Annotated in this window: 210 protein-coding genes and 1 pseudogene (2 of these 211 running past the window's edge); 99 read left to right on the top strand and 112 right to left on the bottom strand. The window is 71.8% G+C overall.

What is annotated here, in order from left to right:
- The 6 genes from ABR737_RS08435 to ABR737_RS08460 form a co-directional block, all read right to left on the bottom strand.
- Positions 1-189, bottom strand: partial view of a hypothetical protein gene (locus ABR737_RS08435; protein ID WP_350249554.1) — the 5' portion only. 831 nt of this gene lie to the left of the window's left edge; only the first 189 of its 1,020 coding nucleotides appear in the window; its start codon is at positions 187-189; its stop codon lies beyond the left edge, outside the window.
- A 142-nt stretch (positions 190-331) separates the two neighbouring features.
- Positions 332-1,855 carry a hypothetical protein gene (locus tag ABR737_RS08440; protein WP_350249555.1) on the bottom strand — a complete coding sequence of 508 codons (1,524 nt, stop codon included), beginning with the start codon at positions 1,853-1,855 and terminating at the stop codon, positions 332-334.
- Positions 1,856-2,036: 181 nt separating this feature from the next.
- The gene (pcp, locus tag ABR737_RS08445) at positions 2,037-2,681 is read right to left on the bottom strand and encodes a pyroglutamyl-peptidase I (protein WP_350249556.1); all 645 of its coding nucleotides are present in this window, start codon (positions 2,679-2,681) and stop codon (positions 2,037-2,039) included.
- A 97-nt stretch (positions 2,682-2,778) separates the two neighbouring features.
- Complete coding sequence (locus ABR737_RS08450) at positions 2,779-3,747, bottom strand: DUF979 domain-containing protein (protein ID WP_350249557.1); 969 nt, start codon at positions 3,745-3,747, stop codon at positions 2,779-2,781.
- Complete coding sequence (locus ABR737_RS08455) at positions 3,744-4,454, bottom strand: DUF969 domain-containing protein (RefSeq protein ID WP_350249558.1); 711 nt, start codon at positions 4,452-4,454, stop codon at positions 3,744-3,746. Before ABR737_RS08455 ends, ABR737_RS08450 begins: the two co-directional genes overlap by 4 nt.
- A gap of 234 nt (positions 4,455-4,688) precedes the next feature.
- Positions 4,689-5,432, bottom strand: a complete 744-nt coding sequence (locus ABR737_RS08460) for a GntR family transcriptional regulator (protein ID WP_350249559.1) — start codon at positions 5,430-5,432, stop codon at positions 4,689-4,691.
- 321 nt (positions 5,433-5,753) lie between these two features.
- On the opposite strand from ABR737_RS08460, the gene ABR737_RS08465 reads away from it, so the two are divergent.
- The 3 genes from ABR737_RS08465 to ABR737_RS08475 are packed head-to-tail and all read left to right on the top strand — an operon-like array spanning position 5,754 to position 8,028.
- Entirely contained in the window at positions 5,754-6,548 is a 795-nt protein-coding gene (locus ABR737_RS08465) for a LamB/YcsF family protein (RefSeq protein ID WP_350249560.1), read from the top strand.
- Positions 6,545-7,168 (top strand): 5-oxoprolinase subunit PxpB, encoded by a 624-nt coding sequence (pxpB, locus tag ABR737_RS08470; RefSeq protein ID WP_350249561.1) that lies wholly within the window; start codon positions 6,545-6,547, stop codon positions 7,166-7,168. Before ABR737_RS08465 ends, pxpB begins: the two co-directional genes overlap by 4 nt.
- Positions 7,165-8,028, top strand: a complete 864-nt coding sequence (locus tag ABR737_RS08475; RefSeq protein ID WP_350249562.1) for a 5-oxoprolinase subunit C family protein — start codon at positions 7,165-7,167, stop codon at positions 8,026-8,028. Before pxpB ends, ABR737_RS08475 begins: the two co-directional genes overlap by 4 nt.
- Here the strand turns inward: ABR737_RS08475 and ABR737_RS08480 are convergent.
- The 6 genes from ABR737_RS08480 to ABR737_RS08505 all read right to left on the bottom strand — a co-directional run bounded on the left by ABR737_RS08480 (position 8,025) and on the right by ABR737_RS08505 (position 18,782).
- Positions 8,025-9,269: a TrmH family RNA methyltransferase gene (locus ABR737_RS08480; protein WP_350249563.1), complete on the bottom strand. Its 1,245-nt coding sequence runs from the start codon at positions 9,267-9,269 to the stop codon at positions 8,025-8,027. The genes ABR737_RS08475 and ABR737_RS08480 overlap by 4 nt on opposite strands.
- Positions 9,270-9,330: 61 nt before the next feature.
- A complete protein-coding gene (locus tag ABR737_RS08485; protein WP_350249564.1) occupies positions 9,331-12,945 on the bottom strand; it encodes a hydantoinase B/oxoprolinase family protein in 3,615 nt (1,204 codons plus the stop codon).
- Positions 12,942-14,069, bottom strand: coding sequence for an SGNH/GDSL hydrolase family protein (locus ABR737_RS08490; protein ID WP_350249565.1), 1,128 nt, complete (start codon positions 14,067-14,069; stop codon positions 12,942-12,944). Before ABR737_RS08490 ends, ABR737_RS08485 begins: the two co-directional genes overlap by 4 nt.
- 104 nt (positions 14,070-14,173) lie before the next feature.
- Positions 14,174-15,403 (bottom strand): glycosyltransferase, encoded by a 1,230-nt coding sequence (locus ABR737_RS08495; protein ID WP_350249566.1) that lies wholly within the window; start codon positions 15,401-15,403, stop codon positions 14,174-14,176.
- A complete protein-coding gene (locus ABR737_RS08500; protein ID WP_350249567.1) occupies positions 15,400-16,527 on the bottom strand; it encodes a glycosyltransferase family 4 protein in 1,128 nt (375 codons plus the stop codon). Before ABR737_RS08500 ends, ABR737_RS08495 begins: the two co-directional genes overlap by 4 nt.
- A gap of 839 nt (positions 16,528-17,366) precedes the next feature.
- The gene (locus tag ABR737_RS08505; RefSeq protein ID WP_350249568.1) at positions 17,367-18,782 is read right to left on the bottom strand and encodes a HEAT repeat domain-containing protein; all 1,416 of its coding nucleotides are present in this window, start codon (positions 18,780-18,782) and stop codon (positions 17,367-17,369) included.
- A gap of 311 nt (positions 18,783-19,093) precedes the next feature.
- On the opposite strand from ABR737_RS08505, the gene ABR737_RS08510 reads away from it, so the two are divergent.
- Positions 19,094-20,566, top strand: coding sequence for a PP2C family protein-serine/threonine phosphatase (locus ABR737_RS08510; RefSeq protein ID WP_350249569.1), 1,473 nt, complete (start codon positions 19,094-19,096; stop codon positions 20,564-20,566).
- Between the two features lie 173 nt (positions 20,567-20,739).
- On the opposite strand, the gene ABR737_RS08515 is transcribed toward ABR737_RS08510, so the two are convergent.
- Positions 20,740-22,269: a DNA-binding protein NsdB gene (locus ABR737_RS08515; protein WP_350249570.1), complete on the bottom strand. Its 1,530-nt coding sequence runs from the start codon at positions 22,267-22,269 to the stop codon at positions 20,740-20,742.
- Positions 22,270-22,553: 284 nt separating this feature from the next.
- Between ABR737_RS08515 and ABR737_RS08520 the strand changes: the two genes are divergently transcribed.
- Both ABR737_RS08520 and ABR737_RS08525 read left to right on the top strand, forming a co-directional pair.
- Positions 22,554-23,687, top strand: coding sequence for an aminoglycoside phosphotransferase family protein (locus ABR737_RS08520; protein WP_350249571.1), 1,134 nt, complete (start codon positions 22,554-22,556; stop codon positions 23,685-23,687).
- Between the two features lie 395 nt (positions 23,688-24,082).
- Entirely contained in the window at positions 24,083-26,089 is a 2,007-nt protein-coding gene (locus tag ABR737_RS08525; protein ID WP_350249572.1) for an N-acetylmuramoyl-L-alanine amidase, read from the top strand.
- A 99-nt stretch (positions 26,090-26,188) separates the two neighbouring features.
- Here the strand turns inward: ABR737_RS08525 and ABR737_RS08530 are convergent, their stop codons facing one another.
- The 3 genes from ABR737_RS08530 to ABR737_RS08540 form a co-directional block, all read right to left on the bottom strand.
- The gene (locus ABR737_RS08530) at positions 26,189-26,689 is read right to left on the bottom strand and encodes a hypothetical protein (protein ID WP_018090673.1); all 501 of its coding nucleotides are present in this window, start codon (positions 26,687-26,689) and stop codon (positions 26,189-26,191) included.
- 97 nt (positions 26,690-26,786) lie between these two features.
- A complete protein-coding gene (locus ABR737_RS08535; protein ID WP_350249573.1) occupies positions 26,787-27,182 on the bottom strand; it encodes an ACT domain-containing protein in 396 nt (131 codons plus the stop codon).
- 9 nt (positions 27,183-27,191) lie between these two features.
- Positions 27,192-27,800 carry a CGNR zinc finger domain-containing protein gene (locus ABR737_RS08540; RefSeq protein WP_350249574.1) on the bottom strand — a complete coding sequence of 203 codons (609 nt, stop codon included), beginning with the start codon at positions 27,798-27,800 and terminating at the stop codon, positions 27,192-27,194.
- Between the two features lie 49 nt (positions 27,801-27,849).
- Between ABR737_RS08540 and ABR737_RS08545 the strand changes: the two genes are divergently transcribed.
- From ABR737_RS08545 to ABR737_RS08555, 3 genes are read left to right on the top strand one after another with little or no spacing between them, the layout of a single operon-like run.
- Positions 27,850-28,503 carry a pyridoxine/pyridoxamine 5'-phosphate oxidase gene (locus ABR737_RS08545; protein ID WP_350249575.1) on the top strand — a complete coding sequence of 218 codons (654 nt, stop codon included), beginning with the start codon at positions 27,850-27,852 and terminating at the stop codon, positions 28,501-28,503.
- Complete coding sequence (locus ABR737_RS08550) at positions 28,500-29,228, top strand: maleylpyruvate isomerase family mycothiol-dependent enzyme (RefSeq protein ID WP_350249576.1); 729 nt, start codon at positions 28,500-28,502, stop codon at positions 29,226-29,228. The genes ABR737_RS08545 and ABR737_RS08550 overlap by 4 nt, the downstream gene beginning before the upstream one ends.
- Positions 29,229-29,269: 41 nt before the next feature.
- Positions 29,270-30,010, top strand: coding sequence for a leucine-rich repeat domain-containing protein (locus ABR737_RS08555; RefSeq protein ID WP_350249577.1), 741 nt, complete (start codon positions 29,270-29,272; stop codon positions 30,008-30,010).
- Between the two features lie 3 nt (positions 30,011-30,013).
- Here ABR737_RS08555 and ABR737_RS08560 read toward each other — a convergent pair whose 3' ends face one another.
- The 6 genes from ABR737_RS08560 to ABR737_RS08585 form a co-directional block, all read right to left on the bottom strand.
- The gene (locus ABR737_RS08560) at positions 30,014-31,318 is read right to left on the bottom strand and encodes an MFS transporter (RefSeq protein ID WP_502964297.1); all 1,305 of its coding nucleotides are present in this window, start codon (positions 31,316-31,318) and stop codon (positions 30,014-30,016) included.
- Between the two features lie 305 nt (positions 31,319-31,623).
- Positions 31,624-31,863 (bottom strand): DUF397 domain-containing protein, encoded by a 240-nt coding sequence (locus ABR737_RS08565; protein WP_350249579.1) that lies wholly within the window; start codon positions 31,861-31,863, stop codon positions 31,624-31,626.
- Positions 31,864-32,012: 149 nt separating this feature from the next.
- Positions 32,013-33,179, bottom strand: a complete 1,167-nt coding sequence (locus tag ABR737_RS08570) for a thiolase family protein (protein WP_350249580.1) — start codon at positions 33,177-33,179, stop codon at positions 32,013-32,015.
- On the bottom strand, positions 33,176-34,228 hold the full coding sequence (locus ABR737_RS08575; protein ID WP_350249581.1) for a thiolase family protein: 1,053 nt from the start codon (positions 34,226-34,228) through the stop codon (positions 33,176-33,178). The genes ABR737_RS08570 and ABR737_RS08575 overlap by 4 nt, the downstream gene beginning before the upstream one ends.
- Positions 34,228-35,211, bottom strand: coding sequence for a Zn-ribbon domain-containing OB-fold protein (locus ABR737_RS08580; RefSeq protein ID WP_350249582.1), 984 nt, complete (start codon positions 35,209-35,211; stop codon positions 34,228-34,230). Before ABR737_RS08580 ends, ABR737_RS08575 begins: the two co-directional genes overlap by 1 nt.
- A 15-nt stretch (positions 35,212-35,226) precedes the next feature.
- Positions 35,227-36,027, bottom strand: coding sequence for a crotonase/enoyl-CoA hydratase family protein (locus tag ABR737_RS08585; protein ID WP_350249583.1), 801 nt, complete (start codon positions 36,025-36,027; stop codon positions 35,227-35,229).
- Between the two features lie 165 nt (positions 36,028-36,192).
- On the opposite strand from ABR737_RS08585, the gene ABR737_RS08590 reads away from it, so the two are divergent.
- Positions 36,193-37,821, top strand: a complete 1,629-nt coding sequence (locus tag ABR737_RS08590; protein ID WP_350249584.1) for an acyl-CoA synthetase — start codon at positions 36,193-36,195, stop codon at positions 37,819-37,821.
- Positions 37,822-37,904: 83 nt separating this feature from the next.
- Here ABR737_RS08590 and ABR737_RS08595 read toward each other — a convergent pair whose 3' ends face one another.
- The gene (locus ABR737_RS08595; protein ID WP_350249585.1) at positions 37,905-38,552 is read right to left on the bottom strand and encodes a chorismate mutase; all 648 of its coding nucleotides are present in this window, start codon (positions 38,550-38,552) and stop codon (positions 37,905-37,907) included.
- 192 nt (positions 38,553-38,744) lie between these two features.
- Positions 38,745-39,437, bottom strand: coding sequence for an alpha/beta fold hydrolase (locus tag ABR737_RS08600; protein WP_350249586.1), 693 nt, complete (start codon positions 39,435-39,437; stop codon positions 38,745-38,747).
- A 121-nt stretch (positions 39,438-39,558) separates the two neighbouring features.
- Between ABR737_RS08600 and paaK the strand changes: the two genes are divergently transcribed.
- The 3 genes from paaK to ABR737_RS08615 all read left to right on the top strand — a co-directional run bounded on the left by paaK (position 39,559) and on the right by ABR737_RS08615 (position 42,188).
- Positions 39,559-40,887 carry a phenylacetate--CoA ligase PaaK gene (paaK, locus tag ABR737_RS08605; protein WP_350249587.1) on the top strand — a complete coding sequence of 443 codons (1,329 nt, stop codon included), beginning with the start codon at positions 39,559-39,561 and terminating at the stop codon, positions 40,885-40,887.
- Between the two features lie 278 nt (positions 40,888-41,165).
- A complete protein-coding gene (locus tag ABR737_RS08610) occupies positions 41,166-41,651 on the top strand; it encodes a GNAT family N-acetyltransferase (protein ID WP_350256720.1) in 486 nt (161 codons plus the stop codon).
- 309 nt (positions 41,652-41,960) lie between these two features.
- A complete protein-coding gene (locus tag ABR737_RS08615) occupies positions 41,961-42,188 on the top strand; it encodes a hypothetical protein (RefSeq protein WP_350249588.1) in 228 nt (75 codons plus the stop codon).
- A gap of 162 nt (positions 42,189-42,350) precedes the next feature.
- Here the strand turns inward: ABR737_RS08615 and ABR737_RS08620 are convergent, their stop codons facing one another.
- From ABR737_RS08620 to ABR737_RS08645, 6 genes are all read right to left on the bottom strand, one after another.
- Complete coding sequence (locus ABR737_RS08620; protein ID WP_350249589.1) at positions 42,351-43,223, bottom strand: alpha/beta fold hydrolase; 873 nt, start codon at positions 43,221-43,223, stop codon at positions 42,351-42,353.
- Between the two features lie 295 nt (positions 43,224-43,518).
- Positions 43,519-44,319 carry a VOC family protein gene (locus ABR737_RS08625; protein WP_350249590.1) on the bottom strand — a complete coding sequence of 267 codons (801 nt, stop codon included), beginning with the start codon at positions 44,317-44,319 and terminating at the stop codon, positions 43,519-43,521.
- 174 nt (positions 44,320-44,493) lie between these two features.
- The gene (locus ABR737_RS08630; protein ID WP_350249591.1) at positions 44,494-46,140 is read right to left on the bottom strand and encodes a fatty acyl-CoA synthetase; all 1,647 of its coding nucleotides are present in this window, start codon (positions 46,138-46,140) and stop codon (positions 44,494-44,496) included.
- A gap of 79 nt (positions 46,141-46,219) precedes the next feature.
- Positions 46,220-47,779 (bottom strand): acyl-CoA synthetase, encoded by a 1,560-nt coding sequence (locus tag ABR737_RS08635; RefSeq protein ID WP_350249592.1) that lies wholly within the window; start codon positions 47,777-47,779, stop codon positions 46,220-46,222.
- Positions 47,780-47,875: 96 nt separating this feature from the next.
- Positions 47,876-48,979: an NAD(P)H-dependent flavin oxidoreductase gene (locus ABR737_RS08640; RefSeq protein ID WP_350249593.1), complete on the bottom strand. Its 1,104-nt coding sequence runs from the start codon at positions 48,977-48,979 to the stop codon at positions 47,876-47,878.
- A 131-nt stretch (positions 48,980-49,110) separates the two neighbouring features.
- Complete coding sequence (locus ABR737_RS08645) at positions 49,111-50,682, bottom strand: phytoene desaturase family protein (protein ID WP_350249594.1); 1,572 nt, start codon at positions 50,680-50,682, stop codon at positions 49,111-49,113.
- Positions 50,683-50,862: 180 nt separating this feature from the next.
- Here ABR737_RS08645 and ABR737_RS08650 point away from each other — a divergent pair, with 180 nt between their 5' ends.
- A complete protein-coding gene (locus tag ABR737_RS08650) occupies positions 50,863-52,170 on the top strand; it encodes a glycoside hydrolase family 27 protein (RefSeq protein WP_350249595.1) in 1,308 nt (435 codons plus the stop codon).
- Between the two features lie 103 nt (positions 52,171-52,273).
- On the opposite strand, the gene ABR737_RS08655 is transcribed toward ABR737_RS08650, so the two are convergent.
- From ABR737_RS08655 to ABR737_RS08685, 7 genes are all read right to left on the bottom strand, one after another.
- Complete coding sequence (locus ABR737_RS08655) at positions 52,274-54,391, bottom strand: serine/threonine-protein kinase (protein WP_350249596.1); 2,118 nt, start codon at positions 54,389-54,391, stop codon at positions 52,274-52,276.
- A gap of 25 nt (positions 54,392-54,416) precedes the next feature.
- Positions 54,417-55,313, bottom strand: coding sequence for an oxygenase MpaB family protein (locus ABR737_RS08660; protein ID WP_350249597.1), 897 nt, complete (start codon positions 55,311-55,313; stop codon positions 54,417-54,419).
- A gap of 216 nt (positions 55,314-55,529) precedes the next feature.
- Complete coding sequence (locus ABR737_RS08665) at positions 55,530-56,753, bottom strand: acyl-CoA dehydrogenase family protein (protein ID WP_350249598.1); 1,224 nt, start codon at positions 56,751-56,753, stop codon at positions 55,530-55,532.
- Between the two features lie 295 nt (positions 56,754-57,048).
- The gene (locus ABR737_RS08670; protein WP_350249599.1) at positions 57,049-57,843 is read right to left on the bottom strand and encodes an SDR family NAD(P)-dependent oxidoreductase; all 795 of its coding nucleotides are present in this window, start codon (positions 57,841-57,843) and stop codon (positions 57,049-57,051) included.
- 184 nt (positions 57,844-58,027) lie between these two features.
- A complete protein-coding gene (locus tag ABR737_RS08675; protein WP_350249600.1) occupies positions 58,028-58,450 on the bottom strand; it encodes an SH3 domain-containing protein in 423 nt (140 codons plus the stop codon).
- Positions 58,451-58,627: 177 nt separating this feature from the next.
- Positions 58,628-59,392 carry a VOC family protein gene (locus ABR737_RS08680; RefSeq protein WP_350249601.1) on the bottom strand — a complete coding sequence of 255 codons (765 nt, stop codon included), beginning with the start codon at positions 59,390-59,392 and terminating at the stop codon, positions 58,628-58,630.
- Between the two features lie 134 nt (positions 59,393-59,526).
- A complete protein-coding gene (locus ABR737_RS08685) occupies positions 59,527-60,669 on the bottom strand; it encodes an FAD-dependent oxidoreductase (RefSeq protein ID WP_350249602.1) in 1,143 nt (380 codons plus the stop codon).
- Between the two features lie 325 nt (positions 60,670-60,994).
- Here ABR737_RS08685 and ABR737_RS08690 point away from each other — a divergent pair, with 325 nt between their 5' ends.
- The 15 genes from ABR737_RS08690 to ABR737_RS08760 all read left to right on the top strand — a co-directional run bounded on the left by ABR737_RS08690 (position 60,995) and on the right by ABR737_RS08760 (position 83,088).
- Entirely contained in the window at positions 60,995-62,005 is a 1,011-nt protein-coding gene (locus ABR737_RS08690) for a FecCD family ABC transporter permease (RefSeq protein WP_350249603.1), read from the top strand.
- Complete coding sequence (locus tag ABR737_RS08695) at positions 62,002-63,078, top strand: FecCD family ABC transporter permease (RefSeq protein WP_350249604.1); 1,077 nt, start codon at positions 62,002-62,004, stop codon at positions 63,076-63,078. Before ABR737_RS08690 ends, ABR737_RS08695 begins: the two co-directional genes overlap by 4 nt.
- The gene (locus tag ABR737_RS08700) at positions 63,075-63,887 is read left to right on the top strand and encodes an ABC transporter ATP-binding protein (protein WP_350249605.1); all 813 of its coding nucleotides are present in this window, start codon (positions 63,075-63,077) and stop codon (positions 63,885-63,887) included. The genes ABR737_RS08695 and ABR737_RS08700 overlap by 4 nt, the downstream gene beginning before the upstream one ends.
- 73 nt (positions 63,888-63,960) lie before the next feature.
- Positions 63,961-64,974, top strand: coding sequence for an ABC transporter substrate-binding protein (locus ABR737_RS08705; RefSeq protein WP_350249606.1), 1,014 nt, complete (start codon positions 63,961-63,963; stop codon positions 64,972-64,974).
- A 94-nt stretch (positions 64,975-65,068) separates the two neighbouring features.
- Positions 65,069-66,259: an ATP-grasp domain-containing protein gene (locus ABR737_RS08710; protein ID WP_350249607.1), complete on the top strand. Its 1,191-nt coding sequence runs from the start codon at positions 65,069-65,071 to the stop codon at positions 66,257-66,259.
- Entirely contained in the window at positions 66,256-68,109 is a 1,854-nt protein-coding gene (locus tag ABR737_RS08715) for an IucA/IucC family protein (RefSeq protein ID WP_350249608.1), read from the top strand. Before ABR737_RS08710 ends, ABR737_RS08715 begins: the two co-directional genes overlap by 4 nt.
- A 5-nt stretch (positions 68,110-68,114) precedes the next feature.
- Positions 68,115-69,401, top strand: coding sequence for an MFS transporter (locus ABR737_RS08720; protein WP_350249609.1), 1,287 nt, complete (start codon positions 68,115-68,117; stop codon positions 69,399-69,401).
- Entirely contained in the window at positions 69,401-71,182 is a 1,782-nt protein-coding gene (locus ABR737_RS08725; RefSeq protein ID WP_350249610.1) for an IucA/IucC family protein, read from the top strand. The genes ABR737_RS08720 and ABR737_RS08725 overlap by 1 nt, the downstream gene beginning before the upstream one ends.
- Positions 71,179-72,426 (top strand): type III PLP-dependent enzyme, encoded by a 1,248-nt coding sequence (locus ABR737_RS08730; protein WP_350249611.1) that lies wholly within the window; start codon positions 71,179-71,181, stop codon positions 72,424-72,426. Before ABR737_RS08725 ends, ABR737_RS08730 begins: the two co-directional genes overlap by 4 nt.
- The gene (locus tag ABR737_RS08735) at positions 72,427-73,197 is read left to right on the top strand and encodes an HpcH/HpaI aldolase family protein (RefSeq protein WP_350249612.1); all 771 of its coding nucleotides are present in this window, start codon (positions 72,427-72,429) and stop codon (positions 73,195-73,197) included. It begins immediately after the preceding gene.
- 87 nt (positions 73,198-73,284) lie between these two features.
- Positions 73,285-74,517: an NAD(P)/FAD-dependent oxidoreductase gene (locus ABR737_RS08740; RefSeq protein ID WP_350249613.1), complete on the top strand. Its 1,233-nt coding sequence runs from the start codon at positions 73,285-73,287 to the stop codon at positions 74,515-74,517.
- Positions 74,518-74,658: 141 nt separating this feature from the next.
- A complete protein-coding gene (locus tag ABR737_RS08745) occupies positions 74,659-78,945 on the top strand; it encodes a bifunctional nitrate reductase/sulfite reductase flavoprotein subunit alpha (protein WP_350249614.1) in 4,287 nt (1,428 codons plus the stop codon).
- Positions 78,946-79,126: 181 nt separating this feature from the next.
- Positions 79,127-79,321: a hypothetical protein gene (locus ABR737_RS08750; protein ID WP_350249615.1), complete on the top strand. Its 195-nt coding sequence runs from the start codon at positions 79,127-79,129 to the stop codon at positions 79,319-79,321.
- A gap of 46 nt (positions 79,322-79,367) precedes the next feature.
- Positions 79,368-81,821 (top strand): phosphoketolase family protein, encoded by a 2,454-nt coding sequence (locus ABR737_RS08755; protein WP_350249616.1) that lies wholly within the window; start codon positions 79,368-79,370, stop codon positions 81,819-81,821.
- A gap of 145 nt (positions 81,822-81,966) precedes the next feature.
- Positions 81,967-83,088 (top strand): cation diffusion facilitator family transporter, encoded by a 1,122-nt coding sequence (locus ABR737_RS08760; protein WP_350249617.1) that lies wholly within the window; start codon positions 81,967-81,969, stop codon positions 83,086-83,088.
- 73 nt (positions 83,089-83,161) lie between these two features.
- On the opposite strand, the gene ligD is transcribed toward ABR737_RS08760, so the two are convergent.
- Positions 83,162-84,118 carry a non-homologous end-joining DNA ligase gene (gene ligD / locus ABR737_RS08765; RefSeq protein WP_350249618.1) on the bottom strand — a complete coding sequence of 319 codons (957 nt, stop codon included), beginning with the start codon at positions 84,116-84,118 and terminating at the stop codon, positions 83,162-83,164.
- 790 nt (positions 84,119-84,908) lie between these two features.
- Between ligD and ABR737_RS08770 the strand changes: the two genes are divergently transcribed.
- The 5 genes from ABR737_RS08770 to ABR737_RS08790 all read left to right on the top strand — a co-directional run bounded on the left by ABR737_RS08770 (position 84,909) and on the right by ABR737_RS08790 (position 89,180).
- Positions 84,909-85,748: a hypothetical protein gene (locus ABR737_RS08770; RefSeq protein WP_350249619.1), complete on the top strand. Its 840-nt coding sequence runs from the start codon at positions 84,909-84,911 to the stop codon at positions 85,746-85,748.
- Between the two features lie 98 nt (positions 85,749-85,846).
- Entirely contained in the window at positions 85,847-86,248 is a 402-nt protein-coding gene (locus tag ABR737_RS08775) for a DUF7144 family membrane protein (RefSeq protein WP_350249620.1), read from the top strand.
- A gap of 44 nt (positions 86,249-86,292) precedes the next feature.
- A complete protein-coding gene (locus ABR737_RS08780) occupies positions 86,293-87,684 on the top strand; it encodes a DUF2252 domain-containing protein (RefSeq protein WP_350249621.1) in 1,392 nt (463 codons plus the stop codon).
- 105 nt (positions 87,685-87,789) lie between these two features.
- On the top strand, positions 87,790-88,815 hold the full coding sequence (gene ku, locus ABR737_RS08785; protein ID WP_350256721.1) for a non-homologous end joining protein Ku: 1,026 nt from the start codon (positions 87,790-87,792) through the stop codon (positions 88,813-88,815).
- 143 nt (positions 88,816-88,958) lie between these two features.
- Positions 88,959-89,180, top strand: coding sequence for a DUF6458 family protein (locus ABR737_RS08790; protein ID WP_350249622.1), 222 nt, complete (start codon positions 88,959-88,961; stop codon positions 89,178-89,180).
- Between the two features lie 40 nt (positions 89,181-89,220).
- Here the strand turns inward: ABR737_RS08790 and ABR737_RS08795 are convergent, their stop codons facing one another.
- On the bottom strand, positions 89,221-90,813 hold the full coding sequence (locus ABR737_RS08795; RefSeq protein ID WP_350249623.1) for an alpha/beta hydrolase: 1,593 nt from the start codon (positions 90,811-90,813) through the stop codon (positions 89,221-89,223).
- A 293-nt stretch (positions 90,814-91,106) separates the two neighbouring features.
- Between ABR737_RS08795 and ABR737_RS08800 the strand changes: the two genes are divergently transcribed.
- From ABR737_RS08800 to ABR737_RS08820, 5 genes are all read left to right on the top strand, one after another.
- Positions 91,107-92,099, top strand: coding sequence for a histone protein (locus ABR737_RS08800; protein ID WP_350249624.1), 993 nt, complete (start codon positions 91,107-91,109; stop codon positions 92,097-92,099).
- A gap of 6 nt (positions 92,100-92,105) precedes the next feature.
- A complete protein-coding gene (locus ABR737_RS08805; protein ID WP_350249625.1) occupies positions 92,106-93,098 on the top strand; it encodes an SRPBCC family protein in 993 nt (330 codons plus the stop codon).
- Positions 93,095-94,036, top strand: coding sequence for a Rieske (2Fe-2S) protein (locus tag ABR737_RS08810; protein WP_350249626.1), 942 nt, complete (start codon positions 93,095-93,097; stop codon positions 94,034-94,036). The genes ABR737_RS08805 and ABR737_RS08810 overlap by 4 nt, the downstream gene beginning before the upstream one ends.
- Positions 94,037-94,050: 14 nt before the next feature.
- A complete protein-coding gene (locus tag ABR737_RS08815; RefSeq protein WP_350249627.1) occupies positions 94,051-95,019 on the top strand; it encodes an SDR family NAD(P)-dependent oxidoreductase in 969 nt (322 codons plus the stop codon).
- 188 nt (positions 95,020-95,207) lie between these two features.
- The gene (locus ABR737_RS08820) at positions 95,208-95,744 is read left to right on the top strand and encodes a Dps family protein (RefSeq protein WP_350256722.1); all 537 of its coding nucleotides are present in this window, start codon (positions 95,208-95,210) and stop codon (positions 95,742-95,744) included.
- A gap of 100 nt (positions 95,745-95,844) precedes the next feature.
- Here ABR737_RS08820 and ABR737_RS08825 read toward each other — a convergent pair whose 3' ends face one another.
- From ABR737_RS08825 to ABR737_RS08865, 9 genes are all read right to left on the bottom strand, one after another.
- Positions 95,845-96,018, bottom strand: a complete 174-nt coding sequence (locus ABR737_RS08825) for a CsbD family protein (protein WP_350249628.1) — start codon at positions 96,016-96,018, stop codon at positions 95,845-95,847.
- Positions 96,019-96,035: 17 nt separating this feature from the next.
- Positions 96,036-96,443 carry a gas vesicle protein K gene (locus tag ABR737_RS08830; RefSeq protein ID WP_350249629.1) on the bottom strand — a complete coding sequence of 136 codons (408 nt, stop codon included), beginning with the start codon at positions 96,441-96,443 and terminating at the stop codon, positions 96,036-96,038.
- Positions 96,430-96,681, bottom strand: a complete 252-nt coding sequence (locus ABR737_RS08835; RefSeq protein ID WP_350249630.1) for a gas vesicle protein — start codon at positions 96,679-96,681, stop codon at positions 96,430-96,432. The genes ABR737_RS08830 and ABR737_RS08835 overlap by 14 nt, the downstream gene beginning before the upstream one ends.
- Positions 96,678-97,502 carry a GvpL/GvpF family gas vesicle protein gene (locus ABR737_RS08840; protein ID WP_350249631.1) on the bottom strand — a complete coding sequence of 275 codons (825 nt, stop codon included), beginning with the start codon at positions 97,500-97,502 and terminating at the stop codon, positions 96,678-96,680. The genes ABR737_RS08835 and ABR737_RS08840 overlap by 4 nt, the downstream gene beginning before the upstream one ends.
- Positions 97,499-98,056, bottom strand: coding sequence for a gas vesicle protein (locus ABR737_RS08845; protein ID WP_350249632.1), 558 nt, complete (start codon positions 98,054-98,056; stop codon positions 97,499-97,501). The genes ABR737_RS08840 and ABR737_RS08845 overlap by 4 nt, the downstream gene beginning before the upstream one ends.
- A gap of 84 nt (positions 98,057-98,140) precedes the next feature.
- Entirely contained in the window at positions 98,141-98,395 is a 255-nt protein-coding gene (locus ABR737_RS08850) for a gas vesicle protein GvpG (protein WP_328388949.1), read from the bottom strand.
- 11 nt (positions 98,396-98,406) lie between these two features.
- Complete coding sequence (locus tag ABR737_RS08855; RefSeq protein ID WP_350249633.1) at positions 98,407-99,120, bottom strand: GvpL/GvpF family gas vesicle protein; 714 nt, start codon at positions 99,118-99,120, stop codon at positions 98,407-98,409.
- Between the two features lie 3 nt (positions 99,121-99,123).
- Positions 99,124-99,573: a gas vesicle structural protein GvpA gene (locus ABR737_RS08860; protein ID WP_328388945.1), complete on the bottom strand. Its 450-nt coding sequence runs from the start codon at positions 99,571-99,573 to the stop codon at positions 99,124-99,126.
- 87 nt (positions 99,574-99,660) lie between these two features.
- Positions 99,661-100,059 carry a gas vesicle protein GvpO gene (locus tag ABR737_RS08865; RefSeq protein ID WP_350249634.1) on the bottom strand — a complete coding sequence of 133 codons (399 nt, stop codon included), beginning with the start codon at positions 100,057-100,059 and terminating at the stop codon, positions 99,661-99,663.
- 293 nt (positions 100,060-100,352) lie between these two features.
- Here ABR737_RS08865 and ABR737_RS08870 point away from each other — a divergent pair, with 293 nt between their 5' ends.
- Positions 100,353-102,521: a SpoIIE family protein phosphatase gene (locus ABR737_RS08870; protein ID WP_350249635.1), complete on the top strand. Its 2,169-nt coding sequence runs from the start codon at positions 100,353-100,355 to the stop codon at positions 102,519-102,521.
- A gap of 55 nt (positions 102,522-102,576) precedes the next feature.
- Here ABR737_RS08870 and ABR737_RS08875 read toward each other — a convergent pair whose 3' ends face one another.
- Positions 102,577-103,602: a PP2C family protein-serine/threonine phosphatase gene (locus tag ABR737_RS08875; protein WP_350256723.1), complete on the bottom strand. Its 1,026-nt coding sequence runs from the start codon at positions 103,600-103,602 to the stop codon at positions 102,577-102,579.
- 384 nt (positions 103,603-103,986) lie between these two features.
- Here ABR737_RS08875 and ABR737_RS08880 point away from each other — a divergent pair, with 384 nt between their 5' ends.
- The 4 genes from ABR737_RS08880 to ABR737_RS08895 all read left to right on the top strand — a co-directional run bounded on the left by ABR737_RS08880 (position 103,987) and on the right by ABR737_RS08895 (position 108,115).
- Positions 103,987-105,522: a glutamate synthase subunit beta gene (locus ABR737_RS08880; RefSeq protein WP_350249636.1), complete on the top strand. Its 1,536-nt coding sequence runs from the start codon at positions 103,987-103,989 to the stop codon at positions 105,520-105,522.
- A 402-nt stretch (positions 105,523-105,924) separates the two neighbouring features.
- Positions 105,925-106,917 (top strand): dihydroxyacetone kinase subunit DhaK, encoded by a 993-nt coding sequence (gene dhaK / locus ABR737_RS08885; protein ID WP_350249637.1) that lies wholly within the window; start codon positions 105,925-105,927, stop codon positions 106,915-106,917.
- A gap of 164 nt (positions 106,918-107,081) precedes the next feature.
- Complete coding sequence (dhaL, locus tag ABR737_RS08890) at positions 107,082-107,678, top strand: dihydroxyacetone kinase subunit DhaL (RefSeq protein WP_350256725.1); 597 nt, start codon at positions 107,082-107,084, stop codon at positions 107,676-107,678.
- Positions 107,675-108,115: a PTS-dependent dihydroxyacetone kinase phosphotransferase subunit DhaM gene (locus ABR737_RS08895; protein WP_350249638.1), complete on the top strand. Its 441-nt coding sequence runs from the start codon at positions 107,675-107,677 to the stop codon at positions 108,113-108,115. The genes dhaL and ABR737_RS08895 overlap by 4 nt, the downstream gene beginning before the upstream one ends.
- 36 nt (positions 108,116-108,151) lie before the next feature.
- Here the strand turns inward: ABR737_RS08895 and ABR737_RS08900 are convergent, their stop codons facing one another.
- Positions 108,152-108,970: an SAM-dependent methyltransferase gene (locus tag ABR737_RS08900; protein ID WP_350249639.1), complete on the bottom strand. Its 819-nt coding sequence runs from the start codon at positions 108,968-108,970 to the stop codon at positions 108,152-108,154.
- A gap of 384 nt (positions 108,971-109,354) precedes the next feature.
- Here ABR737_RS08900 and ABR737_RS08905 point away from each other — a divergent pair, with 384 nt between their 5' ends.
- Together ABR737_RS08905 and ABR737_RS08910 are read left to right on the top strand one after the other, a co-directional pair.
- Positions 109,355-109,999, top strand: coding sequence for an RNA polymerase sigma factor (locus ABR737_RS08905; RefSeq protein ID WP_350249640.1), 645 nt, complete (start codon positions 109,355-109,357; stop codon positions 109,997-109,999).
- 2 nt (positions 110,000-110,001) lie between these two features.
- Positions 110,002-110,754: a hypothetical protein gene (locus ABR737_RS08910; RefSeq protein WP_350249641.1), complete on the top strand. Its 753-nt coding sequence runs from the start codon at positions 110,002-110,004 to the stop codon at positions 110,752-110,754.
- A 58-nt stretch (positions 110,755-110,812) separates the two neighbouring features.
- Here the strand turns inward: ABR737_RS08910 and ABR737_RS08915 are convergent, their stop codons facing one another.
- Positions 110,813-111,235, bottom strand: a complete 423-nt coding sequence (locus ABR737_RS08915) for an STAS domain-containing protein (RefSeq protein WP_350249642.1) — start codon at positions 111,233-111,235, stop codon at positions 110,813-110,815.
- A gap of 321 nt (positions 111,236-111,556) precedes the next feature.
- Between ABR737_RS08915 and ABR737_RS08920 the strand changes: the two genes are divergently transcribed.
- From ABR737_RS08920 to ABR737_RS08940, 5 genes are all read left to right on the top strand, one after another.
- A complete protein-coding gene (locus ABR737_RS08920) occupies positions 111,557-112,318 on the top strand; it encodes a DeoR/GlpR family DNA-binding transcription regulator (protein ID WP_350249643.1) in 762 nt (253 codons plus the stop codon).
- Between the two features lie 269 nt (positions 112,319-112,587).
- Entirely contained in the window at positions 112,588-113,967 is a 1,380-nt protein-coding gene (locus tag ABR737_RS08925) for an ABC transporter substrate-binding protein (RefSeq protein WP_350249644.1), read from the top strand.
- Positions 113,948-114,937 (top strand): carbohydrate ABC transporter permease, encoded by a 990-nt coding sequence (locus ABR737_RS08930; RefSeq protein WP_350249645.1) that lies wholly within the window; start codon positions 113,948-113,950, stop codon positions 114,935-114,937. The genes ABR737_RS08925 and ABR737_RS08930 overlap by 20 nt, the downstream gene beginning before the upstream one ends.
- Entirely contained in the window at positions 114,934-115,821 is an 888-nt protein-coding gene (locus ABR737_RS08935) for a carbohydrate ABC transporter permease (RefSeq protein ID WP_350249646.1), read from the top strand. The genes ABR737_RS08930 and ABR737_RS08935 overlap by 4 nt, the downstream gene beginning before the upstream one ends.
- Positions 115,818-116,810, top strand: a complete 993-nt coding sequence (locus ABR737_RS08940) for a zinc-dependent alcohol dehydrogenase family protein (protein ID WP_350249647.1) — start codon at positions 115,818-115,820, stop codon at positions 116,808-116,810. The genes ABR737_RS08935 and ABR737_RS08940 overlap by 4 nt, the downstream gene beginning before the upstream one ends.
- Positions 116,811-116,837: 27 nt before the next feature.
- Here the strand turns inward: ABR737_RS08940 and ABR737_RS08945 are convergent, their stop codons facing one another.
- From ABR737_RS08945 to ABR737_RS08965, 5 genes are all read right to left on the bottom strand, one after another.
- Positions 116,838-117,851 (bottom strand): winged helix-turn-helix domain-containing protein, encoded by a 1,014-nt coding sequence (locus ABR737_RS08945; protein ID WP_350249648.1) that lies wholly within the window; start codon positions 117,849-117,851, stop codon positions 116,838-116,840.
- A 166-nt stretch (positions 117,852-118,017) separates the two neighbouring features.
- Complete coding sequence (locus ABR737_RS08950) at positions 118,018-118,506, bottom strand: NUDIX hydrolase (protein WP_350249649.1); 489 nt, start codon at positions 118,504-118,506, stop codon at positions 118,018-118,020.
- 5 nt (positions 118,507-118,511) lie between these two features.
- Entirely contained in the window at positions 118,512-120,059 is a 1,548-nt protein-coding gene (locus ABR737_RS08955; RefSeq protein WP_350249650.1) for an ATP-dependent DNA ligase, read from the bottom strand.
- Between the two features lie 106 nt (positions 120,060-120,165).
- Entirely contained in the window at positions 120,166-121,566 is a 1,401-nt protein-coding gene (locus tag ABR737_RS08960; RefSeq protein ID WP_350249651.1) for an FAD-binding oxidoreductase, read from the bottom strand.
- 10 nt (positions 121,567-121,576) lie between these two features.
- Complete coding sequence (locus ABR737_RS08965; RefSeq protein WP_350249652.1) at positions 121,577-122,557, bottom strand: antibiotic biosynthesis monooxygenase; 981 nt, start codon at positions 122,555-122,557, stop codon at positions 121,577-121,579.
- Between the two features lie 94 nt (positions 122,558-122,651).
- On the opposite strand from ABR737_RS08965, the gene ABR737_RS08970 reads away from it, so the two are divergent.
- Positions 122,652-123,218, top strand: coding sequence for a nucleoside deaminase (locus ABR737_RS08970; RefSeq protein ID WP_350249653.1), 567 nt, complete (start codon positions 122,652-122,654; stop codon positions 123,216-123,218).
- Positions 123,219-123,442: 224 nt separating this feature from the next.
- On the opposite strand, the gene ABR737_RS08975 is transcribed toward ABR737_RS08970, so the two are convergent.
- Positions 123,443-124,210, bottom strand: coding sequence for a hypothetical protein (locus tag ABR737_RS08975; protein ID WP_350249654.1), 768 nt, complete (start codon positions 124,208-124,210; stop codon positions 123,443-123,445).
- 741 nt (positions 124,211-124,951) lie between these two features.
- Between ABR737_RS08975 and ABR737_RS08980 the strand changes: the two genes are divergently transcribed.
- Both ABR737_RS08980 and ABR737_RS08985 read left to right on the top strand, forming a co-directional pair.
- A complete protein-coding gene (locus tag ABR737_RS08980) occupies positions 124,952-125,773 on the top strand; it encodes a histone deacetylase (protein ID WP_350249655.1) in 822 nt (273 codons plus the stop codon).
- A gap of 170 nt (positions 125,774-125,943) precedes the next feature.
- Positions 125,944-126,522: a dihydrofolate reductase family protein gene (locus ABR737_RS08985; protein WP_350249656.1), complete on the top strand. Its 579-nt coding sequence runs from the start codon at positions 125,944-125,946 to the stop codon at positions 126,520-126,522.
- A gap of 112 nt (positions 126,523-126,634) precedes the next feature.
- Here ABR737_RS08985 and ABR737_RS08990 read toward each other — a convergent pair whose 3' ends face one another.
- Positions 126,635-127,435 (bottom strand): HAD-IIA family hydrolase, encoded by an 801-nt coding sequence (locus ABR737_RS08990; RefSeq protein WP_350249657.1) that lies wholly within the window; start codon positions 127,433-127,435, stop codon positions 126,635-126,637.
- A 239-nt stretch (positions 127,436-127,674) separates the two neighbouring features.
- On the opposite strand from ABR737_RS08990, the gene ABR737_RS08995 reads away from it, so the two are divergent.
- Entirely contained in the window at positions 127,675-129,060 is a 1,386-nt protein-coding gene (locus ABR737_RS08995) for a phosphoribosyltransferase family protein (RefSeq protein WP_350249658.1), read from the top strand.
- Between the two features lie 187 nt (positions 129,061-129,247).
- On the opposite strand, the gene ABR737_RS09000 is transcribed toward ABR737_RS08995, so the two are convergent.
- Positions 129,248-129,571, bottom strand: a complete 324-nt coding sequence (locus ABR737_RS09000) for a putative quinol monooxygenase (protein WP_350249659.1) — start codon at positions 129,569-129,571, stop codon at positions 129,248-129,250.
- Positions 129,572-129,772: 201 nt separating this feature from the next.
- Here ABR737_RS09000 and ABR737_RS09005 point away from each other — a divergent pair, with 201 nt between their 5' ends.
- Complete coding sequence (locus ABR737_RS09005) at positions 129,773-130,639, top strand: DUF899 family protein (protein ID WP_350249660.1); 867 nt, start codon at positions 129,773-129,775, stop codon at positions 130,637-130,639.
- A gap of 1,071 nt (positions 130,640-131,710) precedes the next feature.
- A complete protein-coding gene (locus tag ABR737_RS09010) occupies positions 131,711-132,769 on the top strand; it encodes a serine hydrolase domain-containing protein (RefSeq protein ID WP_350249661.1) in 1,059 nt (352 codons plus the stop codon).
- Between the two features lie 125 nt (positions 132,770-132,894).
- Here the strand turns inward: ABR737_RS09010 and ABR737_RS43900 are convergent, their stop codons facing one another.
- The 6 genes from ABR737_RS43900 to ABR737_RS09035 all read right to left on the bottom strand — a co-directional run bounded on the left by ABR737_RS43900 (position 132,895) and on the right by ABR737_RS09035 (position 137,610).
- The gene (locus tag ABR737_RS43900) at positions 132,895-132,972 is read right to left on the bottom strand and encodes a 50S ribosomal protein bL37 (RefSeq protein ID WP_370454205.1); all 78 of its coding nucleotides are present in this window, start codon (positions 132,970-132,972) and stop codon (positions 132,895-132,897) included.
- 210 nt (positions 132,973-133,182) lie between these two features.
- Positions 133,183-134,391 (bottom strand): 4-hydroxybenzoate 3-monooxygenase, encoded by a 1,209-nt coding sequence (locus ABR737_RS09015; protein WP_350249662.1) that lies wholly within the window; start codon positions 134,389-134,391, stop codon positions 133,183-133,185.
- 129 nt (positions 134,392-134,520) lie between these two features.
- On the bottom strand, positions 134,521-135,222 hold the full coding sequence (locus tag ABR737_RS09020) for a class F sortase (RefSeq protein WP_350249663.1): 702 nt from the start codon (positions 135,220-135,222) through the stop codon (positions 134,521-134,523).
- On the bottom strand, positions 135,219-136,043 hold the full coding sequence (locus tag ABR737_RS09025; RefSeq protein ID WP_350249664.1) for a GVDTG sorting domain-containing protein: 825 nt from the start codon (positions 136,041-136,043) through the stop codon (positions 135,219-135,221). Before ABR737_RS09025 ends, ABR737_RS09020 begins: the two co-directional genes overlap by 4 nt.
- A gap of 433 nt (positions 136,044-136,476) precedes the next feature.
- Positions 136,477-137,148: a hypothetical protein gene (locus ABR737_RS09030; protein WP_350249665.1), complete on the bottom strand. Its 672-nt coding sequence runs from the start codon at positions 137,146-137,148 to the stop codon at positions 136,477-136,479.
- A gap of 207 nt (positions 137,149-137,355) precedes the next feature.
- Positions 137,356-137,610: a hypothetical protein gene (locus ABR737_RS09035; RefSeq protein WP_350249666.1), complete on the bottom strand. Its 255-nt coding sequence runs from the start codon at positions 137,608-137,610 to the stop codon at positions 137,356-137,358.
- Between the two features lie 100 nt (positions 137,611-137,710).
- Between ABR737_RS09035 and ABR737_RS09040 the strand changes: the two genes are divergently transcribed.
- Positions 137,711-138,157, top strand: a complete 447-nt coding sequence (locus tag ABR737_RS09040) for a hypothetical protein (RefSeq protein WP_350249667.1) — start codon at positions 137,711-137,713, stop codon at positions 138,155-138,157.
- Between the two features lie 347 nt (positions 138,158-138,504).
- Here the strand turns inward: ABR737_RS09040 and ABR737_RS09045 are convergent, their stop codons facing one another.
- The 5 genes from ABR737_RS09045 to ABR737_RS09070 form a co-directional block, all read right to left on the bottom strand.
- Positions 138,505-139,281 (bottom strand): SDR family oxidoreductase, encoded by a 777-nt coding sequence (locus ABR737_RS09045; protein ID WP_350249668.1) that lies wholly within the window; start codon positions 139,279-139,281, stop codon positions 138,505-138,507.
- A gap of 291 nt (positions 139,282-139,572) precedes the next feature.
- On the bottom strand, positions 139,573-140,586 hold the full coding sequence (locus ABR737_RS09050) for a DUF4331 family protein (RefSeq protein ID WP_350249669.1): 1,014 nt from the start codon (positions 140,584-140,586) through the stop codon (positions 139,573-139,575).
- 349 nt (positions 140,587-140,935) lie between these two features.
- Positions 140,936-141,436 carry a hypothetical protein gene (locus tag ABR737_RS09055; RefSeq protein WP_350249670.1) on the bottom strand — a complete coding sequence of 167 codons (501 nt, stop codon included), beginning with the start codon at positions 141,434-141,436 and terminating at the stop codon, positions 140,936-140,938.
- A gap of 286 nt (positions 141,437-141,722) precedes the next feature.
- On the bottom strand, positions 141,723-141,917 hold the full coding sequence (locus tag ABR737_RS09060) for a CsbD family protein (RefSeq protein ID WP_350249671.1): 195 nt from the start codon (positions 141,915-141,917) through the stop codon (positions 141,723-141,725).
- A 362-nt stretch (positions 141,918-142,279) separates the two neighbouring features.
- Entirely contained in the window at positions 142,280-143,074 is a 795-nt protein-coding gene (locus tag ABR737_RS09070) for a 3-hydroxybutyrate dehydrogenase (RefSeq protein ID WP_350249672.1), read from the bottom strand.
- A gap of 359 nt (positions 143,075-143,433) precedes the next feature.
- Between ABR737_RS09070 and ABR737_RS09075 the strand changes: the two genes are divergently transcribed.
- Positions 143,434-144,012: a hypothetical protein gene (locus ABR737_RS09075; protein ID WP_350249673.1), complete on the top strand. Its 579-nt coding sequence runs from the start codon at positions 143,434-143,436 to the stop codon at positions 144,010-144,012.
- Between the two features lie 187 nt (positions 144,013-144,199).
- On the opposite strand, the gene ABR737_RS09080 is transcribed toward ABR737_RS09075, so the two are convergent.
- The 3 genes from ABR737_RS09080 to ABR737_RS09090 form a co-directional block, all read right to left on the bottom strand.
- Complete coding sequence (locus tag ABR737_RS09080; protein WP_350249674.1) at positions 144,200-144,721, bottom strand: NUDIX hydrolase; 522 nt, start codon at positions 144,719-144,721, stop codon at positions 144,200-144,202.
- Positions 144,722-144,916: 195 nt separating this feature from the next.
- On the bottom strand, positions 144,917-145,534 hold the full coding sequence (locus ABR737_RS09085; protein WP_350249675.1) for a hypothetical protein: 618 nt from the start codon (positions 145,532-145,534) through the stop codon (positions 144,917-144,919).
- 116 nt (positions 145,535-145,650) lie between these two features.
- Positions 145,651-146,535, bottom strand: coding sequence for a glutamate racemase (locus ABR737_RS09090; RefSeq protein ID WP_350249676.1), 885 nt, complete (start codon positions 146,533-146,535; stop codon positions 145,651-145,653).
- A 184-nt stretch (positions 146,536-146,719) separates the two neighbouring features.
- On the opposite strand from ABR737_RS09090, the gene ABR737_RS09095 reads away from it, so the two are divergent.
- Positions 146,720-147,922, top strand: a complete 1,203-nt coding sequence (locus ABR737_RS09095) for a glycosyltransferase (RefSeq protein WP_350256726.1) — start codon at positions 146,720-146,722, stop codon at positions 147,920-147,922.
- A 42-nt stretch (positions 147,923-147,964) separates the two neighbouring features.
- On the opposite strand, the gene ABR737_RS09100 is transcribed toward ABR737_RS09095, so the two are convergent.
- Positions 147,965-149,281 carry a TerD family protein gene (locus ABR737_RS09100; RefSeq protein WP_350249677.1) on the bottom strand — a complete coding sequence of 439 codons (1,317 nt, stop codon included), beginning with the start codon at positions 149,279-149,281 and terminating at the stop codon, positions 147,965-147,967.
- Positions 149,282-149,527: 246 nt separating this feature from the next.
- Here ABR737_RS09100 and ABR737_RS09105 point away from each other — a divergent pair, with 246 nt between their 5' ends.
- The 4 genes from ABR737_RS09105 (at position 149,528) to ABR737_RS09120 (ending at position 154,294) form a co-directional block, all read left to right on the top strand.
- Positions 149,528-150,043 (top strand): DUF6643 family protein, encoded by a 516-nt coding sequence (locus ABR737_RS09105; protein ID WP_350249678.1) that lies wholly within the window; start codon positions 149,528-149,530, stop codon positions 150,041-150,043.
- Positions 150,044-150,090: 47 nt separating this feature from the next.
- Positions 150,091-150,915: an MOSC domain-containing protein gene (locus ABR737_RS09110; RefSeq protein WP_350249679.1), complete on the top strand. Its 825-nt coding sequence runs from the start codon at positions 150,091-150,093 to the stop codon at positions 150,913-150,915.
- A gap of 182 nt (positions 150,916-151,097) precedes the next feature.
- A complete protein-coding gene (locus ABR737_RS09115) occupies positions 151,098-151,691 on the top strand; it encodes an Rv1733c family protein (RefSeq protein ID WP_350249680.1) in 594 nt (197 codons plus the stop codon).
- A gap of 167 nt (positions 151,692-151,858) precedes the next feature.
- Positions 151,859-154,294 carry a right-handed parallel beta-helix repeat-containing protein gene (locus ABR737_RS09120; protein WP_350249681.1) on the top strand — a complete coding sequence of 812 codons (2,436 nt, stop codon included), beginning with the start codon at positions 151,859-151,861 and terminating at the stop codon, positions 154,292-154,294.
- Here the strand turns inward: ABR737_RS09120 and ABR737_RS09125 are convergent.
- Positions 154,264-156,786 carry a hypothetical protein gene (locus ABR737_RS09125; RefSeq protein ID WP_502964298.1) on the bottom strand — a complete coding sequence of 841 codons (2,523 nt, stop codon included), beginning with the start codon at positions 156,784-156,786 and terminating at the stop codon, positions 154,264-154,266. The two genes, ABR737_RS09120 and ABR737_RS09125, sit on opposite strands and share 31 nt — an antisense overlap.
- A gap of 399 nt (positions 156,787-157,185) precedes the next feature.
- On the opposite strand from ABR737_RS09125, the gene ABR737_RS09130 reads away from it, so the two are divergent.
- Together ABR737_RS09130 and ABR737_RS09135 are read left to right on the top strand one after the other, a co-directional pair.
- Entirely contained in the window at positions 157,186-158,031 is an 846-nt protein-coding gene (locus ABR737_RS09130) for a DeoR/GlpR family DNA-binding transcription regulator (protein ID WP_350249682.1), read from the top strand.
- A gap of 63 nt (positions 158,032-158,094) precedes the next feature.
- Complete coding sequence (locus ABR737_RS09135) at positions 158,095-158,568, top strand: SRPBCC family protein (RefSeq protein ID WP_350249683.1); 474 nt, start codon at positions 158,095-158,097, stop codon at positions 158,566-158,568.
- A gap of 61 nt (positions 158,569-158,629) precedes the next feature.
- Here the strand turns inward: ABR737_RS09135 and ABR737_RS09140 are convergent, their stop codons facing one another.
- Positions 158,630-159,727 carry a PLP-dependent cysteine synthase family protein gene (locus tag ABR737_RS09140; protein WP_350256728.1) on the bottom strand — a complete coding sequence of 366 codons (1,098 nt, stop codon included), beginning with the start codon at positions 159,725-159,727 and terminating at the stop codon, positions 158,630-158,632.
- Positions 159,728-160,101: 374 nt separating this feature from the next.
- Between ABR737_RS09140 and ABR737_RS09145 the strand changes: the two genes are divergently transcribed.
- Complete coding sequence (locus ABR737_RS09145; RefSeq protein ID WP_350249684.1) at positions 160,102-160,389, top strand: hypothetical protein; 288 nt, start codon at positions 160,102-160,104, stop codon at positions 160,387-160,389.
- A 196-nt stretch (positions 160,390-160,585) separates the two neighbouring features.
- Positions 160,586-161,116, top strand: coding sequence for an ATP-binding protein (locus ABR737_RS09150; RefSeq protein WP_350249685.1), 531 nt, complete (start codon positions 160,586-160,588; stop codon positions 161,114-161,116).
- Between the two features lie 80 nt (positions 161,117-161,196).
- Here the strand turns inward: ABR737_RS09150 and ABR737_RS09155 are convergent, their stop codons facing one another.
- On the bottom strand, positions 161,197-161,514 hold the full coding sequence (locus tag ABR737_RS09155; protein ID WP_350249686.1) for an SHOCT domain-containing protein: 318 nt from the start codon (positions 161,512-161,514) through the stop codon (positions 161,197-161,199).
- Between the two features lie 189 nt (positions 161,515-161,703).
- Between ABR737_RS09155 and ABR737_RS09160 the strand changes: the two genes are divergently transcribed.
- The gene (locus ABR737_RS09160; protein ID WP_350256729.1) at positions 161,704-162,312 is read left to right on the top strand and encodes a TetR/AcrR family transcriptional regulator; all 609 of its coding nucleotides are present in this window, start codon (positions 161,704-161,706) and stop codon (positions 162,310-162,312) included.
- A 166-nt stretch (positions 162,313-162,478) separates the two neighbouring features.
- On the opposite strand, the gene ABR737_RS09165 is transcribed toward ABR737_RS09160, so the two are convergent.
- Together ABR737_RS09165 and ABR737_RS09170 are read right to left on the bottom strand one after the other, a co-directional pair.
- On the bottom strand, positions 162,479-162,613 hold the full coding sequence (locus ABR737_RS09165) for a hypothetical protein (protein WP_350249687.1): 135 nt from the start codon (positions 162,611-162,613) through the stop codon (positions 162,479-162,481).
- Between the two features lie 39 nt (positions 162,614-162,652).
- Positions 162,653-163,132 carry a glycine-rich domain-containing protein gene (locus ABR737_RS09170; RefSeq protein ID WP_502964299.1) on the bottom strand — a complete coding sequence of 160 codons (480 nt, stop codon included), beginning with the start codon at positions 163,130-163,132 and terminating at the stop codon, positions 162,653-162,655.
- 752 nt (positions 163,133-163,884) lie between these two features.
- Between ABR737_RS09170 and ABR737_RS09175 the strand changes: the two genes are divergently transcribed.
- Positions 163,885-164,988 carry a helix-turn-helix transcriptional regulator gene (locus ABR737_RS09175; protein ID WP_350249689.1) on the top strand — a complete coding sequence of 368 codons (1,104 nt, stop codon included), beginning with the start codon at positions 163,885-163,887 and terminating at the stop codon, positions 164,986-164,988.
- A 44-nt stretch (positions 164,989-165,032) separates the two neighbouring features.
- On the opposite strand, the gene ABR737_RS09180 is transcribed toward ABR737_RS09175, so the two are convergent.
- Complete coding sequence (locus ABR737_RS09180) at positions 165,033-165,491, bottom strand: aggregation-promoting factor C-terminal-like domain-containing protein (protein ID WP_350257155.1); 459 nt, start codon at positions 165,489-165,491, stop codon at positions 165,033-165,035.
- A gap of 38 nt (positions 165,492-165,529) precedes the next feature.
- Here ABR737_RS09180 and ABR737_RS09185 point away from each other — a divergent pair.
- Positions 165,530-165,967, top strand: a pseudogene (locus tag ABR737_RS09185) (phosphotriesterase family protein); the annotation flags it as partial.
- An 8-nt stretch (positions 165,968-165,975) separates the two neighbouring features.
- Here the strand turns inward: ABR737_RS09185 and ABR737_RS09190 are convergent.
- Together ABR737_RS09190 and ABR737_RS09195 are read right to left on the bottom strand one after the other, a co-directional pair.
- Positions 165,976-166,359, bottom strand: coding sequence for a PPOX class F420-dependent oxidoreductase (locus ABR737_RS09190; protein WP_350249690.1), 384 nt, complete (start codon positions 166,357-166,359; stop codon positions 165,976-165,978).
- A 148-nt stretch (positions 166,360-166,507) separates the two neighbouring features.
- The gene (locus ABR737_RS09195) at positions 166,508-167,728 is read right to left on the bottom strand and encodes an ROK family protein (protein ID WP_350249691.1); all 1,221 of its coding nucleotides are present in this window, start codon (positions 167,726-167,728) and stop codon (positions 166,508-166,510) included.
- Positions 167,729-167,745: 17 nt separating this feature from the next.
- Between ABR737_RS09195 and ABR737_RS09200 the strand changes: the two genes are divergently transcribed.
- The 3 genes from ABR737_RS09200 (at position 167,746) to ABR737_RS09210 (ending at position 170,402) form a co-directional block, all read left to right on the top strand.
- Complete coding sequence (locus ABR737_RS09200; protein ID WP_350249692.1) at positions 167,746-168,981, top strand: MFS transporter; 1,236 nt, start codon at positions 167,746-167,748, stop codon at positions 168,979-168,981.
- A 150-nt stretch (positions 168,982-169,131) separates the two neighbouring features.
- Positions 169,132-169,899, top strand: a complete 768-nt coding sequence (locus ABR737_RS09205) for a maleylpyruvate isomerase family mycothiol-dependent enzyme (protein ID WP_350249693.1) — start codon at positions 169,132-169,134, stop codon at positions 169,897-169,899.
- Between the two features lie 191 nt (positions 169,900-170,090).
- Entirely contained in the window at positions 170,091-170,402 is a 312-nt protein-coding gene (locus ABR737_RS09210) for a DUF6332 family protein (RefSeq protein ID WP_350249694.1), read from the top strand.
- Here the strand turns inward: ABR737_RS09210 and ABR737_RS09215 are convergent.
- The 3 genes from ABR737_RS09215 to ABR737_RS09225 all read right to left on the bottom strand — a co-directional run bounded on the left by ABR737_RS09215 (position 170,363) and on the right by ABR737_RS09225 (position 173,752).
- Positions 170,363-171,028 carry a response regulator transcription factor gene (locus ABR737_RS09215; protein ID WP_350249695.1) on the bottom strand — a complete coding sequence of 222 codons (666 nt, stop codon included), beginning with the start codon at positions 171,026-171,028 and terminating at the stop codon, positions 170,363-170,365. The genes ABR737_RS09210 and ABR737_RS09215 overlap by 40 nt on opposite strands.
- Positions 171,025-172,341 carry a sensor histidine kinase gene (locus tag ABR737_RS09220; RefSeq protein ID WP_350249696.1) on the bottom strand — a complete coding sequence of 439 codons (1,317 nt, stop codon included), beginning with the start codon at positions 172,339-172,341 and terminating at the stop codon, positions 171,025-171,027. The genes ABR737_RS09215 and ABR737_RS09220 overlap by 4 nt, the downstream gene beginning before the upstream one ends.
- A 205-nt stretch (positions 172,342-172,546) precedes the next feature.
- On the bottom strand, positions 172,547-173,752 hold the full coding sequence (locus ABR737_RS09225) for a geranylgeranyl reductase family protein (protein ID WP_350249697.1): 1,206 nt from the start codon (positions 173,750-173,752) through the stop codon (positions 172,547-172,549).
- Between the two features lie 177 nt (positions 173,753-173,929).
- Here ABR737_RS09225 and ABR737_RS09230 point away from each other — a divergent pair, with 177 nt between their 5' ends.
- Positions 173,930-175,282, top strand: a complete 1,353-nt coding sequence (locus ABR737_RS09230; protein ID WP_350249698.1) for a dipeptidase — start codon at positions 173,930-173,932, stop codon at positions 175,280-175,282.
- A gap of 676 nt (positions 175,283-175,958) precedes the next feature.
- Here ABR737_RS09230 and ABR737_RS09235 read toward each other — a convergent pair.
- From ABR737_RS09235 to ABR737_RS09250, 4 genes are all read right to left on the bottom strand, one after another.
- Positions 175,959-176,993 carry an NUDIX hydrolase gene (locus tag ABR737_RS09235; protein WP_350249699.1) on the bottom strand — a complete coding sequence of 345 codons (1,035 nt, stop codon included), beginning with the start codon at positions 176,991-176,993 and terminating at the stop codon, positions 175,959-175,961.
- Positions 176,994-177,318: 325 nt separating this feature from the next.
- On the bottom strand, positions 177,319-178,236 hold the full coding sequence (locus ABR737_RS09240; protein WP_350249700.1) for a carbohydrate ABC transporter permease: 918 nt from the start codon (positions 178,234-178,236) through the stop codon (positions 177,319-177,321).
- A complete protein-coding gene (locus ABR737_RS09245; protein WP_350249701.1) occupies positions 178,233-179,144 on the bottom strand; it encodes a carbohydrate ABC transporter permease in 912 nt (303 codons plus the stop codon). Before ABR737_RS09245 ends, ABR737_RS09240 begins: the two co-directional genes overlap by 4 nt.
- A 44-nt stretch (positions 179,145-179,188) precedes the next feature.
- Entirely contained in the window at positions 179,189-180,502 is a 1,314-nt protein-coding gene (locus ABR737_RS09250; protein ID WP_350249702.1) for an ABC transporter substrate-binding protein, read from the bottom strand.
- Positions 180,503-180,714: 212 nt separating this feature from the next.
- Between ABR737_RS09250 and ABR737_RS09255 the strand changes: the two genes are divergently transcribed.
- Positions 180,715-182,772, top strand: a complete 2,058-nt coding sequence (locus tag ABR737_RS09255) for an NPCBM/NEW2 domain-containing protein (RefSeq protein WP_350249703.1) — start codon at positions 180,715-180,717, stop codon at positions 182,770-182,772.
- A gap of 273 nt (positions 182,773-183,045) precedes the next feature.
- Here ABR737_RS09255 and ABR737_RS09260 read toward each other — a convergent pair whose 3' ends face one another.
- Positions 183,046-184,002: an ROK family protein gene (locus ABR737_RS09260; protein WP_350249704.1), complete on the bottom strand. Its 957-nt coding sequence runs from the start codon at positions 184,000-184,002 to the stop codon at positions 183,046-183,048.
- Between the two features lie 141 nt (positions 184,003-184,143).
- On the opposite strand from ABR737_RS09260, the gene ABR737_RS09265 reads away from it, so the two are divergent.
- The gene (locus ABR737_RS09265; protein WP_350249705.1) at positions 184,144-185,184 is read left to right on the top strand and encodes a LacI family DNA-binding transcriptional regulator; all 1,041 of its coding nucleotides are present in this window, start codon (positions 184,144-184,146) and stop codon (positions 185,182-185,184) included.
- A gap of 74 nt (positions 185,185-185,258) precedes the next feature.
- On the opposite strand, the gene ABR737_RS09270 is transcribed toward ABR737_RS09265, so the two are convergent.
- Entirely contained in the window at positions 185,259-185,480 is a 222-nt protein-coding gene (locus ABR737_RS09270; RefSeq protein ID WP_350249706.1) for a hypothetical protein, read from the bottom strand.
- Positions 185,481-185,485: 5 nt separating this feature from the next.
- Complete coding sequence (locus ABR737_RS09275; RefSeq protein ID WP_350249707.1) at positions 185,486-185,815, bottom strand: hypothetical protein; 330 nt, start codon at positions 185,813-185,815, stop codon at positions 185,486-185,488.
- 72 nt (positions 185,816-185,887) lie between these two features.
- On the opposite strand from ABR737_RS09275, the gene ABR737_RS09280 reads away from it, so the two are divergent.
- Positions 185,888-186,514, top strand: a complete 627-nt coding sequence (locus ABR737_RS09280) for a TetR/AcrR family transcriptional regulator (protein WP_350249708.1) — start codon at positions 185,888-185,890, stop codon at positions 186,512-186,514.
- 213 nt (positions 186,515-186,727) lie between these two features.
- On the opposite strand, the gene ABR737_RS09285 is transcribed toward ABR737_RS09280, so the two are convergent.
- On the bottom strand, positions 186,728-188,011 hold the full coding sequence (locus ABR737_RS09285; protein WP_350249709.1) for a DUF6986 family protein: 1,284 nt from the start codon (positions 188,009-188,011) through the stop codon (positions 186,728-186,730).
- A 233-nt stretch (positions 188,012-188,244) separates the two neighbouring features.
- Here ABR737_RS09285 and ABR737_RS09290 point away from each other — a divergent pair, with 233 nt between their 5' ends.
- Positions 188,245-188,763, top strand: coding sequence for a DinB family protein (locus tag ABR737_RS09290; RefSeq protein ID WP_350249710.1), 519 nt, complete (start codon positions 188,245-188,247; stop codon positions 188,761-188,763).
- A 155-nt stretch (positions 188,764-188,918) separates the two neighbouring features.
- Here ABR737_RS09290 and ABR737_RS09295 read toward each other — a convergent pair whose 3' ends face one another.
- The 4 genes from ABR737_RS09295 to ABR737_RS09310 all read right to left on the bottom strand — a co-directional run bounded on the left by ABR737_RS09295 (position 188,919) and on the right by ABR737_RS09310 (position 191,993).
- On the bottom strand, positions 188,919-189,881 hold the full coding sequence (locus ABR737_RS09295; RefSeq protein ID WP_350249711.1) for an electron transfer flavoprotein subunit alpha/FixB family protein: 963 nt from the start codon (positions 189,879-189,881) through the stop codon (positions 188,919-188,921).
- Positions 189,882-189,930: 49 nt separating this feature from the next.
- Entirely contained in the window at positions 189,931-190,716 is a 786-nt protein-coding gene (locus tag ABR737_RS09300) for an electron transfer flavoprotein subunit beta/FixA family protein (RefSeq protein WP_336051523.1), read from the bottom strand.
- Between the two features lie 212 nt (positions 190,717-190,928).
- Positions 190,929-191,435, bottom strand: coding sequence for a flavin reductase family protein (locus tag ABR737_RS09305; protein WP_350249712.1), 507 nt, complete (start codon positions 191,433-191,435; stop codon positions 190,929-190,931).
- Between the two features lie 225 nt (positions 191,436-191,660).
- Positions 191,661-191,993, bottom strand: a complete 333-nt coding sequence (locus tag ABR737_RS09310; protein ID WP_350249713.1) for a TlpA family protein disulfide reductase — start codon at positions 191,991-191,993, stop codon at positions 191,661-191,663.
- Between the two features lie 422 nt (positions 191,994-192,415).
- Here ABR737_RS09310 and ABR737_RS09315 point away from each other — a divergent pair, with 422 nt between their 5' ends.
- Positions 192,416-193,132 carry a lysophospholipid acyltransferase family protein gene (locus tag ABR737_RS09315; RefSeq protein WP_350249714.1) on the top strand — a complete coding sequence of 239 codons (717 nt, stop codon included), beginning with the start codon at positions 192,416-192,418 and terminating at the stop codon, positions 193,130-193,132.
- A gap of 75 nt (positions 193,133-193,207) precedes the next feature.
- On the opposite strand, the gene ABR737_RS09320 is transcribed toward ABR737_RS09315, so the two are convergent.
- The 5 genes from ABR737_RS09320 to ABR737_RS09340 all read right to left on the bottom strand — a co-directional run bounded on the left by ABR737_RS09320 (position 193,208) and on the right by ABR737_RS09340 (position 197,895).
- Complete coding sequence (locus ABR737_RS09320; protein ID WP_350249715.1) at positions 193,208-193,933, bottom strand: B3/B4 domain-containing protein; 726 nt, start codon at positions 193,931-193,933, stop codon at positions 193,208-193,210.
- Between the two features lie 12 nt (positions 193,934-193,945).
- Entirely contained in the window at positions 193,946-194,524 is a 579-nt protein-coding gene (locus ABR737_RS09325; RefSeq protein ID WP_350249716.1) for a transglutaminase-like domain-containing protein, read from the bottom strand.
- Between the two features lie 85 nt (positions 194,525-194,609).
- Positions 194,610-195,698, bottom strand: coding sequence for a threonine aldolase family protein (locus tag ABR737_RS09330; RefSeq protein ID WP_350249717.1), 1,089 nt, complete (start codon positions 195,696-195,698; stop codon positions 194,610-194,612).
- The gene (locus ABR737_RS09335) at positions 195,677-196,438 is read right to left on the bottom strand and encodes an SDR family NAD(P)-dependent oxidoreductase (RefSeq protein WP_350256730.1); all 762 of its coding nucleotides are present in this window, start codon (positions 196,436-196,438) and stop codon (positions 195,677-195,679) included. The genes ABR737_RS09330 and ABR737_RS09335 overlap by 22 nt, the downstream gene beginning before the upstream one ends.
- A gap of 59 nt (positions 196,439-196,497) precedes the next feature.
- Positions 196,498-197,895, bottom strand: coding sequence for a DUF6421 family protein (locus tag ABR737_RS09340; protein ID WP_350249718.1), 1,398 nt, complete (start codon positions 197,893-197,895; stop codon positions 196,498-196,500).
- Positions 197,896-198,387: 492 nt separating this feature from the next.
- Between ABR737_RS09340 and ABR737_RS09345 the strand changes: the two genes are divergently transcribed.
- From ABR737_RS09345 to ABR737_RS09360, 4 genes are all read left to right on the top strand, one after another.
- Positions 198,388-199,071 (top strand): glycerophosphodiester phosphodiesterase, encoded by a 684-nt coding sequence (locus ABR737_RS09345; protein WP_350249719.1) that lies wholly within the window; start codon positions 198,388-198,390, stop codon positions 199,069-199,071.
- A gap of 245 nt (positions 199,072-199,316) precedes the next feature.
- Positions 199,317-200,198: an ABC transporter substrate-binding protein gene (locus ABR737_RS09350; RefSeq protein ID WP_350249720.1), complete on the top strand. Its 882-nt coding sequence runs from the start codon at positions 199,317-199,319 to the stop codon at positions 200,196-200,198.
- Entirely contained in the window at positions 200,195-201,121 is a 927-nt protein-coding gene (locus tag ABR737_RS09355; RefSeq protein WP_350249721.1) for an amino acid ABC transporter permease, read from the top strand. The genes ABR737_RS09350 and ABR737_RS09355 overlap by 4 nt, the downstream gene beginning before the upstream one ends.
- Complete coding sequence (locus ABR737_RS09360; protein ID WP_350249722.1) at positions 201,118-201,930, top strand: amino acid ABC transporter ATP-binding protein; 813 nt, start codon at positions 201,118-201,120, stop codon at positions 201,928-201,930. The genes ABR737_RS09355 and ABR737_RS09360 overlap by 4 nt, the downstream gene beginning before the upstream one ends.
- A gap of 4 nt (positions 201,931-201,934) precedes the next feature.
- Here ABR737_RS09360 and ABR737_RS09365 read toward each other — a convergent pair whose 3' ends face one another.
- Positions 201,935-202,483, bottom strand: a complete 549-nt coding sequence (locus tag ABR737_RS09365; protein ID WP_350249723.1) for a GNAT family N-acetyltransferase — start codon at positions 202,481-202,483, stop codon at positions 201,935-201,937.
- Between the two features lie 141 nt (positions 202,484-202,624).
- Here ABR737_RS09365 and ABR737_RS09370 point away from each other — a divergent pair, with 141 nt between their 5' ends.
- From ABR737_RS09370 to ABR737_RS09390, 5 genes are all read left to right on the top strand, one after another.
- Complete coding sequence (locus ABR737_RS09370) at positions 202,625-203,011, top strand: VOC family protein (protein ID WP_350249724.1); 387 nt, start codon at positions 202,625-202,627, stop codon at positions 203,009-203,011.
- A gap of 114 nt (positions 203,012-203,125) precedes the next feature.
- A complete protein-coding gene (locus ABR737_RS09375; protein ID WP_350249725.1) occupies positions 203,126-203,746 on the top strand; it encodes a DUF5134 domain-containing protein in 621 nt (206 codons plus the stop codon).
- A gap of 212 nt (positions 203,747-203,958) precedes the next feature.
- Entirely contained in the window at positions 203,959-204,894 is a 936-nt protein-coding gene (locus ABR737_RS09380) for a M56 family metallopeptidase (protein ID WP_350249726.1), read from the top strand.
- Between the two features lie 123 nt (positions 204,895-205,017).
- The gene (locus ABR737_RS09385; RefSeq protein WP_350249727.1) at positions 205,018-205,755 is read left to right on the top strand and encodes a phosphatase PAP2 family protein; all 738 of its coding nucleotides are present in this window, start codon (positions 205,018-205,020) and stop codon (positions 205,753-205,755) included.
- Positions 205,752-206,459 (top strand): HAD family hydrolase, encoded by a 708-nt coding sequence (locus tag ABR737_RS09390; RefSeq protein WP_502964300.1) that lies wholly within the window; start codon positions 205,752-205,754, stop codon positions 206,457-206,459. The genes ABR737_RS09385 and ABR737_RS09390 overlap by 4 nt, the downstream gene beginning before the upstream one ends.
- Positions 206,460-206,523: 64 nt before the next feature.
- Here ABR737_RS09390 and ABR737_RS09395 read toward each other — a convergent pair whose 3' ends face one another.
- The 5 genes from ABR737_RS09395 to ABR737_RS09415 form a co-directional block, all read right to left on the bottom strand.
- The gene (locus ABR737_RS09395; protein WP_350249729.1) at positions 206,524-206,922 is read right to left on the bottom strand and encodes a VOC family protein; all 399 of its coding nucleotides are present in this window, start codon (positions 206,920-206,922) and stop codon (positions 206,524-206,526) included.
- A gap of 148 nt (positions 206,923-207,070) precedes the next feature.
- A complete protein-coding gene (locus tag ABR737_RS09400; protein ID WP_350249730.1) occupies positions 207,071-209,290 on the bottom strand; it encodes an NADP-dependent isocitrate dehydrogenase in 2,220 nt (739 codons plus the stop codon).
- A 246-nt stretch (positions 209,291-209,536) separates the two neighbouring features.
- The gene (locus tag ABR737_RS09405; protein ID WP_350249731.1) at positions 209,537-210,148 is read right to left on the bottom strand and encodes an Rv1352/Rv1906c domain-containing protein; all 612 of its coding nucleotides are present in this window, start codon (positions 210,146-210,148) and stop codon (positions 209,537-209,539) included.
- Between the two features lie 201 nt (positions 210,149-210,349).
- On the bottom strand, positions 210,350-211,189 hold the full coding sequence (locus tag ABR737_RS09410; protein WP_350249732.1) for a DUF3761 domain-containing protein: 840 nt from the start codon (positions 211,187-211,189) through the stop codon (positions 210,350-210,352).
- 207 nt (positions 211,190-211,396) lie between these two features.
- Positions 211,397-212,035 carry a hypothetical protein gene (locus ABR737_RS09415; protein ID WP_350249733.1) on the bottom strand — a complete coding sequence of 213 codons (639 nt, stop codon included), beginning with the start codon at positions 212,033-212,035 and terminating at the stop codon, positions 211,397-211,399.
- 695 nt (positions 212,036-212,730) lie between these two features.
- On the opposite strand from ABR737_RS09415, the gene ABR737_RS09420 reads away from it, so the two are divergent.
- From ABR737_RS09420 to ABR737_RS09430, 3 genes are all read left to right on the top strand, one after another.
- Positions 212,731-213,672: a hypothetical protein gene (locus ABR737_RS09420; protein ID WP_350249734.1), complete on the top strand. Its 942-nt coding sequence runs from the start codon at positions 212,731-212,733 to the stop codon at positions 213,670-213,672.
- Between the two features lie 67 nt (positions 213,673-213,739).
- Positions 213,740-215,272, top strand: coding sequence for an amino acid permease (locus ABR737_RS09425; RefSeq protein ID WP_350249735.1), 1,533 nt, complete (start codon positions 213,740-213,742; stop codon positions 215,270-215,272).
- Between the two features lie 236 nt (positions 215,273-215,508).
- Positions 215,509-216,270: a metallophosphoesterase family protein gene (locus tag ABR737_RS09430; protein WP_350249736.1), complete on the top strand. Its 762-nt coding sequence runs from the start codon at positions 215,509-215,511 to the stop codon at positions 216,268-216,270.
- An 11-nt stretch (positions 216,271-216,281) separates the two neighbouring features.
- On the opposite strand, the gene ABR737_RS09435 is transcribed toward ABR737_RS09430, so the two are convergent.
- Positions 216,282-216,818, bottom strand: coding sequence for a putative immunity protein (locus tag ABR737_RS09435; protein WP_350249737.1), 537 nt, complete (start codon positions 216,816-216,818; stop codon positions 216,282-216,284).
- Positions 216,819-216,995: 177 nt separating this feature from the next.
- Positions 216,996-218,129, bottom strand: coding sequence for a substrate-binding domain-containing protein (locus tag ABR737_RS09440; RefSeq protein ID WP_350249738.1), 1,134 nt, complete (start codon positions 218,127-218,129; stop codon positions 216,996-216,998).
- Positions 218,130-218,705: 576 nt separating this feature from the next.
- Between ABR737_RS09440 and ABR737_RS09445 the strand changes: the two genes are divergently transcribed.
- From ABR737_RS09445 to ABR737_RS09465, 5 genes are all read left to right on the top strand, one after another.
- Complete coding sequence (locus ABR737_RS09445; protein WP_502964476.1) at positions 218,706-221,207, top strand: sensor histidine kinase; 2,502 nt, start codon at positions 218,706-218,708, stop codon at positions 221,205-221,207.
- Positions 221,188-221,664, top strand: coding sequence for a roadblock/LC7 domain-containing protein (locus ABR737_RS09450; protein WP_350249739.1), 477 nt, complete (start codon positions 221,188-221,190; stop codon positions 221,662-221,664). Before ABR737_RS09445 ends, ABR737_RS09450 begins: the two co-directional genes overlap by 20 nt.
- A 243-nt stretch (positions 221,665-221,907) precedes the next feature.
- A complete protein-coding gene (locus tag ABR737_RS09455; protein WP_350256732.1) occupies positions 221,908-222,270 on the top strand; it encodes a DUF742 domain-containing protein in 363 nt (120 codons plus the stop codon).
- On the top strand, positions 222,218-222,844 hold the full coding sequence (locus tag ABR737_RS09460; RefSeq protein ID WP_350249740.1) for a GTP-binding protein: 627 nt from the start codon (positions 222,218-222,220) through the stop codon (positions 222,842-222,844). The genes ABR737_RS09455 and ABR737_RS09460 overlap by 53 nt, the downstream gene beginning before the upstream one ends.
- Positions 222,845-222,984: 140 nt before the next feature.
- Positions 222,985-223,686, top strand: a complete 702-nt coding sequence (locus ABR737_RS09465; RefSeq protein ID WP_350249741.1) for a response regulator transcription factor — start codon at positions 222,985-222,987, stop codon at positions 223,684-223,686.
- A gap of 185 nt (positions 223,687-223,871) precedes the next feature.
- On the opposite strand, the gene ABR737_RS09470 is transcribed toward ABR737_RS09465, so the two are convergent.
- Together ABR737_RS09470 and ABR737_RS09475 are read right to left on the bottom strand one after the other, a co-directional pair.
- On the bottom strand, positions 223,872-224,519 hold the full coding sequence (locus tag ABR737_RS09470; protein ID WP_350249742.1) for a response regulator: 648 nt from the start codon (positions 224,517-224,519) through the stop codon (positions 223,872-223,874).
- Positions 224,516-225,739, bottom strand: coding sequence for a sensor histidine kinase (locus ABR737_RS09475; RefSeq protein WP_350249743.1), 1,224 nt, complete (start codon positions 225,737-225,739; stop codon positions 224,516-224,518). Before ABR737_RS09475 ends, ABR737_RS09470 begins: the two co-directional genes overlap by 4 nt.
- 152 nt (positions 225,740-225,891) lie before the next feature.
- On the opposite strand from ABR737_RS09475, the gene ABR737_RS09480 reads away from it, so the two are divergent.
- Positions 225,892-226,635 (top strand): ABC transporter ATP-binding protein, encoded by a 744-nt coding sequence (locus tag ABR737_RS09480; RefSeq protein ID WP_350249744.1) that lies wholly within the window; start codon positions 225,892-225,894, stop codon positions 226,633-226,635.
- On the top strand, positions 226,635-227,961 hold the 5' portion of the coding sequence (locus ABR737_RS09485; protein WP_350249745.1) for an ABC transporter permease. It continues 1,187 nt past the right edge of the window; the window shows 1,327 of its 2,514 coding nt (coding positions 1-1,327); it begins with the start codon at positions 226,635-226,637; its stop codon lies beyond the right edge, outside the window. The genes ABR737_RS09480 and ABR737_RS09485 overlap by 1 nt, the downstream gene beginning before the upstream one ends.

The following is a 227,961-nucleotide window of genomic DNA, read 5'->3' on the forward strand; positions in this document are numbered from 1 at the left end:
CCGCCCCTGCTCTGCGGAGTCCCCCCGGTCGGGCGAAACCGAGAACGGAGGCGGGAACGGAGGAGAAGCCGAGGGCTCGGGGGCGGATCCCGCCGCGGCCGGCTCGGTGTCGGCGGTGGGCGCGCCCCAGCCCGGTTCACCGGCCGCGGACGCCGGATCCGGCTGCGGCGTCTCGTCGTACTGGGTCACGGGACAAGCTCCTTGCTGGGGACGGTCTGGGAACTCTCTGGCCGGCGCGCCCCCGGCCGGCCGGCCGGGGGCGCGCCGGTGCCCGGCCCGACCGGACGCGCCATACCGCTCGCCGGCCGCCCGACCTGGACACGGTCCGTCATCACGCCACCTCCGAACGGTCCGCGGCCATTCCGGCGGAGTCCAGCAGGGCCGTGCCGACGATGAGGTCGGCGCCGCCGAATTCGGCGTCGGTCAGCTCCGTGCCGTCGTCGACGGCGAACAGCAGCTGCTGCTCTCCCTGCCGGTACGCCGTACCGACCGGCGGGCTGGCGGCGTGCACCGCCAACAGGGCGACGAGATAAGGGAGTTCGGGATCGCTGCGGCGTGCTTCGGCGAGCAGGCCGGAGAGCCGTCGGGGTGCGTCGGCGGGCAGGTCGAGCAGCGTCATCGCGGCGTCGAGCTGCGCCTCGCTGAAGCGGCTGTCGTCGGGCGTCGCCACCAGATCGGGCTCGGGCATCTCGGCGCCCAGGTGCTCACGTTCCACGGGCGGGGTGAGCAGCACCTCGACGAGGTCGCCGATCCGGACGGCCGAGGGCGTGCGCAGGCCCGTGCCCTGGGCGAAGAAGGCGTCGGTGACGCGGATGGCCTGCTCGGCGGGGAGCGGCAGCAGGGGGGCGACGAGCTGGCCGTAGAGGTCGAGTCCGGAGCGGGCGGCGGGGGTGGCGAAGGCCTGCCGGTCCTGCTCGGCGCGGAAGAGCGGTCCGGCCTCCAGCAGCCGGGACTGCAGCTGGGTGTGGCGGCGGATGCAGTCCTTGACGATGTCGACGAGCTCGGCGGCGCGGCGCTTGTGCTCGGGCTCCTCGGTCTCGTCCCTGGCCTTGCGGATGTTCGTCAGGATGGCGTTCTCGTGGCGGTAGCGGTCCGCGACGTGGTCCAGCGCCTCGTTGATCATGTCCGGGACGGTCTCCAGCCAGTCCACGGCGCGGACGTTGCGGCGGGTGGCGTCCAGGGTCCTGCGCAGCGTCTCGGCGTACTGCACGGTGCGGTAGCGGGCCTGCTCGGCGGCGAGCTGGGCGTCGGCCAGCCGGCCGCGGTTGATCAGCACCTCCAGCTTGACCTCGGCGGCGATCTGGGCGCTGGTGACGTCCGTGTCGAGCGCGCCGACCAGGACGTTGACCGCTTCGTCGGTGGCCCGCAGGAAGACGGTACCGCCGGCGCCGGGGACCTCCTCGATCAGCTTGAAGTCGTAGTCGCGGCGGACGTACTGCCCCTCGGTGTCGAAGGTGCCGTAGACGGCCCGGAAGCCGCGGTCCACGCTGCCGACGTTGATCAGGTTCTCCAGCACCCAGCGGGCCACCCGCTCGTGCTCACCCGTGAAACGGCGGGGAGCCTGGGCGGCGACTCGCGGCAGGACCTTCGCCACTATCTCCTCGTGGTCGGCGCCGGTGTCGAAGTCCATGTTGAGGGTGACGAGATCGATGACGGCGAGCGCCACCTCCGCCATGGCGTAGATCCCGTACTCGCCCGCGAGGTTGGCCTTGCGCACGTCGAGGTCGTGCAGCGGCGCGGTGCACGCGAGGGCGCGCAGCCGGCGGGCCAGGCCTTCGTCGGCTGCCGGGCCCGGCGCGGGCCGGTTCGGCCCGTTGAGCTGGGGCGCAGCGGGCCCCGGGGCGGAAAAAGTCACGTCGCACAGAGTAGGCGCTCGCACTGACAACGGACGAAACGGCGCGGATCCGTTCATGGGTGGAACCGCTGGTGGATCCGTTGACGGACCACCCCCCGGGCCGGCGCGTCAGTCTACGGCGTGGCCCGCGGCGGCCGGCCGCCAGGTCCCGTGGCGCGCGCACCGGAGCCCCTGCCGGTGATCAGTGGGTTGCTCCTCCCGCCATGCGGAGATCGGTGCGGGTGTGCGCGGCGGTGACCGCGATCTCCCGCAGGGCCCGGGCCACCGCGTCGGCCGGCAGCGACGGCTGGGCGCGGTCGACGACCTGGTCCGGCGTATAGGGGACATGGACGAATCCGCCGCGCAGGTCCGGCAGTTCGGTGGCGATGAGGTGGGCGAGGCCGTAGAAGACGTGGTTGCAGACGAAGGTGCCCGCGGTGTTGGAGACGGAGGCGGGCAGGCCGGCGGCTCGGACGGCGGCCACACACGCCTTGACCGGCAGGGTGGAGAAGTACGCGGCGGGGCCGCCGGGCACGATCGGCTCGTCGACCGGTTCGGCACCCGAGGCGTCGGGTATCCGGGCGTCGTCGACGTTGACGGCGAGGCGTTCGACGGTGATGTCGGGGCGGCCGCCCGCCTGGCCGACGCACACCACTATCTCGGGGCGGGTCTCCTCGATCGCGGCGCGCAGCACCGCGACCGACGCCCCGTAGACGCAGGGGAGCTCGACGGCGAAGGCCTCGATGCCGGTGGGCGGTTCGTCCGCGGCGGCGCGTACGGCCTGCCAGGACGGGTTGGTGGATTCGCCGTCGAAAGGCGCAAATCCGGTCAGCAGTACCCGGGTCATACGGTCATCCTTGGTGCGGTGCGATGGGGTGCGGTGCGATGGGGTGGGGCGCCGTCCGGTGCGGTGCGGTGCAGCTGCAGGCGCGCCCGGAGCGGGTTCAGAAGGCGAACAGCGCCATGATCAGGATGTTGCAGCCGAGCAGGATCCCCGCGGTGGGCATCTGCGCCTTGATCGGCCCGTACTGGTCCTTCAACTCCAGCAGCGCCGCCGGAACGATGTTGAAGTTGGCGGCCATGGGCGTCACCAGGGTGCCGCAGAATCCGGCGAGCATGCCGATGGCGAGGACGGCGGCGGGGTTGCCGTCGAAGTGGCCTATCAGGACCGGCCAGCCGACCGCGGCGGTCATCACGGGGAAGGCGGCGAAGCCATTGCCCATGATCACGGTGAACGCGAACATGCCCACGCAGTAGACGACGATCGCGATGTAGAGCGAGCCCTCGGGCAGGACGGAGGTGGTGAGCTTGCCGACCTGGTCGCCGACGCCGGACACCTGGAAGATGGCGCCCAGCGTGGCCAGCATCTGGGGCAGCAGCATCGCCCAGCCCATCGCCTCGAGCATCGAGCGGCCGGACTGCACCGGCACGGAGATCCGCTTCTCCCGGAGCATGACCATCGCGACGACGAGGGCGACGACGGCACCGATCCCCAGGCCCAGGATGGTCTCGCTGCCCTCCTGGAGAACCGGCTCGCCCCCGAAGGACAAGTGCTTGACGCCGATGGCGCAGGCCATGGCCACGGCGGGGATGGTGAGCGCGGGGACGAACAGCCGGTTGCCGAGCTTGGCGGCACTGGCGGTGCGCTGTTCGGAGGTCGTGGTGCGCGGGGTGCCGCGCCCGGTGAAGCCGAAGCCGGCCAGGCAGGCCATGACGAGGACCGCGGCGCCCAGCGGCTCGGCCGGCGCCTGCTTGGTGACGACCCAGCTGCTGTAGAAGAAGCCGGCACCGATCAGTCCCCAGAAGGCGCCGGTGCCCAGGCGCTTGGGATTGCTGCGGTCGGTGACCATCTGGGCGGCCATCACGAGGAAGCTGAGGCCCACCAGCCAGTAGAACCACTCTGCCTTGATCACTTGGTGGCCTCCACTGCGGCGGTGTCGCGGACATGGGCGGTGAGCAGTTCGCGTTCCAGATGACGGTCCAGGCGCAGCAGTCGCCAGCCGTGGACGACGAAGGCGCACACGGCAGTGGGGATCGCCCACAGCGCGAGCTGCAGCGGTTCGAGGTGGGTCCCGTAGGTGGTGTTGACGAAACCGGTGATCAGCAGGATCGAGCCGACGGCGAGAAAGACGTCCTCCCCGAAGAAGAGGCCGACGTTGTCCGCGCTGGCGGCGAACGACCTGACCTTCTCCCGTGTCCGGACCGGGAGTTCGCCGTATTTCCGCTCGGCCGCGCCCTCGGCCATCGGGACGGCGAGCGGGCGGACGGTCTGGGCGGGGCCGAAGACATTGGTCAGCCCGACCGCGGCGCCGATCTGCCGCAGACCGAGGTAGAGCGCCAGGAAACGCCCGGTGGTGAGCCCGGCGAACCGGGCGATGAGGTTGCGGGCCTGCTCCTGGAGGCCGTAGCGCTCCAGGAGGCCGATGACCGGGAGGGTGATCGCGAAGATCGTCACCGCCCGGCTGCCGGCGAAGCCGTCGCCGAACGCGGCGAGCACCTTGCCCGGCGACAGCCCTCCGAGGAGGCCGGTCGTGATGCCGGCCACCCCCACGACCAGCAGGGGATTGCGTTTCGTGGCGAAGCCGATCACGACCACGAGCACGCCGAGGAGCACGATCATGGATCCGCCTTCCGCGTAAGGGGACCCACCGGGTCCACAGGGAGATGAAGAGATTGCAGCGGAGGCTAGGTGATTGTTCAACGATCCGACAAGGGGTCTGCGGGGGCGAATCTCAACCCGCCTTCACGACACCGCTCATGACGGCCCTCGCGGCACCCGCCGCACCTCTCGCGCCCCACCCGCCACGCACCTCACGTCACCCCGCCGCGCCCCTCCCCGCTCCTCCCCCTCCGCTCATCCCTCCGCGATGCGCTGCGCGTACGCCCCCGACAGCTGAGTGCGCGAGTCCTCCAGGTACGACAGCAACAGCCGCTCGGCCTCGGCGGTATCGCCCGCCTGCAGGGCCTCGACGATTTGCCTGTTACGGGTCAAATAGGGCGCATGGAAGCGCCGGGGGTCGGCCATGACATGGAAGACGAGCCGGAGCTCGGCGAGCACTCCCCGCATCAGCTCATCCGTGCGCGGACTGCCCGCCAGGGCCACGACCGCCTGGTGAAAGCGGATGTTGGCGGTCGAGAGCGCCTGCCACTCCCGGCCTTCGGACGCGGCCTCGCCGGCCTGCACCGCGGCCGCGATCGCCGCGATGGAGTCGGTCGCAGCGGCGTCGTAGGGCCCCGGCCCCAGGCCCCGTACGGCCGCACACTCCACGAGCATGCGCACCCGGTAGATGTCCTCCAGATCCTCGACCGTCACCACCCGGACGAACACCCCGCGGTTGAGCTCGTGTACCAGCAGCCGCTCGTGCGTCAGCAGCCGGAACGCCTCGCGCAGCGTGTTACGCGAGACGCCCAGGGCGCCGCCGATGCTCTCCTCCGAGAGCCGGGCGCCGGGCGGGAAGTAGCCCTCGGTGATCCGGTCGCGCAGGATGTCGGCGACCCGTTCGGCCGTGCTGGAGCGCCCCAGCAGGGCACGGTCGCCTTCCAGGCCCGCGACCTCGGTGAGCCGTCGCTGATCGTTCTTCGCCGCTCCGCCCGCCATACCGCTCCCCGTTCTCGCGCCGTACCGGGCGGCGATCGAGGCCGCACCGATGTCGTATGAGCGAAAGTCAATCCCAGATGGAAGGACGAAACAACGCATCCGTGATCGCACCCCGAACACCTCTTGTCGGATCGTTGAACAATCCTCTACGTTGTCCTCGACGCCGGTCGGCTCGGGTGCCCTCGCGGGCCCTCGGGGGAGAGTCACTTCGGACACGTGCCGGCCGGAACGTCCCGCCGCCCCTGCCCGCTGCCCGCGCCCGGCCGTCGCACCGGTGCCCCCGCGCGCCCGGCCGGCCCGAGCCCCATGGAACGGACCCACATGAGCGACCCGGCGCCCCCTCCCGTCATCGACCTCAACGCCGACCTCGGGGAAGGCTTCGGCCGCTGGCAGCTCACCGATGACGAGGCCCTGCTCTCCGTCGTCACCAGCGCCAATGTCGCCTGCGGCTTCCATGCCGGCGACCCGGCCACCATGCGCCGGGTGTGCGAACTGGCCGCCGAGCGCGGTGTGGTCATCGGCGCCCAGGTCTCCTACCGCGACCTGGCCGGCTTCGGCCGCCGCGCGATGGAGGTGCCGCCGGACGAACTGTCCGCCGAGATCACCTACCAGATCGGGGCGCTGGACGTCTTCGCGCGCGCCGCCGGGACCCGGGTCCGCTACGTCAAACCGCACGGCGCGCTCTACAACCGCTGTGTCCACGACAAGGAGCAGGCCGCTGCCGTCATCGACGGCATCCGCGCCGCGGGCGGTGGCCCGGCCGCGGGCGATGGCCTGCCGGTCCTCGGCCTGCCCGGCTCGCGGCTGCACGAGGCCGCCCGCCGCGCCGGGCTGCCCGTCGTCGGCGAGGCCTTCGCCGACCGTGCCTACACCGACGAGGGCACCCTCGTCCCCCGCCGCGAACCGGGCGCGGTGGTCCACGACGCCGACGAGGTCGTCAAGCGGGCCCTGGGCATGGCCCGCGACCACTCCGTCACCTCCCGCAACGGCCGGCGCGTCGGCATCACGGCCCGCTCGCTGTGCCTGCACGGCGACACCCCCGGCGCCGCGGACCTCGCCCGGCGCGTACGGTCCGAACTGGCCGCGGCCGGCGTCCGCATCCGGAGCTTTGCATGAGGCCGCTGCCGGTCGGTGAACACGGCCTGCTGATCGAGCTGGACAGCGCCGAGGAGGTCGAGGCGCTGCACGCCGAGCTGCTGCGCCGGGCCGCCGACGGCGCCCTGCCGCCGCTGCGCGAGATCGTGCCGGCCGCCCGTACGGTGCTCCTCGACGGCCTCGCCGACCCCCGCGGACTCCTCGCCGAGCTCGCCGCCTGGGACATCCCGCCGGTCGGCGCCGGCGACCGGCCCACCGTGGAGATCCCGGTCCGCTACGACGGACCCGACCTCGCCGACGTCGCCGCCCTGTGGGACTGCACCCCCGGCGAGGTGGTGCGGCGGCACTCCGCGACGGAGTTCCATGTGGCCTTCTGCGGCTTCGCGCCCGGCTTCGGCTATCTGACCGGGCTGCCCGAGCCGCTGCACGTACCGCGCCGGGACACTCCCCGGACGAAGGTCCCGGTCGGCTCGGTCGCCCTGGCCGGCCCGTACACCGGGGTCTACCCGCGCTCCTCCCCCGGCGGCTGGCAGTTGATCGGCACCACCGACACCGTCCTGTGGGACCCGCGCCGCGAACCCGCCGCGCTGCTCGCCCCCGGTACCCGTGTCCGCTTCGTCCCTCAGGAGACCGCCCGATGACCGACCGTGCCTTCTCGGTCGTCCGGGCCGGTGCGCTCACCACCGTCCAGGACCTCGGCAGGCCCGGCCACGCCCACCTCGGCGTGCCGCGGGCCGGCGCCCTCGACGAGCCCGCGCACCGGCTCGCCAACCGCCTGGTCGGCAACCCCGAGTCCGCCGCCGCCCTGGAGACCACCCTCACCGGCTGCGCCCTGCGGGTCCGTACGGCCACCACCGTCGCCGTCACGGGCGCGCCCTGCCCGGTGACCGTCGACGGCCGCCCAGCCCCCTGGGGCGCACCGGTCCGCGTCCCTGCGGGCGCCGTCCTGGACGCAGGTCCTGCCACCCACGGCCTGCGCTCCTACCTCGCCTTCGCCGGGGGCATCGACACCGAACCGGTCCTCGGCAGCCGCGCCGCCGATCTGCTCTCCGGCCTGGGCCCCGACCCGCTCACCGAGGGAGCGGTCCTCCCGCTGGGCACCCCGTACGGCCCGGCCGCCACCGCCGACGCCATCCCGCACCCCGGCCCGCTGACGGAACTCGTCCTGCCGTTCCTGCCCGGCCCCCGCGACACCTGGTTCACCGCCGCCGGCCTGCACACCCTCGCCACCGGCCGCTTCCGCGTCTCCCCGGCCGGCAACCGCATCGGCCTGCGCACCGAGGGCCCGCCCCTGGAGCGCGCCCGCAGCGGCGAACTCCCCAGTGAGGGCATGCCCCTGGGCGCCCTCCAGGTCCCCCCCGACGGCCTGCCGGTCCTCTTCCTCCACGACCACCCCACGACCGGCGGCTACCCGGTCATCGGCGTCGTCCCCGAGCGCTACCTGGCCCCCGCGGCGCAGGCGGCGCCGGGGACAGCGGTCCGCTTTCTCCGGATGCGCTAGGGGGTGTCAGCAGCGCCGCGCCGGTCAGCGGGAGAACTCGCAAGGCGCGCGGCGTTGTTCTGGACGCGGTGCAGCAACTCCTGCAGCTGGTCGCGCTCGGCGGGGGTGAAGCCGGCGTACAAGCCGTCCTCGACGCGCTCCTGTACCGCCCACAGCGCAGCGATGGCCCGCTCTCCCTCGCGGGTGATCGCGACGTGGTCCTGGCCCTGCGTCACATGGCCGCGGTCGCACAGCGGTGCCAGCAATTCCTGCAGCTCCGCGGAGCCGACACCGACGTCGCGGCGCAGTTGCTCCAGTGGGGTGCTGCGCTCGCAGGCGAGCACCATCAGCAGCACCGCCTGGGAGCTGTCCAGGTCGCCGACCTGACGCAGGTGGGCATCGAATGCCTGCCGCACCAGGTGAGCGGCCGCGGTGAGGTTGCGGCCGAGGGTGTCGCGGATGCGGTCGGTCAGCATGGCCAGGATCGCCTTCATTCGCAGCTCGTAGATGCTGATCCCGGCGGCCACCCCGACGTTGAGTGATTCCACTGCACCGGCCATCGGGATCTGTACCACCAGGTCGGCCGCGGCCAGCGTGGCCTCACTGACGCCCTCCGTCTCGTTCCCGACGACCAGGGCCACCTTGCGGCCGCGCAGTGGGGCCGTCGACTGCAAATGTGTTCCCCGGGGACTGGTCACCACAATCTGGAATCCGGACTCCCTCAAGGACGCCACCGCGCCGCCCGGATCGGCGAAACGGCGGACGCGGCAACCGAGTACGGCGCCCCGTGCCGCGTCCAGGACCCGCCGGGAGGACAGATCCGTCGTCTCATCGGTGAGCACGATGTCCCGCACACCGAGAGCGCGTGCCGTCCGCACGATCGTGCCCAGATTTCCGGGGTCGGCGACCTGCTCGCACACCACGGCGAAGTCACCGTAAGCGTCACCCACCGGGCTTTCGGCCGGCAACGCCGCCACCGCCAGCCAGTCGACCGGCTTCGCGCCGCCGGTGACCTTCCGCAGCAGTCCGTCCCGTACGGCGTGCACGCCCACCCCGGCCGCGGTCAGCTCCGCGCACAGGGCGGGGTCGTCGGCACCCGCCGAGCGGAGCACGTACTCCAGACCGGCCCCGGCGTCCACGAGCTGCCGGATCAGGCCGGGGCCTTCGATCAGGCAGCGTCCGGCGGCGGTCCGTCCGGAGCGGGTGGCCAACGTCCGTGCGGTGGCAATCCGCACGTCCTTGATCGAATCGATGAGCTCCATGGCCGACCAGACTATCGATGCGCCGCGCAGGGAGCATGCCCACACCCGGGCTGCCGGCCCGTCAGCCCTCGTCCGCCGCCCCGTACCCCCCGCCGCCCGGTGTGCGCAGCACCAGTACATCGTCCGTGCCGACGTCCACGGCGTCGCAGCCCGCCAGCTCCGTTTGTGAACCGTCCGCCCGTTCCACGGAGTTGGCGCCCAGTGCGCCCGGGGCGCCGCCCGCCATGCCGTACGGTGCGACCCTGCGGTGGTTGGTGAGCAGGGCGACGGTCATCGGCTCCAGGAAGCGCAGCCGGCGCTCGACGCCGCAGCCGCCGTGCCAGCGTCCCCTGCCGCCGCTGCCGGAGCGGATGGCAAAGCCGTCGACGCGGACGGGGTAGCGCCACTCCAGCACTTCGGGGTCGGTCAGCCGGGAGTTGGTCATATGGGTCTGCACGGCGTCCGCGCCGTCGAAGCCGTCGCCCGCGCCCGAACCGCTGGCGACGGTCTCGTAGTACTGCACCCGGTCGTTGCCGAAGGTGAGGTTGTTCATCGTGCCCGAGCCCTCGGCCTGGATACCGAGCGCGGCATAGAGCGCGCCGGTGACCGCCTGGGAGGTCTCCACATTGCCCGCGACGGTGGCCGCCGGGAAGACGGGGGCGAGCATCGAGCCCTCCGGGATGCGGACCTCCACGGGCTTGAGGCAGCCGCTGTTGAGCGGGATGTCGTCGGCGACCAGGGTGCGGAAGACGTACAGCACGGCGGCCATCACCACCGAGCTGGGCGCATTGGCGTTCCCGGGCTGCTGGGGCGAGGTGCCGGCGAAGTCCACCACGGCGCTGCGGGCGGCACGGTCGACGGTCAGCGCGACCCGGATCTCGGCCCCGCTGTCGGTCTCGTAGCGGCAGCTGCCGTCCGACAGCCGCTCGATGATGCGCCGCACCGATTCCTCGGCGTTGTCCTGGACGTGCCCCATGTAGGCCCGGACCACGTCCAGCCCGAACTGGTCGGTCATCCGCCGCAGTTCCTGGATGCCCTTCTCGTTGGCGGCGATCTGGGCGCGCAGATCGGCGAGGTTGGCGTCGGGTGCGCGGGAGGGGTAGGGGCCGGCGGCGAGCAGGTCGCGGGTGGCGTCCTCGCGCAGTTCGCCGTCGCGCACCAGCAGCCAGTTGTCGAAGAGGATGCCCTCCTCCTGGATGGTGCTGCTGAAGGCGGGCATCGAGCCCGGGGTGATCCCCCCGATCTCGGCGTGGTGACCGCGGGAGGCCACCAGGAACAGCAGCTCGTCCCCGTCGGCGTCGAAGACGGGGGTGACGACGGTGACGTCGGGGAGGTGGGTGCCCCCGTGGTACGGGTCGTTGATCGCATACACGTCACCCGGCCGCATCTCGCCGCCGCGGCGCCGGAGCACCTCTTTGATGGACTCCCCCATCGAGCCCAGGTGCACGGGGATGTGCGGGGCGTTGGCGATCAGATTGCCGTCGGCGTCGAAGAGGGCGCAGGAGAAGTCCAGGCGCTCCTTGATGTTGACGGAGTGTGCGGTGTTCTCCAGCCGGACGCCCATCTGCTCGGCGATGGCCATGAAGAGGCTGTTGAAGACCTCCAGCATCACCGGGTCGGCTTCGGTGCCCACGGCGACGCGTTCGGTGCGCGGCCGGGCCCGGGTCAGCAGGAGGTGCCCCCGCTCGCCCGTGGCCGCCTGCCAGTCCGGGTCGAGGACCGTGGTCGCGTCCTCCTCGGCGATGACGGCCGGGCCGGTGAGGGTGTCACCGGGGAGCAGGTCCGTGCGGCGGTAGAGTCCGGTGTCCTGCCAGCGGCCGTCCGTGTACATCCGTACTGTGGCGACCGGTGTCAGCTCTCCTTCTCTGCTGCCCGCTCGGGCCTCGTACCCGCCCGCGCCGCCGGCCGCGCCCAGCGCTTCGACCGACACCGCCTCGGCCACCAGCGGTTTGTCCATGGTGAAGGCGTAGCGCTCACGGTGTGCCCGGACGAATTCCGCGGTCATGGTGCCGGCATCGGCGAGCGGGACGGCGAGGGTGGAGTCGGTCCCGGCGTAACGGATCAGCACCCGGGCGCGGGTGGTGACCGAGGCGTCCGGCACGCCGTCGTCGAGGAGTTCGCGCCGGGTCTGCCCGGCAAGGGCCTCGCACACCTCGTGCACCCGCGCGACGGCCGCGGGATCGGTGAACTCCGCCTCGACGGCCTGCTCGCGCATCGCGGTGGCGTCGGCGACCCCGATGCCGTACGCGGAGAGCACCCCGGCCAGCGGCGGGACGAGCACCGTGTCGATGCCCAGCGCGTCGGCGACAGCGCAGGCGTGCTGGCCGCCGGCGCCACCGAAGCTGGTGAGGACGTAGCGGGTGATGTCGCGGCCGCGCTGGACGGAGATCTTCTTGACGGCGTTGGCCATGTTGAGCACGGCGATGTCGAGGAAGCCGGCCGCGACCTCCTCGGGGCCGCGGTCGTCCCCGGTCTCGGCGGCGGCCCGCGCGGCCAGCTCGCCGAAGCGGATGCGGACCACGTCGGCGTCCAGCGGCCGGTCGCCGTCCGGACCGAACACCGCGGGGAAGTGGGCCGGCTGGATGCGGCCGAGCATCACCTGGGCGTCGGTGACGGTGAGCGGGCCGCCACGCCGGTAGCAGGCAGGCCCCGGGTCCGCACCCGCCGAGTCGGGGCCGACCCGGTAGCGGCGCCCGTCGAAGTGCAGGACGGAGCCGCCGCCTGCGGCGACGGTGTGGATGTTCATCATGGGCGCGCGCATCCGTACGCCCGCGACCTCGTTGCCGAAGACCCGCTCGAATTCACCGGCGTAGTGCGACACATCGGTGGACGTGCCGCCCATGTCGAACCCGATCACCCGGTCGTGTTCGCCGCCCGCGTCGGCGGCGGTCCGCACCATGCCGACGACGCCGCCCGCGGGACCGGACAGCACCGCGTCCTTGCCCCGGAAGTGTGCGGCCTTGCGCAGTCCGCCGTTGGACTGCATGAACATCAGCCGGATACCGGGGAGTTGGGCGGCGATCTCGTCGACGTACCGGCCCAGGATCGGGGAGAGGTAGGCGTCGACGACGGTGGTGTCGCCGCGCGGCACCAGCTTCATCAGCGGGCTGACCTCGTGCGAGCAGCTGACCTGGGAGAACCCTGCCTGCCTGGCCAGTTCGGCGACGGCCCGCTCGTGGTCGGCGTGGCGGTAGCCGTGCAGCAGGACGACGGCGGCGCTGCGCAGGCCGTCCGCGCGGGCCCGGACGAGCGCCCGGCGGACCTCGTCGACGTCCAGCGGCCGGACCAGCTCACCGCGGGCGCCGATCCGCTCCGGCACCTCGATCACCCGGTCGTACAGCGCCTCGGGCAGCACGATGTGCCGGTCGAAGATCCGCGGCCGGTTCTGGTAGGCGATCCGCAGCGCGTCCCGGAACCCTTCGGTGGTCAGCAGCACGGTCGGTTCGCCCTTGCGCTCCAAGAGGGCGTTGGTGGCGACGGTGGTGCCCATCTTGACGACGGAGACCCGCTCGGCGGGCACCGGTTCGTCCGGGCCGAGCCCCAGCATCATCCGGATACCGGCCACCGCGGCGTCCCTGTATCGCTCCGGGTGGTGCGAGAGCAGCTTGCCGGTGACCAGCCGTCCGTCCGGGCGCCTGCCGACGACGTCCGTGAACGTGCCACCGCGGTCGATCCAGAACTCCCAGCGTCCGGTCATCCTGTCATTGTCGCAGCGCCGTTCACCGTCGCGGCGGTTTTCCCCAGCCGGGCATCGTCCGATCCGCCGTGCCTGCCCGGGCGGTCGGCCTCGTCCGCCTCGTCTGCCCCGTCCACCCTGTCCGGCCCCTCCGACCCGTCCAGCGCATCCGACTCGCCCGGCCCGTCCGGCCCCTTCGCCGCGTGCGACCCGTGACTCGCCCCGTCCGCACCGGCCGCCCCGTCCAGTGCGGCGAGCGCGGTACGCGTGGCCTGGTCGGCCGCGGTGTCCAGCATCCGCCCGGCCCCCGCCGCCCCGTGCCGGCACTCCTGGAGCGCCAGACCCAGCAGGCCGGGCAGCAGGTCCGTACACCGGTCGGCGACCCAGCGGGTGCCGCGGGTGGCCATCCACCGGGCCGATCCGGTGCGGGTCGGCGGCGGGCCGTCGAGAGTGAGCGCGGGCGGCGGTCCGACGGGCAGGCCGGCGGCGGCCAGCGCCGCATGGAAACCGCGGGCCAGCAGCCGGTGGCCGCGCTCGCTGGGATGCAGCCGGTCCACGCTCCAGCAGGCCCGTTCGGCGACCCAGGGGTGTTCGGCCAGGTGCAGATGAACGCCCTGGTAGCGCGCCGACACCGCATGGACGACGGTGTTCACGGCGCGCATCCGGCGGGCCAGCGGACGCGCCAGCGGCGCGGGCAGGCCCAGCATCCGGCCCGGGTCGGGCAGGCAGGCCGTCAGCACCACGGCCCCGTCGGCGCTCAGTGCGCCGTGCGCCCGGTCCAGCGCGAGCGCGACCCGCTCGATGGCGAAGGCCGCGCGCAGAGTGTCGTTGGCGCCGACGACCAGCGAGGCGAAGCGCGGCCCGAGCGTGCGCGCCATGGGCAACTGCCGCTCGGCCAGCTCCGCCGCCAGCGCCCCGCTGCGCGCCAGGTTCACCAGTTCCACACCGCCCGGCCGCTCGCCCAGCGCCCCGGCGAGCAGGGCCGCCCAACCGCGCCAGCCGCCGCCCAGTACGGGGTCGCCGAGCCCTTCGGTCAGCGAGTCACCGAGCGCGACGAAGCGGACCGGGGCCGGGGCCGGGGTCGGGGAACGGCTGCCGCCCGGGGCCGGGGAACGGCCACCGCCCGGCGCCTGCTCCGGGATCACCGCTCCCCCGCCCGGTAGCACCGCTCCCCCGCCTGGTAGCACCGCTCCCCCTCCCGGCACCGCTGCTCCGCCCTCCGGCATCACCACTCCCTCGGACCGCACCGTCACCACCCGCCCAGCGGGCCGGCCGGGGACGGGAAGGACGCGGCGGTGACCGGCCGGCCGAGCGGGGCGGCCGCGTCGTGCGCGGCCAGGAAGGCCTCGACGGCGGGCTGCCAGCCGTAGCCTTCGGCCCGGCGGCGGGCGGCGGCGCGCCGGGCGGGCCCGGGCCGGGCCAGGACGCGCTGGACCGCCTCGGCGAACGAGGGCCCGTCGTCGAGCGCCGTGTCGCCGCCGCTGCCGACCAGGCCCGCCAGCGCCGATGCCGCGCTGGCAACCACCGGGGTACCGCAGGCCAGCGCTTCCAGGGCGGCCAGCCCGAAGGTCTCGGCCGGTCCGGGCGCCAGTGCGACATCGGCGCCGGCCTGCAGCGCGGCGAGCCGGGACCGGTCGGCGAGGTGCCCGAGGAACGCCGCGGGCAGTCGTTCGGACCGCGCCCGGGCCTCCAGGCGCGCCCGCAGCGGCCCGTCACCGGCCACCACCAGCGTCGCGTCGACCCCGCGCCGCCGCAGCTCAGCCAGCGTGTCCAGCGCCCGCCCCGGCCGCTTCTCCTGCGACAGCCGGGAGCAGAGCAGCAGCAGGACCTCTGCCCGACCCGCCCAGCGCCGGCGCAGCTCCGCGCTGCGGCAGCCGGGGTGCCAGGCGTCGAGATCGACACCGAGCGGCGCGCGCACCACATTGCGCACCCCGGCCCGGGTGAACTCCGCCGCCGCCCATGCGGTGGTGCACACGACCCGGCTGTAGGCGTGCGCCGTACGGCGGTTGAGCCGGTCCGCGGCGGCGCGGGCCAGCGGCTGCGGTACGCCCCAGGTGCCCAGCACCCCGTCCACGCTCTCGTGCGAGACCATCACCGCGGGAATCCGTGCCCGGCGCGCCCACTCCCCCGTCCAGCGCAGCGTCGTCCGGTCGGAGACCTCCAGCCGGTCGGGGGCCAGCGAGTGCAGCAGCCGCTGGACCCTGCGGCGGTCGGTCAGCACGCGGTAGCCACCGCTGCCCGGCAGCTCCGGCCCCGGCAGGGTGATCACCCGTCCCTGCGCGGTGTCTTCGTCGCACCAGCCGGCCGGGCCGTGTGCCCCCGGCGGTCCGGGCACGATGAGCACCGGCTCGTGCCCGGCGGCCCGGTAGCCCGCGCCGAGTTCCCGCAGCGCGGTGCGCAGCCCGCCGGAGGCCGGCGTGACGAAGTTGGCGATCCGGACGATCCGCAGGCCCGTCCCACGGGCGTGTCGCGCGGTCATGCCGCCACCGCCGTCCGGTCGCTCAGCACGGCCTCGTAGTGGCCCAGGAGCTGGTCGCCGACGGCCTCCCAGGTGCGGCACTCAACCGCTCTGCGGGCCGCGGCACCGTACCGGACGCGCAGCTCGGCGCTCCCCGCGAGCAGACGCACCGCGTCCCGGAAGGCACCGCCGTCCCCCGGCGTCACCAACAGCCCCGTACGGTCATGGTCCACCAGGTCGAGCGGGCCGCCCGCCCGGGGCGCCACCACCGGCACGCCGGAGGCCATCGCCTCCTGCACGGTCTGACAGAAGGTCTCGTACGGCCCGGTATGCACGAAGATGTCCAACGAGGCGTAGAGCCGGGCGAGTTCATCACCCGTACGGCGGCCGAGGAAGCGCACCCCGGGCAGCGCGGTCCGCAGCCCGGCGGCACTGGGCCCCTCGCCGATGACGACGGTGCGTACGCCCGGCAGCCGCGAGGTCTCGGCCAGCAGCCCCACGTCCTTCTCCGGCGCGAGCCGTCCCACGTATCCCACCAGCAGCTCCCGCCCCGCGGTGAGCGAACTGCGCAGCACCGCGTCGCGCCGCCCGGGGTGGAACCGTTCGGAGTCGACGCCGCGCGGCCAGAGATGGACCCGGGGCACACCGTGCTCGGTCAGATCCAGCAGCGCCGCGCTGGAGGGCGCCAGAGTGCGGTCGGCGGCGCCGTGCACCGCCCGGATACGGCGCCAGGCCGTGGCCGCGCCGCCGCCGAGGTAAGTGCGGGCGTAGCGGCCCAGATCGGTCTGGTAGACGGCGATCGCGGGCACCTGGCGGCGGGCGGCGGCCGCCATCCCCCGGGCGCCCAGCACGAACGGGCTGGCGAGATGGACGAGATCAGGGCGGTGCCCGTCGAGCGCCGCGGACAGCCGGCGTCCGGGAAGCGCGATCCGCACCTGCGGATAGCCGGGCAGCGGCATCGAGGGCACCCGGACGACGGGGCAGGGACTCTCGTGCGTACCGGCGGCCGGCGAAGGGCCACCGAGCGGCGCGATGACCAGCGGATCGTGGCCGCGCCGGACGAGGTGCCGGGCGGTTTCCAGGGCGCAGTGGGAGACGCCGTTGACATCGGGCGGGAAGGATTCGGTGACCAGGGCGACACGCATACCGCTGTTCTCGGCGTACCGTGCGTGGAGGGAACCAAAGGGATCTTTCCTGGCGGAGAACGTCCTGTGACCGTCCGCTGCGTCTGGTTTTTCTTCCCACGTTTTTGGCTGCCCCGCCGTGGGGGTTCTCGCCTGTTTTCCGCCCGCTGCGCGGTGCGCCCGCCGTTTCGCCTGGCGGCGGGCCGGTCCGCTGCGCTTTGCCGCCGCACCGGGTTTCGGCTTTCCCTCCATTGCGCCTGCGGCGGGCGGGGTCCGCTGCGCGGGGCTGTCGGGTGCCGGTGACGGACCTCCGCGGGTGGGGTGCCGGACTGCTTCGCTTTACGTCCGGCACCCCACCCGCTCCGGCCCGTCCCCTCCCGTTGGGTGGGTGGGAAAAGGCCGGTGGGGGTGGCTGTGGCTGGTCCGGCGCGCGTCGTGGACGTAAGGAATGCGCGTAGGCACAGGGGAATAGCCATGGCACAGGGAAATGGCCCTGGCACGGGGATGGGCTGCGGCACGGGGAAATGTCTGTGATCGACGCCCGCCCCCACCCACCTTCACCATCTCCCCCACGGGAGGGGACGGGCCGGAGGGGCCGGTGTGTGGGACGTAAAGCGAAGCAGTCCCACACACCGGCCCCGCAGGCCCGTCACCGCACCCACAGCCCCGCGCAGCGGACCCCGCCCGCCGCCAGGCGCAACGGCGAGAAGCAATCACGGCGGGACAGCCGAAAACGTGCCGAGGCAAAGCGCAGCGAACCGGCCCCGCGCAGCGGACCCGGCCCGCCGCCAGGCGCCACGGCGGCAAACCCCCACGGCGGGACAGCCGAAAACGGGGCAAGGGCAAAGCGCAGCGAAACGTTAAGACTCAGGCCCGATCCGGCTACGCACCGCCGTCTGGACCTCCGCCTCCTCGGCCGGATCGGCCGCAAGGCGGCGCAGTTGTTCGACGACCCTGTCGTCGCCCGTGGCGGCGTGCCGGGCGGCCAGTTCTCTGGTGGTCTCCTCGCAGTCCCACAGGCACTCGACGGCGAAGCCGGCCGCGAAACCGGGGTCGGTGGCGGCGAGCGCGGCGGCGGCCCGGCCGCGGAGGTGTGAGGAGGACGTCTCGCGGTAGATGTGCCGCAGGACGGGGGCGGCGCAGCCGACGCCGAGGCGTCCGGTGCCGTCGACGAGTTCCCACAGGCCGTCGGCGTCCGGGCCCTCCTCGCGGACGGTCCGGCGCAGGGCGGCCAGCACCGGTTCGGCGTCGCGGCGCCCGCCGCGACGGGCGAGCATGGCGGCGGCGGTCGCGCCCAGCGGGTCCGCGCGCAGCGCCCAGACCCTGGCCCGTGCGACGGCGGCCACGCTGCGCATCCGCGCGAAGGCGGCGAGCGCCGCGGAGGCCAGGCGCTCGGAGGAGAAGGGGTCGGCGACCGCGTCCTCGATCAGGTCGAGGACGTCGGGATCGCCGCGTTCGGCGAGGTGGTGCAGTACGGCGGCGCGGGCCGCGTCCGGTGCGCTGCGCGCGGCGCGCAGCAGCTCGGGGCGGTCCTCGGGGCCGGCGACGACGGCCAGGCAGCGGGCGGCGGCGAGGTGCCGGTGGTCCCCGCTCGCCGGCTCGGGGCTCTCCTCGGCCCACTGAAGTACCTCGGTCACGCTCCAGCCGGGGCGCGGCCCACGGGGCTGCATCTGCCGCTGCCAGCGGTCGAAGGAGCCCTGTTCCCCGGCGGCGGCCAGCCGCGGGCCGTAGTGGGGGTCCTCGGCCCACAGCCGCCAGGGCCGGGGCTCGAAGGCGTCGCGGACGGCGGTGGCCAGCTCGGCATCGCCCTCCTCGGTCTCCGGGAAGCGGGCGAGGACGGCGGGGGCGAGGGTCATCAGCCCGGCGTCGTCGTCACGCAGCGCAAGCTCGTCCAGGGCCCAGCGCCAGTTGCTGCCGGCCGCGGCATAGCTGCGCAGCAGCAGACGGGCGGCGTCCTTGCCGTAGGCGGCGAGGTGGCCGAGGACCGCGAGGGCGAGGCCGGTGCGCTCCTCTCCGGTGTCGACGAGGTCGTCGGGGTGGAAGAGGTGGCGTTCGATCTCTTCGAGCGCGCCGTCGAGCTGCATATAAAGGCGTGCGTAGTAGAGCGAGCGGTTCTCGACCTGCCAGTCGCGACGGGGATCGCGCAGCACGCTGTCGTTGAGTGCCGCGAGCGCCTCGGCCCGCGGCGCCGCGAGGGCATGCAGGGTCCCGTCGCCGCGGCCTCGCTGCAAGAGACCGAGCAGGGTGCCACTGGGCGCTATGTCTGGATCGAACATGAGGTCAGCATCCGGTGCGGGGGACAGGCTGGCAACGGGATTTCCGCTGACCGGCATTCTTGCCGGTGACCGCGGGCCGTAAGCCTCGTTCCCACCATGGATCGGCGGAAGCGCCTGCAGTACGGCGGCCGAAGCCTAGCTTGGAAGCGGTCATTCCGCCGATTCGCCCCGGGATTGCACCGGAAAGCCGGGGGCATATGCCAGATGCACCACCGTATCGGGTAGTGCCAAATCCCTTACGGACGGTCGCCGCCTGTGCAACAGTCGTTACCGGCCCTTCAGCCCGGCGCCGCCTGATCACGGAGTACGTCATGCCGTCCCCTCTCTTCGCGGATCACCCAGCAGACCGGCCCCCCGAGCGCGACACGGTCGAGTCACTCATCACGCAGGCCCGCCGCCTGCGCGGTGACCTCGATGCGGTGCGCAGGGAGTCCGGGGAGGACACCGGCCTCCCGGCCGACCCGCAGCTGCGCTGGCAGCGGGCGCTGTGCGATCTCGCCGTGCATCATCTCGACGACCTCGGGGGCCATCTCGACCAGCTCAGAGAAGGTCTGCCTGCGGAGAGTGAGGACAGCGAGGAGGCAGCGCCGGAGGCCGAGCTGCCGGAGGCCCCTCCGGAGCCCGCGCCCCATGAACGCGGCGCGCTGCTGCGCCGGGTGGGCAGCGCCGAGTGGAACCTCCTCACCGACGAGGTCAGCTGGTCCGACGAGCTGTTCGCGATGTTCGGCAAGGCACCGTCCGACGGACCGCTCACCCTCGACGAGCTGCCGTCGCTGGTCCACGCCGACGACCAGGAGGGGCTGGCCACGATGGTCACCGACTGTCTGGTGGACGGCCGCCCGATCGACGGCGAATTCCGCATCGTGCGCCCGGACGGGGGCCTGCGCACGGTGCACATGGTGGGCGAGCCGGTGCTCGACGCCGACGGCAGTACCGCCTGCATGTGGGCCGTGCTGCGGGATGTCAGCGAGCTGCGCCGCAGCCAGCAGGCGGTACGCGAGACCCGTGACTCGCTGCACCGTGAGCGGCATATCGCGCAGACCGAGCACCGGCTTGCAGTCGAGCTGCAGGAGGCCGTGCTCCCCCCGTGGCGCGGCTCCCTGCGGTTCCCGCAAGGCGGTCCCGTCACCCTCGACCTCGCCGGGCGCTATCTGCCGTCCGGCACCCGTGACCTGATCGGTGGGGGCTGGTACGACGCGCTGCAACTCCCGGACGGCACCACACTGTTGAGCGTCGGCGATCTCACCGGGCATGGCGTCACGGCCACGTCCGGGATGGCGATGGTGCTCGGCGCGCTGCGCGGTCTGGCCGTCGCCGGCCACCGGCCGGGACCCCTGATGTGCTTCCTCAACCAACTGCTGGACACCGCCGCTCAGCCGGCGCTGAGCAGCACGGTGTGCGGCCGCTTCGACGCCGCTACCCGGACCCTGGAGTGGGCCCAGGCCGGACACCCCGCACCTCTGCTGTTCCGCGGCGGCACGGGGCGCGCGCTGGACCCGCCCGAGGGTGTCCTGCTCGGGGCGACCTCGGGTGCGGCCTACACCCAGCGCACCGAGCAACTGGAGCCCGGTGACCTGCTCGTCCTGCACACCGATGGTCTCGTCCCCCGCCGTACGCATGGCACGGAAGCCCTCCACGAGGGCGCAGAACGGCTCCTCGCCCTGGCGCCGCGGTTCGCCGCGGCCCGCAGTGCGCAGGAGGGCGTCCGCATCGTCGTCGAGGAGTTCGGCAGCACCGATCGCGAGGACGACGCCTGTGTGCTGGTCGCCAGGGTCGGCGACTGAAGCACATCGCGGCAGGTGCGGGCGGCGGACCGGCGGATCCGGAGCCGGTCGCCCCGAACGCGTCGGCGCACACGTCGGCGAACGATCCGCCGGCCCACGGGTGAGGCAGCGGAGCCGCGAAGGATGTCACCCTTACGGATGACGCACCGTCACGCTCCGTGCACCCGCCCGCCTCAGGCCGAGAAGGTCTTCCCGACTCCCGATCCGATGCCGGGGCCGAGGTCCGACCCCTTGGTCTTGGGCTTCGCCTTCGGCAGGACATGCTGGATCTCCTCACGCAGGTCCTGGATCTTGGCGTAGTTCGCATACTGCCCCGTGAGCCGGAACATTTCGCGGAGCCGGTCCCAGGTGCGGTGCGAGGAGTTCTCGCCGATGGACACCAGCGCCAACCGGGCGTAGCGGTCGGCCTGTTCGGGGTCGTTTCCGATGAAGCAGGCCGAGGCCATCGAGATGTAGTCGAAGATCTGCGACCGCTGGCGGCCGTTCTCGCGCAGCCGCAGCGCCCGCTGGGCGTGATGCTGGGCGATCCTGGCGGCCGACGGATCGTGATCGGCGAGGGTACGGAAGGCCAGCGCCTGCATGCCGTGCAGATCCGCCTCGTCGAACATCTGCATCCAGCTCGGTGGCGGCACATCGCCCTTGTCCGAGACGAAAAGGTCCTCCGCCTCGCCCAGGGTGCGGCGCATCGCCTGGCCGTGGCCCTTGGACGCCTGCGCCCAGGCCTCGATGGTGTGGAGCATGGCACGGGTGCGCGGCAGGGTTTGGGCACCGGAGCCGGACTTGGCCAGCTTCATCAGATCCAGCGCATCGTCGGGACGGCCCAGATGCACCATCTGACGGGCGGCACGGGACAGCGCCTCGCCGGCCCGCGGGCGATCGCCGCCCTCACGCGCCGCATGGGCGGCGATGATGAAGTACTTCTGGGCGGTGGGCTCCAGGCCCACGTCATGGGACATCCAGCCCGCCAGCACCGCCAGATTGGCGGCCACCCCCCACAGCCTGCGCTGCAGATGATCGGGGTGGCGATAGGCGAGCATGCCGCCCACCTCGTTGAGCTGGCCCACCACGGCCTTGCGCTGCAGCCCGCCCCCGCGGGCCGCGTCCCAGGCGCGGAACACCTCGACCGAGCGCTCCAGCGCGTCGATCTCCTGCGATCCCACCGGGGCCGCCTCATAGCGGTCGAGGCCGATCTGGTCGAGTTCGTCCAAGGAGTCGGAGGCGAACATGGCGTGGGGGCGGGGGGCGCCGGCCGGGGCCGGGTCGGTGTGCAGCCAGTCGTACATGGCGCCGGTGAGTGCGGAGCCCGCGGCGAGTGCGGCGCCCGCACCCACCAAGCCGCGTCGGTTGAGCATGAGGTCCATTCCCGTGAATTCCGTGAGGACCGCGGCGGTCCGTTCGGGAGCCCACGGCAGACCGTCCAGGGCCTGCCGTTTCCCCGAGCGACCGGTTCTTGCGAACCCGAGGTCCTCGATGGTTACGACACGGCCGAGGCGCTCGGTGAACAGGGAAGCCAGGACCTTGGGCACCGGATCGCGCGGGGTCTCCCCCATGTCGATCCAGCGCCGCACTCGCGAGGTGTCGGTCGCCAGCTGCGGATGCCCCATGGCCGCCGCCTGCCGGTTGACCATTCTCGCCAGCTCTCCTTTGGACCAGCCGGCCAGGCCGAAAAGGTCCGCGAGACGGGTGTTCGGCTGCCTGTCCACGTCAAGCCCCCAGGTTCCTCGACTGAGTTGACAGTAACGGCCGCTGACATGGGCTGTGGGCATTCGCCAGGGTTCGCCAGGGTGCGCCAGATGGTCTGCCACCCGTAGTCACGTGTTCTGTAGATATGCCGCCCCCGGCCTGGTGGCGGGACCGCATTCCCCAGGGTGCGCGCCCTTCACGGGGACCCTGGATCGGCCTCCTGCACGGGGCCCGTTCACGGGTTCCCACCACCGGGCCGGGAGCGCACGCAACTCGCCGGCGCACGAAGGGATCTGTTTCACCCATGTATGCAGCATCGTCCGCCGTGACCGCCCCCACCCGGCCGTACCGCCCGCATCCCACCGGAAGCGGGCCGTATCTCGACCCCGCACCTTCCGCGGGAGCGGTCACCGGTCTCCCCGGCGGCCGTACCCGGCGGATGCAGGGGACGGGCTCCCAACCGCTCAGCGGGAGAATCGACCTGTCCGGCCCGCAGGGCGCCCAGTTGCGCGCCGCCGTCGCCTCGGTGCACCGCATCTGCCCGGAGTTCAACCCGGTACAGGTGCTGCGCCGCAGCGGCAGGTCCGTCCTCCTCGTCGGCACGACGGGCCGTATGACCGCGGTCGCCAAGTGTTTACTGGACCACTCCCCCGCGTGGGCGGACAGGTTCCGGCAGGAAATAAGTGCATACCGCGCATTCGTCCGGCATCGTCCGCCGGTACGGGTGCCGCGTCTGGTAGCGGCCGATCCCGACAACTGCACGCTGATCGTGGAGCGGATGCCCGGCCGCGTCGCGGCGCTGACCCGCCACCCGTCCGAGGCGCCGCCCCGGGCCGACGTACGGGCCGCGCTGGGGGCGATCTGCCGGATCAACCTCTGGCGTCCGCCGGCCGGGCTGTTCGATGCCCCGCTGGACTACGCGGGCCGGATCGGCCGTTACCACGACCTGGGGCTGCTCACCGACCGTGACCTGGGTGATCTGCAGAAGCTGCTGCACGGTCTGTCGCACACCCAGGGCCAGTTCTGCCACGGCGACGCACTGCTCAACAATGTGCTGCTCTCCCCCGCGGGCCCGGTCCTGCTGGACTGGGACAGTGCGGGCTGGTATCTGCCGGGCTACGACCTGGCGACCCTGTGGTCGGTGCTCGGCGACGCGCCGGTCGCCCGCCGGCACATCAGTCAGCTCGCCCAGAACGCGGGCCCGGCGTCGCGGGACGCCTTCCTGGTGAATCTGATGCTGGTGCTCACCCGCGAGATCCGACGTTACGAAACCGCGGTCCAACGGACCATGCGCGAACCCACGCCGACGGGGACACCGGGTCCGGGACTGCCCGGCGTGCCCGCGGCGGGCGAGGAGCAGCGGCTGCTCCTCCGCCGGCTGCACGACGACTGCCAGATGGCGCGTCGTGCGGTACGGGCGGCGGTCGGCACCCGCTGACCGCCGACAGGTGCCGGACGTCACCGGCACCGCAAGGGGGGACTCTGAGCGGCGCACCCGGGTACGGGGTGCGCCGCTCACCCATGTGCGCCGACCGGCCCCTCCCCCGGGCTTCCCCTCCCCGGCCACCCCTCTCCGCGGCCCCCGCCCACCCCCGGTCGAGTCCGGTCATTGGTCCATTCCACTGACGCCCCGCAGGCCGGACACCCGGCCGGGAAGGCTCCGGTCGAGATGCCCTGACATGCGGAATCCCAAGAGGGCGCGGTGATTGACGGACCCTCGGCAAACGTATAGCTCTAAGCCGACGGGGGCTCTAGTCTCGGGTCCCGCCCGTGCGGCCGTTTGCGCACCCACCGTCACACCGCCCCGGCTCGGGCCGGCTCGAGGAGGTTGCTTTGCGAGGATCCGCCCCGGAAGACGAGAAGAGATTCCACCGCCCCGCGCTGCGCAGGTCCGCCACCGCCGTTGCGGCGGCGGTGCTGCTGCTGCCGCTCGCGGGAGCACCGTCCGCGCATGCCGGCCAGCCCCGGACCGATGCTCTGCAGCGGGCCTTCACCGACGCCGCCGCCCGCTTCCAGGTGCCGCGCAGTGTGCTGCTCGGCGTCTCGTACCTGGAGTCGCGCTGGGACACCCATGGCGGCGCGCCCAGCGTCTCCGGGGGCTACGGTCCGATGCATCTCACCGATGCCCGCACCGCGCTGACGCGTACGCCGGAGTTCAGCGGGGGCACCGAGGACGCCCGCGGCGACGGCGCACGGCCCCGTAAGCGGGTGCCGGACAGTACGGCGAAGCGGGCCGCGCTGCCCGCCGAACTCCCCGCCCGGTTGCGGACGTTGACGACGGCGGCCACGCTGGCCGGGCTGTCGGCCGAGCGGCTGCGTACCGACCCCGCGGCGAATGTGCTCGGCGGGGCGGCGCTGCTCGCCGCGGAGCAGCGCAAGCTGGGGCACCGGACGGGCGGCGATCCGGCGCAGTGGTACGAGGCGGTGGCGCGCTACGGCGGCCAGGACAGTACGCGCGGCGGCCGGGCCTTCGCGGACGAGGTCTACGAGGTCATGCGCCACGGCCAGACGCGGACGACCGACGCGGGACAGCGGGTCACGCTGGCCGCCACGCCGGGGCTGATCCCCGACGCCGCGCAGCAGAAACGTCTCGGCACCCCGTCCTCCAAGGCATCGCCGACGCGGGCCGGCCGCAAGCTGGAGTGCCCGCACAGCGTCGCCTGCGAGTCCGTCCCGGCGCCGTACGAGGAGTTCGGGGACGGTGACTACGGCAACCACGACAAGGCGGACCGGCCCGAGGACCTGCGGATCAGCACCATCGTCATCCACGACACCGAGGGGTCCTGGGAGACCACGCTCAAGCTGATCAAGGACCCGGCCTATGTGTCCTGGAACTACACCATCCGTTCCTCGGACGGTCTGATCGCCCAGCATGTGCCGACCAAGGATGTCGCCTGGCATGCGGGCAACTGGTACATCAACTCGCACTCGGTGGGCATCGAGCACGAGGGCTTCCTCGCCGCGCCGGACGCCTGGTACACGGAGGCGATGTACCGCACGTCGGCCCGGCTGGTGAAGTATCTGAGCCGCAAATACGACGTGCCGCTCGACCGGCAGCACATCCTGGGCCACGACAATGTGCCCGGCACGACCACGGCCACCATCGCCGGGATGCACACCGACCCCGGCCCGTACTGGGACTGGGCGCACTACTTCTCCCTGCTGGGCAAGCCGTTCAGGGCCGCCTCCGGCTCGCACGGCGGGCTGGTCACCATCCGTCCCGACTACGACCGGAACAAGCCGGTCTACACGGGCTGCGAGAAGGCCGGCGACACCTGCGAGCCGCACGGTTCCGCGGCGGTCCGGCTGCACACCGCGCCGGACGCCGACGCACCGCTGGTCAAGGACGTCGGTCTGCACCCGGACGGCAGTGACGCGACCACGGGCGTGAACGACACCGCTGCCCGGGCCTCCACCGGCCAGCGGTTCGCGACGGCGGGCCGGTCCGGCGACTGGACGGCGATCTGGTACCTCGGGCAGAAGGCGTGGTTCCGCAATCCGCACCATGCGCCGACGGCGGTGAACGCCGAGGGGATGATCGCCACGCCGAAGGCGGGCCGGGAGGAGATTCCGGTCTACGGCCGCGCGTACCCGGAGAAGGGGGCCTACCCGGCCGGGGTGCCCTACCAGGCGGTCTCCGCCCTGCCGTACAAACTCGCCGCCGGCCAGAAGTACGCCGTCGGGGACCGGATGACGGGCGACTACTTCTACGCGCCGACCTTCGACCTCTCCGAGCATGCGATCGTGCGCGGCAAGGACGTGTACTACGAGATCCAGCTCGGGCACCGGGTCGGCTATGTGCGGGCGGCCGATGTCGATGTGCGGCGCTCGGATTCCTGAGCCCCCTCGCACACCGATCGGGTGAGCGCATACGCGCCCGGTGGACGGAACTACCGTCCACCGGGCGCGACGGTGTCCGCTCCGGTGCCGTGCCGGGGCTCAGCCCTGCTGGAAGAGCTCCGCCGGCAGCGGCTTGAGCAGCGCGTAGAGATCGTCGGTGATCGGCCGGTCCCAGCTGGCGATGGTGACCAGCACGCCGTCGCTGCGGTCGAACTGGGCGCAGGAGATCCGGCTCTCGGAGCACTTGATGCGCTTGACGATCAGCAGGTTGTCCTCGTGCATCACGGGGGTGTCCTCGCTCTCGACGACCGTCACCGGCTCGTCGTTGCCGAGCGCGGCCAGCAGCTGGGCCACCTCGAAGGGCACCTGGTCGTCCTCGAGCTCGCGGGCCGGGGACCCCTCCGGCAGATTGCCGATGATCATCGCGGGGCCGCGGCCGCCGAACAGGTCGTAGCGGAGGAAGACGCCCTGGCAGCTCCCGTCGGGCGCGGGCAGCAGCCCGGCTCCGAGATTGCCCGGCCAGTCCCCGGGGTCCATGGCGAGGACGTCGAAGTCAGGCCCGGCGGGCGTGGCTGCGCTGCGGCGGCGGAGGAAGGACATGCCGCCATCGTACGTGGCCCGGCCGGGCACGCGGCGCGGACGTCGGCGTGCGGCGCACCTCGCGTACGGAGCCGCCGCCTCCTCTTGCCGGCGGTCGTTATGCCTGGTCGGCCAGTGCGCGCAACCGGCGCAGCGCCTCGTCGGTCGCGGCATGCGGCACGAAGAGGTGATCGTGGTGGAAGCCGGCGACGACATTGCAGCTGAGGCCGGCCTGGGCGAGTGCGGTGGCCACGGCGGCGGTCAGTCCGACGGCGTCCAGCGCGGAGTGCACCCGCAGGGTGATCCAGCCGGCGACATAGTCGTACGGCAGGCCCGCGCGGTCGGCCTCCTCCTGGTGGACGACCAGGGTGCGGCCCTCGGGTTCGGTGACGGTGACCACCGGCGTCAGCCCGTCGGGGACCGTGCCGGGCACGCTCACAAAGACGAAGCGACCCTCGTTCCGCTCGGGACGCATCCCGCTCAGCAGGGCCCGGAGATCACGTTCACCCGTCATGCCGCCACCCTACGGGGCCCCGTCCTGTCCTTCCCTGCGCCGCTCGTGGTGGCGGGCGACCCGGGCACGGTTGCCGCAGGAGGGGGTGCACCACTCCTGGCGGGCGTGGTCCTTGACGAAGTAGCGCACACACCGCGGGGCGGGGCAGGCCCGCAGCAGCACCCGGTCGGGTCCTGCCAGGAAGGCGAGGGCGGCGCGGGCCAGCGCGGCGACGATCCGGTCGGCGGGCGGCGGGGAGCCGGCCGGGTGGTGCCGGACGGCGGGCGGCGCGCCGGGCTCCCAGCTGAGCCGGGGGGCCGTGGGGACCAGGGCCGCGGCGGCGTTGAGCCGGCGCAGCGCCTCCTCCTCCGGGAGCAGCCGGTGGGCATCGGCGGAGCTGGGCGGTCCCGGCCGGACGGCGCGGGCGAACAGCGACCGGACCGCGGCCCGCAGCTCCCGCACGGCGGTGTGCAGCACCTCGTCGGGGGTGGCCGGGTCGGCCGCGCAGTCCAGCAGTGCGGCCCGCTCGTGCACCCAGACCGCGAGCCCTTCCGGACCGGCCAGGTCATCGGCGACGCCGCCGTGCCCGTCATGGCGGAGGGTGACGGCGAGTTCGAGTGCGAGCCGTGGTGCGGTCATGGCACTAATGGTAACGTCACGGCCAACCATTAACTACCTAGGGGGCGGTATGGCTGACGTACGTCAATTACTGTGCGATCTCCCGGTGTTCGCGGGCGAGCTGCCCGCATTCGATCCGCTGGAGACACCCGGCGACCCGGTGGAACTCTTCACCGCCTGGCTGCTCGGCGCCATACGGGCCCAGGTCCCCGAGCCTCATGCGATGACGCTCTCGACCGCCGGCGCCGACGGCAATCCGTCGGCCCGCACGCTGATCCTCAAGGACATCGACGCGGACGGCTGGCGGTTCGCCGCGCACCGCGACAGCACCAAGGGGCGCGAGCTGGCGGACCGCCCGTACGCCGCGCTGACCTTCTATTGGCAGCCCCTGGCCCGGCAAGTGCGCGTCCGCGGACCGGTGGTGCAGGAGAGCGCGGAGCGCGCGGCCGCGGACTTCCTCGCCCGCAGCCCGGGCGCCCGGGCCGAGGCGCTGCTCGGGCGGCAGAGCCGCCCCCTGGCTGACCTGGCCGAACGGGACGCGGCGGTGGCGGAGTCGGCGGCCCGCCTCGCCCGCGAACCCGCCCTGGTGGCGCCCGGATGGACGCTGCACACGGTGCGTGCGGAGTCGGTGGAGTTCTGGCAGGGCGACAAGGACCGCAAGCACACCCGGCTGGCCTACCAACGGGCCGGCGGCGCGTGGCGCAAGGAGCTCCTGTGGCCGTGACGGAGACGCACGCACAGCAAGCCGAGGCGATACGGGCGGCGGTCGAGACGGGCCAGGAGCGCCTTCGTGCCCTGTTGCCCGCCCTGACCGACGACGCGGTGCGGGGGCCGAGCGAGCTGCCCGGCTGGACCCGCGCCCATGTCCTCTCGCACATCGAGGGCGTCGCGCGGGCCCTGGCCCGGCAGGCCCGCTATGCGCTGCGCGGCGAACTGATCGAGCCGTACGACGGCGGGCGCCCGGCGCGCGCGGCCGCGATCGAGGCCGGTGCGGTGCGTGGAGCGGCGGCGCTCGGGGACGCCGTCCGGGCCGCTCTGGACGAGGCGTCCGCTGCTTGGTCGGCGGTCGGTCCGGCCGACTGGACGCGGCCGGTGCGGCACCGCAACGGCGATCTGCGGTCCGCACTGCTGGCGTGGTGGCGGGAGTTGGAGATCCACGCCGCCGACGCCCGGATCGGCCACGGACCGCGGGACTGGCCGCGGGAGCTGTGCCACCACCTGCTGGACCACCTGGCACCCCGCGTACCGGAGGGTCTTCCTCTCGTCCTGACGGCCACGGACGAGACCTTCTCCCGGCGGTACGGTGACGCGGGCGCACCCTCGGTCACCGTCAGCGGCACGCTCACCGACCTCGCGGCCTGGCTGGCCCGCCGCACTCCGCAGCAGCCGCTCGACTGCCGCCGGCCGGGCAGGACCGTTCCCCCGCCCGAACTCCTCGACTGGCCGTAGCCGACCCCCCGGCGCCGCCTCCGGAAGGACGCCTACGCCCCATGCCCGGTCCCCGCTCCGCCACACCTCCCGTCCTCAACCTCTGGAAGGCGGGCTTGCATTCGGTACCCGCCGAGGTCTGGCGGCGCGAGGACTGGGAGGTACTGATCCTCGCCGACAATGCCCTGACCGAGGTCCCGGCGGCGCTCGGCCGGCTGCGTGCGCTGCACACCCTCGACCTCGGCCACAACGCGCTGACGGCGGTCCCCGACGAGATCGGCGCGCTCACCGGGCTGACCCGCTACCTCTATGTGCACGACAACCGGCTCACCGCCCTGCCGGACTCGCTCGGCAACCTGGACCGGCTCGGCTACCTCAACATCGGCGAGAATCCGCTCGGCGAGCTGCCGTCAGCGCTCGGCCGCATGGCCGGACTGGTTGAACTCCGGGCACAGCATGCCGGGTTGACGTCCGTCGCTGCGTCGCTGGGACGGCTCGGCCGCCTCCGGGAGCTGTGGCTGGGCGGCAATGCGCTTACGGAGCTTCCCGGGAGCTTTGCGTCGCTGCACGAGCTGCGGGTGCTGGAGCTCCGGGACAACGCCCTGCCCGGCGTCCCCGACGCGCTGCGCGCGCTGCCGCTGCTGCGCCGACTGGACCTGCGCGGGAACCGGATCGAGGTGCTGCCGCCGTGGCTCGCGCGGCTGCCGTCGCTGGAGAAGCTGGATCTGCGCTGGAACGGCGTGGACGATGCGGCGGAAACAGTCCTCGCGCTGCGACGGCGGGGGTGTGTGGTGCTCACCTGACGCTCACGGAGGTGTAGCGCTCACCCCGGCGCCTTCGGGTTGTGCGGCGCCGCCGGACAGGCCGGCCACCGCCACGGCATGGGCGGCATCCGGCCGCGGGGCGTCCGCCGCGCCCGCACGCTCGCGCTCCGCCCACCGCACCGCCGGCCCCATCGCGAACCCGGCCACGAGGAAGACCCCGCCCAGCACCAGCCACCCCCGCACACCCCAGGTCACCAGCAGAGCGGTGAGCAGCAGCGGACCGAGGGTGCGGGCCACCGGGACGCCGGTGCCGAAGAAGCCCTGGTACTGGCCGACTTGATGTGCGGGAGCCAGGTCGAAGCCGATCTGCCACGAGCCGGCCGACTGCTGCATCTCGGCGATGACCTGGAACACCGCGCCCACGACGAGCGCCGCGACCGCGGCCCGGGCCGAACCGGCGGCGGACAGGGCGAAGGCCCCGCACGAGGCGAGCATGACCAGGCACGAGTGGCGGACCGCGCGCGAGGCCGTGCGCAGCCCGGTGACACCGCGGGCCATCCTGACCTGGAATGCCATCACTCCCAGGGTGTTGAGGACGAACAGCGCCGAGACCATCCAGCTCGGCGCGTCCGTACGCGAGACGATCCACAGCGGGATGGCCAGGCTGAGCAGCGGCATCCGCAGCAGCAGTACCGCGTTGAGCAGCGTGACGAGCGCGTAGGGGCGGTCGCGGAGCACCGCCAGGCGGGGCCCACCGCTGGTGGCGGCCGGTACGGGAGGAACCCCGGGCAGCCGGAGCAGCACCAGCGCGCAGAGCAGGAAGCTCACCCCGTCCAGCGCGAAGACCGCGAGATAGGCCTCGCGGGTGTCGTACTGCAGCGCCAGCCCGCCGAGAGCGGCGCCGACGGCCAGTCCTGCGTTGAGCGTGGCCTGGAGATGGGCGAGGACAGGCGTACGGGTTCCGGGGGTCACCAGCCCGGCGAGCAGCGCCTGCCGGGCCGCCGCCAGACCACACTGGGCGGTGGCGTACAGGCACGCGGCGAGAAGGAACGGCACGAAGGAGCGGATGAACAGGAAGGACGTGACCGCGGCACCGGTGGCCACGGCGAGCAGCACCGCCGTGCCGCGCGGCCCTCGCCGGTCGGCGAACGCGCCCAGCGGCACCCCCGTCACCGAACCGACGGCCCAGGCAAGCGTGAGACCGAGCCCGATCTGCGTGGCGGACAGGCCGATGACACGGGTGAAGTAGAGGGCAGAGCACACGTAATACGCGCCATCGCCCAGGGAGTTGCACAGCTGGGCGGCGGCCAGAACGCGTGGCGCTCCGGGCGGCGGCAGAATCCGCATCGGCACAAGGCTCCCTGCTCCGGCGGCCCGGCGGCCGTCCCGTCACTGACGCAACGACGCTAGCCAGGCCGCCCGGCAGGCGACCAGGGCCAATTCACCGCCACAAACCTGCGCCACTTCGGGGCTCGGAGGCCTGGTGGGATGCGCAGCCTGCGGATCTGGCGGCGCTGAGGGAGAGTGGTGCTCAGCTCACCGCGGATCTCGAGGTCGCCCAGGGTGGGGAGGCGATGCTGTCCTGCCAATCGCCGTCCGCCGTCGTCACGGCGAGAGACGGTGAACGCGGAGCGACCGGCGCGAGAATCGCCCTAGGTGAGATCGAATGCGCCCTCGCGGGCGTCGAGGACGAAGGCCCGCCACTCGGCGGGGGTGAAGATCAGTGCCGGGATCTCCGGGCTGCGGCGGTTTCGCATGGCGATATAGCCCTCGACGAAGGCGATCTGGACGCCGCCCACGCCCTGGGTGCTCGACTGCCACTCGGCCTGCGTCAGGTCGAGATCGGGCCTCGGCCCGCCCACGAGCCGCTGCTCGGTGATGCTGTCGGTCACGTGTCCCGCTCCTCCCGGATCGTCGTCCGCGGTCAGCCTAACCACTGGGTCCGGGGAGGGACAGGGGACGTGGCGAGGCGGTGGAGTGGTGGTGGTGTGGTGGGTCCGGGGAGGGGCGCGCCCTGCCGCGCGCCCGCCCCCGGCGGGTGTCAGGTGGCCGGCGCGTCGGCGCCCACCAGCCACATCGAGAAGAACTGGGAGCCGCCCCCGTACGCATGCCCCAACGCCAGCCGGGCACCGTCGACTTGGTGGGCACCGGCCTGTCCGCGCACCTGGAGGGCGGCCTCCGCGAAGCGGATCATGCCGGAGGCGCCGATGGGGTTGGTGGACAGCACCCCGCCGGACGGGTTGACGGGGAGGTCGCCGTCCAGCTCGGTGACGCCCGACTCGGTGAGCTTCCAGCCCTCCCCCTCCTCGGCGAAGCCCAGGTTCTCCAGCCACATCGGCTCGTACCAGCTGAAGGGGACGTACATCTCGACCGCGTCGATCTGCCGGCGCGGGTCGGTGATACCGGCCTGCCGGTAGACATCGGCGGCGCAGTCCTTGCCAGCCTGCGGGGAGACGAAGTCCTTGCAGGCGAAGAGGGTGGGTTCGCTGCGCATGGCCCCGCCGTGCATCCAGGCCGCAGGGTGCGGTGCGCGGGCGGCCCCGGTGCGGTCGGTGAGGATCATCGCGCAGGCGCCGTCGGAGGACGGGCAGGTCTCGGAGTAGCGGATCGGGTCCCAGAGCATCGGCGAGGACCGGACCTTCTCCAGGGTGATGTCGTGTTCGTGGAGGTGGGCGTAGGGGTTCTTGAGGGCGTTGCGGCGGTCCTTGTAGGCGACGAGGGAGCCGACGGTGTCCGGGGCGCCGGTGCGCCGCATATAGGCGCGGACGTGCGGGGCGAAGAAGCCGCCGGCGCCGGCCAGCAGGGGCTGCTGGAAGGGGATGGGCAGGGACAGGCCCCACATGGCGTTGGACTCGGACTGTTTCTCGAAGGCGACGGTGAGGACGGTGCGGTGGACCCGGGCGGCGACGAGGTTCGCGGCGACCAGGGCGGTGGAGCCGCCGACCGAGCCGGCGGTGTGCACCCGCAGCATCGGTTTGCCCACGGCGCCCAGGGCGTCGGCGAGGTACAGCTCGGGCATCATCACCCCCTCGAAGAAGTCGGGGGCCTTGCCGATCACCACGGCGTCGATGTCCGCCCAGGTCAACTCGGCGTCATCCAGGGCGCGTCGGGCCGCCTCGCGGACGAGTCCGGCGAGCGAGACGTCGCGGCGCGCGGCGACGTGTGTGGTCTGGCCGATACCGACGACGGCCACGGGCTCCTTGCTCATCGCTCACCTTCCAGGACGGCGACCAGGTTGTGCTGCAGGCACGGGCCCGAGGTGGCATGGGCGAGGGCGCGGTCGGAGGCGCCCCGCTGGATGCGGGCAGCCGCCTCGCCGAGGCGGATCAGGCCCGCGGCCATGACGGGGTTGGCGGCGAGCGCGCCGCCGGACGGGTTGATGCACACCGTGCTGTCCGGCGCGTCGAGTTTCAGGGCGCGGCGCAGCACGACTTCCTGGGAGGTGAACGGGGCGTGCAGCTCGGCGGTGTCCACAGGCCGCTCGAAGGCGCCGGCGCGTTCGGCGGCGAGCCGGGTGGACGGTGAGTCGGTGAGGTCGCGGACGCCCATGCTGTGGGCCTCGATGCGGTGGTCGAGGCCGCGGATCCAGGCGGGGCGGCCGGCCAGCCGGCGGGCGGTGTCGCCGGCGGCGAGGACGACGGCCGCGGCGCCGTCGCCGATCGGCGGGCAGTCGCCGGTCCGCAGCGGGGCGACCAGCGGTTCGCCCATGGGCACCTCGCCGCGCAGCTGGGCGTGCGGGTGGGTCGCGGCGGCCGCGCGGCTGCGGTCCGCGATGCCGGCCAGTTCCCGCTCGTCGGTCAGCCCCGCGTCGATCAGGGCCTGCGCCTGGAGGGCGGCGAGCGCGACGGAGTCGGGCCACAGCGGGGCGACGTAGTAGGGGTCGAGCTGGCGGGTGAGGACGTCGCGGACGCTGCCCGGCGAGGACTTGCCGTAGGCGTAGACGAGTGCGGTCTCCGCCTCGCCGGTGAGGAGCTTCACCCAGGCCTCGTACAGCGCCCAGGCACCGTCCATTTCGACATGGGATTCGGAGATCGGCGGCCAGGCACCGACGCCGTCCAGGGCCATGGTGAAGGAGAAGGCCCGGCCGGCGAGGTAGTCGGAGGAGCCGGAGCAGGTGAAGTCGATGTCCCGGGCCGCCAGGCCGGTCTGCTCCAGCACGTCGTGGAGCACCGGCATCAGCATCTCGACCTCGGAGGTCTCCGCACTGTCGCGGACGTGATCGCTCTGCCCGAAGGCGACGATGGCGACGTCGCGCATCAGATCAGCTCCTTGTAGCTGTCGTAGTCGGCATCGGGTTCGCCGGTGGGGCGGTAGTGGTCGGGAAAGCGGCTGTCCCCGGCCCAGACGGGTTCGACGCGCAGGCCCATGCGGACCCGGTCGTACGGGATGCCGCCGATCCGGGCGTGCAGGGCCAGGTCGGCGCCGTCCAGGGCGATATGGGCGTAGACGTAGGGGACCTCGATGTCGAGGTTCTTGGCCTTGATGTTGACGATGCAGAAGGTGGTCACGGTGCCGCGGGGCCCGACCTCCACCTGGGTGTCGGTGGCGACGCCGCAGGTGGGGCAGGCGCCGCGGGGCGGCACGTAGACCTTGCGGCAGGAGGGGCAGCGCTCGCCCACGATCCGGTGGTCCGCGAGCGCCCCGAGGTAGCGGGACTGGGCGCGGCCGGGCGCATAGGTGTAGTCGAGCCGGGCGGGGGTGGTGATCCCGGTGACGGGGTCCGTGAACTCCCCGCTGTGCGGCGCCGGCCGGCCCACTCCTCCGGCGCTGTCGTCCGGCGCCGGCCGGCTCTCCTCGGCGGCGCCGTCGACCGGCTCGAAGCAGGCGATGTCGGTGATCGCGCCGGTGCGCTCCGGGGCCCAGCGGACCCGGACCCGCATGCCGGTGCGTACGGCGTCGGGGCCCGGCGCGTCCAGGGCGTGCAGCAGGGCGGTGTCGGCGCCGTCGAGCCGGACCAGGACCCAGGCGAAGGGGGTGGTGAGCGGCTGGCCGCGGCGGGGGGACGGGTTCCAGGCCCAGGTGGTGACGGTGCCGCTGGTGCCGACCTCGACCAGGTCGCGGATCTCCTCGGCGGTGACCGGATCGTACTCGACGGGTGGGACGACCACCCGGCCGTCGCTCGCCGTGACGCCGAGGACGGTGCGCTCACGCAGCCCGGTGAGGAAGGCGCTCTGCACGGGTCCGAGCGAGCGGGTGAACGGGAATTCCACGACGAGGGGCGCCGTGAGGACCTCTGGCATGCGGGGCTCCTTGGGTCAGGCGCGCCGGTAGACGGGCGGGCGCTTCTCGGCGAAGGCCCGGGAGCCTTCCTTGGCGTCGGCGGTGTCGAAGACCGGCCAGCCGCGGGCGAGTTCGGCCGCCAGCCCGTCGGTCTCGGTCATCCCGGCGGTTTCGTAGACGGAGGCCTTGACGGCTTCGACGGCGAGCGGTCCGCAGCCGTTGACCAGTTCCGCGATCTCCAGGGCCTTGTCCAGCGCGGTGCCCTCGGGGACGACATGGCCGATCAGGCCGATGCGCTCGGCCTCGCGTGCGGGGTAGGGCCGCCCGGTGAGCAGCATCTCCAGGGCGTGGGTGCGGGGGATCTGGCGGGCGAGGCGGACGGTGGAGCCGCCGATGGGGAACAGCCCGCGCCGCACCTCGAACAGCCCGAAGGTGGCGCCCTCGCCGGCCACGCGGATGTCGGTGCCCTGCAGGATCTCCGTCCCGCCCGCGACGCAGTACCCCTCGACGGCGGCGATCACGGGTTTGCGGGGGCGGTGGTGCCGCAGCATCGCCTTCCAGTGCAGGTCGGGGTCGGCGCGCAGCCGGTCGCGGTACTGCTCGCCGGCCATGCCGTCGCCCGCGAGGGCCTTGAGGTCCATGCCGGCGCAGAAGGTTCCGCCGGCGCCGGTGAGGACGACGGAGCGGATCGTGTCGTCCTCGTCGGCGGAGATCCAGCCGTCGTACAGGCCCACCAGCATCGGCAGCGAGAGTGCGTTCTTCGCCTCCGGCCGGTTGAGGGTGAGCACCAGTGTCGCGCCGATGCGCTCCACGGACAGATGTTCCGTACCACCCATGTTCCGTCCTCCCGTCTCACGACGGAGAACAGGTTGCAGGAGCGGCACACCGACTTCAAGACCTTTCTGACAGGTAGTCAGATTTCTTCGCCGTGGCCCTTCCCTGCTCCTTCCGGCGGCGCTCTAATGACCGCCAAGCCGACGCCCGCCCGGTCTGGAGGAGACGTGGAGTACAACCTTGCCGACCTCTTCGAGTCGATCGTCGACACGGTCCCGGACCGCGAGGCGCTGGTGTACGTCGACCATCCGGGGACCGGCAGCGAACGGCGGCTGACCTACGCCGAGCTGGACCGCGCCGCCAACCGCCTGGCCCACCACCTCGCCGACCGCGGCATCCGCCCCGGTCAGCACGTCGGGCTGCACCTCTACAACGGCATCGAATACCTCCAGGCCGTCTACGCCTGCCTGAAGATCCGCGCCGTTCCGGTGAACGTCAACTACCGCTACGTCGAGGAGGAGCTGGTCTACCTCTACCGGGACGCCGACCTGGTGGCGCTGGTCTTCGACGCGGAGTTCACCGCGCGGGTGGCCGCCGCCCTCCCGCAGGCGCCCGGGCTGCGGCATCTCGTCCGGGTCGGCACCCCGCCCGCCGGTGCCCCCGAGCCGCCCGTCACGCCTGTCGCGCTCGCGGACGCCGAGGCCGCCGCCTCCCCCGCGCGGGACTTCGGGCCGCGCTCGGCCGACGACCAAATCGTGATCTACACCGGTGGCACCACCGGCATGCCCAAGGGCGTGATGTGGCGCCACGAGGACCTGTTCTTCGCCGGAATGGGCGGCGGGGCACCAACCGGTGAGCCGGTGACGCGGCCGCAGGAGCTGGCCGAGCGGGTCGCGGCCGGCGGCGACGGCATCGTCTTCTTCCCCGCTCCCCCGCTGATGCACGGCACCTCCACCCTCACCACGTTCATCGCCTTCCACTTCGGCCAGAAGGTCGTCGTCCACCGCAAATACGTGCCCGAGGAGGTGCTGCGGACCATCGAGCGGGAGCGGGTCACCAGCGTGTCGCTGGTCGGCGATGCGATGCTGCGTCCGCTCGTCGACGCTCTCGGCGGGCCGCTCAAGGGCACCGACTGCTCCTCGCTGTTCAGCGTCAGCAGCTCGGGCGCGATCCTCTCCGAGACCGTACGCGCCCAGTTCGCCGCGCTGCTCCCGCACGTCATGCTGCTCAACAACTTCGGCTCGTCCGAGTCCGGGTTCAACGGCACCGCCACCGACGACTCCGGCCCTGGCAAGGGCTTCCGGCTGCACGTCAACTCCCGTACGGCAGTGGTGGACCTGGCGACCCATGAGCCGGTGCCGGCCGGCGAGGTCGGCCGTATCGCGCTGCGCGGGCATGTCCCGCTGGGCTACTACAACGACCCGAAGAAGACCGCCGAGACCTTCTTCGAGGCGCACGGCGACCGGTGGGTGCTGCTGGGCGATATGGCGACCGTGGACGAGGCGGGCATCGTCACCGTCCTCGGCCGGGGCTCGCAGTGCATCAACTCCGGTGGCGAGAAGGTCTATCCGGAGGAGGTCGAGCAGGCGCTGAAGGCGCATCCGGACGTCTATGACGCGCTGGTGGCGGGCGTGCCGGACGAGCGGTGGGGCAGCCGTGTCGCGGCCGTGGTCCAACTGCGGGCCGGTGCGGCGCCGTTGGACCTGGAAGGCCTGCAGCACCACTGCCGGACCCGGTTGGCGGGGTACAAGATCCCGCGTGCCGCCGTCTTCACCGACCACATCCAGCGTTCGCCCAGTGGCAAGGCGGACTATCGCTGGGCGCGGGCGGTGGCGGCGGGCGGGGGGACGGGGTGAGCAGGGCGGCTTGGCGGGTGGGGTGAGCGGGGCGGCTTGGCTGAGCGGCGCTTGCGGACAGGCTGGGCCGGGCGGGCCCGTGGTCAGGCTCCGGCGCAGACCGAGCGCAGCGAGCGGGCCAGGGCCGCCGTGTGCAGCGCGTCCAGGTTCCGCTGCTGGTGCACCCGCACCGCGGCCGCGGTCAGCAGCGGAGCGCAGTACGGCGCCGAACGGGCACGCGGGGAGCCGGCCAGGGCCCGCACCAGCGCGCCATTGATGCGGTTGATCTCCTTGCGGACCTCCTGGAGGTCGGGCCGCTCGGTGGGCGCCTGCGCCGGGTCCGCGTCCCACCGGCGGTACAGCCCGCGCTGCACGACCTTGTTGGCCTCGATCTGATCCCGGAAGACCCGCACCGTGGCGGCCGGGTCGGCACCCAGCCGCCGGGCCTGGTCCGCCACCGTGTCCAGCACCTCCTGCTCACGCGCCGGATCGTCGATCGGGCTGCCGGTGCCCCACTTCGCCGCGGCCACCAGATCGCCGGTGGCCAGCCGCTCGGCGGACAGCGCGGCGAGCGGCCGGAGTTCGCCGTACGGCGAGTGCGCGGCGGCGGCAGGCGGTACGGGCGCGGCGGGCGGTGCGGAAGCGGCAGACGGCACGGCCGGCGCCGCGGCGGCCCCGCCGGTCCCGGTGAGCAGGACGGCCACGGCCGCGCCGAGGGCCAGGGCGCTCCGTAGCGAGGTGGTCAGGTGCACGGTCGGCGGCCTTTCTCTCACCCCGGGAACCCCGGGGAGATCAGCGGACGGCAGAGGGCCGGCCTCCGGAAGAACCGGGCGAGCAGGCCTCCCCGGACCGCGCGCAGCCCACGCGACAGGCTACGGCTACGGCTACGGCTACGGCTACGGCTACGGCTACGGCTACGGCTACGGCTACGGCTACGGCTACGGCTACGGCGCCAGGAACGAGGTGACCGCGGCGAGGAATTCCCCCGGCCGCTCCTCGTGGACGAGATGGCCGGCCCCCTCCACCGTCACCAGACGGGCGTCGGGCATCCGCTCGGCCAGGCGGGCGAGGTGGTCCTGCGGGATATGGCTGGACTCGCCGCCGCCGATGACCAGGGTCGGTGCGGTGACCTTCGCCGGCGCGTCCCACCACGCGGGGTCGGGCGCATTGCGCTCCGCCACCACCGCGGTCTTGGCGTACCAGTCGAACGACTGCGGGCCGGCCGGTTGCTCCGGCACCTCCTGCGGCGGCTCGGCGGGCAGCGGCAGCGGCACTTCCTCCAGGACCAGCCGGTCCACCAGCTCGGGCCGGTCCGCGGCCAGCAGCAGTGCGGCCACCGCACCCATCGAGTGCCCGATCAGGGCCACCCGCTCCAGTCCGAGCGCCTGCAGGAAGCCGATCGCGTCGTCCCGCCACCGTTCGAAGCCGTACGCACCGGGCCAGTCGCTGAGGCCGTGGCCCCGCTGGTCGGGGGCGTAGACACGGTGGGTGCCGGCGAGCCGGCCGACCACGCCACGCCAGTCCTCGCCGTCCTCCCCGAGGCAGTGCAGCAGCACGGCCGGGGGCACGTCCTCCTCCCCCCATACCCGGTACGCCAGCTGGACCTCACCGACCTGCACTTTCCGAACGTCACTCATGCGCTGGACGCTACCCGGGAGGTGTCGGCGTCACGCCCCTTGACGTGTTCGCCGCGCGCTGATTACTTGGATCAACGGATGGCTACCGAATGATCGGTAGGGACACGAGGCGGTGGACTCCATGCCGGAAGCGGCTACGGGCAGCGATACGTTCGACGACGCGGAGCGGCTTTCGGCGGACGCACTGCACAGCCTGCAACTGACCCGGCTGCGCGCCTCGTTGCAGCATGCCTATGACCACGTCCCGTTCTACCGGGAGTCCTTCGACCGGGCCGGGGTGCATCCGCAGGACTGCCGCTCGCTCGGTGATCTCGCCCGCTTCCCGTTCACCGTCAAGGATGATCTGCGCGCCCAGTACCCCTTCGGGATGTTCGCCGTCCCGAAGGAGAAGGTGCGCCGCATTCACGCCTCCAGCGGCACCACCGGCCGCCCGACGATCGTCGGCTACACCGAACGCGATCTGTCGCACTGGTCGGATGTCGTCGCCCGCTCCCTCCGTGCCGCGGGTGCGCGGCCCGGACACACCGTCCATATCGCCTACGGGTACGGACTGTTCACCGGCGGTCTGGGTGCCCACTACGGCGCCGAGCGGCTGGGCTGCACGGTCGTACCGGCGTCCGGTGGGATGACCAGCCGCCAGGTGCAGATCATCCAGGACCTCCGGCCCGAGATCATCATGGTCACCCCGTCCTACATGCTCACCCTGCTGGACGAGTTCGAGCGGCAGGGCATCGATCCCCGTACGACCTCGCTCGAGGTGGGCGTCTTCGGCGCCGAACCCTGGACGCAGGAGATGCGCCGCGAGATCGAGGAGCGGTTCGCGATCGACGCCGTGGACATATACGGCCTGTCGGAGGTGATGGGCCCCGGTGTCGCCCAGGAGTGCGTGGAGACCAAGGACGGGCTGCACATCTGGGAGGACCACTTCTACCCGGAGGTGGTCGATCCGATCACCGGCGAGGTACTGCCGGACGGTGCGCACGGCGAGCTGGTCTTCACCTCGCTCACCAAGGAGGCGATGCCGGTCATCCGCTACCGCACCCGTGATCTGACCCGGCTGCTGCCCGGCACCGCGCGCGCCGCCTTCCGCAGGATGGAGAAGATCACCGGACGCAGCGACGACATGATCATCCTGCGGGGGGTCAATCTCTTCCCCGCCCAGGTCGAGGAGATCGTGCTGCGGACGCCCGGGGTCGCCCCGCACTTCCAGCTGAGGCTGACCCGGGAGGGCCGGATGGACCATCTGACGGTACGAGCCGAGGCCCGCCCCGACGCGGCCCCGGAGGCGCGCACGGCCGCCGCCGGACTGATCGCACGGGGCGTCAAGGACGGGATCGGGGTATCGGTCGCGGTCGAGATCGTCGACCCGGAGACCCTGGAACGCTCCGTCGGCAAGATCAAGCGCATCGTGGACGCCCGGCCGCGCGACAAGGGGGCGGACAACGTCTAGTGCTCTGACCGGGAAGGTTCATCGGGGCGGTTCACCGGGGCGGGGTCGTGGTGGTGGATGACGTCGCGGGGTGGCTGCCGGGCTGCCGGGCTGCTGGACTGCCGGGCTGCTGGACTGCTGGACTGCTGGACTGCTGGACTGCTGGACTGCTTCGAAATCGTTGGACACCCTTCGGGTGAGTGGGCGAGCATCCGCAGGTGACAGATGAAGCTGACTGCTGGGGGCCGTTCACGCGGAGCCCGAAACGTGTGCGTTTTGTCGAGCTGCCCGGTGGGGCGATGTCCGCTTTGCTCGATGGAGACCTGTCCGAAGCCGGCAGGGTGGCCGGGGTTTCGCTGACCGAGTACTTCGTGACCGATAGCGCACGGTGGCTGTGGCAGTTCCGGCTCGATCAGATGGCCGCCGATCCCGTCCATGCGCGGTGGATGGTGCGGCAGGCGGTCGTCGGCGACAAGGGTCTCGTCGTCGGACATGCCGGGTTCCACGGACCGCCTGATGAGGTCGGCATGGTCGAGATCGGCTACTCCATTGCTCCCGGCTTCCGTCGCCAGGGGTATGCCCGGTCCGCGCTGATCGAGTTGCTCCGCCGGGCAGCGGCCGAAACCGCAGTCACGACTGTGCGGGCGACGATCAGCCCCGACAACGTGGCGTCCCTGGCCACGATTTCAGGCTTCGGCTTCGTTGAGGTCGGAGAGCAGTGGGACGAGGAGGACGGTCTCGAACTCGTCTTCGAGGTTCCTGCCCGCCGGGTTCCACCCGCTTGATGGGGAGGTTCATGGCTGGCGCCGATCTGTGACCGGGGTATCCGGCGCGACGGACAGGCACGGCCACCACACCTCCAGCGGTCGGATCGGGCATCCCCGCACACCCAACCGCCACGACCGCCACGACCGCCACCCGGCGAACATACGCGGTCAGAGCACTGGCTCGTCGCTTTGCGGACGCCATCCGGCCGGGGCCGGGCCGTGGCGGTGTTAGTCGTACGTTAGTGGGGCCCTGCATGATCATCTCCGTTCGCACCCCTGGTCCCTGGTTCCAGCTGGCTGGGGGTGGTGCACGAGAGAGGAGAGACGATGCGCAGGAAGCTCATGAACGCAGTGGTCGTGCTGGCTGGTGCGGTGGCGATGTCGGGCGTTACCGCCGGAGTCTCCCAGGCCGCCGACGGGACGCCGATCCCGGTGGCGGGCGAGCAGCAGTGCCGCGACTGGGCGAAGGCACTGGAGAGCCAGGGCAAGATCAAGGGGTACCACTGCGACAACATGAACGACCAGCACCAGTGGTACCTCACGCCGGTCTACTAGGTCTGTTGCGAAAGTCGGTCTTGAGCGTTGGTGATCGCGTCCTGTGGGACGTGGGGATCTGACGCATGGCCATTGGCCCGACTCGAGCCGCTGCTGACGCGGGGCATCGAGTCGGGCCTTCCGCCGGTGTGAACACGGCGGCAGCGCCCGGCCGATGGTCGCTCAGTCCGTCGGGGTCAGGCGGGCGGCGAGGGCGGCGAAGGCTGTGCGGACGGAGCCGGGGGTCTCGATCCAGGGGAAATGGCCGGCGCCGCCGATCCGGTGGTGCAGGACGTGTGCCCCGTGGAAGCCCGGCTCGTCCTGCCAGAGGCGCTGGTCGACGATGCGGTCCCGGTCACCGCTGACGATCAGGGTCGGCAGGTCCCGCGGTGTCCAGCGGGCCCGGTAGGTGTCGTCGAAGTGGGCGTCGGCCCAGGCCACCGCGTCATGGCAGTACGGCAGGTCCGCGAGGAGTGCCCGGCCGTCGGCGGACGCGGACGGGAGGAAGTTCCACGGCGCGGCGGCGAGCGTCAAGGCCCGCAAGTTCTGGTCGTCCGGTTGCCAGGCGTAGCGCTCGGCAGCGGCGTCGACGCCGGGGAGCGGGTGGTCCTCGGCATAGCGGGCGAAGGCAGGGCGCCAGCCGGCGTGCGGGGCGCTGCTGATCAGCGCCAGGCCCGCGAGGTGCGCGGCGAGTTCCGGGACGGACAGCAGGAACATGCCTCCGGTGGAGTGGCCGACCATCACCACGTCGTCCAGCGCCTGCGCGGCCTCCGTCAGGGCGCCCGGCCAGTGGGCGTAGGGCTCGGCCGGAATCGCGGGATGGCCACGGTTGGAGCCGTCGCCGGGCAGATCGACCAGCCAGGCGGTTCCGGGGACCCGGGCCGCCGCCACCAGACCGTGCAGGGCCTCGGAGCCCAGGCCGGGCCCGCCGGGCACGAAGAGCCAGTTCCCGCGCCCGTCACCGGAGGAGACCCGGCGCAGCCTGACTCCCGAAGCCGTCCACCGCTCCTGCCGCTCTGCTTGCACCGTCTCCGCTCGCTCTCCGTCATACGGCATGCCCGGGCTCCTCGCCCAGCGCCATGCGTTCCGCCGCCCCGGGGACGATAGGTGCTGCACGCCGTCGCGGGCGCGGCATTTTCGGCCTCCGCGTCCGCGAGGCAACGGCCGTGCCACGGGTCGGCTCGGTCCGGGAGCCGGCCCAGCCCACGCGTCGGCACGGCCCAGGGGCCCGCCCAGCCCGCGGGTCGGCCCAGCCCAGGAGTCCGCTCGGCCCACGGGACGGCCCATCCCAGGGATCCGCTCGGCCCGCGGGGCCGGGGCATTTAGGGGGCGGGTCAGCCAAGAGGCCAGCTCAGCCCAGGGTCGGGTCCCCCTTGATGAGGGCGAACGGGGCACCTGCCGGGTCCTTGACCATGGCCAGCCGGCCGACGCCCGGGGCATCGGTGGGCGGGATCAGGACCGTGGCGCCGCGCTCGGTGGCCGCGGCGAAGGTGGCGTCGCAGTCGGTCACCCCGAAATACGGGTGCCACTCCGAGCTCGAACCGGCCTGCAGATGCGCCTTCTGCAGCTGCATGATGCCGCCGTGCCCAGTGTCGTCGCCCTTGCCGCCGCCCGGCGCGGAGACGACGGAGTAGACCAAGTCACCACCCATCGGCATGTCCTGGTGGCTCCAGGAGAAGACCGAGCGGTAGAAATCCTTCGCGGCGGCCGCATCGGTGGTGTACAGCTCCGTCCAGCACAGGGAGTTCGGCTCCATGACCGTTTCCAGGCCCTGGGTGTCGCCCGGCTGCCACACGGCGAATTCGCCGCCCGTCGGGTCGGTGAAGGCAGCCAGCCGGCCCGCGGTGAAGACGTCCATCGGCGGGACGCGCACCGAGCCGCCGGCCTGCTCCACCGACTTCAGCGTGGCGTCCGCGTCCGGGGTGTGGAAGTACACCGTCCAGGCGGAGCGCGCGCCCTCGTCCATCAGCGGGCCGATGGCACCGACCGTCTTGCCGTCGAGCTGGAAGAAGCCGTAGCCGCCGGCGTCCGGGCCGGCCGACTGGAAATGCCAGCCGAAGACGGCGCCGTAGAAGGAAACGGCGTCGTCGATATCGGGGGCCCCGAGGTCGAGCCAGTTGGGTGTGCCCGGAACGTAGTGGGTCGTCAGCATGGGTGGTCCTCCGTCGGTCTTCGTCGGTCTCCGTCGCGTCTCCGTCGATCCCCGTCGCAATTCCGTCGCAAATTCCGTCGCACGGATCGTGGCGTTCGCGACTGTTTCCCGCCGTTTCTCAGGATGGCAGGGGCCACTGACAACCGCCCTTCCGCGCGCCGGGCCCCGACCGGCTCAGGACGCGCCGAACCGTGCGCGCAGCTCCCGCTTGAGGACCTTGCCGCTGGCGTTGCGCGGCAGTGCGTCCACGAACATCACCCGTTTGGGTGCCTTGAACGGCGCAAGGCGGGCGCGGGCCGCCGCGATCAGCTCCTGCTCCCCCACCCCCGCGCCGCCCGGCTGGCCCCCGGCACCGCCCGTACCGGCTGTACCACCCGGGCCGTCCGCGCCGTCCGTACGCAGCACGACCACCGCGGTCACCGCCTCGATCCAGCGCTCGTCCGGCAGCCCGATGACCGCGACCTCGGCCACCTGCGGATGCTCGTAGAGCACATCCTCGACCTGACGTGAGGCAACCAGTACGCCACCGGAGTTGATGACGTCCTTGACCCGGTCGACCACCGTGAAATAGCCCTCCGCGTCCCGCACCGCGAGGTCGCCGGAGTGGAACCAGCCGTCCCGGAACGCCTCCGCGGTCTCCTCCGGCTTGTCCCAGTAGCCGGTGCACAGTTGCGGGGAGCGGTAGACGACCTCGCCCCGGGTGCCGTCCGGCACCTCCCGGCCCTCCTCGTCCACCACGCGTGCCTCGACGAACAGCACCGGGCGCCCGCAGGAGTCCATCCGGCCCTCGTGTTCGCCGGGGCCGAGCACGGTGGCCAGCGGCCCGATCTCGCTCTGCCCGAAGCAGTTGTAGAAGGCGAGCCCGGGCAGTCGGGCACGGAGCCGTTCCAGGACCGGCACCGGCATGATCGAGGCACCGTAGTAGGCCTTGCGCAGCCCGCTCAGCTCCCGGGTGGCGAAGTCGGGGTGGTTCGACAGCGCGATCCACACGGTAGGCGGCGCGAACAGGCTGTCGGCCAGGCCCTTTTCCACCAGGTCGAAGATCCGGTCCGGGTCGGGCCCGTCCAGGATGGTGTTCTCCGCGCCGACCGCCAGATAGGGCAGCAGGAAGACGTGCAGCTGCGCGGAGTGGTAGAGCGGGAGCGAGTGCAGCGGCCGGTCCGTCTCCTTCAGGTCGAGGGCGACGACGGCGCTGGTGTACTCGTGCACCAGGGCACGGTGCGTCATCATCGCGCCCTTGGGGAGGGCGGTGGTCCCCGAGGTATAGAGGAGCTGGACCAGGTCCTCGTCGGACACCTCGGTCACCGGCCCGGCCGCGTCCGCCAGCAGCTCGTCGGCGTCCGCCACCGGCTCGCCCGGGTCCGCATCCGGCCCGCCGGCGCCCACCACCGGCTCGTCGCAGGACGCAAGCCGCTCCAGCAGGCCGCCGGGCGCCCCGTACAGCGGCCTGGTGCGTACGGAATCCGGCAGCCGGTGCGCGAGCGCGGCGTCGGTGAGCACCAGCGCGCTGCCCGACTGTTCCAGGACGTAGCGCAGATCCTCGCCGGTGAGGCCGTGGTTGACCGGCACATGCACCAGTCCGGCGCGGGCACAGGCCAGGTACCCGATCAGGTACGCATCCGAGTTGTGCCCGTAGGAGGCGACCCGGTCGCCGGACCGCAGGCCGTCCGCCCGCAGCACCCGGGCCGCGGCGGTCACCGCGTCATCCAGCTCGCGATAGGTCCAGGCCCGGTCCGCGTACCGCACCGCAGTCCGTCCGGGCACCCGACGGGCGCTGCGCCGCAGGACTCCGTCGACCGTATTGCTCCGCGCTTGCGTCATGGCGCGATCCTCGGCCGCCCCTCACCGCCGGTCAAGCCACCCGACCGGAGTCCGGAGCCCTGGCCACGGGGGCCACCGGCTACACGGAGCGTTCCCGCCCCTCCCAGTACGGGTCGCGCAGCCGGCGCTTGTAGAGCTTGCCGTTGGGGTCGCGTGGCATGGCGGTGAGGAAGTCGACCGACTTGGGCCGTTTGTAGCCCGCCAGTTGCCGTGCGCAGTGGGCCATGATGTCGGCGGCCAGTTCGGGCCCGGGCAGGTGGCCCTCGGCGGGTTCGATCACGGCCTTGACCTCCTCTCCCCAGTCGTCGTGCGGGATGCCGAAGGCGGCCGCGTCGGCGACCGCGGGGTGGGCGAGCAGGGCGGACTCGATCTCGGCGGGGTAGATGTTCACCCCGCCCGAGATGATCATGTCGATCTTGCGGTCGCGGAGGAAGAGGAATCCGTCGGCGTCCAGGTACCCGAGGTCCCCGACGGTGAAGAAGTCTCCGATCCGGTTCTTCTTCGTCTTCCCCTCGTCCTTGTGGTACTGGAAGCCGCCGGTGCTCATCTTCATGTAGACGGTGCCGAGTTCGCCCGGGGGCAGCCGGTTCCCGTCGTCGTCGAAGACGGCCAGCTCGCTGATCGGCCAGGCCTTGCCGACCGTCCCGGGCTTCTTGAGCCAGTCCTCGGCGGTCGCGAATGCGCCACCGCCCTCGCTGGCCGCGTAATACTCCTCGACGCAGTCCCCCCACCAGTCGATCATGGCGCGTTTGACGTGGTCGGGGCAGGGTGCGGCACCGTGGAGGGCATGCCGCATCGAGCTCACGTCGTAGGCCGCGCGGGTCTCCTCCGGCAGCGCGAGCAGCCGGTGGAACTGGGTGGGCACCATATGGGTGTGGGTGCAGCGGTGCGCGTCTATCAGGGCCAGCATGTCCTGCGGGGTCCACTTGTCCATCAGGACGAGTCGGTGACCGATGTGCAGCGAGGCGCCGGCGAATTGCAGGACGGCGGTGTGGTAGAGCGGCGAGCAGACCAGATGGACATGGTCGTCGAACGGCGTGATGCCGAAGATGGCGAGGAATCCGCCGAGGTGGGCGGCCTCGGGCTCGGTGCCGGGCAGCGGGCGGCGGATGCCGCGCGGGCGTCCGGTGGTGCCGGAGGTGTAGTTCATGACCCAGCCCAGCGTGCGGTCCCCTGGCGCGGACTGTGGCTGTCCGTCGAGGAGTTGGGCGTAGGGCTGGAAACCGTCGATACGGCCGACGGCATGGCGCCGGGACGCCGGCAGCTTCGCCTCGTCGGCGGCGTGCCGGGCCGCCTCGGCGAACCGCTCGTGGGCGATCAGCACCTTCGCCCCGGAGTCGGCGACAATCCAGGCGATCTCCGGGCCGACCAGGTGGTGGTTGACGGGGACGAGGTAGAAGCCCGCCTGGGACGCGGCCAGGTAGGCGGTGAAGAACTCGACGCCGTTGGGGAGGACCACGGCGAAGGCGTCACCGCGCTCCAGGCCCGCCGCCCGCAGGCCGTGGACCAACTGGTTGCTCGCGGCGTGCAGCCGTCCGGCGGTCCACTCCTCACCGTCGGCGGTGACCAGGACCGTGCGGTCCGGGTCGGCGGTGGCCTGCGCCCAGAAGCCGTTGGGCGGTGGGGACTCATGGGTCATTCCGCTGTCCTCCTCAAGATCAGGCGCCCCCGGGATCAGACGCCTTCGGGATCAGGCACCCCGCGATCAGGCGCCTCGGGATCAGGCACCCCGCGATCAGGCGCGTCCGGCGATGCGGTTGATGCGGTCGATGGCCCGCTCGAAGCCGCGGGTGAGGTCGTCGAAGACGGCCTGGACGCTGCGTTCGCTGTTCATCCGGCCGACGATCTGGCCGACCGGGGTGCCGAGCAGCGGCTCGACCTCGTACCGCTGGATACGGGAGTTGGCCTCGGCGACCAGCAGCCCCTGCAGCGGCATCGGGAGGGGCCCGGGGCCGCCCGGTTCGTCCCAGGCGTCGGTCCATTCGGTGCGCAACTGGCGGGCGGGTTTGCCGGTCAGGGCACGGGAGCGGACGGTGTCGCCGGGGCCGGCGGCGAGCAGCTTGGCGGTCAGCCGCCGGGAGTGCAGATCCGCCTCCTCGGTGGTCAGCCAGAGCGAGCCCAGCCAGACGCCCTGGGCACCGAGGGCGAGCCCGGCGGCGATCTGCTCACCGGTGCCGATACCGCCCGCGGCGAGCACCGGCAGCGGGTCGACGGCGGCCACCACCTCGGGGGTGAGCACCATGGTGGCGATCTCGCCGGTGTGGCCGCCCGCCTCGTACCCCTGGGCGACGACGATGTCGATACCGGCGGCCTTGTGGTGGCGGGCGTGGCGCGGGCTGCCTGCCAGTGCGGCGACGAGGATGCCGTGGTCGTGAGCGCGCCGGACGATGTCGGGCGGGGGTGAGCCGAGGGCGTTGGCCAGCAGCTTGACCGGATAGTCGAAGGCCACATCGAGCTGGGTGCGGGCGACCTGTTCCATCCACCCGGTGATCCGCCAGCCGGATGCCTCGCCCTCCGCGAGATGCGGCACCTGGTGCTTGTCGAGGAGCCCGGTGACGAAGCGGCGGTGCTCCTCCGGGATCATCGCCTCGACCTCGGCCTCGGTGACGCCCTCCACCTTCTTGGCGGGCATCACCACATCGAGCCCGTACGGCAGCCCTCCGGTGTGGTCCTGCATCCAGTCCAGGTCGCGCGCCAGCTCGTCCGGCGCGGTGTAGCGGACCGCGCCGAGCACCCCGAACCCGCCGGCCCGGGTGATCGCCGCGGCGACCGCGGGGAAAGGGGTGAACCCGAAGACGGCGTGCTCGACTCCCAGGGTGTTGCTCAGCTCCGTCTGCATGGGCGCAGGATGCCGCAGCGGGCCGTACGAGGGAAGAGAGTTTCTGATGCAGCGTCAGAAACTTGACGCGGCATCCCGGAACGGGCGGCCGCCGGCCGTCCCGGGACGCCGGGGCGGCCGGCCGTCGCCGCTCATCCCTCCTCCAGCACCGCCATCGCCGCGTTGTGCCCCGGGATGCCGCTCACGCCCCCGCCGCGTACCGCGCCCGCCCCGCACAGCAGGACGTTGGGGTGCGTGGTCGCCACGCCCCAGCGGGCCGGGCCGGACCGGGCGTCACCGAGCGCTTCGTCCGAGGGATCCGCGTAGGGAAAGGCCAGGTCGCGGTGGAAGATGTTGCCGCCCGGCAGGCCGAGTTCACGGTCCAGGTCGAGGGGCGAGCGGGCCTCGATGCAGGGGCGGCCGTCGGCGTCGTGGGCCAGGCAGTCGGCGAGCGGTTCGGCGAGGTGACGCTCCAGTTCGGCGAGGGTGGCCGCCAGGAGGCGGTCGCGGGTGGTGTCGTTGTCGGCGGTGAACAGGCTCGCGGGGGCGTGCAGGCCGAACAGGGTGAGGGTCTGGTAGCCCTGCCGGACCAGGTCGGCACCGAGGATGGAGGGGTCGGTGAGGGAGTGGCAGTAGATCTCGGACGGCGGGGAGGCGGGCAGGGTGCCGGATGCGGCCTGCTGGTAGGCACTCTCCAGCTGGCGGTAACCCTCGGCGATATGGAAGGTGCCGGAGAAGGCCTCCCGTGGGTCCACCCGGTTGTCTCGCAGCCGTGGCAGCCGGGTGAGCAGCATGTTGACCTTGAGCTGGGCGCCCTCGGCGGGGGGCGGCGGGGCCTCGCCCAGCAGACGGGCCAGCTCGCGCGGGGCGGCGTTGACGAGGACCCGGCGGGCGCCGATGGTGCCCGCCTCGCAGGTCACCTCCGCGCTGCGGCCGTCCGTCGCGATACCGGTCACCGCGCAGTCGGTGACGATCTCCGCGCCGGCCCGCCGGGCGGCGTCGGCCAGTGCGTCGGTGAGGGCGCCCATCCCGCCGATGGGGACGTCCCAGTCGCCGGTGCCGCCGCCGATGACGTGGTAGAGGAAGCAGCGGTTCTGACGGAGCGACGGGTCATGGGCGGTGGCGAAGGTGCCGATGAGGGCGTCGGTGAGGACCACGCCGCGGATCAGGTCGTCGGTGAAGGTCTCCTCGACCACCTCCCCCAGGGGGCGTTCGAACAGGGCGTGCCAGGTGGCGTCGTCGTCGACCGCGGCGCGCAGTGCGGCACGGGTGGGCAGGGGCTCGGTCAAGGTGGGGAAGACGCGCTCGGCCAGCCGCGCCGTGCTGCCGTAGAAGCGCTGCCAGGCAGTGAACTCCCGGTCGGACCCGGTGAGTTCGGCGAAGGCGGTACGGGTCCGGCCCTCGCCGCCGCCGACCAGGAGGCCGGTGGGCCGGCCGTCGCGCACGGTGGGGGTGTAGGAGGAGACGGTGCGTTTGCGGACCGCGAAGCGCAGACCGAGGTCCCGCACGATCTTCGGCGGCAACAGGCTGACGAGGTAGGAGTAACGGGACAGCCGGGCGTCGACTCCGGCGAACGCCCGGGTCGACACGGCGGCACCACCGGTGTGGTCCAGCCGCTCCAGCACCAGCACGCTGCGCCCGGCGCGTGCGAGATAGGCGGCGGCCACCAGTCCGTTGTGCCCGCCACCGACGATGACCGCGTCATACGAAGTCCGTTCCGGCATGCCCCTTGGTAGCACGCGGTGATCGCGGTCGCCAGGTGCAGGCGGCTGAAACCTTCACCCGGGGCGGTGCGGCTTCTTGACCGGGCAGGGGGCTGCTCCTAGCGTCCGGCCGTGCTCCGCCCCGGCCCCCACCCCCGCCGCGCTCTCGTCAGACCGTCCCGCCCACCCGTGAGGTGACCCGTGTCCCACTCGCCGGTACCCCGCCTCGGCCGCACCTTCGCCGGACTGACCGCCGTCGCCGCCTGTTCGGCCGGGCTGCTCGCGGCCCCCGCTCCCGCCTCTGCGGCCCCAGGGCCGGCCCGTGCGTCCGCCGCCCGGCAGCTCGCGGAGAGGTATCCGAACCTGGCGCCGAGACCCCCGATGGGCTGGAACGACTGGTCGTACTACATGTGCGACATCAACGAGAAGGTGATCCTCGACAACGCGCGGGCGCTGGTCCGTTCGGGGCTGGCCCGGCGCGGCTACCGCACCGTCACCGTCGACGACTGCTGGATGAGCAGGCAGCGCGGCCCCGAGGGCGAACTGACGGCGGACCGGACGAAGTTCCCGCACGGCATGGCCTACCTCGGGCGGAAGCTGCACGAGCTGGGACTGAAGTTCGGGATCTACGAGGACGTCGGCACCCTGACCTGTGAGAAATATCCGGGCAGTCTCGGCCATTTCCGGGAAGACGCGGAGCTGTTCGCCCGCTGGAAGGTCGACTACGTCAAGGCGGACGGCTGCAATGTCCCCGTCGCGCCGGGGCACACCAAAGAGGAGACCTACCGGGACCTGTACGGCCAGATGAGCCGTGCGCTGCGGGCCACCGGCCGCCCGATCACCTTCTCGGTGTCGGCGCCGGCCTACTTCCAGTACGACGGGGACAGCGTCTGGCACCGGGTCATCGGCTGGTCGGCCTCGCTCGGCAATCTGTGGCGGGGCGGGCGGGACGTCGCGGTGGAGAAGAACACACCGGCCGTGAAGTGGTCCTCCATCCTCTACAACTTCCGCTACAACGCGCGGCTGGCCGGCCTCCAGCGTCCCGGCCGCTGGAACGACCCGGACTTCCTGCTGGCCGGTGACACGGGCGTGACGCAGCAGGAGATGCAGAGCCAGATGTCGCTGTGGGCGATGATGGCCGCCCCCCTGATCTCCAGCACGGACCTGAGCCGCCTGTCCCCGGCGGCACGCAAGGTGCTCGGGAACAAGAAGGTCATCGCCGTCGACCAGGACGCGCTCGGCGTCCAGGGGACCGTCGTGCAGGAGGACAACGGCTCCGCGGTGCTGACCAAGCCGCTGAAGAACGGCGACCGGGCCGTCGCCCTGTTCAACTCGGGCGACACGCCGCGCACGCTGTCGGTCACGGCCGGGACGGCCGGACTGCCGGAGGCGGGCTCCTACCTGCTGCGCGATCTGGTCAGCGGCCGCCGCTCGCACAGCGAGGACACGATCACGGCACGCGAGGTGCCGCCCCACAGCACGGTGCTCTACCGGGTGACTCCGGACTGACCTGACCCGGTCTCCGGGGGCGGCTCGGTCTCCGGGGGCCGGCCCGGGCACCTCGGGTACCGGCCCGGGGCACCTCGGGTACCGGGCCACCGCGGCCCGTCCCCTACCGCCGGCGTGCGGCGCGCTCCCTGCGCAGGTCCGCGACCCGGCGGTGGAGGGCGGCCGCCTCCTTCGTACGGCCCAGTTGTTCCAGGCACTGGGCCAAGTCGCCGTAGCTGGCCAGCGTGTCGAGATGGCCGGCGCCCAGGACCCGTTCGCGGGCGTCCGCGACCTCGCGGTAGAGGTCCAGCGCCTCGTCCCAGCGGCCCAGCCAGCCGAGCGCCACGGCACTCTCCCGGCGGCTGACCAGGGTGTCGGGGTGGTCGGGCCCGAGCACCCGCGCCCGTGCCGCGGCGACCGCACGCGCCTCCGCCAGCGCCTCCTGCCAGCGGTTCTGCCGTCCGAGGCTGACGCCCAGGCCGTGCCGGGCACGCAACGTCTCCGGATCCTCCGCGCCCTGGGCACGGGTACGGGCGGCGGTCAGGTCCCGGTAGAGCGCCAGGGCTTCGCCGCTGCGGCCGAGCCGGCCGAGGCCGATGCCGACCTCGTAGCGGGCGGCGAGGGTGTCGGGGTGGTCGGGGCCGAGCGAGGCGGTGCGCGCCGCCGCGATGTCCCGGTAGGTGTGCAGGGCCTCCGTCCACCGGCCCAGTCTGCCCAGGACATGGGCGAGTTCGCAGCGGGTGGCGAGGGTGTCGGCGTGGTCCGCGCCGAGCACCCGGGCGCGGGCCTCGGCCACCTCCCGGGCCAGAGCGCAGCAGTCCTCCAGCCGTCCCAGCCGGCCGAGGTTCAGCGCGACGTGGTGGCGGCAGCTCAGCGAGTCGGGGTGGTCGGGGCCCAGTGCACGTTCACGGCCCGTCAGCACCTCGGCGTAGACCTGGTGCGCCTCGAAGCTCCGGCCGAGACGGCTCAGGGCGTGACCGGCCTCCAGACGGCTGGTGAGCGTGTCGGGGTGGTCGGGGCCGAGCAGCCGCTCGCGCTCCGCGGCGAGCGCACGGTGTGCCTCGCCCGCCTCCGCCCAGCGGCCCAGCCGGCCGAGGTTCAGCGCGGCGGTGTGCCGTCCGGCCAGCGCGGCGAGGGTGGCGCGGCGGTCGTCCGGCGGTGCCGGGCTGGCGATGCCGGCGGCCGGGGACGCGTCACCGCACTGCGGCTCCCTTCCGCCGGTCCAGGTGTCGGTCAGGACGGTGGCGGAACGGTCCGCCGGGAACCCGTGCGCCCGCCGCCCGGGGGCCGCCAGGGAGCCGAGGGTCATGCCACGGGTCCAGGAGGGCAGCCGCCGGCCGGGGCCGGTCGCCTCGTCCGAGCCGCCCGCGGTGCCACGGGCGGGGTGCGGATGGCGGGCGTCGGCGAGGCGTTTGCCCAGCTCGTCGGCGTCCCTGGGCCGGTCGTCGGGGTCCTTGGCGAGCAGTTCGAGGATGATGCGCTCGTAGGCCTCGGGGAGGTCGGGGCGCAGCGTACGGGGCGGTTCCGGCGCCTGGTCACGGTGCCCGACGAGCACCGCCCAGGCATCCCCCAGGTCGAAGGGCGGCACGCCGGTGGCGATCTCATACAGCACACAGCCGAGGGAGTAGAGGTCGCTGCGGTGGTCGACGCCGTGGGCGCCGATCTGTTCGGGCGACATGTAGTGCGGACTGCCCATGGCGATGCCGGTGCCGGTGAGGCGGGCGGTGAAGCCGATGTCGTGGCCGAGCCGGGCGATGCCGAAGTCGCAGATCTTGACCGTGCCGTCGGCGGTCCGGACGATATTCGCCGGTTTCAGATCGCGGTGCACGACGGCTTGTTCGTGGGTGTAGGCGAGCGCGGCGGTGACCTGCTCGGCGATCTCGACGAGGTCCGGTACGGGCAGCGGCTGGCGGCGGTTGTCCTCCAGCAGCTGGCTGAGGTTACGGCCGCTGAGCAGTTCCATGACGATGAAGAGGGTGCCCTCGTCCTCGCCGAAGTCATGGACGACGGTGATGCCGCGGTGCTGGAGCGCGGCGGCGACCCGGGCCTCACGGCGGAAACGTTCGCGCAGTACCTGCAGGAACGACGGTTCGTGCCGTGGCCCCGTGGGCTTGAGGCACTTGACCGCGACTTGCCGGCCCAGCGACTCGTCGCGGGCCCGCCACACCTCCCCCATGCCACCGCGCCCGATGGTGCCGAGCAGCCGGTACCGCCGTTGGATCAGTCTCTGGTCCGCACCCATGTATCGCCGCCCCCGTCCCCCGTGGTCAGCCGCGCAGTTCCCCCTGCGTGTCCTCCTGCCCGTCCAGTATGGCGGCGGAAGGGCGGAGCTTGTAGGGCGCTGGGCGGGCGCCGGGGCCGAGTCGTGCGACGGCGCGCAGGATGTGCCGGGGCGGGAGCTGCCAGCGGACGGCGGGCGGAATGGCGCGAAGGAGGCGGCCGGTGGCGCGCAGCCGCCGGGTGACGGTTGCGGACGGGGGTACGGGGCGCCCGTAGAGCTCATGTGCGTACGCCGGGAGTGCGCCGTAGGCGAGCTGTGCCACCCGCTGCCAGAGCAGGGCGCGGGCCGGCACGAGCGGGGCCGGGGTCGGTGGCCTGCACAGAAACGCGTCCACCTCGCCGGCTTCGGGGGTCAGCGCCAACTCGGGCCGTACGCGGGCGAAGTAGGCGGCGAGCGCGGCCCGGCTGCCGGGCACACCGGCCGGGTCGAGGCCGACGAGCCGGGCGCTTTCGCGCTGCTCGTGGAGGTAGGCGTCGGCATGGGCGTCGCCTAGCGGGTACCCGGAGCGGCGCAGGACGTGCAGGTAGGAATCCACCGCCGCGCAGTGCACCCACAGCAGCAGGTCCGGCTCGTCGACCCCGTAGCGCTCCCCGCTGGCGGGGTCGGTGGCGGACAGCCGGCGGTGGATACGGCGGACCGTGGCACCGGCCTGTTCGGCGGCGTCGGTGGTGTCGTACGTGAGCGTGCCGACGAACTCGGCGGTCCGCATCAGCCGGCCCCAGGCGTCACTCCTGAAGTCCGAATTCTGAAGGACACCGCGCACCGCACGAGGGTGCAGCGCCTGGAGGTACAGCGCACGGACGCCCGCGATCCACATCATCGGATCGCTGTGCATCTGCCAGGTCACGGAACGGGGCCCGAAAAGCCCCGGGTCGCCTCCCATGCGCCACACCTCCCGCTGCCGGACCGCCCTGCCGTCGGCGTGTCTCCATTGTCGGTCGTGCCGTGGGTCCTGTGCATCATGCGCGCGGCGGGCCCGGTACGGCAGGGACAGTCCAGCCGCCGTTGCGTACGGGGGGCCGCGCGCTCCCGGTCGGCCGCCGGTGCGCCGGTCCCAATCGGTGGTGCGCTGGTCCCGGTCGGCGTCGGTCGCACCGGTTCAGCGCCGTACGCGGGGCATCCCCAGGCCGATCCAGGAGATGATCTCGCGCTGGATCTCGTTGTTGCCGCCGCCGAAGGTGAAGATGACGGCGGAGCGGTAGCCGCGTTCCAGTTCGCCGTGGAGGACCGCGCCGGCCGAGCCCTCTTTGAGGGGACCCGCGGAGCCGACGACCTCCATCAGCCAGGCGTAGGCGTCCCGGCGGGCCTCGGAGCCGTAGACCTTGACCGCGGAGGCGTCCTGCGGGGTGAGGGTGCCCTGCTGGAGCGCGTCGACCATCTGCCAGTTCAGCAGCTTCATGGCATCGAGTCTGGCGTGGGTGCGGGCCAGCCGTCCGCGCACCCAGCCCAGGTCGATGACCCGGCGGCCGTCGCCGAGTGCGGTGCCGGCGGCCCAGCGCTGGACGTCGTGCAGGGCGCGGATGGCCATGGTCCCGTGGGCGGCGAGGGTGACCCGCTCGTGGTTGAGCTGGTTGGTGATGATCCGCCAGCCCTTGTTCTCTTGGCCGACGCGGCGGGAGGCCGGGACGGTGATGTTCTCGTAGTAGCTGGCGGTGGTGTCGTGCGAGGCGAGGGTGTTGATCAGGGTGCAGGAGTAGCCGGGGTCGCTGGTGGGGACGAGGAGCATGGTGATGCCCTTGTGGGGCGGGGCCTGGGGGTCGGTGCGCACGGCGAGCCATACCCAGTCCGCGGTGTCGCCGTTGGTCGTCCAGATCTTCTGCCCGTTGACGACGTAGTGGCCGGTCTCCTCGTCGCCCTCGCGTACGGCGCGGGTCTTGAGGGCGGCCAGGTCGGTGCCGGCGTCCGGTTCGCTGTAGCCGATGGCGAAGTCGATCTCGCCGGAGAGGATCCGGGGCAGGAAGTAGGCCTTCTGTTCGTCGGTGCCGAACTGCATGATCGTCGGGCCGACGGTGTTCAGCGCCATCAGCGGCAGCGGCACGCCCGCTTGGGCCGCCTCGTCGAAGAAGATGAACTGTTCCGTCGGGGACAGGCCGCGCCCGCCGAACTCCTTGGGCCAGCCGACGCCGAGCCAGCCGTCGGTGCCCAGCCGCCGTACGGTCTCGCGGTAGAAGCGCTTCCGGTCGGCGGCGCCGGCGAGGGAGCCGTCTGCACCGGCCTCGGAACCGTGGGGGCCGGCGAGGGCACCGTCCGGCACCAACTCGGCGAAGTAGGTGCGCAGCTCGGCGCGCAACTGCTGTTGCTCGGGGGTGTATTCGAGGTGCACGGCCCCTCCAGTTCGTCCGGTCCGGTCGTCCGGTCCGAGGGGGCGCGGGATGCTGACGGCCCGTCGGCTGCCGGATCGAGGGCACAGTAGAACTTGTTTCAGTAATTCGGAAGGGTGCGGGTGCGCGGCTGTGCCGGGGCGGTCGTGCCGGGGGGCATGCGGGAGGGCGGCCGTACGGGAGGTGGTCGTGCGGGGGGGCGTGCGGGGGGGGCGTGCGGGGGGCGACCGTACGGGGGACAGTCACACGGAGCGAGCCGGCGTGCCGTCCGGACGGGCGGGAGGCTCACCCCCTCGGTCAGGGGAGGATCGAGTCGACGTACCCGCCGTCGACGCGGACGGCCGCACCCGTCGTCGCCGAGGCGAACGGGGAGCTGAGGTAGACCACCATGGCGGCGATCTCCTCCGGTTCGATCATGCGCTGGATCAGCGACTGCGGCCGGTACTCCCGCATGAACGCACGTTGCGCCTCGTCCCACGGGAGGTCCCGGCCGACGAGGTCGTAAACGAAGTCCTCGACGCCTCCGGTATGGGTCGGTCCGGCGATGACCGAGTTCACGCACACCCCGCTCCCGGCCGCCTCCTTGGCAAAGCCCCGGGACACCGCGAGCAGCGCCGTCTTGGACATCCCGTACTGAATCATCTCCGCCGGGATCACCACGGCGGAGTCGCTGGCGATGTTCTGGATGCGTCCCCAGCCCCGCTCGGTCATCCCGGGAAGATAGCGGCGGATCATCCGGACGGCCGTGAGCACATTGATTTCGAAATAGCGCCGCCATTCGGCGTCGTCGATCTCCAGGGCGGGCCGGGGGCCGAAAATGCCCAGGTTGTTGATGAGGATGTCTGCCTGCGGTACGGCCTCGGCGATCCGGTCGAGGCCGTCGTCGGTGCCGACGTCACCGGGCGCCGCGAGGAATGCCGTGCCCGGCTCCTCGGTCCGCATCCGCTCCAGCGCCGCGTCCACGGACCCGGCGCTGCGGCCGTTCACGGCGACCCGGGCTCCGGCGCGGGCCAACCCCAGGGCAATGGCCGCCCCGATGCCCTGCGTCGACCCGGTCACGATCGCGGTCCGTCCGGTGAGATCGATCTGCATGGCTCCCTTCCTTTCCCTGCCCTTCCTTTCCCTGCCCCTCCCTTCCCCGCCCCTCCTTTCCTTCTCTTCTCCGTTCTCGGTTTTGCGCTCTTGCGCTCCGCGGACGGGCGACACCGCCCGACGCGCACACGAAGGCCCGGTCCGGTACCTCCGCGGCACCGGACCGGGCCTACCCCGGGCTCCATCAACCCACGGCGTGCTTCGCCGCGTTGGGCGGCAGCAGGCGGCTGCGCCGGACGTCCTTGCAGTACTTCACGGCGCCGCTGCTGGTCACGTACCTGGCCGAGACCCAGGTCGCCCGCTCCTCGCGGGTCAGGTACCAGACGGTGTTGCCGCCGACGCTCTGGGTGCGGACCTTGCACACCAGGCCGACCTGTGCACGGTGGTGGAGGTGACCCCGCACCGAGGAGTCCGTGCTGGGATACTGACGCTGACTCAGGCCCGTCTTGGCGATGACCACGCCAAAGGGCTTGGCGGGCGCGGGCGTCGTCGCGTGCGCCGGGGCCGCGGCCAGCAGCGTCGCGCCGAGGGCGGCGGCCGCGGTCAGTGCGCCCGCGCCGGCTGCGAGCTTTTTGCCGCGGGCCATGAGGAGGTCGGTCGTGGGCATAGGGGTCTCCTGTTCTCGACGCGCAATGCCACCCATTGCCGCGAAGTGGACATTACGCATAAACCACTCCTGGAGTGTGGTGAAACGACGAACAGGACGCCGATCGTGTGACAGCACAAGGCCGCCCGCGGCAGGGGCGGTCGCCGCACCGCGGGTACACCGGAGCAATGTCCGGACTCAGCCCTCCATACCGGCCCGGTGGATGCCGAAGTGTCCTCCCTGCGGATCCCGGATCACCGCGACCCTCGGCCCCGCGGGCACATCGGTCGGGGGCACCAGCAGCATGCCGCCCGACTCGGCAGCCCGGGCGGCCGTCTCGTCGACGTCGGCGACCGCGAAGTACGGCAGCCAGTGCGCCCTGACGTCGTCCGGGTAGAACTCGTCCAGCGCGCTCATCCCGCCGAAGTCGGCACCGTCAATGCCCCATTGCGGGTAGTCCTTGTGCGTGCCCACGGTCCAGCCGAAGATCCGTGTGTAGAAGGCCTTGGCGGCCTCCTCGTCCCGGGTCGCGAGCTCGACCCAGCCGAGCGAGCCCGGTGCGTTGAACACCGCGGCGCCGGCGAACGACCGGCCCTGCCACAGCGAGAAGACCGCGCCTTCCGGGTCGGCCAGTACGGCGAAGCGGCCGAGGTCGAAGACGTCCATCGGCCCCGTCAACCGGCGCCCGCCCGCCTCGGTGACCGCCGCGGCCTGCGCGTCGGCGTCCCGCGTCGCGAACGACACGGTCCAGGCGGTCGGCTGCCCGGGGACGTGGAGCGGAGTCAGCGCGGCGACCGGGGCGGCCCCGAGGTACAGCATGGTGTAGCCGCCCGCCTCGTCGCGCGGGTCGGTCTCGGCGCGCCAGCCGAAGACCTGGCGGTAGTACACCTTGGCGGCGTCCACGTCCGACGTGCCCAGCTCCACCCAGCAGGGCGCGCCGGGTGTGGGCTCAGTGATCTTCACGGTGCGTTCCGTTCCCTCCGCGCCCGGCCGTGGCCGGACGGTGCCGCGCTCGCGTCCGCGCACTGCCGGCCGGCATTCGTACGCTGCCGATCGTCCGACGGGCGCGACGGGGCCGCAACCGGAGAGCCGGCAGGTCACCGCCGGCGGGCGCGCGGATGGCGCAGCGGGGCGTCGGGGGTGAGGGCTTCGGCCAGGCCGCGGGCGGCGTGTTCGGCGGCCTCGGCGGCGCGGGGCAGCAGGGCCGTTTCGTAGGCGCGCACCGCTTCGTCCGGGTCACGGTGCCCGGTGAGGGCCCGGGCGAGTTCGGCGCCGTCGAGCATGGCGAGGCCGGCGCCCGGGGGGGCGAACGGCGGCATCAGATGTGCGGCGTCGCCGAGCAGGGTCAGGCCGGGGGTGTGCGTCCAGGTGTGCGGCACCGGCAGGGCGAACAGCGGGCGGTGGGCGAACCCGCCGTCGTTGTCCCGCAGCAGCGCCAGCAGCCGTTCGTCCCAGCCCGCGAACCGGTCGAGGAGTACGGCACGGACGGCCTCGGTGTCCGTCATCCGCACCCCGGCCTCCAGCGCCCAGTCCTGGGAGCCGCGGAAGGCGGCATAGAGGCGGATGCGGCCGCGGCTGTCGCGCCGGGCGATCAGCGCCTTGCCGGCGGACTCCGCCCGCATGCTGCCGGCCCCGACCAGACGGGCGGCCTCGGGGTGCCGGGTGCCGGCGTCCTCGAATCCGGACTCGACGAAAGTGACCCCGGTGTAGTGAGGGGTGGCGTCGGAGAGCATCGGCCGGACCCTGGACCAGCTGCCGTCGGCACCGATGACCAGGTCGAAGGTCTCGCTGTGGCCGTCGTCGAACTCGGCCCGGTGGCGGCCGTCGCCGAGCGGATGAAGGGTGCGCAGGTAGCTGCCCCAGCGCACGGTTCCGGGCGTGAGGGAGTCCAGCAGCAGCCGGCGCAGCTCGCCCCGGTCGATCTCGGAGTGGCCGGCCGCGCCGGGGGTGGGGGTGGGGGCGTCCGGGAAGAGCGCCGTCGCGGTGTGGTCGAGCAGCCGCACCTCCTGTCCGGCGGGGCGGGCGAGAGCGGCGAACTCCTCGTACAGGCCGGCGGCCCGCAGCGCCGCCTGACCGGTCGTCATGTCCAGCTCCAGCGTGCCGCCTTGCGGGCGGGCACCGGCGGAGGCGTCGTGCTCGAAGACGGTGACCGGTACGCCGTTGCGCTGCAGAACGCGGGCACAGGTCAGCCCGCCGGGGCCGGCGCCGATGATCGCGATACGGGGAGGGGTGGGGATCATGGCGCTCCTCAGACGGGCAGAACGGCGGGGCCTCTCCCTCAGAAAAGCACATTGGCCGAAAAGGTCCATCGATGCGCTTTCCGTACAACTCGCCCCTTGTGCGGGAGGGGCGCGAGCGAGGAACCGCGGCGATTCGCCGGAGTGAGCGGGGGCGTGGGTGGGTAGATCACCCCAGGTCGGGGCCCTGCCGGGGGCCAGCGGCGGAGACCCGCCGGGCAAAAAGGACAGTTGATTGTTTAACGCCGCCTCAGTTGCAAGTTTAGGTATGCCTAACCTAATGTAACGACGCGTGCCGACGTTCAAACCACCTGCCACCGCACCCCCTGTGCCCGATGCGCGTCCCGCCGCGAAGCTCCTGCGGCGCGTCCCGCTGTTCGTGGCCGGGCTCTGTGCCCTGGCGGCCTGTGCCGCCCTGAGCCTTGCCCTCGGTGCCCGCTCCGTACCGCTGTCCACCGTGTGGGACGCGCTGTCCGGCGCCGTCCACGGACGGGATGCCCTCGTGGTGACCGGACTTCGGCTGCCGCGGACCGTGGTGGCCCTCGCGGTCGGCGCGGCGCTCGGCGTCGCCGGTGCGGTCGTCCAGGGCGTCACCCGCAACCCGCTCGCGTCGCCGACGACGCTCGGCATCAACGCGGGAGCGGGCTTCGCGGTGGTCACCGCGATCTACGCACTGCACCTGACCCGCCCCGCCCAGTACGTCTGGTTCGCATTCGCCGGCGCCGCGGCCGCCGCACTGTTCGCCCAGGCGCTGGCCCGGCGCGCCGGTGATCTCGACCCGGCGCGGCTCGCGCTGGGCGGCACCGTCCTCCAACTCGTCCTGATCTCCTGGACCTCGACGGTCATGCTGGCCAGCAAGCGGTCGCTGGACGAGGCCCGGTTCTGGATGGCCGGTTCGCTGGCCGAGCGCCCGCTGTCGGTGCTCTACCCGGTGCTGCCGACCCTGGTGCTCGGCCTGCTCCTCGCGCTGGCCCTGGCCCCCGCCCTCAACGCGCTGGCGCTGGGCGACGACGCGGCGCAGGCGCTGGGCGTACGGGTGACCCGGATCCGGGTGGGCGGCGGCCTGGCCGTCGTCCTGCTCGCCGCGTCGGCGGTGGCGGTGGCCGGTCCGCTCGCCTTCATCGGGCTGGCGGCACCGCACCTGGTCCGCCAGTTGCTGCGCACCTCCGACCACCGGATCGTGGTGCCGGGCTGTCTGATCGCCGGTCCCCTGCTGCTGCTCGCCGCCGACATCCTCGGACGGATCGTCATCCGGCCGTCCGAGCTGCAGGTCGGCATCATCAGCGCGTTCCTCGGCGCGCCGCTGCTGGCGCTGCTGGCCCGGAAGGTGGCCCGATGACCGACCTCGCACGGGACGAGAAGCCGCTCGGCTCGCCGTCCTCCTCCCCCTCCCCCGCTCCCCGGCGCGGGCGCACGGTCCGCCGGAGCCTGCTGCTCGCCCTCGCCGGCCTCGTGGTGCTCGGCGCGCTGGTGACGGTGTCGGTGGCCAACGGCGATATGCCGCTGCCGCCCGCCGATGCGGTCCAGGGCCTGTTCGGGATCGGCGATTCCGCCACGGTGCTGGTGGTCCAGGAGTTCCGGGCCCCGCGGATGGTCGCGGCGATCGTCGCGGGCGCGGGCCTGGCGGTGGCCGGTGCCCTGCTGCAGCGGCTGTTCCGCAATCCGCTGGCCTCCCCCGATGTGATGGGGGTGACCGGCGGTGCCTCGTTCGGCGCGGTGGCGATGCTGGCTGCCGGTGCCTCACAGGCGCTGATGCCGCTGGCCGCCCTCGGCGGCGGGCTGCTGGCGGCGGTCCTGCTGGGGGTGTTCGGCTGGCGCGCCGGGGTCAGCGTGACCCGGCTGGTGCTGGTCGGTCTCGCCGTACAGGCGGGCCTGTCCGCGGCGGTGAGCTTCATGGTGGTCCGCTTCCCCACCGAGCTGGCCGGTTCGGCCCTCCAGTGGACGACGGGGTCGGTGTACGGGCGGACCTGGATCGAGGTGTGGTCCGCGGGCGGGGCGATGGCCGTGGCGCTGCTCGCCGCCTTCGCACTGCAGCGCCGGCTCGCGGTCCTCGACCTGGGCGACGACTCGGCGGGCGCGCTCGGTCTGCGTACCCACACCGCCCGCCTGCAGATCCTGGTCGTCGCCATCGTGCTGGCCTCGCTGGCCGCCGCGCTCACCGGCCCGGTCGCCTTTGTCGCGCTCGCCGTCCCGCACATGGTGCGGTTCCTCGCCGGGCCGCCGACCGCCGGGACGCTGGCGCTGTCCGGCCTGGCCGGTGCGGTGCTGCTGCTCGCCTCCGACCTCGTGGCGCAGTACCTGCTGCCGGTCGGCGGGCTGCCGGTCGGCGTGGTCACCGCCACGCTGGGCGCGCCGTGGCTGCTGGTGTTGATGATCCGTCAGAGCAGTTCCGTCAACAGGAGTGTCCGATGACCGCCAACCAGCTCTCCACCCAGGGACTCGATCTGCGCTACGGCGACCGGCTGATCGTCGGCGGCCTCGATCTGGTGCTGCCCGGCGGCGCCGTCACCGCCGTCGTCGGCCCCAACGCCTGCGGCAAGTCGACCCTGTTGCGCGGTCTGACCCGGCTGCTGACGCCGGCCGCCGGTACCGTCGCGCTGGACGGCGCCGACATCCACCGGATGCCGGCGAAGGCGCTGGCCCTGCGGATGGGGCTGCTCCCCCAGCAGCCGGTCACCCCCGACGCGATCACCGTCGAGGCGCTGGTCCGGCTGGGCCGCTACCCGCACCAGCGGCTGCTGAGCCCCTGGTCGACGGCGGATCAGCAGGCGGTGGAGGAGGCGCTGCGGCGCACCGGCACCCTGGAGTTGCGCGACCAGCCCGTCGACCGGCTCTCCGGCGGCCAGCGGCAGCGCGCCTGGATCGCGCTCGCGCTGGCCCAGGACACCGAGCTGCTGCTGCTCGACGAGCCGACCACCTTCCTCGATCTGCGGCACCAGCTCGATGTCCTCGATCTGGTCGCCGCGTTGCACTCCGAGGCGGGCCGCACCGTGGTGATGGTGCTGCACGACCTCGGCCAGGCGGCCCGGTACGCGGATCACCTCGTGGTCCTCAAGGACGGGCAGCTGGCGGCGGCCGGCGCACCGGCGGACGTCCTCGACGCGGAGCTGGTCAAGTCCGTGTTCGACGTGGACTGCCGGGTGATCCCCGACCCCGAGACCGGCACCCCGCTGGTCGTCCCCAAGGGCAGCGCGAAACGGCACACCACCGTCTCCGCCTGACCCGGCCTCTCCCCCACGGCTTCCCCCCACGGCCTCTCCCGCTTTCCGCTCCCCCTCAGGAAGTTGAACCCTCATGCTGAACAGATCCGCTCTCCGCGGCGCCGGCCGGCTGCCGGCCGCGCTGCTCTCCGTCGTCCTGGGCGCGGGCGCCCTCACCGCGTGCGGCGGCGGCACCTCCTCCGACGGCGATGACGCGGCGAAGGCCGGTGCCGGGTTCCCGCGCACCGTCAAGAGCGCCATGGGCGGCGACGTGAAGATCCCCGCCAAGCCCAAGCGCGTGGTCGTCCTGGACACCGGTGAGCTCGACGACGTCGCCACGCTCGGCATCAAGCCCGTCGGCGCGGTCTCCCCGCACATGAAGACCGAGGGCGGCTTCCCCTCCTACCTCAAGGACGAGATCGGGGGTGTCAAGGACGTCGGTCCGCTGCTGGAGCCGAACCTGGAGAAGATCATCGCGCTGAAGCCCGACCTGATCCTGTCCTCCAAGGTCCGGCACGAGAAGATCTACGACAAGCTCCAGCAGATCGCGCCGACCGTCTTCACCGAGACCACCGGCGGCCCCTGGAAGGCCAACCTCAAGGTCCACGCCAAGGCGCTGGGTCTGGAGAAGGAAGCCGGCCAGAAGCTGAAGGAGTACGAGACCCGGGCCAAGGCGCTGGGCGAGGCCATCAAGAAGAAGTACCACGGCAAGATGCCGTCGGCGTCCGTGGTGCGCTTCGTCGCCGGCCCGACCCGCCTCTACCAGAAGTCCTCCTACAGCGGTGTGGTCCTGGACGACATCGGCCTGGCCCGGCCGAAGTCGCAGAGCTCGACCGACCCGGCCAAGACGATGCTCGACGTCAGCCCGGAGCAGATCGACAAGGCCGACGCGGACCTGGTGTTCGTCACCACCGCGGACACGCCGAGCAAGACCCAGCAGAAGGACGTCACGTCCAACCCGGTCTGGAAGGACCTGCCGGCCGTCAAGAAGAACAAGGTCATCAACGTGCCCGACGAGACCTGGATGTCCGGCATCGGCATCCAGGCCGCCGAGCACATGCTCGCCGACGTGGCCAAGGCCACCGGCGTGCCGCTGCCGAAGGCCTGACCCGCCCGGAACGGGGGTGGGCCGCCGTCCCCAACGGCCCGCCCCCGTCCTCGATGTCCCCCTGCACCACCCTTGATCCTGAAGGGCCCCGCCCATGCGGATGTACCTGCTCGCTCTCAACCCCACCGACTCGGTCACCGAGGGATTCCTTCCCGCCGCCGCCCGCCTCGGTCTCGATGTCACACTGCTGACGGACCAGCCGGAGGCGCACCGGCGCGCCGGCTGCCGGGCAGAGGTCCTGGAGTGCGACGTCCGTGACTTCCGTGCCGTCATCACCCGCATCGCCACCCACCACCCGGCCGCCGCGGTCTTCACCAACAGCGACCACCTGCAGACCCAGGCGGCCCTGGCCGCCGAGTACTTCGGGCTGCCGGGCAAGGACTGGCGGGCCACGCTGCGCGCCAAGAACAAGGCCGAGATGCGCCGCCACCTCGCCGCGTCCGGCGCCGACACCGTGCGGTCCGTGGAGCTCGCCCCCGGGCAGGATCCCTCGGCGCTCACCGCCGCCGGGCTCCCCTACCCCTGCGTCGTCAAACCCCGCGAGGGCGTGGCCAGCGAGGACGTGATGCTCGCCGACGGCCCGGAGGAACTGGTGGCGCGCGCCGAGGAGATACAGGCCCGGCGCCCGGAGGCGGCGCTGGTCGCCGAGGAGTTCCTGACCGGCGAGCTGTACACGCTGGAAACCCTCGGCGACGGCCGGGTGCGCCATGTGCTGGGCGGTTTCCACACCACCCTCTCCGCGCCGCCGTCCTTCATCGAGGAGCGGCACGATTTCGTCGCCGCCCAACCGGAGCCGGTCGTCGCGCAGGTACTGGCGCAACTCGACGCGCTGGGCGTCGGGTTCGGCGCCTGTCACACGGAGTTCGTGGTGCACGAGGGCCGGGCGCGGCTCATCGAGGTGAACTACCGCGTCATCGGCGACCAGTGCGATCTGCTGCTCGCCCGGGTCCTGGGCATCGAGCTGTTCGAGCACGTCCTGCGCACCCACCTCGGCGAGCCGCTGCCCGCCGACCTCGGTGCCCGGCAGGACGGCGCGGGCCGGGTGGAGTACGCCCTCGCCGACCGGGCCGGGACGCTCACCGCCGCGCCCGCCGCCACGGACCGCGAGACGGACGGCGTACGGCTGGCCTACCGGCCGCTGCGCGCGGTCGGCGCCGAGCACCCGCACTACCGCACCAACCGCGACTACCTCGGCGTCCTGCGGGCCACCGGCACCGACCGCGGCGCCCTGGACCGGGCCGCCGAGGGCTTCTTCGCCGCCGAGCGCTGGGAGATCTCGTCATGACCGTCTCCCCCGACACCACCGCCGATATCACCGGCGACGTCACCACCGGCATCACCGGCGAGGTCACCGCCGGCACGACCGGGCAGGAGCCGGCCGGGGCCGAGGAGCCCGAGCTGCTGGTGCGGGTGCTGAGCGCGCTGCTGCGCGAGGACGTGGTCGGTCTGCGCACCCGCGGCACGCTGCTGGAGCGGCCGGACGGCCCCTGGCTGCGGCTGCCCGCCGGCCCGGACGCCGGCGCCCTGCTGCTGCCGCTGGGCGCGGACGGCTACCAGAGCACCCATGCGGCCCGGCTGCCCCTGCTCGTCCGCGAATCCGACGGTGCCCGGCTCACCTCGGTCGACGCGGCCCTCACCGCGCTGCGCGCGCTCGCCGACCCGGCCGACCGCCCCGGCTTCGACGCCTTCGCCGAGGAGTGCCGGCAGACCCTGGCGACGATGCGGCTGCACACCCGCACCCGGGACGAGGTCGACCGGGTACTGACCGGGCGCCACGGCGCCTCGGCCGGTGCCTGGCAGGGCGTGGACGGCGGACTGGCCTACGACACCCTCGCCGCGCGCATCGACCACCCCGTCTACCCGACCTCGCGGGGCCGCTCCGGCCTGGACGAGGACCACCTGCGCTCCTACGCCCCCGAGTTCCATCCGGAATTCCCGCTGCGCTGGCTGTCGGTACCGCGCACCGCGATGACGGTCGCGGGCGGCACCGCGGCGCTGCCCGATTGCTGGCCGACGCCGGCGGAGCTGGATCTGCCGCACCTCGGCGACAGCCATCTCGCGCTGCCCGTCCACCCGCTGACGCTCGGCGGCCCGCTGGACGAGGCGCTGCGCGAGACCGGTCTGACGGGCGAGGCGGTGCTGTCCGGACGCGGCCTGCTGCGCGCGGTGCCGACCCTGTCGATGCGGACCGTGGCGGTGGACGCCGACCCCCGGCTGCATCTGAAGCTGCCGCTGGCCACCGCGACGCTGGGGCTGCGCAACCGGCGCACCATCAAGCCCCGTACGCTCATCGACGGCGCCGAGGGCCAGCGGCTGCTGGAGAAGGTGACAGCCCGCGAGCCGCGATTCGCAGAATCGATTCTGCAGGCCGACGAGACGGTCTACGCGCACGCCGGCCATGAGCTGCTGGCCGTGCTGTGCCGGCGCTACCCGGCCGGGCTGGACGGCAGTGCCGTGGTCCCGATGGCCGCGCTGCTGGGCCGGGCGCCCGGCGGACGGCTGGTGATCGACGAGCTCGCCGACCGCTTCTACGGCGGTGACCCGCTGGCCCTGCTGGATGCCGCGCTCACCCTGCTCTTCGACTGGCAGACCACCCTGTTCGGCTACGGTTTCGGCCTGGAGTCGCACCAGCAGAACATCTCGCTGGTCCTGGACGAGGGGGCGCACGGCACCCGGCTGCGGCTGCTGTTCAAGGACAACGACGCACCGCGCATCAACGCCGTACGCCTGCGGGAGACCCTGGGCGAGGACGCCCCGGACCCCGCGGACTTCGCCGATCCGCGGATCTTCGCGGACCACGACCAGCCCGTGCTGGACCTGTTCACCACCATCACCCTGCATCTGTGCGCGGGCTCCTACGCCTTCGGGCTGGCCCGGCACGGGCGGGCGCCGCTCGACCGGCTGCTGGCCCTCGTCCGCGACCGGCTCGCCGAGGCCGTCGACCGGCTGGGCACCGCGCCGGGCGGGCCGGGCGCCGCGCTGCGCGCACACGTCCTGGACGCCCCCCAGCTGCCGGTCAAGGCGATGGTCAGCGCCGGCAGCCTGCTGTCCAAGGAGCGGTCCGGCGCGGCCGACATCAACAAGCACTACACCACCGGCCCCAACTATCTGCTGCCGACGGGGATTTCCCGATGAGCCCGATGAGCCCGACGAAAACCGCCACCACCGCTCGGATCGAACCGAACGCCGTCGAGACCAAGGTCAGCCCCGGACTCGCCCGCCGCCAGGTGTTCGCCGTGGCCGGCTGCTACTTCGTGGCCTCGTTCGCCGCGCTGGGACTGCCGCCCTACCTCACCGAGATCCTGCCCGAGCTGGGCGACGGCGCCGCCCGCTGGGCCGGTCTGCTCTACATCGTGCCCACCATCTTCGGCGCCATCGGCGCCCCGCTGTGGGGGCGGCTCGCGGACCGGTTCGGCCGCAAGAAGCTGCTGCTGCGGGCCCAACTGGGCCTCGCCGCGGCGTTCTTGCTGGCCGGCTGGGCCGACTCACTGCCCACGTTCACCGCGGCGCTGGTGATCCAGGGCGTACTGGGCGGCACCTTCGCCGCGTCCAACGGCTACCTGGGGGCGGCGCTGGAGGGCCATGCGCTGTCCCGGGCGCTGACGCTGATGCAGGGAAGCGCCCGTGCGGCGCTGGTGTTCGCGCCGATCGTGGTCGGCTCGCTGACGCCGTGGCTGTCGCCGCACCGCCAGTACGCGCTGCTCGCCGTGCTGCCGCTGACCGCCGCCGTGATGCTGGCGGCGCTGCCGGAGCCCCCGCGGACCCGGCCCGCGGCCCCGCAGGCCACCACCGCGGAGGCCGAGGCGGACGGAACGCCGGTGGTCGAGGCCGCGGCCGAGCCCTCCGGGCGCGCCCCCGCCGCTTCCCTGCGGGCCCTGTACGCGATCGAGTTCGCCTTCGTCTTCTCCACCGTCATCTCCTTCCCGTACCTGATCTCCCTCATCAAGGAGCGGATACCCGGCACCGGACCGATGGTGTCCGGTGTCCTGTTCGCCCTGCCGCACATGTGCTACCTGATCGCCGCGATCCCGGTGCACACGCTCTTCCGCAACCGCCCCCGGGCCGGTATAGCGCTCGGCTTCGGCTGTATCGCGCTGGGCCTGGCCGGGCACGGCATCGCCGGCTCGCTCACCGCCTTCGTCGCGGTGCGTCTGGTGCTCGGTGCCGGCCTCACCCTGGGCCTGGTCTGCATGTCGGTGCTGGCCGCCGACTGCGCCAAGGGCCGCGCCCCCGGCGGGCTGTTCGGCTCGATCGAATTCTTCTCCAAGGCCGGCGCGGTCGCCGCCGGTGTGGCCGCAGCGGCGGGCAACGACTGGTTCGGCCCCACCGCGCCCGTCCTGACCGGCACCGCGATAGCGCTGGTCACCGTGTTGGCGACCGCCGTCCCCCGCCTTCCCCGTACTCTCCGCACCCGCAGGAGCCTGTGATGCCCTCGCTGACCAATTCGCCCGCCCCCGCCGCGGACCGCGCCGCCCCCGCCGGTCTGCCCACCGCGGACCAGGCCGTGGCGCACACCCTGCTCAACTGCCTGCTGCGGGAGGTGTCCGGACCCGAGCACCAGACCGCCGTCGACCACGGCCGGCTGCTGCTGCGGCTGCCGCGCCGCGGAGTGCTGCTGCGGGTCGCGCTGCGCCGTACCTCGCTGCTCGGCGCGCACCGGTTCACCGGCCCGGTGTCCGAGCAGACCGCCGACGGCTGGTCCGAGGTCGGCTGGCGCCGGCTGGCCGAGTACGTGCACGCCGAGCTGTCGCTGCGCACCGGCGTCGACAACGAGGAGTTCCTGGCGCAGATCGCCTCCAGCCACCAGGCCGTCTCGGCGGCGCTGGCGGCCCGTACGGAGCAGGGCCCGTCCGCCCCGGCGGCCGGCGCGGACGACTGGCAGGCCGCCTACGTCACCTCCGAGCAGTCGCTGCTCTTCGGCCACCGCTTCCACCCGACCCCCAAGGCCCGCACCGGCGACCCCACCGCCTGGCAGTCCTACGCCCCCGAGACCGGGGCCGTCTTCCCGCTGCTGCTGCTCGCCGTGCGCGAGGAGCTGATCGCCGAGGAGGGGTCGGGCGACGGCGCCACCAGCCCGCTGGACGCGCTGCACGCCGACGTCCCGGAGGGCTACCGGCTGCTGCCCGTCCACCCCTGGCAGTACGAGCTGCTGCGCGACCACGCGGGCCTGCAGGAGGCGCTGGACCGCGACGACATCCGCGTCCTGGGCAGCAGCGAGACGCCGTTCGCCGCCACCGCTTCGGTGCGCACCCTCTACGACGGCGACGCGTTCCTGAAGTTCAGCCTGAACATCCGGATCACCAACTGCCTCCGCAAGAACGCCAGTTACGAGCTGTCCGGGGCGGTGGCCCTCACCCGGCTGCTGGCACCCGCGCTCACCGACCTCGCCACCCGGTTCCCCGGTGCCGCGGTGCTCAGGGAGCCCGCCTACCGCAGCCTCGCGCTGCCCGGCGCGGACGGCCGCCCGGACACCGGGCTGCTGGAGGGCTTCGGCGTCATCGTCCGCGAGGGCCTGTCCCCGCGCCTGCTGCCGGGTACCACCCCGCTGCTGGCGGGCGCGGTCGCCGACGAGTACCCCACCAGCCCCGCACACATCTCATGCCTCCTGGACGGCGCCGGCCCGCAGGCCGCGCTGGAGTGGTGGGCCGCCTACCTCAACCTGCTGCTGCCGCCGGTGCTCGCCGCCTACTTCGACCACGGTCTGGTGCTGGAGCCGCATCTGCAGAACGTGCTGGTCTGCGTCGACGGTGACGGGATGCCCGCCCAGGTCCTCTTCCGCGACCTGGAGGGCACCAAGCTCGTCCCCGAGCACCACGCCGACCTGCTGGCCTCGCTGCCCGAGGACATCGCGGCGCCGATGACCTATGACGCCCAGCGCGGCTGGGACCGGGTGGTGTACTGCCTGCTGGTCAACCACGTCGCCGAGATGCTCGCCGCGCTCGCCGATCTGCACCCGGACACCGAGACGGAGCTGTGGGCGCAGGTCCGCCGCACCCTGCAGACCCACGCGGACCGGTACGGCTGCCCGCCGCGGCTGGCCGCCCTGCTGGCCGGCGTCCCGCTGCCCGCGAAGGCCAATCTGCTCACCCGCTGGGAGCGCAAGGCCGACCGTGAGGCCGGCTATGTCCTGCTGCCCTCGCCGCTGGCCGAGGCCGTCCTGTCGGGCGCCGTCCGCAGCGACGACACCACCCCCTGGAGCGCCCGATGACCACCCCGAGCCCCGCCCTCACCGACGCGGTCCGCGACCGCGCCCGCTCCCTGCCGGCCGACGAACTCCCGGCCTACGTCTACGACTTGGCGGCTCTGCGTACGCACCTGGCCGAGGTTCGCGCCGCCCTGCCCGAGCGCGTCGAGCTGTACTACGCGGCCAAGGCCAACCCGGAGCCGGAGATCCTGGCGGCGCTGCGCCCGTACGTGGACGGCTACGAGGTCTCCTCGGGCGGCGAGCTGGCGCACGTCGGCAAGGCCGTGCCGGACGCGCCGCTCGCTTTCGGCGGACCCGGCAAGACGCCCGCCGAGATCACCCAGGCGCTGGAGCTGGGTGTCGGGCGCTTCCACGTGGAGAGCGTGTACGAGCTCCACATGCTCGCGAGCCTGGCCGCCCGCCTCGCGCCGCAGCGCCGGATCGCGGTGCTGGCCCGCTTCAACCTGCCGGTCGACGACGGTTCCCTGGACGGCAGTTCGCTCGCCATGGGCGGCCGCCCCACCCCCTTCGGGCTCGACCCCGCGCAGGCCGGTGAGGTCGTCACCCTGCTCACCGACGGCACCTACCCGCAGCTCGAACTCCGCGGCATCCACGCCCACCTGGCCAGCGGCCTGGAGGCGCCCGAGCAGCTGGCCGTCTCGGAGGCCGTGGTCACCTGGGCCGCCGGCCTGGCCGCCCACCACGGGATACCGCTCTCCGAGGTGACCATCGGCGGCGGAATGGGCGTCGACTACGCCGCCCCGGAGCGGCGGTTCGACTGGGCGGCCTTCGGTGCGGGCCTGGCGCGGCTCGCCGACGCCCACCCCGGCTTCACCCTGCGCATCGAGCCCGGGCGCGCGCTGACCGCGTACTGCGGCTGGTACGCCACCGAGGTGCTGGATGTGAAGCACAGCCACGGCGAGGAGTTCGCCGTGGTCCGCGGCGGCACCCACCATCTGCGCACTCCCGCGACCAAGGGCCACGACCAGCCCTGCACGGTCCTGCCGTCCGACGCGCCCTGGCCGCACCCCTGGCCGCGGTCGGCGGCGCAGGGCGCCCTGGTCACCGTGACCGGGCAGCTGTGCACCCCCAAGGACGTCCTCGCGCGCCACGTCCCCGCACCGGGGCTGCGGGCCGGTGACCGGGTGGTGTTCGGGGTCGCCGGGGCGTACGCCTGGAACATCTCGCACCACGACTTCCTGATGCACCCGCGCCCCGGCTTCCACTTCCTCGGTGCCGGTGAGCCCGGTGCGGACGGGGAGGTCTGAGTGCTCCGCCCCAATGAGGTCCGGCGCAGGCTCGCCGCCGGTGAGGAGGCGTACGGGCTGTTCAGTACGCTGCCCGAGCCCACCATGGTCGAGATGATCGGCTGCGCCGGGTACGACTTCGTCATCCTGGACACCGAGCACACGCTCGTCGACCCGCAGCGGCTGGAAACCCTCATCAGGGCCGCCGAGACGACCGGGCTCACCCCCTTCGTCCGGGTCCCCGAGGCCGATCCCGGCGCCGTGCTGCGGGCCCTGGACGCCGGGGCGATGGGCATCGTCGTCCCGCACGTCCGGCAGCGCGCGGACATCGACGCCACGATCCGCGCCGCCCGCTACGCGCCCGAGGGCATGCGCTCCCTCAACGGCGGCCGAGGCCCCGGCTTCGGCAGCATCGACCCGGCCGAATACCTCCGCCGGGCCAACGAGGAGATCATGATCGTGGCGCTCATCGAGGACGCCGAGGGGGTCGAGGCGATCGACGGCATCCTCTCCCCCGGCGGCGTCGACCTGGTCCTGCCAGGACCCGGCGACCTCTCCCAGTCCTACGGGGTTCCCTGGCAGGTCCGGCACCCCCGCGTGCGGGAAGCGGTCAAGAGCCTCAGCGGAGCCTGCGCCCGCCACTCGGTTCCCTTCTGCGCCATGTCCACCACGCCGGAGCGCCGCGCGGAGTGGCGCGCCGACGGCGTCCGGGCCTTCGTCGTGGGCGAGGACCGCGATCTGACGGCGCGGGCGCTGCGCGGACATCTGGAGCGGACCGCCGGGCGGGGCTGACGGCAACTCCTTCGGCGGTACCCGCCCGGGCCCCGGGCGGGTAACTGATGACCGGGTAACCGATCGTCCGAAGGAGCTGAGCGGGACATGGCCCAGAACACGGCATTCATCATCGCGGGGGCGGGGCTGGCGGGCGCGAAGGCCGCGGAGACCCTGCGGGCGGAGGGCTTCGACGGCCCCGTCGTCCTGCTGGGTGACGAGCGCGAGCGTCCCTACGAGCGTCCGCCGCTGTCCAAGGGCTACCTCCTGGGCACCTCCGAGAAGGAGAAGGTGTACGTCCACCCGCCGCAGTGGTACGCCGAGCACGACGTCGATCTGCGCCTGGGCAACGCCGTCACCGCCCTCGACCCGGCCGGCCACGAGGTGACCCTCGCCGACGGCAGCAGGCTGGGCTACGCCAAACTGCTGCTGGCCACCGGCTCCACACCCCGCCTGCTGACGGTGCCCGGCGCCGACCTCGAAGGGGTCCACACGCTGCGGCGCCTGGCGGACAGCGACCGCCTCAAGGACCTCAACCGGTCCGCGTCCCGGATCGTGGTGATCGGCGGCGGCTGGATCGGTCTGGAGACCACGGCCGCCGCGCGGGCTGCCGGGGTCGAGGTGACCCTGCTGGAGTCGGCGAGGCTGCCCCTGCTGAGAGTGCTGGGCCCCGAGGTCGCCCAGATCTTCGCCGATCTGCACACCGAGCACGGTGTCGCGCTGCGCTGCGACACCCAGGTCACGGAGATCACCGGCACCGGCGGCGCCGTGGACGGGGTACGGCTGGCCGACGGCACCCGGATCGCGGCCGACGCGGTCATCGTCGGCGTCGGGATCACCCCCAACAGCGAGGTGGCCGCCGCGGCCGGGCTCAAGGTCGACGACGGCGTCGTGGTGGACGAGCGGCTGTGCTCCTCCCACCCGGACATCTACGCCGCCGGCGATGTCGCGAACGCCTACCACCCCCTTCTGGGCAGGCATCTCCGCGTCGAGCACTGGGCCAACGCCCTCCACCAGCCGCGGACCGCCGCCCGGGCCATGCTGGGCCGGGAGGTCCGCTACGACCGGCTGCCGTACTTCTTCACCGACCAGTACGACCTGGGCATGGAGTACACCGGATACGTCGGACCGGAGGGCTATGACCGGGTCGTCTTCCGCGGCGACACCACCGCCCGCGAGTTCATCGCCTTCTGGCTGTCCGGCGGCCGGGTGCTGGCCGGGATGAATGTGAACGTCTGGGACGTCACCGATCCGATCCGGGCCCTGGTGGCGGGCGGGCAGGCCGTGGACCCCGAGCGGCTGGCCGACACGGACGTACCGCTGGACGAACTCCTCCCCTGAGCGGCGGCCGCCGGCCGTTCTCACGGGGCGCGGCCGGCGACTGTGTGGTCGCCGTAACGACGGGTGATCACTCGACGTGACACCGGGTTAACGGGCGATTCCTACCGTGGACGGAGCATCCGACCACGAAGGGGACCACCCGTGACCGCACCGGAACCGCCGGCCGAAAGCATCACGCAGGTGCGGACGGCATGCTCGTACTGCGGCGTCGGCTGCGGGATCGTGCTGGATGTGGCGACGGGTCCGGACGGACGGCGGACGGTCCGCAAGGCGGCCGGTGACAAGGCCCACCCGGCGAACGGCGGGCGGCTGTGCACCAAGGGCGCGACCAGCGCCGAACTGCTCGCCGCGCCGGGGCGGCTGTCGACCGCCCTGGTGCGCGCGGACCGCGGCGACGAACCGGCGGCCGAGGCGATGGACACGGCGATCAAGCAGACCGCCGGGCGGCTGCGCGAGATCGTCGACGAGCACGGACCGGACGCCCTCGCCCTCTACGTCTCCGGGCAGATGACCCTGGAGGCGCAGTACTTGGCGAACAAGCTCGCCAAGGGCTTCGTCCGCACCCGGCACATCGAGTCCAACTCGCGGCTGTGCATGGCGAGCGCGGGCAGCGGCTACAAGCTGTCGCTGGGCGCGGACGGCCCGCCCGGCTCGTACCAGGACTTCGAGCACGCCGACGTCTTCTTCGTCATCGGCTCGAACATGGCCGACTGCCATCCGATCCTCTTCCTGCGGATGCGGGAGAGGGTGAAGGCGGGCGCCAAGCTGATCGTGGTCGATCCCCGGCGCACCGCCACCGCCGCCAAGGCCGATCTGTTCCTGCAGATCGCGCCGGGTACCGATCTGGCACTGCTCAACGGCCTGCTGCACCTGCTGGTCGAAAGCGGCGCCATCGACAAGGAGTTCATCGCCGAGCACACCGAGGGCTGGGAGGCGATGCCGGACTTCCTGCGGGACTATCCGCCCTCGGTGGTCTCGGAGGTCACCGGGATACCGGAGGCGGACCTGCGCCGGGCCGCCGAGTGGATCGGCGCGGCGGGCGACTGGATGAGCTGCTGGACCATGGGCCTGAACCAGAGCACCCACGGCACCTGGAACACCAACGCACTGATCAACCTGCATCTGGCAACCGGCGCGATCTGCCGCCCCGGCAGCGGCCCCTTCTCGCTCACCGGCCAGCCCAATGCGATGGGCGGCCGCGAGATGGGCTACATGGGCCCGGGCCTGCCCGGCCAGCGCTCGACGCTGGTGGACGGGGACCGGGCCTTCACCGAAGAGCTCTGGGGTCTGGAGGCGGGGACCCTGCGCGCTGACGATCCCGGCCGGGGGACCGTCGAGATGTTCCGGAAGATGGCGGACGGGGACATCAAGGCGTGCTGGATCATCTGCACCAACCCCGTGGCCTCGGTCGCCAACCGCCGGACGGTCATCGAGGGGCTGGAGGCGGCCGAGTTCGTCGTCTCGCAGGACGTCTTCGCGGAGACCGAGACCCATGCGTACGCCGATGTGGTGCTGCCGGCCGCCATGTGGGCCGAGTCCGAGGGCGTGATGGTCAACTCGGAGCGCAATCTGACGCTGGTGCGGCAGGCCGCCGACGCTCCCGGCGAGGCCTGGCCGGACTGGCGGATCATCGCCCGGATCGCCTGCGAGATGGGCTACGCGGACGCCTTCGGCTATGAGAGCGCGGAGGAGATATTCGAGGAGATCAAGCGCGCCTGGAACCCGCGGACCGGCTATGACCTGCGCGGGGTGAGCTATGAGCGGCTGCGGCACACCCCCGTGCAGTGGCCGAGTGCGGCCGCCGACGGGCCCGACCGCAATCCGGTGCGCTACCTCAACGACGGCAGCAGCCAGACCCTTCGGGAGCGTCCTGACGGCACCCGCCCCCGGCTGTCCTTCCCCACCGCAAGCGGCCGGGCCGCCTTCTTCGCCCGTCCGCACCTTCCGGCGGCCGAGCTGCCCGACGACGACTTCCCGTATGTGCTGAACACCGGGCGGCTGCCGCACCAGTGGCACACGCTGACCAAGACCGGCAAGGTCGCCAAGCTGAACAAGCTCAACCCCGGCCCCTTCGTGGAGCTCCATCCGGACGATGCCCGGGCGCTGGGCCTCGCGGAGGGCGACACCGTCGAGGTCGCCTCGCGGCGCGGCCGGGCGGTGCTGCCCGCCGTGCTGACCGACCGGGTACGGCCCGGGAACTGCTTTGCGCCGTTCCACTGGAACGATCTGTTCGGCGAGTACCTCAGCGTCAACGCGGTCACCCATGACGCGGTCGATCCGGTCTCCTTCCAGCCCGAGTTCAAGGTGTGCGCGGTGTCGTTGGCCAGGGTGGCGGGCGAGGCGGGACCCGGGCAGGGCGGGGCGGGCACGGCGCATACGGGCGGCGCGCCCGGGGACGGTGCGGACCGGGACGCCCGTACGGGCCAGGACTCCCGTACGGCCCAGGGCCCCGGCGCGGGCCGGCACCCGGACGCCCAGAGGGCGGTGGCGGTGCTGTCCGACGTGTTCCAGCTCGCCGGCTCCGCCCCGCCGGTGCTGGCCGACCACGAACGCCGCTACCTGTCCGGCTTCCTCGCCGGGCTGGGCTCCGGTACCGCTGCCGGCACGCCCGTCCTGCCCTCCCACGCCCCCTTCGCTCCGGAGAGCGCACTGTGGGTCAACGGCGTGCTGGCCGGGATGTTCTCGCGGGCGCCGGACACCCGCCCTGCGACGGCGGCGAGCCCTGCGGACGCCGCAGAGGGGGCCGGTGCCCCGCCCGCCCGTACGGTCCTGGTCCTGTGGGCCTCGCAGACCGGCAACGCGGAGGAGGCCGCCGCCGACACGGCCCGGCGGCTGCAGGGCAGCGGGCGGGACGCGACGCTGCTGAGCATGGCCGACAGCGCACCGGCCACCCTGCTCCGCGGCACCGATCTGCTCCTGGTCACCAGCACCTTCGGCGACGGCGACGCCCCCGACAACGGGGCGGGATTCTGGGAGACCCTGAACGCGCCGGACAGCCCGCGTCTGGACGGTGTGCGCTACTCCGTCCTCGCGCTGGGCGATTCCTCGTACGACGACTTCTGCGGCCACGGCCGCCGCCTCGACGCCCGGCTCGCCGAGCTGGGCGCGGAGCGGCTGGCGCCGCGCACGGACTGCGAACCGGACTACGAGGAGCCGGCGGAGCAGTGGCTCGACCAGGTCCTCACGGCCCTGGGGCCCGGCGCGGAGCCGGGCGAAGAGACGGACACCGGCGCCGCCGGGGCCCCGGCCACCACGGCGCCCACCCCGGAGGCCGCCCCGGCTCCCGCCGCCCCGGCCCGCCCCTCCAAGGCCGCGCCCGCCACCGTCCGCCTCGTCGGCAATCAGCTGCTCAGCCGCTCCGGGGCCACCAAGGAGGTGCGGCAGTTCACCTTCGACACCCGTGGCGGCGACGGTCCGCCCCTGGAGTACGAGGTCGGCGACGCGCTCGGTGTGCTGCCGCGGAACTGCCCGGACCTCGTCGCGGAGTGGCTTGCGGTCACCGGCCTCGATCCCGCCGCCGGCGTCGACCTCGCGGGCCTCGGCACGATGCCGCTGGGCGAGGCCCTGCACCGGCATCTCGATATCGCCCGGATCACCCCCGGGCTCCTCCGGCTGATCACCGAACGCACCGGTGACCGGGTCCTCAAGAAACTGCTGCGGCCCGACAACAAGGGCGAGCTGGCCCAGTGGGCCTGGAGCCGGCAGGCCGTCGACGTGCTCGCCGAACACCCGGTGCGGGCCGGTGCGGCGGAGTGGGCGGGCGTCCTCACCCGCCTGCAGCCGCGGCTGTACTCCATCTCGTCGAGTCCGCTGACCGATCCCGCCCTGGTCCGGCTGACGGTCTCCGTGGTCCGCTACGAAAACCGTCAGGGCCGCCCGCGGAAGGGCGTCGCCTCCACCTTTCTGGCCGATGCCGAGCCCGGGTGCCCGGTGCCGGTGTTCGTCCAGCGCGCCGCCCACTTCCGGCCGCCGGCCGATCCGGCCACTCCGATGGTGATGGTGGGCCCCGGCACCGGTGTCGCGCCCTTCCTCGGCTTCCTCGACGAGCGGCAGGCCCGCGGCCACCGCGCACCCAACTGGCTCTTCTTCGGCGAGCAGCGCAAGGCCACGGACTTCTACCACGAGGAGGCACTGGGCCAACTGCGCCGCGACGGGCTGCTCACCCGCCTGGACACCGCCTTCTCCCGCGATCAGCGCGCCAAGGTCTACGTCCAGGACCGGATGCGCGAACACGGCGCCCAGCTGTGGTCCTGGCTCCAGGACGGCGCCCATTTCTATGTGTGCGGCGATGCCTCCCGGATGGCCAAGGACGTCGACCGGGCACTGCGCGACATCGCCGTCGCCCACGGCGGCCTGGCGGAGGAGGCGGCGGCCGGCTACGTCAAGCAGCTCGCGGCGGAGAAGCGCTACGTCCGCGACGTGTACTGACGCGTACCGAGGCATCCGCCGGGCAGGCCGGGGCACACGCCTGGTGTCCGTTCACCTCATGGACTGCACGAACCACCTCCTCACCCCGTGGACGGAGGGCTTCACCACCCTGCCCGCGGATTTGATCCTGAACGGGCCGACCACGTGCGTTGGACGGACGATGGGGAAGAAGGAGAGCGCCATGACCCTGACGACCGTCCACGCCATGACCACCGAACCGACGCCCCAGGGGCCGGAGCCGGTGCCGAGTGACCCGCACCCGGTGCCGCACGATCCGGCCCCCGCCGAGCCGGAACCGGACGAGCCGGGCCCGGACCCGGAGGAGCCGCCCGGCGCGGAACCGGGCGAGCACCCGGCCCCCGAGCCGCCCGACTGAACGGGGGACGGCCCCGGTTGCACGCCACCGTGACAGGGAGATGAGCATGCACGATACGGAGAACTCGGCAGGGGCGGGGACGAGCGGGGACCCGGCGTCGCCGGGCCCCCTCGACGCCGCCGAGCTGCACCGTCTCGACGCCCACTGGCGGGCCGCCAACTATCTGTCCGCCGGACAGATCTACCTGATGGCCAATCCGCTGCTGACGGCGCCGCTGCGGCCCGAGCACATCAAACCGCGGCTGCTGGGCCACTGGGGCACCTCACCCGGCCTGAACCTGGTGCACACCCACCTCAACCGCGTCATCAGGGCCCGTGAGCTGGACGCCCTGTGCGTGTGGGGGCCGGGGCACGGCGGCCCTGCCGTGGTGGCCAACTCCTGGCTGGACGGCACATACTCCGAGACCTACCCGGATGTCACCCGGGACGGCGAGGGCATGGCCCGGCTCTTCCGGCAGTTCTCGTTCCCCGGCGGGGTGCCCAGCCATGTCGCCCCGGAGACCCCGGGGTCCATCCACGAGGGTGGTGAGCTGGGCTACTCCCTCACCCATGCCTACGGCGCCGCGTTCGACAACCCGGGGCTGTTCGTCGCCTGTGTGGTCGGTGACGGTGAGGCGGAGACCGGGCCGCTCGCGGCGTCCTGGCACGCCACGAAGTTCCTGGACCCGGTGCACGACGGCGCGGTGCTGCCCGTGCTGCATCTCAACGGCTACAAGATCGCCAACCCGGCGGTGCTCGCCCGGATCCCGCGGGACGAGCTGGACGCCCTGCTGCGCGGCTACGGCCACGAGCCGATCCATGTCGAAGGCGACGACCCGGCGACGGTCCATCAGGCGCTGGCCACGGCCATGGACGGGGCACTGGACCGGATCGCCGCCATCCAGCGCCGGGCCCGTACCGAAGGGGTGACGGAGCGCCCCCGCTGGCCCATGATCGTGCTCCGTACGCCCAAGGGCTGGACCGGTCCGCACGAGGTCGACGGGCAGCCCGTCGAAGGGACCTGGCGCGCCCACCAGGTACCGCTGCCCGGCGTACGCGACAACACGGGCCATCTGCGGCAGCTGGAGGAGTGGCTGCGGTCGTACCGTCCGCAGGAGCTGTTCGACGACGAGGGCCGCCCGCGACCTGACGTGCTCGCGTGTGTGCCCGAGGGGTCGCGCCGGCTGGGCGCTTCACCGCACGCCAACGGCGGTCTGCTGCTGCGCGATCTGCCCGTCCCGCCACTGGAGCGGTATGCGGTGGAGGTCGGCAAGCGCGGCAGCGGACTGCACGAGCCGACCCGGGTGCTGGGCGGCCTGCTGGCAGCGGTCATGGAGGCCACCGCCGAGCGCCGCGACTTCCGTGTCGTGGGTCCCGACGAGACCGCGTCGAACCGCCTGGAAGCGCTCTACGACACCACCGGCAAGGCCTGGCAGGCCGCCACGCTCGACACCGACGAGCACCTTGCGCACGACGGGCGGGTCATGGAAGTGCTCTCCGAGCATCTGTGCCAGGGCTGGCTGGAGGGCTATCTGCTCACCGGCCGGCACGGGCTCTTCTCCAGCTACGAGGCGTTCGCGCACATCGTCGACTCCATGGTCAACCAGCACATCAAATGGCTGCGGACGTCGCGCCGGCTGCCCTGGCGGCGCCCCATCGCCTCGCTGAACTACCTGCTGACCTCCCACGTCTGGCGGCAGGACCACAACGGCTTCTCGCACCAGGACCCCGGCTTCGTCGACCACATCCTCAACAAGAGCCCGGAGGTGGTCAGGGTCTATCTGCCACCGGACGCCAACACCCTCCTCGCGGTGGCCGATCATGCGCTGCGCAGCCGCGACTACGTCAATGTGATCGTGGCCGGCAAGCAGCCGGGCTTCGACTGGCTCAGCCTGGACGAGGCCCGCGCCCACTGCGCGCGCGGCGCCGGTGTCTGGGAGTGGGCGGGCACCGAGGACGGCACCGTCTCCCGAGCTCCCGGCTCCGCTCGGGACGGGGAGACCCCCACCCCCGATGTGGTGCTGGCCTGTGCCGGGGACGTGCCGACGCAGGAGACCCTGGCGGCGGCCTCCCTGCTGCGCCGGCATCTGCCGGAGCTGACGGTGCGGGTGGTCAATGTCGTCGACATGGCCCGGCTGCTGCCGTCCGGAGAGCACCCGCACGGCATGCCCGACCCCGAGTACGACGCCCTGTTCACCCGCGACAAGCCGGTCATCTTCGCCTACCACGGCTACCCGTGGCTGATCCACCGGCTCTGCTACCGCCGCGCCGGCCACGCGAATCTGCATGTCCGCGGCTATCGGGAGGAGGGCACCACGACCACGCCCTTCGACATGGTCGTGCGCAACGACCTCGACAGGTACCGGCTGGTGATGGATGTGATCGACCGGGTCCCTGGCCTCGGGGTGCGCGCCGTCGCGGTGCGGCAGGCGATGGCGGACGTCCGTACCCGCCACCACGCCTGGGTACGGGAACACGGCACCGACCTGCCGGAGGTCACCGACTGGAGCTGGGCGGGCTGACGGCATCCGGCCGGACGCCCCGCGCAGCGGACCGGGGCGCAGGCGCCGCTGCTCCGGGCGGCACACAGACTCCGCACCGGATAGACCACCCGGCCTGGCGACGACGATCGCTTCGGCTGTCCAACCGACGACGGGGAGGCCCCGCTTGTCCCGGCACGCTGAGACCGCGCATCACTCCACCGGCCGACCGGGCCGGGAGGAGAGCAAGGACCAGGAGAGCAAGGAGCAGAGGGGCGAGGACCAGGAGGACAGCCGGACCGCGGTCACCGTTTTCGTGGCGCTCGGCGCCAATCTGGTGATCGCCCTCGCCAAGCTGCTCGGTGGGCTGTTCGCGGGCTCGCCCGCGCTGCTCTCCGAGGCCGCGCACTCGGTGGCCGACAGCCTCAACGAGATCTTCCTGCTCGCCTCTCTCAAGCGCAGCACGCGCGCGCCCGACAGCAAACACCCCTTCGGCTACGGCAAGGAGCGGTACTTCTGGTCCCTGCTCGCCGCCGTCGGCATCTTCGTCATGGGCGGCTGCTTCTCCGTCTTCCAGGGCATCGAGGCACTGCGCTCGGGCAGCTCGGAGAGCCATACGGGCTATGTCGTCGGCCTCATCGTGCTGGCGGTCGCGCTGGTCGCCGAGGGCTCCTCGCTGGTCCGCGCCGTGCTGCAGGTGGCCGGCCAGGCGCGGCGGACCGGCCAAAGCATCCGGGAGGCGATCCGCTCGGCCGACGACCCCGCGTTGCGGACGGTGCTGGCCGAGGACTCGACGGCCTGTTTCGGCGTGTTGCTCGCCATGGCCGGCCTGGGACTGCACATGATCACCGGCGAGGTCCGGTGGGAGGCCTGGGCATCCATGCTCATCGGTGCGCTGCTGGTGTTCGTCGCCTACCAGCTCGCCAAGGAGTCGCGGGGCCAGATCATCGGCGAGGCCGCCGACCCGGCTCTGCGCCGGGCCCTCCTGGAGTTCCTGGAGGAGCAGCCGGAGATCGACACCGTGGCCACCCTGCTGTCGATGCGGCTGGGGACCCGGTCGACGCTGGTCGCGGCCCGTGTCGATCTCGTCGCCGGCCTGGACAGCGAGGAGGTCGAGGAGGTCCTGGTACGGCTGAAGAGGACCATCCGCGAGCGATGGCCGATCGCCGACCAGGTCTTCCTGGACGTCACGGACGCCTCGCCGGGGGACCGGGAACGGGCGCGTCAGGAGCGGCGGCGGCTGGACCAGGCGGTGGACGGCGAGCCCGGGCAGGAATCCGGGCGGGACGGGGCGGCGTGGGAGGGGTGAGGTGCGCCGGACGGGGGGTGGTGAGCGGGGCCCCGCCCAGCGCCGGGCCCCCGCTCACCACCGCTTCGTCCGCTCACCGCAACGCGTTCAGCCGCCGTCGTGCCGGATTCAGCGAACGCCCGCGGGCCGGCACCCCGGACCACGGCCGTGACCCCGCCTGTTCCAGAACCCCGGCGACATCCTTCAACGACCAGCTCTGCGCCGTGAGTTGCGGGTCGTCGAGCTGCTTCCGGCTGATCGGCGCGGCGACCGGGGCGCCCGGCCGGGGCCGCAGCGACCAAGGGGCGACGGCCGTCTGTGCATAGGCGTTGCGCTGCACATCGAGGTAGAGCCGGTCGCCGCGCGACTTCTTGCGTACGGCGGTGGTCAGCCGGTCCGGATGGCGCTCCGCCAGCACCTGCGCCACCTCCTGGGCGAAGCCGCGTACCGCGTCGAAGTCACCGGTGCCGTCCAGCGGGACCGTGATGTGCAGCCCCTTCGAGCCGGTGGTCATCAGGAAGGACGGGAGGCCGAGCTCATCGAGCAGCGCGCAGAGCTGCCGCGCCGCCTCCCGTACGGCCTCGAAGTCCGGGCCCGGCGGGTCCAGATCGAACACCAGCCGGTCCGGGTGGTCGGGCCGGGCGGCACGCGACAGCCAGCGGTGAAAGGTGAGACATGCCTGGTCGGCGAGGAAGAGGAGGGTCGCCTTGTCGTCGCAGACGGTATGGGTGACGCTACCGCCCTCCTTGGTGACCCGCGCCCGCCGGATCCAGTCGGGGTAGTGGTCCGGGGTGTCCTTCTGCATGAACTGCGGGCCACCCAGCCCCTCCGGAAGCCGCTCCAGCATCAGTGGCCGTCCGCGCAGTTGCGGGAGCATGGATGCGGCCACCCGGCGGTAGTAGCCGACGACATCGGCCTTGGTCAGGCCGTCGTCGGGAAACAGCACCTTGTCCGGACGGTGGACCTCCACCGTGCGGCGGCCCGCACGCACTGTGTCCGTGGCCGTCCTAGCGGCCGTTTTCGCGTGTGTGCCGGGGCCCGTGGCGTTCATGCGGCGGGGTTACCCGCTCCCCGTCGTCGTACGCTCGCGCGTCCGGGTGACGGGGTGCGCGGCGCTGCGCCCGTCCGCCTCCCGTCTGGCCGAGTGGCCCCCGCCGTCGCAGAGTGGGGACGTACGCCGGGCAGCCGGGTTCGTGGGGAGCACTTCGCATGGTCGCCATTCGTGGGGAGCGCTGCGCATGGTCGGCGCAGGACCGGCAAGGAGACCAGCATGCCGCACGGAGCGCGCGTAAGGCGCTCGGCCGCCGAGGAAGCGACGCGTGAGGAGCACATGACAGTGCGACAGCCACCAGGACCGCCAGGGCCCGGCCATCCGGATCCGGTGCCGCCCACACCGGGTCCGGGACCCGGCCCGCCCGGCCCCACGCCGGGCCCGGCGCCCGGCCCCGTCCCCGCCCCGGGCCCCGATCCGGTGCCCCCGCCGGTGCCGGCGCCCGAACCGGACCCGGTCCCGCCCCACCCCGCACCACCGACACCGGGACCGGAGCCGGGCCCCGCGCCCGATCCGGTGCCCGCGCCGGGCACCGGCACGGCGGGAACCGGCACGGCGGGCACCGACGCGGCGGCCGGACCACCGCGCCATCGAACTGACCGGCACCCGCCCGGCACAGCCATGAGCCCGTGGAGCTGCCGCCCCGTGGACTGCGAGTGAGTCCCGTGAACGCCGACCCGTCGGCCGCCGGCCCGTAAACCGCTCCGCCACCAGGGCCGAGCAGGGAGAACGCCGGAAGACCTGACGAGGCGCTACCGGCATTCCCGTACGAGATCGTTAGGCTCGGCAGGTGGGCCCTTCCGAGGAGCGTTCCGAGGGCGCGGGACCGTTCACCACCCGGCTGACCTGGCGCCTCGCGGCAGGCGACACCGCCATCTGGGAGTCGCGGGCGGCCCGCAAGCGCGGGACGCTCGCCGTGCGGCCCGCCGGGGCCACCCGCACCAGCGCGCGGCGCGCCGACGCCCCGGCACTGGTCCGGCTGAGCAGACTCAACAACATCGCCGCGGTCTCCTTCCTTCTCGGCGGGGCGCTGTTCGCCCTCGGTGCGGCACTCGCCCAGTTCGGCTCCGAGCGATCGACCGTGACCGCCACGATCTACTTCATCGGCGGGGCGTTCTTCACCCTCGGCGGCTATGCCTCACTCGTCCAGGCCATCAACGCGCCGCGCCGGGAGAGTACGGCGGGTGCGCTGACCAAGCACCGTTTCCGCTGGTGGAGCTATGAACCGGGCCGCATCGACTGGCTGACCACCTTCCTGCTGTTCGCCGGGACGCTGGTGTTCGGCATCAACTTGCTGGATGCGTTTCTGCAGGGGCTCACGGCCCAGCAGATGAACCGGCTGGTCTGGGCGCCCGACATGATCGGCTGCCTGCTGTTCCTGATTTCCGGGCAGCTGGCGGTCGTCGAGGTCTGCCATCGCCTGCTGTGTCTCCAGAGGCGCAGCCTCGGCTGGTGGATCGTCGCGGTCAATCAGCTCGGTTCCCTGCTCTTCATGGTGTCCGCGGTGGCCGCGTTCACCCGGCCGGAGACCGACAGTCCGGTCAGCGTCGGCATCGCCAATTGGGGGACCCTCACGGGAGCGCTGTGCTTTGCGCTGGCCGGGGTCTTCCAGGCCTTCGAACGCCCCTGACATGCGGCTGACCGGTACCTGTGCAAACGTGAATTAGCTGTATCGACGGTCGGCAGGTCCGGTTCGGACGGCCAGGTTTCTCAAGTGAGGAGTGACCCATGGCCACGCAGAAGCAGAGCGTGAGCGGATGGACAGCCTTCGCCGCAGTACTGATGATCTTCGGTGGCGCCATGGCCTTCCTGGAGGGCATCTCCGCCATCGCGCACGACCAGCTCTTCGTCACCACGCGGAACTACGTGTTCTCCTTCAACCTCACGGGCTGGGGCTGGATCCACCTCATCCTGGGCATCATTATTCTCCTCGCGGGTGTCGCACTGCTCGCCACCGGCGCGATGTGGGCACGGGTGATCGGCGTCATCCTGGCGGGCCTCGGCGCGCTGGCGAACTTCCTGTGGATCCCCCACTACCCGTTCTGGGCCATCGTGCTGGTCGCCATCAACATCTTCATCATCTGGGCGCTGTGTACGGACAACCACCATCACACCGCGGCCACCCGGTGACCTGACACACCGGCCCCGGCACACTCGCCGCTCCGGCAACGGCCATGACCTCCGCACCCACCCCGCAGGAACGCGCGGAACAGGGCAGGGCACTTCGCTCCGAAGTGCCCCGCTCGTGTCATGCGGAGTTCAGCCCGACGGCTTCCCGTGCCGATCCGGTGGACATCATCGAACGGCAGTCGGCCCTGCGGGTACCGGAGTTGGTGCCGCTGCGCTACGGGCGGATGCTGGAGTCGCCCTTCCGCTTCTACCGCGGCGCCGCCGCCATCATGGCGGCGGACCTCGCGACGACACCGTCCACCGGGCTGCGGACCCAGCTGTGCGGGGACGCCCATCTGCTGAATTTCCGGCTGCTGGCCTCCCCCGAACGCCATCTGATGTTCGATCTCAACGACTTCGACGAGACCTTGCCAGGACCGTGGGAGTGGGACGTCAAACGGCTGGCGGCCAGCTTCGCCATCGCGGGGCGCGGGAACGGCTTCCCGCAGAAGGTGCGGACCGGCATCGTCCGGGCCGCCGGCGCGTCCTACCGCGAGCAGATGCGCCGCTACGCGGACATGCGCACCCTGGAGGTCTGGTACGCCCATGCCGATATGGCCGATGTGGAGGCCGAGGAAGCGCAAGAGCTGACCAGCAGAGGCCGTGCGGAGCTGGCCCGCGCCATGGCGGAGGCCCGTACGCGCGACACCGTGCAGGCCTACCACAAACTGACCCGGAGGAACGGCGGCGAGGTGCGGATCGCCGCCGACCCACCGCTGATCGTGCCGCTGGACGATCTGCTGCCGGACATCGAACGCGACCAGCTGACGGACCAGATCCGCCAACTGGTCCAGGACTACGGCCGCACGCTGCGTTCGGATCACCGCCGGCTGCTGGAGCAGTACCGGGTCGTCGACGTGGCGCGCAAGGTCGTCGGGGTCGGCAGTGTGGGCACCCGTTGCTGGATCGTGCTGCTGCTCGGCAAGGACACGGACGACCCGTTGCTGCTGCAGGCCAAGGAGGCCGACGAGTCCGTACTCGCCGCCTACGCCGGCCAGAGCCTCTACTCCCACCAGGGCGAACGCGTCGTGGCCGGCCAGCGGCTGATGCAGGCCGCCGGCGACATCTTCCTCGGCTGGGCGCGGACCACCGGCATCGACGGACGCCAACGCGACTTCTACGTACGCCAGCTGCGTGACTGGAAGGGCATCATGCCGGCGGACGCGATGGTGCCGACGGGTATGCGGCGGTTCGCCGTACGCTGCGGGGCCACCCTGGCCCGCGCGCACGCCAGGTCCGGCGACCGGATCGCGATCGGTGCCTATCTCGGCAGCGGCACGGTCTTCGAGGAGTCGCTGACGCGGTTCGCGGAGCGCTACGCGGACCGCAACGAACTCGATCACCAGGCGCTGCGGGAGGCGGTCCGCAGCGGCCGGGTCGCGGCCGCGTCCTCCTGAGCGGCCGGGCAGCCACCGGATGGGCGCACCCCGATTCGTCCGGGATGTACGCTCCGTCCGCCCCGCCTAGCATGGTGCCGAATGGCTCCGATGAAGGCGGCCCCCATGCGCCCCACGGCGAAGTTCTCCATCAGCTTCGGCCTGGTCACGATCCCGGTCGCCGCGTACAACGCCACGGACAGCTCCACGTCGGTCAGCTTTGTGCGGATTCATACGGCGGACGGCGGCCGGGTGCGCAATCAGCCCGTCTGCTCGCTGGAGGGCATCGAGATCACCCCGGACGAGATCGGCCGGGGCTACAAGCCCGACGGCACCGACACCGTCGTACCGCTGAGCGACGACGATCTGGACGCGCTGCCGCTGCCGACCGCGAAGACGCTGACGATCCTGGCCTTCGTCGCCGGCGGCGACATCGACCCGCTGCAGATGGGCAAGGGGTACTACCTGGGCATCGACAGCCCCGCCGCGGCCAAGCCCTACGCCCTGCTGCGCGAGGCGATGGAGCGGCATCAGCGCGTCGGGCTCGGCAAGATCGCACTGCACGGGCGGGAGACGCTGGCGATGATCCGCCCGGTGGAGGGCGCGCTGGTCATGCAGGTGCTGCTGTGGCCGCACCAGATCCGCTCACTGGACGGGGTGCTGCCCGAGCGGCAGGCGGAGGTCGCCCCGGCCGAGGTGGCGGCCGCGGAGACGCTGATGGACTCCTTCGGCGAGCTGTCGGAGGACGATGTGCACGATCACTACCGTGAAGCGCTGGAAGAGATCGTGGCGGCGAAGCTGGCGCATCGCGAGCCGGAATTCCCGGCCGGCGAGGAGCAGCCGGCCGGGCAGGTGATGGACCTGATGGCGGCCCTCCAGGACAGCGTCCGCGCGGCCAGGAAGTCCCGCGGCGAGGACGAGGACGAGGGCGCCGAGGGCTCCTCGGGCGGCGGCGCCGGATCGGGCCGCACCACGAAGAAGAGCACGGCGAAGAAGAGCACGGCAAAGAAGGCGGCAGCGCAGAAGACGGCAGCAAAGAAGTCCGCCGGCGCCAAGACCGCGGCCGGCAAGACCGCCGCGAAGAAGACCGCTGCCAAGAAGGCGGCCCCGGCGAAGAAGAGCGCGAGCGGGGGCGGGCGGCGGGCCGGCTGAGCCCCGCCCGGTGGTCGGCTGAGCCCCGCCCGGGGCCCGGCACCACCGGCCGCCGCCCGCCCCCGGCGCACATAAGGCGCCCGCTCCGGGGTACGCGCTCCCTCAACAGGCCTTACGGGCCGGACAGTTATGGAGGCGACGCCATGGGTATCGGCGGGTGCATCGTGCTGCTCGCGGTGGGGGCCATCCTCACGTTCGCGGTGGACTGGCACATCGCAGGGATCAACGTCGACCTGGTGGGGATCATCATGATGATCGTCGGCATCATCGGCATCGCCACGTATGTGAGCATCCTGAAGCGGCGTCGTACGCAGCCGCCTTCCCCCGGCGCCCCCGTCGTCGACGTCGAGGACAACTACAGGTAGCCGTTGACGGAGGGCCGCTTCAGCGCCGCCGGTAGGGCCCTCAGCCGCAGGAGATCTTCCCCTTCGGCAGGGTGCCGTTCAGCAGGAAGTCGTCGACCTGGCCTTGCACACAGGGGTCGCCGGTGGTGTAGGCGGCGTGCCCCTCGCCGCGGAAGGTCAGCACGACGCTGGAATTGTCCAGCTCACGGGCCATGTTGAAGGCACCCTGGTACGGGGTCGCCGGATCGTTGGTGGTCGCGACGAGCAGTATCGACGGCGCGTCGGGCGCCGCGACATCCCGGGAGGCGTCGTCGCCCGCCACAGGCCAGGAGTGGCAGTCCAGCAGGGTCGGGGCGATGTCCGGGCCGAAGAGCGGGGACGCCTCGGTGAGTTCGCGCTCCGCCCGGGGGTAATCACGTTCGCCGTAGCGTTCCGAGGTGTCCCGGCAGGAGATCGCCCGCAGGGCCAGCTGATCCTGCGACGGTAGGTCGTCCTGGCCGACCCGCCGTGCCGGGACGCTGTCGGCACGGGCGGGACGGGCGGCACTGCCGCTTCCCGCGTCACTCAGGCGGAGAACCCCCGAGGCGTCACCGCGTCGCAGCTGCGCCAGCGCCTGCCGCAGCGCCGGCCAGTCGCTCTTGCTGTACAGCGCCTCACGCAAGGCGTACACATAGGTGGTCTCGTCCACCATCTCCCCCTTCGCCTTCATCGGCTGCCCGCTCAGCTCCCGGTACCACGCCCGTAGTTGATCCTGCGCCTTGTGCTCGTCGGTGCCCAGCGGGCAGTCCGGCTGGTGGGTGCAGTCGGCGGCGAAGTCGTCCAGCGCCCGCTGGAACCCCCGGGCCTGGGACAGCGCGGTCTGCCATTGGTTCTTGGTCGGGTCCTCGACGCTGTCCAGGACCATCCGGCCGACCTTGTGCGGGAACTCGTGGGCGTAGACCGCCCCGAGCTTGGTGCCGTACGAGAACCCCAGGTAGTTGAGCTTGTCGTCGCGGACCGCGGCGCGCAGGACGTCCATGTCCCGGGCGACATCAGGGGTGCCGACCCACCGCAGCAACGCCCCGGAGTAGCGGCCGCAGGCCTCGTTGATGCGCTTCTCCTTCGCGGCGAGGCTGTCGTCGGCGGCCTTGCCCGAGGGGGGAGCGAGCTTGCTGCCGCAGGAGACCGGGTCGGTGTGGCCGGTGCCGCGCGGATCGAAGCTCACGATGTCGTAGCGCTGTCCCAGCCGGGCGAAGGCGCTCCCGCTGTCGGTCAGGTAGTTGACGCCGGAAGCACCCGGTCCACCGGGGTTGAGCACCAGGGAACCGATCCGTTTACCGGGCCCTGTCGCCTTCAGCCGGATCAGCTGGACCTGCATCCTGTGCTGTCCGGGGTCGCGGTAGTCGCGTGGGACCTCCAGCCGGGCGCACTCCAGACGCTTGCGGAAGCCGGGCGGCTGACCGGTGCCGTCGCTCCGCGCACCGTCCTGCAGATCCTTGCCGCAGGGTTCCCAGGACAGTTTCTGCTGGTAGAAGGAGGTCAGGTCCGGATCGTCGGCTGCCGCCGCGGCCGGGGTTCCCGCGAACCCGCCGAGCAGCGCCGCCACCGCGGCCACCGCCAGCAGGCGCACCGGTGCGCCGAGCCGGCGAACACACCGCGCTGCCCCTACTCCCATACGAGACGGCGCACGGCGTGTTCCCGGCATAGTCCGAGCGTAGGTCGGTTGTCCGGCGCCCGCACACCTGCCGCGATGCCGCTGCCGCGGTGCGCCGTACCCCGCGTGCGCCTCGCCACGCAACAGGACCGGACGCCTCCTCAGGGTGACCGCACAGAGCCTTTCGGGCCGCTCGAGATGCGGCGGCCAGGACACCGATCACTCTGGAGACAGGGCAGAACTGTGCCGCAGTGCGGCGGCGGCCCTTGCACGAACGCCGATCGGCCGCAAGTCCGGGAAAGGGTGACACACCCATGAATGACGCATCCAAGGTCCTGCTGGCCGCTGCACTTGCCGGCGGCTATGTACTGGGCCGTACGAAGAAGGGCCGGTTCGCGCTCACGGTGGCGTCCTATATCGCCGGACGCCAATTCGGGCTGGAACCACGCCAGCTCGTGGTCCAGGGGATGCGCAAGCTGGGTGAGATCCCCCAGGTCGCGGAGCTGGGTGACCAACTGCGCGGAGAAGTGATGGACGCCGGCCGGAAGGCCTTGACGACGGCCGCCAACCGCCGTCTGACGACGCTCGCTGACACCCTCCACGACCGGTCCCTCAAGCTCGATGCCATCGGGCTGGAGCCGGAGGAGGAAGAGGAAGAGGAAGAGGGGGAGTACGCGTACGACGAGGAAGAGGAGGGCGAGGAGCCCGAAGACGAGTACGAGGAGGACGAGGAGGACGAGGAGGAAGAGCCGGAGGAGGAAGAGCCGGAGGAGGAGTACGAGGACGAGGAAGAAGAGGAAGAAGAGGAGCCGGAGGAAGAGCCCGAGGAGCGGCCGGCTCGGCGCACCCCGCGGGCCGCTGCGAAGCCGGAGCCGCGCAAGCGTGCATCGGAGGCGAAACGGGGCGCCCCGGCGAAGAAGGGCGCACAGCGGCCGCCGGCCAAGAAGTCCGCGGCGACGTCCGCGGTGAAGAAGACGGCCGGGAAGAAGGCTGCCGCGGGACGGACGGCCGCGAAGAAGACGACACCCGCGAAAAAGACCGCCGCCAAGAAGACAGCGGCCAAGAAGACGACGACGGCGCGGAAGGCTGCCGAGAAGGCCCCGGCCAAGAAGGCGGCTCCGGCAAAGAAAGCCGCGGCAAAGAAGACCGCAGCGAAGAAGACGGCAGCCACGAAGACGGCCGCGAAGAAGACGGCGCCCGCCAAGAAAGCCACTGCTAAGAAGACCGCGGCAGGAAAGAAGGCAGCCCCCGCTGCGAAGAAGACCGCCAAGAAGACATCATCATCGCGCACCGAGCGCCGGAGGTAACCGGTCATGGCCAAGACGGGACAGGACAACGCGGACTCGGGACTCGATCGACTGCGCAGCGAACTCGGCGGCTACGCCACGAAATGGGTGGGGAATCTGGCCGAGCGGGCCGGCGGCAAACTGATGGATGTGACGGACCAGCTCACCGATGTCGCCGAGAACGGCGGCTCGCTGTCCAAGATCGCGGGCAATCTCCTCGGCGGCGACTCCCCCGTCAAAGCCGCCGTGAAGGGGACGGCGGAGAACGTCAAGGACACCGTGGTGGACAAGGCCAAGGGCCTCTTCGGCGGCAAGAAGCGCAAATCGGGGGACAAGAAGGTCACCAACATCATCGAAGTCCTGGATATCGGGGTTCCCCTGCGCTTCGCCTACGACCACTGGACGCAGTACGAGAAGTTCAGCAGCTTCACCAAGGGCGTACGCAGTGTGTCGCTGCACGACGAGACGTCCAGTGACTGGAAGGCCAAGGTCGGACCGTCGACCCGCGGGTGGAAGGCGACCGTTCAGGAGCAGGTTCCTGACGAACGCATCATCTGGACGTCCGAAGGCGCCAAGGGATCGACCCGCGGTGCCGTCAGTTTTCACGAACTGGGGCCCAATCTGACCCGCATCGTGCTGGTCGTCGAGTACTACGCCTCGGGATTCTTCGAGAAGACCGGCAATATCTGGCGGGCCCAGGGACGCCGGCTGCGGCTGGACTTCAAGCACTTCCAGCGCTACGTCACCCTCACCGATGAGGAGCCCGAGGGCTGGCGCGGGGAAATCCGCGACGGCGAGGTCGTACGGAGCCACGAAGAGGCCATCGAGGAAGAAGAGGCCGAGGGCGAAGAGACCGAAGACGAAGAGGCCGAGGGCTACGAGGGCGAGGACGGCGAGGAGGAGGACGAGGACGAGGAGGCCGAAGGCGAAGAGGGCGACGAGGAGGAGGAAGAGGAAGAGCCCGAGGAGGAGTACGAGGACGAGGAAGAAGAGGAAGAAGAGCCGGAGGAAGAGGAATGAGAGCGGCATCCTCCGCGGCTCTCGCGGCGGGCGGCGCCACCGCAGCAGGCGCCACCGCAACAGCCGCCGCCCGGGCTGCGGAATCCTGTGTGGTAGCCCTGGACGCGCTGGGCCGCCTGGAGAAGCTGGATTCCCTGATCGGCCCGTTGCAGCGGGTGGTGCGCGGCCTGCCGCTGGGCCGTTACCGCGATGTGCTGCACGGCCTGCCGATCGGCCACCCGCTGCACCCCGCCCTGGTACAGGTGCCCATGGGCGCCTGGCTGTCCGCCGCGGTGCTGGACGCCGTCCCGGGGACCCGGCGCGGTGCCCGCCTCCTGGTGGGGGTGGGCATCCTTACGGCCGGTCCTGCCGCGTGGGCCGGCTGGGTGGACTGGGCCGAGCAGCACGAGGACCAGATGCGTACCGGACTGGTGCACGCGGCGTCGATCGCCGTGGCCGTAGGGCTGTACGCGCGGTCGTGGGTGCAGCGCGGCCGCGGCCACACGGTGCGGGGCAAGGTGCTCGGATTCGCGGGGCTGTGCGCGGCCGGGACCGGCGGAATGCTCGGCGGGCACCTCGCCTACCGGCAGGCCGCGGGTGCCAACAAGGCGGAGCCGGTGCCGCACCTGCTGGACGAGGGCTGGCACCCCGTGGGCAGGGTCGAGGACTTCCCGGTCGGCGAGGCGGTGCGCCGGGAACTGGGCGAGGTCCCGTTGCTGGTGGTGCGGCTGCCGGGCGGGCACCTCCACGTCCTCGCCGGGCGGTGCAGCCACCTCTCGGGGCCCCTGACGGAGGGCACGATCACCGACGGCTGCGTGGTGTGCCCCTGGCACGGCAGCACCTTCCGGCTGTCCGACGGCGCGAATGTCCGTGGCCCGGCCACCGCTCCCCAGCCGTCCTTCCAGGTGAGCGTGGACGGGGAGGGCACCGTCCGGGTACGGCTGCCCGGCGCCGGCTGAGGGAAGGGATCGTCATGCGTGTGCTTCCGGCCGCTCCTTCGATCGAAGGGCTCACCGCCGTCGTCACCGGCGGCTCGCGGGGGCTCGGGCTGCTCCTGGCCCGCCAACTGCTGCGGCGCGGCTGTGATGTGGTGCTGCTGGCCCGGGACGAGGCCGAACTCGGTCGGGCCGTCGGCAGGCTGGCCCAGTGGCGCGGCGGCACGGTGCGCCCAGTGGTGTGCGATGTGCGGGACCGGGCCGCGCTGCAGGACCGCCTCGCGGAGATCGCCAGGGCCCACGACGGGCTGGACATCGTCATCGCCAACGCCGGCATCATCCAGGTCGGCCCGGCCGAAGCGCTCGGCCCGGACGGCTTCCAGGAGGCGATGGACTCCATCTTCCACGGCGCCCTGAACACCGCCCAAGCCGCACTCCCCCACCTCCGGCGCAGTCCGGCCGGCGGCAGGCTGGCGCTCATCGGATCCGTCGGGGGGCTGCTGGCGGTGCCGCACCTGCTGCCGTACTCCTGCGCCAAGTCGGCGGTGGCCGCGCTGGCCGAGGGGCTGCGCGCGGAGGAGGGCGCACACGGCGTCTCGGTGACCGCGGTCCACCCCGGCCTGATGCGCACCGGATCGCACCTCCATGCCCTCTTCGGCGGGGACCGGCGCCGGGAGTACGCCTGGTTCTCGGCACTGGCCGGGGCCCCGGTGCTGTCCATGAGCGCCGAACGGGCCGCGGAACGCATCGTCTCCGCGCTGCAGCGGCGCCGTCCCCGCATCGTGCTGACACCGGCCGCCAGGCTCGGTGCCAGGGCACACGGGCTGGCGCCGGTGACGACCACCCGGCTGGTGTCGGCGGTCGCCCGGGTGCTGCCCCGCGACGGCGCCCGCGGCACCGTCGACGGCTCGACGGTCGCGGCCGGGGAGCAGCCGCCGGCCCGGCGGCTGCGCAGTGTGCTCGGCGCCCTCAACGAACGGGCGGCCGACCGCTACAACCAGCGCTGACCGCATCCGGTGCGACCGCGCAGTCCGTCCCCCGCCCACGATGGCGGTTACGGAAATCCAGGGGCGGGTGCGTGTTTTCGGGCGGAGTTGCCGGGCACGCGGATTTTCACCACAGGAAGACCCCACCTGTGGTGAAAGGAGACTTCACCGTGCCAGCGAGCAATTCCCCCGAGTACACCGTTCCCGGCATGACGGAGGCCGAAGGCGGAGAGGTCATCGCGCGGCTGCGGCTCCGGCTGCATGCGCTCAATGACCTGGCACTCACCCTCAAGCATGTGCACTGGAATGTCGTGGGGCCGCATTTCATCGCCGTCCACGAAATGCTCGACCCGCAGGTCGAGGCCGTCCGCTCGATGGTCGACGCCACGGCCGAACGCATCGCCACGCTCGGCGGCTCCCCGACGGGTACGCCGGGCGCCCTGACCGCCGAGCGGACCTGGGAGGACTACTCCGTCGGACGGGCGCAGGCGATCGAGCACCTGGGAGCGCTGGACGTCGTCTACTCGGGGGTCATCAAGGACCATCGCGAGGCGGTGGCCGCCACCGAGAAGACCGATCCGGTGACGCAGGACCTGCTGATCGAGCATCTGCGGTCGCTGGAACTGTTCCAGTGGTTCGTCCGGGCCCACCTGGAGAGCGCCGGCGGCAAGCTCAGCACCGGCTCCGACGACGGGGAGTTCGCGGCCGGCCGCGCGGCCGTCGACCAGGCACGGCGACAGCCCTGAGCCGCACCGGGGCGGGCCCGGCCGCCGGGCCGGTCACCGCGCCCGGCCCGGCCGTCACACCATGTGCAACGGCCGGGCCGGGCTGCCGGTGCCGCAACCGTCAGTGCTTGAAGGTGTCCCTGCCCTTCTCCACTGCCTGACGCATTTTCCCCAGAGCCTGTTCGGTCTTTCCTCTTCGCTGCAGGCTCTTGTTACCGAGGGCCCTTCCGGTCGTTTCCTTGGCCTTTCCCTCGACGATATGGCCGATGTTCCTGGCCTTCTTTCCCATGCCCATGTCGTACTCCTTCGAGGTCATTCGGCGGGGGGCAACAGCGTCCCGAGCGGACCGAGATCCAAATTCAGGTCCCGCATCGAAAGGTCGTATTGCGCGCAGAGTTCCACCATGCGGTCATGGAGGATCATCAGCGTCGCTCCCAGGCGTTCCTCCTGTTCCTCGGTGAGGTCTCCGGCGTCGACCCGCTGCAGGGCCTGGCGTTCCATGAGCTGGCGCAGCAGCTCGACCAGGGTGAGGACGAGTTTGATCAGGTCCCGCTCGACCGTGTCGGGGTCGGCGCTGACCCGGTGTGCCGGCCTTCGTGGTCCCGGCCCGGCCGGGGGCCGGACGTCCTGCGGTGTGGAGGGCAGCAGCTGGAAGGCACGGGCGGCCGCATCGGCGACATCGTCGAAGCGGCTGCCGGGGCGGCGGTCACCGGCTGTCATCGTCGTCCCGTACCAGGGGTGCGGTGGAGCGCCACGGGGAGGGGTTCTGTTCGCTGATGGAGACGATCAGGGCGCGCAGCGAGATGCGTACGAGGTCGATATCGGCGATGGACAGGACGATGTCCCCGGTGAGGACCACGCCTCCGCTGAGCAGCCGGTCCAGCAGGTCGATCAGGGCGATCTGCCGGTCCGGCAGGGGCTCGTCCGCCTTGGCCGGCGGCCCGCCCGCCGGCCTCACGGGGCGGCTCGCTTCAGCGGTTCGGCTTCGGGGGGCGTGGCGAAGGAGTACGGGGCCCAGGGCCCGGTGACCTCGACGCGCACCCCGGAGCTTCCCTCCGCTGCCCGGGAGACCTCGGCCCGGAAGCTCTCGCCGTGCTCCAGCGGTACGAGGTAAGCGTCGTTGATGACGTTCTCCCCGGGGCCACGGGCGAGTTCACCCTGCTGCACCCGGTGCTGGACCCGGTCGACCGCATGGCCGCGGGCCGCTTCCTCCACGCGCCGGGAGACCTCTTCGGCATCCCGGTAGGCGTCCTCGCGGGCGTGCCGCTGTGCCTTGCGGTGGCTGAGGTAGGCCCGTCCGGGGCTCAGGTCCGCGTCCGCGTCCGCGGGCGGCTCGGCGGGCCGGCCGGTGGCCGCGGGCGCCTCGACGTAGATCTTCACGCCCCACTCCGTGTGCGCGGCCAGGTCGGACAGCCGCTCGGCGAACGCCTCCTGGCGGGTGCCGAGCATCTGCCGCACCCGGGCGTCGTCGAGGTAGACCGTCGCCAGACGGAGCGGCAGGACGGTGGTGCGGGCGGCCAGCGCCTCGATCACCCGGTGGTGGGCGCGGGCCACCGACTCCAGCCAGTCCAGGTCCTCCAGATGCGCGCGCAGTGCGGTCTCTTCGAAGTCCTGCTCGGGTACGGCGCCCACGGCGACCACCACCTCGCCGCGGTCTGCCGCGCGCACCAGGTGCACCGGCCCGTCCGCGACGCCCGGCAGCCCGGTCAGGGCCTCCTCCAGCGAGCCGTCGGGGTCCTGCGCGACGGCGTAGGCGTAGGTGACGCTCTCGGTCGTCATGACTCGTCCCGCCGCTTGTTACGGGGCGCGGCCCGTTTGGCGCGTGACGTGCGCGTGGGGCGTGAGGCGCGGGAGGAGCGGCGGGTGGCGGCCGGGCGGTCCGCCTCCTCCGCGTCCTCGTACTCTTCTGTCTCCTCGGCCTCCTCCGCGTAGTCCCCGGCTTCGTCCTCGCCTTCCTCCTCGGCGTCCTCCTCGTCCGCGGCCGGGTACAGCTCGCTGCTCTCGCGCAGGGCCGCGATCTCGGCGCGCAGCCGCTTGTTCTCCTCCGCGAGCGAGTGGTGGCCGTCGGCGGCGCGGGAGGAGAGTGACGGGTCGTGCTCCCACCAGTCGATGCCCATCTCCTTCGCCTTGTCCACCGAGGCGATCAGCAGGCGCAGCTTGATGGTGAGCAGTTCGATGTCCAGCAGATTGATCTGGATATCGCCCGCGATGACGATGCCCTTGTCCAGGACCCGCTCCAGGATGTCGGCGAGATTGGCCGAGGAGCCCTGGCCGCTGTACGGGCCGGCCCTGGACGGGTAGTCACCCGTCCTCCGGGCGACGGGTTCGTTCACGGCCGCTGCACCTCGTTTCCCTCATCTCCCGGCGTGGCGACGGGTGCGCGTTCCCGCGTCCCGTCGCCGCGCCGGCCGTCGTGGTCAGGTGGTGTCGGTGCCCTGGGCATGGGCCCTGATCTCGTCCAGCCGGTCCAGGAGTTCGTCCTCGCGCCGGTCGAAGGCCTCCTCGGAGATCTCTCCCGCCAGCAAGGCCCGTTCCAGCTCGGCGAGTTCCCGCTCGATGGGTTCGGGGTCGTAGTACTCGTTCTCCGCGGCCTCCAGCGCGCGTTCCATGACCCATGCCACGCCGCGCACCGGCGCCAGCGGAAAGGTGGCGATCTGGCTCAACAGGCCCATGAGGGGCCTCCCTAGACGAAGCTGTAGGCGGGAAGCGGGCCGAGCAGCCGGAGGTCGAAGTCCTCCCCCAGCTCCTTGGCGAGATCCTGCTCAGCAGCGAGGAAACTCTTCTCGTTGTCCCGTTCCACGAGGAAGGACACGCTCAGGAAATCGTTCCCGGCCGGCTGGGACCCGCTCTCCTCCTGGGCGAACCCACGCAGCGCATCGAGGACTTGGCCGGCCAGCCGGTCCTGCCGTGCCTGCACTTCCTGGGAGACCAGTTCACCCAGGGCGAGCGGCAGGTCGGGGCTTCCGGTGCCGCTTCTGATCTGCTCGTTGAGCGCACGGGCCTCATCCGACTCCTGCAGGATCTGCCGCAGCATCGCCTCCTCCTCCTGGGCGGCCTTCAGGTGGTATTCGGCACAGCCCGCCAGCGCCTCCAGCCGCTCGGTGAATTCCTCCGCACGCTCCTCCAGCACGTCCCGCACGGCGTCGTCGTCGGTGGTCGTGAAGCCGAACTGCAGGGGCAGGACCGTGCCGTCGGCCATCAGCTGCTCCTGGACGGCCTGGTGGGCGGCGAGGTCGCGGCGCTTGGGACGCAGCTCCTCGGGGGCGTCGCTGACGACCGCGGAGAGCTCCTCGGTCTGCACCGTGCGCAGGGTGGACGGCGGTTTCCCCACCCCGTCCAGGCCCTCGAGTCGTTGTGGGTGGGTGGTCGCGACAATGGAGTACACGTAGACGGACATCGCTCATTCCTTTCGGCGCCGGGCCGGCCGGCGAGCCGGGCGCTCGCGCCGCTCGGCGGGCTCCTTGTGCCTCTCCTCGCGCTCCTCGTCCCCGCCGCCCTTGAGGGCGTCGGTCACCGCTTCCGCGGCCCCGGACAGCGCGCCCTTGGCCTTGCCGTGCGAACCGCCCTCGGTGACCTCGCCGACGATGTCGGTCAGCTGGGAGGGAGCCTTGCGCCCCTCCTCCAGGTCGAGGCGGTTACAGGCCTCGGCGAAGCGCAGGTAGGTGTCGACGCTCGCCACGACGATGCGGGCATCGATCTTGAGGATTTCGATACCCACCAGCGACACACGCACGAAGACGTCGATGACCAGCCCGCGGTCCAGGATCAGGTCGAGGATGTCGTAGAGATTTCCGGAGCCCCCTCCGCCGCCGGTGGCGACGGGTCCTCCGCCTTGCGGCACCACAGTCACGGTGCCTCCTTTCACCGGCCCACCCCGTCGGGTGCGGAGTGGCCGTGTCGTTCGCCTGACGAACGCTCCGCCACGGCAACCGGGTCCTCAACGCCGGTCGATCTGGCCTCGGGTGTAGCGGCGGGTGCGCTCGTACGCCACCAGCTCGCCCTCCTTGTCCAGCACCACCCGGTACGTCGCCATCACGCTGGTGGTCGCGGGGACACGTTCCAGCTCCAGGACTTCCACGTCCGCCTGCCAGCCGTCCTCCGTCGGCTTCACCGAGGAGACGGACTCGGGCGCCCGGCCCAGCAGCTCTTCCAGTTGCTCGGCCGCGTACCGCATGGCACGTGGCGCGGAAACGCGGCGGGCCGTGCGCTCCGTTTCGCTTTCGCTCTCGCGGCGGTCGGCCCGAACACTGCTGGTTTTCCTGGCGGTCTTCCTGGCGGTCTTCTTACCGGACGGACGCCGGGTTTCTCCGGCCTCGTCCTCTTCGTCTGCGGCCATGTTCCCTCTCCGGAATCGGAGGCGACATGCTGCCCGCGTCACTGCTACGCGACGCCATTACATGATATACGGGCTCAGCTCACCGCATCTCGGGCAGGTCAGGGCGTTACCGGGAGGTATCGGGGCGGCCCCGGAGCGGCCCGGCAACGAATGCCGCCGCCCGGTCGGCGGCGTAACCTCGGGACTGTCCCGTCAGAGACGCCAGGACAGCGACGTCCTGACGGTCTCGGCACGGGGAGAACCGGCGCGCCGGAGTGAGCCTCGATGGCACGACAGCTGTGTGCGGGTGTGCGATGACCGGCGGCGCCGGAGCCGACCCGGTGGGCCGGGAACTGCTGTGCGCGCTGCGGGAGACCGGAGCGTCGGCCGGCGGGCTGTATGTGCGGGCGGACGACGAGCCGGTGCTGCAGCTGACCGTCATGAGCGGGCTCCCGGCGCCCTTCCTGGCGCCCTGGAGCCGGGTGGCGCTGGCAGCGCCGATCCCGGTCGCCGTCGCCTCGCGCGAACAGCGCCTGGTGTGGGCGGGCGGCCGGCGGCAGCTGTCCCGTGACTTCCCCCGTACCGCGGTGGCCGTGCCCTATGAGTTCTCGCTGGCGGCCGCGCCGGTCGGCGGCACCATCGGCCCCCGGGGGGCGCTGCTGTTGCTGTGGCCGGCCGACCACGCACCACGGCTCTCGGCGGACGAGCGCGCGGCGATGGAGGCCTCGTGCCGACGCCTGGCGGCACTGCTGCGGGAACGCCCCCGGGCCGAAGGCTCCGCTCCCCCGGCCGGTGGCCCCGCTTCCCGGCCCGATGCCTCCGCTTCCGCGTCCGCGGGGCCGCGGGTGCTGACCATCCCGCCGGCACGGACCGTGGGCCCGGACGAGGCGCGGGCGGCGGCCGACTGTCTGGAGCGGCTGCCCGGCGGCTGCTGCGCCCTCGACCTGGAAGGACGTATCACCCTGGTGACAACCGGCGCGGCCGGGCTGCTCGGCGAGCGGGACAGCCGGCTGATCGGCGCGCGCCCCTGGGAGATCCTGCCGTGGCTGCGCGACCCGGCCTTCGAGGACCGCTACCGTGCCGCGGTGATCAGTCGCCGGCCGGTGTCGTTCACCGCCTGCCGGCCACCGGATCAGTGGCTCACCTTCCGGCTGTTCCCGGACGGCAGGGGCCTGAGCGTGTGGATCACTCCCTCGGGCAAGGACCACAGCCCGGTGGAGCCGTATCCCACACCGGCCGACGTCATGCCCGCACGGGCCGGCCAGGTCTACCACGTGCTGCATCTTTCGGCCGCTCTCACCGAGGCCGTGGGGGTCCAGGACGTCGTCGATCTCGTCGCCGACCAGATCGTGCCGGCGTTCGGTGCCCAGGGCATGATCATGTACTCCGCTGAGGCGGGCCGGCTGCGGACCATCGGCCACCGCGGCTACTCCGCCGAGGCCGTCGACGCCTTCGAAGGCGTCGCCCTCGGCGCCGCCGTCAGCCCCGCCGTCCATGCCCTCGCCACCGGTGAACCCAGCTTCTACACCACCCGCGAGGAGATGGAACGCGACTACCCGGGACTGCCGCAGCTGACCGGCAAGGCGGCCCGGGCGGTGCTGCCGCTGATCGTGTCCGGCCGCCCGGTCGGCTGCTGCATCCTCTCGTACACCCGGCCCCGTACGTTCAGCCAGGACGAGCAGCAGGTCCTCACCTCGCTCGCCGGCCTGATCGCCCAGGCGCTCGACCGTGCCCGGCTCTACGACACCAAGCAGCAACTGGCGCACGATCTGCAGGCCGCCCTGCTGCCGCACGGCCTGCCCCGGGTACCGGGCTTCGCCGTCGCCGCCCGCTATCTGCCGGCGACCCGCGGTATGGACATCGGCGGCGACTTCTACGATCTGATCCGCCTCGACGGCGACAGCATCGCCGCCGTCATCGGCGATGTGCAGGGCCACAACGCGGCCGCCGCCGCCTTCATGGGGCAGGCCCGCACCGCCGTCCGCGCCTATGCGACCGCCGGCGCCTCCCCCGCCGAGGTACTGGCGCGGACGAACCGGCTGCTGGCCGACCTGGACCCGGATCTGTTCACCAGCTGTCTGTACGTCCATATCGACCTGCGCACCCGGCGGGCGTGCCTGGCCGGCGCCGGCCATCCGCCGCCGCTGCTGCGTCACCCCGACCGGCACACCACGGTGCTGCACATCCCTCCGGGGCTGCTCCTGGGCGTCGAGCCCGGTGCCCGGTACACCGCCACAGAGATCACCCTGCCGCCGCAGTCCGTGCTGGCCCTGTACACCGACGGCCTGGTCGAAACGCCGGGCACCGATCCGGAGCACTCCGTCGCCGACCTCGCCCGGCGCCTCAACGACGCGCCGCCGGTGGGTCCGGAACGCCTCGCCGACGCCCTCCTGGAATGCCGGCAGGACGATACGGAACGGCAGGACGACGTGGCCCTGATGCTGCTCGCCGCCTTGCCGGCCGGGCCGGTCACACCCGTTTGACCCGCCCGGTGCACCTGCCTGCCCCGGAGGAGAGGACATGTGCCGTTGACTCAGTTCAGCTGTGCGCAGGGGAGGTTGCCGGCAAGGACGGCAAGGACGCACCACGCCGGGTGACGGCCAGGATGGCCATGTCGTCCTGGTGGTTGTCCCCGGTCCAGCGGCCGACGTCCTTGGTCAGGGCCTCCACCAGCGCCTCCGGTTCGGTGAACCGTCTGCCCATACGGCGCGAGGAGACCGGATCGTAGAAGGTGCCCGCCGCGTCCCTGGCCTCGGTGACACCGTCGGTGACCAGCAGCAGCGAGGCGCCCAGGGGCAGCCGCACCACATCGACGGGCGCGGAGCCGGCCGGTGCGGTGTCCCCCAGTCCCATGCCGAGAGGCAGCTGCGGGAGGGTCGGGTCGAGCCGTACGAGCTGCCCGCCGTGGACCAGGTACGGCGGCGGATGCCCGCGGTTGACCAGGCTCAGCGCCCCGCCGTCGTCGGACACCTCGGCCAGCACGGCGGTGGTGAATCCTTCGGTGGAGGTCACCGGGCCGCTCCTGGCCGCGGCCCTGGCCATGGCCTCGTCCAGCCGCTGGACCAGGGTGGCCAGGGTGGGGGCGTACTCCGCCTCCTGACGGAAGGCGCCGATGGCGACGGACACGGCGGCGACGGCCTCCATCCCTTTGCCCCGTACATCCCCGATGATCATCCGCACCCCGAACGGCGTCTCCTGCACCGCGTAGAGATCGCCGCCGATCCGCGCCTCGGCCTGCGCCGCGGTGTACCCGGCAGCCACCGCCAGCGGCCCGACCTCCCGGGGCGGATCGGGGAGCACAGCGCGCTGGACCGCCTCCGCCACATCCCTGGCCAGGGCGAGGTCGCGCCCTTGGCGCAGCAGGAGCCGGTTGACCGCGAGCGCCAGCACACCGATCAGGCCGACCACGGCCAGATCGACGTACCGAGGCGTCGCCGGACGTCCGCGTTCGAGATCCAGCCCGACCGAGACCACACAGGCGACAGCCACGACGACGCACGCGGAACGGAAGGAGAGCATGGCACCCGCGACCAGCGGTGCGGCCGCCAGCAGCGGGAGGCCCATGTACGGCTGAGGCGCGAAGAGGTTCAGCAGGATGCCGGCCAGGAGGGCCAGCGCCACGAGCGTCCACGACCCTCTCACCGGCGTGGGCTGCAAACTCTTCACCGTGCCCCTCTCGCTGCCGGGCCGCGCGCGACGCGGAAGATACGCGAGACCTCCCGATGGATTCACATATACGCCTTGTGGGCCGGATGCGCCCGCCGCTGGATCGGGGGGACCGGGCGGGGAGCCGGCGCGGCCCGCGGCCGGGACGCGGGTCCCTCTCCGGGAAACGGCCCCTCACAGCGAGCTTCCCCGTCAGCCTTCGACCACTGAAACCGGGACAAAGCAGGCGTAGGCTGACCTGAACCGCCGTATAGCACCGCGAGTGAGCGAGGGAGGCGGGGCATGACCGATCCTCGCGGCTTCCTCAAGTTCCCCCGCCGGCCCGTCCCGCCGCGCCCCGTCGAAGAACGGCTGAACGACTGGGACGAGGTCTACGCCGGGCAGGCACTGCTCCCGCTGGTGTCCGAGCAGGCGGACCGCTGCATGGACTGCGGCATACCGTTCTGTCACAGCGGCTGCCCCTTGGGGAACCTCATCCCCGAGTGGAACGCGTACGCGGCACGGGGCGACTGGCGGGCCGCGGCCGAGCGGCTGCACGCGACGAACAACTTCCCCGAGTTCACCGGGCGGCTGTGCCCGGCGCCGTGCGAGACCGCCTGTGTGCTGGCCCTCAACGCCGATCCGGTGACGATCAAAAACGTCGAGGAGACCATCGCGGACCAGATCTGGGAGCGCGGCTATGCGGCGCCGCATCCGCCGGAGCGGCTGAGCGGGAAGACCGTCGCGGTCATCGGCTCCGGCCCCGCGGGGCTGGCGGCGGCACAACAGCTCACCCGCATCGGCCATACCGTCGTGGTCTACGAACGCGCCGACCGCGTCGGCGGCCTGCTGCGCTACGGCATCCCCGCGTTCAAGCTGGCCAAGCGGCATCTGGACCGCCGCATCGAGCAGATGCGGGCGGAGGGCACCAAGTTCCGCACCGGCGTGGACGTCGGCAGCGATGTCGACGCCACCGAGCTCCGCAGGCGCCATGACGCGGTGGTCCTCGCCGTCGGGGCCACCCAACAGCGGGAGCTGCCCGTGCCCGGCCGCGAGCTGTACGGCATCCACCAGGCCATGGACTACCTGCCCCTGGCCAACCGGGTCGTGGAGGGCGACTACGCCGTACCCCCGGTCACCGCGGAGGGCAAGCATGTGGTGATCGTCGGCGGCGGGGACACCGGCTCGGACTGCCTGGGCACCGCCCTGCGCCAGGGCGCGGCCTCCGTCGTACAGCTGGACATCAACCCGGAGCCCGGCGACGCCCGGCCGGACCGCGAGCCCTGGCCCGTCTATCCGAAGGTCTACCGGATCTCCCATGCCCATGAAGAGGCCCGGGGCCGGAAAGGCACGGATCCGAGGGTCTTCTCCTCCGCCACTCTCCACTTCGAAGGGACCACGGCGGGTCAGGTGTGCGCGCTGCGCCTGACCGAGGTGGAGCCCACGGCCCGAAGGCCGCGGCCGGAGACCGAGCGGGTGATCCCGGCGGAGCTGGTGCTGCTCGCCCTGGGCTTCTCCGGTCCCGAGCGGGGCAGCGGTCTGATCCGGCAGCTGGGGCTCACGCTGGACGAACGGGGGAACTTCGCCCGGGACGGGGGCTTCGCGGCCGTGGCGGCAGGGATGGCCGGGCAGGTCAGGCACGCCGGGCAGGCCGGGCGGGCCACCCCCATCGGTCCGGACGGGGTCTTCGTCGCGGGCGACGCCGGGCGCGGCCAGTCCCTGGTGGTGTGGGCCATCGCCGAGGGGCGGGCCACCGCGGCGGCCGCGGACCGGTATCTGACCGGCTCCACCGCGCTTCCCGCCCCGATCGGCCCCCGCGACCGGCCCCTGGTGGCCTAACGCCACGGGGAGCCGTCGCCGCTCGCGTGCCGCGGGGGTTGACGAGTGGCCCCGTGTGCGGATCGATGGTTTTACCCGGCACCGGACCAGGGAAGCAGCGCAGTCACCACGCCACACCGATCACAACGACACCAGCACGCAACAGTGCCCCCAGCGCCCACCTCGCCCGATACTTGCACCACCGATTCCCGGCACGTCGGAGGCCGAAGCGAACATGACTGGCGGCCCGTCAGCAGGGTGTGAGGTCCGCCGGACCCGGCCCCGTCCCGGCCGACCCCGCCATCCCCCTTCACCCCTGTCGGAAAACGCCGGAGCATGTCAAGATCAGCACAGCTCGACACCCCACCTGACCTGGAAGAACGTCACTCAAAGCTCGCCTGCTCAAGTCACCGGGAGGCACCCATGAAGATGCTGATCAACGTCGCCGAGACCGTGGTCGCCGATGCGCTGCGCGGGATGGCCGCGGCGCACCCCGAATTGGTGGTGGACACCGAGAACCGGGTGATCGTACGGCGGGACGCACCGGTGGAGGGCAAGGTGGCGCTGGTGTCCGGGGGCGGCAGCGGGCACGAGCCGCTGCACGGGGGGTTCGTCGGGCCCGGGATGCTGGATGCCGCCTGTCCGGGCGAGATCTTCACCTCGCCGGTGCCCGATCAGATGGTGCGGGCCGCCGCGGCCGTGGACAGCGGCAAAGGGGTGCTGTTCCTCGTCAAGAACTACACCGGTGACGTACTCAACTTCCAGATGGCGGCGGAGCTGGCGGAGGACGAAGGGGTGCAGGTGGCCAGCGTGCTCATCAATGACGATGTCGCGGTGACCGACTCGACGTTCACGGCGGGGCGGCGCGGCACCGGGGCGACGCTCTTCGTGGAGAAGATCGCCGGTGCCGCGGCGGACGAGGGCATGCCGCTGGAGCGGGTGGAGGCGCTGGCCCGGCAGGTCGTGGCGTCGTCGCGCAGCTTCGGTGTGGCGCTGAGCGCCTGTACGACCCCGGCCAAGGGCAGCCCGACGTTCGATCTCCCGGCCGGGGAGCTGGAGTTGGGGGTCGGGATCCATGGCGAGCCGGGGCGGGAGCGCCGCGCGATGATGACCTCGCGCGAGATCGCGGACTTCACCGTGGACGCGATCCTGGAGGACCTGGATCCGAGGCTGCCGGTGCTGGTGCTGGTCAACGGCATGGGGGCGACCCCGCTGCTGGAACTGTACGGATTCAACGCCGAGGTCCGCCGGGTGCTCGACGAGCGGGGGGTCGCGGTGGCCCGCACGCTCGTGGGGAACTATGTGACGTCGCTGGACATGGCCGGCTGCTCGGTGACGCTGTGCCAGGTGGACGGAGAACTGCTGCGGCTGTGGGACGCGCCGGTACAGACGCCCGGGCTGCGCTGGGGCCGGTGACACCGCAGTCGTGCCCGCTCCGCAGGGGTCTGCGGTGGGACGGCCCCCTCTTTGTCTCTCTGTCCGTAGAGGCCGCAGGCCGGTACCGCTGCTTGTGGCCGTACGGCTCCGCTTTCTTCACTCCGTGCCCGAACAACCAAGGAGAGTAGTCCGTGTCCGAAACGGTGCTGGATGCCGCGTTCTTCGTACGCTGGATGACGGCGGCCGCCGCCGTCATCGACCGGGAGGCCGACCGGCTCACCGAGCTGGACTCGCCCATCGGTGACGCCGACCACGGAAGGAACATGCAGCGCGGCTTCACGGCCGTGGTCAAGACCTTGGAGGCGGAGCCGCCGGCGACGCCCGGGGCGGTGCTGACCACCGCCGGACGGCAGTTGATCTCCAGTGTGGGCGGGGCGTCCGGGCCGCTGTACGGGACGCTGCTGCGGCGCGCCGGCAAGGCGCTGGGCGAGGCGGCGCACGTGTCGGCCGAGGAGTTGCGGTCGGGGCTGGCCGCCGGGGTGGATGCGGTGGGCCAGCTCGGCGGATCGGCGCCGGGGGACAAGACGATGCTCGATGCGCTGGTGCCGGGGGTCACGGCACTGTCGGCCTCCTTCGACGCGGCGGCGGAAGCGGCCGGGCAGGGCGCGCTGTCGACCGTACCGATGCAGGCCAGGAAGGGCAGGGCGAGCTACCTCGGGGAACGCAGCATCGGGCATCAGGACCCGGGGGCGACCTCCTCGGCGCTGCTGTTCGCGGCGCTTGCGGAGGTGGCGAAGTGAGCGCGCAGACGGCAGGCGGTACGGCCGGCGGCGGGGGTGCCCCGGTCGGGGTGGTGCTGGTGTCGCACAGCGGGCCGGTCGCGGACTCCGTGGCGACGCTGGCGCTCGGGCTGGCCGGCGACGGGGTCACGGTGCCGGTGGCCGGCGCGGGCGGTACACCGGACGGCGGGCTGGGGACCAGTGCGGAGCTGATCACCAAGGCGGCACGGACGGTGGACCGCGGCGCGGGCGTGGCGATCCTGGTCGACCTGGGCAGCGCCGTACTGACCGTCAAGGCCCTGATCGCCGAGGGCGACGAACTCCCCGCGGGCGCCCGGCTGGTGGACGCGCCGCTGGTCGAGGGCGCGGTGGCCGCCGTGGTCGCCGCATCGGCCGGGGCGGACCTGGACGCGGTCGTGGCGGCGGCCGGGGAGGCGTACGGCTACCGCAAGGAGTGAAGCGCCGGGAAGGGGAGGCCGCCCGCCCCGCGGGGTTCAGGGTTTGCGGGCGACGCCCGCGTAGCAGGCGGCCTCCGTGTCGGTGACATGGGTGGCGTCCTCGGGACGGTCGGGGCGCCACTGGTGGGAGAGGGTGACGCCTGGTTCCAGTAGCTCCCAGCCGTCGAAGAAGCGCAGGAAGGCGGCGCGGGAGCGGAACTGGAGCCGGGTGCCCGCGGCACCGTAGATCTTGATGATCTTGCCCATCGCCCCGGGGTCGAAGTCCGCCGTGGCATGGCTCATGGCGAGGGTGCTGCCGGACGGAAGGGCGGCCTTGAGGGTGTCGACGATGGCGTGGGCGCGGTCCCGGCCGTCGTCCGGGACGAAGTGCATCAGGGCGTTCAGGCTGAGCGCGACCGGACGGTTCAGGTCGAGGGTGTCGAGGAGCTGGGGCGCCTCGACGATGCCGGCCGGGTCGGTGACATCGGCCTGGACGTAGGCGGTACGTCCCTCGGGGGCGCTGAGCAGGAGGGCCGCCGCGTGCGCGAGGACGATCGGGTCGTTGTCGGTGTAGACGACCCTGGCGTCGGCGGCGATGCCCTGGGCGACCTCGTGGAGGTTCGGCGGGGTGGGGATGCCGGTGCCGATGTCGAGGAACTGCCGCATACCGGATTCGGCGAGGACGCGGGTGGCGCGGTGCATGAACTCGCGGTTGATGCGGGCGGCGACCAGCGCGGCGGGGAAGGCGCTCAGCACCTCCGCGGCGGCCATCCGGTCAGCCAGGAAGTTGGTCTTGCCGCCCAGGAAGTAGTCGTAGATCCGGGACGAATGCGCCCGGTCCAGCTGAAGATCCACCACGGATCCGTGCTCGCTCATCGTCTGCTGCCTCCCCAATACGGCACCCCGCCCCGGCACACCTCCTCGGCGTGCGGTGACGCCCCCTTGCGCGCCGCGCACTCCGGACGGCGCATCAACCGCCGCCGTGCGCCCGGCTGTTGGAGCACTGCCCCGTAGGTGCCGGATCATGCCGGGGCACACCCGGCGGGATCCCCGGCGGGCGGCACGGCCGGCGCCGCCGGTCGTCACATGCCAGGGTCACGCGTAGTCATATGAATACGCAGCGGCAGATTTTTGCCCGGACGATGCCACAAACGGGCGCCCTTTCCGGTTCATTGGAGGGTGAGGGCCAACCGTCCTCCCGCGGCCGGCGGTGCTTCGGCGCCCGGCTCGGTGCACGGCGAAACGGAACGAGGACTGCTCGTGAGCGCAGACCGGGACCGACTGCAACCGGCGTGCGCTCCGGCGCATGTCCATACGGCGGAGTTAGCTCCACTCCCCCGCGGTTCGCTCCCGGCCGTCGCGCCGGACCCGTTCGACCGCCAGCTGTCGATCACCTTCGAGGCCTTCCTGGCCACCCATGCACGCAAATGGCTGACGTACGCCTATCTGCACACCGGCAGCGAGGCCGCGGCCCGTGAGGTGACCCGGGCGGCGTACGACCGGCTCAGCCGGCTGTGGCCGCATGCGCTGCGGCAGGCGTCGGTGGAGGCGTACGCCTGGTCGGTCCTCAAGGAACGGGTGGTGGAGTGGCTGTACGACCACCAGCAGCCCACCGCCCTCACCGAAACCGCCGCGTTCGCCGTCGTCACCCACGCCCTGCTGCGCGAGTGCCAGCAGCAGTTCGCCATGCTGGAGGGCCAGTTGGGGCTGTATGCCGCCATCGCCCGGCTGCCGGAGCGGCAGTGCGATGTGATCGTGCTGCGCCATGTCATCGGGTACAGCGACGCACAGATCGGCTCCCTGCTCGGCGTCGACGAAGTCACCGTCCGCTCCTACGCAAGCCGCGGCAAGCGCAAGCTCGCCGCCGCACTCGGTATCGACCAGGGACATTCCAGGGGGAACTGACCATGTCGCACATCTGCCCCGCGGGCCGCCGGGAAACCGTCGAGACGCTGCTCAGCGCCGCCGCTGCGGTATCCGGTTTCGACGGTCCGGTTCGGTTCGGTGACCTCGAGGACACAGGGGTGCCCGGCGGCCTCGGCGCCTTCCTGCGGACGGCGGCAGCGTCGCCGGACGGTCCGCCGACGGCCGAGCGGCCGGTCCGGGACGGACAGGGCGCGCCCAGCACCTACGCCAGCGCCCGCGACGAGGCCACCCATGAGCTCCAGCTGGCCTGTGCGCTGGTCGTCAATGCGGCGGCGGCCGCGGCGAGCCTGGAACGGCTGGTCAACGACCACCACATCGACCCCGAAGGCGCACTGGTCTTCGCCTGTCTGCTGCACATCACCGGCCGCCAGGACGCGGCCCATTTCTGGTGGCACTTCGGCGCCGGCGCCGGGAGCCGGACCGCTGCCTACTGTCTGTACCTCTCCCACCGCCGCAACGGTGAGTACCGCGACGCCGCCTACTGGCGCGAACAGGCCGCGCATGCGCCCGACGAGGAGCGCCGGTCGGCGGCCGCGTTCGACGAGAAGCAGCTGCTGCCGGATGCGGCCCGCCACAATCTTCTCGTCCAGTGGCACAGCGGGCTCGCCCCGACCCTGCCGAGCGCTCTGGAGAATGTGATCAACCGGCTCGTGGTGGACAGCGACGACGAGGATTTCGGTGAGATCCCCCGCCCCTCCCCCACGCTCGTCCGGGACCTCGGCGGTGCCCGGTAGCGACGCCGCTCCACCGGCTGTCGACGTCACGCCACCGGTCTGCCTCCGGCTGCCGGACTCATGAGCCGGCCGGTCCCTCTTCCGGGTCCTCCGCCACCGGCGGCCACTCCGGGCGGCTGGCGTCGGGCACCGTGGCCAGCGCATGACCGACGGTGGGGAAGCACGAGAAGACGTTGAGGGACTGGGTGCCGACCAGCAGGCGCAGCATCCGTACACCGAGCGAGGCCAGCAGCAGCCTGCCCTCCAGGCGCCGGCACAGCCATTCCAGGGCGAGCAGGCAGCTCAGCCCGCGGGAGTCGCAGAAGCGCAGCGCGGTCAGATCGAGCACCAGGAAGCGGTGCCCGGCCGACACCACCGAGCGTGCCTCGGCGAGAAACGCCTGCTCGGTGCGGAGGTCCAGGTCTCCGCTGACGCGCAGGACCGCGCACTCCTCCGCCTGCACGATCGCAGTGACCGCCAACGACCGCATCTCCGAGCTCATGCCGTCCAGACTAAGCGCCACGGTCCGCGGCACCACCGCTGCGGCCCTCCGGCGCACAACGGGCCGCCCCGCACTCCCCGGCCCCTGGGCCCGTACGGACCCGCTGCCAGGGCGATACGGGCACCCGTTCGTGCAGGTGACCAAGGTGACAGCGCCCGCAGGCGGACAGAAACGGTCAAGTTTTCCGCCGCCGCGGGCAGCGTTTCGCACCTCTCCGGTTGCTATAAACCTGATGCGGGCGGAAACGGGCAGTCCCGTGACCGAACGGAATCCAGAACCAGTCAGATCCGGAAGCAGTCAGAATTCGGGCAGGAGTGAGCCATGAGGGCTGAGGAACGCCAGCACCGCATTCTCGCGCTCGCCCGGCAGTCCGGCCGGGTCGAGGTCGCCGATGCCGCGGCGGAATTCGGGGTCGCCCGCGAGACCGTACGGCGCGATCTGAGCGAGCTGGAGCGCCGGGGCCTGGTCCGGCGTACGCACGGTGCGGCCTATCCGGTCGAGAGCGCCGGCTTCGAGACCACACTGGCCCGGCGGGAGACCCAGCAGGTGGAGGAGAAACGCCGGATCGCGGCGGCCGCCGCGGCGCTGGTGGGCGAGGCCGAGACGGTATTCGTCGACGAGGGCTACACCCCCGAGCTGGTCGCCACACTGCTGCCCACCGACCGTCCGCTGACCGTGATCACCGCGTCGCTGCGCACCGCGTCGCTGGTCGCGGCGTCCGAGTCGACCACCGTCCTGCTGGCCGGCGGGCGGGTGCGCGCCGGCACCCAGGCGACGGTCGGGTCCTGGGCCCGGGACATGCTCGCCCGGTTCGTGATCGACCTGGCGTTCCTGGGGGCGAACGGCATCTCCCGGGAGCACGGTCTGACCACCCCGGACCCGGCGGTCGCGGAGGTGAAGGAGCAGGCCGTCCGCTCCTCGCGGCGGCGGGTGCTGGTCGGGGTGCACAGCAAGTTCGGCGCCAGCAGTTTCTGCCGGTTCGCCGAGGTGCGCGACTTCGACGCGATCGTCACCGACGCGGGGCTGTCCGCGCCGGAGGCACATCGCTATTCGCTCCTGGGGCCGCAGGTGCTCCGGGTCTGACCGGGACGGGCCGCCCGGACGCATCGGCCACCGGCCCGGCACACCACATCACCCACAGCTGACCGCCGACGGCCGCCCCCGGCCGACGGACGGCTCCCCGGCGTACCCGCAGGACGGCGTCGTACGCCCCGGAGCCGCCGCGGGTGCGGCCCTCGCCGGACCTCCCCGTCCGCCGTCACCGCCCCTCGTCCCTGTCCCTCCCCCGTCCCCTCGTCCCTTCCCTCCCCGTCCCTTCCCCTCCTCCCCGTCCCCCCAGAAAGGCACGAGCCGTGAGAGCAAGATCCCCCGGACCAGGCCGCGGCGGCCGCTCGCTCGGGCTGACCGCCCTCGCCGTCGCCCTGGCGGTGTCCACCACCGGCTGCTATCGCGGCGCCGGCGATGCGGGCAACGACAGCCGTCACACCATCAACGTCCTGATGGTCAACAACCCGCAGATGGTGGATCTGCAGCGGCTCACCGCCGAGCACTTCACCAAGGAGACCGGCATCAAGGTCCACTTCACCGTGCTGCCGGAGGACGACCTGCGCGACAAGATGAGCCAGGACTTCTCCAGCCAGGCCGGGCAGTACGACGTGGCCAGCGTCAGCAACTACGAGACGCCCATCTACGCCCGCAACGGCTGGCTCGCCCCGCTCGGTGAACGGGCCGCCAAGGACCGCACCTTCGACCAGGGCGACATCCTGAAGCCGGTCCGCTCCTCCCTCACCGCCGCCGACGGCAAGGTCTACGCGGAGCCGTTCTACGGCGAGTCGTCCTTCCTGATGTACCGCAAGGACCTCCTCAAGGCCGCCGGGCTGACCATGCCCGCCCGGCCCACCTGGCACCAGGTCGCCGCGCTGGCCGCCAAGCTGGACGGCTCCCGCAAGGGGCTGAAGGGCATCTGTCTGCGCGGCCAGCCCGGCTGGGGCCAGCTGGCCGCGCCGCTGACCACCGTCGTCAACACCTTCGGCGGCACCTGGTTCGCCAAGGACTGGCAGCAGCAGGTCGACAGCCCCGAGTTCACCAAGGCCACCCGGTTCTATGTCGATCTGGTGCGGGCGCACGGCCAGGCGGGCGCCCCGCAGGCCGGCTACACCGAGTGCCTCAACGACATGCAGCAGGGCAAGGTCGCCATGTGGTACGACGCGACGGCCGGTGCCGGTTCGCTGGAGAGCGGCGAATCCAAGGTCGCGGGCAAGGTCGGCTACGCACCGGCACCGGTGGAGCGGACCCGTGACGCGGGCTGGCTCTTCACCTGGGCGTGGGGCGTGCAGAAGGCCAGTACGCACCAGGACGCAGCCTGGCAGTTCATCCGCTGGGCCTCGGGCAAGGGCTACGAGCGGCTGGTGGGCCGCGAACTGGGCTGGTCGAGGGTGCCCGGCGGCAAGCGGGCCTCCCTCTACCGCAACCCCGAGTACGCCAAGGCAGCCGGGGCGTTCGCCGGCCCGACCGAGCGGGCGATCAGCTCGGCCCGGCCCGCCGACCCCGGCGTACAGCCGCGGCCGGCCCCCGGGATCCAGTTCGTCGGCATCCCCGAGTTCGCCGACCTGGGAACCAAGGTCTCGACCGAGATCAGCGCGGCCATCGCCGGCAAGCAGAGCGTGCCCGAAGCCCTGAAGAAGAGCCGGCGGCTCGCGCAGGAGGTGTCCGATGCCTACACGCACCACTGAACCGGCCCCCGCGGCCGACGCGGCCGCCACGCTCCGGTCCGGCGGTCCGGACGCGCGCGCCCGTGCCCGCCGCACCGAGCGGGCGAAGAACTGGGCCCGCCGCGCACCACTGCTCCCCGCCCTGGTCTTCCTCGTCGTGGTCACCCAACTCCCGTTCCTGGCCACGGTGGTGATCTCCTTCACCCGCTGGAACGCGCTGGCCCCGGACAACCGCGGCTTCGCCGCGCTCGACAACTACCGCGCCGTGTTCACCGACCCGGCGATGCGGGCCTCGGTGGGCACGACGGTGCTGCTGACCGTGACCGTGGTGCTGGTCAGCCTGCTGCTCGGGCTCGGTCTGGCGCTGCTGCTCGACCGTGGCTTCCGCGGCCGCGGCATCGTCCGCACCCTGCTCATCACGCCGTTCCTCATCGTGCCGGTCGCCTCCGCGCTGCTGTGGAAGCATGCGCTGTACAACGCCTCGTACGGGCTGCTCAACGGCTCGCTGACCTGGATATGGCGGCTGTTCGGCAGCGAGCATCCGCCGCAGCCGGACTGGATGACCGACTCGCCGCTGGCCGCGGTGGAGGCGTCGCTGATCTGGCAGTGGACGCCGTTCATGATGCTGATCCTGCTGGCCGGGCTGCAGAGCCGGGCGTCGGACGCCGTCGAGGCGGCCCGGATGGACGGCGCCTCCGCCTTCGACATCTTCCGCTATCTGACCCTGCCGCATCTGCGCCGCTACCTCGAACTGGCCGCGCTGCTGGGCACGGTGTACGTGGTGCAGAACTTCGACGCGGTGTTCACCATCACGTCCGGCGGCCTGGGCACCGCCAACCTTCCGTACACCATCTACCAGACCGTCTACCAGTCCCATGACTACGGACGGGCGTCCGCCCAGGGCGTGGTCGTGGTGCTGTGTTCGCTGCTGGTGGCGACTTTCGCGCTGCGCACCGTGTCGTCCCTGCTGCGCGAGGAGGTCACGTCATGACCACCCTGTCCACGCTGTCCCGGGCCCGCGGCCGCGCCGGATCCCCTGCCACCCGGCGCCGGCGGCGCACCGGCAGCCTGCTGGGCCTGGCGGCCTGGCTGTGCGGGATCGCCTTCTTCCTGCCCGTCGCCTGGATGGTGCTGACGTCCTTCCACAGTGAGACGGACGCGGCGACCAACCCGCCCAGCGTCGGCGCCGGACTCAGCCTGCACGGCTACCGCGAGTTCTTCGGGGCGACGGGCGGCGGTGTCAGCCCCTGGCCCCCGCTGATCAACTCGCTGACCGCCTCCGTCGTCTCCACCCTGCTGGTGCTGCTGCTGGCGGTGCCGGCCGCCTACGCGCTGGCCATCAAGCCGGTGCGCAAGTGGAGCGACGTCCTCTTCTTCTTCCTCTCCACGAAGATGCTGCCGCTGGTGGCCGGGCTGCTGCCGGTCTACCTCGTCGCGCAGAACACCGGGATGCTCGACAGCATCTGGCTGCTGGTCATCCTCTACACCTCGATGAACCTGCCGATCGCGGTGTGGATGATGCGCTCGTTCCTCGCCGAGGTGCCGGTGGAGATGCTGGAGGCCGCCTCGATCGACGGGGCGGGGCTGGCCACCACCCTGACCCGGATCGTCGCGCCGGTCGCGATGCCGGGGATCGCGGCAACGGCCCTGATCTCCTTCATCTTCAGCTGGAACGAGCTGCTGTTCGCCCGGGTCCTGACCGGCGTCGTGGCCGGAACCTCGCCGGTGTTCCTGACCGGACTCGTGACCAGCCAGGGCCTGTTCCTGGCCAAGGTGTGCGCCGCCGCCACCGTCATCTCCCTCCCGGTGCTCATCGCCGGGTTCGCCGCCCAGGACAAACTCGTCCAGGGCCTGTCGCTTGGAGCCGTGAAATGAAAGCCGCAGTGATCAGCGCCCCCGGCAAGGTCGAGGTCACCACCGTCGAGGACCCGGCGCCGGGCCCCCGCGAGGTCGTGGTCTCCGTCGCAGGCTGCGGGCTGTGCGGTACCGATCTGCACATCCTCCAGGGGGAGTTCGCACCCACGCTGCCCGTCGTGCCGGGCCATGAGTTCGCCGGTACGGTCGTGGCGCGAGGCAGCGCGGTCACCGAACTCGCCGAGGGCGACCGGGTGGCCGTCGACCCCTCGCTCTACTGCCACGAGTGCCACTACTGCCGCATCGGCCGCAACAACCTCTGTGAGCGATGGGCCGCCATCGGGGTGACCACGGCGGGCGGCGCCGCCGAGTTCGCCGTCGCCCCGGTCGCCAACTGCGTCAAGCTGCCCGATCACGTCCGGACCGAGGACGCGGCCCTGATCGAGCCGCTCTCCTGCGCCGTACGCGGCTACGACATCCTGCGCTCGGCACAACTGGGCACCAGCGTCCTCATCTACGGCTCGGGCACGATGGGCCTGATGATGCTCGAACTCGCCAAGCGCACCGGCGCGGCCGGGGTCGATGTCGTCGACATCAACCCCGCGCGGCTGGCCACCGCCCGCACCCTGGGCTGCAGCAACGCGGCCGGTTCCGCCGACGAGCTGGACCGCCCGCGCGGCTGGGACGTGGTCATCGACGCCACCGGCAACGAGCACGCCATCCAGGACGCCCTGGGACGGGTCGGCAAGGGCGGCACCTTCCTCCAGTTCGGCGTCGCCGACTATGCGGCGCGCGCCACCATCGAGCCCTACCGCATCTACAACCAGGAGATCACCATCACCGGCTCGATGGCCGTGCTGCACAGCTATGAACGCGCCGCGGAGCTCTTCGCGGCCGGCGCCCTGGACCCGGAGGTCTTCATCAGCGACCGCCTCCCGCTGGACCAGTATGCCGAGGCCCTGGCCCGCTTCCGGGCGGGCGAGGGGAGGAAGATCCTCGTACGGCCGTGAGCGGGCCCCCGGCCACCACCGGGCCGCTCACCGCGGGCGGCGGACGGGTGCGAGTTCACCGTGCAGGAGCGCCGTGCCGAGCGGGGTGAGCGTGTGGATGACCGAGCCTCCGTCGCGCCGGCTGCGGGCCAGGTTCGCCTCGCGCAGGGCGCTCACGTGCTCGCTGGCCGAGGGGGCGGAGACCCGTAGGCGGCGGGCCAGTTCACCGGTGGTGGCCGGGGCGTCCAGGGCGGCGAGGATACGGGCCCTGGTCCGGCCGAGGAGGGCGGACAGCGCCTGCGGATGGCAGCTGCGGGTGGCGGCCGGCGCCCAGTCCGTGGCGTGCTGGACGGGATAGACCAGGACCGGCGGGAGGCCGGGGTCGGCGAGCGCGATGGGTCTGCGCCAGCAGAAGTGGGAGGGGATCAGCCGCAGTCCGCGGCCGCCCAGGCGCAGATCGCGGTCCTGCGGGTAGTCGACGTGCAGGACCGGTGGCTCCCAGCGGATGGCCGGCCGGAAGGTGTTGAGCATGCCGTCGACGCCTCCGCGGCAAAGTATGCGGGTGCGGCCGCCCCGGTCGCAGTCGACCGTGGCGGCCGCGCCCGTCCAGTCGGGGGCGATCACCGCGCGGTGCACCTGCCCGAACGCGGCGGCCAGCTCGTCGAGCGGCTGCCGGTCTCCCCTGGCCAGCGCGGCGGTCCAGCGCGGGAGCCGGGCCGGCAGCCCCGCCCTGGCGCACTCCGCGGTCAGCCGCACCCTGGGGGTGTCCCGCAGCCCCTCCAGCCCCGCGGCCAGTCCGTCGCGGGCGGCGTCGGGGGTGAGGAAGTCCGGGAAGTAGCGGGCGTCGGCCGGGGCCAGGATGCTGATCAGCCGTGCGGCACGGGTCAGGCCCCGCTCGTCCAGCTCGCGGCGCGCACGGGCCCGCCAGGCCCCGAACACCGGCACCCCGCGTCCCGGCGGCACCAGCTGGTGCAGGGCGAGCACCGTTTCCCACAGTGGGTCGGGCTCGGCGGCGATCTGTACCCGCGCGATGTCCCGGTCGTCGAAGTGCAGACGCAACATGCGGCCCCCGCGGCATGCTCATGACCCCGTTCTGCCAGGGCCCCCCGTTCGGGGCCCGTGGTACGGCCCCGCCGCAAGCCTGCCCGGCGGCAACGGCGGTGTCCAGGGCGGGTTGTGGCCCGTGGGGTGCGCGGGTGGTGGAGGCCGGGAGCGCGGCGCGCCCGGCTCAGGCCTCGCCCCGTTCAAGCCCCCCGAGCCGTTCCGCCAGCCGCTCCAGGAACACCCGCTGGCCCGCCACCAGGCGCCGGTGCGCCTCGCGCGGGGTGAACCAGGCGACCCGGTCGATCTCGGGGAAGGTGCCGGTCACCCCGGATCCGCGCGGCCATTCCATGTCGAAGGTGCCGGGCACGATGCGCTCCGGATCGAGATCGCTCTCGACGGCCCAGACCGTCACCACCTTGCCGCTCGCCTGGCGGGCCTCGCCCAGCAGGACACCGGGCGCGTCGGGGGGCGGCAGACCCAGCTCCTCCTCGAACTCCCGCCGGGCCGCGTCCCGCGCCTCTTCCGGGGGCAGGTACTCGCCCTTGGGCACCGACCACGCCGCGGCGCCCCGCCGTTCCCACAACGGCCCGCCCATGTGCGCCAGCAGCACCTCGACGCCGCCGTCCGCGGTGCGCCGGTACAGCAGCAGCCCGGCACTGCGCTTTCCCGCCACGGCGGTTACCCCTCCCCGCCGTCGTGCGCGGTGAGCACCGTCTCCACGGTGTCCGCCTCGGCCGCCGTCTTGTCCTCCCGGTAGCGCACCACCCGGGCGAAGCGCAGGGTCACGCCCGCCGGGTAGCGCGTGGACGTCTGCAGGCCGTCGTAGGCGATCTCGACGACGAGTTCCGGACGCACCGTCACCACGTGGCCGTCGTCCGCCACGGCGAGTTCCCGCAGCCGCTCGGTCTGCCAGCGCAGGGTGGCGTCGGTGAGTCCCTTGAAGGTCTTGCCCAGCATCACGAATCCGCCGTCCGGCCCGCGCGCGCCGAGGTGGAGGTTGGACAGCTTCCCGGTGCGCCGGCCGTGGCCCCACTCCGCCGCGAGCACCACCAGGTCCAGGGTGTGCACGGGCTTCACCTTCAGCCAGGCGGCACCCCGGCGGCCCGCGCTGTAGGGGGCGTCCAACGCCTTGACCACGACGCCCTCGTGGCCCCGGCGCAGGGTCCGCGACCAGAAGTCCTCGGCGGCCGCGCGGGCCGCGGCGTCGGACGGGTCGGCGACCACCTGGCGGCGCACCCGCAGATGCTCGGGCACCAGCCGGGCCAGTTCCGCGTGCCGTTGCTCGCCGGGCAGTTCCAGCAGGTCGCGGCCGTCGACCGAGAGGAGGTCGAAGAAGACCGGGGACAGCGGCAGTGCGGCCTGCGCCGCGGAGACGTCGACCCGCGAGCCGAACCGTCCCGCGACCCGCTGGAAGGGCAGCGGGCGGCCCTCGCCGTCCAGCGCGATCACCTCGCCGTCGAGGATGAAGCGGTCGGCCGGCAGCTCCCGGGCGACGGCGGTGACCTCGGGGAGCCGGTCGGTGACCTCATCCAGGGTGCGGGTGTGGATCCGGACGTCCGGCCCGTGCCGGTGCACCTGGACGCGGATGCCGTCCAGCTTCTCCTCCACCGCGCAGGCACCGAGCTTGTCCACCGCCTCGGCCACCGTCTTGGCGCTGTGCGCCAGCATCGGCCCGACGGGCCGCCCGACGGTGAGCCGGAACTCCGCGAGCGCCGGCGGCCCCTCGGCGAGCAGCGCCCGTGCCACGTCCTGCAGGGATCCCGCCAGCATCACGGCCCGGCGGACGTCGGCCGCGGGCACCTCGGTGGCGGCGGCGAGCCCTTCGACCGCGATGGCGTCCAGCGCGCCCTGCCGCACCTCGCCGGTGAGCAGGCCGACCAGGAAGCGCTGTTCCTCCCGTGTCGCCGCGGCCAGCAGCTCCCGGACCAGCCGGCGCCGCTCGTCCTGCGCCCCGGCGCCCGAGACCCGCGCCAGCCCGGTCAGCGCGGTATCCACGTCGCCCACGGTCAGCGTGGCGTGCTCCGCGGCCGCGACCGGCTCGCGCAGCACGCTCCAGCCGATCCCGATCCGCCCCTGGGGCAGCCGCCCGGCCAGATACGGGATGACCACCGGGACGTCCTGTGGCGCGGCGGCCCGGAACAGCCCGGCCAGCAGCGCGATCTTCTGCGAACGTGCCGGTGTTGCCGCGACATCGGCGGAGACCTGTGCGAGAGCGGCCAGCAGCATAGGGCCATGGTGCCCCCGCGGCGCCGTGGCCGCTCCCCCGGGCGCGGGGGCCACCGGCCGGTGCGGCAGCCGTGCGGGTCCGCGGCCGGGGCGGTCCCGCCCCGTGTCAAGGGGCGAGATACGAGTGGAAGAGGTTGTCCGGGTCCCACTGCGCCTTGATCTCCTGCAGGCGGTCCCAGGCGGCGGGGGTGTACGAGCGCCGGACCCGTGCGGCATCCGCTTCCAGGTCCGTTTCGGCGATGTAGTGGAATCCGTCGTCCTGCGGGTCCGCTGCGGCCATCGCCTCGCGCAGCCAGCGCGTCTGGGTGTCGTCCTCGGCCGGGTCGTCCCAGATCGCGTAGCAGACGAGGTAGGACGTGCCGAGCGGGGAGAAGGCCATGTTCCGCAGCAGAGCGGGGTGCTCGGAGACCGGCAGCACCGGGGAGAGCACCAGGGACTTCCCGGAGGGGGCGTCGGCCACCGCACCGGCGATACGGGTCAGCTGGGTGGCGTAGTTCTCCGGTGACCACAGGGTGTCCGCCGCATACCGGTGGGCCGGCGGCCAGGCGGACACCGCGCCCTCGTGGAGCGCGGCGAAGGAGGTCGGTGCGGCGGGCTGCCGGCCTGTGGCGAGCTCGCCGAAGGGGCAGTCGGCGAACGGCTGCAGCGCCTGCAGGGCGTCGCTGCGTTCCGTGGCGAACGCGGTCGCGGCGACCGTGATCCGGGGCCCGGCCGCCGCCGTGCCGGCCCGTGGACCGGCCGGCATGAGGACGAAGGCCGTTTCGACGTACGGCGGGAGCCCGCGCGCGGTCCGCTCCGCCCACTCCGCCACCCGGGCGACCTCGGTCAGCGGGAAGGTCAGGGAGGTCGTCATGAGCGAGGCGGGGTGGGGGTGCAGGGCGAGGCGGAAGCGGGTGACGGCCGCGCAGAACCCCGGTCCGGCGCCCCGCGCGGCCCAGAAGAGGTCGGGGTTCTCGGTATCGCTGCAGGTGACGGTCCGGCCGTCGGCGGTGACGGCCCGGATCTCCAGGACGTCGGCGCAGGACGCCCCCCAGGCCCGGGAGTTCCAGCCCAGGCCGCCGCTGAGCAGGAACCCGCCGACCGCCACGGTGGGGCAGTGGCCGACGGGGAACGCCAGATCCCGCGGGGTGAGAGCCGCGACGAGTTCCTGGCCGGTGGCGGCGGGCTGCACCGTGGCCGTCGCCGGGGCGTCGCCGGCCGCGGGCGCGATACGGCACTCCCGGAGCGCGGAGAGGTCGAGCAGCAGCCCCCGGTCACGCAGCGGCGAGCCGGACCAGTTGTGCCCGCCGGAGTACATCGAGATCCGCAGTCCCCGGGTGCGGGCGTAGGTGACGGCGGACGCCACATCCGCTTCCGTGGCGGCGCGCACGATGACCTCGGGGAACCGCTGCGGCCGCCGCTCGTTCCACACGGCGGCGGACCGGGCTCGCTCGTAGCCGGCCTCACTCCGCGTCACCAGCGTGCCCTGGATGTCCTCCGCCGCCGCTGCCGGTTCCCGTGGGCACATCGTGGCCTCCTCACCAGATCTGGTGGGTGATCAGACCGAAGACGACGATGGACACCAGGTAGCCGAGCAGCACCAGCCCGACACCCAGCACCTGTTCCTTGCGGCCGGTGGCCCGGGAGGGCACCAGCCAGAAGGCGAGTGCCTTGTTCACGAGCGGCATCAGCAGCCAGGTCAGCGCGCTGACGCTCAGTACGTTGGACAGGAACAGGCCGATGTACTCGCGGATGGTGAGCTTCTCCAGCCCCACTCCCACGGTCAGGTTGAGCACCATCACCGTCGGATAGAGCGCCAGGACGACGGACATCGCCTGTTTCCAGTTGGGCGGCGCACCGCCCCTGCGGTCGAACTGGAACCAGCCGCTGAACGCCGAACCGACCTTGCGCACGTCGTACGAGGTGAAGTACTTCTTCCCCTCGGCCAGCAGCTTGGTGCGGACCTCGGAGTGGAGCCAGTCGTCGAGGTGTTCGCGGGAGTCGAACCGGAAGACGACGACCCAGTGCTCCTGCACGCCCTCCACGGGTGTGAACAGTTCGGACCCCATGAAGCCCGGCGCCTTCTCCTGCGCCGTGAGCGTCTTCTCCTGCCAGCGCAGGAACTGCTGCTCCTGGCCCGGTGTGACCTCGTGGGAGATGACGGCCGTGACCACGTCGGTGGCCGGCCGCGCGGGGCTGCCGCCCTGCAGCACCTCCTGCTTCGGCGGGCCCTCGAAGAGTCCGCGCGCCTCGTCGAGCAGTTCCCGTCGCCGGCCCGACTCCAGCCACGCGGTCAGACAGTCCATTTCGGAAAAACGAAATACGGCCACCCATTCGTTTTCTTCGCCGGCGCCGGGAGGATACACCTCGGCGTCCACGAAACCCTCGAATTCACGGGCGGCCTGATTCGTTCTGTCCTGCCAACGCTGATAGTCGTCGGTGCGGCCTTCGCGCACCTTCTGCGAGGTCACAACGGTGGCGATGTCTGCCGCGGAATCACGGCTTGCACGGGCACTCACCTTGAGTAGCCTAGTACAGAAGCGATTTACACGGCAAATGGGGCATTTGACTAACCGTTCCGCAGAGGAATCGATGCCGATCGGAGACTCCGTAATGGAACAGAAAGAACTTCTCGCAGAGGCTGTACGGCTCGCCACGGAATCCGTGGAGAACGGCTGGGGCGGCCCGTTCGGCGCGGTGCTCGCGCGGGACGGGAACATCGTCGCCCGCGGGCAGAACCGCGTGCTGCTGACCGGCGACCCCACCGCGCACGCCGAGGTGGAGACGATCCGCAAGGCCATACAGGTCCTCAACCCCGAAGCTCCGAGCATCGCCGTGGAGCGTCAGAACGAGAGCACGCTGGAGTACGTCCCGCGGCCCCCCGGGTCACCGGACCCGGTCCCCGAGCGGGCCCGGATGCTCCAGGGCACTTCGATCTACATCAGCGGCGCGCCCTGCCCCATGTGCATGAGCGCCATCTACTGGTCGCGGATCGAGGCGGTCTACTACAGCTGCGACCTCGAGGACACCGCGAAGATCGGCTTCGACGACACGTTCCAGTACGAGGACTTCAAGAGGCCGCTCGACGAGCGCAGGATCAAGATCGAGCAGATCTACCCCGAGATGGGCGCCCAGTCGTACGCGGCCTGGACGAACCGGCCGGACAAGCACCCGTACTGAGGGAGGATCACCGGTCGGCGGCGGCCGGCCGATGGCGACGGTCGACACGCGGAGGCGGAACGGGGTACGGCTCGTGACGGCCACCCGGCGCGCGGTGCGCCGGGCGGCCGTCACGGGCCTGCGCGGGGGACCCGGGGGGGCGTGTGCGGCGCCCGGGCCCAGGGCGCATCCGGTACTCCTGGACGGGCCTGCCTGCCGGCAGCGCGCGCGGCGGGTCGGCCGGCTCACTCGTACAGCACGTACTCCGGCTGCGGCCGCAGCGCCAGGACCTCCTTGGGCGTCATCAGGCGGCTGCCCTTCGCGTCCTCCTCGTAGAACAGCTTGAAACCGGTGTGGAGGCCGTCGGGCAGGTCCTTGACCAGTTGGTGCCAGGTCCCGCGCTTCAGGCCCGGCGAGCCGATGCCGTCGGCGCTCTTGATGAGCGCCACGCCGGGCTGGGGCCGCAGGGCGGACTGCTCGCCCACGACGGAGGTGGCCACCTGATGGAAGACCAGCGGCTTCTGCGGCAGATCATGCGCCTTCACCAGCCCGGACAGATAGCGGGCCACCTTGGTCAGCTCATGGCCGTCGGTGTGCCCGTAGGTGTCACCCGGCACCTCGCCGGAGCCCATCTCCCATTCCGGGTCGAGCGCGATCCCCACATCGGGGTGGACGAGCCAGTCGCGCAGCGCCTTGACCTCGTCGAGCACCGAGGCGCGGCCCGGCTGGATGTTCAGCAGCAGCAGCGCGCGCCGGTCGCGGGCCAGGCGGTGGAAGCGGCGGATGGTGGCCGGGGCCGTCCGGGAGCGGTAGGTGCCGTCCGGGCCGGCCGAGGCGTTGGCCACCGTCGCCAGGAGCTCGAGTACGGGCAGCGGCTCGCGGCCCGCGGCGTACGAGTGCGCCACCTTCTCCGCCTGGGCGGCCCGCTGTTCCGGGTCACCGGTCCCCAGCCGGCCGAGCGCCGCCGCCCCGGGCAGACCACAGAACCCGACCAGTCGGTAGCGCGGAAACAATTCCCTTCCACCACGGGGCAGTTCGGGTCGGCGCCGCTTGGTCGGGCGGGCCGGCGGGGGCGCCGTCGCGGAACCGGACGGGCTCGGGGTGCCGGATCCGGCGGAGGGGGAGGCCGACGAGCCGCCCGGTGGCGAGGCCTTGGGTGCGGAGTCCGCACGGGAGGAGGACTGCCCGCACGCCGTGAGCAGTCCCAGCCCTGCCGCTGCCGTGGCCGCGAGCAGGTGACGCCGGCTCGCCTCCGGCGATGGAGAGGGCGTTGCGGGGTGGCGGCCGGCCACCCCTGCCCCGCGTATTCCGGCGTCCTCGCGCCCTGACACCTCGTCCGCCACACTGCCTCCGTCCCCCGGCGCCCGGCCGATGACCGGGCACCGGCTGTTCTTCGGACCGGTCCTGTCCGGCCGGTCCCGTCCAACGGGCCCCGTCCGACCGGTCCCGTCCGGCTGGTCCCGTCGGACCGGCCCTGTCCGGCCGTCCTGTCCGACCGGTCCTGTCCGTGCAGTGCGCATCTCCAGACCACTCGCGGCAAAACCCGTAGGGGAAACGATCAAGCCACGTCACACCGGCCGTGCGCTCCGCTCACCGGCACTTCACTGCGTTGCCGCCCCGGTGCCACGGGTGCATTGCCTCGGCGCCGCGGACCCTGCCAGGGCCACCGACCCTGCCGGGCGCGCGGACGTCGCCGGGCACCGCTGCCCCTGCCGGGCGCCACCGTGGCGGCCCGGGCCGCGTAGCGTGAGGACGTGATCAGGCCCCCACGCCTCGAAGCCCTCGACCACTCCCCCGAAGCCGTCCGCCGCCTCACCCCCGTCCACCGCCTCTGGTACGCCGCATACGGCTCCAACATGCATGCCGAGCGGCTGGCCTGCTATCTGGCCGGCGGGCAGCCCCTTGGCGGGCTGCGCACCTACCCGGGCTGCCGGGACCCCCGCCCGCCCGCGCGTACGGCGCCGGTCATGCTGCCCGGCCTGCTGTTCTTCGCCACGGAATCGCAGGTATGGACCGGCGGCAGCGCCTTCTACGAACCCGGCCCTGGCCCCCATCCCGGCTCCGCCCCCGACCCCGGCACCGGCACCGGCCCCGCACCTGCCGCGGACGCGGCCGGCCGGGGGACCGGTGGAACAACCGGCCGAGGGCCCGGCGTCGCAGCCGACCAGTTGCACCCCGGTGGCGCCGAACTGCCCGCCCAGGCGTATCTGCTGACGCTGTCCCAGTTCTCCGACATCGCCGCTCAGGAGATGCACCGGGAACCCGGCCAGGATCTCGACCTGACGAAGGCCCTGACCCGCGGCCGGGCCCGGACCGGACCCGGCCGGTACGAAACCCTGGTGTGTGCCGGACTGCTGGACGGTTACCCGGTACTGGCCTTCACCTCCCCTTGGAGCAGCCAGGAAATCGCCCTGAACCCGCCCTCGGCGGCCTACCTGCGGCACATCGCGGCCGGCATCGTCGCCTCCCACGGATGGAGCCCCCGCCGGACCGCCGAGTACCTCGCCGGCTGCCCGGGAGCCGAAGGGCACTGGACGGCCGCGGCGATCGCGGCGCTGCTCGGCGACCCGCGGTGACCGGCGTGCGGCCACACCCTCCCGGCTCGCCCGGCGCAGCGCACACCCGCCCCCACCACGCCCGTCCCGGGCACACTGGTGGCACCCCGGCCGGTGGTCCCCGGCGGACCCCCTGTGGACCCGGTGGACTCCGGTAGACCCCGGCCCCGAGGACTTCAGCGAGGACCGTGATGAGAAAGATCATCTTGTCGATGTCGGTGTCCCTGGACGGCTTCATCGAGCGCCCTGACCGCCAGATCGACTGGCATCAGGTCGACGACGAGCTCCACCGTCACCTCAACGAGCAGCTACGGCAGATGGGCGCCTTCATGAGCGGCCGGGTCACCCACGAACTCATGGCGGACTTCTGGCCCACCGCGGACGCCGACCCCTCAACCACCGGCCCCATGGCCGAATTTGCCGGGATCTGGCGGGACACACCCAAGATCGTGTTCTCCCGGACCCTGGAACGGGCCGACTGGAACACCACCATCATGCGCGAGGTCGTCCCCGAGGAGATCAAGGCGCTCAAGGCGCAGCCGGGCGGAGACCTGGCGCTCGGTGGCGCCGATCTCGCCGCGGCGTTCATGGCCCACGACCTGATCGACGAGTACCACGTCTACGTCCATCCGGTCCTCATCGGCCGGGGCAAACCCCTCTTCCCGGCCACGGACGCCACCACCTTTCTGCGGCTCGCCGGGACCCGGGCCTTCGGCAACGGCGTCGTCCTCCTCCACTACCGGCGCGCCGAGGCCCCGGCCACGGAATGACCGCCCGCGGCCGCACCGGTTCACGGGTTCACTGCTTCGCCGGCCCGAACCATCGAGTGCGCACCGTCGCGGCACGCGCCGCACCCGTACGGTCCCTCCCCTCCCCGCACCCTCACGCCAGACCCAGCAGACCGGGCAGATCGGCGAAGGAATCGAGCACATGGTCAGGCGTGCCGTCGGCCGCCCGGTGCGTCTCCGGCAGATACTTGCCGGTCCTGACGAGCACACCGGTGATCCCGCAGCGCTGGGCCGCCAGCACATCGGACTCGATGTCGTCACCCACCATCAGCGCTTCCGCGGCCGGAGCACCGACGTGCGCCAGGGCGGTGGCGAAGAAGGCCTCGGCCGGTTTGCCGGTGACCGTTGCCTCAACCCCCGCCGCCCGTTCCAGCCCCGGCAGGAAGGCCCCGGTGTCCAGGTCGAGTCCGTCCGCCGTACGCCAGTACAGATTGCGGTGCATGGCAACCAGCCGGGCCCCCCGTTGCAGCTGCCGGAACGCGCTGTTGAGAGCCGGGTAGCTGAAAGCCTCGCCCGCGCCACCGAACACGATCACCTCCGGTGCCTCCCCGCCCGCGCCACCGGCCCCCTCCCCCACGAGCGTCACGCCGGCCAGATCCGCCCCGACCTCACCGCTGTTGATCAGCCGGCAGTGGGCGTGCGGATGGTGTGTGCGCAGGTAGGCCGCCGTGACGGCGGGCGCGGTCAGAATGTCGTCGGCACCGACAGGAAATCCCTCTTCGGCCAGCCGCCCGGCGACCGCGGCACGGGTCCGCGAGGTGGTGTTGGTGATCAGCACCAGCGGGAGTCCCGCGGCGCGCAGCCGCTCCATCGCCGCCACCGCGCCGGGCAGCGCCTTCCAGGACACGGTGAGCACGCCGTCGATATCGATCAGGACCGCTCCGATTCCCTTCATACGCCGACGGTAACCACCATCCGGGCCGCCCGGGCGGCGAGCGGGCACCGCCCGGGCACCGCCGGTGGCCGGGCACCGCCGGTGATCGAGCGCCTTCGATGACCAGGCACCGCCGACGACCCGGCACCGCCGACGCCCAGCACCTCTACGGCCCGACTTGCGAAGCCCCCGCAGATGGGGTTATTTCGAAGTGAGGTGTGAACGCAGCTACCGTCTCCCCTGGCTAGGGGGTGCACACCGTGCTGTTCACTGACCGTGCGGATGCGGGGCACCGCCTCGCCGAATCGCTGGGGCACCTGCAGGGGGAAGAGCCCGTCGTGCTGGGTCTGCCGCGTGGCGGGGTCCCGGTGGCCTTCGAAGTGGCCCGGGCGCTCGGCGCGCCGCTCGATGTGATCGTGGTCCGCAAGCTGGGGGTCCCCTACCAGCGCGAGCTGGGTTTCGGCGCCATCGGCGAAGGCGGCGTACGGGTGATCAGCGACGACATCGTCCGCCGCGGTCGGCTCGACCAGGCGGACCTGGTGTCCGTGGAGCACGCCGAGGCGGCGGAGCTCACCCGCCAGGCAGAACGCTTCCGCGCCGGGCGGCAACGGCTCGACCTCGCCGGCCGTACGGCGATCGTCGTGGACGACGGGATCGCGACCGGCGCCACCGCGGCCGCCGCATGCGAGGTAGTACGTGCGCAGGGCGCGGCCCGGGTCGTGCTTGCGGTACCCGTGGCGCCACCGGACGCGGCCGAGCGGCTGCGCGGCTCGACCGATGAATTCGTCTGCCTCTCCACCCCGTTCGCCTTCTCCGCCGTCGGCGAGTGGTACCAGGACTTCTCCCAGACCCCGGACGACGAGGTCGTCTCCTTGCTGGCGCAGGCGTCGTCGGCACAGTCCGCGGCCGGGCCCGAGTCGGCTGCCGGTGCCCCTGACGGGACAACAGGTGCGCGGACGGCGGCGGACACGGCTGTAGCGGAGGAAACAGATGTGGCGGGAGAAACGGACGTGGCGGAGGAGGTGGCGATCGACGCCGCCGGCGTCCGGCTCACCGGCGATCTCACCGTGCCGGCCGGAGCCCTGGCGGTGGTGATGTTCGCCCATGGATCGGGCAGCAGCCGGCACAGCCCACGTAACCGCCTGGTCGCAGCCGCCCTCAACGAGGCGGGCCTGGGCACCCTGCTCTTCGATCTGCTCACACCGGCGGAGGAAGCCCACCGGTCGAACGTCTTCGACACCGAAACCCTCGCCGAGCGGCTGGCGGACGCCACCGGGTGGCTGCGCGGCCGCTTTGCCGGCCCGATCGGCTACTTCGGCGCCAGCACCGGGGCCGCGGCGGCACTACGGGCCGCCGCGGCTCCCGACGCGGACATCGGTGCCGTGGTCTCCCGCGGCGGACGCCCCGACCTCGCCGGACCGCTGCTGCCCGCCGTACGGGCGCCGACGCTGCTCATCGTGGGCGGCAACGACCCGCTGGTCATCGACCTCAACCGCGAGGCCGAGGCGGCGCTGCGCGCGGAGACCCGCCTGGAGATCGTTCCCGGCGCCACCCATCTCTTCGAGGAACGCGGGGCCCTCCAGCAGGTCGCCGACCTCGCCCGGGATTGGTTTGTCAGCCACTTGGCGGCACCGGCCCGGCCGTAGCGGGCGGGGGCATCCCGTCCGGTGCGGTGGCCCGGGCGAGCCACTGACGGGGGTGCGTACCCCGGCGGGCCACTGACCGGGGTGCGTGCCCCGGCAGGCCACCGACCGGGGTGCGTACCCCGGCAGGCCACCGACCGGGGTGCGTACCCCGGCAGGCCACTGACCCTGGTACGTGCCCCGACCGGCCTCAGTCGATGGTGATTTCACCCATCGCGCTCCAGCCGTTCGCACCCTCGATGGTGGTGCTCACGATGTCCGGCGTACGGCGCAGCAGCGGGCGCATCGTCTCGATCCCGGCGCGGAAGTGGTCGGAGTTGACATGCGCTTCGGCAGCGTCGTCCTTGAATGCCTCGACCAGCACATAGGTGTTCGGGTCCTCGATGCTGCGGGACCATTCGAACCACAGGTTGCCGGGCTCGGCGCGGGTGGCGTCGGTAAAGGATTTGACGTGCTGCGGCCACTCTTCGGCGTACTCGGGTTTCACGGGGAACCTGACGACAATAAAGATCATCCACCGAGTCTAAGAGCGCGTCCGTGAACTTGTCAGCCCGAGGGGGTCCGTGCAGGCTCGGCGGAGTGCACCCCTTCGCCGCGATGAGTTCTGGCCGCGTCGCCAGTCTGTTCCGGTGAGCGTCGTAGAACGCCGGTCGCAGTACGCCGGTCGCAGTACGCCGTACGACGCCGCCCGGCACGAGACACCACGGAGGACACCATGACGACCACTCCCGGCAATGCGAGCAGCAGCCACCTCCCCGGCAAGCCGCCGGTCGTCGACCTGCCCACCTGGCAGGCGGCGCGCGAGGATCTGCTGGTCCGCGAGAAGGCGCACACCCATGAGGGCGACGCGATCGCCGCGGCCCGGCGGCGGCTGCCGATGGTCGAGCTCGACGGCACTGTCGAGGTCACCGGCGCGGACGGGGCGGTCCCGTTCCTCGATCTGTTCCAGGGGCGCGACGAACTCGTGGTCTACCAGCACATGTGGTACGACGGCGCGCCGCACCAGGGGCAGTGCGAGGGCTGCACCACCACGGCCTGGCACATGAAGGACGCCGCCTACCTCAACGCCCGGGGCGTCTCGTTCGCCGTTCTGACCTCTGGCCCATGGGACGAGGTGGCTCCCTACGTCGAGTTCATGGGCTACGCCCAGCCCTGGTACTCGGTACGGGGCGTGGCGGCGCCGATCGGCGGAGACATGGGACACCTCATCTGCTTCCTGCGCGACGGCGACCGCGTGTTCCTGACCTACTCCACGACGGGCCGCGGCAACGAACCGGTCAACGGGTCCCTCGGCCTGCTCGACATGACGCCCTACGGCCGCGGCGAGGCATGGGAGGACAACCCCGAGGGCCGCCCCGTGATCGGCAATGTCCGCGAGGGGTACCCGTCCGAGGGCGGCCAGGCCTGCTGGTACTGGCGCTCGGACGCCGAGGGCGTCGCCACCTGGGGCCCGACCAGCCGCCCCGTACCGCAGTGGACCCGCCCCGGCGCGACCCCCGTGACCACCACGATCAGCCCTACGCCGAGCCATACCGGCCCTGCGTTGAAGGCGAGCACCAGGATGCCCACCGGGGTCAGATAGCCGGCGAGCGGCAGGAGCAGGTCGCTGACCGGTGGTTCCGGCGGTCCGGGCAGGTCCTGCTCCCGCCGGGCACGCGCCCGCACGACATCCGGATACCACCGGGTGAACTGCAGCGCGACGATGATGGCCGCGATCTGGATGATCCACCCCGTCCACAGATTATTGGAATTGTGCAGCACGAGGTCACCGAAGGCACCCGCTATCGCCGCCACCCCGAAAGCGGCACCCCATACACCGGTGAGGTAGTAATTGGTGCGCAGAAATCTGGACTCGTTCCAGAACTCGCGGGGTACTTGTTCCCTGGCGTACTGCAGGGTGAACGGCACCCGGATCGCCATGGATCCGAGGGCAATCACCAGGAGCGCAATATTCGAAACCTCCCCCGAATAATTCTCCAACCAGCGCAGTGTGCCCGGGGAGGCGAAAATACCGATGACCGCCATCGCCGCGAAGAAGACGAAATCGGCAATCCCCAGGATCTTGAGGGAGCCGCCCGGGTGGCGTCTGCGGCCGATGACAACGATCGCCACCGCGAGGGCGAGCGCCGTGGCGACCGCCAGTTCATAACGGCCAGGACCGACCAGCACCGACATCACGATCCAGGGCGTCATCCCGAGGACGGGGCTGTCGAGCAGGTGCGACAGCCGTCCGCCGGCGCCGGTCTCCCGCTGGCCGAGCGACATGGCAACAGCTCCTCCGCGTGGGGAACTCCCTCCACGCTAAACCTCGGCTACGGCTCCCTCTACTCGACCACCGGACGGCAGACGGCGGACGGCTATCGGCTATCGGCTATCGGCTATCGGCTACCGGGACAGTCCCGAGGTGACTCAGGGGCAGCTCAGGGGCGGATCAGGGAGATCCCTGAAGGCAGCGCGGTCGGCACACGGAAAGCTGTCCGGCATGAGGCCTTCTTCCTTCATGAGTTCTTCCTCCTTACCCCGCAGGGTGGTTGTGGGCGCCGCGCTGTCCGGTGCGGTGGCCGCCGCGACAGCAGGGCCCGCGCGGGCCTCCGCCCGTTCGCCCGCGGCCCGCTCGTCAGACGGTCCGCCGCCGCAGCCCGGGCGGGGGCCCGTGGCCGTTCCTCCGCTGAACGTGCCGGCGCTGCGGGCCGCCGTCGGTGACCTCGCGCATCCCCAGCTGACCGGCTGCCAGCTGCGGGTCAGCGGCTCTGCCGGGCGGTGGTACGGCGCCGCCGGCGTCGCCGACCGGGACACCGGCCGGGCGATCCATGAGCGGGACACCTTCCGTATCGGCAGTATCACCAAGGTCTTCGTGGCGACGGTGGTGCTGCAGCTCGCCGCCGAACAACGGCTCCCGCTGGAGACCCCGGTCCAGCGGTGTCTCCCGGGTCTGCTCCCGGCGCATTTTCCGCCGATCACGGTGCGGCAGCTGCTGCAGCACACCAGCGGGCTCCCCGACGAGCAGGAGCCGCCCTATGACCTGTCCACCCCGGAGTCGATTGCCCGGCACCGCTACGACCGGTGGACGCCCCACCAGATCGTGGCGAGGGTTTCGCACGGTCCCATGAAGTTCACCCCGGGCACCAAGCAGGAGTACCGCGGCATCAATTACGTCCTTCTGGCACTGCTGATCGAGGGGCTGACGGGGCGCCCCTACGGCTTGGCGATCGCCCGTCGCATTCTGCGCCCGCTGGGCCTGCGGCACACCTCCGTGCCCGGCCACGACCCGCACCTTCACGGCCCCCATGTACACGGCTATATGAAGATGACGGACGGATCCCTGCTGGACATCACCGCGTTCGACCAGTCGCTCGCCTGGGGAGAGGGCGAGATGATCTCCCACACCGGTGATCTGGACCGCTTCCTGACCGCCCTGTTCTCGGGCGAACTCCTGCCGCCCCGTCAGTTGGAGCAGATGTTCACGCTGCCGCCCGACGAGGTGCACATGCTGGACGGCAGCCCCGCACGCTTCTCCGCCGGCCTGCAGACCTTCACGATCAACGGGATCACGCTGTGGGGCAAGACCGGTGAACGGTACGGCTATTCCTCGGCCCTGTTCGCCACCCGCGACCAACAGCGGCGCGTGGTCATCTCGTTCAACCCGACCCGTCGCGACGCCACCCAGGCACAGGCCAGCCGGCGCATAGCCGAGGCGCTCACCAGACCGTGAGCAGGCTCTGAGCGGGCCGTGACCTGGGTCCGGTGACCACTGTGGGCTCCTCGCGTCCGCCGCGACGGAGGCGAGGAGCCCACAGAAACCCCCTCGGGGAGGTCCCTCAGGTCACCGTCCTTGACTCAGGACTGCGGCCGCTTGCCGTGGTTGGCCCCGTTCTTGCGACGGGCCTTCTTCTTACGACGGCGCTTCGATGACATGGCGTCTCCTTTCCTCGGAGTTTCAGCGATGCTTTTCGCCGAATTTCTACCACTTCACAACGGTATCTCGCCCAGCGATCACGTGGCCGCGTACCCGGCCCGCCGGGGGCCCACCCCACTTGGGGATGTGAATCACCCCACGGACGTGCGGTTACGAGTACGTCGGTCACGACCCTACAGATCCGCCTCCGCGCCGGGATACAGACCGGACTACAGGTCCGCCTCCTCGCCCAGGTACAGCCTGGCGAACGCCTTCGCCGCGGACGGTGAACCCAGCAGCCGCCGCAGCCGCGCGGAGGCCGTGCCCGCCTTCATGCGATCGCCGGACGAGGCCCCGTGCAGCACGTAGGAGAGCCACTGCGAGAACTCCAGGTACTGCCAGACCCGCCGCAGACAGGCCTGCCCATAGCCTTCGAGCCCGCTGTCGTCGCCCTGGTAGTGCGCGATCAGCGCCTCGCCGAGCAGCAGGGCGTCGTGGAGCGCCAGGTTCATGCCCTTCGCGGCGATCGGCGCCACCAGGTGTGCCGAGTCACCCGCCAGGTAGAGGCGGCCGTACGCCATCGGCTCCACCACGTAGTCGTGCATGTCCAGGACCACCTTCTCGATCAGCGGTCCTTCGGTCAGCGGCGGGGCGCCGGCGGCGGCGAGCCGGGTGTGCAGTTCGTTCCACACCCGGCCGTGCGACCAGTTCCCGGCGTCCTCACCGGGCTCGACCTGGAGGTAGTAGCGGGTGACCTGGGAACTACGGGCCATATGGGCACCGAATCCGCGCTCATGGATACCGAAGACCACACCGTCGGCGGACGGCGGTGCCTCGGCGAGGAGCGCGAGCCAGGCAACGCCGTGGTCATGGCGGGTGAGGACCGCCCGGCCGCCGGGTATGGCCGCCCGGCTCACCCCGCGCGCACCGTCGCAGCCCGCGATGAAGTCGCACTCGATGCGGTGCCGGGCGCCGGTCTCCGGGTCGGTGTAGGAGACGGCCGGACGGTCCCCGTCGGCATCGTGCAACTCCACCTCGCGTACGCCGAAGCGCACCTCACCGCCCGCCTTGTCGACATACGACGCCACCAGGTCGGTGACGAGCAGCGGCTGCGGATAGACGTAGTGGTGCCGTCCCGACAGCTCCGCCGTGTGTACGGTGTGCCGCTCGCCGTCGAAGCGGAACTCGAACTCCCCCTGGGTGTCAGCACGTTCGAGCAGCCGGTCGGCCAGCCCGTGCCGGGCCAGCGCCTGCACCGCCCACTCCTCCATGAACCCGGCGCGCGGCCGCTGCTCGATGAACTGCCTGCTCTCCGTCTCCAGCACCACACAGTCGACTCCGGCGGTGCGCAGCAGATTCGCCACGGTGAGCCCGGCGGGCCCGGCCCCGACGATGACGACGCGGGTGCGAGCGAGGGGCAGGGAGGGGGTGGAGGACACGTCGCGGGGTTCCCTTCGGGACGAGCAGCAAGATCGCACGCAGTATGGCGGTTGCCGGTCGCGGGCGATCCGGCGGCCCGGCCTCCCGTAAGGGGCGCCGGACCGTCGGCCCGTTCTCAGGGATGCGGCCTACGCGCTGCCCGTGAGGCTGGCGAACACCACCACATTGTCGGGGTAGTAGTGCCGGCCCTGGTCGTACTGGCCGCCGCAGGTGATCAGGCGGAGGCCGGCACGGTCGATGTTCTTGTACACCTCGACCGTGGGGAACTTGTTCTTCGGGTACTGGGCGACGCGGTCCACGGTGAATTTCGCCGTCTTCCCGTCCTGCCGGGCGACCTCGATGGTGTCACCGGCCTTCATCGTCGACAGCTTCTCGAAGACCGACGGCTTGCCGTTCCAGGAGACATGACCTGCGATCACGGCCGGCCCCTGGGAGCCGGGCGTCGGCCCCGGCCGGTACCAGCCCGCCTTGTCGGGGTCGCGCGGGGTCTCCATGGCCCCGTTCTTGTGCTGCCCCAGCGTCTCCAGCGTGGAGGAGACCTGGAGCGACGGGATGGAGAGCCGTTGCGGAACGGACTTCGGCATGCTCGCCGCAGCCTGGCTCCCGGATCCTTCCCCCGTCGCCCCGCCCTGGGCCGAGTCCCCGCCCTGGGCCGAGTCCCCACCCTTGGCCGGCGGCTGCCCCGCGGGAACCGGCGGAGGCGACGCGGTCTCCTGTCCTCCGCACCCCGCGACGAGCACGCTCGCCAGTGCCGCGGCGATCGCGCAGCCGAGGACGCGGTGGCCCCGGCGCCGTACGGTGATCACGCTGTCCTCGCTCCGGCGGCTCATGCGGCGCTCCCGTTGCTCCCGGGCCGGCCGGCGGCGAGCAGGGTCTTCCGCCGCCGCATGACGGTCAGCACACCGGTCAACGCCACGAAGGCGGCACCTCCGGCACCCAGCACGGCGAACGGCACCCCTTGCTCCTCGGAGGGCCCGGTTCCGGTCTCGACCCCGCCGACCGGTATCGATCCCACCGCAGCGCCTTTGACCTCACCGCAGTTGGTCGGAGCGGTGGCCTCCTGGGGGAGCTTGGGATCGAGTTCGCTCTTGCCCGCACCGTCGAAGTCGTACTTCTGGTTGTTGTTGCGGTCGATGCCGTGCTGCACGATGTGCAGGTCCTTGATGTGGTCGACCACGGCCTGGGAGACGGTGAGCGTGCGCTGGTAGGAGAGCTTGCCCTGCGCATCCGCCACGGGCATGCGGTCGACGGCGAGGCCGCTCATCATGTCCGTGGGTCCCTTGGTGGTGAGGGAGATGTTGATGTTGCCGTAGTCGACCGTGGCTTCGGTGTTGTTGATGACTCCGTCGCCGTTCGTGTCGGCGCTCGCATCCGGGCAGTGGAAGTCATGGCCATCGGTGGAGCCGTGGAGGTGCTGGGCGTGAGGCTGCCCGGGTACAAGTCCCTCGGACTCGATCTTCACCGTCAGCCGGTTGCCCTGGAGGCTGAGCATCGCCGTGCCCTTGGAACCGGAGTCGTTCAGCTGCGCCAGATTGATCTGGAACGCTCCGGTGCCCTCGGCGGCGGCCTGGGACGAGGCGCCCACGGTGAGGGCCAGGGCGGCGGGCAGAGCGACGAGTGCGGCGAGGCGGCTGGTGCGCTTGGCTATCACGTTCGATCCTTTTCCGGCGGCCTCCACGGGGAAGGGGGGAGACCGCACGTCGTCCGGGTTCGAGACCGACACCTCGGCGAGATGTCTGCCGTGATTCGGAGCGGCAACGCCGGTGGATTGGTGCCGCGTTGAAAAACTTTTGACGGCTTTCTCGCGGTGCCCCCGACCGCGCCAACGCCACATCGGCGGCGGGTCACCGTGCGGCGGTGCACCAGCGGCGGGTCACCATGCGGCGGCGCCCCGGCTGCCGATCACCGTGCAGCGGACCGTCCCCCCTCGCACGGGAACCCAGCGCGGCCAACCGCCCCTCCCGCGCGTCCTACTCGCCCTCTCTCGCCGCCAACTCGCCCTTCCTTACGGCCGACCGTAATCCCGCACGCGGAGGAACCGCCCCCACCCTCCCGCTACAGCGCGAACTCCACTCCCCCGCTGCTCACAACACCTTCTTCAGCGTCTTCGTCTGCGCGATCCTGCTGGTCTTCAGGGCGATCCACGAACCGTCACCAAAGGCGACGTCGGCCCGGAACTCCTGCCGTGGCGGGTGGGGCCGCTGCCGCTGGACGAACGCCTCCCGAGGGAATTCCGCGAGCAGACGGGCGGGCAGGTGCCGTGACAGCGTCATCGGCTCGCTCAAAGCGAGCAGCCGCTCGGTGGTGACCACCAGCAGAAAATCGTCGTTCTCGCCGTCCGAGTCGTACGCGTTGCGTACGGCGATGAGCAGGCTTCCGGCCATACTGCGGTACCCGCCGCCCCAGGACCGTCCGTGAAACGGGCGGCGCAGGGACCGGTAGAACCTGCTCCAGCCACGCTCGACGTGATCGGAGAAGTCATCGCCCTCGACGAGCCACTGCAGCCGCTTCCACGAGTCCGGGATGAGCCAGGGCAGGGGTGTCGCGCCGACCGCCCAGCGGATCGGAGCCCGCAGATCGATGCCGCGGCGCACGCCCGGCCGGTGCTTCTTCGGCAGCCTGGGCGGCAGCAGATCATCCACCTGCAGCAGAAATGTCCCCGTCAGCCGCTCGCCCGGCCGCAGATGGGGAGCGGCCTCCTCGGACAGACTCGGCTGCTTCGGGGGCGTCTGCGGCTGCGCGTGTGCACCCGTCACTCCTCCGCCCCCCTGCCGTGCCGTGCCGTCCTTCACCGATCGCCGGTCGCTCACCCTGCAAAGTCCCTTCACTGTGGCCCGGAGGGCCGTCCGATGGCGCGTAGCGTGCTTCACGGCCCTCATACGCCACCGCCGCGGCGCTGCGAGCCCGGCCGTTCCGAGGACGACGCGTGGTGCCCCTGGCGGGAAGCACCGCGCCCTCCCGGGTCATCCGAACGTCGCCTCCACGCTGGACGGATCGAGGCCGCGCCGGTCGACATGGTAGGCGGCCGGGGCCTGCGCACCGTCGCCCAGCAGCGAACGCTGCCCGGTCTCGCTCTCCGCGTACCGCTTCAGCGGCTCCGTCCACTGCCGCGCGAGCTGACCTGCACCGTGCCTCAGGTCGTGCGCCACCTCCCGCATGTCCTCGGCCTGCGCGCGCCAGGACTTCGCCCTCGTACCCGAGGCAGGCAGAACACCCACCGCGTCTCATCCATTACCGACTCGGAGTCACCACACAACCTTCGCTCAGTCCCGGCGGTCACACCGGTGCCATTAGCCATCCACCCAGGAGCCGGAACACGTGAAGCGCACCGCTGCCACCGCCGCCACCGCAATGACCGCTCTCGTCCTGGCCGCCGCGCTCACCGCGTGCAGCAGCGACGACAGCACCAACGCAGCACCGAAGAAGACACCCACCACGGCACCGAGTGCCGCCTCCACCAAGGACATTGCCGGCGCCGAAGCCTCCGCAGGCATCCCGCCCAAGCCGGACGCCGCCGCGCAACTTGCATACATCCGTGCGCTGACCGGTATCGACCCGGACATCGTCCACGGCAAGGAAGCAAAGGCCGTCGACCGCGGACGCAACCAGTGCCAAACGATCCACAACTTCCCCAAGGACACGTCGAAGCAGGCGAGAATGGCGGAGATGCGGTTCACCTCGCCCAGCCACCCCCAGGGCTTCGGCAAGGTCAAGGCCGCCCAGATCGTCGTCGCCGTGCACACCAACCTCTGCGCGAAGTTCTGACCCAAGACCTGCACGGCCCGGCGACTCCCCCCGGCGGGCTGCCGGGCCGTCCGCCTGCCTCGGGACGCCGACTTCCCTGCCCGGCCTCGGCGACGATGTCCGGCTCTACGTCGTGAGCGAGGGACGCCACATCTCAACGTCGCAAAGGACTCGTGGCAGACCGCTGAGGGCTGAAGGGACTCCACCACGGCTGGCCCCGCCCCCTACCGGGAGTCCTGGGACGACGGGGGCCCTACGGCTCGCCGACCGGGACCCGCCGCATGCTCCCTCGGCCGCGCCGGGCCGCGGATGGACTCGTAGCACTTCAGGCGAGCTTCGTCGGCGCCCGGTGTGTTCAGCCCCGGCAACTAGCGCAGCGTGTAGCCGCCGTCCGGGTAGATGGTCGAGCCGGTCATGTAGCCGTTGGTGAAGAGGAAGAGGACTCCATGCGCGATCTCGTCCTCGGTTCCCAGCTGGTGCAGCAGGGTGTCGTTGCGGTACTGCGCAAAGCTGGCATCACGCTCGTGAGCCGGTCGCTGTGCCCAGAGGTTGCCGTCGACGGTGCCCGGCGAGATCACGTTGACCCGCACAGGAGCGAGTTCGACCGCGAGGCCCCGTCCGAGTCCTTCGATGGCGGCATTGCACGCGGCGTACGCCGGAGCGGGCGCCGGGGGCCGCGCCCCTGCGGCGCCGGACATGAGGACGATGGAGCCGTCGGGCGGCAGCAGGGGTGCCGCGTATTTGGCCACGTGGTACTGACCCCAGAATTTCGAGGTGAAGGGGCTCGCCGCGTCGGCATCGTCCAGCTTCAGCATCGGCCCTACGCGGTAGGACGCCGCGGTCGTGAAGACGTGATCGACCCGGTCGCATGCGCGGAAGAGCAATTCGACGGAACGAGGGTCCGTCACATCCACCGCCTGCCAGGTGGCAGCCTCCCCCACCTCTCGTGCCGCGGCAGCCAGCTTCTCCGGTGTACGGCCTCCCAGCACAACCTTCGCTCCTGCCGCGGCAGCCTGATGGGCCACACGCAACCCGATCCCCGAACCACCACCGATCAGAACGACTGCACGGCCGGCTAAGTCATGGTGGTGAGGTGACGGACTTGCAGGGGAAGCGGTGGACAGCACCGACATCGAACGCCTCATCAGGTAGAAACGAGCTGGTCGACGCCCTCAACGGACATCACCACCCGCATATTCCTGCCGAGTACCCCACCTGCACTGGGCCTCAAATTCCCGACGAGTGCCCAACCGTCGCTGGACCTCATGTCCCTGCCAGGGTCCCCAACCGGCGCCGGACCGGACGCCTTCTTGTCTTCGCGGAACGCCGCACCAATCGCAACAGCCCTGGGACAGACACCCCGATCGGACCAGGGTGCGACCTCCGTCGAGAGGTCAACGGCACGACACAACCAAACCCGAATCATCGTCGTGGGGTCAGCCTCCCTTGGGGTGTGGATTTCCGAGGTAGGGAAACTCGTTCAGGAGGTCGGTGTGGGGGGTGAGGCCGGTGGGAGGGATGTCGCCCTTCGAGAGGAAGGAGAGCCGGTAGTTGATGACGTCGTCGGTGAAGACGCGGCCGTTGGGATATTGCGCGGGCTTCGAGGGGTCAAAAGCCAGCATGTCGGGGAGGATGCGGTCGGCGTCAATCGCCGCGATGGCTTCTTCTCGTGTGTAGTTGCCGGTGTGCCCCATGAGATGGACGAAGAGGTCGGTCCAACGCTCGCGATCGTTCACCGGCTCACTGGCGTTGTACTCCTCCTTCGTCTCGTCGGTGTTGAAGAAGCTGCTGACCGAGGGGTGACCCGCACGGTCGGCGTGGACGAGCCGGCCGTCCTTCCGCACACTGCACCGGCCCCAAATACGGATCTCGGGATCGGCCCGGAGCTCACTCGTCGGCAGTTCCACCACCGTCGAGAACACGTTGGCTTCCGTGTTGGAGTCGACACCGGTCCACGGTGATGTGCCACCGAGATGAGGCGCGGTGAAGTTTCTGCCGCCGGTGGTATCGAAGAGATTCTTGATCCCGTCGAAGTCGAAGAAGAAGGCGTCGCTGCGACTGCCGGCGAAGAAGGTGTAGGGGCCGGCGGTGAAGCGGTTTGCCGTGGTGCCGAACGACACGTCCGCGTCGGTGACGACCTTCTTTCCGACGGCTTCGGCAGAGCGGGCCTCCTCGCCGGTCGCCATGAAGACGCTGAAGGTCTGACGGCCGTCCTGCGGTGGAGAGAACACGTAACTGAACGCCATGTCGGCAAGACAGTCGCCGTCATTGTCGATGTTGAGGCGATAGATGGCATCAGGATGCAAAGCATCGGCATTCGGATTTGCGTTGAGGATGAGCACCGTCCTCGCCGGGTCAGTGGGCGACTGAAAAGCGTAGAGGTCACAGAGGTCGAGCCTTTGGTCCCCGAGCGGTGCGCCAAGACTGAGGCCGGTGAAGTGATTCGACATCCTGCATGTCCTTTCGCTGGGACGGTCCTACCGCCAGGCGAGGCCAGGATCGGGCGCTGGGGAACGCACGTGTTCTTTCCCCCTGCCAAGGCGGGCTATCAGGCATGACCCGGATATTGGAGCATGAATGGTGCCGAATCGATTGCATTCATGGCATTAGGCCGGGCTCGTTGATTTCTGCGCGGCTGAGGTGAGGGGACAACGAGCGAGGGGGCATAGGAAGCCGGTGTCTGCTGAGTGTGCGCGGGGTCGCCCCATGAGGAGGAATGCTCGGGAAATGGCTGCTACGTTCCCTGAACCGTGGAGTGGTCGGCTTCACCGTCCCCTCCACACCCATATTGACGAGTGGTCAGTCGAGATGCAGCAAGAGGAGCAGGCCGCCCACGAGAGCGATGGGCAGCCCCAGAGCGCGGAGGAACCCGGGCCGGGAAAATGGCTGGGGTACGTAAGGCGTCTCGACGCGTCCGTGTGCCCAGAGCATTTCGCGGTGCCGCTCAGCCGCCTTCTTCTGCAGGCGATCGCATCTGCGGCGAATCAGACCGCCGACATCGAACAGCACGGCGGCTCCCACCGCTATGTACACCACTGCGAGCAAGATTCCCATGGCGAAGAGCCTATGACGCGATGAGGGGAGAGTGATGAAGGGGAGAGTGAGGTCGGGCTGACGCCCCTCCTGGCCCGGGCTCGGGCCGCGGTCACGGGCCGGTGCGCCCGCCCCGCTGGTCGCCACCGCACCGGTCGCGCTGGTCGCCACCACGCCGCTCGCCACCACGCCGCTCGCGACCACGCCGCTCGGGGCCGCGCCGCTCGCCGGCTTCGACAGCCCGACGCCAATCGCCCTGTATGTCATCGCCGCGGCCCTGCTGACGCCGCTCGCGGTGGGCGCTGACGCCGCTCGCGGTGGGCCTGGCGCGCGAAACCCGCAGCCGGGGCTTCGGCTGCGGTGGGCGGCACGGCGACGGCCGGGCCGCTCCATACGAAGGGCACGGGAGCGGCGGAAGGCCGGGCATCGTCGGCCGTACCGTCCTGAGGGGTACGGCCGAGGGGCCGGGGAACCTGATGTTCGGCGGGGGCGTGGCGGGCCCGGGGACGCTCCGGGAGACGGGGCAGCAGGTCCGCCACGCCCCCGCCGGGCGTCAGGAGTGGTTCTTGCTCTTCAGGGAGTCCTTCATCCCCTGGATGTTCTCCTTGGCGTCGCCCATCGCGCCCTTGGCCTTGCCCTTGGCCTCGTCCGTACGGCCTTCGCTCTTCATGCGCTCGTCGCCCGTGATCTTGCCGGCCTTCTGCTTGGCCTTGCCCTTCATCTTGTCCATGGCGCCTTTGTCACCCATGACGAACTCCTCTGTGCGGTGGGAAGGGGGGAAGCTTCGGCCACCACGCTGCCGCAGGTCGCGGCGGCGCGCACCCGGAGGCGGCTATCGGTACCGACCGGCCGCGGGCCCGGCGCGGAGCGGCTTCCCCGTCTACCCGCCGGTATCGCCCGTCACTGCGGCGGACAGCTGGTGCAGCCGCAGCGCCGGTTGGATTTCCGGGGAGCGTGCCGGTGTCTGTCTGCCATTCGGGTCGCAGCAGCCGGCTCACCCGCTCCAGGCACTGGGCGACGGTGTTCACATGGGCATGCAGGGCGTCCTTGGTACGCGGGCCGGGCTCATCCCGCAGGCGAAGCAGGCGTCGAGGGTGCGCGGCAGTTCCGTCAATGCGCCGTCCAACCCCCGTCCATCACCAGCGAGGTGCCCGTCATGAAGGAGGCCTGGGGAGTGCAGAGGTAGGCGACGGCCTCGGCGACCTCCTCCGGTTCGAGCAGCCGCTTGAGGGCGGAGTCGGCAAGCAGGAGGTCCGTCAGTACGCGTTCCTCGGGGATGCCGTGCGCCGCGGCCTGGTCGGCGAGCTGCCGTTCGACGAGCGGGGTGCGGACATAGCCCGGGTTGAGGCAGTTGCTGGTGACGCCGTGCGCGGCGCCCTCCAGGGCGGCGGTCTTCGACAGCCCTTCGAGGCCGTGTTTGGCCGCGACGTAGGCGGACTTGAAGGGGGACGCCCGCAGGCCGTGCACGGACGAGATGTTGATGACACGGCCCCAGCCCTGCGCGTACATATGAGGCAGCGCGCCCCGCAGCAGCCGGAAGGGCGCCTCCAGCATCACGGTCAGCACCTGGTGGAAGACCTCGGGCGGGAACTCCTGGATGGGGCGGACGAGCTGGAGGCCCGCGTTGTTGACGAGCAGATCGGTGCCGGCCGCGGCCCGTTCGGCCGCATCCAGATCCGTGAGGTCCAACGGCCGGGGTTCGATGCTGCCGCGAGCGCCGTCCGGGTGGGCCGCCACGAGGGCGGCCAGGCCGTCGGCGTCGCGGTCCACCGCGCGTACCGTGGCGCCGGCCGCCGCCAGCCGCAGGGCGCAGGCGCGTCCGATGCCACTGGCCGCGCCGGTGACGAGCGCCGTGCGGCCGTCGAGGTCGAGGGATACCGGGCCTGGGGTTCCGATCACTGTCATGTCCGCACCCTAGGCAGGGGGCGGACGGGTCCGGCTCCGATGCGCCCCGGCGCGATACTGCTCGGGCCGGAGATGGCAGCGGCGGCCCACGGATGTGGCGGCTCACGTCAGATGTGGCGGCCCACGTCAGGCGTGGCGACCACATCAGGCGTAGCGGCTCACGTCAGATGTGGTGCCCGCACCTCATCCGCACCCGCCATGGCGAGCCGCGAGCCGCCGCTCCCGACCGCCCGCCCACTTCACCCGATCGGTCGCCCCGGATCGCCGGCGCCCCGGTGGGCCCCTAGCGTCGGACGACGCAGCGTGCCGTCTGCGCACCGCCGCCCCATCCGCGCACCGCCGCCCCGAGGGAGACCGACATGCGGAGGCTCATCGCCGTGCCGACGGTGCTGCTCGCCCTGGCCGCGGCGGGCTGCGGCGACGCGGAGAACGACCGGAGCCCGACGGCCGCGGCATCGTCCGCCGCGGGCAACGGTCCGGCACCGGGCAGAACCCCGGACGAGGGCGCCGGCTCCGCCTCCCCCACCATCCCCGGGCAACCGATGGACTGCGGCGAGCTCGACGACGCACTGGGCAAAGCAGGGGACGTCGTCCTCTACGCGGATCCCGGAGCCGGCGGCACCGTGGGCTGTGACGAGGCCCGCCAGGTGATGTCCGAGTTCTTCGTGCGGGCGCCGCACGAGGCCCGGGACGACCGGGGCACCCTGGCCGTCCGGGGCTGGTTCTGCCAGTACGAGAGCGGCCCCACCGGCACCTGGATCACGACCTGCCGCAAGGACAAGCGGGAGATGCACACCGAGGAGCCGGCCGATCAGCCCTCCGCCCCGGGGTCGCCCCGGGAACCCGGCGGACCGGATGGACCGAACGGGTCGCAGCTGCCCTCGCTCCCGGGTGAGCCCTCCGATCCGATGGACGAGCCGTCGACGGAGGAGCTGTAGGCCGCCCTCCGGCCGCCGGGGCAACTGCCGGGGCTCTCTCCCCCGCCGTCTCCCCGCCGGAGGAAGAAACTCGGCCGGAGGAGGACTCGGCCGAACGAAGGAAGACCGCCGGAGGCAGGAAGCCGGCCGGAGCAACGAATCCAGGAGCCGCCCCGAAGCGCTGCGGGCCGCCCACGGGGCAGACTCCTCAGGCCTGAGGCCCCTCCGGTTCCGCCGCCGCCCCCGTCTCGGGCTCCGCCTCCATCGTGTGGAACCAGGTCGGCCCGGCCTCCATCGCCCGCTTGATGCGGGTCAGCGCGTACTCCTCGAGCTCCGGCAGGGCGTCCACGGCGAACCAGCCCACGTCCAGCGACTCGTCGTCATTGACCTTCGCCTCGCCGCCGACCGCCCGGCAGCGCAGCGTCACGTCCATGAACTGGCAGACATCGCCATTGGGGTAGCGGGTGGGCGGCATGGTCTCGACGAGGACGACGCCCTCGGCCACGACCCGCACCGCGGTCTCTTCGTAGACCTCACGCATCGCGGTCTCGGCGGGCTGTTCGCCGGGCTCGGGGATGCCGCCGATCACCGACCAACCACCGGTGTCGGCCCGCTTGCCGAGCAGGACGCGGCCTTGGTCGTCGAAGACGACCGCGCTCACCCCGGGCAGCCAGAGCAGCTGCCGGCCGATGGAGTTCCGGAGGTCGCGGATGAATTCGGGGGTTGCCATGCTCCGACCCTACGGGACACCCCTGACGGACCCCCTGTGCCCGGGACGGGGCCAGGTGCGATCCCGGGGACAGCCGCGCGCGGTACCGCGGACGAGCCGCTTGCGGCCCCAGGGACGACCCACCTGCCGCCCCGGGGACGAGCCGCATGCAGTGCCGGGGGAACCGGGCCGCTGACCCGGCCCGCTCGCCGGTGTTCAGGCGCCCGCCGGGGTCCCCTTGCGCGGCCGCAGCCGGCCGCGGATGGCCCGGACGGCGCCTTCCGCGTCGTCGACGGTGACGGTGAAGTCGCGTCCGTCGCCGAGCCGCACCACCACGCCCTCGCCGCGGCGGACGACCACCGCCGTGCCCTGCTCGGGGCGCCAACGGTAGCCCCAGCCGCCCCAGTGGCGCGGGGTGACCTGGGGGGTGAAATCGGCGCCGACGACGGTGTCGAGGGGGATCCGGCGGCGTGGCACCCCTATATGGCCGCACCGCACCTCCAGCCAGTCCTTGTCGATGCGTACCGCGACATGGACGTAGGCGAGCGTGCCGAAGAGCACCAGCAGGCCGACCGCGACACAGCCGACCACCGACATCACCAGGGGCGCGAGGCCCGCGGTCCAGTTGCTCTCGACGGCGAGCTCGATGCCCAGCGCAAGACAGCCCGCACCGACCGCGGCCAGCAGCCACTGGACGCGGTTGGTGGCACTGCCGTGCCAGACCTCGGGGATCTCCGCATGGGAGCCGCTGGTGGGTCGCGCTCCGCTGTCGGCGCCCTCGGTCGTGCCGGAGTCGTCGGGGGCTGCTGCCCCCTCGTGGGGGTGGTCCCTCATGAGACGCAGCGTACGCGTCTTTGCACGCTGTGGCAGCGCGTCGGACGGCCGTTCACGGCCCGGAGTGCGGCACCGCCGACGTCATGATCGATGTCATCGCCGAGTCATGGCCGGTGTCAGCGGCGGGCGGCCGCGGCAACCCCGTCGGCGGCCGGGGCGACCCCGTCTGCGGCCGCGGTGCCCCCGTCCGGGGCACCCTCGTCCGGGGTCCCCGAGGCGATGTCCGTACGGCTCTCGGCGAGCAGCCGGCCCTCGGCGAAGGTGAGCGCCACGGCCGGCAGTCCGGCGGGGCGGCCGCTGAGGATCACGCTCAGGGCGCCGGTCGGGGCGGCCGCCGGCGCCGGCTCGGCACCGATGCGGCGCAGCGTCTGGGCGGCGACCGCCTCGGCGGAGCCGTGCAGGACGAGCGCGGGGGCAGCGGGCTGCTGGAGCGCGGCGCGGATGCGTTCGGCGACCAGTTCGTAGTGGGTGCAGCCCAGGACGACGCTGCGTACGTCCCGCGGGGTGCGCTGCGCGGCGGCCGCGATGGCGTCGTCGATCGCGGCCTCGTCGGCGGCGTCGATCGCGTCGGCGAGCCCCGGGCACGGTACGCCGGTGATCTCCACGCCCTGCCCGAACCGCTCGATCAGATCCCGCTGGTAGGGGCTGCCGGTGGTGGCGGGGGTGGCCCAGATGGCGACCGGGCCGCCACCGGCTGCCGCGGGCTTGATGGCCGGGACGGTGCCGATGACCGGCACATGGGGTTCCAGTTCGGCGCGGAGTGCCGGCAGTGCGTGCACGGACGCGGTGTTGCAGGCGACGATCAGGGCGTCGGGGTGGTGGGCCGCCGCGGAGCGGGCCACGGCCAGCGCATGCGCGGTGACGTCCTCGGGGGTGCGGGGCCCCCAGGGCATACCGTCCGGATCGGAGGAGAGGACCAGATCAGCGTCCGGCCGCAGTCGCCGCATGGCGGCGGCCGCCGCGAGCAGCCCGGTCCCGGAGTCCATCAGCGCGATCTTCACCCGGACACTTTACTCAGTTGTGCGTCCGGCTTGTCATACCGGGCACGGCGGGCGGGCGGCCCGCCGGGGGCAGAGCGTGAGCGGCAGGCGTCCCGCCGGCCCCGGCCCGGGCCGGGTTCCGTGACACCGCCCCGATCGCCCATGCGCGCCGGTCGTGGTGCGGCAGACTGCCGCCGTGAGCGCGATGGAGTGGATCGGTGCCGGGTCGCTGCTGGCCTGGGTGTGGCTGCTGCTGGGACAGGGCTTCTTCTGGCGGACGGACGTCCGGCTGCCGGAGCGCCGGGATCCGGAGCGCTGGCCGTCGGTTGCGGTGGTGGTCCCGGCGCGCGACGAGGCCGCGGTGCTGCCGGACAGCCTGCCGTCGCTGCTCGGGCAGAAGTACCCGGGCCGGGCGGAGGTGTTCCTGGTCGACGACGGCAGTACGGACGGGACCGGCGCACTGGCCCGGGAGCTGGCGACCGCGCGCGGGGGGCTGCCGCTCACGGTGTCCTCGCCCGGCGAACCCGAGCCGGGGTGGACGGGGAAGCTGTGGGCCGTACGCCAGGGGATCGCGCTGGCGCGGGAGCGGGTCGCGCCGGAGTACCTGCTGCTGACCGATGCGGATATCGCGCACGAGCCGGACAGTCTGCGGGAGTTGGTGGCGGCGGCCCGGTCGGCGGACCTGGATGTGGTGTCGCAGATGGCACGGCTGCGGGTGGTGACCTTCTGGGAGCGGCTGATCGTGCCGGCCTTCGTGTACTTCTTCGGGCAGCTGTATCCCTTCCGGTGGGTCAACCGTCCGGGGGCGCGGACCGCGGCGGCGGCCGGTGGCTGTGTGCTGCTGCGGCGGGAGGCGGCGGAGCGGGCGGGCATTCCGGAGGCGATCCGGCATGCGGTGATCGACGATGTGGCGCTGGCCCGTGCGGTGAAGCGCTCCCGATCGGACGGGGGCCTCGCGCTGCAGTTCGGCTCGGGCCGGCGGCGGGCGACGGGCGGGCGGATCTGGCTGGGGCTTGCGGACCGGGTCGACAGCGTGCGGCCGTATCCGCGGTTGGCCGAGCTGTGGCGGATGGTCTCGCGCAGCGCCTACGCCCAACTGCTGCACCAGCCGCTGCTGTTGCTCGGCACGGTCCTCGGTCTTGCGCTGGTGTATCTGGCGCCGCCCGGCGTCCTGGTGGCCGGACTGGCCGACGGCGACACGACGGCCGCCGCGCTCGGCGGGGCGGCCTGGGCGGTGATGTGCGGGACGTATCTGCCGATGCTGCGCTACTACGGGCAGCGGGCGTGGTGGGCGCCGCTGCTGCCCTTCACCGCGCTGCTGTATCTGCTGATGACCGTGGACTCGGCGGTTCAGCACTACCGGGGGCGCGGTGCAGCCTGGAAGGGCCGGACGTATCCGGCGCCCTGAACGCCCCCGGTCTCCCGGCCCCCGGTCCCCCCGGTCCTGGCGTCATTTGCGGGCCGGTGACCAGTCCAGGCCCCAGCCGTAGGCGTGGTCGACGGTGCGCTGCGGGCTGACGCCGGGCTCGGGGACGAGGTAGCGGGCCTCGCGCTGGACGACGAGTTCGCTGCCGGTGTTCGTGATCAGGGCGAGCGCGCAGACGGTGGAGGGCACCGTGCAGGCGTCGAGCGAGAAGTCGACGGGGGCACCGTGCCGGGGCTGGAGGGTGACCGTGGCGCTCAGGCCCTCGAAGCTGCGGGCGCCGGCGTAGACGGTGACGAAGATCAGGATGCGCTTGATGCGTGCCTGGTGGTCGAGGTTGATGGTCAGGTTCTCGCCAGCCGCGGCGGCGCCGGTGCGGTCGTCGCCGTCGAGCTGGATGAACGGCGGGGCGTGCAGGGCACCGAAGTTGTTGCCGAGCGGATGGACCACACCGGCGGCGCCATCGGTGAGTTCGTAGAGCGCGCACAGGTCGAGGTCGAGCTCGCCGGACGGGGGCAGCAGCGGCCCGCGGGCGCCCATGGCCTGCATCGCCTTGCGGCCGAGCGTCTTGCCGAGCCGCTTGCCCGCCGAGCCGCCGCTCCAGTTGAGGTTCACCCGCATCGCCCCGGCGGTGCCGCCCTGCTTCGTCAACGAGACGGCGGGGGCGTCCTTCGTGAGGGTGACTTTTGTCAGACGAACGGGAGGGGTGGGCGGTGCGGGCGAGGGAGTGCCCATGGCCGGAGCCGGCGCGGGCGGCGGAGTGCCCATGGCGGGAGCCGGGGCAGAAGCCGCGGCCGACGTCGCCGACTGCTGCGTCGCCGGTTCCTCGACGCTGATGCCGAAGTCCGTGGCCAGTCCGGCGAGGCCGGTGTCGTACCCCTGCCCCACCGCGCGGAACTTCCAGGCACCCTGGCGGCGGTAGAGCTCGCCGAGCACGAAGGCGGTCTCGGGGCCGGCGTCCCGGCTGTCGAACCGGGCGATCTCGGCGCCGCTCGCCGCGTCCAGCACCCGGATGTGCAGGCCGGGAACGCTCCCGAAGGGGCCGCCGTCGGCGGAGGCGGCCAGCACCACCGTGTCGACGGCGGGTTCGACCGAGGCCAGGGCCACGGTGAGGGAGTCGGTCATCGCACCGCCGGACGAGCGCTTGCCGTCATGGCGCACGGCACCGGAGGCGTGCGCGGCCTGGTTGTAGAAGACGAAGTCTCCGTCGTCGCGGACCTTTCCGGACACCAGAAGCAGGGCGGAGGCGTCCACGTCCGGTGTCCCCGGGGCGGCCTGCCAGCCCAGCTCCACCCGGACCTGTGGGGCCGGGACCGGAACATTGCTGCCCTTGAGCATCGACATCGCCGCGCCTTCCTCTCGTCCGCCGCGCCCCCTCTCCGGTGGCCCCTCCAACCTACTTGGCCCGAACCGCTCCGAACGTCCCTTGTTCACCTGCGAGAAGCGGGGTCTTTACACGATCCCTACGGGCGATCGCGACCGATTTCCACAAGTTCGCTCCCATTGGTGCTCCAGAGCCGCTCCGAACACGCAAAACAACCCTCTTTCCAGGCTCCCCAATCGGCACATCGTGGGCTTAACTTATGAGGCATGACCTCCCCCCGCTCTACCTACGGCGGCTACTACGCTTCGCCCTCCTTCCCGGACACCCCGATCTACGACAGCCTCGTCGCCGAACGTGGTACGCCGCAGATCGCCCCGATCCGGGTGAACCCCTCCCCTTACGAGACGGGTTCGTCCTATTTGCCGGCGCTCCCGTCGGCGCTGCCGGCCCTTCCGGCCGCGCCCTCCTACCCGTCGCCCGCGCAGAGCTATCCGGGAGCCGCCGCGCAGCCGGTCGCCCCGCTGCAGCAGGCTCCGGCGCCGTACATCCCGCAGCAGGCGGGCGGGCGCGGCTACCAGTCCCCGCAGCAGACGGGCGGCCGCGGCTACCAGTCCCCGCAACAGACGGGCGGCCGCGGCTACCAGTCCCCGCAACAGCAGCAGCCCCAGCGCCCGCCCATGGGCACGGGGTACGAGGCGATGCGCCCGGCCGCTCCGGTCGCGCCCCGGCCTGCCTCGCCGTACGACGATCCGTACGGCCGGCAGTATCCGCGCGGGTACTGACCCGGCCGGTCGGTCAACTGTCCGAGGCCGCTGGCAGGATGGATGGCATGCCCAAGCCTGCGCTCCAGTCGATCCATCTCTACCCGGTCAAAGCACTGGCGGGGCCCGGTCCCGGCGAGGCGGTCGTGGAGCCGTGGGGGCTCGCCGGGGACCGACGCTGGATGCTGGTGGACGCGGCGGGCAGGATGATCACGCAACGGCAGCAGCGGACACTCGCATTGGCGCACGCCGAGGGGCTGCCGGGCGGCGGCCTGCGGTGCACCGCGCCCGGAAGGAAGCCGCTGACGGTCGAGGCGCCCGCCTCCGGGGAGACGGTCCCGGTCGAGGTCTGGAAGGACGAGGTCGAGGCGGTGCCCGCCGGTCCGGCGGCGGACGCGTGGTTCGGCGGGTATCTCGGCGCCGAGTGCCGGCTGGTGTATCTCGACGCCCCGGAGAAGCGCCGGCCCCTCGCCCCGGGCTGGGGAGCGCCCGGTGACACGGTCAGTTTCGCCGACGGTTTCCCGCTGCTGCTGACGACCACCTCGTCGCTGGATGCCCTCAACTCCCTTGTCGCGCAGGGTGATCACGCCGACGAGGGGCCGCTGCCCATGAACCGTTTCCGGCCCAATGTGGTGGTGGACGGCACCGCCCCCTGGGCGGAGGACGACTGGCGGCGGGTCCGCATCGGCACCGTGGTCTTCGAGGCGGCCGAGCCCAGCGCACGCTGCGTGGTCACCGCCACCGACCAGTGCACCGCCGAGCGCGGCAAGGAGCCGCTGCGCACCCTCGCCCGGCATCGCCGCTTCGGTGACCGGCTGCTCTTCGGCCGCAATCTGATCCCCCGCGGGGCCGGCACGATCCGTGTCGGCGACCCGTTCGAGATACTCGGCTGACGGGCCCGCGCGACCGTTCGCCGTGGCCGCCCCGCGGTCGCGCCGCGGGCCCCCGGACATGCGTCATACGTCCGGTTGTCGCTCTTTGTACGGGGGGAAGTTGCTCGCTCTTCGCAGAACTCTCGCGTGGACCACCCCTGATGAGGTATCCACGGACACGGAGAGGGGGCACGATGCGAGCGATGAGAGGTGTATGGCGCCGGCGGCACAATCCGCTGTGGCGCCGGACCGATCGGATCGAGGCCTGGGTGGCGCTGGCCGCCGCCGTGCTGATCGTCCTCGGGGCGACCTCCGTGGGCTGGCTCACCGGACGGGCCGCACACGGCGCGCTGCTGACGACCGTACGGATACAGCACCAGCAGCGGCATCTGGAGTGGGTGACGGTCGACCGGCTGATCACCCGGACCCCGCTCGACCCCGATCCCGAGACCTCGTCGCAGCGCGATGCGCACCGCCGGGTCCTCGCCCGCTGGACGGCCCCGGACGGCACTGCGCGCCTCGGGCAGCTCGCCGCTCCGCGCCCGGTGGAGCCCGGTGAGCGGTTCCGGATCTGGACGGACGGCCGGGGCCGGGTGGTGCCGCGGCCGATGGACACCGACACGGCGGCCACGCATGCGGTGCTGGCCGGTCTGGGCACCGCGGCCGGCGTCGGCATGATGATCGAGGGTGCCCGGCGGATGGTCGTCTGGCAGCTGATGGTGCACCGCTTCCGCCGCTGGGACGAGGAGTGGGAGCGCGCCGGACAGGACTGGGGCCGGGCCGGCGCGGGGAGTTGAGGGCCTGCCTTTCCAGGCGGCTGACCGTGTCAACTGCCGCCCGCCGGGCGCGCTACGGTGGTGGCGCCAGCCTCTCGGCTGGGGCCCCGCAGACCCGAAAGCGGACATCCGCGGACGGATGGTGCCGGGCCGACAACAGCCACACGAGGTGGGGGCACGACAGCGCCATGGCACAGGGCTCGGTCCAGGTGACGCACTCCGGAACGTCGCGTTGGCGACGCCGCACGGGGGAGTACAGCTCGCTCGCCGCCGCCCTGGAGGCCGCCGGGGACGGCGATGTGCTGACCGTCCCGGCCGGCACCTACCGCGAGAATCTGGTGCTGGTGCGCGCGGTGACCCTGCGCGGCCCGGACGGGGCACGCGGGTCGGTGCGGATCGCCCCGGCCGACGGCGTGGCGCTGACGGTACGTGCCTCGGCCACCGTCCACGATCTGCATCTGGAGGCGACGGACTCCGCCTCGCCCGCGCTGCTGGTGGAGGACGGCGCCCCGGAGCTGACCGGCCTGCGCGTGGTGACCCGCTCGGCGTCCGGGATCGAGGTCCGCGGGGGCGCCCGCCCGACGGTGCGGCGCTGCACGGTCGACAACGCGGGCGGGGTGGGCATCAGCGTCCTGGACGGCGCGGGCGGCGTTTTCGAGGAGTGCGAGGTGATGGCCGCCGGGCAGACCGGGGTGGCGGTGCGTGGCGGGGCCCATCCGCGGCTGGAGAACTGCCGGATCCACCATGCCTCGGGCGCCGGTCTGTCGGTCAACGGCGAGGGCAGCGCGGTCGAGGCGGTGGGCTGCGAGCTGTACGAGATCAAGGGCGCCGGGATCCAGGTGGCCGCGCGGGCCACCGGCCACTTCACCGACTGCACGGTGCACCGCACCTCCGCCGACGGCGTCACCCTGGACACCGATGCGGTACTCACGCTCGCCGACTGCGATATCCACGACATCCCGGAGAACGCGGTCGATCTGCGGTCGCGTTCGGTGCTGACGCTGACCCGCAGCACGGTGCGGCACTTCGGACGCAACGGTCTGTCCGTATGGGACCCGGGCACGCGGGTGGATGCCAACCAGTGCGAGATCCATGACAGTACGGGCGACTATCCGGCGGTATGGGTCAGCGACGGTGCCACCGCCCTGCTGGACTCGACGCGGGTGCACGATGTGCCGGACGCCCTGTTCGTGCTGGACCGGGGTTCCCGCGCCGATGTCGTGGACTGCGACCTCGCCCAGGTCCGCAACACCGCGGTGTCGGTCAGCGACGGGGCGACCGTGCAGCTCGACGACTGCCGGATCCGGGACGCGGCGACCGGTGCGTGGTTCCGCGACCACGGCAGCGGCGGCACCCTCGCCAACTGCACCATCGACGGAGCGCAGACCGGGGTCATCGTCACCAAGGGCGCGGACCCCACCATCGAGGGCTGCACGGTCAGTTCACCGGCCGAGGCCGGCTTCTACGTCTCCGCGGAGGGCCGTGGCACCTTCCACGGCTGCCGGGTCACCGGGAGTTCGGGGTTCGGCTTCCATGTGATCGACGGCTGCCGTACGGCGCTGACCCGGTGCCGTACGGAGCGGTGCGCGCGCGGCGGCTACGAGTTCGCCGAGGGCGGCGCCGGGCAGGGCGACGGGCCGACGGTCCAGGACTGCACCAGCGACGAGAGCCGCGCCGTGCAGGCACCGGCCGCCGGTGCCGTGACGGCCCCCGTGGTGCAGCAGGTCACGCAGACGGCAGGGCTGCTGGGCAACGTCCCGGCACAGCTCCCGCCGCCCGCTGCCCCGGCCGCCCCGGAACCGGCCGTCAGCAGCCGGCCCTCCGACGAGGTGCTGGGCGAGCTGGACACCCTGGTGGGGCTGGAGAGCGTCAAGCGTGAGGTCCGCAGCCTGATCAACATGATCGAGGTGGGCCGCCGGCGCCAGCAGGCGGGCCTGAAGGCCGCATCCGTCCGCCGCCACCTGGTGTTCACCGGCTCCCCCGGCACCGGCAAGACCACCGTGGCGCGGCTGTACGGCGAGATCCTGGCGTCCCTGGCGGTGCTGGAGCGCGGGCATCTGGTCGAGGTGTCCCGGGTCGACCTGGTCGGCGAGCACATCGGGTCGACGGCGATCCGCACCCAGGAGGCGTTCGACCGAGCACGCGGCGGGGTGTTGTTCATCGACGAGGCCTACGCCCTCTCCCCCGAGGACTCCGGACGGGACTTCGGGCGGGAGGCCATCGACACCCTGGTGAAGCTGATGGAGGACCACCGGGAGGCCGTGGTGGTCATCGCGGCGGGCTACACCGCGGAGATGGAGCGCTTCCTGGCGGTCAACCCCGGCGTGGCGTCCCGTTTCTCGCGCACCATCACCTTCGGCGACTATGCGCCCGAGGAATTGCTGCGGATCGTCGAGCAGCAGGGCGAGGAGCACGAGTACCGCCTCGCCGAGGGGACCGGCGAGGCGCTGCTGAAGTACTTCACGGCGCTGCCCAAGGGACCGTCGTTCGGCAACGGCCGTACCGCGCGGCAGACCTTCGAGGCGATGGTCGAGCGGCACGCGGGGCGGGTGGCGGAGCTGGCCGCCCCGAGCACCGACGACCTCTGCCTGCTCTACGCGGACGATCTGCCCGAACTCCCCTGAGCGGGACGGCCGTCGGCACGGTCGTCGGCACGGTCGTCGGCGGCGTGGCGTCCCGCGCTGTCGTCGGCGCCCCCGCGTGCCGTGCCGTCGTCGGCATGGCCGTCGGCAGCCTGACGGCCCGTGCAGTCGTCGGCGGGCCGCTGTCCCGGCAGGTCCGGACCGAGCCGGGCGATCAGCTCGGCGCGCACCCGGCCGAAGACCGGGTCCGCCTGGTAGTCGCCGTGGCCCAGGATCTGGGCGGGCAGCGGGTTCTGCAGGGTACGGCCGAAGGCCAGCGGGTCGCGCAGCGGGCCCTCGTCGATCCGGCGGCCGTCGTCGCAGGTGAGCCGGATCGGGCCGCCGATGGGGTCGGTGAAGCGCCACAGGTTGCGCCAGTCGTCCATCTGGCGGTGCAGTCCGGTCAGTGCGGGCGGCCCGAAGAAGGCGGGGAACCAGCGTCCGTAGAGCCGTTCCAGGGGGCTGCCGTACGTCAGCAACGCGACCCGGCTGCGGGTGACCAGGTCCAGCTGCCAGACGGCTGCGGCCGCCAGCACACTGCCCTGGGAATGCCCGGAGAGCACCAGCCGACCGTCGAACCGCTCGGTCCAGGTGGCCATCCGCCAGGTGAGGTCGGGGACGGCGCGCTCGGCGTAGCAGGGCGGTGCGAAGGGGTGGGCGGCGCGCGGCCAGAACGTGCCGACGTCCCAGAGGATGCCGATGGTGCGGCGGGCCGAGTGGTCGCGGTAGGCGCGCCGGCCCATGGTGATCAGCAGTATGACGCCGGCGCTCATCAGCCAGGAGCCCAGGGATTCCGCGGTCTCGGCGGCGGCGTGCACGACCGGCGGCGCGCCTTCGGTGGCGCGGCCCGGCGCCCGGTCGCTGAGCCAGGCGCCGGCCACCGCGCCGGCGCCGAGGACGAGGGTGACGGCGGCGGTGGCCGCGACCAGGATCGGTGCGGAGTCGGTGAGCCCGGCGCCGGCGATGGTGCCGGCGATCCGTTTCGTGCGGCGCTCGTCGGGATGTTCGCGGGGGTCGTAGAGCCCGGGGACGTCCTTGGCCACCCGGCCGCCGACGATCACCACGCGGACGGCGGCGAGCACGACCACGATCGCGACGACCACCAGCAGGACGGGGATGACCGAGGCCTGCCAGGACAGCAGCACCGGCGGTCCGGGGATGGGCGCGTGGTCCTGGCCGGGCGTCGCCCCGCCGTCCAGCCAGTCGGCGAACCGCTGCGCCACTCCCCCGGACAGCACCCCGCCGACCGCGCAGGCCAGCAGGGCGACGGCGGGCCCGCCCATGCCGCACAGGGCGGTCCGGGCGTCGTCGGGGGCGGAGCGCTGCAGGACCCAGGCGGTCAGCGCCAGCGCGAGGACCAACAGGCCCTGGAGGACGGCGATCCCGCCGAAGGCGGCGGCACCGGGCAGGGCGCCGTGACTGTGGACTCCGGGGCGCGCCCAGCCGGTGTGCACGACGATCAGCGCCAGCGCACCGAGGGCGGCGAACGGCAGCGCCCGCACGACCAGATGGTCGGATTCGTCGTCCGGTACGGCCTCGCTGCGGGCGGTGCGCCACACGACCACGACGGTGGCGGCCGCGAGCAGGATGACCACGGCGGTCAGGGCCCGGCCGGTGACCGCGAGGGCGGTGTCGCCGTCGTGTCCGTCGGCCTGTGCGCCGGCGCCGAGGAGGACGGCGGCGATGGTCAGCACGCCGGCCGTGGTGTGGGCGGCGCGCAGCCGGGCGACCAGCCGGCGGCCGTACCAGAAGCCGTCGAGGCTGAGCGCGGTGCGTTCGGCGACCGGGGTGTCGCGGGAGGTGCCGGGCTGCCGGGGCGGCGGCGAGGCGGATTCGTAGGCGCTCCAGGTGCGGCGGGAGAGCCACCACAGGAAGCCGATGACGAGCAGCGGCACCATGGAAGCGAGCGCGAGGCGGCGGCCCGGGGCGCTCCACCAGCCGGAGTTGTCGGGGCTGAGGAAGCCCATCCAGGATTTGCCCGCGGCACAGACGGTGGTGCCGGCGCACTGCCAGGCCGTGAGGTCGAGGGCGACCTCACAGGCCGCGGCGGCGAGCAGGACGGTGAGGGTGAGGGCGAGGATGCGGACCAAAAGGTCGTAGAGCCGCTGGGCCGGGTGCTCGGGCGGGGCGGCCGGGCGCATCCAGTGGGCGAGGTTGGCGACCATGAAGGGCACCAGGAGCAGCCACAGGGCACGGGCTCCGTTGCCCGAGGTGAGGTTGGACCAGCAGTACGCCTCACGGACCGGCTCGCCGCGGTAGTCGTCGGGCCGCTGCTCGGCGTCCGCGTCGTCCGTGCGGCGGTAGCAGGCGGCGGTGTCGTCGCCGGTGATCAGCTGGACGCGTGGGTCGCCGAGCATCTCCTGTGCGGTGGTGCCGCCGACGCCGTGCACCAGCAGCTCCAGGGAGAGGTGCGGCGGTGCGGCGGGCGGTGGCCCGTCTGCGGTGCTCTCACGGTCCGTTGGGCGCGCGTGCGGTGTCGGTTCCGCGGTCTCCACTGTTGTCCCCCGTAGTCGTGCTCGGCCGTCGTGTTCGGACGTCGTGCTTGGACCTCGTGCTTGAGCGTCGTGCCCTGAGATCTTGAACGTCGTGCCCTGAGATGGTGCTCTGAGGTCGTGCCCCGTAATCGGTACGGTTCGGTGCGGCGCCGTGCACTGCGGTGCGGTGCGGCGTGGGGCCGTGCGGTGCAGCGCGGCGCGGCGCCGGATGCGCGCCCCCGGATTGTCTCTTCCCCCGCGGAGCACATCCAGCACCCACACCGGCCACCGGTCCTCGCTTCCTCCGTCATCAGCCTCGCTGTCAGTGCGTCGTGCGAGGATGAGGGCACCAGTGATCGCAGGCGGCAGCCAGCACGTACGACCCGACACGACGAGCCGGGGCGGAAGGGACGGGCCGGGGTGAGCGACAACCAGAACCTCCTCGCGGAGCAGCGGCGGGCCCTGATTCTCGACGAGATCAGGCGGCGCGGAGGGGTGCGGGTCAATGAACTCACCCGCAAGCTGAACGTCTCGGACATGACGGTCCGCCGTGATCTGGACGCCCTGGCGCGCCAGGGCCTGGTGGAGAAGGTGCACGGCGGCGCGGTGCCGGTCAGCGAGCCCAGCGCGCACGAGCCCGGTTTCGAGGTGAAGTCGGCGCTGGAGCTGAGCGCCAAGGAGGACATCGCCAAGGCGGCGGCCGAGATGGCGGCACCGGGCAGCGCGATCGCGCTGGCGGGCGGCACGACCGCGTTCGCGCTGGCACAGCAGTTGCTGGACGTACCGGATCTGACGGTGGTGACGAATTCGGTACGGGTGGCCGATGTGTTCTACGGCGCACAGCGGGCGGCGGCCAGCGGCGGCGCGGGTCCCCGGGCGGGCGCGGCGACGGTGGTGCTGACCGGCGGCGTGCGTACGCCGTCGGACACCCTGGTGGGCCCGGTGGCGGATGCCGCGATCCGTTCCCTGCACTTCGATGTGCTCTTCCTCGGGGTGCACGGCATATCGGTGGAGGCGGGGCTGTCGACGCCGAATCTGGCGGAGGCGGAGACCAACCGGCATTTCGTGCGGTCCGCGCGCCGGGTGGTGGTGGTCGCCGATCACACCAAGTGGGGCACGGTCGGCCTGAGTTCGTTCGCGACGCTGGATCAGGTGGAGGTGCTGGTGACGGATGCCGGACTGTCCGCCGAGGCGCGGGCGGAGTTCGCCGAGCTGCCGCCGGAGCTGGTGGTGGCGGGCGAACCCCCGGCCGCCACAGACATCTGATAAATCGTCAGCTATCGTGCACGGTGCAGACCCGCCGACCGTCCCGTAGGGGGTGCTCGTCCCATGGCGCGCCGACTCCGCCCCGTCGAGCTGGACTTCGCCGTATCCGCCCCGCTGCGGCTGGTGTTCACCGCGGAGGTCACCGCGTCGCCGGAGGCGGTGTATGCGGCGCTGGCGGACGATGTGGCGGGCTGGTCACGCTGGTTCACGGGCGTGGCGCGGTCGGCGCCGACGCACGGCGGCGGAGGCCGGGAGGTATGGCTGACCGGCGGCACCCGCTTCTCGGAGACGGTCCTGGCGGCCGAGCCCGACGTGCACTACGCCTACCGGGTCGACACCACCAACGCCCCGGGCATACGGGCCCTGTTGGAGGACTGGCGGCTGACGCCCGCGGACGGCGGCACCCGGCTGCGGTGGATGTTCGCGGCGGACGGCCCGGCGCCGTTCCGCTTCCTGCTGACGCTGGCCAGGCCCGGCCTGGGCCGCGCCTTCAGGCAGTCGGCGCGGGCCCTGGACCGCAGGCTCGCCGGAACCTGACGCGGCCCCGGCTCGGATCCCGCGCAACGGGCTCAGGCCGGCGGACGCCGCCGCCCCGCCCTCAGACGGGCCAGGAGCCGGTGGCCAGGAACATGTCGAGGGTGCGCGCGTAAGGCGTGATGTCCAGCCCCTGGGAGGCCAGCCAGTCGTCGGAGTAGTACTTGTCGAGGTAGCGGTCACCGGGGTCGCACAGCAGGGTGACAACCGATCCCCGCTGCCCCTCGGCGACCATCTCCGCGACGATCTTCAGGGCGCTCCACAGCCCCGTGCCGGTCGAGCCGCCCGCCTTGCGGCCGATCGCGGTCTCCAGGGCCCGTACGGCGGCAATGCTGGCCGCGTCCGGCACCTTCATCATCCGGTCTATCGCGCCGGGCACGAAGCTCGGTTCCATACGGGGCCGCCCGATGCCCTCGATACGGGAGGCGGTGGCGCAGTCGCTCTGGGCATCGCCGGTGAGCCAGCCGTCGAAGAAACAGGAGTTCTCCGGGTCGGGGACGCAGACGCGGGTGTCGTACTGCATGTAGTGGACATAGCGGGCGATGGTCGCCGAGGTGCCGCCGGTTCCCGCGGTCGCCACGATCCAGGCGGGCTCGGGATAGCGCTCGAGCCGCAGCTGCTGGTAGATCGACTCGGCGATGTTGTTGTTGCCGCGCCAGTCCGTGGCCCGTTCCGCGTAGGTGAACTGGTCCATGTAATGCCCCCCGGATTCCGCGGCGAGCCGGGCGGAGACCTCGTACACGGTCCGCGGATCCTGCACCAGATGGCAGGTGCCGCCGTGGAACTCGATCAGCCGGGTCTTCTCACGGCTGGTGGTGGCCGGCATCACCGCGATGAACGGCACCCCGATGAGCGAGGCGAAGTACGCCTCGGACACGGCCGTGGAACCGCTGGAGGACTCGATGACGGGCTTCCCTGGCCGGATCCAGCCGTTGCACAGCCCGTAGAGGAACAGCGAGCGGGCCAGCCGGTGCTTGAGGCTTCCGGTGGGGTGCGTCGACTCGTCCTTGAGGTAGAGGTCGATGCCCCACTCCTCCGGCAGCGGAAAGCGCAGGAGGTGGGTGTCGGCGGTGCGGTTGGCGTCCGCCTGGACCTTGCGGACGGCTTCTTTGAGCCAGCTTCGGTAGGCCGGATCCGTGCGGTCGCCGTCCACGGTCGGCATCGGGGTTCCCGGGACGGTCCCGGCGACGGGCCCGTCGGAGACCGGGGAACCGGCCACGGCCTCGCCCGGCATCGGGGTACCGGCCACGGCCTCCTGGTCAGGCCGGCTCTGCGGCTGCTGTGCGGTGCTCACCGGCGCGCTCCTCTGGGGTTCGAAGGCCCGCGCACAACGGCGGGCGGACTCCGACTATAACCACCGTCCGCACGCTTCTCACCTGCATAAACATCACTTTGAGATACCCCAAGGAGGTCGTGTGGCGGGGTCGTTGCACGCTGTGCGCGCCAGGGGCACTGGTGCGACGGGCGCCGCACCGGCAGACTTCCCCTCAAGGGGCGGTGGAGGGCAACTGCCCGTCTCACCGAGGAGGTGCCGGCATGGCGGAACCCGAGTTCAACGCGACCGGCGTACGGATCGAGCGATGGCTGCGGTCCTTGACCCGCGCCGGACAGGTCGTCATCTCGGACGGCAGGCTGGTACTGCTGACCAGCTACGGCACGGAGATCGACAGCGCCCCGCTGCAGGCCGTGGAGGCCCATAAACCGTTGTTCGCGGCGCGGGACCGGGCGCTCGCCACACTCAACGGCCACCGCTATTCGCTCACCCTGGGCACCCCGGAACTGTTCTTCAAGGCCCTGGAGGCGGCGCGGCCGCAACACACCTGACGGGGCCCCCTGGACGCGGAGGTGCGGTTGCGGGAGCGCACCGGCTGACCGACCCTGGACTCGTATCACTGAGGGTTCACCAGCGGTGACGTTGTGGTGCAGTTATGGTGCAGCCGGCATCGCTGGATCCGATCTTCGCCCCTGCCCGGTGAGACCCGGTGAGAGGGGCGCCCGGCCTCATCAGGGAGTCGCGGTCGTGATCAGGCAGCCCAGCAGGCACTGCACGGTGGAGCTCCAAGCCGTTCCGGCTCGCATCGGACATGTGCGCAGAATCGTCTCCGCGCAGCTGCGGTACTGGCATCTCGACGCCTTGATAGATCCGGCGGCGCTCGGCGTGACCGAACTCCTCGCCAATGTCCACCGGCACGCCCGCCCCAGCAAGCAGTGCACCGTGGAACTGCGCGTTCTTCTTGATCAGTTGACGGTCTCGGTGCATGACGAGGATCCGCGGCTGCCGCGGATCCGGGTCGCGGAGAGCTGGGAGACCTGTGGTCGCGGCCTGGCGCTGATCGCGGCACTCAGCGAGAGCTGGGGAACGCGGCCGACCGGCGGCGGCAAGGTCGTGTGGTTCACTCTTCCGGCCCTGACCACCGCCCCCGAAGAGGCCCTTACGGTCCGTGGCTACCTGGAGCCCCTGCCACTGGAGGACACCGCTAGGGCGGCCGGTGCCGCGGCCGGCACGGCGACCGGTCCGCGCTCGCGGATACGGGGCACGAAGGTCGGCTGACGGGGCGGGGCCGCGGCGGGCCCGCTGATCTCATGCCGCGCGCCCCTTGCTGACGTCACGCCGTGCCTCCCTTGCCGACGTCACGTCGTGCCTCCCTTGGAGCCCGCGCCGAAGTGTTCCTCCAGGACGGAGAGCCGGCGCCAGTACTCCTCCTCGTCGATCTCGCCCGAGGCGAAGCGCCTGCCCAGTACGGCGAGGGGTGAGGGCACGTCGGCGGAGACGGAGGCGGAGTACCGCGGGCCGCGGAACCACCCGCCGGGTCCGCCATGGCGCCGCCCGGTGCGGCGCAGCAGCGTCACCACACCGACGATGACCAGCGCCCAGAGGACGGGAACGAACAGGATCCAGGGGCCTGGGCCCGGGCCGCCACCAGTCCAGGGTTCGGCGAGCTCGAACATCGCGATCAGCTCCTCGAGGGAACGTGCGCCGGAGGTCCCCGGCGCCGGGGAAAACCGGTGTTCGGCCGGTCTCCTTCGAGCCTCGCCCTCAGGAGGCCGCCGGTCGTCATACGGCCAGCGGCTCCTTCCGTACGACCTGGGGAGTACGCGAGGCGGCCCCTGCGCTCGTCCCTGCACCGCACCCGCCGCCTGCTCCGGCCGCTCGGTCGTGCGCGCCCCGCTCCGGGCGCGGCTTCCCTCTCTTGCCAGGAGCTGCTGTGGGAGCGCGGGTACGTCGGCACCAGTCCCAAGGCGATCCTGGAGCGCGCGGGCGTCGGCCAGGGCAGCATGTACCACCATTTCACCGGCAAGTCCGGCCTCGCGCTGGCAGCGATCCGGCGCACCGCAGAGGGCATGAAGGGAGCCGCCGAGGAGTCCCTGAGCGCCCCCGGCACGGCGTACGACCGGGTCGCGGGCTATCTGCTGCGCGAGCGGGAGGTGCTGCGAGGCTGCCCCGTGGGCCGGATGACACAGGACCGCGATGTGGTGCGCAGCGCCAAGCTGCGGCAACCGCTGGACGAGATGTTCGGCTGGCTCCAGGGCCGGATCGGCGAAGTCCTCACCGAGGGGCAGCAGCGTGGCGAACTGGCCCCCGGACTGGACCCGTCGGCCACCGCGGCGACCGTCGCGGCCGTCGTCCAGGGCGGCTACGTCCTGGCCCGCGCCGCCGATGACACCGCGCCCTTCGACGCGGCCGTACGGGGCGTGCTGCCCCTGCTCGCCACACAGGTCACGCCCGGCACGGACACCACCCGCTGAGCACCCTCCCTCGCACCGTACGGAGTCCGCCATGCACGCCATGCAGTACGCGATCACCCTAATGGAGTGAACACCCTCGCATACCCCCGACCTTGCAGGTCGCGGGCAGCAGACGCGACGAAGCCCCGTCCGCGGGGCGCACGAACGGGGCTTCGGGGGTGCTGCGTCAATCGGCGTTGCGGGGCTCGGCGTCGGGGAAGATGAAGCCCCGCACGGGGGTTGTCTCCTCCTGCTCCTCTTCCTGAGCCTCACGGTAGGCAGCCACCAGGGCGGCGTACCGGCTATTGATCAACTCAGCCATGGGGCCTCCTATCGACGCTCCGAGTGTGGCAGATGCTGGCTACGGCTTGTCCCGGCACGGCGGACGGGGCGTCGGCATGGGCTTGATGGGGCCGGTGTCCGACGGGGAGTGCTGGCACTTCGCGGCGACCGCGACGAGTTGATCCCCGGTCGGGGCTCCCCACAGCTCCTCGTCGACGTCATAGCCGGCGGCGCGAATGGCGTCCTGCGTGCGCACCAGAATCAGCGGATCGTAGTTGTCCGGGGCGTAGCCGGGGTAGTGGTGGACGGAGTCGCCCAGCGACACGCACAGCTCCTCGTACACCTTGGTGTGGAGGATGAGCGCGTGCCACCCCTCGTCGACGACGCGGGAGGGCGCCAGGGCGGCGTCGGGGGTCGTGGCGCAGGCGACGACGAACTTCAATCCCTCGTCCGTAATGCGCTGAGCCATGCCCCCTGCCATGCCAGGGTTGGCGTCCTGCACGGTTCCGACGACGCTCAGGTACGCTGCCGGACTGATCAGATCGCTTACCGTTAACACGTGCGGCCTCTCTTCGAGTTGTGTCGTACGACTGCCGTCCCCGACCGTGATCGCTGTCCAGGCATTCGGTCGGGGACGGCTCTTCTCTTCTTGCTGACCCGCCCCGATGAACCGAGACGTCAGGGATACCGGCGCGGGAACTTATGGGCGGTCGCCCGGTGATCGACCAAATCCCGGGCGACCGCTTCGTGTTCCCCTCTTCGTCCCCGGAGCACATCAGGGGGACTGGGGCCGTCGGGGGTTGGGTGAGGCCCACCGTGAGGAGCACGCCCGGCACTGCAACGCCGGGGGTCTAAGGAGAGCGGCGCCTTACTGCCGCCCCGCCCACCTACAGCAGTCGCACGGGAACGGGCACGGCTTGACGGCCTCCGACGCCGGCACGTACGTCACGCCGGGAATCACGTACGGGCGGACGAGCGAGGTGTTGAGGAGCACGTCGTCTATCCGATCGTGCTGCGGCTCCAGGTCGTCGTGTGCCGTCGTCATTTCCGCCTCCGCCCCTTGTGCGGGTGGCCGGCGATTTCGATTCCGGCCGCCGCAGCGTCAGCGGCTCTTCCCTGGTCCCGTGCTGTCTGGCGCTGTCTGTCCAACGCGCCGCAGATGTCGCAGCCCGGGGTCGGCGTTGTGTTCAGGGCGTACGGATCCGGCAGGTGTACCGGGGGCGACATCCCCCTCTTCGGCTCGGTCATGCTGTAACTATCGAAGCGCGGAGAGTGGCGGCCTAGTGGCATAAGTAGGGGCACTATGGGGTTATGAGCATTGGGTGCTTGATCAGGGACCTACGCCTGGCGCGAGGATGGGGCCAAGGCGGGTTGGCGAACGCGATCAACGAGCGCTTCGGCGTCAACCTGACGCGAGAGTACGTGAGTCGCTGGGAACGCGGAAAGATCACGCCCAGTGGCTACCACCTCCGCCACCTGTCCGCCGTGCTAGACGTCCCACTAGCCGTACTTGAGGGTGAAGTGAACCGACGGACATTCATCTCCGATGTGGCAGCAACAGCCATAGCACCGATCGTTGCGTCTGATCTCCTGAGCGCAGGTTTCGCTGCACGCCTGCAGGGAGGCCCCTCCGTTGACGACTGGGAGGGCAAGCTAGCGGCGTACGGCACTGACTACATGTCGATGGGTGCCGGTGACATTCAACGTCGCGTGGCCGGGGAACTCGTGACAGTGCAGCAGCAGCTGGACACGCCCCGGCTGTGGTCCGTGGCGGCGCGTCTCGCCACGCTGTACGCCAAGACCTTTCCCGGCTCCGACGGCACGAAGGCGGTGTCTTGGTACCGGATGGCTGCCGAGATGGCAGACCGGTCCGGCGACGAGCACACACGCGTCTGGGTACGCGGACGCGCGGCTATCGCGCTTGGGTACGAAGGTGCGTCGCTCGGTGTCGCCGACGTGCTGGCGGAGCAAGCGCTCCAGATCTCCGACAAGCCGTCGCAGGGACGGCTGAACGCCATTATGGGTGCCGCCCACGCCGCAGCCATCCGCGGCGACCACGGACGCGCCAACAAGCTGGCCAACGATGGCCGGCGGATGTTCGACCGGGCAGCGTCGTATGAGCAGACGTCGGACTACGCCGTTCCGTGGTGGCGTATGAACGTATTTCTCTCCCTTCTCCTGGCCCGTCTCGGCGACGAGAAGGGAGCCGTCGAGGCGCAGGAATCTGCACAGCGCGAGCTGCCCGTTTCCCTCCCCCGGTTCGCGACGCATCTGGAGATGCACCGTGGGCTCATGCTGGCCCGGTCGGGAGACAAGACGGGGGGTGTTTCCTATGCGAAGGCAGCGATGGACCGCCTTCCGCCGGAGAAGCACAGTCTGACGCTTCGGATGCTGATGGACGAGATCAAGGCATAAATGGGGCGCCCCTCCCATGTCGGCAGGGGCGCCCTTTGCATGCGTCAGTCCCACCTTCCGTTGTCAATTGCGGACGCCGTTGCCGCCTCGCGTTTGCTTACCTGTACGTCGACAATTTCCGTGATGTCGCGGTCACCGATCCTCACCGTGACGTCGAAATTATTGGCGCTCGCATTGCCCCCGCTGACATTCGCGCGGAGGGTGTCCCACTGAGACGCGGGACTTCCGCAGCGGTTTTTGATGTACCCCATTCCCCACTTGATCTGAGTCGTTGCGTTGGTGCGCCAGTCAGATCCTGCGGACGCCATCTTCGAGCCGGGCAGCGCCTGCGGGATGCCGTAGGCGCCGGAGGAAGAGTTGTCAGCGTTCCGCTTCCAGGACGATTCCCCGCCCCAGAGGTGACGGAGAGGTACCCACTCCTTTTCGCCCCATCCGAATTCACCGAGTACCTGGTGCGCGGTCCACTGCGCTGCGAGCCCAAGAGCCGACGACAACACCGTCACCTCCGCGGGACCCCAGTGGACGCCGTACGGCATGTGCCGGGCCGCTGGACGTACTCGATCTGCTCTGCGGCGAGTTGGCGGTACCGCCGGACCGGGTGATCCTTGGCCACCTCAACCGCTCACCGGACCTCGTCGTCCACCGGACGGCCGCGGAGGCCGGGGCGTATCTGGCGTTCGACGGTCCCTCTCGGGCCCATCACGCGACGGACTGGCGCCTCCCCGAGGCGCTGGCCGCGCTCGCCGAGGCGGGCTTCGGCGACCGGATCCTGCTGGGCGGCGACACCACGACGGCCGGCGCCCGGTCGGTGAACGGCGGTCCCGGCATGCCCCATCTGCTGCGCCGTCACCGGGAACGTCTCGAAGTCGCCCTGGGAAAGAACCTGGTGGCACGGTTCCTGACGGCGAACCCGGCCCGCGCCTTCGCCGCCGACTGGGCGCGGGTCCCGCGGGCCCCGCACAAAGGCCGGGAGACGTAGCCCACCGCCTACAGCGTGACCGAGATCCCCACATGCGGCCGTTTTCCGCCGCGCACCAGCGCACCGACGCTGTCCATCAGCCGGAAGCGCAGCCCGTATTTGCCCGCCATCGCCCGGCGCACCCGGCCGAGTTCGCCCTTTCCCTCCAGCAGCCGGCCGGTGCCCTCGACGGTCTGCGTACCTTCGGCGATCCGGCCCCGGACATCGCACGGGGTGACGGTCACCCGGCCGTCGTTGCGCAGCCGCTTCACCTTCCAGCTGTCGTCCCGCGTCCACACCAGTAGTTCCTCCCCCTCGGCGACCGCCCACACCGGGGTGGCCACCGGCGTTCCGCTCTTTCGGTACGTAACGAGGCTGACGTAGGGACTGCGCGCGACCGCTTCGGGAATCATGGCCGCAGCCTAGGACGCCGGCCGGACGACGGCAGGGGGCCGGGGCCGTGGGCGGAGACCCCTGCGGCCCCGGCCCCGGCCCCCTGCCGTCCGCCGTGCTGCCGTGCTGCCGTGCTGCCGTGCTGCCGTCCGCCGCACCATCCCCCGGTCACCGGTCGAGAACAACCAGCGGATCGTCCAGAACCGGCTGCCAGGCCAACTCCGCCGCGCCGACCAGGCTGTTGTGGTCGAGGGTGCAGGGCAGGATCGGCACTCCGCCGCTGCGGCCCCACAGGCTGCGGTCGGCGACCACCGCGCGCAGTCGCTCCGGATCGGCCTCCAGCAGGGCGCGGTGCAGCCCGCCGAGGACGATGCGGTCGGGGTTGAGGATGTTGACGAGTCCGGCCAGTCCGAGCCCGAGGCGGTCGATGAGGAGATCGGCGGCGGAGCGGACGCCCGGATCGGCGTACTCGTCCCGCAGCAGGTCGGCGGCCTGCTGGAGCAGGGAGACCTCGGGGCCCGGTTCGCGTCCTGCGGCGCCGAGGAAGGCGAGCGGGTCCGCCTCGACGTCCAGGCAGCCGCGGCTGCCGCAGTGGCAGGGCGCCCCCTCGGGGTTGACCGTCAGATGCCCGACCTCCAGCGCCAGGCCCGAACTGCCGCTGTGCAGACGGCCGTCCAGCACCAGTGCCCCGCCGACGCCCCGGTGGCCGGACGCCACACAGAGCAGATCGCGGGCGCCCCGTCCGACGCCGTGCCGGTGTTCGGCGAGCGCCATGAGGTTGACATCGTTGCCGGTGAAGCCGATCGCCCCGGTGACTCCCGGAATGGCGGCGTCGGCCAGCGCGCGCAGGAAGAGCGCACGTACGGGGGCGCCGGAAGGCCAGGCGAGGTGGAGCGGCGCCAGGGCCTCACCGTCCGGTTCGGCGACCGCGGAGGGCACCGCGAGGCCGGCGCCGAGGCAGCGCCTCCCGGTCTCGCGCAGCAGGTCCGAGCCGGCCGCGACCACGTCGGCGAGAACGTGCGCGGGGTCAGCGGGGATGGTGCCGCAGCCGGTCGAGGTCGCCACGATGCGGCCGCCCAGGCCCACCAGCGCGACCCGGAAGCCGTCCGCGTGGATCTGCGCGGCGAGCACGACCGGTCCCCTCTCGGCGACGAACAGCCGGTGGGAGGGGCGCCCCTGGGAGCCGGCCGAGGCGGTCGGCCGGGAGTCGACGGTGATCAGGCCGAGCGCTTCGAGCTCGGCGGCCACCGCCCCCGCGGTCGCGCGGGTCACGCCGAGTTCGGAGGTCAGGACGGCACGGGTGGGTGCGCGTCCGGTGTGTACGAGCTCCAGTGCGGGTCCGAGGGCGCCACGGCCCCGCTCCAGCCTGGTTGTCCGAGTCTGGGTCACCCCCCTATTCTGGCTTTGTGCCGACACTAAACAAAATACGGGCGGCCCTGACGAAGGACCGGGGCGCCACCCCTCCCGCCGATCCGCACCTGACCCGCCTCCGCATCGCCGTCACGGCCTTCTTTGCCATGGACGGCTTCCTCTTCGCCGGCTGGGTGGTCCGGATCCCCGCGATCAAGGCACAGACCGGCGCCGGCGCGGGCACCCTGGGACTCGCGCTGCTCGGCGTGTCGGCGGGCGCGGTCGCCTTCATGATGATCACTGGCAGGCTGTGCCGTCGGTTCGGCAGCCACGCCGTGACGACCGCCTCCGCGGCCGCCCTCGCACTGAGCATCGTGCTGCCGCCGCTCACCCGCTCGGCAACCGCACTGGCACTGGTCCTGCTGGTCTTCGGCGCGGCGTACGGCTCGCTCAACGTCGCGATGAACAGCGCCGCGGTCGACCTCATCAGCGCTCTGCGGCGCCCCGTGATGCCCAGCTTCCACGCCGCCTTCAGCCTCGGCGGCATGCTCGGCGCGGGCCTCGGCGGGCTGATCGCGGGCAGCCTCTCCCCCACCGCTCATCTGCTGCTGCTCGCCGCGATCGGACTGCTGGTGACGACCGTTGCGGGGAACGCGCTGCGCGCGCACCCGGCCCCGGCCGTCCCCGAGCGGCTGCCGGCGGCGCAGGAGAGCCGGCCGCGGCACGACCGGGCGGGCCGCGGCCGCCGCCTGGTGCTGGTCTTCGGGCTGATCGCGCTGTGCACCGCGTACGGCGAGGGGGCCATGGCCGACTGGGGTGCGCTGCACCTCTCCCAGGACCTGGGCGCCGGACCGGGCACGGCCGCCGCCGGATATGCCGTGTTCGCGCTGGCGATGACCGTGGGGCGGCTGTCCGGGACCGCGCTGGTGCAGCGCTTCGGTGCGGCGCGGGCGCTGATCGCGGGCGGGACGACCGCGACCGCCGGCATGCTGCTCGGCGCGCTCGCCCCCTCGGCCGGGGCGGCCTGCGCCGGATTCGCCGTCGCGGGTCTGGGGCTCGCCAACATCTTCCCGATCGCCATTGCCCGGGCCGGCGAGAGCGGCGGCCCGGACGGGGTCGCCGTGGCCTCCACGGTCGGCTACGGCGGCATGCTGCTCGGACCGCCCGCCATCGGCTTCCTCGCCGAGGCGGCCGGCCTGCCGGCCGCTCTGACGACGGTGGCGCTGCTGGCCGCGATCGCCGCGGTCATCGCGTACGCCACCCGCGGGGCGCACCGTACCGGGCGGCCATGATCCGGGCGGCCCGGAACCGGCCGGCGCACCCGCGCGGGCAGGCGCGCCACCCGTCCGCTCCCCCGCACGCGGGCAGCCTCCGCCCGGGCTCGCACGGGCCCGTGGACCCGCGCGGGCCCGTTGTCAGTGGCGGCTGGCACACTTCTGACCATGGAGATCACTGAGTTCGTCGAATCGCTGCGACTGGACGGAAGCCTGCTCGCCGACGCCGCCGAGGAGGCGGGGCCGGATGCCCGTATTCCGGCCTGTCCCGAGTGGAAGATGCGGGATCTGGTCACCCACATCGGCCGGATCCACCGCTGGGCGACGGAGTTCGTGACCCAGGGCACAGCGCAGCCCGGCCGTCCCCCCGAGGCTCCGGACCTGGCCGACGACGACCTCGTGGCCTGGCTGCGCGAGGGCCATCACCACCTCGTCCTGGCACTGCACTCCGCCCCGCAGGACCTCGCGGCCTGGACCTTCCTCCCCGCCCCCTCGCCCCTCGCGTTCTGGGCCCGGCGGCAGGCGCACGAGACCTCGGTGCACCGCGTGGACGCACAGCAGGCACTCGGCGCCTCCCTCACGCCCCTCCCGTCCGCCTTCGCGGCCGACGGGATCGACGAACTCCTGACGGGCTTTCACGGCGGTGACCGCAGCAAGGTCCGGACGGACGTCCCCCGGACCCTGCGGCTGCGCGCGACGAACGCACCCGGCGCCGACTGGACCGTCCAGCTCTCCGACGCCCCGCCGCACACGGTGCGCACCGCCGCGGAGGCCGACGGCGACGGACCGGACACCGGCAAGCCGGCGGACTGCACGGTCGAGGGCCCGGCCGAGGAGCTGTACCTCGCGCTGTGGAACCGCCTGCCCTGGGACGCGATAACCGTCACCGGTGACGCGACGCTGGCCCAGCTGTGGCAGGAGCGCTCCGGGATCTGAGACGGGATCTGAGAGCTGTACTCCCCCGGCCACCCGGCTGCCGAGGCGACCCGCAACATCACTTTCGGAAAGCGGAGAGCCTCTGCGCAGCGCGCCTGGGCAGGCGGGCAAGCAGCACCAACCGGCAGAAGGCCAGGGCGATTTCCCGTTCGGCGCGGGACGGAGGCGGTGCCCCCTGGGAGACTGTCGGTATGTCACCCAGCCGTACGCAGGCCGAGCGCGACGCGGTCACCGTCGAGATCATGTTTGCCCTGGTCAGTGGCGCCTTCGTGGGCGCTTCAGGGTTCGGGGTGCTGGGCAGCGCGGTGCTGTGGGGCCCGGTGCCGGCCTCGTGGCGCGGGCCGTGGCTCGCGGTGAGCTCCGCGCTCGGCGGGGTGCTGTTCTGCGTCCAGGTGGTGCGGGTGCTCCGGCGTCTGCCCGGCCGGCCGGGGGCCGGTCCGTCCCCCGGGGATGTCGTCTGGATTCAGCCCAGCCAGCCGGGCCGCACCAACCCCGACTCATAGGCCAGCACGACCAGTTGGGCGCGGTCGCGGGCGCCCAGTTTGACCATGGTGCGGCTGACATGCGTCTTGGCGGTGAGCGGGCTGACCACCAGCCGGCGGGCGATCTCCTCATTGGAGAGACCGATGCCGACCAGCGCCATCACCTCACGCTCCCGGTCGGTCAGTGCGGACAGGGCGTCGGACGCGGCCGGCTCCTTGGAGCGGGCCGCGAACTCGGCGATGAGGCGGCGGGTGACACCGGGCGAGAGCAGCGCGTCACCGGCCACGACCGCGCGCACAGCCCGCACCAGTTCCTCCGGTTCGGTGTCCTTGACCAGGAAGCCGGAGGCACCGGAGCGGATCGCCTCGAAGACGTACTCGTCCAGCTCGAAGGTGGTCAGCATGACGACCTTCACCTCCGGCAGCCGGGGGTCCTCGGTGATGCGACGGGTGGCGACCAGGCCGTCCACCACCGGCATCCGGATGTCCATCAGGACGATGTCCGGGCGGTGTTCCCGGACCGCCGCCAGCGCCTGCTCCCCGTCCGCCGCCTCGGCGACCACCTCGATGCCGGGCTGGGCGTCCAGCAGCACCTTGAACCCGGCCCGGACCAGCAGCTGGTCGTCGGCGAGCAGTACCCGGATCACGACTCCTCCTCGGTGGCGGCCGGGGTCACCGTATCCGCGTCCGGCGCCCGGCCCCCGCCGTGCGTCCCGGGCAGCGGGATACGGGCCCGCACCCGGAAGCCGCCGTCCGGGCGCGGGCCCGCCTCCACGCTGCCGCCCAGGGCGGCAGCCCGCTCCCGCATCCCGACCAGACCGTTGCCGCCGCCGGCCGGCCCGTCCGCGGTGGCGGTCGCCGGGCCGTCGTCGTCGACCCGGATCTCCAGCGCCCCGGGGGTATGAACGAGCAGCACCCGGGCGGTGCGCGAGCCGGAATGCCGGACGATGTTGGTCAGCGCCTCCTGGACGATGCGGAAGGCGGCGAGGTCGGTGCCGGGCGCCAGGGTGGCGGGGGCACCCTCCGTACTGACCTCCACGGCGAGGCCGGCGCCTGCGGCCTGCTCGGTGAGTTCGGGCAGCCGGTCCAGTCCGGGGGCCGGGGAGCGTGGGGCGTCCCCCGGGGTGCGCAGGGTGTCGAGGACCTGCCGGACCTCGCCGAGCGCTTCCTTGCTCGCGCCCTTGATGGTGGTCAGCGCGGACCGCGCCTGCTCCGGATCGCTGTCGAGCAGCGCCAGGCCGACGCCCGCCTGGACGTTGATCACGGAAATGCTGTGAGCGAGGACGTCGTGCAGCTCACGGGCGATCCGCAGCCGCTCCTCGTCCGCCCGGCGCCGTTCCGCCGCGGCCCGCTCGGCCCGCGCCTTCGCCAGCTGCTCGCGGCGCACCCGCGCCAGCTCGGAGAGGGCCGCCACGGCCACCACCCAGGCGAGAACGAAGAACTCCTGCCCCCAGGGGGCGGGACCGTCATGCGAGGGCGGCAGCCAGCGGTAGAGCCAGTGGACGACCAGGAGGTGCCAGACCCATACGCCGCCCAGTGCGCACCAGGCGACCTTGCGGTGCCCGGCGACGATCGCCGCGAAGGCCCCGAGGGCGAGGGTGAGGAAGACCGGTCCGTACGGATAACCGGCCGCGAGGTAGACCGCGGTGGCGAGGGCGGCGCCCAGGGCGACGGTGCGCGGGCAGCGGTGCCGGAAGAGCAGCAGGGCCGTTCCGGCGAACAGCAGCACGCGGGCGAAGGCGTCCAGCGGGACACGGCCCTGCTGGTCATGCCCGGCGAAGCCGGAGCCGGCCAGCACGACGACCGTGACGGCGAGCGTCGAGACCCATGGCAGCCGTGTGCCGGACCAGCTCGCTGATTCCCCGCCCGGGGCCGCCGATTCCCCGGTCGGGGGCGCAGGGCACCGCTCGCGCCCGGGTCCGAGGCCGCGCCGCGCCCACGGCGGCCATGCGTTCTCCATGCCGTCACGCTAGACCGCGGCGGGGGCGGGCGGCGTCAGCCCGGCGCGGTGATCCGGTGTACTCCCGGGGGAGTACACCGGGGGGTACGGGCCCGGAGGGACGGACGGCGTCTCGGCCCGCGGGCGGCGACAGGGGGCGACAGCCCCTCCGCACCGCCACCCACCGGCAGCCAGGCCCGTCTCACCCCTCCTGCCGCACCCTGACTCACCCCCGGTTCATGGCCTCCAGCGCCCGGCGCGCCATCGAGTGGGTGCGGACGAGCTCGGCCAGGGTGGTCGTCCCCCGGGTGATCTTCGCAAAGGCCTGCCAGGCCGGGCGGAACCCGGTGACCGCGGCGTGCAGCAGGCCGGGGCGGCGCGAGAAGACCTTGAGCATCTGGCGCCCCACCCCCATCTCCACGCCCAGGCCCGCCTTGATGGCGAAGGCGTAATTGAGTGCCTGGCGACGGGCGTCCACCGCGTCATGCGCCTCGGAGACGCGCACCGCCCACTCCCCGGCGAGCCGCCCCGACCGCAGCGCGAAGGAGATGCCCTCCCGCGTCCACGGCTCCAGCAGCCCGGCCGCGTCACCGCAGACCAGCACCCGGCCGCGGGACAGCGGGGAGTCCTCGGCGCGGCAGCGCGTCAGGTGCCCGGACGAGATGCTCGGCTCGAAACCGGCGAGCCCCAGCCGGCCGATGAAGTCCTCCAGATAGCGCTTGGTCGCGGCCCCCTCGCCGCGCGCGGAGATGACACCGACGGTCAGCGTGTCGCCCTTGGGGAAGACCCAGCCGTAGCTGCCGGGGATCGGGCCCCAGTCGATGAGCACCCGGCCCGCCCAGTCCTCGGCGACCGGCGCCGGTACCGGAATCTCCGCCTCCAGGCCGAGGTCGACCTGGTCGACCTTGACCCCGACATGGGCTCCTATCCGTCCGGCGCTGCCGTCCGCACCCACCACGGCGCGGGCCAGCACCACCTCGCCGTCGCCCAGCACCACGGCGACGGTCCGCCGGTCCGGCACCTCGGCGCCGTGCTGCTCCACCCGCGAGACCGTGACGCCCGTACGGACCGTCGCGCCCGCGTCCTTGGCCGAATCGACCAGCTGCGCATCGAAGTCCGGGCGGTTGATCAGCCCGAACAGCATGTTCCTGGAGCGGCGGGTGCGGGTCAGCCGGCCGTTCAGCGAGAACGTCACCGCATGCACCCGGTCGCGCAGCGGCAGCTCGAAGCCGGGCGGCAGCGCATCCCGCGAGGGGCCGATGATGCCGCCTCCACAGGTCTTGTAGCGCGGGAGCTCCGCCTTCTCCAGGAGCAGCACCCGGCGTCCTGTACAGGCCGCGGCATGCGCGGCCGAGGCGCCCGCGGGCCCCGCACCCACCACCACGACGTCCCACACCTGCTGGTTGTCCTCGGCTGCGTGCTCGCTGCTCACCTGTGCTTCTGCTCCCATCCGATGCCTGGCTGCGCGTACCGCCCGCATCCTACGGGCCGCTGTTGAGCCAGAGGCCTGTGGGAAGATCGGGGGCACTGATGCCCGTACGTCCGGCCCGTCCGGCTCACGAGGCCGGACCGCCCGTACGCACAACGTCGCGCCCACAAGGAGCGTTCCATGTCTGACAGCCCGCTCGCACGTACCGTCGCCGCACTGCAGCCCCGCGCCAGGACCGAGCTGGCCGAGCTGGTGGCCTTCAAGTCGGTGGCGGATCCGGCCCAGTTCCCCAAGAGCGAGTGCGAGGCGGCCGCCGATTGGATCGCCGGGGCGCTGCGGGCGGACGGTTTCCAGGACGTGGCGCTGCTGGACACCCCGGACGGCACCCGGTCGGTGTACGGCTTCCTGCCCGGCCCGGCCGGCGCGCCGACGGTGCTGCTGTATGCGCACTACGACGTGCAGCCCCCGCTGGACGAGTCCGCCTGGGTCTCCCCGCCGTTCGAGCTGACCGAGCGCGACGGCCGCTGGTACGGGCGCGGCGCGGCGGACTGCAAGGGCGGCCTGGTCATGCATCTGACGGCGCTGCGTGCCCTCAAGGAGCACGGCGGGGTGCCGGTCAACGTCAAGGTGATCGTGGAGGGTTCGGAGGAACAGGGTACCGGCGGCCTGGAGCGCTACGCCGAGGCCCACCCCGAGCTGCTGGCCGCCGACGCCATCGTGATCGGCGACGCCGGCAACTTCCGGGTCGGGCTGCCGACGGTGACCGCGACACTGCGCGGGATGACGCTCGTACGGGTCCAGGTCGACACCCTGGAGGGCAATCTGCACTCCGGCCAGTTCGGCGGCGCGGCCCCCGACGCCCTGGCCGCACTGATCCGGATCCTGGACTCGCTGCGCGCCGAGGACGGTTCGACCACGGTGAACGGGCTGGCCGCGGACGCCTCCTGGGAGGGCCTGCAGTACCCGGAGGAGGACTTCCGCAAGGACGCCAAGGTGCTCGACGGTGTCGGGCTGGTGGGCAGCGGTTCGGTCGCGGACCGGATCTGGGCGCGTCCGGCCGTCACGGTGCTCGGCATCGACTGCCCGCCGGTGGTCGGCGCCACCCCGTCCGTACAGGCCGGCGCGCGGGCACTGGTCAGCCTGCGGGTGCCGCCGGGCACGGACGCGGCCGAGGCGACGAAGCTGCTGACCGCGCATCTGGAGAGCGCCGCCCCCTGGGGCGCGCGGGTCACGGTCGAGCAGGTCGGCCAGGGCCAGGCGTTCCGCGCCGACACCAGCAGCCCGGCGTACACCTCGATGGCGGAGGCCCTGCGCGAGGCGTACGACGGCGAGGAGATGCAGACCTCCGGCATGGGCGGCTCGATCCCGCTGTGCAACACGCTGGCCGGGCTCTACCCGGACGCGGAGATTCTGCTGATCGGCCTGAGCGAGCCGGAGGCACAGATCCACGCGGTCAACGAAAGCGTGTCTCCGCAGGAGCTGGAGCGGCTTTCTCTTGCCGAGGCGTTGTTCCTCCGTCGGTTTGCGAAGTGATTCGCCGCATTTTCGGCTGACCCGCCGTTCCGCTGCGCTTTGCCTCCGCCCCACGTTTTCGGCTTTCTCGCCGTTGCGCCTGGCGGCGGCTGGGTCCGCTGCGCGGGGCTGTGGGTGCGGTGACGGGCCTGCGGGGCCGGTGTGTGGGACTGCTTCGCTTTACGTCCCACACACCGGCCCCTCCGGCCCGCCCCCTCCCGTGGGTAAGTAAGTGAACGTGGGTGGGGGCGGGCGTCGATCACAACCCATTCCCCCCTGCTACGGCCATCTTCCTCTGCCACAGCCATCTCCCTGTGCCATGGCCATTTCCTGTGCCTACGGGCATTCCCTACGTCCACGACGCGCGCCGGACCAGCCACAGCCACCCCCACCGGCCTTCTTCCCCCCCAACGGGAGGGGACGGGCCGGAGCGGGTGGGTGTCCGGACGTAAAGCGAAGCAGTCCGGACACCCACCCGCGCAGGCCCGTCACCGCACCCCGACAGCCCCGCGCAGCGGCACCGCCCGCCGCAGGCGCAACGGCGAGAAAGCCAAAATCGGGGGCGAGGCAAAGCGCAGCGGACCGGCCCGCCGCCAGGCGAAACGGCGAGCGCACCGCGCAGCGGGCGAGAAACGGCGAGCAACCCCCACGGCGGGCCAGCCAAAAACGTGGGCCAGAGGCAAAGCGCAGCGAACCGTCACCCCACGGGAACCCCGGCCTCCAGGTGGAGCGGACAGCCTCGTTCGCGGGCCCGTAGCGCCCAGTGGAGTCGGTTCCACCGGACCGGCGGCAGCATCTTCTCGGCCTCGGCCTCGGTCACAAAGCGCCAGTCGCGCAATTCCGCGCCGGGCAGCAGGAGTTTGCTGATCCGGTCGTCGGTCAGGGTGCCGCCGTCGTAGAGGAGTCGCAGGCCGCCGAAACCCGGCGGCCTGGGGGCTTCCCAGTCCAGTACCAGCAGGCGGAGCGCGCGGGGCAGTTCGATGCCCAGTTCCTCGGCGACCTCCCGTACGCCGGCACGGGCGGGTGCCTCGCCGCGTTCCACGACGCCGCCGGGGAATTCCCAGCCGGCCTTGTAGGTCGGGTCGACGAGCAGCACCCTGTCCTGGTCGTCGAAGAGCAGTACGCCGGCGGCGAGCGTTTCGGCGGTCGGTTCGGGGGTCTGCACGATGTCGCAGGCGCCGGCGCCGGTGCGGACGGCCTCGGCGACCTGCTCGGCGGTCTGCCGGGGGGTGAGCCGGGTGGTGTCGACGACATGGGCGTCGCCCTGGAGCCAGGGCAGTGCGTCGGCGTACGGGCCCAGGTGTTCCAGGCTCCGCCGGCGGGCCGACGCGGCGGTTCCGGCGTCGTCCGAGGTGTCCTGCCGCTCCGCTGTCCGGGCCCGCAGGATCGTTTCGTCGGCGTGCAGCAGGACGTGCCGTACGGGTATCCGGCGGGCGGCGAGGGCGCCGAAGATCTCGTCGCGGTACTCCTGGCGCAGCAGCGTCATCGGTGTCACCAGCGGGCCCGGGACCTCGGTGAGCAGTGCCGCGGCGGTGTCGACGACCATCCGCCGCCAGGCCGGGAGGTCCTGGTAGTCGTCGATCTCCTCGAACCGCTTGGCCGGCAGCATCAAGCGCAGTCCGCTGCCGAGGAGTTCGGGGTCGTAGAGCGTGCTTCCGGGAAGCAGGTCGAGCAATTCATGAGCCGTAGTGGTCTTGCCCGCACCGAACGTGCCGTTCAGCCAGACGATCACGGTTTCCCCTCTTCCCTAGACCCAGGTGAGTTGCCCGCCACACCCTGCCACGGAAAGGCTCGGGGCACGGGCCGCGCGCACGACCGGGAACGTTGCGCATTCGACCATCGGCGTGGCCAGGGAGGTTTCCGCCCCCGTGGACGCGCCGGTCGCGAAATGCCTCGCGCGGTGGAGGCCGGTCACTGCATCCGCCGCCGCGAGCCCCCGGCAAACAAGCGCTCCCCCGCCCCTCCTGTACCGAAACCCTCACCCGCATACCGAGTTCCCGGGCCGCCGCCGGGCCGCAGACCCCGCATATGACGGCGGCCCACCGCGCGGCGGTCGGTTACCCCTTGCTCGCGCCGAGGGTGAGTCCGGCGATGAAATGCCGCTGGAGGAGCAGGAAGACCACAATCGTGGGCAGCGCAACGAGGACGGAACCCGCGGCGAGAAGGTTGTAGTCCGTGAAAAATTGGCCGCGCAGATTGTTGAGGGCCGAGGTGACAGGGAGTTTGTCGCCGTCGGAGAGGAAGACCAGACCCCACAGGAAGTCGTTGTACATCCAGGTGAATTGCAGGGTGCCCAGGGCGGCAAGTGCGGGCCGGCACAGGGGCAGGGTGACCCGGCGGTACTGCGCCCAGACACCGGCGCCGTCGACGATCGCGGCCTCCAGGATTTCCCGCGGCAGCGTGCGCATGAAATTCGCCAGGACGAAGACACAGAAGCCGAGTTGGAAGGCGATCTGCACGGCGATGACGGCCCAGAGGGAGTCGTACATCGTCAGGGATGCGGACATCCAGTACGGCAGTGGAATCTTGTTGAAAAGGACGTAGAGCGGGGTGACGATCACCTGCTGGGGCAGCAGGTTTCCGGCGGTGAAGAGCATCAGCAGGACGAGGCCGCCGCGAATGCGCAGCCGGGACACGGCAAAGGCCACGAACGAGGCCAGGAAAAGGGTGAGCAGGACACCGGGGACCGCGATGAGGAGCGAGTTGAGAAAGTATCTGCCCATCCCGGAGTCGGTGAAGGCCTGGTGGTAGTAGTCGAAGGAGAGATGACGCGGGAGGGAGAAGTAGCCGTATGCCGCGGTCTCTTCGTAAGGGCGCAGCGAGGCGTAGACGGCCAGTAGCAGCGGGGCGAGGAAGGCGAGTGAGACCGTGGAAAGGAAGAGGTGGACGCCGAACCGGCCGCGGCGGCGGGCGGGGGCCCGGGGCGCGTGGGCGGGCCGCGGGGCGGGCGGTGCGGTGGCGGCAGGTGCGGTCATCGCCGCTCCTCCCCTCGGAGTTCCTGGACGAGATAGGTCACGATGAATCCCAGCGAGACCAGCAGCAGGACGACGGCGATGGCCGAGCCGAATCCGATCCGGCCGGCCTCCCCGATGATGTTGTCGGTGACCAGCACTGACAGCAGTTCCAGGCCGTTACGGCCCTTGTTGATGGCGTAGACGATGTCGAAGGCGCGCAGCGATTCGATGACGGTGATGACGCCGACGATGACGTTCACCGGGCGCAGGGTGGGCAGCACGATCCGGAAGAAGGCCTGCCGTTCGCTCGCACCGTCGAGTGCGGCGGCCTCTTTGAGGCCGGGGTCGACGGATTTCAGTCCGGCGAGATAGAGGATCATGACATAGCCGGTGTGCCGCCAGCAGGCGGCCAGCAGCACCATCCAGATATTGAGTCCGGGATTTCCCAGCCAGTCGGTGGGATTCCGGCCGCCGATGACGGCGTTCAGTGCGCCCTGGTCCCGGGAGAGGATCAGCTGGGCGATAAAGCCGACGACGGCGAGTGAGAGCACCACCGGCATATAGAGCGTCGACTGGTAGAAGCGGCTGAAGCGGACACCGCGGTCGATGAGTACGGCGAGCAGCAGGCCGAAGGGGGCCGCGAGCAGCCCGAGGGCGGCCAGCCACAGCAGGTTGTGGCGGACCGCCGGCCAGAACTGCGGGTAGGTGGTGAAGAGGTTGTCGTAATTGGTGAGTCCGGCCCAGTGGATGGCGCCGATGCCGTCCCAGGTGGTGAAAGACAGTCCGACCGAGGCCAGTGTCGGGCCCCAGATCAGGGCGAGGTCGAGCAGGATGGGTATGCCCAGCAGCACGCCGAGGACGGCGAGGTCACGGCGGGTGTGATGCCGCGGTCCCGGTCTTTTGGCGCGCCGTGCGCGGGTGTTCGGCACGGCGGTTCACTCCCCGTCTTTCACAGCGGTCCTGTGGCGGCCGCTCACGTGGCCGAAAAGATCTGCTTCTTCTGGCGTTCGATGTCATTGACCAGGCCGTCGATGTCATCCGGTGCGCCGAGAAACTGCTGGATCGCCTGGATCATGACGGTCGAGGCGAAATCGGGCCGGGTGTCGCGGTCCATGAACTGCGATATCTGCTGGGCACTTGACACCAGCTGGACAGCCTTCTTCTGCAGCGGGGTGTAGGCGGCGGTGTCCGCGCCGCTGTTGACCGCGACGTTGTTGGGGTCGGACGCAAGATAGATGTCCTCCGCCGTGGGCGTGGCGAGGAATTTCAGCAGGTCCCTCGCCCCGTCCTTGTCCTTGGCCTTCTTCGACATCAGAAATCCGTCGACCGGGGCCTCGACCGCGTCCTGCCCGTGGGCCGGGTCGATTTCCGGGAAGGGGAAGAAGTCCAGGTCCGCGCGGTCGGCCGCGCTGAACTGCTGGCCGGGGTGCGGCAGTCCGAGCACGGTCATGCCGGCCTTCTTCTGTGCGAGGGTCTGCGCCGCCTCCTGCCACGTGCGGCCGTTGGCGCCCTTCTGGTGATACGGCATCAGTCCGCGCCAGAGGTCGAATACCTGCTTGACCTGGGGACTGTTCCAGGCCTTCTGGCCGCTCATCAGCGCGATGTGGAAGTCATAGCCGTTGGCGCGCATATTGAGGTAGTCGAACGTACCCATCGCCGGCCAGCCGTCCTTGTCGCCGAAGGCGAACGGCACCAGCCCGTCCTTCTGCATCTGCCGGGCCAGCGCCCGGTACTGGTCGAAGGTCTTGGGGATCTCGTACCCCTTCTCCCGGAACACGCTCTTGCGGTGGAAGACGGCCCACGGATAGTAGTAGTACGGCACCAGGTACTGCTTGCCGTCGCGCCCCGTCGACTGCTTCTTCAGCGCATCGGAGAACCCGTCGAATCCCTGCCACAGGTCGCTGATATCGGAGAGCAGGCCCTTCTGCGCGAAGTACTGCATACGGTTGCCGGCGAACCACATGAAGACATCGTCCGGACTGCCCTGGAGATAACGGTTGATGTTCTCCTGGAAGTTCTCGTGGTTGACGGTGTTCACCCGCACCGTCTTCTTCGACTTCTTCTCATAGGCCTTGAAGGCCTCGGCAAAGGCTTTCTTCGGTACGGCGTCCGAGGCATTCGAGCCCATCGTGACGCCGTTCGGGCCGCTGCCGCAGGCGGCGAGCAGGGACGGGAGGGCCACGGCCCCCGCGCCGAGCGCCGCGCTCCTCAGCAGCGTCCGGCGGGACCTCCGACGTCCCGCCGCCTCCCCGTACGTATCCGAGCCGCTGCTCGTTGACTGGACCATGTCCCCCTCCTCAGGGGTGGAACCAAACAGAACCGAACGCGAGTGGTGGGATCTCACTCCGAACTGCAGGGCCAGTCAAGGGTTTTGGCAGGCGATACCGGAACCGTTACCGCCCCTCTTCCAACAGACTCCAACACGCCCTACCGTAAACACTCGCACGCGACCGGTACACGACCCCACCACGCCTCTCGCGAAGACGGAGGACGCGAACCATGCGCGTTCAGATCCGCACCACCCACCGGCGAGGTCACCGAAGAATCGTCGGAGCGCTGTCCGCCGCGCTGCTGTGTACGGCAGGGGCGACCGCCCTGCCCGCCGCGGCCCGTACGCCTGACGCCCCGGGAGCCGGCCCTTCCCGCAACGCCCCCGCACCCCGGCTCCCCGGCGGGCTCGCCAAGACGCCCCCGATGGGTTTCAACAACTGGAACTCCACCAACTGCCGGGCCGAGTTCAACGAGGAGATGGTCAAGGGCATCGCCGATCTCTTCGTCGCCAAGGGCCTCAAGGACGCCGGCTATCAGTACGTCAATCTCGACGACTGCTGGGCGCTGCCCACCCGCGACGGGAACGGCAAGCTCGTGCCGGATCCGCAGCGATTCCCCCACGGCATCAAGGCGGTGGCCGATTACGTCCACTCCAAAGGCCTGAAATTCGGCATCTACACGAGTGCCGGTATCAAAACCTGCAACCCGGCCGGATTCCCCGGCGGCCTGGGCCATGAGAAGTCCGACGCCCAGCAGTTCGCCGACTGGGGTGTGGACTACCTCAAGTACGACAACTGCAATAACCTCGGTGTGGACGCCAAGCAGCGGTACCGCACGATGCGGGACGCGATCGAGGCCACCGGGCGGCCCATCGTCTACAGCATCTGCGAATGGGGCGAGAACAAGCCCTGGGAGTGGGCGTCGGACGTAGGGCATCTGTGGCGCACCACCGGCGACATCAGCGACTCGTGGTCCAGCATGCTCGGGATCGCCAAGCAGAATCTGCCGCTCGCCCCGCACGCCGGACCGGGCCACTGGAACGACCCGGACATGCTGGAGGTCGGCAACGGCGGCATGACCGACACCGAGTACCGGACCCACTTCTCCCTGTGGTCGATGATGGCCGCCCCGCTGCTGATCGGCTCCGACCTGCGCAAGGCAGGCCCGCAGACGTTCGAGATCCTGGCCAACAAGGACCTCATCGCCGTCGACCAGGACCGGCTGGGCAAGCAGGCCACGGTGGCGAAGTCAGAGTCCGGCCGCTGGACGCTGGTACGGCAACTGGCCGACGGCGCCCGCGCGGTGGCGCTGTTCAACGAGACCGGCGGGCCGCAGCGGATCACCACCACGGCCAAGGAGCTGGGCCTCCCGCAGGCCGACGGCTACCGGCTGCGCGATCTGTGGCGGCACCAGGACACCCACACCACGGGCACCGTCTCGGCGACCGTCCCGGCGCACGGCACCACTGTCTACCGCATCTCCCCGGACAAGCGCTGGGCCACCTACCCGCCGGCCGTCGAGACCGGCACCGACCGTACGCCGCTGGTCGAGGCCGGCACCCCCGCCGCTCTCCGCTCCACCGTCCGCAACCTGGGCGGCACCCCCGCCCAGAGGGTCGCCGTCACGCTGAAGGCCCCGCAGGGGTGGCGGGTGCGGGCCACCTCCCCGGCGACGGCCCGGGCCCTGCCCGGCGGCCGGACGCTCACCACCGGCTGGAAGATCACCGCACCGGCCGGCACCGCGCCCGGGGGCTACGATCTGCCGCTCATCGCCGACTACCGCTCACCCCGCGGCGAACGGCTCACCACCACACTGCCCGGCACCGCCCATGTCGTGGTGCCACCGCCGTCCGGGACCGCGTACGCCGCCGAACTCCCCTGGCTCACCGCCGCCAACGGCTGGGGGCCGGTCGAGAAGAACACCAGCGTCGGGGAGCGCGACGCCGGGGACGGCCGGCCGATCAGCATCGGCGGCACCGGCTTCGCGAAGGGCCTCGGGGTGCATGCGCCCAGCGAGGTGAGCTTCTACACCGGCGGGCGCTGCTCGGCGTTCAGCGCCCAGGTCGGCATCGACGACGAGTCCGGTGACCGGGGGTCGGCGGGCTTCGAGGTGTGGGCCGACGGCAAACAGGTCGCCGCGAGCCCCGCGGTGACCGGAGCGGATGCCGCCAAGGCCGTCAGCGCCCAGGTCACCGGAGCGCAGACCGTCCGGCTCGTCGTGACCGACGGCGGGGACGGTATCGACTACGACCACGCCGACTGGGCGGACGCCAAGTTCCAGTGCTGACGCCACGTTCCCGTGCTGAAGTGCTGAGCGTCGCCTTCCGCTCACACGGGCGGGTACGGGGATGATGCCGCCGGGCGGGCCCTCGGCCCGCCCGGTCCCGCACCCGGGAACTCGTCGACGCCGGGCAACTCGTTAACGCCCAGCACCTCGTCCACGCCCGACACCTCGTCAACGGCGCGGAAGGCCATTCCCATGCCGCCATTCCGCCATTCCCATGCCGCAGGGCCGATCCGGCCGGTCGCAGGCGCACGAGGCCGGTGCCCGTGCCGCGGGTCAGCGCGTGGCGGCGAAGGCATCGGGACGGGACCGTTGCCCGGCGGCAGCGGCGGCGCCCACCACCCCGGCGTCCGTGCCCATTTGGGCCGGTACGACCGTCAGGCCCGACACGAACGACAACGTCGCATAGTCCCGCAGGGCCGCCCGCAAGGGGGCGAAGAGGACGTCACCCGCGCCCGCGACTCCCCCGCCGATGACCGCGATGTCTATCTCCACGAGCGTGGCGGTGGCGGCGATCCCGGCGGCCAGCGCCCGGGCGGCTCGTTCGAAGGAGCGCAGGGCGACCGGGTCACCGGCGTGCGCCGCCGCGGCGACGGCTGCCGCGCTGGTGTCTCCGTCGGGGCCGGGCTGCCAGCCGTTGGCCAGCGCCCGGCGGGCGATGTTGGGGCCGCTGGCGATCCGCTCGACGCAGCCGCGGGACCCGCACGGGCAGGGGTCACCGTCGACCTCGACGCTGATGTGACCGATGTGCCCGGCGTTGCCCGTGGGGCCCGGGTGGAGGCGGCCGTTGAGGACGAGTCCGCCGCCGACGCCGGTGGAGACCACCATGCACAGCGCATTGGCGTGACCGCGCGCGGCACCCTGCCAGTGTTCGGCCGCGGTCATCGCGACACCGTCGCCGACCAGCACGACAGGGCGCTCTCCGACCAGCGCCCGCACCCCGGCGACCAGCGGGAAGTCGCGCCAGCCGGGGATGTTGACCGGGCTGACGGTGCCGGACGAGGCGTCGACCGGGCCCGCGCTGCCGATGCCGACGGCCGTCACCCGCGCCCAGTCGGGCCCCGCGGCCAGCTCGGCGACCACATCGGCCACCGCACGCATCACCGTGGCCCCGTCCTTGTCGGCGGGGGTGGGCCGGGCGGCCCGCTCGACGAGTCTGCCGCGGGCATCCACCAGAGCGCCGGCGATCTTGGTGCCGCCAATGTCCAACGCTGCGCTGAGGTCGGTCTGCATCGGTGTGGATTCTCCTGGTGGGCCCGGGGACCGAGCGTACCGGCCCGGCGTGAGAACGCCAGTCTTCCCTCGTTTGACAACGTTGTCTAGAGGCTATGCTCGACGCCACACCTGACGCCGACAGAATCAGGACCGCACACCGTGACCGACACCGCGCGGGGCACGTCCCGCCGCTATGGCACCCGGCCCACGATGAAGGATGTCGCGGCGCGCGCCGGGGTCGGCCTCAAAACGGTCTCCCGCGTGGTCAACGGCGAACCGGGCGTCACCCCGGACACCGAGCGACGCGTCCAGGAATCGATCACCGCCCTGGGGTTCCGCCGTAACGACTCGGCCCGGATCCTGCGCAAAGGGCGTACCGCCAGCATCGGTCTGGTGCTGGAAGATCTCGCGGACCCGTTCTACGGCCCGCTCAACCGCACCGTCGAGGAAGTCGCCCGCGGCCACGGGGCGCTGCTGATCAACGGCTCCAGCGCCGAGGACCCGGCGCGCGAACAGGAGTTGGTGCTGGCGCTGTGCGCACGGCGGGTCGACGGGCTGGTCATCATCCCGGCCGCCGACGACCACCGCTATCTGGAACCCGAGATCGCGGCCGGGATAGCGACCGTCTTCGTGGACCGCCCGCCCGGCCGGATCGATGCGGACGTCGTGGTCTCCGACAACTTCGGCGGCGCCCAGGACGCGGTGGCCCACCTCATCGCACACGGCCACCGCCGGATCGGCTTCATCGGTGACCAGCCGCGGATCCACACCGCGCGCGAACGGCTGCGCGGCTACCGCACGGCAATGGCCGCGGCGGGCCTGCCCGTTGACGACTCCTGGGTGGCGCTGGGCTCCACGGCGCCCGAGCGGGTACGCGCCGCCGCCACCGCGATGCTGGCCGCCCCCGAGCCGGTCACCGCCCTCTTCGCGGGCAACAACCGGGTCACCGTCACCGCCGTACGCGTCCTCGGCGAACACCCGCGCCCGGTCGCGCTGGTGGGCTTCGACGACTTCGAACTGGCCGATCTCGTCCGGCCCGCGATCACCGTCGTCGCCCAGGATCCGGCGTGCATGGGCCGGACGGCCGCCGGTCTGCTCTTCCGGCGTCTGGAGGGCACCGAGGACCCGCCGCAGCGCAGGGAGATCCCCACCAGCCTGATCGCCCGCGGCTCGGGCGAGATCCCGCCCGCGGAGAGCTGAACTCCCCGGCGACCGGGGGCCGGGGACCGGGCCCTGGCGGAAACGGGGGCGGGCCGAGAGGGTCCAGCGGGTGATCACCGGTCGTCGCGGTCCGGCTCCCTCACCCGGCCCGCCTTCTTCCAGATGAGCACCATCCCCAGCGCGAGCACGATCAGCGCGACGATCACGATGACACCCTTGATCGCGGCATCGGCCACCAGGTGGGCGAGGATGTCGGAGCCGTCGTCACCCTCGCCGCCGGCGCCGCCCCGGGCGAGGGCGGCGTACACCGGGCCGTCGCCAACCGGCGGGCCCACGCAGGTCATCGGGCCTCGCCCCGCCCCGGCTCCCGTTCGTGCTGCCGCCGCCCGCGCCCGTCGTCGTCCAGGTGACGGGCCGCCGCCCGCACCACCGCGCCGGCCACCGATCCGCCACCCCGAGGCGACGCCCCGCCACGGCTCCGCGCGGCGCCCCGGTCGTCCAGATAGCGGCTCACGGCCTGGGCGGCGGGTGCCGCATACCGCCGCGCCGCACCGAGTTTCCCCCGGCGCTTGAGGACGAGCGCCACGGCGAAGACCAGCAGGGCCAGCACCACCAGGCCGCCCGCCATCAGGCCGAATCGGATGAGAAGAACGTTCAGAACCCGCTCCACGGCCATCCCTCCATTCTTTGTATCACAGGTGTGATAGAAAACAATTTATCACAGCCGTGATACAAAGAGGGCATGCCCAAACAGGTGGACCGAGAAGCCCGGCGCCGCGAGGTCGTCGACGCCCTCTTCCGCGTCGTCGTACGCGACGGCCTCCAGCGCGCCTCGCTGCGCACCGTCGCGGACGAGGCCGGGCTCAACATCGGTTCGGTCCGGCACTACTTCGCCGGCCAGGAAGAGCTGATGCGCTTTGCGATGCGGTCGATGGTCGACCGGGTCGGCGACAGACTCCAGCGCCGTATCGACGAGTTGGGCGATCTGGACGGACTTTCGGGGCCCGAGATCCGCCGCTGCGCGATGGAACTGCTCTCCGAGCTGCTGCCCCTGAACGACAGCCGGCGCGCCGAGGTCACCGTCCTCGTCGACTTCTCCACCGCCGCCCGGACCCACCCCGGGATCGACGACCTCGCCCGGGAGACCGCCACCGGCACCCGGACCCTCGTCCGCCGCATCCTCACCCGCCTCGACACGGCGGGCGGGCTGCGCGCGGATCTCACCCTCGACACCGAGACCGAGCGGCTGACGTCCCTCCTGGACGGCCTCGCTTTCACCGCCGTACTACGGCCCGACGTACTGGACGCGCAGACCTGCGCCACGGTCCTGCGCGCCCATCTCGACGACCTGGCGCCGGCTACGGGCTGACGTACGACGAGGCCCCCGCCGGTCGGGCGGGGGCCTGGTGGGGTGTACGGGGCCTCATGAGGCGCACGGGGGCCTCGTGGGCGTACGGGAGCCTCGTAGACGTACGGGGGCGCAAGCGGGCACGGCAGCCAACCGGCCAACCTTCCCCACCACGTGCCTCGTTGCACCACCCGATGGACTGTGGCCCGTTGTGCGCGACAACGGGCCATGCCCTCAGACCGTGGCAGCCGGGCGCCCTGCGAGCGCGTCCAGGTCGGCGCGGGTCATTCCGGTCAGCCGGGCGACCTCGGCGGTGTCCACGGCGCCGCAGTCCAGACCGCGCAGCAGATAGCCGCTGAGCGCCTTGGCGGTGGCGGGCTCGTCCATGACATCGCCGCCGGCCTTGGCGACATAGGCCGCGAGCCGGGCCGCGGCCTGCTCCAGGCCCTCGCGGTAGAAGGCGTAGACCGCCGCGTAACGGGTGGGCAGATGGGCGGGGTGCATGTCCCAGCCCTGGTAGTAGGCGCGCGCCAGCGAGCGGCGCACCAGGCCGTGGTGCAGGCGCCAGGCGGCGTGCACCTGCTCCGTCGGGCCGACCGGCAGGACATTGGTGGACCCGTCGGAGAGACGGACGCCGGTGCCCGCGGCGGCGACCTGCATCACGGCCTTGGCGTGGTCGGCCACCGGGTGGTCGAGGGACTGGTGGGCGGCGCTGACGCCGCAGGAGGCGCTGTAGTCGAAGGTGCCGTAGTGCAGGGAGGTGGCGCGGCCCTCGGCGGCCTCGATCATGCGGGCGACGGTGGCGCGGCCGTCGGCGCCCAGGATCGACTGGGTGGTCTCGATCTGGATCTCGAAGCCGATCCGGCCGGCCTCCAGGCCGTGCGCCTTCTCGAAGGCCTCCAGCAGCCGGACCATGGCGGTGACCTGCTCGGCGTAGGTGACCTTCGGGAGGGTCAGCACCAGGCCGTCGGGCAGGCCGCCGGCCCCCATGAGGCCGGTGAGGAAGATGTCGAGGGTGCGGATACCGCGGTCGCGGACGGCGGCTTCCATGCACTTCATCCGGATGCCCATGCAAGGGGCGGCGGTGCCTTCCCGGTAGGCGGCGGCCACCAGGGCGGCGGCACGGGCCGCGGCCTCGTCCTCCTCGGCGTCGGGGCGGGGGCCGTAGCCGTCCTCGAAGTCGATGCGCAGGTCCTCGACGGGCTCACGGGTCAGCTTGGCGCGGACCCGGTCGTGGACCTCCACCGCGAGCGCGTCGGGGAGGCCGAGGACGGCGGCGAGCGCACCGGCGTCCGGGGCGTGCTCGTCGAGGGCGGCGAGCGCCTGGTCACCCCAGGAGCGCAGGGTGCCGGCGGTGACGACATCGCCGGGGACGTAGACCGTGTGGACCGGCTGGCGGGTGCCGGGGTCGCCCGGGTAGCGCCGCGCCAGATCCGCGTCCACCTGGGCGAGGGCGGCCCCGATTCCCTCGCGTACGGTGTCCGCGAGGCTCGTCGCCACGCTCTCCTGCTGCCCCATTCGATACCCTCCCGGTGCGTACGCCCGCCGATCGAGCGTTTTCCGCTCAACGGAATCAACAATCCGTATAGCGAAGTTAACTGGGTCGGTTCGCCGAGGTCAACACCCTCTCCCGTGGCGGCGCAGGTCACGGGCCCATGGAGTGCCCCCTACAGCCGCGTAGGAGGCATCTCCTTACGGCCGGGCCGGAAACCCCATGGCGGGTCCGCAGCCGCCCCGTCAGACTCCCCCTCATGACGTGGATCGCACCCCCCATCGAACGCAGAGAACTCCCGACCGCGGCCGGCGAACGGGAGATGCTGCAAGGCTGGCTCGACTATCACCGCGACACCCTGCTCGCCAAGTGCGCGGGCCTGACGCCCGACCAGCTCGTCGAGGCGAGCGCCGCACCCTCCACCCTCACGCTGCTCGGTCTGGTACGCCACATGGCCGACGTCGAACGCACCTGGTTCCGGGTGCGCTTCCTCGGGCAGCGGATCGGCGATCTCTACTTCACCGGGGACGACCCGGACGCCGACTTCCACGACGCGGACCCGGCCGGCGCGGAGCGTGATGTCGCCGTCTTCCGTGCCGAGATCGAGGCATGCGACAAGGCGGTGGCGGACCGCGGGCTGGACGAGACCTTCACCACGCGCCGGGGACGCACGCTCAACCTGCGCTGGATCTATGTCCACATGATCGAGGAGTACGCCCGGCACAACGGCCACGCGGACCTGCTGCGCGAACGGATCGACGGGGCCACGGGCGACTGACGGCGCGACACCCGGCCGGTGCCGGCGGCGCGACCCCTGGCCGCCGGCACCACCACGGCACCCGTCCGCGGGTGCCGCCACAGCACGAGGCCCCGTACGCACCGCGCGTACGGGGCCTCGTGCGAGGGCCGGAGCCGGGCTCCGGCGGGACGGCGTCAGCCCTTGCGGGTCTTGACCTCGTCGGTGAGGGCCGGGACGACGTCGAAGAGGTCGCCGACCACGCCGTAGTCGACCAGCTCGAAGATCGGCGCCTCTTCGTCCTTGTTGATGGCGACGATCGTCTTCGAGGTCTGCATACCGGCGCGGTGCTGGATCGCACCGGAGATGCCCGCCGCGATGTACAGCTGCGGCGAGACCGACTTACCGGTCTGGCCGACCTGGTTGGTGTGCGGGTACCAGCCGGCGTCCACCGCGGCACGCGAGGCGCCGACGGCCGCACCGAGCGAGTCGGCAAGCGCCTCGATGACCGGGAAGTTGTCGGCGCCGTTGACGCCGCGGCCACCGGAGACCACGATCGCGGCCTCGGTCAGGTCCGGGCGGCCGGTCGACTCGCGCGGGGTGCGCGAGACGATCTTGGTGCCCTTGGAGGAGTCGGCGACGGTCACCGCGAGCTGCTCGACCGTGCCGGCGGCCGGGGCGGCCTCCGGGGCGGCGGAGTTGGGCTTGACGGTGATGACCGGGGTGCCCTTGGTGATGCGGGACTTGGTGGTGTACGAGGCCGCGAAGACGGACTGCGTGGCCACCGGGCCCTCGTCGCCGGCCTCGACGTCGACGGCGTCGGTGATGATGCCGGAGCCGATGCGCAGCGCGAGGCGGGCAGCGATCTCCTTGCCCTCCGCGGAGGACGGCAGCAGCACGGCCGCCGGGGAGACCGCGTCGTAGGCGGCCTGCAGCGCGTCGACCTTGGGGGCGACGAGGTATTCGGCGAACTCGGGCGCGTCGGCGGCCAGCACCTTCACGGCGCCGTGCTCACCGAGGATCTTCGCGGCGTCCTCGGCGTTCGCACCGAGGTGCACGGCTACCGGCTCGCCGATGCGGCGGGCGAGGGTGAGCAGTTCGAGGGTGGGCTTGCGGACGGCGCCGTCCACGTGGTCGACGTAGACAAGGACTTCAGCCATGGGATTGCTCTCCTGCGGGAAGAATGAGGGCGGGGGTAAGGACTGCGGCTCAGATGAACTTCTGGCCCGCGAGGAACTCGGCGAGCTGCTTGCCGCCCTCGCCCTCGTCCTTGACGATCGTGCCCGCGGTGCGGGCCGGACGCTCGGTGGCGCCGTCGACCTTGGTCCAGGCGCCCTCGAGGCCGACCTCGTCCGCCTCGATCTCCAGGTCCTCCAGGTCCAGGGACTCCACCGGCTTCTTCTTGGCGGCCATGATGCCCTTGAAGGAGGGGTAACGCGCCTCGCCCGACTGGTCGGTGACGGACACGACGGCCGGCAGCGCGGCCTCCAGCTGCTCGGTGGCGGTGTCGCCGTCGCGGCGCCCGGTGACCTTGCCGCCGTCGACGGACACCTCGGAGAGCTGGGTGACCTGAGGAACGTTCAGGCGCTCGGCGAGCAGCGCGGGCAGCACACCCATCGTGCCGTCGGTGGAGGCCATACCGCAGACGACCAGGTCGTAACCGGTCTTCTCGATGGCCTTGGCCAGCACCAGCGAGGTGCCGAGCGCGTCGGTGCCGTGCAGGTCGTCGTCCTCGACGTGGACGGCCTTGTCGGCGCCCATCGACAGCGCCTTGCGCAGCGCGTCGTTGGCGTCCTCGGGGCCGACGGTGAGAACCGTGATCTCCGCGTCGTCGGCGGCTTCCTTGATCTGCAGGGCCTGCTCGACGGCGTACTCGTCGAGCTCCGAGAGCAGACCGTCCACGTCGTCACGGTCGACGGTCAGGTCCTCGGCGAAGTGCCGGTCGCCGGTGGCGTCGGGCACGTACTTCACACAGACAACGATCCTCAGGCTCACGCCGGCTCTCCTACCTGCTTCGTCTCTTCAGAACTGCCTTGTGCTGGCAGCATAGGCGCCTGTCGGGGCGGCTCCCGGTCGGTTGCGGTTCCCCACGCCGACCGCCATATTACTCGCCAGTACATCGACTCTCCCGCCCCGAAGCAAGGCCACCGAAATGTGACCTTGCCAACGGCCCTCACCGGGGAACGACCCAGCGGAACGGGAACCCGTCAGTCCCGCAGCGCGTTGAAGCGGCCCTGGTGGTAGAGCAGCGGACGGCCGGGCCCCGCGGGGTCGCCGACGACGGGCCGGGCGAGCACGATGCGGTGGTCACCGGCCGGTACCCGCGCCACGACCTCGCACACCAGCCAGGCCAGTACGCCGTCCAGGAGGGGCACCCCCTCGGGGCCGGTGCGCCAGGACGTGGCGGGACCGAAGCGGTCGGCGCCGCTGCGCGCGAAGGTGGCGGCCAGTTCCTGCTGGTGCTCGCCGAGTATGTGGACGCCGATGTGTTCGGCCTCCGAGACGGCCGGCCAGCTGGAGGCACCGGTGCCGATGCCGAACGAGAGCAGCGGCGGGTCCGCGGCGACGGAGGTGAGGGAGGTGGCGGTGAAGCCGACGGGGCGGGAGCCGTGCGCGGTGATCACCGCGACGCCGGCGGCGTGCTGCCGGAAGACCGAGCGCAGCAGCTCGGGGGAGGCGGTACGTGGCGTGCCGAGGCCGGGCGAGGCCGTCATGGAATTGTCCTTCTGCTGTGGTGTACGAGCCCGGGAAGAGCCGCCGACGGCTGCGCAGCGGTCGGCGGCGATGGTGTCGTCGCTGCTCACACGCCTGGACAGCGGGCGCTGGCAGTCCGCAGAAGATCGACGTGGGCGCGTCCGTACAGAGGGGTTCCTGGCCGCATCACGTCAGAGTGACGATGTGTGACCCACAGCGTCAAGAGCCGCCCGCCATCTGGGAGATCAATCACGGACCGCCGCGCCCAGCGCCGCGATGACATCGGCCTTCCGGGGCTGCCCGGAGGCGCGGCGCACGATCGCGCCGTCCGCGTCGAGCACCAGCACCGTGGGAGTGCGCAGCACCTTCAGGTGGCGTACGAGGTCCAGATGGTCCTCCGCGTCGATCTCGACATGGGCCACCCCCTCGACCATGCCGGCGACCTCGGCCAGGGTGCGCCGGGTGGCCCGGCAGGGCTGGCAGAAGGCGCTGGAGAACTGCAGCAGGGTGGCCCGCTCCCCCAGCTCCGCGCCGATCTCGGCGGCCCCGAGCCGCGCCCCGTCGTCCCGCTTGTGCACCTTTCGGCCTCCCCTTACGGCGTCGGTGCCACATGCCGAACGCGCTCGCCGCCGCGAGCACCGCGATGCACACCATGAGTCCAGTCGTCGACGGGTGCAGCGTTCACGGGACCGCAAAGATTCCCCGGCGGGAGCCGCAGCCGCCGGGGGTCGCGGCCACCGGGTGTGCCCTCGCGGCAGCCCTTCTCCACGCCTCTCCACGGCGCCTTCGGCTGCTGCCCGGGGTACGGGAGGTATGTTCTGCTGCGGAGAGCGGCCGGCTGAGCGGGTCTCCACGTGACAAGAATCTCCCGGTCCTGGCGGCCGACGCGCTGGCCGCCACGGCCGACATCGGGCACGATCACCCGAAAGTCGCAGTTACGACTGCGTAGGCTTCCGCCGGGAGAACCCTCCCCAGGCGTGGAAAAGGGGTCCTCCGGACAATGGCAGAGCTCGTCTATCCGCCGGTGATCGGCGCCGCCCGCACCCTCTTCAAGGCGCTCGATCTGAAATTCGACATCGCCGGGACGGACCATATTCCGCGCCGTGGCGGGGCGGTTCTGGTGAGCAATCACATCGGGTACCTGGACTTCGTCTTCGCCGGACTGACGGCGCGTCCCGCCAAGCGGCTGGTGCGCTTCATGGCGAAGGAGTCGGTGTTCCGGCACAAGGTGTCCGGGCCGTTGATGCGCGCGATGAAGCACATCCCCGTGGACCGTGCGCAGGGGATGCACGCCTACAAGCACGCACTGTCCGCCCTGCGTTCGGGCGAAATCATCGGGGTCTTCCCCGAGGCGACGATCTCCGAGTCCTTCACCCTGAAGACCTTCAAGTCGGGTGCGGTGCGGCTGGCCCAGGAGGCCGGGGTGCCGCTGCTGCCGGTGGCGCTGTGGGGCACCCAGCGGCTGTGGACCAAGGGCCACAAGCGCGATCTGGGCCGTCACCACCTCCCGATAACGATCCGGGTGGGCGAGCCGATGGAGGCCGATCCGGCCGAGCAGGCCGAGAAGATCACCGACCGGCTGCGGGCCCGGGTGCAGGACCTGCTGGAGGCGGCGCAGCGGGCCTACCCCGTACGCCCCAAGGACGCCGAGGACACCTGGTGGATGCCGGCCCACCTCGGCGGCACGGCGCCCGCCGCGCCCGGCACCGCCGGATAGCGAACCCGGCGGCCGGAGCGCACCGTCGCCGCGACGCGCCCGGGGCGGCCGGTCCGGCGGGTCCGGCGGGCCCGCTCACGGGGTCCAGATGTCGCCGACCTCGATACGGGCGCCGGGGCAGGCCTGCTGCAGCGTCTCGGCCAGCTCGGCGCCCGCGGCGGTCAGTGCGTCGAGGGGCAGGGGAGCCATCCGCTCCAGCAGGAAGAGGGCGCTGACCGAGTCCTCGGTGAGGCGGGTGCGTACCCCCTGCCGCCAGTTCCAGCGGCGGCAGGTGACGCCCTCGTCGTCACACCAGACCACCTCGCCCGCATCGGGGTGCTCAACGGTCTCGGCGCCGCCGGCCGCGGTCACGAACGGCTCGTCGCCGGTGGCCCGCACGAGCCGCATACCGCCCTGGATACGGTCCAGGTCCTCGCCGCCCACGGGGAGGAGATGGGCGACGCTGAGGGCGTTGTAGAGGTCGACGAGGCGGTTGATGCGGGGCAGACCGCCGTCCGCGAGCGCCCGTCTGGCCAGCGCCTCGGCGGAGTTGCGGGTGCGGGAGGGCTTGCTGCCGAAGGCGGTGTACGCGGCGCGCCAGGCGGCGAGGTGCGGATCGTCCTGCGGGGCGCGTCCGTCCAGCCGCCCGGCGAGGCGGCGGGTGGCCTCGTCCAGGAGCGCCGCGCCGGCCTCGTCACTGGGCCCGTTGGTCAGCCCGTGGGCTTCGACGGCGAGGTAGCCGAAACCGGGCGCCAGGTCCCGCACCTCGTCGGAGACATGCAGGCGGCAGGTCGTGCCGGAGACGTGCGAAGAGCTGGGCATCGGGGCCGTTCCTCAGAGATCGGTGGGGAGCATCTGCCAGAGGTGAGGCCGGTCGACGGCCTCCTGGAGGCATTGCAGCACGGCCGGGTGCGGTTCAGCAAATAGCACTGGGTAGTCCACTTCGTTGCACTCAGGGCGCACAGGGAAGGCCAGCTGCTCACGGTCCAGGCGGAACCGTGCGTCGACGCCCGGCTTGTTGCCCCGCGGATCCTGCCGCGCCCAGCGATCCTCGCCGGGCAGCCGGACGGCGATCAGACCGTGGACGGTGTCGAGCTTCTGGTAGCACAGCCCGGCGGGGATGCCCTCCGCCCGCAGCAGGGCCACCAGCGCATGCGTCTTGGCGTAGCAGATGCCGGTGCGCAGCGCGAGCACGTCCGAGGCGCGCCAGGTGACGCGCGGGTCACCGGAGTCCGCGCTGTGCGGGATGGCATCGCGGACGAACTCGAAGGCGCCCTTGGCGTATGCGTATGCATCGGGAGCTTCGGCGGCGAGGGCGGCGGCAGTGGCCCGGACGTGCGGATGGTCATGGTCGATGACCTCGTCGGCCGCCAAATAGGCAGAAATTTCCGGGGCGTTCTGGATCAGTTCCATACCCGGGGAACGTAGCGATGCGCCCGGCCGAGAGTCAATGACTTTTCGGTCGGGCGCATAGCTATTCAGGCGAGGCGGCGCCGGGCTAGCGGCCCATCTCCTCGCGGAGCGCGGCGAGGAAGCCGTCGACGTCCTCCTCGGCGGTGTCGAACGCGCACATCCAGCGCACCACACCCGCCGACTCGTCCCAGAAGTAGAAGCGGTAGCGCTTCTGCAGCCGCTCGCTCACCTCGTGCGGCAGCCGGGCGAACACGCCGTTGGACTGCACGGGGTAAAGGATCTCCACCCCGCCGATCTCCCGCACCCCGGCCGCCAGCCGCTGCGCCATGGTGTTGGCGTGCCGGGCGTTACGCAGCCACAGGTCCTTGGCGAGCAGCGCCTCCAGCTGGACGGAGACGAAGCGCATCTTGGAGGCCAGCTGCATGGACAGCTTGCGCAGGTGCTTCATGGCGCGCACCCGGTCGGGGTTGAGCACGACCACGGCCTCACCGAAGACAGCGCCGTTCTTCGTGCCGCCGAAGGAGAGGATGTCGACGCCCACGGCGTAGGTGAACGCCCGCATCGGAACATCGAGCGTCGCCGCGGCGTTGGCGATCCGCGAGCCGTCGAGGTGCACCACCATGTTGCGCTCGTGCGCGTGTTCACAGATCGCCCGGATCTCGTCGGGTGTGTAGACCGTGCCGAGCTCCGTGCTCTGGGTGATCGAGACGACCTGCGGCATGGCGCGGTGCTCGTCGTCCCAGCCGTACGCCTCGCGGTCGATCAGCTCGGGGGTGAGCTTGCCGTCCTCGGTGGGCACGGTGAGCAGCTTGAGCCCGCCGATCCGCTCGGGCGCGCCGCACTCGTCGACATGGATGTGCGCGGACTCGGCGGCGATCACCGCACCCCAGCGGTCGGTCACGGCCTGCAGGGCGACGACATTGGCGCCGGTGCCGTTGAACACCGGGAACGCCTCGGCGCGCTGCCCGAAGTGGCTGCGGAAGACCCGCTGCAGGTGCTCGGTGTACTCGTCCTCGCCGTAGGCGACCTGATGGCCGCCGTTGGCAAGGGCGAGCGCGGCGAGCACCTCGGGGTGGGCGCCGGCGTAGTTGTCGCTGGCGAAGCCGCGTATCTCGGGGTCGTGATGCCGCCGGGCGTCGGTCTTCGCTCCGGTCACGGCTCGGGGGTCAGCCACAGACGCTGTCCATTCACTTCCTGGGCGGGCCGGCTCCAGACCCCGGCGATGGCCTCGGCCAGCTCCGTGACATCCGTGAAGCCCGCGAACTTGGCGTTCGGTCGCTCGGCGCGCATCTGGTCGTTGACGAGCGCCTTCACGATCAGGATCGCAGCCGCGGCGCGCGGTCCCTGCTCACCCCCCGACTTGCGGAAACCGTCCGCCATGGCGAGCGTCCAGGCCTCGGCGGCGGCCTTGGAGGCGGCATAGGCGGCGTTGCCCCCGGTGGGCTTGCCGGCGCCGGCCGCGCTGGTGAGGAGGAAGCGGCCGTTGCCGCTGCGTTCGAGGGCTTCGTGGAAGGCGAGCGAGGTGTGCTGGACGGTGCGGACCAGCAGCTTGTGCAGCATGTCCCAGTCCGCCAGGTCGGTCTCCGCGAAGGTGGAGGAGCCGCGCCAGCCGCCGACGAGGTGCACCAGGCCGTCGATCCGGCCGAACTCCTTCTCCGTACGAGCCGCCCATTCGCGGGTCTGGTCGATGTCGAAGAGGTCGACGGTGTCCCCGATCACCGTGGCGCCGCCGTGGGCGTAGCGGGCCGCGTCCACGGCCTCCGCCAGCCGCTCGGCGTTCGAGTCCGAGCCGACCACCACCGCACCCGCTTCGGCCAGTCGCAGCAGGGTCGCGCGGCCGGCCGGACCTGCCGCGCCCGCCACCGCGATGACCGCACCCTCCAGCGGCCCCTGGCCGCCCGTCGAAGTCACCATCTTCGTCGCCTCCTCGTCCTGCTCCTGGACGGCCTGCGGCCGGGTGTTCCGGTCGTTCGTCATGCCGCCGCCAATTCATCGCTGTGGGCCGTGATGCCCTTGGTGGATGCGATCACAGTGCGCAGCTTCTTGGCGAGCGCCTCGTAGAACATGCTCAGCGGGAACTCGTCGGGGAGCACGTCGTCCACGAGTTTGCGCGGCGGCTGGTCGAGGTCGAGAGCGTCGGGGCCCTTGGCCCAGACCGAGCCCGGGTGCGGTGCGAGGTAGGTCGAGACGAGGTCGTACGCGGCGAACCAGTGGACCAGCTTGGGCCGGTCGATGCCGTCGCGGTAGAGCTTTTCGATCTCGCCGCACAGCTGGTTGGTGACCTTGGGCGCCCGCTCCCAGTCGATGTGCAGTGTGTTGTCCGTCCAGCGTACGACGTCGTGCTTGTGCAGGTACGCGAAGAGCAGCTGGCCACCGAGGCCGTCGTAGTTGCGGACCCGGTCGCCGGTGACGGGGAACCGGAACATCCGGTCGAAGATCACTGCGAACTGCACGTCGCGGGCCTGGGAGTACCCCTCGGCCTCCAGCTTCACGGCCTCCTTGAAGGCGGTGAGGTCGCAGCGCAGCTCCTCCAGGCCGTACATCCAGAACGGCTGGCGCTGCTTGATCATGAACGGGTCGAACGGCAGGTCACCGTGGCTGTGGGTGCGGTCGTGCACCATGTCCCACAGGACGAACGCCTCCTGGCAGCGCTCCTGGTCGGCCAGCATCTCGCGGATGTCCGCGGGGAGTTCGACGCCCAGCGTCTCGATGGCGGCCTCGCTGACCCGGCGGAAGCGGGCGGCCTCGCGGTCGCAGAAGATACCGCCCCAGCTGAACCGCTCGGGGGCCTCGCGCACGGCGATGGTCTCCGGGAAGAGCACCGCGGAGTGGGTGTCGTAGCCGGCCGTGAAGTCCTCGAAGGTGATGCCGCAGAAGAGGGCGTTGTCGTAGCGGGTGCGCTCCAGCTCGGCGAGCCAGTCCGGCCAGACCATGCGCAGGACGACGGCCTCGAAGTTGCGGTCCGGGTTGCCGTTCTGGGTGTACATGGGGAACAGCACGAGGTGCTGGAGGCCGTCGGCGCGCTGCTTGGCGGGCTGGAAGGCCAGGAGGGAGTCCAGGAAGTCCGGCACCCCGAAGCCGCCGTCGGCCCAGCGGCGCAGGTCGGCGACGAGGGCCTGGTGGTAGGCGGCGTTGTGCGGCAGCAGCGGGGCGAGTTCCCCGACGGCCGCGGCCATCTTGTCGACCTCGGCGCGGACGGCCTCGGCGGTGGGCGCGCCCTCCGCCGCCAGGTCTATGGAGCCGTCCTTGGACTGCCAGGGACGGATGGTCTCGACCGCGTCCTTGAGCACGGGCCACGCCGGGTGCGCGACCACGCTCTCCGCGGCCGTGGTGGCCTCACGGACACCCACAGGCGAAAGAATTTCCGTCATGACTGCCCTCCGGCGATAGATCGTGTTGTCAGAACACGGTAACCAGCCGAGGATGGCCCGCTCAAGGGGAGTCGTTGAAAATTATTCTGCCGACACCCCGCCTTGGCGCACTTTTTTCCTGTCAGTGACAGCCTGGACGGCACTTCCTCCCAGCAATGCCAAGGGTTTCGGCGGTTCCTCCGGCACCTTCCACGGCAGGGAAACCCCCGAACCGTGTGGCATATGCCATACGGCCCGGGGGCCGCCGCGGACCGGCCGGCCTGCGGCGCGCCGTCAGCGCGGCAAGGACTCGCCCACGCGAGGGTGAGGCGGTCTGAAGCCGGATATGGCGGGTACCCGTACTGGACACACCGCGGTCCGGTCCGGCAGCCCGTTTTCCGCCGGTCGGTCCCGTTAGGCTGTGCGCCATTTCGTAGCGCCGTTGCCGACACCCGACGGTCGGCACGTGTACGGAGCCGACACCAGCACCGAGCCGACAGAAGCGAGGCAGCCTTGTCCTTTCTCACCATCGGACACCGCGGGATGATGGGCGTGGAGCCGGAGAACACCCTGCGGTCCTTCGTGCGCGCCGAGCACGAAGGCCTCGATGTCATCGAACTCGATCTGCATCTGAGCAAGGACGGCGCGCTCGTGGTGATGCACGACGCGGATGTGGACCGGACCACCGACGGCGCCGGCCCGATCGCCGAGCGCACCCTCGCCGAACTCCGCGAACTCGATGCCGGCCGGGGCGAGCGGATCCCCGTCTTCGAGGAGGTCGTCGACGCGGTCAAGGCGCCGTTGCAGGCCGAGATCAAGGACGTGGCGGCCGCGCAGGCGCTGGCCGAGGTGATGCGGTCGCGCGATCTGGTCGGCCGGGTCGACGTGATCTCCTTCCACGACGAGGCGCTGGCCGCGATCCGGACCCTGCTGCCCGGCGTACGGACCGCGCTGGTCGGCAGCCGGTACGGCGCGGACGTGGTCGACCGTGCGCAGGCCGTCGGCGCGACGATGCTCTCGCTGAACATCCGCCGGCTCACCCTGGAGCTGGTCGAGCGGGCGCATGCCGCGCATCTGGAGGTCGTGGGCTGGACGGTCAACACGCATGATCAGCTGCGCCTCGCGCGCGGGCTCGGTCTGGACGGTGTGGTGACCGACCAGCCGGAGATCCGGCGGGCGGTCCGCTTCACGGCGTGAGGCGGCACCGGTTCGCGACGTGAGGCGGTGCAGGTTCGCGGCGTGAGGCGGCGTGGCACGAGGTGAGCAGGGAGGGGCGCACCGGCTCTTCGGGCTCTTCGGAATTCTCGGATTCTTCGGGCTCTTCGGGACCCACCCGGCGACCGGGAAATGTGCAGTTCACAGCGCCGCAATGCATTTCCACCATGCGGACGTTTCCCGCAGTGATCTCGACAGACGGCCTCGGGCCCTGCCACTCTCCCGCCATGCGCCTCGCCAACCGCCCTCTCCGCCTTGCCACTTGCGCCACCGTCGCGCTGCTCGCCGCGGCCGTCGGCTGTGCCCCGCAGGACGAGTCCCCCGGCGGCCCGCGGGCCGCCGGGCAGGGCAAACAGAGCTGTGACCGCGGCAAGCTGGCCACCGTGGCGGACGGCAAGCTCACGGTCGGCACCGACAAGCCCGCCTACGCACCCTGGTTCCAGGACGACGACCCGGCCAGTGGCACGGGCTTCGAATCGGCCGTCACCTATGCCGTCGCCCGCCAACTGGGCTACGGCAAGGACGCGGTGCGCTGGCAGACCGTGCCGTTCGCCAACGCCTTCGCGCCCGGCCAGAAGAAGTTCGACTTCGACGTCAACCAGGTCTCCATCAGCCCCGCACGCAAACGGGCCGTCGCCTTCTCCTCGGGCTACTACGACGTGCGCCAGGCGGTCACCGCCCTCAAGGGCTCCCGGGCCGCGCATGCCAAGAGCATCGCCGCCCTGCGTCACCTCAAGCTGGGCGCGCAGGTCGGCAGCACCAGCCTGGACGTCATCAACGACACCATCCGGCCGGATCAGCCGCCCGCCGTGTTCCAGAAGAACGACCTCACCAAGTCCGCGCTGAAGAACGGCCAGGTGGACGCGATCCTCACCGATCTGCCGACGGCCTTCTACATCACCTCGGCGGAGGTGAAGGACGCCGAGGTCGTCGGGCAGTTCGCGGCCACCGGCGCCGACGAGGAGCAGTTCGGCCTGGTCCTGGACAAGGAGAGCCGGATCACCGGGTGTGTGACGGCCGCGGTGGATGCGCTGCGCAAGAACGGCACCCTCGCCGCGCTGGAGAAGAAGTGGCTGAGCGACGCCGTATCCGTCCCGGTGCTCAAATGACGTACGGAGAAGGCGTGTCGAAACTCCGAACGGCACGGGACGGAGCCGATGGCGGGCCCGTTGACCGGGCCGATGACGGGTACGTGCCCTCGAAGCGGCGGATCGAGCGGGAGCGCTTCCGGCGGGCCAGGACCCGGCGCGCCACCACCGTGGCCGCGCTGAGCACTCTGGTCACCGCCGCCGTCCTCTACCTCGTCATCACCCGCTCCCCCGGCTGGCCGCGGACCCGGGAGACATTCTTCAGCGCCGAGTACGCCGCCAAGGCGCTGCCGAAGGTGCTGGAGGGGCTGCTGTTGAATCTGCGGCTGCTGGTGGTGTGCGGGGCGGCGGTGCTGGTGCTCGGGCTGCTGCTGGCGGTGGCCCGGACGCTGCGGGGCCCGGTGTTCTTCCCCCTGCGCGCCCTGGCCGCCGCGTACACCGACTTCTTCCGCGGCCTGCCGCTGATCATCTGTCTGCTGATGGTGGTCTTCGGAGTGCCGGCGCTGCGGCTGCAGGGCGTGACCACCGATCCCGTGCTGCTCGGCGGCTCCGCGCTGGTGCTGACGTACTCGGCCTATGTCGCCGAGGTCTTCCGGGCGGGCATCGAATCGGTGCACCCCTCACAGCGGGCCGCGGCCCGGTCGCTGGGCCTGTCCAGCGGCCAGGCGCTGCGCTTCGTGGTGCTGCCGCAGGCGGTACGGCGGGTGGTGCCGCCGCTGCTGAACGATCTGGTCTCGCTGCAGAAGGACACCGGTCTGGTGTCCATCGCGGGTGCGGTGGATGCCGTCTACGCGGCGCAGATCATCGCCGGCAGGGACTTCAACTTCACGCCGTATGTCGTGGCCGGGCTCGTTTTCGTGGCGCTGACGATCCCCATGACGCGGGGCACGGACTGGATCACGGCCCGCATGGACCGCAGGCGCGCCCAGGGAGGACTCGTATGAGCACGACGGACGACGCCCCGCGGCCGGCCGACGAGGCGGCCGGGACGGCGGCGCCCGGCGGCGGTCCGGTGCTGCGGCTGGAGTCCGTGCGCAAGACGTACGGACGCGGCACGGTCGTGCTGCGGGATGTGGATCTGGCGGTCCCGCAGCACACCGTGACGGCGCTGATCGGGGCCTCGGGGTCGGGCAAGTCCACGCTGCTGCGCTGCGCGAACCTGCTGGAGGAGATCGACGACGGTGCGATCTTCCTGGACGGCGCGGAGATCACCGATCCGCGGGCGGACGTGGACGCGGTGCGCCGCCGGATCGGCGTGGTCTTCCAGGCCTACAACCTCTTTCCGCACATGACCGTGCTGGACAACATCACGCTGGCGCCCCGCCGGGTGCACGGGGTACCGCGCGCCGAGGCGGAGGCGCGGGCCCGCGAGCTGCTGGACCGGCTCGGGCTCGGCGGGCGGGCCGGGGAGTACCCGGACCGGCTCAGCGGTGGTCAGCAGCAGCGGGTCGCGATCGTCCGCGCGCTGGCCGGGCGGCCCCGGCTGCTGCTGCTCGACGAGATCACCGCGGCGCTCGACCCCGAGCTGGTCGGGGAAGTGCTCGGCGTGGTCCGCGATCTCAAGGAGGAGGGCATGACGATGGTCATCGCCACCCATGAGATGGGCTTCGCGCGGGAGGTGGCCGACCAGGTGTGCTTCCTGGACGGCGGGGTGGTGGTGGAACGCGGGACGCCGGACCAGGTCTTCGGGGACCCGCAGCAGGACCGCACCCGGCAGTTCCTGCGGCGGATCATCCAGGCGGGACGGCTGTGAGCGGTCAGGAGGCGACCGGCCGGCCGAGCGGCTTGACCAGCAGTTCGAACTCCAGGTCGGCGCGCTGCGGAATGCCGAAGCGCTCATCGCCGTACGGGAACGGGGTGAGCTGCCCGGTGCGGCGGTAGCCGCGGCGCTCGTACCAGGCGATCAGCTCGTCGCGCTGGCGGATGACGGTCATCCGCATCTCGTCGGCGCCCCAGAGGTCCTGGGCGGTGCGCTCGGCCTCCGCGAGAATCACCTTGCCGAAGCCGCCGCCCTGGAGCTCCGGGCGCACCGCGAACATCCCGAAGTACACGTGGTCCCCGCGGTGTTCGAGCTGGCAGCAGGCGATCAGGGCGTCCTCCCGCTCGGCGATGAGCAGCCGGCCGGTCTCGGCCCGCACCACGGCGGCTACGCCCTCCGGGTCGGTGCGCTGTCCCGCCAGCAGGTCCGCCTCCGTCGTCCAGCCGGCCCGGCTCGCGTCCCCCCGGTACGCCGACTCGATGAGGTCGACGAGCCCGGGGATATCGGCGTCGTGGGCGGCACGGAAGGTCAGCTCGCTGGTGGGCATGGTGTGCGAAGTCCTCTCAGGGCCGGACGAAGGGCTGAGCGGAGGCTAACAAGCGGCATGGACGTCATGTCAGGGCCATTCGTCATGACCTTCCGGCGGCAGCGGCCCGGTGCCGGGCCTCCGGCGGCGTAGGGTCCTGCCATGGTGCACGTACTGAGCAGCAGGGTGCTGTTGCGGCCGTCCGACCCCGAGCGGTCGCGGGCGTTCTACGGCACGGCGCTGGGTCTGGAGACCTACCGGGAATTCGGTACGGGACCCGAGCGCGGCACGGTCTACTTCCTCGGCGGCGGCTTCCTGGAAGTCTCCGGCCGGGCCACGGCTCCGGCCACCGACACCCTCCAGCTGTGGCTCCAGGTGGCGGACGCGACAGCGGCGCACCAGGAGCTCCTGGCGCACGGGGTGGAGGTGCTGCGGCCGCCCGTGAAGGAGCCGTGGGGGCTCGTCGAGATGTGGATCGCCGACCCGGACGGCCATCGGATCGTGCTGACGGAGGTTCCGGCGGACCATCCGCTGCGCTACCGGCCCTGAGTCCGAGAGGCCGCACGCTCCCCCTCCGTGCGTCCGTGCGCTCCCGTGTGCCGGGGCCCGGCCGGGCATTCTGCACCCGATCCGTGGGACAGGCGGTACTCGGGGAGGTGGGCCGTGCACGCACCGCCGTTGGTCGGCTGGCTGCTGGTGCTGCTGTGTGCCGCGGCCGGTGCGTACTGCCTCGTCCGGGCGCGTACCGGGCCCGACGCGTACCGGGAGGATGCCCGCGGCGAAGGCCTGATGGCACTGGGCATGGCGGCGATGGCGCTGCCCGCGTCGGCCGTGACTCCGCCCCCGTGGTCGCCCTGGATGTTCACCGCGGCCTTCGCGGCGGCCGGGGTGTGGGCGCTGGCGCGGCGGCATCTGCACCATGCGGTGGGCACGTTCGCCATGGTGTACATGGCGCTCGCGATGGCCGTGCCGCCGGATCGCATGGACGCGGCGGGGGGCGCGGTGGGCCAGACGGGGTCAGTGGGGTCGATGGGCTCCATGGCGTCGATGAGCTCGATGGGGCCGGTGGAGTCGACGGGCGCAATGGGAGCGATGGGTGGGATGCAGCATGCCGGGCCGGGTGGGGTGCCGCTGCTGACGGGCCTGTTGCTCGCCTACTACACGGTGTATGTGATCGCTGCCGGCGTCCGGCTGGTGCCGGCGGACGCGGGACCGCCCGCTGTGCTGCGGGCCTGCCGGGTGGCGATGGGCATCGGGATGCTGGCGATGCTGCTGGCGCTGTGAGCGCGGGGCGGTGGCAATGCTCCTGTGTACGGCTGACCGCGGGTGCGGGTACGGGTACGGGTGCGGCCTGCGGGACGTCGGTGCGCGGGAGACGCAGGAGGGCGCGGGGGGTACGCGGGGGTGCGCCGTTCACACCCGTGACGTGGGTGGTATGGGTCACATACCGGGCCTGGCTGTACCTACGAGTAGCCGCACGCTCATAGGCTGACGGCATGATGGTCCCTCTCGCGCTGATGATTCTCGGCGTGCTGGCCGCGGCAATGGCGCCGCGCCTGATGGCCCGCTCCGACTGGCCCGACCGCGAGCCGGTGCTCGCCCTGTGGGTGTGGCAGTGCGTGGTGGCCGGTGTGCTGCTGTGCTGTGTGCTCGCGATGTCGCTGAGCGCGGCCGCCGCCTGGGAAGCCGTCCGCGGCCCGGTGTTCGGCTTCGCCCCCCGGGTGGTCGTCGAGGCCTATGCGCTCCAGGGGTACGGGCCGTGGGCCGGGGCATTGGCCCTGCTGCTGGCGGGCGGCGGCGCCTGGACGGCCGTCACCCTGACCCGCGAGGTACGCGCGGCGCGCACCCGTCGCCGCCAGCGCCGGGCCGAACTCCTGCGCCGCGCACCGCTGCTGCCCGGCGAGGAGCCCCGCCAGGAGCGTCTGGTCGTCCTGGAGGGTGACCGCCCGGAGGCCTGGTGGCTGCAGCACTCCTCGCCCCAACTGGTCATTACCACCTCGGCGTTGCGACGCCTGAAGGGCCGTCAGCTCGATGCGCTGATCGCCCATGAGCAGGGCCATGCACGGGCCCGGCACGATCTCCTGCTGTACAGCGCCTCCGCACTCGCCGTCGGCTTCCCGCAGATCCCGGTCTTCGCCGCGTTCCGCGATCAGGTGCACCGGCTGGTCGAGCTGGCCGCCGACGATGTGGCCTCGCGCCGCTTCGGGCGGCTGACGTTCGCCCTGGCCCTGGTCGAACTCAACGAGGACCGCGGTGTGTTCGGCCCCTGCCCGACGCAACTCGCGCAGGTGCCCCAACGGGTGGACCGGCTGCTGGCCCCCGCGCCCCGCTTCTCCCCCGGCCGCCGGCTCCGGATGACGGCGGTGGCGACGCTGGTGCCGGTCGTGCCGCTGCTGGTCACCTTCGTCCCTGGCCTGCGGGCGCTGACGTAGGGCACGGTTCCTCGCCCGGGGCACGGGTCATGGGCCGAGGCGCGGTTCCTCGGCCGGGTGGCCGGCCATGAGCCGGGGCGCGGGTCCTCGCCCGGAGCGCGGGTCATGGGCGAGGATCGCCCCATGCCGTCGACGCCGCTCCCCACCGCCCGTACGTCCGCCGTGGACGACGACAGCCGCCGGGCATCCGCCCGTCTCCTCCCCTGCCTCTCGTGTGCCGTACTGTGCACGCTCCTCTACGGGCTGCTGCTCGTCCTCGTCGTGGCCCGCTGGGGTCCCTTGATGTCCCTGGACGCGGCCTTCGCCGGCACACTGCACCGGACGGCCGTGACCGCGCCCGGCTGGACCGGGCTCATCCGGGTGTTCAGCGACTGGGTCTGGGACCCGTGGACGATGCGCGCGGTGCTCGCGGGAGCGGTCTTGCTGCTCGTACGGCGTGGCGAACGCCGGCTCGCCCTCTGGGTGGCGGCCACCGCGCTCCTCGGTACGGTGCTGCAGCAGGCGATGAAGGCGCTGGTCGACAGGGACCGCCCCGTCTGGCCGGACCCGGTGGCCTCCGCACACTACGCGGCGTTCCCTTCCGGTCATGCGCTGTCCGCGCTGGTCGCGGGCGCCCTCGTGCTGTGGCTGCTGCGGCTGGCCGGGGCGCGTCCGCTGTGGCGCTGGACTGCCCGGGCAGTGGTCACGGTCTCGGTCGCCGGTGTCGCCTTCACCCGGCTGTATCTGGGCGTGCACTGGCTGTCGGATGTCGTCGGGGGCTGGCTTCTGGGCGGGGCCCTGGTGGCCGGATCCGCGACGGTGTACGGCGTTCACCACACCCCCCGGACGGAGGTGCCCGGCACGGCGCCGCGGGCAGAATGACGGTCATGACGACAACCAAGGGTGTGCTGTTCGACTTCTCCGGAACCCTGCTGCGTATCGAGCCCACCGAGTCATGGCTGCGTGCGGCGCTCACCGCTTCCGGCACGACCATGGACGAGGCCGAGTTCGCCCGCTCGGCGGCCGCGCTGGAACGGGCCGGCGCGCTCCCCGGCGGCTCCTCGCCCGTCGAGGTCCCCGCCGAACTGGCCGGTCTGTGGGAGATCCGCGACTGCGAAGCCCGCCACCACCGGGCGCTGTACACCGGCCTGGCCCGTCAAGTGCCGCTCCCCGACCCGGAGTTGCACGACGCGCTCTACGACCGCTCCAGAGCGGCGGAGGCCTGGCAGCCCTACCCCGACGCCGCCGAGGTGCTTGCGGAGCTGCACCGGCGCGGCATCCGTATCGGCGTCCTGAGCAATATCGGCTGGGATCTGCGGCCGGTGCTGCGCGCCCACGGCCTGGACCGCTATGTCGACATCTATGTGCTGTCCTACGAACACGGCATCCAGAAGCCCGACCACCGGCTCTTCGCCCTCGGCTGCCGGGAGCTGGGGCTCGACCCGGCAGCTGTCCTGATGGTCGGCGACGACCGCACGGCCGACGGCGCCGCCACGGCGCTGGGCTGCTCCTTCCTGCCGGTGGACCATCTGCCGGTGGACCGGCGCCCGGACGGGCTGCGGCCCGTGCTGGACCTCGTGGGCTGAGCCCGTGCCCGAGCGCGCGGGCTGAGCCCGTTCCGGACCGCGTGGGCTGAGCGGCCGGGGCGGGTCAGACCGCTGCGCGCGGCCTTAGCCACTGCTGGAGCTCGACGATGTTCCCGTCGGGGTCCTTCAGGTGGGCGACCCGCATCCGGTCCGTCATCGGAGCCGGGCCGTGTGCGAGAACGGCGCCGCGTCCGGTGAGCTCCGCGCAGCAGCCGTCGAGGTCGTCGACGCGCAGGACGACCAGGGACCGGTATCCGTCCGGCACCGCCCCCAGCTCACCGAGCACCGCGGCCATCTGTGCGCGCTCCTGCAACGCGATACCCGCCGAGCCGTCGGCGCAGCTGAACTTGGCGTACGGGCCCTCGGGTGCCTCGAACTGCGGCTCGAGGCCCAGTACGTCACGGTAGAAGCGGTAGCAGCCACGGAAGTCCGTGACGAGCAGGCGGACTTGGGTGAGTTCCATCGGTGTACCCCCGTGAGTGATGGCCGGTCGGCGTGCGGGCCGACGCTACGCCTTCACGGGGCACCGCGGCCCCGCTGCCCGCGGAAAGAGGAACCGCCCCGGCCGGCAGGGCGCCGGCCGGGGCGGAAGGGCTTCCGCGGTTACCGCATCAGCTGAGGGTCGCGAGGGCCTGGTTGAGGGCCTTCGACGGGCGCATGACCGCGGAGGCCTTCGCCACGGACGGCTGGAAGTAGCCGCCGATGTCGGCCGGCGAGCCCTGCACCGCGATCAGCTCGTCGACGATGGTCTGCTCCTGCTCGGTCAGCGTCTTGGCGAGTGCCGCGAACGCCTCCGCGAGCTGGGTGTCGTCGGTCTGCTTCGCCAGCTCCTGCGCCCAGTAGAGGGCCAGGTAGAAGTGGCTGCCGCGGTTGTCGATGCCACCCAGCTTGCGGCTCGGCGACTTGTTCTCGTTGAGGAAGGTGCCGGTGGCGCGGTCGAGGGTGTCGGCGAGCACCTGGGCGCGCGCGTTGCCCGTGGTCTGCGCCAGGTGCTCGAAGCTGACCGCGAGCGCCAGGAACTCGCCCAGGCTGTCCCAGCGCAGGTAGTTCTCCTTGACCAGCTGCTGGACGTGCTTGGGCGCGGAGCCGCCGGCACCGGTCTCGAACAGCCCGCCGCCGTTCATGAGCGGGACGACCGAGAGCATCTTCGCGCTGGTGCCCAGTTCGAGGATCGGGAAGAGGTCGGTCAGGTAGTCACGCAGCACATTGCCGGTGACCGAGATCGTGTCCTCGCCGCGGCGGATGCGGTCGAGGGAGAACGTGATCGCGTCGACCGGCGACATGATCTCGATCTGCAGGCCCTCGGTGTCGTGCTCGGGGAGGTAGGCCTTGACCTTGGCGATCAGCTGCGCGTCGTGCGCACGGCCCTCGTCCAGCCAGAACACCGCCGGGTCGCCGGTGGCGCGGGCGCGGGTGACGGCGAGCTTGACCCAGTCACGGATCGGCGCGTCCTTGGTCTGGCACATACGGAAGATGTCGCCGGCGCCGACGACCTGCTCGAGGACGGCGTTGCCGTTCTCGTCGAGGACCCGGACGGTACCGGTGACCGGGATCTCGAAGGTCTTGTCGTGGCTGCCGTACTCCTCGGCCTTCTGCGCCATCAGGCCGACGTTCGGCACCGAACCCATCGTCGACGGGTCGTAGGCGCCGTTCGCCCGGCAGTCGTCGAGGACGGCCTGGTAGATGCCGGCGTAGCTGCTGTCGGGGAGGACCGCGAGGGTGTCGGCCTCCCCGCCGTCCGGGCCCCACATGTGGCCGGAGGTGCGGATCATGGCCGGCATGGAGGCGTCGACGATGACATCGCTCGGCACATGCAGGTTGGAGATGCCGCGGTCGGAGTCGACCATGGCGAGCTCCGGGCCCTCGGCGAGCTCGGCGTCGAAGGACGCCTTGATCTCCGCGCCGTCGGCCAGCGACTCCAGGCCCTTGTAGATGCCGCCGAGGCCGTCGTTCGGGGTGAGGCCGGCAGCCGCAAGCGACTCGCCGTACTGGGCGAACGTCTTCGGGAAGAAGGCGCGGACCACGTGGCCGAAGATGATCGGGTCGGAGACCTTCATCATCGTGGCCTTGAGGTGCACCGAGAACAGCACGCCCTCGGCCTTGGCGCGGGCGACCTGCGCCGTAAGGAATTCGCGCAGCGCGGCGACCCGCATCACGGAGGCGTCGACGACCTCGCCCGCGAGGACCGGTACCGACTCACGCAGGACGGTGGTGGAGCCGTCGTCGCCCGACAGCTCGATGCGCAGCGAGCCGTCGCGGTCGATGACCGCGGACTTCTCGGTGGAGCGGAAGTCGTCGACGCCCATGGTGGCGACGTTCGTCTTCGAGTCGCCCGTCCAGGCGCCCATGCGGTGCGGGTTGGACTTGGCGTAGTTCTTGACCGACGCGGGCGCCCGGCGGTCGGAGTTGCCCTCCCGCAGGACGGGGTTGACGGCGCTGCCCTTGATCTTGTCGTAACGGGCGCGGATGTCGCGCTCCTCGTCGGTCTTCGGGTCGTCCGGGTAGTCGGGCAGCGCGTAGCCCTGTTCCTGCAGCTCGGCGACCGCGGCCTTGAGCTGCGGGATCGAGGCCGAGATGTTCGGCAGCTTGATGATGTTCGCGCCGGGCGTCTTGGCTAGCCGGCCGAGCTCGGCGAGGGCGTCCTCGATGCGCTGGCCCTCCTCCAGGCGCTCGGGGAAGCTCGCGATGATGCGCCCGGCCAGGGAAATGTCACGGGTCTCCACGCTGACGCCGGCCGTCGACGCGTATGCCTGGATCACAGGCAAGAACGAATACGTCGCCAGGGCCGGGGCCTCGTCAGTGTGGGTGTAGATGATGGTCGAGTCAGTCACCGGGTGCTCCGCTCCACGTCTGCAACATTGCTCGACATCAAGATATCTCGTGACCGGCCCCCTCTCGACAGGACCCCGCCCCGGACAAGAGTGGAGGAATGGGTTCCGATCGGAGGCGGCCGGGGGAAATGGCTGCTCGGCCGGGGGGGCGGGCGCGCTGTTTCGGGGCCGCCCCGGCAATCGAACGGGGCGGTACGGCGACGGGGCGCGGCCGCGGAGGGCCGCGCCCCGGGCAGCGGCGGCCGGTCACCGGACCTGCGTCCACTCCCTGCAGCCGTGGGTCTCGAACGTCTCCCCTTGATGGATGGTGACGCGGGCCGGGCCCCGGGAGGTGCCCTGGGCGATGATGCTGTCCGGCCCGCTGCCGACGCCTTTGGCGCGCGCGCAAGAGCACAGCGGGGCATCGGACGGGTCGGGGCCGGCGGTCCGGTAGGTGCCGGCGGCGATGCCGTCTCCTACGAGATAGCTGCCCTGGCCGACCACGGCGGCCGGGCCCGCGGGCACCGGCGCCTTCTCCGCGGCCTTCGCGGCGCTCTTCGGCTTCTCCCATTCGGCCTTGGCGGTCGTGGCCGTTTCGGCCGTCTTGTTCGTTTCGGCTGTCCTGGCTGTGATGGTGCCCGTGACGGTGGGGGCGGGCTTCGTCCGGGGCTTCTTGGTGCCGTTGCCGTCGTTTCCGACAGCGGCACCGAGCCCGACGACGAGGAGCGCACAGGCCATGCCCACGGCGATCCGGAGTGCGGAGTGCCGGCTCTTCGGTGGCTGCGCGGACGGCGGCGGCACGGATGGCGACGACACGTACGGGAAGGTGTACAGGAGGGGCTGCTGACCGAACGGCGCGGGCTGCTGCGAGTGCGACATGCGCAATCCCCCATTCCTCTGTGATGGTGTCGTGAAGACCGCCCATTGCCGTCGAAGGTTGTACGGCCGAGCCTCCGCACGCGCCGCGCACCTCTCACCCGCCATCGGACCTGGTCCGGGCCACCCCACGGCCCGGGACTGCCCCCGGCCCGGCCACGCCGGCCCCGCACCCTGGTCCGGCCGCCCTGGCCCTGGCCGCCGTCAGGCCGGAAGGCTTCTCAGCCAGACGGCGACCCCGTGGTGGTGGCTGCAAGTGCCTCGGCGGTGCGCGCTGTAGCTGTACGTCCCGTCGTTGCATTGCGCGGACGCGCCTGCCGGTGCCTGCTCCTGCCCTCCGCTGCCGCTCGTGGAACTGCTGCCGCCCCCGGAACCCCCTCCGGTGGTTCCGGCACCGCCGGAGGAGCCGCCCCCGTCCGTACCGGAACCATCGGAGGAGCCGCCCCCGTCCGTGCCGGAACCACCGGAGGCCGCGGAACCACCGGACGTGGACCCGCCGGAGGAGGAACCGCCCGAGGACGCCGGACCGTCAGTCGTGGCGGAATCATCCGCAGTGGCGGTTTCCTCGGTGTCGGTCGGTTCATCCGTGGGCTCGGGCGCGTCGGCGCCGCTCGTGGACTCCGTCGCGTCAGGTTCGTCGCAGCTCTCATCGGCCTTTACGACGGCGAACGTCAGCGTGTCGGTGTCGTGCATGACCGACCCGGCAGCCGGCTCCTGATCGCAGACCTGCCAATTCCGGTCCCACACCTGCAGGCGTTTGCGCGTGGACAGATCCCGGCTCTTGAGCAGGGAGATGCCCTTACGTTGCGCGGCATCCTGCGCTTCCTGCAGATTCTGGCCGGTGTAGTCCAGCACCATGAGGGTGTCACTTTGGCTGCCGGATGCATCGGAGACGGACGTGGCGGCGGACGACTTCGTCTCGTTGTCGCCGTTCATCAGGTTGACGCACCCGCCGACGAGCAGCACGAAGACCGCAATGACCGCACAGCCGAGCCGCGTGTTCTTCTTGTCCTCCGGCGACATCGGCCCTCGGTTTCCCGTCATATAGCCCCCCGCCTTGCGACTGCACACTCTCCTGCGTGCATGGCCCTGCCCACGGTCGCGAGCCGCCGCCCGGCTGAAACCGGAGAGGCAAGTGGTGTAGCGCGTGATGCCGGCGTCAGGTGAGGCAGGCGCGACGCCGGCCTCACGCCGGACGGCGAGGCCCGCCGCTCCACGGCCGCGACGGGGCCTCCTGCCGCTTCAGGCCGGTCAGAAATTGCCGTTGGCGAGCATTTCGCCCTTGGCGTCGTAGATGGTGACGAGGCCGTTCTTGGACGTCTTCCAGTCGGCGAAGGCGGAGGCGATCAGCTTGCCTTCGCTCTGGTGGGGGCCCAGCATCCCGCCGGTGAAGTCGGTGTAGATGTCGACCGAGTCGAGGATGTCGTTCTGCTCTTCGGCGCCCTGGACTTTGGTGACGTGCCCGATGGCGGTCTTCTCGTTGGCACCTCCGTGCTTCACGACGAAGGCCTTGAACCGGTCGGCCGGCGACTCGGGGGCCGCCTTGGGCTTCCCCTCGGGCTTCCCCTTGGGCTTCTCGTCCGCCTTGGCCTCGGCCGCCTTGGCGTCATCCTTCGCCTTCCCCTTTGCCGGGGCGCCGGCGGCCTTGTCGGGCTTCGCGGGCTCGTCGGCCCGGGTGGTGGCGTCACTGCCACCCATTGCGGCGGCGATGACCCCGATCAGGACGAGCGCACCGAAGGCGCCGCCGCATCCGATGCCGACCTTCGCTCCGGCGCTCCTCTTCTTCGGGGGTGGCGGCGGCGCATACATGCCGACCGGCATCGGCTGCTGCGGGTGCTGCGGGTGCTGCGGGTGCTGCTGCCCAGGCTGGTCCGGATACTGCTGATTCATCACGATCCCCCCAAGGTGTCTGGAACCGGGAGAGTATCGAGTGGTTGAACATCGAAATAGATGAAGTGAAGAACCTGTGATGATGTCGTGACCAAACCGGGTTGGCCGCCGCTCAGGGCGCAGGCTCGGTGCGTTCCGCGCCACCACGTCCGGCACCTCCCGGCCGTGGGACGCGATCGCCGAGCGGACCTACGGCACAACCGGCCGGTCTCCCCGGGGAGCGCACCACGCCCCCGGGCGCCCCTCGCATGAGCTTTATCACCAAAGGAATGTGCGCCACCGCGCCTCAGTGAATAGTCTTCTTTCTCAAGTCAGCACTTCATGACCGAAGTTGACAGTCGGCTTGCACAGGCCCATGTACCCCCACGTACAGGAGATTCCGGTGATTGCCCCTCAAGGTCGCCTCGGGCTTTCGCCTACGGACGAGACAGCGCCTCGGCACGGACCTGATCCAGGGCTCACGGACACCACCCCCGGGCCCCGCCGGCGTTCCCGCCGCCTCACCCCTCGAGCACGCCGGGCCTCCGAGGCCTGCCGTCCCCCCGGCCGTTCGCCCAGCACGGCGTACTCCCCCCTATGTCGGCGTCCGCCACGGCGAACGCCCACCCGGAGGCCTGAACAGTGCCTGCTCACACCGCCCCTGCGCACGGTGAGGAACTGCCTCCCTCACCCGAGAAGACCGTGACGGGGCAGCCGTGAGACGCCAGCAGGCCTTCGACCGGCATCCGGCACGGGACGACTCCCGGTTGCGCGCGGTCGTGGAGGACGCCGCCATGGGCCGATGGGAGAGCGCACGCGAACTGCTGGCCGCGACCGGTGCCGACTGGGACCGCCGTATCTTCCGCCTCCAGGTGCTCGCCCGCGCGGGGGCCCGGCTCACCTTCGCCGACACCTGGGCGCAGGCCGAACCGCGTTCGCCGCATGCGCTGGCCCTCCTCGCCACCGTCCAGGCCCTGCGCTCGATGGCCGGTCCACGGGGACAGGGCAGCGGCACGGAGATGGAAGAGGCCTGGGAGAGCTGCCATGCCGCCGCTGACACCCTGCCCGCCGATCCCACGCCCTACGTCGTCATGCTCGCCCTGCTGCGCTACCACTCCCCCGACCGCGACCGGCAGTGGCGGGAGACCGTGCAGAGCGTGTGGCAGGAGGTCGAGGCACGCGACCCGTGGAACAGGGAGGCGCACCACGAAATCCTCACCTACATGTTTCCGGACTGGCACGGCGTGGCGGGCGAGATGTTCCACTGGGCGCAGGAACGGTGCGCCCATGTCCCCCGCGGGATGCCGTTGCACGTCTTGCCGCTGGTCGCGCTGGCCGAGTCGCACCGCACGCGGATGAAGAAGGAAGGGCACCGGTACGGCCTGACGGTCCATCCGTGGACGGACAACCCGTCGACCCAGCAGGCCTGGGCGAACTGGTGGACCTACCGGGCCCCTTCCCTGCCGCACGCCGCCTTCCACGAGGACGCCAACTACCTGGCTCACGCACTGTCCTTCGCGAATCAGCACCGGGCGGCGGCCGAGGTGTTCGACGCCATCGGCCCGTACGCCACGGATGTGCCGTGGAGCTACTGCGGGGACGCCCAGCAGCTCTTCACCCGTCACCGGAAGTGGGCGGTGAAGGGGGCCGCACCCTAGCGACCGAGGCCGAGCAGACCGATGTTGTGCCGCCATGCACCGCGCCATCACCAGGAGAGGGCCAGCCATGCCATTGGACATGCCAAGCGTCACGCAGACGGAGGAGGAACGCCTCGCCGAACTCGGCATCACCCAGACCTTGGACCGCTCGATGTCCGGGCGGCAGAACTTTGCCGTGTCGTTCACCATCATCAGCATCCTGTCCGGCTGCCTGACCATGTACGGGTTCGGCATGAACACCGGCGGGCCGGCCCTGATCATGTGGGGCTGGGTTCTCGTCGGCCTGATGACCCTGTTCGTCGGCCTGGCCATGGCCGAGGTCTGTTCCTCCTATCCGACCTCCGCCGGTCTCTACTTCTGGGCGCACAAGCTCGCCCCGCAGAAGTCCGCTCCGGCCTGGGCCTGGTTCACCGGCTGGTTCAACACGCTGGGCCAGGTGGCCGTCACCGCGGGCATCGACTTCGGTGCCGCGTCCTTCCTCAACGCCTACCTGAACCTTCAGTTCAGCTACGCCGCCACCCCCGTCCACACGATCACGCTCTTCGGCGTGATCCTCCTGCTGCACGCCATCGTGAACACCTTCCGGGTGCGCGTCGTCGGCTTCTTCAACACCATCTCGGTGTGGTGGCATCTGATCGGCGTCGTGGTGATCGTCGGCGCCCTGCTGCTGATCCCCGACAAGCACCAGTCCCCCGGTTTTGTCTTCACCGAGTTCGTCAACAACACCGGCTGGGGCTCCGCGGTCTACGTCGCGCTCATCGGCCTCCTGATGGCGCAGTACACCTTCACCGGCTATGACGCGTCCGCCCATATGACGGAGGAGACGAAGAATGCCTCGGTCGAGGGGCCGAAGGGGATCGTCCGCTCGATCGTCGTGTCCTGGGCGGCCGGATTCGTGCTGCTCTTCGGTCTGACCTTCGCCATCCAGTCCTATACCGGCGCCCTGAAGTCGGACACCGGTGTGCCGCCGGCGCAGATCTTCCTGGACGCCCTCGGTGCGAGCACCGGCAAGCTGATGCTGCTCGTCGTCATCGGCGCCCAGCTGTTCTGCGGTATGGCGTCCGTGACGGCCAACTCCCGCATGATCTATGCCTTCTCCCGCGACGGGGCGCTGCCGTTCTCCGCCGTCTGGCACAAGCTCCACCCGGGGACCCGCACCCCCACCAACGCCGTGTGGCTCGCCGCCGGGGGTGCCTTCCTCCTCGGCCTGCCGTACCTGTTCAACACGACCGCGTACGCCGCCGTCACGTCCATCGCGACGATCGGCCTCTACATCGCGTACGTGGTGCCGACCCTGCTGCGCCTGCGCCAGGGAGAGCGCTTCAAGCGCGGCCCCTGGCATCTGGGGCGCTGGTCCAAGCCCGTGGGCCTGATCGCGGTCGGCTGGGTCGTGGTCATCACGGTGCTGTTCATGCTGCCCCAGCAGAGCCCGGTGACCATCGAGACGTTCAACTACGCGCCCATCACCGTGGGTGTGGTGCTGGTCTTCGCCGGCACCTGGTGGTTCGTCTCCGCCCGCAAGTGGTTCCTCAACCCGCGGCACCCGCGCAACAACCCGTCTCAGGCCTCGGTCCCCGAGCGAGCGGCCTCCGCGCCGTAGGGGGCGCCTCGTCCGCCACGCCGGAGGCGGCGCCTTCGTCCGCCCCACCGGCCGAATCGGCCAACGGCCGCCGACGCCTGCCGCGGCCCGCAGCCCCGTTCCAGGGCCTTGCTCCCTGCGCACGGGGCGGCGGGCCGCCCCGTGGCACCACGCCTGCTGAAACGGTCCCCCGCCCCGAGCTACGCGCAAGGCGAAAGATCTCACCGCGCTGCCGTCCTCACCCCACAGTGGTGACCATGCTGAACCGAGTAGCGGTCCTGTCCGACATTCACGGAGTCCTGCCGGCCCTGGAGGCCGTGCTCGCCGAACCGGAGGTCAGCGCCGCCGACCGCATCGTGCTCACCGGCGACATCACCGCGGGCCCGCAACCCACCCAGGTTCTCGACCGGTTGACCGGACTCGGCGACCGTGTCCTGTGGATCAGCGGAAACGCCGACCGCGAACTCCTGGAATACCGCCGGGGGCAACGCGACACGATCCCCGATCCCATCGCCCCGTGGGCCGCCGAACAGCTCCGCGAGGAACACCTCGCCCTTCTGGGCTCCTTGCCGCGGTCACTCTCCCTGTCCGTGTGCGGCCTGGGGCAGGTGCTGTTCTGCCATGCCACGCCCCGCGACGACGAAGAGGTCGTCCTGGTCGACTCCCGCCTCGACCGCTGGAAGGAGGTCTTCGACGGGCTCGATACCGCTATCCGCACCGTGGTCTGCGGTCACACCCATATGCCCTTCGTCCGCCTCGCCCACGGCCGCATGGTCATCAACCCCGGCAGCATCGGCATGCCCTACGGAAGAACCGGAGCACACTGGGCCCTCCTGGGCCCCGGCATCGACCTGCGCACCACGCACTTCGACCTCGAGGCCGCCGTCACCCAGGTCAGCCAGGAGTCGTCCTACCGCGACATCACCGAGTGGGCCGACTACTTCCTGCACGCTCGCGCAACCGACGCGGACGCCCTGGGGGCCTTCGCTCCACGGGACGGACGCGACGACACGCCGTGACTCCCGCTCCTCTAGGAGCGCAGGGAAGCGTCCAAGGTGGTCATCAGCTGCGCCACGCGGTTCTTGCCGGCCGGCGCGAGGGGATACCGGTGGAGAACATCGATCACGACCGGTGTGGCGCGCCGTCGAGCCTGTTCGATCATCGCGTCGCCGACTTCGGGATCGTCGTCTGCCTCGATTTCCGCTATGCGTGCGGCACTTGCGGCGGCGCGCAGGATGTGGCCTACCTGGTGGGCTTTCGCGATCGGGTGGAGGTACGCGGCGGATGCGGCATCGCCGGCAGCGCGCGCAGCGAGACTTGAGGCTTCGGTGGGAGCTTCCTTCGCTGCGCGGTGTGCGTCCAACGAGGTGACACGCTGCAGCTTGGTCCTCTTGGCACCGTTGACGAACTCCCATGCGGCATCAAGAGCTGCGCGAGGCCGGGGATCACCGGGGTTGGCGTCCTCGAACGCAGGGAGGACTTCCTGAGCCGTCTCTGCCACGTAGCGTGCTACGGCCCGCAACTCGTCCATGGTCAGCTCGAAGTCACCGGAGACGGTCATCGTCATGGCATCAAGCATCTCACCGGACGACCCCTCCGATCGCCCGTTGCGCCGCGGGGTGCGGGCGCGGGGCCGTTCCCCACGGCGGGGCCGGCCCCGCCCCTTGGCCGTTCCCCACGGCGGGGCCGTTACCCGCCGCGGTGCCTGGCCTGTTCCAGGCGGGCCCCGGCCCGGGAGAGCGCCTCATTCGCCCCAGATCTTGCGGTAGGCCTGGCGGTAGCCCTCGGAGTCCCAGGACAGGGCGCCGCCGGTGTTGGCGGGGGTGGCGATGTGGACGGGAGCGACGTACCCGCTGTCCTGGGAGCCGGTGAACGCGCGGTTGAACTCGTCGATGATCTGCCAGCCCTGTTCGGAGAGGGGTTCGGGCACGGTGGCGGCCTGGAACTCCTTGCCGTTGACGCGCTGGAAGGCCGACGGGTCGCCGTCACCGGCGCCGATGCTGAAGGGCGCGCCGGCGCCGTCCTTGCCCGCGGCGCGCAGGGCGGGGGCGGCGTGCTGGAAGTACAGGTCGTTGATGGCGGCGGAGTAGGTCCACTTGCGGCCGAAACGGGACAACAGGGAGCGGACTTCCCCTATGGAGCGCTTGTTGACCTGGGGAATGGGCATGTTGGTGTAGCTCAGCAGCTTGGTGCCCGAGCAGGTGGCGAGTTCCTTCTTGATCAGATCGGACTTGCGCTTGGCGAACGGTACCGAGGCGTCGGTGAACAGGACGACGCCGGCGCGGCCGTGGGAGCGGGCGATGATCCAGTCGGCGCTGATCTTCGCGACGTCCTCGACCCGCGAGGTGATGTTGGTGTAGAGCTGGGGGTCCCTGGGGCCGGGGGCCGGGGTGGCGTGCCAGCCGATCAGCGGAATTCCCTCCGTATGAGCCTTTTTGACCTCCTCCGGGGCTGTCCCGGGGTCAAAACCGCTCAGGACGATGCCATCCGGCTTGAGGCGGAGTGCCTGCTTGAAGGCGGCCCGGAGGCCGTCGGGCGTGCCCTGGCCATTGAGGGTGCGGGCGTGCCATCCGACGATCTTGGCGGCTTCCTGGACACCTTGGGCGACGCCGGTGACGCCCGGGTTGGTCAGGGTCTGAGCGATGTAGACGACGGTCTTGTCGTGGACGGCCCGAGGGCCGGTGGTAGGGCCCTTCCAGGGGGCGTTGACCTGCTCGGCCTTCTTGACGGCTCGCTTGGCGCTGGAGAGCGCGGTGGGGCAGCCGGACTTGGCGGAGCTCCTGTGGGATGCGGTGGCGCCGCCGCCGGAATCGCAGCCGGCGGTGGCCATGACCAGGAGTGCGGCGGCTGTCGCGACCGACTTGCGGGTGGGCTGCACGGGTCTCCTCGCAGGGCAGGATGAGGATACGGGTTGGGGTGGGGGGAGACAGGTTACGGGTGGCGAGGCAATGGAGAGCAGCCGCCTGCGGGAGGTACGGCTACGCCACCGGGAAGGGACGGGGGCGCGACCCGGACCCGGACCGGTGGGACAGGATCCGGTCATGCCCTGCTCCCCTGTGAGCATCGGACCATCAGCCGGCATGGCGCTCCACAAGGGGGTAACCGGCCAAATGTGACAAAGAGTTGAATTCCGCTTGGCCATTGGCGGTCATGTGTTGCATGCGCGTGCACAAGCGGTAATGTTCGCGGCCGGTTGAGCATGTGGCGCAATCTTTTCGCTCTCATGGGGTGAACCCTCGCAAGCGTCACGCTCCTCCGCTGTCGGCGGTCGGCAACAACACCACCTCGGTCACCGCTCAGAAGCACGTCGTAAGGAGCCCGGGTGTCTGTGGACACAGTGGACCCGTCACACGAACGGGACCCGTCCCTGCGTTCACCGATGAGACCGCGGTTCCGCCGGCAGGCGGGCGCTTTCCTGGACCGCTGGCCGTTCCGCCGGAAGCTCAACGTTCTGGTGATCGCGCCCGTCGCCGTCGTCGGCGTGCTGCTGGCCATCGGCGTCAGCACCCAGATGGAGAAGGCCAGGGACGCCGGCCGGAGCGCCGAGCTCGTGCGCGACAGCGAGCAGGTCACGAAGCTGATCAACGACGTACAGGCCGAACACCGGCAGGCGCTCCTGCTGTCCGTGGAGCAGGAGGCGGCCCGGCCCGGCGCCACACTGCCGTCCACCGCCGCCTACCGCCAGACACAGCGCGCGACCGATGAGCAGGTCACCGCCGTGCGTTCCGGGTTCGGGGCGGGTCTGCCGAAGGAGGAGGGGCGGGCTCTCGACTACATCCGGGGCCTTGCCGTGCTGCGCGACAAGGCCGAGCGGGGCTCGGTTCCGGCCGCCGGCATCGACCCCGCGTACGCTGCCGCGGTCGGCTACCTGATCGACGGGATCGGTCTCGACCGCTTCGTGGGCACTTCCTCGTCCTCGGTCACCTATCTCCTCGACACGGTGCTGCGCGCCGACGCCGCCCACGCCGCCTTCGAGAGCGGGGTGTTCTCCGCCCAGACCCGGGATGCCAACGCGCTCACCGAGTACACCCGCGCGGTCGGCGCCCACCAGCTCTACGAGGAGCAGACGGAGCGTTTCGGCAGGATCGCCGACCCGGAGCAGGTCCTGCGCCTGGGCGGGATCGAGCGGGATGCCGAGGAGAACGGCATCGAGGCCCAGTTCGCGGAGCTCCAGATCGACCCGGGCTCCCTGCAGGGCCAGACGCCGCATCAGCTGCGTCAGGCGATCGGCGCCGGAACCCGGCAGGCCGAGGCCCGCCTCGACATCACCCGGTCGCTGATCGACCAGATCGCCGCCCGGGCCGACGGTCTCTCCCGCAGCGCCCTGTACAACGCGCTGGCGATGCTCGGCCTCGCCCTGCTCGGCTTCGCCTCCTGGCTGACCTTCTCCGTCCTGGTCCGGCGCTCGGTCGTACGGCCCCTGTCGGCCCTGACCGGCGCCGCGCAGCAGGTGGTCGACGTGGCCGGCGAAGAACTCGCCAAGGTCGAGGACGACGGGTCGGCGGAGCGCACCCCGCTGCGGCCGCGGCCGATCCCCGTCCCGGTCCACGACGAGATCGGCCACCTGGCCGAGGCGTTCAACCAGGTGCAGGTCACCGCCGCGGCGCTGCTGGAGCGGCAGGTGCTCAGCCGCCACAACGTCGCCGAGATGTTCGGCAACGTCGGACGCCGGGTCAGCAACCTCACCAGCCGCCAGCTCATGCTGATCGACGCCGTGGAACGGGAGGAGACCGACCCCGGCGTGCTGGAGCGGATGTACCGCATCGACCACATCGCCGTACGCCTCCAGCGCAACGCGGACAGCCTGATGCTGCTCGCCGGGATCCGGGACCTGGAGATGGACGCCCGGCCGACCACCCTGGTCAACGTCATCCGGGCCGGGCTCGGCCAGATCGAGGGGTACCAGCGGGTGTCCCTGCGGTCCGAGACGGAAGTGACCGTCCCGCCCGACATCGTCGACGATCTGACCCTGATGCTCGCCGAACTGCTGGAGAACGCCGTCTCGTTCTCCCCCTCCGACACACCCGTCGAGGTCGTCGTCCGGCCCGGCACCGACGTGACCGCGGACGGTGGTGCCCTGATCGAGGTCATCGACCACGGCCTCGGCATGAGTGCGGAACGCCTCGACGAGGAGAACTCCCGGCTGGTCCGCCGGGAACGGCTCGACCTCGTCCCGACCAAGGTCCTCGGCCTGTTCGTGGTCGGAAACCTCGCCCGGCGCTCGGGCATCCGGGTCACCCTCAGCCGTACGCCGGGCGGCGGGGTCACCGGCACCGTCCTGCTCCCCTCCGCCCTGCTGCTGGCCGAGAGCCCGGCCGCCACCGGGGCGCCGTCTGCGGAGGTGGCAGAGACGGCGACCGTCTCCCCGTCTCCGGCGGCGGTCGTCACAGAGGCCGTAGACGCGGCAGGGGCCGGCACCGCGGCTGAGGCCGCGTCAGAGCACGCGGCAGCGCCAGAGTCTGCGTCCACCGGGCCCGCCCCTGGGCCCACTCCCGGGCCCGAACACCGGCCCGCACCCGCCTCCGCCCCCGCCCCCCTGCCGGTGCGGACGCCCGCCGCCACGTCCGAACGGCGGCCCGCCGCCCCCTCGCCACGAGGCGAGCTGCCCCGGCGCCTCCCGCCCCGTACGGACCCGGAGCAGACCGACGCCGCGGGCGAGCCGCGCCCGGCACCGGCCGGCCGGCCGCTGCGACGGCGGGTGCGGGGAGCGACCCTCGACATGACCGCCCCGGCGGCCGGCCACGAGGCCCAGGCCGCGCGCCGGCCCGTCGACGCCGAGGCGGTCCGTTGTGAACTCGACGAGTTCGAGGCCGCCGTACGCAGGGCGGAGCAAGAAGCGGAGCAAAAAGCAGCGCACGAGGCGGAGCAAGAAGTTGCCGCCGCCCCGAGCGACCCGGCGCCATCGCCACACCAGCAACCCCGGAAGGAGTCGGGCAGTGACCACGCCGACAGGTAAGACCAGTTCCGAGCGGGAGGAAGCCACTGATCTGACAGCCGCCGCGGCCGACTTCACCTGGCTGCTCGACCGGTTCGCCACTCAGACCGCCGGCGTCGTCGACGCCATCGCGGTGTCCTCCGACGGCCTGCTGATCGCCGTCTCCCAACTGCGCGAGCAGGCGGACTCCGAGCGGCTGGCCGCGATCGTCTCGGGCGTCACGAGTCTGGCCGCCGGCGCGTCCGGCAACTACGGCCTCGGCGGCCTCAACAAGGTCATCATCGACCTGGAGGGCGGCCATGTGCTGGTGTCGGCCATCGGCTGCGGTGCCGTCCTCGGCGTGGTCACGTCGAAGGAGGCGAAGCTCGGCAACATCGCCTACGAGATGACCCTCTTCGCCAACCGGGCCGGCAGCGCGCTCACCCCCCAACTGGTGCTGGAGCTGAAGAGGACCACCGGCGCCGCACCGGCCCGCTGACGCGTTCCACACCACGCAGGCAGGGGTGCAGGGCTTGAGAAGAGGATCATGATGGCGGACGGCGAACCAGGGCCGGACGAGGGTGGGGGTCCCCCCTGCTCATGGGGGTCCCCCCGCGCATGGGAGTCCCCCCGCTCGAGCGGAGCCGAGAGCGGGGGAGAAGCCGGGAGTGAGGGAGGAGCCGAGAGCTCGGCGGAGGGCAGCGCCCCGGGCCCGTCGGAGCCCGTCGGCCGCGCCCCCGCGATCCGGCCTTTCCTGCTGACCGCCGGCCGGGTGGCGGGGGGCGGCACCGGCCCCCCGCTCCCGGTCGAGACCCAGGTCGTGGCGACCTCGTCCGGTCTCCGCGTCCTGGGCTCGCTCGCCTTCGAACAACACGACATCGTCGCCGCCTGCCGACGGCCGCAGTCGGTGGCGGAACTGGCCGCCCGGCTGCGCCTCCACCTCAATGTGGTCCGGGTGCTGGCGGAGGACCTGTGCGCCGCCGGGCATCTGGCCGTCCACGTCCCGGACGCCAGGACAGCCCAGGACATCTCCGTACTGCGAAGGGTTATTGATGGTCTCCGTACCGTCCCCGACTCACGGGACACACTCCGTGACAGCGGTTGAGACCGCGGTGGAACAGCCGCCGCTACCGGTCAAGCTGGTCATCGCCGGCGGCTTCGGCGTCGGGAAGACCACGGCCGTGGGCGCGATCTCCGAGATCCGGCCGCTGACCACGGAAGCCGCCATCACCGAGGTCGCGGCGGGCGTGGACGATCTCTCCCACACCCCCGGAAAGACCACCACCACGGTCGCCATGGACTTCGGCTGCATCACCATCGACCCGACGCTGAAGCTCTATCTGTTCGGCACGCCGGGCCAGGACCGGTTCGGCTTCATGTGGGACGACGTGGTCCAGGGCGCTCTCGGCGGGCTGGTGATCGTGGACACCCGCCGCCTGGACGACTGTTACGCGGCGGTGGACTACTTCGAGCACAAGGACATTCCGTTCGCCGTCGCCGTCAACGCGTTCGACGGTGAGGTCCAGCACCACCTCGACGAGGTGCGGTGGGCGCTGGACGTCTCCGACCACGTACCGCTGATCGTCTTCGACGCACGCCACACGGGCTCGGTCCGCGACGCGCTGCTGGTCGTCCTCGACGTCGCCCTCTCCCGCGCGCAAAGTACGACCGTGGACTGATTCCCTGGCGCCTCCGAGCTGCCTCCCGGCTCTCCCGACCGAAGGGTTGGCTTCCGCCGTTGATCGCCCGGTAAGCGTTTGTTGATTGCTTTCGTGCACCCTGCGGCTGTCGGTAGTCGGAGGCGAGGCAAGGAACACAAGTGCTGGATACACGTGTCACGGTAACGGTGCATGCCTCCGACCCGCTCGGTCGGGCCGGAGTCGTCAGCCACTTGCAGCATCAGCCCACCGTCGAGATCGTCCAGGACCGGGGCGGGGCGGCGGCCAGGGAACGGGTGGAAAAGGCAGAGCGCGGGACGGCGGGGGAAGGAGGTGAAGAAGCCGTCGGGACCGTGGCGATCTCGCTCATCGACCGGTTCGACGACATGGCCGCGGCGGAGCTGAGACGGCTGGCACGGGGTGGTGAGCAGCGCGTGGTGCTGATCGCCGGGAATCTGCGCGAGCCGGATCTGATGACGATCGTGGAGTATGGCGTGCGGGCCATCCTCTGGCGTCATCAGGCCACCCCGCAGCGGCTGTTGCAGGCGGTGCAGAGTGCGGCGCGCGGTGAGGGTGACCTGCCGCCGGACCTGATCAGCACGCTGCTCATCCAGGTGGGACGGCTGCGACGGCCGACGGGGACCTCCGGCCCTGTCGCGTGGGCACCGACGGCCGGGATGGCGCCACGCGAGGTCGATGTGCTGCGGCTGGTCGCGGACGGGCTGGACACCCGGCAGATCTCCGAGAAGCTCGCCTACTCCGAACGCACCGTCAAGAACGTTCTGCACGCCCTGATGACGCGCCTTCAGCTGCACAACCGCGCGCACGCCGTCGCGTATGCGCTGCGCGAGGGATACATCTGATGGGGCCGGAAGCAGGCACGGACGAGCTGGAGTTCTCCGGCCGGTCGGCGGGTTAGCCGGCGAGGGCGCGGGAGAGGCGGCAAGGAAGCGAGAGAGCGGCGCCGAGGGGTGAGGCCGCGCGCGATGTGCACCGCGCGCAGCGCAGGAAGTCCGGCCGCCACCCGGTCGACGGACCCGGTCGACGGCTACTTCATGCCCGCGTCACGCACCAGTAGTGCCATCTGCACCCGGTTGGACAGGTTCAGTTTGGCGAGCGCGCGGCTGACGTGTGCTTTCACCGTGCCCTCGCTCATGGCCAGTTCGCGTCCGATCTCGGCGTTCGAGAGTCCTCTCGCCACGGCCCGGACCACTTCTCCCTCCCGGTCGGTCAGCTCGGACAGGCGCTGACGCGCCTCGGCCGCGCCCTCCGACTCCAGATCCGCAAAGGTGTCGATCAGCCGTTTGGTGACCTTCGGCGTCAGCATCGCGCTGCCCTCGGCGACCGTACGGACGGCATGGGCCAGCTCACGCGGGGAGGTGTCCTTGAGGAGAAAACCGGCCGCGCCGTTACGCAGTGCGGTGTGCACATAGTCATCGAGGTCGAACGTGGTCAGCATGATCACCTTGGGGCTGTGGAGCGAGCGCCGCAGCTCCTTGAGGGCGGTCAACCCGTCCATGCCCGCCATCCTGACGTCCATGAGCACGACGTCGGGGCGGTGTGCGGCGACCGCGGTGAGGGCTTCGCTGCCGTCGCTCGCCTCGGCGACCACATCAATGCCCTCGGCCGGTTCCAGGATCATGCGCAGACCGGCCCGGACCAGGGCTTCGTCGTCCACCAGCAGGACTCGGATCACGCGTGTTCCTCCAGGGCATGCGGGGAGAGGGGAAACCGGGCCGAAACGGTGAACCCGCCGCCCTGGCGCGTCGTGGCGACGAATTCGCCGTCGAGCAGTTCGACCCGCTCCCGCAGACCGACGAGTCCCCTACCGCTGCCCGGCAGTGGCACAAAGGGAACTGACGGGGCTGCGTTCGACACCATGATTTCCAGGTCCGAGTCCAGGTAGCGCACGACGACATCGGTGGGGGCCGTACCGGCATGTTTGTGGACATTGGTCAGGGCCTCCTGCACGACACGGAACGCGGCGTGTTCCAGCAGGGTCGGCAGCCGGTGCGCCGTTCCCTCGTCGTGGCGTTCCACGGGGATTCCCGCGGACCGGGACTGGTCGAGCAGCCGGTCGAGATCCACCAGGGTCGGCTGCGGTCCCAGGCTGGGGCCGCCCTCGTCGCTCGCACTCTTGAGGACGCCGATGACGTCCCTGAGCTGGGTGAGCGCTTCCCTGCCCGTGGTGCGGATGAGTTCGGCCGCTGCGGCTGTCTCCTCGTCCTTGGCGTTGACCTCCAGCGCACCTGCATGCAGCACCATGAGCGATACCCGGTGCGCGACCACGTCGTGCATGTCCCGGGCGATACGGGCGCGCTCCTGCGTCCGTGCCTGCTCAGCGCGGGCGGCCTGCTCCCGCTCGAGGTGTGCGGCGCGCTCCTCCAGCCCTTCGATCACCTCGCGGCGTGCCCTGCTCCACAGGCCCAGCACCGCGGGAAGCCAGACGAACAGCACCGCACCGCCTAGCGAAGCGAGCAGGTCTTCCCGGCCCAGGCCCGGTATCCCGATCGCCACGCCCGTGCTCACCGGCAGGATGGCGACCGTGCCGGCACCCACGAGGTAGCAGACCGGATACAGCGGTCTGCGTGCACTGCGGGTCGCGACGTAGGACCCGACGCCCAGCGTCACCCAGACCGACAGCAGCATCCAGGCCAGCAGTCCCATGGTGATCAGCGGCCACCGCATGCGCGACAGCAGCAGCACCGCGGTGGCGGAACCCACTGCCACGACCGCTGACAGGACGAACCCGAGCATCGGGGTGACCCCCAACTCGGCCTGCACAAAGGGGTCCTGCCGCCCATCGATCGGTAGGAAGGCGCCGACGGCTACCACAGCTGCAAGGATCTTCCTTCCCCAGCGGTCCAAGAGGCGTCGCAGGCGCTGACGGAGTGCTCTCTCCATGCTTTGTGCCACGTGTGGAGCCTAGTTGGTCACGGTGGGCCCGGCTTCTGTCGTTCGTCTGTCCCTGACCCCACCAAAGTTGAGTGTGGCCTCAACTTAAGTCACGGAATTCATTGCCTTTTCGGTGAGGTGCCGGCGTGGTCCGTGCTCACAGAATTTTTTCCATGACAGAGACAACAGCTGCCGTCCGAGCCACCGGGCTCGCCAAACGTTATGGCGCGGGCGACTCCCGTGTGGTCGCTCTCGCGGGTGTCGATGTGGAGTTCCGACGCGGTGAGTTCACCGCGATCATGGGACCGTCCGGCTCCGGCAAATCGACGCTCATGCACTGTGTCGCGGGCCTCGATCTGGCGGACGAGGGCACAGTGTGGATCGGGGAGACCGAGGTGACCGGTCTGCGCGATGACGCGCTCACCCATCTGCGGCGTGACCGCGTGGGATTCGTCTTCCAGGCTTTCAACTTACTCCCCACGCTCACCGCCCTCGAAAACATCACGCTCCCCTTCGATCTGGCCGGACGTAAGCACGATAAGGAGACGCTGGACGCGGTCATCGAAGCGCTGAATCTGCAGAATCGGCTGCACCACCGTCCCAGCCAGCTCTCCGGTGGCCAGCAGCAGCGCGTGGCCTGTGCCCGGGCCCTGGTCACCCGGCCCGAGGTGGTGTTCGCCGATGAGCCGACCGGCGCACTGGACTCCTCCGCCTCAGCGGAGCTGCTGGGGTTCCTGCGCCGCAGCGTCGATGCTCTCGGCCGGACGGTGGCGATGGTGACCCATGAGCCGAGCGCGGCCGCCTACGCGGACCGGGTGCTCTTCCTCAAGGACGGCCATCTGGTGGACGAGATCCACGCGCCGACCGCCGACAGCGTGCTGGAGCGTATGAAGTCCCTCGAGAAGGCGGCCGCCTGATGCTTCACGCGATGCTGCGCGACCTGCTGGCGCACAAAGGCCGTGTGGTGATGACGCTCATCGCCATCGCTCTGGGCGTGACCGCAACGGTCGGAAGCTGGGTGGTGAGCGATTCCATCGCCGCCACCCTCGCGGACCAGGAGACCCGCAACGATGTAGGAGTGTCGGTACAAAGCCCCGGAAAGGAGCCGCTGCTCACCGCCGCGGACCGGGGCCGGCTGGCAAAAGCGCCCGGCGTCGCACGCGCCGACGGTGTGCTCGTCGGCCGCGCCGGACTGGTCGGCCGCGGCAACAAGTTCGTCAAGACCACCACGGTCCTGGACCGGGCCGGCACGAACTGGAGCAACGACAAACGCTTCGTCGTGAAGGCGGGCAAGGCGCCTGCCGGCCCTGGCGAGGTCGCTCTCAGCAAGGCCGATGCCGACTCCGCCGGTATCAGGGTGGGCGACACCGTCCATGTGCTGCTGTCCGGCGGCCGTTCGGACCGTCCCGCGGTGACCGCCCTGTTCACGTACAACCGTCTGGGCCCCGAGGCCACAACCGATTCCACGGAGGCATCCGACGCGGAGCCGGTGGTGGCGTACGACACGGCGACCGCCGGGAAGCTGCTCGGCACGCGTTTTCACCGCATCGAGCTGACCGCCGCTGCCGGCGCGAGTGCCGACGAGATCAAGGCCGCCGTGCGGCGTGCCATACCCGGCGACTACCACGTCGAGACGGGTGCGGCTCTGACCGACGCCGCCGTGCAGCAGTCGGCGTCCGAGGCACAGGAACTGCGTATGACGATGCTGCCCTTCGCTGCGGTCGCGCTCCTGGTCGGCATGTTCGTCATCGCCAACACCTTCACCATGCTGGTGGGCCGGCGGACCCGGCAGTTCGCGCTGCTGAGGGCGGTCGGTGCCCACAAGGGCCAAGTGCGCAGGGGCATCATCGCGGAGGCCGCTGTGCTCGGAGTGGTCGGCGGCACCATCGGTACCCCGGCGGGTGTGGCCCTCGGCCCCTCGATGATCTCCGTGATGCGTCCTGGTGCCGATGTCGACTTCACCGTCAGCCCGGTGGCCGTCCTGCTCGGCTACGGCGTCGCGCTGCTGGTGACCGTGCCGGCCGCGTACCACTCCGCGCGGCGGGCCGCGGACGTGCTGCCGGTCGCCGCCTTACGCACCGACGCGGTCGTTCCGCGCGAGACGAGGCGGAGACGCCATGTCATAGGTCTGAGCTGCGTCGTCGTCGCCATGGTGATGGTCGCCGGGACGGCGGACCCCAGTTCGTCCAACCTCGCGCGCATTATCGCGCTGGTGGGCGCCATCCTCGGTGTGACCGGCGTGA

Origin of the sequence: Streptomyces sp. Edi2 (assembly GCF_040253635.1) — a bacterium.
Classification (GTDB): Bacteria; Actinomycetota; Actinomycetes; order Streptomycetales; family Streptomycetaceae; genus Streptomyces.

Coding starts and splice junctions, on each gene's coding strand:
- pcp (WP_350249556.1), bottom strand. CDS start 2,681: ATGACCCGGGTACTGCTGACCGGATTTGCGCCTTTCGACGGCGAATCC.
- ABR737_RS08455 (WP_350249558.1), bottom strand. CDS start 4,454: ATGATCGTGCTCCTCGGCGTGCTCGTGGTCGTGATCGGCTTCGCCACG.
- ABR737_RS08460 (WP_350249559.1), bottom strand. CDS start 5,432: ATGGCGGGCGGAGCGGCGAAGAACGATCAGCGACGGCTCACCGAGGTC.
- ABR737_RS08465 (WP_350249560.1), top strand. CDS start 5,754: ATGAGCGACCCGGCGCCCCCTCCCGTCATCGACCTCAACGCCGACCTC.
- pxpB (WP_350249561.1), top strand. CDS start 6,545: ATGAGGCCGCTGCCGGTCGGTGAACACGGCCTGCTGATCGAGCTGGAC.
- ABR737_RS08475 (WP_350249562.1), top strand. CDS start 7,165: ATGACCGACCGTGCCTTCTCGGTCGTCCGGGCCGGTGCGCTCACCACC.
- ABR737_RS08480 (WP_350249563.1), bottom strand. CDS start 9,269: ATGGAGCTCATCGATTCGATCAAGGACGTGCGGATTGCCACCGCACGG.
- ABR737_RS08485 (WP_350249564.1), bottom strand. CDS start 12,945: ATGACCGGACGCTGGGAGTTCTGGATCGACCGCGGTGGCACGTTCACG.
- ABR737_RS08495 (WP_350249566.1), bottom strand. CDS start 15,403: ATGACCGCGCGACACGCCCGTGGGACGGGCCTGCGGATCGTCCGGATC.
- ABR737_RS08500 (WP_350249567.1), bottom strand. CDS start 16,527: ATGCGTGTCGCCCTGGTCACCGAATCCTTCCCGCCCGATGTCAACGGC.
- ABR737_RS08505 (WP_350249568.1), bottom strand. CDS start 18,782: ATGTTCGATCCAGACATAGCGCCCAGTGGCACCCTGCTCGGTCTCTTG.
- ABR737_RS08510 (WP_350249569.1), top strand. CDS start 19,094: ATGCCGTCCCCTCTCTTCGCGGATCACCCAGCAGACCGGCCCCCCGAG.
- ABR737_RS08520 (WP_350249571.1), top strand. CDS start 22,554: ATGTATGCAGCATCGTCCGCCGTGACCGCCCCCACCCGGCCGTACCGC.
- ABR737_RS08530 (WP_018090673.1), bottom strand. CDS start 26,689: ATGTCCTTCCTCCGCCGCCGCAGCGCAGCCACGCCCGCCGGGCCTGAC.
- ABR737_RS08535 (WP_350249573.1), bottom strand. CDS start 27,182: ATGACGGGTGAACGTGATCTCCGGGCCCTGCTGAGCGGGATGCGTCCC.
- ABR737_RS08540 (WP_350249574.1), bottom strand. CDS start 27,800: ATGACCGCACCACGGCTCGCACTCGAACTCGCCGTCACCCTCCGCCAT.
- ABR737_RS08545 (WP_350249575.1), top strand. CDS start 27,850: ATGGCTGACGTACGTCAATTACTGTGCGATCTCCCGGTGTTCGCGGGC.
- ABR737_RS08555 (WP_350249577.1), top strand. CDS start 29,270: ATGCCCGGTCCCCGCTCCGCCACACCTCCCGTCCTCAACCTCTGGAAG.
- ABR737_RS08560 (WP_502964297.1), bottom strand. CDS start 31,318: ATGCGGATTCTGCCGCCGCCCGGAGCGCCACGCGTTCTGGCCGCCGCC.
- ABR737_RS08570 (WP_350249580.1), bottom strand. CDS start 33,179: ATGAGCAAGGAGCCCGTGGCCGTCGTCGGTATCGGCCAGACCACACAC.
- ABR737_RS08575 (WP_350249581.1), bottom strand. CDS start 34,228: ATGCGCGACGTCGCCATCGTCGCCTTCGGGCAGAGCGATCACGTCCGC.
- ABR737_RS08580 (WP_350249582.1), bottom strand. CDS start 35,211: ATGCCAGAGGTCCTCACGGCGCCCCTCGTCGTGGAATTCCCGTTCACC.
- ABR737_RS08585 (WP_350249583.1), bottom strand. CDS start 36,027: ATGGGTGGTACGGAACATCTGTCCGTGGAGCGCATCGGCGCGACACTG.
- ABR737_RS08600 (WP_350249586.1), bottom strand. CDS start 39,437: ATGAGTGACGTTCGGAAAGTGCAGGTCGGTGAGGTCCAGCTGGCGTAC.
- paaK (WP_350249587.1), top strand. CDS start 39,559: ATGCCGGAAGCGGCTACGGGCAGCGATACGTTCGACGACGCGGAGCGG.
- ABR737_RS08610 (WP_350256720.1), top strand. CDS start 41,166: ATGTCCGCTTTGCTCGATGGAGACCTGTCCGAAGCCGGCAGGGTGGCC.
- ABR737_RS08615 (WP_350249588.1), top strand. CDS start 41,961: ATGCGCAGGAAGCTCATGAACGCAGTGGTCGTGCTGGCTGGTGCGGTG.
- ABR737_RS08620 (WP_350249589.1), bottom strand. CDS start 43,223: ATGCCGTATGACGGAGAGCGAGCGGAGACGGTGCAAGCAGAGCGGCAG.
- ABR737_RS08625 (WP_350249590.1), bottom strand. CDS start 44,319: ATGCTGACGACCCACTACGTTCCGGGCACACCCAACTGGCTCGACCTC.
- ABR737_RS08630 (WP_350249591.1), bottom strand. CDS start 46,140: ATGACGCAAGCGCGGAGCAATACGGTCGACGGAGTCCTGCGGCGCAGC.
- ABR737_RS08635 (WP_350249592.1), bottom strand. CDS start 47,779: ATGACCCATGAGTCCCCACCGCCCAACGGCTTCTGGGCGCAGGCCACC.
- ABR737_RS08640 (WP_350249593.1), bottom strand. CDS start 48,979: ATGCAGACGGAGCTGAGCAACACCCTGGGAGTCGAGCACGCCGTCTTC.
- ABR737_RS08645 (WP_350249594.1), bottom strand. CDS start 50,682: ATGCCGGAACGGACTTCGTATGACGCGGTCATCGTCGGTGGCGGGCAC.
- ABR737_RS08655 (WP_350249596.1), bottom strand. CDS start 54,391: ATGGGTGCGGACCAGAGACTGATCCAACGGCGGTACCGGCTGCTCGGC.
- ABR737_RS08660 (WP_350249597.1), bottom strand. CDS start 55,313: ATGGGAGGCGACCCGGGGCTTTTCGGGCCCCGTTCCGTGACCTGGCAG.
- ABR737_RS08670 (WP_350249599.1), bottom strand. CDS start 57,843: ATGCAGATCGATCTCACCGGACGGACCGCGATCGTGACCGGGTCGACG.
- ABR737_RS08675 (WP_350249600.1), bottom strand. CDS start 58,450: ATGCCCACGACCGACCTCCTCATGGCCCGCGGCAAAAAGCTCGCAGCC.
- ABR737_RS08685 (WP_350249602.1), bottom strand. CDS start 60,669: ATGATCCCCACCCCTCCCCGTATCGCGATCATCGGCGCCGGCCCCGGC.
- ABR737_RS08695 (WP_350249604.1), top strand. CDS start 62,002: ATGACCGACCTCGCACGGGACGAGAAGCCGCTCGGCTCGCCGTCCTCC.
- ABR737_RS08700 (WP_350249605.1), top strand. CDS start 63,075: ATGACCGCCAACCAGCTCTCCACCCAGGGACTCGATCTGCGCTACGGC.
- ABR737_RS08705 (WP_350249606.1), top strand. CDS start 63,961: ATGCTGAACAGATCCGCTCTCCGCGGCGCCGGCCGGCTGCCGGCCGCG.
- ABR737_RS08710 (WP_350249607.1), top strand. CDS start 65,069: ATGCGGATGTACCTGCTCGCTCTCAACCCCACCGACTCGGTCACCGAG.
- ABR737_RS08715 (WP_350249608.1), top strand. CDS start 66,256: ATGACCGTCTCCCCCGACACCACCGCCGATATCACCGGCGACGTCACC.
- ABR737_RS08720 (WP_350249609.1), top strand. CDS start 68,115: ATGAGCCCGACGAAAACCGCCACCACCGCTCGGATCGAACCGAACGCC.
- ABR737_RS08725 (WP_350249610.1), top strand. CDS start 69,401: ATGCCCTCGCTGACCAATTCGCCCGCCCCCGCCGCGGACCGCGCCGCC.
- ABR737_RS08730 (WP_350249611.1), top strand. CDS start 71,179: ATGACCACCCCGAGCCCCGCCCTCACCGACGCGGTCCGCGACCGCGCC.
- ABR737_RS08740 (WP_350249613.1), top strand. CDS start 73,285: ATGGCCCAGAACACGGCATTCATCATCGCGGGGGCGGGGCTGGCGGGC.
- ABR737_RS08750 (WP_350249615.1), top strand. CDS start 79,127: ATGACCCTGACGACCGTCCACGCCATGACCACCGAACCGACGCCCCAG.
- ABR737_RS08755 (WP_350249616.1), top strand. CDS start 79,368: ATGCACGATACGGAGAACTCGGCAGGGGCGGGGACGAGCGGGGACCCG.
- ligD (WP_350249618.1), bottom strand. CDS start 84,118: ATGAACGCCACGGGCCCCGGCACACACGCGAAAACGGCCGCTAGGACG.
- ABR737_RS08775 (WP_350249620.1), top strand. CDS start 85,847: ATGGCCACGCAGAAGCAGAGCGTGAGCGGATGGACAGCCTTCGCCGCA.
- ABR737_RS08780 (WP_350249621.1), top strand. CDS start 86,293: ATGACCTCCGCACCCACCCCGCAGGAACGCGCGGAACAGGGCAGGGCA.
- ku (WP_350256721.1), top strand. CDS start 87,790: ATGCGCCCCACGGCGAAGTTCTCCATCAGCTTCGGCCTGGTCACGATC.
- ABR737_RS08790 (WP_350249622.1), top strand. CDS start 88,959: ATGGGTATCGGCGGGTGCATCGTGCTGCTCGCGGTGGGGGCCATCCTC.
- ABR737_RS08795 (WP_350249623.1), bottom strand. CDS start 90,813: ATGGGAGTAGGGGCAGCGCGGTGTGTTCGCCGGCTCGGCGCACCGGTG.
- ABR737_RS08800 (WP_350249624.1), top strand. CDS start 91,107: ATGAATGACGCATCCAAGGTCCTGCTGGCCGCTGCACTTGCCGGCGGC.
- ABR737_RS08805 (WP_350249625.1), top strand. CDS start 92,106: ATGGCCAAGACGGGACAGGACAACGCGGACTCGGGACTCGATCGACTG.
- ABR737_RS08810 (WP_350249626.1), top strand. CDS start 93,095: ATGAGAGCGGCATCCTCCGCGGCTCTCGCGGCGGGCGGCGCCACCGCA.
- ABR737_RS08815 (WP_350249627.1), top strand. CDS start 94,051: ATGCGTGTGCTTCCGGCCGCTCCTTCGATCGAAGGGCTCACCGCCGTC.
- ABR737_RS08820 (WP_350256722.1), top strand. CDS start 95,208: ATGACGGAGGCCGAAGGCGGAGAGGTCATCGCGCGGCTGCGGCTCCGG.
- ABR737_RS08825 (WP_350249628.1), bottom strand. CDS start 96,018: ATGGGCATGGGAAAGAAGGCCAGGAACATCGGCCATATCGTCGAGGGA.
- ABR737_RS08830 (WP_350249629.1), bottom strand. CDS start 96,443: ATGACAGCCGGTGACCGCCGCCCCGGCAGCCGCTTCGACGATGTCGCC.
- ABR737_RS08840 (WP_350249631.1), bottom strand. CDS start 97,502: ATGACGACCGAGAGCGTCACCTACGCCTACGCCGTCGCGCAGGACCCC.
- ABR737_RS08850 (WP_328388949.1), bottom strand. CDS start 98,395: ATGGGCCTGTTGAGCCAGATCGCCACCTTTCCGCTGGCGCCGGTGCGC.
- ABR737_RS08855 (WP_350249633.1), bottom strand. CDS start 99,120: ATGTCCGTCTACGTGTACTCCATTGTCGCGACCACCCACCCACAACGA.
- ABR737_RS08865 (WP_350249634.1), bottom strand. CDS start 100,059: ATGGCCGCAGACGAAGAGGACGAGGCCGGAGAAACCCGGCGTCCGTCC.
- ABR737_RS08870 (WP_350249635.1), top strand. CDS start 100,353: ATGACCGGCGGCGCCGGAGCCGACCCGGTGGGCCGGGAACTGCTGTGC.
- ABR737_RS08875 (WP_350256723.1), bottom strand. CDS start 103,602: ATGGGCCTCCCGCTGCTGGCGGCCGCACCGCTGGTCGCGGGTGCCATG.
- ABR737_RS08880 (WP_350249636.1), top strand. CDS start 103,987: ATGACCGATCCTCGCGGCTTCCTCAAGTTCCCCCGCCGGCCCGTCCCG.
- dhaK (WP_350249637.1), top strand. CDS start 105,925: ATGAAGATGCTGATCAACGTCGCCGAGACCGTGGTCGCCGATGCGCTG.
- ABR737_RS08900 (WP_350249639.1), bottom strand. CDS start 108,970: ATGAGCGAGCACGGATCCGTGGTGGATCTTCAGCTGGACCGGGCGCAT.
- ABR737_RS08910 (WP_350249641.1), top strand. CDS start 110,002: ATGTCGCACATCTGCCCCGCGGGCCGCCGGGAAACCGTCGAGACGCTG.
- ABR737_RS08915 (WP_350249642.1), bottom strand. CDS start 111,235: ATGAGCTCGGAGATGCGGTCGTTGGCGGTCACTGCGATCGTGCAGGCG.
- ABR737_RS08920 (WP_350249643.1), top strand. CDS start 111,557: ATGAGGGCTGAGGAACGCCAGCACCGCATTCTCGCGCTCGCCCGGCAG.
- ABR737_RS08930 (WP_350249645.1), top strand. CDS start 113,948: ATGCCTACACGCACCACTGAACCGGCCCCCGCGGCCGACGCGGCCGCC.
- ABR737_RS08935 (WP_350249646.1), top strand. CDS start 114,934: ATGACCACCCTGTCCACGCTGTCCCGGGCCCGCGGCCGCGCCGGATCC.
- ABR737_RS08940 (WP_350249647.1), top strand. CDS start 115,818: ATGAAAGCCGCAGTGATCAGCGCCCCCGGCAAGGTCGAGGTCACCACC.
- ABR737_RS08945 (WP_350249648.1), bottom strand. CDS start 117,851: ATGTTGCGTCTGCACTTCGACGACCGGGACATCGCGCGGGTACAGATC.
- ABR737_RS08955 (WP_350249650.1), bottom strand. CDS start 120,059: ATGCTGCTGGCCGCTCTCGCACAGGTCTCCGCCGATGTCGCGGCAACA.
- ABR737_RS08960 (WP_350249651.1), bottom strand. CDS start 121,566: ATGTGCCCACGGGAACCGGCAGCGGCGGCGGAGGACATCCAGGGCACG.
- ABR737_RS08970 (WP_350249653.1), top strand. CDS start 122,652: ATGGAACAGAAAGAACTTCTCGCAGAGGCTGTACGGCTCGCCACGGAA.
- ABR737_RS08985 (WP_350249656.1), top strand. CDS start 125,944: ATGAGAAAGATCATCTTGTCGATGTCGGTGTCCCTGGACGGCTTCATC.
- ABR737_RS08990 (WP_350249657.1), bottom strand. CDS start 127,435: ATGAAGGGAATCGGAGCGGTCCTGATCGATATCGACGGCGTGCTCACC.
- ABR737_RS09000 (WP_350249659.1), bottom strand. CDS start 129,571: ATGATCTTTATTGTCGTCAGGTTCCCCGTGAAACCCGAGTACGCCGAA.
- ABR737_RS09005 (WP_350249660.1), top strand. CDS start 129,773: ATGACGACCACTCCCGGCAATGCGAGCAGCAGCCACCTCCCCGGCAAG.
- ABR737_RS43900 (WP_370454205.1), bottom strand. CDS start 132,972: ATGTCATCGAAGCGCCGTCGTAAGAAGAAGGCCCGTCGCAAGAACGGG.
- ABR737_RS09020 (WP_350249663.1), bottom strand. CDS start 135,222: ATGAGCCGCCGGAGCGAGGACAGCGTGATCACCGTACGGCGCCGGGGC.
- ABR737_RS09045 (WP_350249668.1), bottom strand. CDS start 139,281: ATGAGGCGTTCGATGTCGGTGCTGTCCACCGCTTCCCCTGCAAGTCCG.
- ABR737_RS09050 (WP_350249669.1), bottom strand. CDS start 140,586: ATGTCGAATCACTTCACCGGCCTCAGTCTTGGCGCACCGCTCGGGGAC.
- ABR737_RS09055 (WP_350249670.1), bottom strand. CDS start 141,436: ATGACATACAGGGCGATTGGCGTCGGGCTGTCGAAGCCGGCGAGCGGC.
- ABR737_RS09060 (WP_350249671.1), bottom strand. CDS start 141,917: ATGGGTGACAAAGGCGCCATGGACAAGATGAAGGGCAAGGCCAAGCAG.
- ABR737_RS09070 (WP_350249672.1), bottom strand. CDS start 143,074: ATGACAGTGATCGGAACCCCAGGCCCGGTATCCCTCGACCTCGACGGC.
- ABR737_RS09075 (WP_350249673.1), top strand. CDS start 143,434: ATGCGGAGGCTCATCGCCGTGCCGACGGTGCTGCTCGCCCTGGCCGCG.
- ABR737_RS09080 (WP_350249674.1), bottom strand. CDS start 144,721: ATGGCAACCCCCGAATTCATCCGCGACCTCCGGAACTCCATCGGCCGG.
- ABR737_RS09085 (WP_350249675.1), bottom strand. CDS start 145,534: ATGAGGGACCACCCCCACGAGGGGGCAGCAGCCCCCGACGACTCCGGC.
- ABR737_RS09095 (WP_350256726.1), top strand. CDS start 146,720: ATGGAGTGGATCGGTGCCGGGTCGCTGCTGGCCTGGGTGTGGCTGCTG.
- ABR737_RS09100 (WP_350249677.1), bottom strand. CDS start 149,281: ATGTCGATGCTCAAGGGCAGCAATGTTCCGGTCCCGGCCCCACAGGTC.
- ABR737_RS09105 (WP_350249678.1), top strand. CDS start 149,528: ATGACCTCCCCCCGCTCTACCTACGGCGGCTACTACGCTTCGCCCTCC.
- ABR737_RS09110 (WP_350249679.1), top strand. CDS start 150,091: ATGCCCAAGCCTGCGCTCCAGTCGATCCATCTCTACCCGGTCAAAGCA.
- ABR737_RS09115 (WP_350249680.1), top strand. CDS start 151,098: ATGAGAGGTGTATGGCGCCGGCGGCACAATCCGCTGTGGCGCCGGACC.
- ABR737_RS09120 (WP_350249681.1), top strand. CDS start 151,859: ATGGCACAGGGCTCGGTCCAGGTGACGCACTCCGGAACGTCGCGTTGG.
- ABR737_RS09135 (WP_350249683.1), top strand. CDS start 158,095: ATGGCGCGCCGACTCCGCCCCGTCGAGCTGGACTTCGCCGTATCCGCC.
- ABR737_RS09140 (WP_350256728.1), bottom strand. CDS start 159,727: ATGCCGACCGTGGACGGCGACCGCACGGATCCGGCCTACCGAAGCTGG.
- ABR737_RS09145 (WP_350249684.1), top strand. CDS start 160,102: ATGGCGGAACCCGAGTTCAACGCGACCGGCGTACGGATCGAGCGATGG.
- ABR737_RS09155 (WP_350249686.1), bottom strand. CDS start 161,514: ATGTTCGAGCTCGCCGAACCCTGGACTGGTGGCGGCCCGGGCCCAGGC.
- ABR737_RS09165 (WP_350249687.1), bottom strand. CDS start 162,613: ATGGCTGAGTTGATCAATAGCCGGTACGCCGCCCTGGTGGCTGCCTAC.
- ABR737_RS09175 (WP_350249689.1), top strand. CDS start 163,885: ATGAGCATTGGGTGCTTGATCAGGGACCTACGCCTGGCGCGAGGATGG.
- ABR737_RS09190 (WP_350249690.1), bottom strand. CDS start 166,359: ATGATTCCCGAAGCGGTCGCGCGCAGTCCCTACGTCAGCCTCGTTACG.
- ABR737_RS09205 (WP_350249693.1), top strand. CDS start 169,132: ATGGAGATCACTGAGTTCGTCGAATCGCTGCGACTGGACGGAAGCCTG.
- ABR737_RS09210 (WP_350249694.1), top strand. CDS start 170,091: ATGTCACCCAGCCGTACGCAGGCCGAGCGCGACGCGGTCACCGTCGAG.
- ABR737_RS09220 (WP_350249696.1), bottom strand. CDS start 172,341: ATGGAGAACGCATGGCCGCCGTGGGCGCGGCGCGGCCTCGGACCCGGG.
- ABR737_RS09230 (WP_350249698.1), top strand. CDS start 173,930: ATGTCTGACAGCCCGCTCGCACGTACCGTCGCCGCACTGCAGCCCCGC.
- ABR737_RS09240 (WP_350249700.1), bottom strand. CDS start 178,236: ATGACCGCACCTGCCGCCACCGCACCGCCCGCCCCGCGGCCCGCCCAC.
- ABR737_RS09250 (WP_350249702.1), bottom strand. CDS start 180,502: ATGGTCCAGTCAACGAGCAGCGGCTCGGATACGTACGGGGAGGCGGCG.
- ABR737_RS09255 (WP_350249703.1), top strand. CDS start 180,715: ATGCGCGTTCAGATCCGCACCACCCACCGGCGAGGTCACCGAAGAATC.
- ABR737_RS09260 (WP_350249704.1), bottom strand. CDS start 184,002: ATGCAGACCGACCTCAGCGCAGCGTTGGACATTGGCGGCACCAAGATC.
- ABR737_RS09280 (WP_350249708.1), top strand. CDS start 185,888: ATGCCCAAACAGGTGGACCGAGAAGCCCGGCGCCGCGAGGTCGTCGAC.
- ABR737_RS09285 (WP_350249709.1), bottom strand. CDS start 188,011: ATGGGGCAGCAGGAGAGCGTGGCGACGAGCCTCGCGGACACCGTACGC.
- ABR737_RS09290 (WP_350249710.1), top strand. CDS start 188,245: ATGACGTGGATCGCACCCCCCATCGAACGCAGAGAACTCCCGACCGCG.
- ABR737_RS09295 (WP_350249711.1), bottom strand. CDS start 189,881: ATGGCTGAAGTCCTTGTCTACGTCGACCACGTGGACGGCGCCGTCCGC.
- ABR737_RS09305 (WP_350249712.1), bottom strand. CDS start 191,435: ATGACGGCCTCGCCCGGCCTCGGCACGCCACGTACCGCCTCCCCCGAG.
- ABR737_RS09315 (WP_350249714.1), top strand. CDS start 192,416: ATGGCAGAGCTCGTCTATCCGCCGGTGATCGGCGCCGCCCGCACCCTC.
- ABR737_RS09320 (WP_350249715.1), bottom strand. CDS start 193,933: ATGCCCAGCTCTTCGCACGTCTCCGGCACGACCTGCCGCCTGCATGTC.
- ABR737_RS09325 (WP_350249716.1), bottom strand. CDS start 194,524: ATGGAACTGATCCAGAACGCCCCGGAAATTTCTGCCTATTTGGCGGCC.
- ABR737_RS09335 (WP_350256730.1), bottom strand. CDS start 196,438: ATGGTGACTTCGACGGGCGGCCAGGGGCCGCTGGAGGGTGCGGTCATC.
- ABR737_RS09340 (WP_350249718.1), bottom strand. CDS start 197,895: ATGACGGAAATTCTTTCGCCTGTGGGTGTCCGTGAGGCCACCACGGCC.
- ABR737_RS09350 (WP_350249720.1), top strand. CDS start 199,317: ATGCGCCTCGCCAACCGCCCTCTCCGCCTTGCCACTTGCGCCACCGTC.
- ABR737_RS09355 (WP_350249721.1), top strand. CDS start 200,195: ATGACGTACGGAGAAGGCGTGTCGAAACTCCGAACGGCACGGGACGGA.
- ABR737_RS09360 (WP_350249722.1), top strand. CDS start 201,118: ATGAGCACGACGGACGACGCCCCGCGGCCGGCCGACGAGGCGGCCGGG.
- ABR737_RS09365 (WP_350249723.1), bottom strand. CDS start 202,483: ATGCCCACCAGCGAGCTGACCTTCCGTGCCGCCCACGACGCCGATATC.
- ABR737_RS09370 (WP_350249724.1), top strand. CDS start 202,625: ATGGTGCACGTACTGAGCAGCAGGGTGCTGTTGCGGCCGTCCGACCCC.
- ABR737_RS09380 (WP_350249726.1), top strand. CDS start 203,959: ATGATGGTCCCTCTCGCGCTGATGATTCTCGGCGTGCTGGCCGCGGCA.
- ABR737_RS09385 (WP_350249727.1), top strand. CDS start 205,018: ATGCCGTCGACGCCGCTCCCCACCGCCCGTACGTCCGCCGTGGACGAC.
- ABR737_RS09390 (WP_502964300.1), top strand. CDS start 205,752: ATGACGGTCATGACGACAACCAAGGGTGTGCTGTTCGACTTCTCCGGA.
- ABR737_RS09395 (WP_350249729.1), bottom strand. CDS start 206,922: ATGGAACTCACCCAAGTCCGCCTGCTCGTCACGGACTTCCGTGGCTGC.
- ABR737_RS09405 (WP_350249731.1), bottom strand. CDS start 210,148: ATGTCGCACTCGCAGCAGCCCGCGCCGTTCGGTCAGCAGCCCCTCCTG.
- ABR737_RS09410 (WP_350249732.1), bottom strand. CDS start 211,189: ATGACGGGAAACCGAGGGCCGATGTCGCCGGAGGACAAGAAGAACACG.
- ABR737_RS09415 (WP_350249733.1), bottom strand. CDS start 212,035: ATGAATCAGCAGTATCCGGACCAGCCTGGGCAGCAGCACCCGCAGCAC.
- ABR737_RS09425 (WP_350249735.1), top strand. CDS start 213,740: ATGCCATTGGACATGCCAAGCGTCACGCAGACGGAGGAGGAACGCCTC.
- ABR737_RS09430 (WP_350249736.1), top strand. CDS start 215,509: ATGCTGAACCGAGTAGCGGTCCTGTCCGACATTCACGGAGTCCTGCCG.
- ABR737_RS09435 (WP_350249737.1), bottom strand. CDS start 216,818: ATGACGATGACCGTCTCCGGTGACTTCGAGCTGACCATGGACGAGTTG.
- ABR737_RS09460 (WP_350249740.1), top strand. CDS start 222,218: ATGGTCTCCGTACCGTCCCCGACTCACGGGACACACTCCGTGACAGCG.
- ABR737_RS09480 (WP_350249744.1), top strand. CDS start 225,892: ATGACAGAGACAACAGCTGCCGTCCGAGCCACCGGGCTCGCCAAACGT.